We start from the raw sequence: 230686 nt of genomic DNA, 5'->3' as shown, positions 1-230686 counted from the left end.
AACTTTGTTTTCCTGCCAAAATTTTATGATTTCCTTTTCTAACGATAAAAAATCAGGACTACTTACTGTATCAGGATAATGCTTTGACTTCATGTTCGCTATGTAAAACTAAAGAATATAGGGCTTTCTGAAAAATTACAAATTCAAAAATATTTCCGTAGCTCACACCCCAACAAACTATTCTGCCGAGCTTCCAATACCTTTTTTTAAGTTTTACTTGCAGTTTTTATTGTTTTACTTAACATTAACCCAAGCTTTAGGGGTATTTTATGGATCAGAAGACAGATAAGTTTCCACAATTTTTAAAAATGTTGTGCTTTGTTGAAATGTGGGAACGTTTCTCTTACTATGGAATGAGGGCACTTTTGGTCCTATTTTTGACTTCTCACTTAGGTTTCACTGATGAGAGGGCCTTTACTATTTACTCATTATTTGCTGCAACAGGTTATGCTATACCAATACTTGGAGGTTTTTTAGCTGATAAGTTGATGGGATTCCGCAACATGGTGTTGCTTGGAGGGATAGTGATGATAGCAGGTCATGCTTGCATGTCATTGGTTAAGTTTGAACCAGGTTTATTATATTTAGGTTTATCTCTAATAGCCATAGGTACTGGTATGTTTAAAGGGAACGTAACTAACTTACTTAGTTCATGCTATGGCAAAGACGATCCTGAACGTAGCAGAGGCTTTACTTTATTTTACGTAGGTGTGAATATTGGAGCAATATTGGCTTCTATTTCATGTGGTTATGTAGCCCACTTGTTTGGCTGGCACTACGGCTTTGGTTTAGCTGGTATTGGGATGTCTATAGGGCTAATCTTTTTTCTCAAATTTCAGAATCTTTTAGGAGATAGCGGCCTTTCTCCTTATCCAGAGCTTATGAATAAGCGCATATTAGGGATTAAAATTTTTGGTATAGTATTGATAGGAAGCTTTCTGTCATCATCAATAATTGCTAAAATGCTTATACATAGTGAATTTTTTACTAATATGCTCATATTTATTGGAATAACAGCTCTGGGCATATTTATTTATATAATATCTAAATTATCAGCAGAACAAAGACGAAAATTAGTGGCATTATCTATTCTTGTGGTATTTTTCTTGTGTTTTTTTGCTTTAGAAATGCAGCTTGGCTCTTTGGTTAACTTATTCACCGAAAGAAACGTTATTAACAATGTATTAGGTATAACAATCCCAGCTTCAGTTTCTCAAGCCATAAATTCTTTGTCAATTATAATATTTGGCTTTCTTTTTGGAACATACATGAAGTTTAAGCAAAAATATGCAACTTCCATGTTTACCCTTGGCCTTCTGACAATGGCTATGTGTTTTTTCACACTGTACATAGGATGTTTAAACTCTAACATTGAAGGTAAAGTAGAATACTTATATTTAATAATTGCTATCTCCTTTATGGGACTGGGAGAATTATGTATTGCTCCATTAGTCCAAGAACAAGCAACTACACTAGCCCCCAAAAACCTTAGAGGAGTAGTGATGGGTATAGTAATGCTGTCATTAGCGTTTTCTAACCTAGCCGGAGTTGCAATATCAAAATTTATGTCAGTTCCTTCAGTAAATGGTAAAATAAATTATTTAGAATCTTTAGAAATATATAAAGAGGGTTTTTTAAAGGTGGGAATATTTAATTTAATGCTCGTTATTGTATTTTTATTCTTCTTCAATTTTATACATAAAGTTGTTACTAACTCATCTTGTACAAAAAATTGATATAGGTAAGCTCAAATTTGTAGGTTTAAGGTACCCGTTCAGCAGAGGTAGCAATTAAACTTTGTAACTTTTGAAAAAGATTATGATTGCATTTTTTCAATACTCTTTGCTTAAGATTTATATTTAACGCTGCTTAAAATCAGTGAAATGCACACCCCAGCAAACTACTCTGCCGAGCTTCCAACACTTTCACATTTACTATTTTGTCCCTGTATTTATCTTCAGAATCATCAATGCACACTGATTGCATATATGGGCTTTTACCAATAATTTGGTTTTGGTGTTTACCTTTTTTATCGCTAAATAGAACAGGTATAGTTTTACCTACCATACTCTGGTTAAACTCAAGTTGTTGCTTACTAATTAATTTCTGTAAACGAAGAAGGCGCTCTGTTTTAACCTCTTCTGGTACTTGATCTTTTCTTTCCGCTCCCGGTGTGCCTGGTCTTGGGCTGTATTTAAAACTATAAGCCTGAGCATATCTAACTTTTTCTACTAATTTCATAGTTTCTTCAAAATCTTTTTCGGTTTCTCCAGGAAAACCAACAATAAAATCAGAAGAAAATTCGATTTCAGGTTTCAATTTGCGAAATCTGTCTATTATTTCCAAATACTCCTCTGCAGTGTGTTTCCTGTTCATCGCGTGCAATATTTTATTCGAACCAGACTGCACAGGCAGGTGAACAAACGGCATGAGCTTTGGCTCTTCCGCATGTGCCAAGTAGAGAGATTCATGCATATCTCTTGGATGAGAAGTTGTATAACGAATCCTCTCTAGCTTTTCAATTTTAGCAATATGACTAATTAATTTTCCTAAATCCCACACTTCCCCTTCGCACTCCCCATGGTAAGCATTGACGTTCTGACCAAGCAAATTGATCTCATTTGCCCCATTTGCAACTAATTTCAATGCTTCACGAAATATTTCATTCACTGGCCGTGAATACTCAGCTCCACGAGTATAGGGCACTACACAAAACGTACAAAATTTATCACAACCCTCTTGTATGGCAAGAAACGCAGAAGACCCCTGGCTATTGCCATAGCATTCATCTGGCAATTTATCAAACTTTGCAACTTCAGGAAAATCAGTGTTTATTACATGACCTTTACTTCTGCTTGCTTTGACTATCAGCTCCGGTAAGGTAGCGATACTCTGCGGACCAACAACAATATCAACAAAAGGAGCCCTTCTGAACACTTCTTCTCCCTCTGCTTGCGCTACACACCCAGCCACCACTATAGTCATTTCTTTTCGTAACGAATGAATCTTCCCAAGCTCTGAGTAAAGTTTTTCTGCTGCCTTCTCTCTAATGTGACAAGTATTCAGTATCACTAAATCGGCTTTCCCTGCATCACTAACAACGTTGAACCCCAAAGGTTTAATTACATTTTCCATTAAAACGGAGTCATAAACGTTCATCTGACAGCCGTAAGTTTTAATATATAGGCCTTTCATATTTGGTATGTCTTTTTCAAAATTTCTTCACCCTACACGTAAATGTCTAACAGACCAGCGCGTGACGCTAGTGAACTTGCTAGCACAATAGATTTTGACAAAATTATACGAAAAACTGGATCCCAGTGTCAAGCACTGGGATGACAAGTTCTCGGCAACCCCTACGTCATACCATCACGGTATCTCTAGATCCCGCTAACAAGTAGCGGGATGACGGTTGTCAGGGTGTCATGAAAGTAGCTAACACTGGCTTCCATCCAAGAGGGCAGTGCCCTCTTCTTGTCATCCCAGTGCTTGACACTGGGATGGCTTTGTTGCATCGCTACTTATGAAAGGCTAACTATAGTTAGGATTATAAGCAACCTATTGAAAATCTTGTTTTTTTGCAATCAATCTGATCAAATTTAAGAATAGTAATTTGTTATTTATATTAATAAATTTAATTCTATTGAAAATAGCTAAAGCATTGAAATTCTTGAATTTTAGCCGGATTAGTGAGTGGTAGTGAAATTTCTTTTACTCAAATTTAGGTATTCACTGACCGTTCTTGTTATAAATACCAGAATAATAAGCTACTGATATTCTCTACCTTTTTTATCTTTATCCATCATAGCTAGCGATGCAACAAAGCCCACTGGGATCCAGGAAAAAGAATGGTGTCATGCAAGTAGCTAACACTGGGATCCAGGAAAAAGAATGGTGTCATCCGAGTAGCTTGACACTGGCATCCAGAAGACTTAATTGCAAGTAATGCATTGAGTTTGGTGAGTATGGGTTTTGCGTTATAGAATGAAGCACTTTTGGTGAATTTGTAAAGAAAGCTGGATCCCAGTGTCAAGCACTGGGATGACAAGAAAGGGAGCACTGGAATTTTTATTTCAGTATTGTACATTAGCCATGCATCTGAACAGATACGAGCTTTCTGCTTTTTTTGGGTAAGGTCAGTCAAAAAGGTTTTACAACAACCATAATAACTATAACTATTATCAATACTGTAACTGCTTCATTTAAAACGCGAAAATAAATATGTGACTTCTTATTCGAACCCATTGCAAAATTTTTCCTATATTTTGCAAGTAGCATATGAATAATTAACATCAAAAGTATTGCAAATGCTTTTACATGAAACCATCCTTCACGATATGCTTCCCTAATAACCATTAGTGTAATTCCAAGACCAAGTGAGAAAAGCATTGCAGGGTTTATGATATATCTAAGTAGCCTCTTTTCCATTGTTTGAAGCAAGCTATCATTTTCCGATCCCGGTTTTACAGTTGCATGGTAGACATAAAGCCTGGGTAAATAAAGCATACCTGCCATCCACATGATAACAGAGATAACGTGAAAAGCCTCAAGCCAGTGGTAATAGTTCATTAGCAAAAATTTAAAATTCCTGGTATTGTGTTAGTTTAATGAAAAAGAAATCGATATGAAAGCAGAAAATTTCACTAAAGAACAGATAATTGGATTCTACAGGAAAATGCTACTCATACGCAGATTTGAGGAAAAAGCAGGACAATTATATGGGATGGGATTAATAGGCGGGTTCTGTCACCTATCAATAGGACAAGAAGCAGTTGCAGTTGGAACTCAAGCTGCATCAAAATTAGGTGACGCTTTTATCACAAGTTATAGAGACCATGGCTTAATGCTCGCATGTGATTCTGATCCAAATGTTGTAATGGCAGAGCTTACCGGCAAAGAAACAGGATGCTCGAAAGGTAAAGGTGGTTCGATGCACGTATTTGACGTTGAAAAAAAATTCTTCGGCGGGCATGGAATAGTGGGAGCACAAGTTCCAATTGGCACAGGAATAGCATTTGCTAATAAATATAAGAAAAAAGATAATGTGGTATTTACATATTTTGGCGACGGTGCTGCAAATCAAGGACAAGTATATGAATCGTTTAATATGGCATCTTTGTGGGAGTTGCCTGTGGTTTACATCATAGAAAATAATGAATACGCAATGGGAACCTCCGTGCAAAGGTCAACTTTAGTAACAGAGTTATATAAAAGAGGAGAAAGTTTTGGTATTCCTGGAAAACAAGTTGATGGAATGGATTTTTTCTCTGTTTATGAGGCTACAAGCGAAGCAGCGGAACACACACGCAGCGGAAAAGGGCCTATCCTGCTTGAAATGAAGACATATCGATATCGCGGTCACTCAATGTCAGATCCTGCTACTTATCGCTTAAAAGAAGAAGTTGAAGATATGAAGCAAAATCATGACCCTATAAGCACTTTAAAGAAATACATGACAGATAATAAAATGGCTTCAGAAGAAGAGTGCAAAGTAATTGATAAGGAAATACGTGATTTAGTAAAAAAGTCGGAAGATTTTGCCAAAAATAGTAAAGAACCAAGCGTTGATGAGCTGTATACCGATGTTTATAAATTTGTTAGCTAATTTTTTTATCCAGAACTGTACAAACATTGTATAGTAAACGATGTCATCCAAATAGCTCCTTCTCCCGTCATCCAAGTGCCCTCCTTTTTTTGTCATCCCAGTGCTCTGACTACTTGGATCCAGCTGAGTTGGTGAGTATAAAAGTATAGCTAACGCAAGCTCTACGTCATGCCGCCGCGAACCGTCATACCGCGATTCATTCGCGGTATCTCTAGATCCCGCTAACAAGCAGCGGGATGACGGTTGTCAGGCTAGCTGTCATCTCAGTAGTCTCCTTCTCCTGTCATCCGAGTAGCTGACACTGGTTCCTTTATGACGGCAGTAGCCCCTTCGGTGTCATTCCAGTGCTTGACACTGGAATGACACCAATAATTGACATTTCACTAGATATTCATTATAAATAATGGAATGCTACAAAGTATAAAAACCATATTAATAGAAGACGATAACGTTAGGCTGGATAGGTACATCAGAAGAATCTTTCCTGATCTAAAGCAATCTGTAATTGAAAAATCTTTAAGGAAAGGATTAATCAAAGTTGATGATTGCAAAGCAAAGTCCAGTGATAGAGTAAATTCTGGGCAAACTATAACGCTGAAGCACTTGAATTATATTGAAAACGCTAATTCTGATCGCAAATATAATGAAAAGTTAGTGAATCTACTAAGAGAGAACATATTATATGAAGACGAATATATACTAGCTATAAACAAACCCGCAGGGGTCATCGTTCAAGGTGGCGTAAAAGTAAAGATTAGCATGAGTGATTTGCTTGACCAAATAAGAGAGGGAGAAACATTTAAAATTGTCCATAGGCTAGATAGAGATACGAGTGGAGTGATAATATTCGCACGCAACGCTAATGTTGCCAGATACCTTATGGAAGAATTTAAAGGACGAAGAGTAAAAAAAACTTATTTAGCATTAACTTCTGGCATACCGAGCAAGGATAGTGGAACAATAGACTATCCATTGGTGAAAAAATATGTTTCAGGTCAAGAAAAAGTGGTCGTTGATGAAAATTCACCTCAGAATGCCACTACGCATTTTTCAATTATAGCAAAATCCAAACACAATGTTGCTTATTTAAAATTACAACCAATTACCGGCAGAACCCATCAGTTACGTGCACATTTAGCTCATATAAATTGCCCTATTCTTGGTGACGGTAAATATGGTGGTAAAAAAGCTTTTATTGATGGGATAGCAAATAAAATTCACCTTCATTCGCATTCTTTATCTTTAAAACTGCCAAACAATAAAGAAATCACTATCACCGCTCCTATCACTAAACACATCGAAAAATCCATTGAAGCGCTATTTTTCGACTGAAACGATTTCACCAATCAACTTTTCTGTCTTTGGCTTTAATTTGAAGCACAGATATTAGGCTAATTAATGCGCAGGCAGTAAGATAAATGCCTGCTGCAAGTTTTGTTTCGGTTTTTTCTATAAGCCACATGCATATGTATGGAGAAAGGCCACCAAAAATTCCTGCAGATATATTATTTGCTAAGCTTACGCCAGTGCATCTTACTTTTGTTGGAAACAGTTCACAAATAACAGAACCATATATTCCAAAAGATGCACCTACTGGTATAGTAATCAATAAGTAAGTTATTATTACGACATAGTGGTTAACGGAAGATAATAATGGTAATACACATGTACCAATCAGAGATAGCATAATCAGTACAGGAATCATTACGCGTTTTCTTCCAACTTTATCAGATAAAATTGCAAAAAGTACCGCAGATGCTGCAAATACAACCTGTATTACTATCCTCATTAAATCTTTAACACTAATAGATAAAATAACTAGCTCTTTTATTGATATATTATAAAACATTATTGCTGCGTAGACAATTGCATTCTGAGCAATTCCCAGATTGATTGAAATAATAAGCGGTCTTTTATAGTTTCTTACTAGTTCTAACAATGGTGAATGTGCTAAATTATTAGCGTACTTATTAGTTTTATATGCTAAGCTTTCTTTTAATATGTACCTAGTTAAAAAACCTATTGTCCCCCAAAAAAAGCAAAAATAAAAAAGCAACTTCCATCCCCATATTTCATAGTTCTCACCTGTAACTCTTTTGCAGATAAATATCATTGTTATGCATAAGAGCGTTCCAAGGGCTCCGCTAAAGGGCTTCATACTTCCTAAGAAACCTAGATTTTTTTTATCTTTTGAATGCTCTATCGTAAATGCTGTATTAATGCTTGTTTCACCTCCTGCAGTTATTCCTTGCACTATTCTACAAAACACAAGCAATACAGGTGAAAGCAACCCTATTTCTTTATACCCAGGTATAATTCCCATAATTGTGGATGATATTGAAATTAATATTACTGAAGTAAGTAAAGTCTTTCTTCTGCCATACTTATCTCCCATATAACCAAAAATTACTGCACCAATTGGTCTAAACGCAAAACCAATTGCAAAAACACCAAGGAATTTGAGTGTACTCAAATAATGATCTTCTGATGGGAAAAAAACGTTGATGATTGTATCTGTTAATACTCCAAAAAGAGTGAGTTCATACCACACAATCATGTTACAGATCATGCCCGATAGTATTGCTTTTTGGATATTATTCATGGTCTTTCAATTTAACATAACCTAATATATCATTAACCGGTGCTCCTTGCTATAAAATTTTTCATTCAATAACCTTCAAGGATAATTCACGTAAATGCTTATCCTCCACCTTGGAAGGAGCACCCATTAGAACATCTTCACCTTGCTGGTTCATAGGAAAACAGATTACTTCACGAATATTTGGCTCATCAGCAAGCAGCATAACTATTCTATCAACTCCTGGTGCTATTCCACCATGAGGAGGAACACCAAATCTGAATGCACGTACAAGTGCACCGAATCTTGTATCAACTTCTCCCCGGCTATAACCTGCAATGGCAAAAGCTTTATACATGATATCCAGTTTGTTATTACGAATCGCCCCACTTGACAGTTCTATTCCATTGCAAACAAGATCATATTGGTAAGCAAGGATATCCAGTGGATTTTTGTCCTCTAAATCTTTCAGACCACCGTGTGGCATGGAGAATGGGTTATGAAAGAAATCGATTTTTTTACTTTTATCGTCATATACAAAATATGGAAAATCAATGATCCAACAAAACTTGAAGATATTATCATCTATAAGACTGAGTTCTGACCCTAAAAGAGTGCGTACTTTTCCTGCAATGTTTGCCGCCTCATTCTCTTTGTCAGAAGCAAAAAATACACTATCTCCTGGCTCTATGTTTGTTGCTTCTCTTATGTGGTTTAGCCTATTTTCATCAAGAAATTTAGCAATTGGGCCTTTCGCAGTTCCATCTTTATCAAACGTTATATATCCGAGACCCTTAGCACCGAATTCTTTTTGCGCATGTTCTATCTTTTTATCAAAGAAGCTGCGTGGTTCCTCTGCTGTTTTAGGTGCAGGGATGGCTCTCACTACCATACCACGCTCAATATTGCTTTTGAAAATATTGAACCCTGAATCACGAAAAATTTCTGTAACATCGCTGATTAATAGTGGATTACGCAAATCTGGCTTGTCAGAACCATACTTAAGCATTGCCTCTTTGTATGTAATGCGTGGAAAATCTTTATCGACAGACTTGCGAGAAAATTTAGCAAACACTCTATATAAGGTAGACTCAATAATCTGAAAGATGTCTTCTTGAGTTACAAAAGACATTTCAAGATCTAGCTGATAAAACTCTCCCGGAGAACGGTCAGCCCTTGCGTCTTCATCACGAAAACACGGTGCAATTTGGAAATATTTATCAAACCCTGAAACCATGAGCAACTGTTTGAAAATCTGCGGAGCTTGTGGCAATGCATAGAACTTGCCAGGATTTAGCCTGCTTGGCACTAGGTAGTCGCGTGCTCCTTCAGGAGAGGAAGCAGTGAGTATTGGAGTTTGAATCTCTAAAAATCCTCGCTCTATCATGAGCTTGCGGAGCTCTGCAATAATTTGTGAGCGCAAAATAATATTGTTGCGGACTTTTTCACGTCTTAAGTCAAGAAATCGATATTTAAATCTCATGTTTTCTGGGTATTCTTGCTCGCCGGTAATGCTTGCCAATATACTTCTTTCTTCTTTTGCTATTTCTTCATCAAAGTGGAACTCAACTTCCGACTCAACGCGCAAATTGTTGACTATCACCTCGATTTCTCCGGTAGAAATAGAGCTGTTTACCGTATCTTCAGTTCTAGCTTCAACTATTCCTGTAACAGTAATTACACTCTCCAATTTTAAATTTGATATCTCATCAAAAAAGTCTTTGTCATTATTAAATACTAGCTGAGTGATTCCGTAGAAGTCTCTTAAATCAACAAAAATTAGGTTACCATGGTCGCGCTTACGATATAACCATCCAGAAAGGGTAACTTCCTTTTCTACATCATTCTTTCTTAATTCTTCACACGTGTGAGTCTTGTAGCAGTTCATATTTGTTTCACTTCTAAATTCTTTAAAAAGTATAGAAATAAACCTTACCACATACAAGCCCATTCGTCAGATATTTGTCCAGTTTACGAAATAGAGCAGTATTACTTTTATACTGTCTTTACTCACACAAAAATTGCACAATTTCTATAATTATGGTATAATATAATGTGGCGTAAGCTGAGTACAGAAAATGTCTTTCGGACAAATTATTATATATAGTATAGCATTACTTGCTATAGTCAAAGTATTTCTCTTTTTGAGAAAAATATACAAAAATCGCATTAGAAAAATCATATTTCCTAGAAAAGTTTTTAAAGAAGAGTGGGAAGAAGACAGAAAATTCAATGAATTATATCAAAAAAATAAGCAAAAAGAGTTGATGAAACAACAGGAAATACTGCGTGAGAAGCAAAAAGATGTGCAAGTTTATAAAGAAGATCCAGAAATAGTTGACATAGCAAAACCGGTAGGTAAATGGACAAAGATGGTTATGATGGGTAATGGTTTAATGCAGCGTTTTGCACAATTGATACATAGAGAAGGCGGACAGAAAGGATTTTGGGAGCTGTTTGTAAAATCTCAGGCTTCAACTCAAGTTAAACATAAGGGAAAGGGCAGATAATCCATGCTTGAATGTGAAAATTTATCCTGCACTCGTAATAATAAGGTACTATTTAAGAATCTCAGTTTTAAAGCTGAGCTAAAATCAAAGATTCTAATCACTGGTCCAAATGGTAGTGGTAAAACCAGCTTAATTAGAAGTTTATCTGGACTTTTACCGCCGGTATCAGGCAATATAAGGCACTGCGGAAAAGATATATATGATGATCCAAAATCCTATATATCTTCTATGGTCTATATAGGCCATAAGAATGCCTGTAAAGATAGCTTAACTGTTGCTCAAAACGTAGAATTCTGGGCAGGAATACGAAATACTAGAGAATTGATTGTGGCAGCTATTTGTTGCTTGCAGTTGCAACCTGTACTTAATATTAGATATGGCGAACTTTCTGCAGGCTGGAAAAGGAGAGTTGCGCTTGCTCGTCTCTTGATTTCTAATGCAAACGTTTGGCTGATAGATGAACCATTTTGTAATCTTGATAGTGCAACGTGTGAATTAGTGCTGAACCTAATCTCAATACGCTCTGAGCAAAATGGTATAGTAATTATTACAGGGCATAGCTCTACAGAGCAATTGTGTGATTTTACAACGATTGATATACGTAATTTCAATAGACTTCTTGTATAGTTTTTGGCAACAACCGCTAGAAATAAAAAACTTGCTTGACAAACTCCGCCAGCCCCCTTATCATAAACACTGAAGCTATTTATTTATCTTCTCTGTACAGATTAAATGACAAAAAAACTCACGTATCTGGCGTCTCATGTTTAATTTTTTGCACTATGTGCACCTTATGTCTTTATCAAACTTCTACCTACATAAGCTGAAACGCGCTTATAAAGCGTTTAAAACATAAAAAAACGCCAACTTAAAAAATGGATAGTGAATAACTAGCTACCCTAGGGTTTCTTTTGCCTTTTTTTCTGTTTAGTAAATTTCTTAAACATTTATAGCTAAGGTTAGTTGCATTTAAAAGCAGCTGAGTCGCGGTTATTAAGCGTTTAGAATAAAAAAACGCCATACTTGAAAGTATAATGTAAGTAATTAGCCAACTACGGGGCTTCTTTTGCCTTTTTTTCTGTTTAGTAAATTTCTTAAATATTTATAGCTAAACGACAACCGTCATCCCGCTGCTTGTTAGCGGGATCTAGAGATACCGCGAATGAATCGCGGTATGACGGTTAATTATTCTGCGGCGGTATGACGTAGAGCTCGCGTTAGCTATACTTTTATACTCACCAACTCAGTATCCAATCTGGATCCAAGTAGTCAGCTACTTGGATGACAACCTGTTGAGGCTGCGCTTACACATTCCACTTTCTATGCTCACCAAACAAATTTGCTTACTCGCAGCAAAATTTTCTGGATCCAAGTAGTCAGCTACTCGGATGACATCTTTGTGTTTGAGGCAAAACCAGCTATAACATTTCTTCGCAAACAAATGTTCGTACAGTTGTGCGCGTGATGCTGGAATCTAGACAACAATTAGATCCTATTGTCAAGCAATAAGCTACATGTGCTATTTATTTAGTAGATTAAATATGAAGTTTAAAACTCTGCTATTGACTTCCTGTAGAACTAGTGAAAACCAAACTTGCTTAAAACCACTTAATTAGTTATAGTTATAAGTTTAGGTACAGTAAAATGACAGCTTTTGTCCCCTTGATTATTTTTTTAATCTTGTATCTTGGAAGTGGTGCTTATTTTTCTTTTATCGGAACTGATAATCCACTTCATCAGGTTTCACCAGTAATCTGCTTATTACCAGCACTATTTTTTGCTGTCTCACGTGGTACAAATAAAATTCAGCATAACATCGATACTGTTATCAAGGGCATGGGTGACAAAAACACCCTTACTATGTGTTTAATTTTTTTATTTTCTGGAGCATTTTCTGCGGTGACTCAATCAATCGGTAGCGCAGACACTGTTGCTAATTTAATTCTTAATTTCCTTCCAGCAAGATTACTGCTGCCTGGAGTATTTTTGGCTTCTGCTTTTATTTCAACTGCAATTGGCACATCTATGGGAGTTGTTGCGCTGATGGTACCTATAGCTGTTAATCTGGCAAAAAGTGGAGCTTTTGGTCTCGAAATAGGAACTGCAACTGTAGTAGGTGGTGCCGTGTTTGGCGATAACCTTTCGATGATATCTGATACCACCATTGCATCTGTTTCTTCACAGGAAGCTTCAGCAAAAGATAAACTTAAAATGAACTCTAAAGTTGCACTTATTGCCAGCATTATAACACTCATCTACCTAGCAGTTGCCTCAAATAGTACAAAAATTATTTCTATATCAAATTTAGATTATTATTCTATAATAAAAATTATTCCTTACATTTCTTTAATAATCATGGGGCTGCTTGAAGTCGCCACTTTAGTAACAATAACTATAAACATAATTATTGCTGGTGTGCTAGGAATAACTTTTTTTGACTATGCTATCATTCAATTTCCTCATGACGTGTATGACGGTTTCAAAAAAGTAAACGAAATAGTGATATTTGCTCTATTTATCGGTGGATTGAGCCATATAATGTACAAGCAAGGTCAAAAAGCGTTGCATAAACTCATCGATGAAAGCAATATCACAAAAACTAAAGCTGAATTTGTGATAGCAGGAATTGCGTCTATGTTTACTACCTTAGTTGCCAATAATACCATTGCTATTTTACTAAGTGGTGGCATTGCAAAAAGGCTTGCACAAAAACACAGTATTGCGCCACATCGCAGCGCATACTTATTAGATGTTTTTGCTTGTGCTACAAAAGGTATCTTACCTTATGGTTCCCAACTATTGCTAGCAGGTAGCATCGCCTCTGTATCACCTATTTCTTTATTAACACAGGTATATTATTGCTTTATTCTAGCGGCAGTTACAATAGGCGAAATAATCATCAACAGCAGAAAAGAGAAACATTGTGCGGCTGCAACTTAGAGTTTCTCTTTTTTTACCCATAAGGAACGGAATTACTTGACACCCTTCGCCAACCCCCTTATCATGAAACTGAAGCTATTTATTTATCTTCGCAATCTGTGCAGGTTAATGACAAAAAACTTAGGGTATTTGGCGTCTCATGTTTAATTTTTCGCACTACGTGCATCGCATGTCTTTAAAAATTTCTGGGTTTTTACCTATATAAGCCGAAACGCGCTTACAAAGCGTTTAAGACAGCAAAAAACGTCAAATTGACAAGGGAGAATTTGAATGCTAGCTACTACGGGGTTTCTTTGCCTTTTTTCCTGCTTAGTAAATTTCTTAAACACTTGCGGTGTAGGTTAGTTGCAAGTTAAAAGCAGCTAAATCGCTCTTAATCAAGCGTTTTAGAATAAAAAAAACGCCGATATTTTAGTACATAGTAAATAGCCAACCACCATGGGGCTTCTTTTGCCTTTTTTTTCATTTGGTAAATTTCTTAAACATTTATAGTTGCAATTTAAGAGCCCGTAAAGGGTGTCATTCCAGTGCCCCTGTGATGTATTCCAGTGCTTGACACTGGAATACAGTTTTCCATATAATCTCATCGAAAATGTTGTAACCACTTTCCATGCTAGTTTGCTTGTTCACAAGCAAACTTTTCTGGATCCCAGTGTCTGGGCACTGGGATGACAAGAGAAGGTACTAGCCTGACACCCTGACAACCGTCATCCCGCTGCTTGTTAGCGGGATCTATGCTAATGCCCTTTTATTCTTTCAATTATGTTATTTCCATTTAAATCTGTCTGTTCCGCAACTTCAGTGAATACAGTTGAATACTCCCTAAAACTGATCGTCATAACTTTACCCTACTTTGAATAATATTTTGATCATTACATATTGTAACAAAAAAAAATCAACTCATTTCTTCTAACGGCTCTATATTAAAGATAGAAAGTCCAGAAGCAATGACGTGTGCTAAGGCTTGGACAAGTTGCAGCGGTGAGATCTTTCTTATATTTTTAATTGTGTAATCTTCTGTGTTTGTAAATGTTTTTTCTATACCCCACTGCAGTAATAAGTACTTTACGTTCTGAATGATTTATGATGTAAATTATACGGTAGTTGCTAACCCTTATCCTATATTGCCCTCTAAAGCTATGACATAAAGGCTTTCCTAGATTAAAAGGATCAACTGTAAGGCGTTTCTTTATGGCCTCCTGAACCATTAATTTAATCTTTGCCGGAAGAGCTGGAATTTCTTTTTCAATAACATTTTTTAAGAATTTTATAGTGTAAGTTTTATTTCCAGATGTTTTCATCATCCTCTACTTCTTCTTCACCTTCAGAGAGGCGATCGTCAGCTATTTTGGATAGCTCTACATCTTCTTCGAACTCTTCTTCCACTAAATCTACTAAAACTTCAGGAATAGTTTTATTTTGAGTCTCTGCCATTTCTGTAAGATACTGAGCCAATTTACTGTCAAAACTTACATTAACATTGAGCTTTTTTTGACTGTGAGCCATATATTAACCAGAAAATACTACTATAAACTATAACATTTTTACTTAATTTTGTCAACTTCTCTATTCGTTGAAAAAACAATCTTGCATAAAAAAATCAACTCATCTCTTCCAAAGGCTCTATATTGAAGATAGAAAGTCCAGAAGCGATGACGTGTGCTAAGGCCTGCACGAGAAACATTCTTGCAGCGGTGAGGTTTAAGTTGTCTTCCAGTATGAAACGCATGTTTAAATCACTCTTGCCATACCCCCATAAAACGTGAAACGCTTCTGCAACTTCAAGTAAGTAGAAAGTAATTCTGTGTGGCTCACAAAGCCTTGCTGCAATTTCTACCACATCTGGCCACTTTGCTAAGGTTTTTATGAGGAAGAGCTCTCCACCTGTCCTTAAAAGTGAAGGATCTGCTGTTGGGAGCTCTTTTGGAGCATTACGCATTAACGAATGAGCACGAGCATGCGCATATTGCACGTAAAAAATAGGGTTGTCTTTTGACTGTTCTTTAACTTTAGCAAAATCAAAGTCCAAGACCATATCATTCTTGCGTGTTAGCATTATAAAACGAGTTATGTCCCTGCCAACTTCTTCCACTACATCTCTTGCTGTTAGGAAGTTTCCTGATCTTTTGGACATCTTAACAGGTTTGCCGTTCTCGAAAAAATTCACAATATTATGCAGTTTTACCTCTATTTTTGCTTGATCATCACTGAGCGCAGAGACGACTGCTTTGAGTCTTTTGACATAACCGCCGTGGTCACTACCAAGCTCTACGATCATATTGTTAAAACCACGCGATATCTTATCAAAATGGTAAGCGATATCCGAGGCAAAATAAGTCCAACTGCCGTCCTCTTTCTTCAATGCACGGTCAACGTCATCACCAAATTTTGTAGAGCGAAATAGCATCTCTTTTCTGGAAGTCCAATTTTCGCTTTCTTTGCCTTTTGGTTTCTCCAGGTACCCTTCATACACTAGACCCTTGTCAGACAATATCTTTATACTCTCTTCAATTTTGCCACTTTTTTGTAGCTCATACTCTGAAGTAAAAACATCATGATTTACTCCAAGTAAGTTCATGTCTTCCTTTATGATTTCTAAGATAGAACTTAAAGTATAGTCTCTAATCACTTGATTATCTTGCTTTTCTAGAAGCTCTGCGCCATATTTTTTGGCCAGCCCAGTCCCTATTGGTTTTAAATATTCACCTGGGTATAAACCTTTTTCGATGCTGATTTTTTCTCCCAGAGCTTCCTTATACCGCAAATATACTGACCGAATTAGCGTATCTATCTGCGCTCCAGCATCATTAATATAGTATTCCTTAGTAACTTTATAACCAACTTTTTTCAATAAATTTGCCAGAACGTCACCAAATACTGCCCCTCTTGCATGACCAATATGCAGTGGACCAGTTGGATTTGCAGATACAAATTCAACATTAATGGCCTGATTGTTCCCTATATCTAGGGTGCCAAACTCTGTTTTTAGCTCATTTATTTGTTTTAAAATTCCATGCCACACTTCTATTTTTAAGTGCATGTTGATGAAACCAGAGCCTGCTATTTCCACTTTTGCAACTTCATCAAAAAGTTCAAATTCTTTGGCTAAAACCTCTGCAATTTCAATGGGATTCTTCTTTTCATGCTTTGCAAGCACCATAGCAACATTTGTGTAAATGTCTCCATGGACTCTATTGCTTGGAGGCTCTATGATAAAGTTTGCTGCACTTGTGCTTATAACACCCCTTTGTTTCAACTCATTCAATTTACTAAAGATTAGAGAGGAAATCTGCTTAAAAATGTTCATTCACTATATTGCTATAAAATCTATAGCAGTATAGTGAATAAGTGGGACTAGTTGAAGGTTTATCTTAACTATTTTATCTTCCTGGATCAGAGTTTATATTAAGTCGTTGCCGTAACCATGGTAAGAGAAAGCCATACCTTCGCTGTAACCATCATTACCAGCATCAGGCTCTTCAACATCATCAGTTACTACCTGATCTTCAGTTGTGATTTTATCCTTGATCGTCTCGTCTACACCCTCATCACTATAAGAAAATTTGTTAGTATATGAATAGCGATTATTGATTTTATCACTATAGTTATGTTTTAACATAGAGACCTCCTATACAGTCAAAATTGGAATTACATTAAGATAGAACAAGCTATGAATATAACGTGAATGAAAGAAACTACAGATCACGAAATTTCCGGATAACTATGGAACCATTATAAAATAATAAAATTAAAAATTTAATAATTTTAATTATAAATCTAGCATATCAACTAACGGTATGATTTAAATTTTCTTTCAATTCCACTGTATCTTCGCCAGTTTTGCATACAGCCCGTCTTTACTCATTAGAAAGTCATGAGTTCCTACTTCTTCTACTTTTCCATGATTAATTACTATAATCTTGTCAGTCTTGAGTGCGGTTGATAGCCTGTGTGTAATTACGATTGTTGTTCTGTTTTGCATTAACTTGCTCAATGCTTTTTGCACGAGGTTCTCACTTTTGTAATCAAGGGCAGAGGTTGCTTCATCCAGTATTAAAACCTGAGGATTGTTGAGTATGGCCCTTGCTATTACAATACGTTGTTTTTGTCCTTCAGAAAGTTTTAATCCTCTTTTTCCTACAAATGTATCAAATTTATCAGGCAGCTTATCAATAAATTCCATCGCATAAGCGCTGATGGCTGCTTGCTTCACTTCCTCATATTCGGCACCTGGTTTGCCATATAGTATATTTTCCATTATTGAGCAAGAAAATATCATGTGATCTTGTGGCACTAAGCCAAACAACGATCTGAGGTCATTTAGCGCAATTGACTTAATATTGTGCCCATCGATAGTAATGCTACCTTTGTTTGGATCATGAAAACGGAGCAGAAGCTTTAAAATGGTGCTTTTACCACTGCCAGATGGTCCAACAATTGATACTGCTTGACCTGCCTCTATAGAAAATGATACGTTATCTAATGCTGGCTTATCAGCATAAAAAAATGTTACACCATTAAACGAAATTCCTTTTTGAACACTATAAATTTTTATAGGATCATCGGCATCTACTATAGAGCTTTTCATATTTTTAAATTCAAATAAACGCTCTACTATTCCAAGACCTCGTTGTAAATCACTGATATTATCGCTCAAATTATTTATAGCTCCTGCCGCAAGCGCTGAATAAAACACAAATGAGGAGAGTTCTCCAATAGTTATATTATTGCTTAAGACTTCTTTAATACCAAAAAAGAGCAAAACAACTAGTGAACCTATCACACACGTGATAACTAGAGTTACTAGAATAGCACGCAAGAGTACTAATTTTACGTATGATTTTGATACTGAGTTTAAATACTCCTTAAAACGGGTTTTTTCATTTTCTTCGAGTACAAACGATTTGATAGTCACTATAGATCTAAAATTTTCCTCACTAAATGACGCAAGCTCACTTAATTTATCCTGGGCAAAGCGTGCATAGCTACGCACTTTTTTTCCAAGTGAGGTCATGATAATGAGTAGTATAGGTATTATTGCGGCTGCATACGCAGTTAGTTGTATATTTGTATATAATAACATAGCAACACTGCCAATCAGAATCACAAAATTTCGTAATATGGTTAGTAAGCTGCTGTTTATTATTGATTGCAGCACAGAGGTATCAGTAATTAACGCTGAGATAACATCTTGTACGCCTGTGTTCTCAAAGAAACTTGGTTGCAAGTTAGTGATACTGCTATATAAGTCATATCTGATTCTTGCGATAACTTTCTCGCTGCCAATGCCAATGAAATATAACCGAGTAAATGCAGTGAGAGAAATGGCTAAAACTATAAGTATTGCAACTAATAGTTTGGTAGTAAAATCGTGCTCTGTGCCAGAATCAATTATATTGCTTAAGCCTCTGCCAAAGAGGAGGATCGTTAAGGCTGAAAATAAAACTGCAATAAAAGCTATGACAAAATAGGATAGATTAGGCTTTATATAGTAAAATAACTGCCTAATATTAGATCGCATCTTATTTTAAAGTTTCTAAAGTTAAGTATATAGATTTTAGTTTCAGGGGAAAGGGGAAAGGTGTAGTATGAAGCAATTTAGGTTCTGCAGCTGTTGTGATTTTAGTCCACCAAGAAAGGGTAGTAGCTCGCAGAAACAAAAAACTTACTTGACAAACTCCGCCAGCCCCCTTATCATAAAATTGAAGCTATTGTATTTGCTTTCGCCAATCTGCAGATTAAAAGGTAAGGATTACTTAATGTATCGGCGTCTTATGTTTAATTTTTTGCAGTACATAGATACTGTATGTCTTTACAAAACTTCATCTACATCTAGATTTTTATCTAAATAAGCTGAACGCGCTTATAAAGCGTTACAAGACATCAAAAAATGCCAATACTCGACAGAGATAGTAAAAGACTAGCTAACTCGGGGATTCTTTGTCTTTTTTTCTGCTTAGTAAACTTCTTAAACATTTGCAGCGTAAGTTAGTTGCAATTAAAAGCAGCTTAATCTTGCTTGTCAAGCGTTTAAAACATAAAAAACGCCAATATTTTAAAGCGGATAATAACCCCAGGGCTTCTTTTGCCTTTTTTTTTATTTGGTAAATTTCTTAACGTTTGTAGCTAAACGACAACCGTCATCCCGCTACGTGTTAGCGGCTAAGAGATACCGCGGCGGTATGACGGTTTGCGGCGGCATGACCTCGTCATTCCCCTACGTGTTAGCGGGATCTAGAGATACCGTAACGGTATGACGGTTCGCGCGGTGGCATGACCTCGTCATCCCGCTACTTGTTAGCGGGATCTATGTTAAGGTATGACGGTTAAGTAAGGGATCTATGTTAAGAGATACCGCGGCGGTATGACGGTTCGTGGCGGCGTGACGATAAGCTCGTCATCCCGCTACGTGTTAGCGGGATCTCTTGTTAGCGCCGCGGCGGTATGACGGTTCGTGGCAGCGTGACGATAACCTCGTCATCCCGCTACGTGTTAGCGCCGCGGCGGTATAGCTATACTTAAAAATATGGTTGAATAGTTGTTAATAATAGTGTATAATTATTAATCTTTTCTCAGTATTTTTACTATGGCTCTTTCTAAATTTCTCGATCCAAAGTTAGATTTAACATTTAAGAAAATCTTTGGCACTGAAAAAAATAAGAATATTCTTATCCATTTTTTAAACGATATTTTAGGATGTACTGAAGTCAACACTATACAAGAAGTAGAATTCTTAAGCACCATTATGGACCCTGAAATTGCTTCTGATAAACAAAGCATTGTTGATGTTCTTTGCAGAGATTCTAGTGGGAACAGGTATATAATTAAGATGGTGCGACCTGAAAGCCTTCGGTCATATTGTTTAAAAGGAGAGGAATTCATTCAGAAAGAAACTGAAAGGATTCTAAAGCTTATTGAACCAGATGTTTTGCCATCTGAGTCTACGCATCAGTGCGAATTGGGTAACCAGTTGGTGCCGAGCGACGCGGACAATGAACCTCCTCTTGATAAAGAAGATGCTCAATCGTAAGAGAAAGCATAAACTACAAGCATCATGTGGTTGGAGGGCTAGGCTTAGTGGTATGGTGAACGTAAGTGAAGCTTCATAAGTATCGTAACGATTAAAGAGCTAAAGATGCTGATAAGCTCCGACCAAAAGGTAATGTGGATGAGTTACATTTTTCATTTCTGGATGTACGCAAATAATAATTCCACCGGTATAGAGAAGCCACCTAACCCACTATTGTATGACAAAAGGAACAGGATAAGCCTGTATTTTCGCCTATATGGCAGGCAACCCGCAAGGAATGCTGATGGATGTGCAGGTAAAGGATAATGGAGAAAGCGAATGCCATTTTGTAACGAAATGGATAGAATTTGTAACATTAATTCGCGTGAAAACGAGCAGACTTCCATTTGGTCCCTCATGACAAGAAACTTTGTTAACCACTTAAGGTAGGAAAGCAGATGATTACAAGTACAACTGTAAGTGCACCTACCAATAACTCCGAAGCATGGAACCAGTTACCCTGGAAGAAATGCCAAAAAGTTGTTATGAGGCTACAGAGGCGTATTGTTAAGGCTGTCCAACAAGGCAGATGGGGTAAGGTGAAAACTTTACAACACCTTCTCACACGCTCTTTTAGCGGCAAAGCTTTGGCGGTTAAGAGAGTAACTGAAAACCAAGGAAAAAACACAGCAGGTGTAGATCGTCAAATATGGTCAACTTGCAACACAAAATTTCAAGGAATAAAGCTATTAAAACAAAGAGGATACAAACCTTCTCCGCTAAAACGGATATACATCAGTAAGTCTAATGGCAAAAGAAGACCTCTTGGAATCCCTACGATAAAAGATAGAGCCATGCAAGCATTATACTTGTTTGCTTTGGAACCGATAGCTGAAACGATCAGTGATCGTCACTCTTATGGTTTTAGACCAAAAAGATCCTGCGCAGACGCTACTGTGGCTTGTCACTTGTTACTGGCAAGCCGTAACCAACTACAATGGATACTCGAAGGTGATATTAAAGGGTGTTTTGATAACATTAACCATGAATGGCTCATGAAGCATATTCCTATGGAGAAGAAAATTCTTCATAGCTGGTTAAAAGCTGGCTTCCTAGAATCAAAAACTCTGTATTCCACAACTGCAGGTACCCCACAAGGTAGTATCATCTCTCCAATACTAGCAAATCTAGCCCTAAATGGACTTGAAAAATCATTGGAAAGTCAATTTGGTAAACTTGGCAGTAAAAGAAGAAGCAAAATCAGAAGTGGAGTAAATGTAATCAGGTACGCAGATGACTTTATCATTTCAGGAATCACACGCGAAGTACTGGAAAATGAAGTAAAACCTCTAGTATCGTCCTTTCTTCAGGAGAGAGGTCTTATCCTTTCCGAAGAGAAAACAAAAATTACATCTATTACAACAGGGTTTGACTTTCTTGGTTGTAATGTACGCAGGTATAATAAGAAGTTAATTATAAAACCTTCAAAAGAAAGTATTAAGAAACTTCTTAATAAAGCACGTACATTGATAAAGGCAAACATAGCGAACACTCAGGCCGTACTAATCAAGTTGCTCAATTCCCTATTAAGGGGATGGGGAAATTACTACAGCCATGTGTGTGCGAAAAGAGCTTTTAACAAAATAGACCATGAAATTATGTGTGCTCTATGGAAATGGGCAAAGAAAAGACATCCTCGTAAAGGATTACGTTGGATAAAGAATCGTTACTTCAAGGTAATGAAACAACGCCAATGGGTCTTTGCTGCACCCATATGCAAGAACAAACCGAAAGAGATAAGGTATTTAAGACTGCTTAGGTTGATTGATATACCTATCAGACGACATGTTAAAATCAGGGCGGATGCAAATCCACTTGACTTAAAATGGAAAAAGTATTTTGATGAAAGAGTGAAACAAACAAAAATTTTAGCAAGCTCTTTCTCAAGAGAAGGTTCTCTACTGTTGGTGTCACCATTAAGAATGATGTTTTCTGAGGAATCATGAAGGACAAGCCGGTTCGAGAAAAGAAGGACTTAGATAAGGGGCTCAAGCGTAGTGTGGGGAAACCTGCATGCTGCGTTTCTAAGGGAGGGAGTAGTAGCAATACTACTTCCTTACCTAACCAGGTCGCTAAAACTAAAGGCTTTGAAAAACGTGCCCAATACTATGCAGCTAAAGCGTATTCAAGACAAGCCGATAAAGGTGATCAATACCAAGACCTTAAGGAAATTATCTTCATTGCTATAGCAGATTGTATCCTGTTTCCGGACAAGTCTGAGTATAAATCAAAGCATACTATTCGGGATGAAGATACTAATGAACACGATCTAAAAGATTTTTACTTCATATTTATTGAATTGCCAAAATTTCCAAAAACCAAAGAGGATCAGCTTTCAAATATAGTTGAAAAATGGATCTACTTCTTTAAATATGCAGATGAGACTAGTGAAGAAGAGCTGGAAAAAATAATAGGTAGTGATGTAATAATTAAAAAGGCCTATGAAGAACTAAATAGATTTAACTGGTCAGAAAAAGAATTTATTGCCTATGAACAGGAAATAAAACGTATTCTTGATGAACAGGCTGTCCTCGCTCAAAAACTTGATGATGCTACTGAAAAAGGTAGAGAAGAAGGCATCCTTATCGGACATGAAAAAGGCAGAAAAGCAGAGAAAATTGAGGTCGCAAAGAATCTACTAAAAGCAGGTGTTTCTATTGATATTATAGCTCAAACTACTGGTCTTACAGCTAATGAAATTAAAGACTTAAGCTGATTCTATCTTTGGATGTTTAGATGAACATCTTTGTACTAGATGCAAACCCAGAGATTGCGGCAAAAATGTTATGTGATAAGCATATAGTAAAAATGCCATTAGAAACTGCTCAGTTATTAAGTAATGTTTTTTCAATAGCATTAAAAGCGCCAAATCCTTTTGTTAGTGTCATAGATCAGGATATAGAACTTCCATATAAACTCACTCAGCAATCATCCTTGTTCTTTGTGGGCTAGGCAATCGAAAGGAAACTTTTGTTGGTTGATAGAGTATGGAAAAGAATTGTGTAAAGAGTATACACAGCGATACAAAAGGAAGCATAAATCAGAGGAAGTAATAAATTGGTGTGATAGTAATAAGGATTTACTCATTTTTCGATCAACTGATATGCAAGCTTTTATACAAGCACTGCCGGATCAGTATAAATGCAGCAGTGCTGTGGAAGCTTATAGGAGATATTATCTCAAGGAAAAGATGAGATTTGCTAAGTGGGAAAATGGCAGAGAAGCACCAGATTGGATAATCTGCTACACAACACCACAGCTAATACAGCTCATAAATAGAGAAGCCATCCAAATCGGACATGAAAAAGGCAGAGCCGAAGGCAGAAAAGCAGAGAAAATCGAAGTTGCAAAGAATTCACTTAAGGCCGGTGTCTCTATAGATGTTATAGCTAAAATGATCGGCCTTTCTATTGATTACATTAAGGACATTCAAGAAGAAAAGTTTTAGCCATAACGTTTTTTTTATTAAGTCCTCTATTCTAGTAATTTTTATGTTGCAATCCATTCTAATGTATGTACAATGCCTTTTTTATATAAATACTTAATAGGAGGGGTTAATGCCAACACAGAAAGAGCTTCGGGCTACGATGTCCAAAAAATTACAGGAAGCTATTAAACATCCAGATCCAACAGTTGCTGCCGGGAGGAAGTCAGCTATCAAGAGATGGGTGGGAGTCCTTCAAGATAACTTTATGGAGCACATAAAATACTTTAAGGGTGATAAGTTGAAGTTTTTGCACAATGTATTCCAAGATGAAGGTTGCTGGTCAGGTGTAAGGTTGGATAATGCTGCTTTAGGTCAAAGGTTTACTGAAGAAAAAATAGGTGGAATAGATAATCCACTTCGCAAATATGAGATGGCTTGTAGTTACTGTGTGGTAGATAAAATTCATCCACTCTTTCAAAAAAGATTTGAATCTTATAGGAACAATTTTCCTCCTGGTGCATTTGATGGTAAAACTGAAACTGAAATTGGCAAATACGTACGAAACTCGTTACTAGATAGCATAAAGAGGAAAGGTCCTGTGTTTGATTTCTGGATCGATAGAGAATCTGGGGGATTAAAGCAACCAAGTAATGCGTCAGAAGGTTTTGACAGTGCTGTAAAACTTGAATGGAGCGAAGGAGTAGAGTATTTTTATAATCATTTAAAAGAAGAAGATAAGGAAAAGAAACTTACAGAAGCTATTATTGCTCTGTCTCGTCCTCAATCTGTTGAGAAAGACGCTCCTATTTTAGATTTTTGTGTAAGGAATATAGCTGACAAAGATACTCTTTTACAGAAATTATTGCAGAAGGATAGAGGGGTATATTTCCTTTTTAGTAGGTTAATACGTTCATGTTTTTTTGATACGGTTCATGATTTGGTACAGTATTGGTGTTATAAAGGCGTTTCAGCAGGAGGAGACCATTCAGACAAAATATTCTCACAGCGAGAGTATGAACTTCTTCTTTCATCACTCTCAGATGTAATGTTGAAAAATTCTGAGTCAAGTGTTCAAGCTAGATCTGTTATTATGAAGATTTGGGGATGTGATCACTTTTATAAACACAAGAAGGCTGCCGTTAATACTTCTAATTATACAGTTCATGTAAGTGGTATGCTTGCAGGATTAATAGTCAATTGGAAGCGAGAAGATAGTCATGAGTCTGATAGGGAAAAAGAAATAGAGAAAAAAGAAATATTAGATATAATGTCATTTGCCAAGGATTGCTTTCCTGAAAAGTTTGAACTTTTTAAAGAAGTCATGATAGAAAACCTTAGATTATGTGGTAGAGAAGGTAAAAGAGTAAATGTAGATTACGGTCTGTTTGCAGAAGAGTTATTCTCTGAGTTAGAGAAAACAACTCTACCTCTTGGTCCTGTAGGTGATGGTCCTTGGAATAATTTACGGTCACGATCTAAAGCTCATGGTAGTAAGGAAACAACTTTGCCAGTTGATGATGGTCCGCAGTCTGAGCTTGGAACTCCTAGTGTAAGTGGTGTTTCTTCTTATAAGAAAAAAAGCGTCTTTACGCTTAGTGGTAACAAGTAATCCACTTATGAACTCTTGGTGTTTCTGGTCGTAGTAAATAAGGGGTATTTTGTATGAGTAATGGTGATGGACTTATTAGGAGTTTGGTGGATGGAGATCTTGAAAGATTCAGACAAGGATTTGAATCTTTTTTAGATCAATGTCCATCTTTCTTGTATCATGTAAGTGTAGGTCGTTTCCTTCCTGTATTCTTTTTTAGTATGTTTGCTACTGCACATGATGCTAATATCTTAAATGCAAATGAGAGAATGTATTTTCGTTTTGATAATCATAGTATTGATACACGTGGTAGAAATAGAAATACAGGAAATCTGAAAGTTGTTATTTTAACTCATAATCGTGACGGACAGCAAGTTATCAGATGTTACAGTATTTCTGATCGTCCTAATAGTGATGGGTTAAGGTTCAGTACAAGGGAGAGAAATGCTCTACTGCAAGAGATTAGACGGCAAAATCCGAATTTAAGGGCAGAAGACCTAAATTTTGAGCAATATAAAGTATGCATGCATGGAAAGGGCAAGAGTCAGGGAGAAGCAATTGCAACAGTATTCGAGGTGATTCGTGAAAAAGATCTTAGAGGTAGAGATAAATTTGGCAAATATTCAGCATCTGAAATCAATCTTATTAGACGGCTCTTAAGAGATCACAGATTAACAATTAAGGAAATAGAAAGAAGACAACTCAATCGAAATCAGCTCACACGACTTGGTGAGTTGGTCAATTTTGTGCAAGTTGCACCAGGTCAACAAAGAATTGACGGTTTTATAGAAATGCTGGCGAGTAACGAAGAACTAGATGTAAGAGATAGAATGTACGAAGAAATTGTCCCATACATAGCTCGCATCTATCATAATTATAGGCAGGAACTGGAATATAATATTGAAAACCGCAATCAAAAATTTGAGAGTCACGGGTTTTTATTAGGTTTCTTAGCAAATTTTAGTCATCGCTACACAATAGGCATCGATCTTGACTTATCTCCTAGAAACTCACATGTTGCATTTCTTGTACGTCACCAAGCAGAAAGAGAAAATATTCCTATTGTTATTAATCTTGCTATATTTGACACACCGTCAGATGTTGCATTAAACTGTGCCATAGGCTACGCTGGAAGGTTACACAATTCTTCATTGATACCTATCCATACTGAATCAAGAAATACTGTCTGTGTTGGATTAAATTTTAATTTAAATCTAGATCCTTTTAGTGTTGATACGGTAGGGCTTCAACAGGATAGATTTCCTTTAGTACAAAGATTATTTGAGTGTTTGGAGAATGAAGGAATTAGAGAAAATATTAGAGATTTCTTACTTTACCATCTTCCTAATGAAATACCAAGAAATGCAGAGAATTATAATAGAATATTTGATTGCATAACTGGGTTCGCTTTTGGGAGTAGTGCTTTTGATCACGAGCAGGTGTTAATACAAAACAATAGACTGCAAGTAACAAAACACATATTTAGATATGATGATGGGGGTCATGCTTTAACCATGGTTTTTCATGCTGAAGGTTCTGATATAGTTATACTTCATATTAGAGCTCACGATGCACAACAACAAGGAGCAATCAATTTAGAAAATCTTAATATTAATGGAAATAATGTTCATGTATGGGAAGTTTCATGCACACTTAATGACCAATTTGAGCTAGATATTGATCAACCAAATGACCTTGGTTGATATCACGATTACCAAAATAATAATGCAAATAATTTTCTTGATGGTGATCTTGCACAAGTACCTAATGCTGAAAATGTACATGGTATTTCAGAAAGGGTTATGAATGATGGCTGGCAAGATGTAGGTCATCATGGAGAGCTGTTTCAAGAGATCTCTGGAATATTGATGCCACTTAGGGACGCAATAAATGTTAATAGTGAGGATAAGTTTCGTTCTATACTACATGGTACATTTTATGCTAGTGATAATCCTTATAAAGTGCTTGCTATGTATAAAGTTGGTCAAACATATAGTTTGAAAAGGGGTCAGGAAGAAGAAGGAGAAAGGGCAATACTCACAAGAATTACAGAACAGAGATTAGACCTTTTATTATTAAGGCAACCTACAGCAGATACTCATCCAATTGGATATATATTAAGATTTGCTGGTAATGCAGAAGAAATAATACAAAAGGAGAATAACGCAAAAGATCAAATAAAAGAACTTATAAACAAGCAAAGAGGATATGTGCCTATTACTTCTGGAAATGAGGTGGTTTTACTTCCTCTTATATTTAATGCAGGTGCAGAGAGAGTAGAAGGTCTTATATCTATTCCAGAAGGAATAGGAAGAGAAGAGTATGTACATAGACTTGATCGTGGTGGTCGTGACTCAAGACCAGGAGTATTAGTGGGACCTGAAAGTGTTATTGATGAAAATCCACCAGAGGGTCTATTATCAGATCAGACTCGTGAAAATTTCAGGCGCTTTTACACGGAAAGAAAACCAGGACAGAACTCGATTTTTTTGCTTGATATAGATGATAATCTGCACGTTCCATTTAGTTACTTGCAAGGTACTAGAGCACAGGTAATAGAAACATTAAAGTCAAGAATAAGGAGAGGTGATAATTCCATTCCTACAGCACAAGAGATAAGAAGACAAATAAGAGATATTCTTAGAAATCAAGGGATAGAAGTAAATGATCTACTTACGCTAGAATTTGCGACGAGAAATGGACATTATGATTACTGGCTTCAACAAATTGATATAGCTCACGCTGGAAGATTGCGATATCAGCTTCGTACTGAAGGTAATCACACTTTTGAAGTAGCTAATTTGGCAAGGAATGACGGTAACGAGCACATTGTTAGAGTATTAAATCAATTTAGGGAAAATGAAAAACAACAGCGTTTAACTTTAATCATTACTTTAAATAATACTCATTGGGTTACACTAGTGATTGAACGTCAAAATGGGAACTATGTTGGGTACTATGCTGATTCAACTGCTACTGCTGTTCCAGGTGGTATTACTGATATCATTCAAAATAACTTAGGAAATAATATCAGGATTAATAATGTTTCTGTTAGTCAGCAAACAGATGGTTGGAATTGTGGTTTATGGGCATTAGAAAATGCTAGTGATATTAATCGAGTTCTAAACGAAAATCCTGTTGGGCAAGTGCAGAATATCATAAATATAATACGCGATTTTCTTGGAAGAGGCCACCCAAACAGAGATAGAAATTACTTTCAGAACATAAGAGTGGGCATTTCGCAATTATTCAGGAATAATCCGGGATTTCAAGATGTGCAATTGCAAGCATACATTCAAAATAGAGAACAAATTGATCCATTACTACGTACTTATCTAGAATTAGGATATCACAGAGTGGGAGGAGGGTGTGGACCAGTAGAAGCACCTATATCGCTTGGTGTTAGTGATTCCAGTAATTTTGGTGACCTGCCACAGTCAAGCTTAGAAAGTCCTGAAGCTAGTCGTGTTTCTGACCTTAGCCAAGGTAAAGGCGGTAGGTAGAGGTAATCGGTAGATGAAAGGAGTGTAACAAAAACCTTATGCATCAAGTAAAGATTGTGAGCAAATTTAAAGAAGTTAAGGTGGGTAACCTGTTTTTTTCTACTTGCAGCAATGTTTCAAAAAGTATATGTGTCGAGTTGGGTAAAGTTGAAGGAGGTTCTTAAATGAGCAACTATTAATTTGGTAGTGTATAACATTAATAAATTTAAACGATGCAACCATTTCCAGCAACCAAAACCAGCCAGCGTGAGAACAATTTTTTTTTGGAATGGGTAGGTCTTGCAGCACACTACCCCTAGATTTTTCACTTTTTCATATAGCTTGAACAAACTTTTTCTAACTCATTCATGTTTGTACTTTAACATATTTAATAATTGAAACGACGTCTATGAGTCAGATACCGCCCATACCACTACACTTTGGGGATGCACATCAAGCCGATAGTAGTTGCATATTCCATACACAAGGAGCTAAACTTCAACAAGCCTAAGTTCTGCAGATGTATGTTTCTTCACATTCGATTCTCTCTATTTTAGCACTGGGCTTTAATATCATATATGTAGTCCCACCAACCGCTAACGCAAGTGTTGTGGCTGCAGCAACCGCCCCTACTATAGGCAGAAATCCAATTGTAAATACTGTTGCAAAAATGGTTGTCGCAGCTATACCTAATACTGCTGTTGATCCGCCACTAACAAGACCCCACTTGGTTGCATTATATTCTTGTTGTTTTATTTCTGCTTCCCCGAAAAGCTGTATTAAACTTTCATCTGTGGCTAACTCTCTTGGAGTTTTACCATTAGTGTCTTTTAACAAAGGATTTTCCCACTTTTTCAGTAAAGACTCTGCTACTTCTGTGCAGTCATAAATAGCAGCTAAATGTAAAGGAGTACGACCTTTTAGTAACGTATGTGCTCTATCTTCTACTACACACCTCACTAGATGCTCTACAACTTCTTTCATACTTGGTTCTTTTCCTATTAAATACTTAACTACCTTTGTGCAATTATTATAGAAAGCACTATGTAAAGGAGTATTTCCGTCTTTATTCACTACATTAAGATCTGATCCTTTTTTCACTAGAAGTTCTATTATGTCTATATGGCCATTTGCAGCAGCTAAGTGCAAGGAAGTATTTCCGTCTTTATTCACTACATTAAGGTCTGATCCTTCTTTCACTAGAAGTTCTATTATGTCTATATGGCCATTTGCAGCAGCTAAGTGCAAGGAAGTATTTCCGTCTTTATTCACTACATTAGGGTCTGATCCTTCTTTCACTAGAAGTTCTACTATGTCTATATAGCCATTGGATGCGGATAAGTGCAAAGAAGTATTTCCGTTTTGATCTTTTATATCAACACCTGCTCCTCCTTCTAACAGTAATTTTGTAACATTTATATCCCCAAAATTTGCAGCAAAATGTAATAATGTATATTCTTTTGTATGGTTAGAATCATCTTGTACTTTGAAAATGTAATTTATATCAAACCCATGTTTTTTCCACTGATTACATTCATGCATTATATGTTTTATACTACAACGCTCCTGCTCTAACTCTCTGAGCTCATTCTCATATTTCTTGAATTCCATATTAAATTTTGCTTCGCTATCTTTCAAACTATTATTATACCTTTCATATTCCCAATCATAATCAGGTATAGCATGTCTAGAATCATAATTGGATTTACTACTATTGGCATTGTTATGCAGCTCCTGTAACAATTTACTATTGTACTGGTAGTTTAACGACTGTATCTTTCTGCCATAGTTTTCACTCAATAACTGTGTCTCTCTGTTATAGTTTTCATCCAATAGCTGCATTTTGTGGTGAATAGATTCACTAGATTCATTAATTTCGCTTGACCTTCTTGAATTATATTCTTGTAATTCATTTGCTATTCTTGTAGTTGTGTTATTGCTGTATATACTTGGATTTTCCTCTATCCCCTGCAATATTATTTCAAATTCATTCTTCATAAAGTCTATCATACCTATACCTCAAAATTAAAAACACATGCCTAAATCGTACACGTATTTAATAAAAAAGCAAGTTTTTGCTTGTCAGTTCTAATTTCTTATATTCTTTTCTTCTGTCTTTTTCTTAATTATATGTATGTCTTTATGTAGATATTAAAACAATATTTCTACTATTCCACAAACCAATAAATGCAACAGAGAAGAAGTTGCTTTGGAATCGGAAGGTCCGCTGCGGAGGCTTAAGAGGTTGTCCGGAAACAAGTAAAAGGCTATAATATCTGAAATTTTAGTACGGGGTAAAGATGAGAAAAAAGTATCCAACAGATCTAAGCGAAAGGGAATGGGCAAGAATAGAAAAACACTTCAGAGTATCATACAAGAAAGGAGGAAGGCCGCCAAAGTATAGCAAAAGAGAAATATTAGAAGCAATTTTCTATGTATTGCGTACAGGGTGTCAATGGCGGTATTTACCAAATGATTTTCCGCTATGGAAGACTGTGTATGAGCAGTTCAGGCAATGGAAGAAGCAGGGAATTTTTGAGAAAATGAATTATGAAATTACAAAATATAGTAGAAGAAAAATAGGAAGGAATGAGCAGCCGAGTGCCTGTATAGTAGATAGTCAATCTGTAAAGACTACAGAAAAGGGGGGATCAAAGGCTATGATGGAAGTAAAAAAGTAAAGGGTAGAAAAAGGCATATAATTACAGACACTCAGGGTTTTATACTAGGTTGTTACGTAGGCGCTGCTAACGAAAATGATAGAGATGGTATTAAAATAGCATTAAACAATATGAGAACAAAATATACTAAAGTTAAAAAAATGTGGGCTGACATGGGATACCAAGGAAGAAATTTAAAGAATCACATAAAGGAAGAATATGACATAGATATTGAAATTGTTAAAAGGCCTCCATGTAGATTTTGGGTGCACAAAGATACGCCACCTGAGCTACTACCAACAAGAGAACAAGGGTTTAAAGTACAGCCAAGAAGATGGGTTGTAGAAAGGACTTTTGCTTGGGTTAATAGGAATAGAAGGCTATCGAAGGAGTATGATTTACTCACAACATCCACTGAGAATTTCATATACCTAGCTATGAGTAGGGTTATGTTAAAGAGGGAATATGCTTGAATTTACTAGTTTCCGGACAACCTCTAAAGAGATGCCTACTGTTTTTAAAATAATATTGATAGAAATTCCTTCCTTAACTAAATTCTTTGCAATTTTCATCTTCTCTACTTTCTTCACTTTCTCTTTGCAAATTTGTATGCTTTCAAACAGAGATTTTATTAGTACATGACGTAGTTCTTGGCTTTTAATCTTTTTGTATTCTTCTATTAACCTTGATAGCTCTGCTTCACTATTCTCATTTTCTCTTGTTTCTGGAAGCAGATCTGTAATATTAATTAATAGTACCTTTGCTATTTCACCTAACATTTCAAGTGAAACAGCAGCTCGTCCTTGTTCATATTCATATATTCTTTGATTTATTATGCCCACTTTACTTGCTAAATCTTCCTGAGTGTATCCTCTTCTCAACCTCCATTCTTTTATTCTTTGACCTACTTTATACGGAATAGAAATTTTTTTCTCATCATTATCATATTCATCAATAGATAAACTGGTCGTTTGAGAGATAACATGAGCAGAAACTCCTTCCTTAACTAAACCCTTTGCCACTTCTACTTTTACTGCCTTTCCACTTTCTTCCTCACTAATACGGATGAATTTAGTTAATAAATAAAACGTTTCACGTAATTCTTGGTCCTTAATCTCTTTATGTCTTCTTACTAGATTTAATATCTCTTCTTCCTCATACCTTTCCTCATTTGATACTTCTTCTCCGCAAGCTAGGTCTCTAGCAGTTGTTGATAATGCTTCTGCTAATTCATATAACTTCTTAATTGAAATTCTGCGTGTTCCTTTTTCATATTGCAGTATTACCTGATATGTTGTTCCAATTTTTTTTGCTAAATCTTTTTGAGTATATCCCTTTGCTAATCTACGATTTCTTACTTCCTGTCCTATTACTTTGTAATCTAAAAAATTAGAGCATTTATTCTCTTCTTTCACATTTTATACTCCATAACCAGAAGAGCTGTTATGTATACTTAATTGGGAGCCTCTTTGATAAACTGAACTCATCTCCTTTCAAACAATTTTTCTATATCACTTAGTTTCATTTCTATATACGTTGGTCTTCCGTGATTGCATTGCCCAGCATAAGGTGTTTCCTCCATTTGTCTCATCAACTCATTCATCTCCTCCAACTTCATTTCCCTTCCAGCTCTAATTGACCCATGGGACGCAATGGTAGCTAGTATCTTGTTCACTTTTTCTTCTATAGGTAGAGTATCTCCTATCTCCATTAATCTATCAACTATATTCATCACCATCTCTTTCACATTTATTGTTCCTAAAATTGCAGGTATTTCTTTCACCCTTACTTTACCTTCTGATTCTATTTCAATACCAAAACCCATTTCGAAAAGCTTATCTTTATACATTTCAACCATCTCCATTCCTGCTTGGTTTTTAATCTCGACTATTTCAGGAAGAAGAAGCTTTTGCCTTTTTATGCTTGATTTTTGTTTTAAGCACTCATAGATCAACCTCTCATGAGCTGCGTGCTGGTCTACTATAATTAATTTGCCTTTAGCCTCAGCAATAATGTAAGTATTGTAGACCTGACAGCGTGCATATCCTAGAGGGTGATCTTCTATCAAATCAATTTGCTTCCTTTCTAGAACAATAGTTTCCTTTTTTAGTGGAGATTCTCCATATTTAAACGTTTCTGGTAAGCTTTGCCTTCTTTCATCTGGTGCATTGAATTCTTTCATTAGACGATTTTCTAAAAGACTTGGCCTCTTTTCATAAAACTCTTTTTGATTTTTTTTCTCTTTACTATTAACCGGCTCTTGGCTATCAAACTCCTCAATATTTTGAGACTCAACATCACTTGCTGCAAACCTAGTCGATAATGCTTTTATTATTCCTCTTCTCACTATTTCATATACTAGCCTCTTGTTCTGAAACCTTACCTCTGATTTATTTGGATGCACATTTACATCTACTTGATCGTATGGTATCTCTAAGTGCAGCACTGCAAAAGGATACCTCCCACTTGGAATAAAGTCCTGATACGCATATCTAATTGCACCAATAAGTAGATTGTCTTTTATTGGCCTTCCATTAACAAACGTATAGATCTGAGTTGAATTACCACGACTAATAGTTGGTTTACAGATGTGTCCCGTAAGTTTGATTCCTTCTTCTTCCTCTTTAACTTCCAGCGAATTGCTCTGAAATTCTTCTTCTGTTTCACATAATCTGTTAAAGAATGAAGTTTGTTTAGCATATTTTAAGAGCTTTTTATTACCGGAAGTGAGAGTAAACCCAATACTATAGTTAATCATTGCTAAGTTATTTACAATGTCAACAATGCTTTGTGTTTCTGCCCTCTCGGTTTTTAGAAATTTTAATCTATTTGGTGTGGCAAAAAATAAGTCACGAATTTCAATATATGTACCTTGCAACAAAGAACAAGGCATAAGCTCCCCTATTTTTTCTCCGCCTTCATACCTTATAGACCATGCTTCCTTTGCTCCACTTGCCTTAGATGATAATTTCATTCTACTTACTGCTGCAATTGAAGGTAGAGCCTCTCCTCTAAAGCCAAGATGTCTGATTTCTATTAATTCACTATCGCTTAATTTTGAAGTAGCGTGGCGCATAAATGCAAGTTCCAAATCTTCCTTTTCTATTCCATTTCCATCATCTATCACAGTAATGAGGTTACGCCCACCACTTTCTATTGTGATCTCTATTTCTCTACTTCCAGCATCTATTGCATTTTCCACTAATTCCTTTACTACACTTGCTGGCCTTTCGATTACTTCTCCCGCTGCTATACGATTTATAGTTTTTGTGTCTAAAAGAATTATTGCCATAATACCCCACCCAATCTATGAAACTTAGAGTTTCCTTTATTTTTTAGTGATTTTTTGACCTCACAATCTCTATATTTTAGCTTTTTAGATTCCTTTCTAGCAAGTCTATCTGCCTCCTCATTGTACATATTACCGTTGTGAGCTCTAACCCACTTCCAATTAATATCATGCTGCAAAGCAACTTCATCTAGTTCCTGCCATAATTCTCTGTTCTTCACTGGCTTTTTATCGGCTGTCTTCCAACCATTTACCTTCCATTTATTGATCCACTCTGTTATACCTTGTTTAATATACTGACTATCAGTGTGTAAAACAACTTCGCAAGAAACTTTCAACATCTTTAGCCCGTTAATCACAGCCTTTAACTCCATTTTGTTATTCGTTTTCACCTCCAGAGATACGTTTCTTGATAAAGACACTTTTATTTTCATACATCACCACGGCTGCCCATCCACCAGATTTCCGGAACATGCTCCATCTGTATATATTGTAACCTTCTTTTTTTCGCCCATACTTACAGGATATAGATTCAACGTAAATTTGCTACCGAAATATGTTGATATTATTTTTTGAATATTTTAAAATGTAAGGTGTGAGAGATTGACAAACCTGTCCTCTCGATATTAGGTAAATCGTAATTGAGCTTTTGGGCTCTTATTTTTATTAGGAGGTTAATCTCTCACATTGAAAATAAATATTTTTAAGCTCTTCACAGCTCATTAATTCATTTGCTGGGGTTTTAAGGTGCTTTATAAGGCAGTTATAGAAAGATGATCAAAACTACTTACATCTAAAGCCTAAAATGCAATTTTCGGATGATCTCTGACAGCCGTTTTTTCTTTAACATATCCTAAAGTTAAAAAAAGTAAGGTTTTATAAACTGAATGTAAAAAACTTGAATATTTTCTCAAAATTGTGTATAATTATTAGTGCTTTTTAAGTGGATTTTCTATGGCTTTGTCTAAATTTCTTGATGCGCGCAATGATTATGCCTTCAAAAGAATATTTGGCACCGAGAAGAATAAAGATATTCTCATTCATTTCTTGAACGATATTTTAGGCTTCACTGGCTTATCTGCTATTCACGATGTTGAATTCTTAGCTACCATTTTAGACCCTGAAATTGCCGCTAAAAAGCAGAGTATTGTCGATGTTCTTTGTAAAGACTCTCAAGGTTCAAGATACATTATAGAGATGCAGTTCACTAAGACCAAGGGCTTCGAAAAGCGTGCTCAATACTATGCTGCCAAAGCCTACTCAAGTCAAGCTGATCAAGGTTATGATAATCATCACCTCAAAGAAATTATCTTTATTGCTGTTGCTGATTGTATTATTTTTCCAGATAAGGCTGAGTACAAATCTAATCATGTCATTTTAGATCAAAATAGCTTTGAACATGACTTAAAGGATTTTTACTTCGTATTCATAGAATTACCAAAATTTACAAAGACAAAAGAAGATCAACTAGAAAATATAGTAGAAAAATGGTGTTATTTTTTTCGTTATGCAGCAGAAACAAGCGAAGAGGACCTAGATAAAATAGTTGGTAGTGACGTAATAATAAAACGAGCTTATGAAGAGATGAATAAGTTTAATTGGTCAGAAGAAGAGTTACTAGCATATGAGCAAATGAAAAAACGCATAATGGATGAGATTGCTGCTTTTGCTGAAAAATTTGATGAAGGTGTTAGGGTTGGAGAAGAAAGAGGCATCCAAATCGGCCATGAAAAAGGTAAAATTGAAGGTAAAATTGAAGTTGCAAAAAACTTACTGAAAGCTGGCGTATCTGTTAACTTAATAGCTGAGTCTACCGGCCTTTCGATAGATGAAATTGAACAACTCAAGGAAAAAGCCTAAGTATTGCAACTCCCTTAAAGCTCTATCCATTTTTAACTTATTATATTTCTTTATCCACTAGTCTAGAGCCTATATCTAACTCTTCCGCTATTCTCGCTATGGCCTGTTTGATTTTCTCACCAATTCTACGTATCAGTTAAACGCATAATATCTAAATATAGAAAATGTTTTTCATAAAATTTTTCTTGTCCTTGATAAATTTAGTGTTGATATTTGATTCTAACTTTTGCATAATGCAGTAAGTATTTTTATATGGAGAGTGCAATGCCAAGAAAAACAGATCGTCATGCTGCGATACTTAATAAGTTAAAGAGTGTTATTCAACATGCAGATTCTAAGGTTGCTGCTGAAAGGTGTTTAGCTATTGAAAGATGGGTGAAAACTTATATTAAGCAAGTAGAATACCTTAAAGATGATAAACTACAATTCTTATACAACATATTCCGCGATGAAAGTTGCTGGTCAGGTACAAGATTGAACAATACAATCTTAGGACAGAGGTTTACTGAAGAAAAAACAGGTGGAATAGAAAACCCACTTTCCAGGTATGATATGGCATGTCGATACTGTGTAATAGATAAAATTCAATCGCTCTTTCAGAGGCAACTTGAGTCTTACAAAAGTAGCTTCTCTTCCAAAGAGGTGGATGATGATGGTAAGCCTGCAACTAGCAATAACAAATATGTGAAGAGTAAACTGTTGAGTTATATGAAAAGTCAAGATCCTGTATTTAGTTTCTGGATCGATAAAGAGTCCGGAGAATTAAAAAAACATGGCAACGCAGCAGATGGTTTTAAGAAAGCCATAAAATTTAAGTGGAGTGAGGGAGTAGAGTATTTCTACCATCGTCTAAGCGAACAAGTAAAAGAGAAAGAAATTACTAGCGCGATTACTACCTTGTCCTCTGTTCAATGTGACCATAATGGTGCTATTATTTTAGATTTTTGTCTTAGTAAAATGAGTGATCAAGCAAAAAATAAGCTATTTAAAGATTCTGAGCTGTCGAAAAAAGATAAAGGAGTATACTCTCTTCTCAGTGCGTTGATACATCAAGGTTTTTTTGATACAGTTCAAGTGGTAGTTTCTCTGTTTAAAAGTAAGGTACTGGCGAATAAGGTACTCTCAACACATGATTATTCACTCCTTCTTTCTTTGCTTTCAGATATAATGCTTGAAGAACCTGAGTCAGGTACTCAAGCTAGGGCAATCATGATGGGTCTTTGGCAATATAATGGCTTTAATGAGTACAAAAAGGTTATAGTCGATTTTTCTAATAGTGTAGATCCAATAACGGATGTGGTGGCAAAATTGGTGATAGACTGGAAGAACGATAATAATAAGGACAGAGCAATTGCAAAAAAGGGCGAGATATTGGAGATGCTACAATTTGCTCAAAAGATTTGCTCATCTGAAGGTTTTGAAGATTTTAGAAAGGACGTGATTGATGATCTAAGAATAGTTGGTAGGGGAGGTATGAAAAAAAATGTAGACTACGGTAAATTAGCAGAAAAGTTGTTTGCTGAATTAGATAAGACCTTGCCTAGTGGCAGAGGTGATGTTGGTGGAGCTGGTGACCCACAGTCTATACTAGGGAGTGCTGAAGTTAGTAGTTTTTCTGGTCATAGTAGGTAGGAGTGTTTTATGCATGGATTAATTGGAAGTTTGATAAATGGGAATTGCAATAAGTTTACAGAAGAGTTTGAGTATTTTCTGGATTCATGTCCATCTTTTTTGCATTCTGTTGGTAAGGATCGTTTCTTTCCTGCATTCTTTTTTGGCATGTTTGCTACTGCACATGATTCTGGTGTTGCAAACAATGATGAAAGAATCTTCTTTCGTTTTGATAATGATCCAGGTAGTCCTAGAAGGGGGAATCTAAAGGTTGCAATTCTAACAACTGATGGAAATAACAGAAGAGTTGTAAGGTGCTATACTATTGCTGACAGAGAGAATAGCTGCGGTTCTAGGTTTAGCCAACAGGAAAGGGAGCAGGTGGAGGGTATCCTGCAAGATGAAGAGCTAGAATGGCAAGAGTATAAAACATTCATATGGGCGGATAATCAAGGTGAAGATGAAGAAGAGGAAGCAGTAAGATGTAGGATATTTCAGGCAGGACAAGGACCATTTACTGGAAATCATGCATCTTATTTAACTCGTAGACACAGTTTTCAAGAGATTACCAGAACACCTGGACTGCAAAATAATTATTTACCAAATCTGATAAGCAGGCTAGAAAGTAATGATAGCGTAGTTGTAAGGAATGCTAGTACAAGAATTTTTCGATATATCATTAGTGTCTATGATAGATATGATCAGGCATTAGACTTCTACGGCAGAGAGTCGGACTATCATGGTCTTGTGTCTGGCGTTTTGATGCATTTTAGATGTCGTAATGCAGCCAATATTTACCTTGAGCTGTTTGTAGGTGGTGGATATGCAGATATTACTTCTATTGTACGTGGTACACAGAGGTTAATTAATTCTGTTCCCTGTGTAACTGAACTTAAGGCAGGTAGAAGAGCAGATAGGAATGCTGGCCGTGCATTAGAGCAGGCTGGAAATTATGTTAATGGATGTCCCGCTTCATCCATATCTATTCCAACATTATCACCAAGAGCTGTCTGCGCTGGAGTGAATTTCGATTTTGGTAACCCAGGACGTTTACAGCTTGGTGTGAGGGCTTTTTTAGCAAAAGGTTCTTCTTTAGTGGAAAGATTATTTGAACCTGTAGAGGATGAGGAGATTGGAGAAAATGTTAGGGATTATCTACTCCATCCAGCCTTTGGTGTACCTGCTGTACCAGGTATTAGGAATAGGGGTGGTGTTAACGCTAGAGATAGAAGAATATTTCTCTATACAAGTGGATTTGCTTTCGCAAGTATTGCATTTGCAAAAGGAACTGTGCCAATAGAAGGAAATCGTGCAATAGTAGATAAGCACTTGTTTCACTATGACGATAATGCAAAAATGTTAGATGAGCAAGGATACAATACACAAGTAAATATTGGAGATCGTGCTTTGACTATGGTTTTGCATGTATCACGAGGTAGAGACCAGAAGGAGGAGGTGATCGTATTTCATGTTCGCCACGTATTGGCTAATCAACTTTTTCCGGACAATGGATTGGATCTATCGCGTTGGCCGAATGCTATGGTACATGAAGTGGTGTGTAATTTGACCATAAATAGAAGAATAAGAGGAGCTAACGATAATCTTGGCTTGACTGTTGCTGTAGAAACATTTGACTCACCTGCTGACTACCTACGGGATAGAGGCAATCAGCCTTTTCAAGGTGAGCTTTTACGGATAGGTGGTGTTGATAATGTGCATCGCGCTGCAAATGTAATGATGAATACTGGCTGGGCAAATGAAGATCCAGGTAGTCATGAACGGTTGTACCAAGCAATTTCTAATGTGCTATATCCATTAAGATGGGTAGTAAACAGAGATAATGCTAGGGAAGCTGGATTTCATGCTATATTGCATGGGTTGTTTTACACTTGTGATAATCCTGCCAGAGTAATTAGTGAATTTCAGGTTGGAGGAGGAGGAAAGTTAGACCTAGTATTGTCACGAGCTTTAGGAAGGAAAGGAGGTACTCACCCAGTTGGAAAAGAGCTAAAGTTTGCTGCCACTGGGGCAGAGGTACAAGCTAGAGAGCGAGAAGCAGATGATCAGTTGGCTGATTATGAGAATCGTAGAGGGTTTGATCGGGTTACTGATGGAAATAAAATAATTCTTTCGTACGCTGTACTTAATGATCAAGCACAAGCTCCAAATACTTTTATTACATCGGTTACCCACCATCCTCATGCTCTGCATGTAAAACGTAACTTAGGAAATGATGGCATAAATGATTTTCCTTATGGGCATTAAGAAATTAATGAGGGTTCAATCGTCTGTTGTGAATAAAGGGTTTATGGTAATTTATTGTCCCAAATTTGGGAGAAAAAACCTGGACCATCCTTTCAAGAATATAATTTTAAGGTGAAAATTTTGAAAGAATGTGGAATATTATAGAAAAAGCAGTCACTCTGTATATATATATCACATAGAACAAAATATCGATATCCAGCATTAGTTGGAGATATTGGGCAGAAAACTAAAGAAGTTGTACAAGAAGTATGTGCAGATAATCAAGTAGAGAGGTAGAGTTGCGTCAACATGTATACGTTTCTGTACCCCCATACTTAAGTATTAGTAAGTTAGTGCAGTTAATAAAAGGAAAAAGTTCCAGAAAAATCCAGCAAAACTTTCCAGAGCTGAAAAAAAGATACTGGGTTATGGGCAGTAGGCTACTTTGTCAGGACTAGCGGAAACGTAACTGACGAAATGATAAAAAATTATATTGAAAATCACTCTAAAAAAGAAGATAAATTTGGTAAGTCGAAAGTTAGCATTCCATAGTGGTTGAATTTGCTAGACAAGATTTATAGTTAGAACTGCTGGAAATATTATATTGGCTACTTCATCTCGTAACCTGATCGGCTTTATTGAATAGCGAATACAGGATGGACAGATAAAAGAAATCCATGTATCAAGTTTAAAAGTGAATGGGTTAGGGGTATCAAGTTGAGGAAAATTGTAAATGAGCCTGAGAGGAAATTTGTATTTTTGATGATTTGAGGTGTTAGAACTAAGATAACTCTGACGAAAAATTTTCAAATTCTGCTTGCTATAAAGTCATTTTTCTTTGTTATTCTTAAATAAATTGCTATTAATTTAGTAACATATTTTATTAGAAACTTAAATAGCACAACCACTTCCAGCACCCAAAACCAGCAAGCGTGAGAAATGTTTTTTTTGGAATCGTGTGGTCTACCACGTGTACCGTTCGAACTTTTCTATATAATAATTCTACTATATCGTAAAACCAGCTATATTAGCCTACTTTAGCCACATTTATATACGAATTAATTTGCCTAGCTTTGTTGCAGTAATTTTATGTTTTTATTTTCACAACGCCGCTTTTGTTTAAATTGTTCTCACAAATATACGTACTTTTTTCGTGTTTTTGAAGAAAGTAAATAATGAAATTTTTTGTGACGCTAAAGTTAGGTGTTTCTTTCAAAGGTATTCTATCCACAAGAAGATATTGCCTTGTTGTGTTTTCCATCTGACAGTTTCACCCTCACACGTTTAAAAGACCATTATAAATAAGCCATAAACTGTATTAGTTGATTGGAGTTTGAGTGATATCTTTATAATTAAAGGCATTACACCCAATAGGATCATTTTCTTTTTTAGCACTATAGTAGTTTCTAATGCCATGGCTCAACTGCTTGGAATAATCAAAATTAAATGCTCCATCATCAAATGATTCTTCCTTTAGATTCCTAAACCAATGTTTTATTTCTTGTTCCTTTGCATGCTTTGGTGGTACTGATGAAGATTTCTCAGGATGTTGTGCTGTACTATGGCATGACAAACATGAAGATTTTTTATTATCTATTGGACCATTAAGTCTACCTAAATATCCTAAAGAACTTTTCATCACATCGGGATTTATCCAACATTCTAATAACCTTTTTCCGATTATATAATCTGCCGTAAAATAATTAGTGTCGTTACCCCAAGCAATACCCATTAACTTCATATTCAACCATGGATTTTTATTATTTATGGTACAATCATAAATAAACGTACCTGCAACCCATCCTGTTTCTTCTGATCTCTTATCTTTGACTAAAAAGTCAATTTGAAATAATCTCAGTTGCTTAAATACCTTTGGAGTTCCTTTTTCAGATTGATTAATATAGCTAGTCCAAGAGATACCGTTTTTAAGAGTTGGAATATCCTTCTGTGTTGCTTCTGTGAATACTAATTTTGTGCTTACTGTACCATCTAAGAATTCCCCTCTGGTAATATCAGGATTGTTTATATCTTTCCAGACTTGCCCATATGTATAGCTACCTTGCTCATTAACAATAGAAATTGCCCAATTTTGTAGCATGGATTTTTGATCATTATGCAATTCACCAGGCTTAAAGGATCGTTCTCTCGTTAAACCATTAACAAATTCTCTACCATTTATCCCGTAGTGCATCCATGGCGCATGATACCAATTAGCAACCTTATTGCAATGTAAATCAAAATCGCAGTCTATATTCCCATCATATATATACTTTAAAATTGTATAGGCGTATTTTTGCGGTTCCTCCTTAAATGATATATGTTCCCATGGTCTTTCTATATTACTAATCTCAACCGGGTAATCAGTCTTAATTTTAAAAACCTTGCCGCTATAATCTGAAGGTATTTCATCACAAGAAGATATCACTGCTCTATCAGCATATACAAAACTACTACTTAATATTAAAAGTGATAAGCTTAATAATCCGCAAGTTCGCATTTTAAATCCTACATAATTTCTCTAACTTTTCCTAAGTTATACCTTCATATGGCCAATACCGTACCTTATTCTAACTTTATAAACCCCTTTTATTCCGGCGAATGGTCACAAAAATTTATGATGACAATATCTCGATTTCAGTATCATCCACGCTAACTTGTTCTAATGCATCAGGTGGCTCGTTTTCTTTATCTTGAGGATAGCAATATAGAACTAGGGTAATAGCACCTAAAATTACACAAGCGGTACCCAAAATTGCTAATGATATGAGATTACCTTTCAGATCAGAGATAAGAGGCTTTCCTAAAAATGAAGAAGTTATTGATACAAAAAAAACAGTGCATGACAACACTGTAAGACACAAAAAGACCTTCTTTCCTTTAGAATTCTTCTGCGATGGATTATAGCTTGAAGTTTTATAGACTGATTTTTCACCTTCATTTTTATCTCTACAGATTTTTGATAATTTACTATATGTGCTCTTTCTATTTACATCTTTTGGTGAATTGTTTGGAGTACTACTTCTTGAAATCAGTGGTTCACTGCCATTTAGTAATTGATCATTATCACCTTCACTTTGCTTCGATGCTCCTGGGGCACTTTTGCCAGTTATTTTAATATTTTTATTTTCTCCATCATCCAACTTTACTAAAGTCCCTGTTAAACCTTCTTTGCTAACATTCTGTTCATTTCGTAATGAAACATCTTGTGAATCATCGTGTGTATAAATACCATCTTCACTTACATCAAACTGAGTACCATTTGAATGTATAAAAATACTATTATTAGGACTTTTATATGTTTCGCCTTCATTTTTAGCAGTAACAAAACTTTCTTCACTTAAAATAGGACTTGATATATTTTCATTTGATCCTAGAAATATTTCAGCTTCATTATCAACTTTTTCCCGTCCTGAATCATCACCATCAGTGAATTCGGCGCCTGAATCATTACCACTTTCTTTGTTATAGTTGAGAAAACTAAAGTTATTAATATCAAAATTGTTACTGATACTCAGTTCTATATCTTCTTCACTTAACATTACTTTAGGATTATCTCTAGCAAACGTTGCTTCTTGAACACTGCTAGAAGTATCATTTTCACCTTCTGACAATAGTGTTTCACTACTAACTAGTGGACTGTTATTGTTCTCATCGTAACCTTTTGCCTCCTCATCCGATGCTACTAAAATTTTATTTTTGTTTTGTCCATCTAACTGTAGATTTATTGTAGCATCTTTTTTACTCTCTACTGTTGTCGATTTCTCTTGCACTATGCCCAAGTCAGTACTCTCATTAATCTGGGAGAAAGTTATTACAATCTCTTCTTGACTTTTCTGACTCAACTTTAGATCTTGATTTACATCAGTAAAGTATAGAGAGTAATTATCCCACTCAAGCCCCAGTATCTTCTCTTCATCGGGTGTGCCAGCCGAAATACAAAAACTACGAGTACTACTAGGCGTATCACATAATTCATCAAAACTACCGGTATTAGGTACACCACTTTCCTGTTCCAAATTCGTGTTCTCATCCTTATCCTTCACCTGTTTAGAATCAGACTCAACAACAGCACCAGATTTTCGAGGTACACTGTTCGCAAAAAATAATGGTGTAAGATTCGCCTTTCGCATATTTTTTCTATTCACACCACCTACTCCAATACAAATTTTTATTGACCACCACGAATCTTAGCTTGACATAATTATTAAGCCAATTAGAATGACTGTGTTTTGGTAACAGGTCATGTATAACGATTAACTGTTACTTCTGCAAGCTAAAAAAGATAGTAAAATTATCTCTTTAGATAGCAGCACTTGAAACTGAAATAGCAAATGTACAGTGAGTATAGATTTATGTTAATTTTTTATAGCTTACTTTCCTTAGACGCTTATAATAATGTGGCGATCATTTTACCTGTAGGGAAAAGATAATGAGGGATTTATGCAATCAAACCAACACACTTTATCTTATAGCTAGTGCTTTTGCAACTTTTACATTGCTCGCATCCGCAGCACTCTCTGCAGCCTCTTATTTTGGCCTTTTGTCTTCAGTTGAATTTTTGAACTCAACTCTTACAATCGTAACGGTTTTATCTATACTATCTTTTTTAGCGGTTGCACTTTCATATAAAATAATTAGCAGTAATGGGGAGATCGAGGCTAGGAAAAATAAATTTGCTAAAAAAGAGCTAGAAAAAGAACTAATTCTGAAGGAAAAAGCTAAAGAAACTGCAAACAATCAAGCAGAAGAATTAAGGAATCAATTACAGCAGAAAAATAAAGAGATAATTGATATAAAACAACAATTGGATGATAAATACAAGAGCATTTCTGAATTAACAACAGGAAAAGAAAAATTAGAAATAGAATTAAAAAGCCAAGAAGAAGAAATACAAAAATTAAGCACGTTAAAAAACAAAGAGTTAAGTCATAAAGATAGTGAAATCTGGGAATTAAAGAATCAGTTAGCTGCTCTTGATGATGAAGGGAAGGTTAGTGAATACAATACTAAGACGTTGAAAGGGAAAATGGAAAATTTTAAAAAGCAACGAGATTCTATTATAGAAAAATGCCAAACTATGCAACAGGAAATTGAAGAGAAAGATGCTTACCTTGCAACACTAGATTATAATTTAAATCAAATAAAGTACAAGAAAGAATATTTGGCGCATTTTCCTTTAGGTTAGAGATTTAAGAGGGAGAATGCAAAATCAAATGCAAGATTTAGCTTCAAAAGAAAAAATTATCCGAGAAATCGAAGATGACAGAGAAGGATTAATCGAAGAAGTTAACTTATACCAATTCTCACTGCACAACAAACAGATAGACAATAATGGAAAAAAAGCCATACTAAACTAAGTGTAATAGCGAGGTATAAATGGCATTAAGATCAAAATTATTGGATGAAAAAGTAGTGGAATCGGCAAAAGCAATGCTGAAGAAAGTAAGAAACAACGCATACGTTACAAAAAAACTAAATGCTGTAATTGCAGCAAAAAAGCACAGCATAACAGCGGTAGCAAAGATATGTTGCATTTCAAGAACTGCACTGACTGCGTGGATAAAGCACCTAAAATTTAACAGAGAGGAAAAATTGTTTGCTCCCCCTCAACGTCGTAGAAAAACTAGATTGAATCAAAGTCAACGTGAACAAGTTGAAGCATGGATACAAGAAAATCCTAATATCACCATTAAAGAAATGAGAATAAAAATCCAGGAAAGATTTGGTTTGGATATCAGTAAGTCCACAGTACACCGTAATATGCAAAGAATGAAATTCTCATATATTACTCCAAGACCAGTTCATAATGGTAAAGATAAAAGCAAACAAGAGGAGTTTAAAAAAAAATCTCAACGAAACTATTGGCAAATATCCAGAAAAAGAGCTATTTTTCTTTGATGAGTCTCGGTTTGGCACACATTCAAAAATTGGACATGGGTGGTTTAAAAAAGGCATTAGGACACAGGTTAAAATAAAATTAGGTAGGCAAAATTTCTATCTCTATAGTGCGGTTAATCCTAGAAATGGAGAGAGTTCTAGCTTGTTTGCACCAAATGTCAACACTGATTGCATGAATATATTTCTTGAGCAGATGTCGCAATATCTAGGAATACGAGAGACTTTTCTCGTTATGGACTGTGCTAGTTGGCATAGGTCAAAAAATTTAAAGGTACCTAAAAATATCGATATTATATACCTACCTCCATACTCACCTGAGCTCAATCCTGTTGAGAGGTTTTGGTTATATATAAAACAGAACATTTTGTGCAATAAAATATACGATACAATTACCCTGCTTGAGCGCACTTTGTGTAAATTTGTTACCTCTCTTACCCACTCCATAATTAAACAACTCTGCAATGTCTCCTATTTGTCCTCCTAATAATGAGAATTGGTATTAGAGGTTGTCCGGAAACTAGTAAATTCAAGCATATTCCCTCTTTAACATAACCCTACTCATAGCTAGGTATATGAAATTCTCAGTGGATGTTGTGAGTAAATCATACTCCTTCGATAGCCTTCTATTCCTATTAACCCAAGCAAAAGTCCTTTCTACAACCCATCTTCTTGGCTGTACTTTAAACCCTTGTTCTCTTGTTGGTAGTAGCTCAGGTGGCGTATCTTTGTGCACCCAAAATCTACATGGAGGCCTTTTAACAATTTCAATATCTATGTCATATTCTTCCTTTATGTGATTCTTTAAATTTCTTCCTTGGTATCCCATGTCAGCCCACATTTTTTTAACTTTAGTATATTTTGTTCTCATATTGTTTAATGCTATTTTAATACCATCTCTATCATTTTCGTTAGCAGCGCCTACGTAACAACCTAGTATAAAACCCTGAGTGTCTGTAATTATATGCCTTTTTCTACCCTTTACTTTTTTACTTCCATCATAGCCTTTGATCCCCCCTTTTCTGTAGTCTTTACAGATTGACTATCTACTATACAGGCACTCGGCTGCTCATTCCTTCCTATTTTTCTTCTACTATATTTTGTAATTTCATAATTCATTTTCTCAAAAATTCCCTGCTTCTTCCATTGCCTGAACTGCTCATACACAGTCTTCCATAGCGGAAAATCATTTGGTAAATACCGCCATTGACACCCTGTACGCAATACATAGAAAATTGCTTCTAATATTTCTCTTTTGCTATACTTTGGCGGCCTTCCTCCTTTCTTGTATGATACTCTGAAGTGTTTTTCTATTCTTGCCCATTCCCTTTCGCTTAGATCTGTTGGATACTTTTTTCTCATCTTTACCCCGTACTAAAATTTCAGATATTATAGCCTTTTACTTGTTTCCGGACAACCTCTTACTTGTTCAAAAAAACAAGACTCTTTGTGGTAAAATGACCGCTTATTCTAGTAAAAATGAAGAGCTGATCACCTTCATAAATGAAACATTATCTAATATAGAACGAGAGACAAAAGATTTAGAATGTCTTTATCACAATCAAGAAAAACAAGGAAGGTTTGTGACTTTTCAAACAATTGAAGATTTCTTAGAAAACTTGAAAGCACTTTACTCAAAAACAGCAGATGAAGCGGAGAAATTAAGTATTCGGGTGCAGAGAAAAGATGATTTAAGTAATCCTGTTGCCTCTCTCGCTCGCAGGAGTTTTATTCAAAAACATTAAAATTATGTTTAAATTAGCTTGACTCATGTTACATATCGTACATAATAAACTGTCTGTCTGTGCTAGGGAGAGGGTATGAGTGAAGTTACAGAGTCTATAGAACATGTTGTAGAACCTATCAGTGACCAAAAGCTGGGAGAGGAATTGAGTGCTGGGCCGCGGTGGTCAAAAATTGAGCGTAATAGCAATGAGGGACCAACTCCTGAAAATGACGTAGCCGATTCAGGTGATTATAGTTTGTTTTTCCAAGGAATAAGTAATCGTCCGGAATGTTATGACCTTGATCAGAGACATGAAACTGGGAAGATTGCTGGCACATGTGTAAAACATACATTGTCGTATCAAAATGAAACTGATGATAGTGATTTATACTGGAAAAACGATGGTCATTACCCTATTAATCCAAGAGACTCTGCTTTAATTAAGCTAGATCTACCACTGACTGAGAATGAGAAAAGCCTAATTGATGAATTTTGTAAAGAGTTAAAAGGTGTAGTAGCAAAAAATGATCAAGGTTATAGGGATAAGCATGAAAATTTTACAAACACTGCTTTAGAACGTATAGAGTGCATAACAAATAAATATTTGCAAAAAGGGATAAGGCTCAATTCAAAATGTAACGATGATGAGTATACTATAACAAGTTTAATTTTTAAGGAAATAAGAGATATTCCTGCCTATGAGGGTGTGTCAGATGACGAAAATATAGGTGTTATACGCAATATCATGAATAATTTACTATTAAAAGGCGGAAGAGTAAAATACAGTTCCTTTTATGATGATAGGTTATTGTATGCAACTTATGGGTTCAGTTATGAGATTTTTGCAGAATGTGAAGAAATCGATAACAAGCTAAAAAGCGTAGCATATGAAGGTATTATAAACAGTAGTGCCAAAGGCAAAGCTTTACACGCAGAAATGGATAATGGATATTTTTATGTAAAATATTCGCAAGATAGCACTGTTGAGGTTGCAAAAGTTATAAATAATCCAAAAGTGAAAGATTTAAGTTTTAGACATCATATATTTCATATTGGAGAGAGTATAGTAAGAGTTGAAAATGTAGGAGGAAAAAGAAATTATACAGATGTCTTAGGAGGTAGCGTTGAAATGTCTTTTACTACTCAAGTAGGAAAGATTAGTGTTCATCTATGTTCTAGTGATAAAGATAGTAATATAATAGAAGTAAAGCTTGATGGAGAGAGCCAGGAGAAGTTTGACAAGTTAAAAGGTCGATCAAGTTTAGGGGAAAGTTGCCTTTTAGGAGGAAAAAGTGTTCTACAAGCTGTAAAAGATGGAAATTTTGAAAGAAATGTATCTATAGAGTCAAGTAAAACTATTAAGCAATTAGATTGTGTAGTAAAAGAATCAGATGCTCCGTCTACTCTTATGAGGCCAATTGATAGTTTAGACCAGCTGCAAAAGATGGAAGTTTCGAAAGAAATAGTAGTGTGTTCATAAAGTCAACTAAAATTATTAAACAAAAAAAAGGTCTTGGAGGGGTAAAAAAAATTGATGTATTTTCAAAGTAAGATTCTTGGAGGTATTCAATAAACTATACACTCAAGGTAAGGAGAAGTAGTAGGGAAATAAGTATTGAGTTAATAATTTAGAGATTATTCTAAAAAAGTTGTCTTATTTAAGAACTTTCCTGACGTTTATGGTTTTTTAGATGTAGCCTTTTATGTTGGATTCAAAGGAGGATGAGCAGTAATGGATTGTTCCTCTACTTTCTCGAGCTTGGTGTTGAGATTTATGATATTATACAGCGCAAGGCCTATACATGCTAGTCCAACTATTCCCACAACCACTGCTACTGTAACATCGATTTTCAATGTATAAAATACAACGCTACCCACTAATAACACTGCACCAACAACACTAGCTAGGATTGCTTGCCTTTGTTGCGTTAACGGTTTGTCTTTTTCGTCTGTAGCATCAAAACATGGTTCAGCGGAAGATGTTCCTTCAGGGGCATTTGGCTCTTGCTTATCAGTTTCTCTATTAACGGAAGTTGGCTCTACAGTAGTTTCTATTGAGGAGTTTTGAGCTCTTTCGCTGCTTTCAAATATTGGTTGTTCTATCTCACTATTTTCATTACATAATTGAGTGTCGGTCTCTGTAGCTTTATCAACATTGGTTTGCTCTTTCACCTCAACTTTCACTTCTTCAACATCTGCTGGCATATTATTAGAAGTCCTTGATTCCTCTATAGCAGCTCCTTTTGCAGTGGTGGCTATCGTGCTTCCCTTCCTATTTTTAAATTTTTTAGCAACACCTTTTAATAGCTTTGGCGTTTTCATAGTTTCCCCCTTTTGTTAAACGGTGTAATTAAGACACTAATCCGTAGAACTTTTCCAACTGCTCACCCCATAGCATCGGTATTTCCCTTAAATCAGCTAACTTCAAACCCCTTGGCTGTCTCCCATTTACTATGTCTTCCTTTATTTTTGGTGCTAAATAATTTAATCTTAAAATTTGTTGTATGCGTCTTGTACCTATATTAATTTTGGCACTTAGCTCTCCTACGCTTGCATATTTTCCCTCTTCTAGCTGACGTTTCCATAGGTGGGCTCTTACCACTGCTTCCAGTAACGCATTGTTTGTTTTACCTTCTGGCTCAATCACTGTACATTTATTTCCTTTCTTCTTCATTATTGGTATAAATTCCACCTTATCCTCTGAACTCACCTCTATTCCATCTTCTTTTACCATTACTCCTTTTATTAACTTTTTCACTACTTCTTTCTGTTTTCCAAAACTTAAATTTTTCCACTCTTCCGCTTTTTTTCCCCATTTTTCATATAGCTGTTCAGCTTTCTTCATCACTTCTTTTTCCACTTCTCCCGCTACTATAGTTCTGTTTATTGATTCACAACCTTTTCCCCTTAAGTGATTGTTACATATGTAATATCGATATCTTTTATTTTCTTTTTTGAGTATGTCAGCGTCATGTTCACATTACAACTCTTGCACTTAATTATTCCCCTAAGTAGCGCTTCCTCATATTTTGCTTTTCTATATGGTTGATTCTTTATCAATTCCTGCGCTTTTTGCCATTTTTCTTCCTCTATTATTGCTTCATGTTTTCCTTCATACTCTTTCTCATAATGCCGTATTTTTCCCATATATATTGGATTTGTTATTATTCTTCTCACCGTCGCTTTTTTAAAGATATCTGATTTCGTATGGTACCCTTGGCTATTTAACTCTCTTGCCAACTCTGCCATTGACTTCAGCTCCAAATATCTTGCAAATATATGCTTTACTATTTTTGCTTCTTTCTCATTTATTATTAATTCTTTATCTTTTACATCATACCCAAACGGCAAAGTTCCTCCCATCCATAGTCCGTGTTCTTTTGATGTTGCTATTTTATTTTTTACCCTCTCTACTATCATTTCTCTTTCTAGTTGTGCGGCTCCTGATAACACCGTTTGTACGAACTTTCCCATTGGCGTATTATTGTCAAATATCTGCGTTACTGCTACAAAATTTACTCTATGTCTTCTAAAAAATGATGTTACTTCGATGCTGTCTTTTGTTTCCCTTGATAATCTATCTAGCGTATATACTACTACACAATCTACTTCTCCTTTTTTTACATCTTCAAATAATTCCTTTATTGCTGGTCTTTCTAAATTCTTTCCTGAGAAACCTCCATCGTCGTACCTTTTGGCCAATGCTACCCAGCCTTCTTTGCTCTTTATGTACTTCTCACATGCTACTCGTTGCGCATCTAAACTGTTAAACTTCTGCTCTAGACCGTCTTCATTTGACTTTCTCGTATATATTCCACATCTTATCCCTTTACACATTTTCCCTTCCCTTTTGATCACGCAAACCAAATAGGAGCGGCCCATTGTAACTCATTCCCATTATTTTTCCGGCTACTGCTGATAATGATGTGAAAAATTCTTCTCTGTAGATTAAACCCTTATCTGTTACCATTACTGCGTGAGTCTCTTCCCCTCTCTCTAATATTAGCTCTGTTCCCTCTACTGGCAGTTTATCGCTACTTATTCTTTTTCCCTTCTCTAGCCGATCTGCCAGATACTCTAGTCTTTTTGTCCCCTTTCTTGACATTTCTCCATACGCTTTTTCCTGCATTCTATAAGCTAATCTTGGTATCAGGTATTTCTTTGAGTATCTAGGCGCTCCTTCTCCATATACCTTTTTCCATATTTTCCTCACCTCTTCCAACGCTTTTTTCTCTAAATTCATTACTTTCTTTTCTATTTCTTCCTTTCTTTCCATATTTTCAGCCTCTCATAATTTCTCAAATAACTTTTCTATTCTGTCTGTTTCTTTCTTCAATACTTCAGTTACCTCTTTACTATTTTTCGCATAATCCATCGCTGTCATCCCAAATTTATCTGCTTGTTCTATTTCAGCCCCTGCTTTTACTAGCTCCTCCACTATTTCCACTTTCCCCACCATACATGCAAGGTGCAGCGGTGTGCATTTACTGCCATACTCTTCAGCATTTACATTCCCTCCTGATTTTATCAATTCTCTAACTGTTTCTAGACGTTTCTCCGTTATCGCTAGGTGCAGTGCTGTATATCCTTCTACATCCGCTGCATTCACATTCGCTCCTTTTTCAACTAATAAGCTCACTGTTTTTCCGTCTACTGCATAATGCAGTTCCTTTTTTGTCTCCTTAATATTTTTACCTGAGTTCTCTAATAATTCTTTTAGTGCATCCTCTTTTTCTTTTTTACTCATAACCTACCTCACCTTTTCTTTAAATTTAAGTCCCTTTTTTAATTCTCACCACCTCATCTATCATTTCGTTTACTTGGCACATTATCTTGGTTGCTAAATTTTGACATTCTTTCTTTATTAATGATTTGTCTCTCTTCCTTATTTCTTCGATCTCCATTATTTTTAGCTCTGGCATATAGCTCCTATCCAACTTGTCTGCTATTTCTCCCACTAGCCCCTCTATTCCATAGCACGTCAGTTTTCTACTTTTTGTTACTCCACCTTTTGCTCTCAAAAATTTACTTGCCTTTTCACTCTCTTCCCTATCACATAGACAATACTTTTCACTTTCCCATATGTAATACATTGGTGTTGAACCATACTTATTCAGTTGATTAACTTCAGATCCTGCTTTTACTAGCTCTTTTATTATTTCAACTCCTGCTCCTCCTATTTTACATGCAGAGTGTAGTGGCGTACATCCACTGACATATTGAGTGGCATTTATTTCCGCTCCTGACCTTAGCAGTACTTTTACATTTTCTAAACTTTTTGCGAATACTGCACAGTGCAGTGGCGTATAACCATTTTTATCTCTTGCATTGATCTCCGCTCCTTTTTCTATTAATAACCTCACTGTTTTGTGATCGGAATTTTCTACTGCATGGTGCAATACTGTTTCTCCTTTTTCATCCCTTTGATTAATATTTTTAAATCCATTCCTTGATACTTCTTTAAAAAACTTGTTAAAAGATTCTTTCTTTTCTTCGCTGAACCCCATTTCATACCTCACAAAATTATCTTTTCTAGCGCCAGACAAATTTCTTATATTTACCTGCTGCTATTCAAGTTATGTGCGTTTTGGCATAAAAAGGCAAGTCTTTTTTCGCGTAGTACACCTTTTTAACTAAATACTAATATAGTATATGAAGATATAAATATATATGCTTAATGCATTAAACATATTACTTGTTTCTCTTCCCAACCTCTGTTCAAATGACGATGTTCGTGCCACGTTAGTACGCCTGGGTAAAACACTAAAACGTAATTTTCCGGTTCATGTATTGAATCCTTTTGCTCTGAATTTAAATCCCTTTCAAAATGAATATTGTGCTCTGCCACACCAAATATTATAACTTTTTGGTTGGTAAAATCTTCTACTTTGTAGTGGTGAGTAACGCTAAACCTTTCTAAAATTGGCTTGTGTTTTAAATTCCACAGTTGTTCAGATAGTTTATCACTTCCTAGTAAAAATTTACTTCCTTTCTCTTCTCCACTCGTAACCGGAAAACACGCGTTTATTTCTCCTAAGTTCCAGCTATCTGATAATACTATCTGCGCTTTAGCAAACTTAATCTTAGGTAATAAGCTCTGTGGTAGCGGATATAGCGCTTTGAAGTTATACCACACATGATTTCGTTCATAAATACCGTTGTAGTTCTTAGTATGAGGCTCGGTTTCTCCAAGTATTGCTACATCCAAGCGATATATGTCATTGCTTAAAGCTCGTTCATAATGATCGCGTAGATAGTTTTCTACAATCCTAATAACCGGACCATGAGACCTGAAAAAATTTACTCTTCCAAATGATAAAACTGGCCCATCTTTTTCTATTTTTACCCCGGAATAATCCGATAATAAACTTCCGAAAAAACTCTCATCCAATATGAACCTGCTAATGTTGTAATAATCGTTAAAAATCCTCATTAGCCTCGATCTTGCAGGCAATGATAGTTTTGCTAGTTCTACTACTGCATCAACGAAGAAGTCATTCGGAACATCTTTTATCCCTATCTGCAGTTCAAAGAAGTGCTTGCCAGATGGTTCTTCGATAATTGTAATATCTTCTATATTTGCCCATTTTAGTGCTATTTTCAGTGAAGCAGGTGTTCCTCTTAAACGCTGAAATTTTATCCCTTTTTTTATCGCCTTTCTTTTGTCTTTTACCCAATGTAGGATTTCTCCTAGCCCATATTCCTCTATTATCCATGGCAACACTTTTTCCCCTTGGCTAAATTTAAACCCTCTGATACAACCAGGATCTACTTTGTAATCTATTGCATCAACCAGCGCTTTTTCCTTTTTTGTTGCGTTTGGCGGTAATAGCATTAATTTAACTCAACATTTAAACTTTTTAAGAAAGCGCACTCATTTCCTTTCACAACTATGTCTTCTCTTGGCTCTATTAATTCCACGTTTTCTACTCCTTCCATAAACAAATTGGCTATTATCCATGATCTTGTTACCTTCCATCCTAATCTTTTCGTTGTTCCAAATTTTTCGATAAATTTCTTCTTCACCGTTTCAATAATATCTGGTCTTTTAATGCTAATTTTACTTTGGATATCTATTTCTATCATATTGCAACTTACCACTTCAACTGTATCTGTTAAAATCCTCACATCCTCCCTGTTTAGCTGATTTTTGACAATTTCTAGTAATTCTTCTTGCAGTGTGGATAATTCTGTGGATAAGATTGAAACTTGTACTTTCCCTGGTATAGGTGATTCTACTAATGCATCCTTTACTCTACTATCTGCTGACAGTGCATGATATCGATAGTGTTCTTTACTTCCTCCCGTGCTCCAGCCTATTATCTTTGCTTTAATTATTTTTCTAAAACGTTCGTCATCTTCTTCTTTCTGCCTCTCCACTCCATAAAATTCAGCTAAATTATCAAGATCTTCTCCTATCGCAAACTTAAGTAAATTACTCTTTACTGCTTCGTTTATCCTTTGTCTCAGCAAAAGCTCTCTCCAGGCTGCTACTTCTAATACCTTCATCGCTGAGTCACTTTCTACTAATGCCGTAAAACTTTCATCTCGACTTATCAATTCTTCTTTCATACGTGAAAAGATTTCTTCGAAGTTCAGTGGCTCAATAATGTTAGTCTGCTGCATCTTTATACTACAACCTCATCGAAGCGAATCTTTTTCCCCATTGGTACGTACAACCCTTCCAGGTCAAGCGTTACTTTTCCCTCTTTTACTTCTGTCATTTTTACTTTTTCTAATTTAAACCTTTTTTCCCATTTTTCCAAAGCTTCTGCAGTTGCTGCGTAAATTTCTAGTGTTAAATCACGATTAACTGGCTTATCCAATAATTCAAATAGCCTAGACCCGTAATTCCTCATCATAATTCGTGATCCTATAGGAGTCGTAAGTATATCAATTATTGATTGCTTTAAGTGCTCTATTCCTTCTAACGCTTTTCCTGTTTTACCATCCATACCCTTCATTTCTATTTTGCAAAGACGCTTTTACTGCCTTTTATTACTTTTAACCCACAAGATACTGAATCCCCTACTCTTCCTACACCATGACCATTTGCAAACACTGTTTTTGATCCTTGAATCATTACTTTTCCTTCGTTAAAATTGTCTCCTTTCCTACAGACTGGGAAATCATTTACAAAAACATTATTACTGCCGCTAATGCAAAAGTGTGGTGTTGCTTCTCCACAATAATCTCCTACTCGTACAACCGATTTATTCATTTAATTAAGGTTTATTCTATCTGCTTTCAGTTTTATTTCGCTCTTCGTCATCTCTATGCTCGATTCCCCAGCTTTCAGTGTTATTTTGTCTACTACTTCAATCTCTAAATGATGCTTCTCTTTATCATATAACAATCTTGTTCCATCCTGAAACTTCACACTATTTATTTCTTTTTTATCCTCTGGTGCAGAGTATTTTTCCTGATATATTCCTCCTAATACCACTCCTAATGATAGTTCACCAAGAGGAGAAAATACCATTACTTGTTCATCGATATCTGGTGGAGACCAATTTCTATCTTTTCCTGCTTTGCTTGTTATCCATGGTAAATAATCTGTTAAAAATTCTCCTATTTTCACTCTTACTTTTGCTTTTTCACAATCTATTTCTTTTACAACTCCTATACGGACAATATTGGCTAATTTCCTCTGTAATTCTGCAATCGCAAAATTATTCTCTAACATTTATTTCACCGATTTCTATTTTGTGTGGCATAAATTTTCCTTCTTTCCAAATAGATCGCCCTACGTGTATTGTATGCACCCATTCTACCATCCACACAAGATATGCATCTAATTCAGGTCTAAATTCGTCAACTTCTGCAGAGATAAATTCTCCTGGTGAAACATTTTTTACGTTCCAAGTATTTTTATCTACTACTTTTGCTACTTCTGCTGCTAATGACCTGACAATAATAGCTGCATTTTCTATTGTGCTATCAATCACAATCCTCGCTTCAAATCTTGCTTTCAGCGCTAATTCTTCTGTTCCAGGATCATGTCCTTTTTCAAATCCGCTAAGTTCCACAAACACCGCTGGCGCTACTAATTCCTTTCTTATCGATGGATAAATTTCACATGTCTGTATTGCTGGTATTTCTTTCTTCAGTGTGGTGCAAATTGCGTTATGCAAATCTTTAAAATTCATACACTTCCTGTAATATAACTTAATTCACGTTCAAAAAATTTTGTAAATACTTTCTCAACCTCATAATTAACAAGATTCCCTATTATCCTTGAAGCCTCAGGTTCGAGTGGCAACTTAACTTCCTTTATTGGCAATGCTGCCCTTCCTTCACGTTTAAACATACCGCTATTTCCTTTTGGCATAACTGCTGCAAATCCTCCTATAAACTCATGCTTTCCTACTTTCGATCCTCTTCTTGTTTTTTGTATTTTGCCAATTGCCGATGCTTTAATGTCATAGAGATTTGCTCTAATTAACACTTCTAATCTGCTAGTTTTCGCCTTAAAAATTCTTAATCTCTTTCTTATCAAACTTAATTTTACCTTCTTTTCCTCACTGATTTCCTTAGCTGCTTTTGATTTTAGCCATATTGCTGTTTTGTTTAATGCACTCACTGTCGCTTTTTCCACTTTTTTCCTTTCAGCATCTATACTTTGTATAATACTACCGGTGTTAATACGCATTTATACTCCTGACGCTCGAATTTTCCATACCATTCCTGAATTATCTTGCAGCGGTGGAGAATATACTTTATATTTACGGTCACCTATAACAAAAATATCTCCTACAATTGGCTGCAGTACATCAAACGCACTTACTTCCAACACTAAAGTTTCTCCTACAAATTGCCCTTCACCAATCTCGTATAATTTATCTGGCTCTTGCTTTAATACTTGTACCATGTACGCCTTATTTTTCGACTCATACAAAGCTAACTCTCCTAAATGGGCAAAACAATCTTTAAATAATCTCTTTATATTTTTCTGCATACCATTTTTTCTAAAAGTCTTTACATATTATTTTAAACATATTGCATATCTTATATTTTTATGGTATATTTTTAAGGTCATAAATAGAGTTTTCTATGTGGGGACCCTACTATGTTGTTACTATTTTCGCTAAAACGGCCGGACGATGGCACATTGGCAGAGGATTTGACTGCGTATGTAAATCGGTCCCTCTATCAAATCTTCTTGGCTCTTGTTTTGCATAAAGCGGTTGTCCTAGTGTGTTTACCGTTTCATTAAAATCTGCTGGTGCAAAATATGTTGTAAATGTGCTCGCTGTTCCTACTGGAAAACAGTGCCCTGTATCTCTTTCTATAAACCTTCTTACGGTTCCTTCAGGATCAGTTGCTTGCCCTCTATATTCCTCAAACGTGATTCCACAAAACGTAAATCCTGATCTCATATCATTCCTTAGCGCTGCTCCTTCTTGCCATCTTTCATATGCTTCTTTTACTTTAGCATGAGAAGTGAGTGCATCAAAAAACTCAGGACTTACCAAGGCATGAATTCCGGTCATATATTCACCACTTAGATTATCTTCTATGTGCCGCAATACTTCCAGACACTTACGTTTTACATCTGTTGTTGCTGTTCCCAGTGCAAAATTTACTACTTTTGGTGTTATTTCAAATTCGTTGTACAGATTTAATAATTCTGACCCATCAGCATCTAAAATTATTCCTTTCAGCGCTCCCATTCTCAAATGCTCCAACGTTATTGCATGTTTGTTTCTCATTAGCTGCAAATGATCCGTTACTACATCTGCCAGCGCTTTAAGTTCACTCTCTGATCCAAATGCCCTTATTCCCTGTACTTCCTCTGGTAACACTACATCATCATGTGGAATATGTGGAATCGTAAACGTTCTTACCTTTCTTTTTCCTCTTTTTCCTACTGTTGCTGGTGCTCCTGGAACTTGTGTTGGCAACAGGCTTAAAACTCCATTATGTTCTTCTATGGTGATATGTCTAAATCTTACTGACCTATTTGGAAACAAGTTTAAATTTTCAACACGTCCATAATTTATCGGCAATATATTTATCGCATTTGTTAGTGCCGTCATGCTAAATGCTGTATTTGTAAATGGATTTTGCATTCTTTTTCCCCCTTATTAATTTAAGTTACACTCCCTTGCGGATAATGATCCCTCGTCCTTCAAGTTGCTTTATTGCTGCATTTTTCTGCTCTTCAGTGATATTTGCTGGCCACACAACTGCATGATCTGCTAGCATTGCTATACGTGTAATGATTACTGCTTTGGTGTTTTCTGTTGCGTTTACATCACTTGTTATTACACCTATTGCTGTTTGTGTGCCATCTGTTCCAGTGGAATTAAGTACTCTAATAAAACCATCTTCCGTCTTTTTGGCAACTACTGCACCAAGCTTAAGATTTTGACCTTTAGCTACTGTTATTTGGTCTCTTGAATATAGGTTGGACACTTCATATTTCAGAAGATCGCCTAAATTATTTCCTTCAGTTATACTTATCATGTCTTTTTCTCTCCTTTTTTTTATTTTTTACCGCCGTGTTTATAACTGCTATACACCGCGTGTTATTACCTTATAATTAGCCATTATGGCGCATTTTGGACACTTATTTACCGCAGAGCACTATATATGGCGGTTATAAAATTTAAATGCACCGACTTTTCGCTACCTGTGTCATCAAATCTTCCTGCGAATTCCGCGGTATTGCACTCAGTATCTCTGTCTTTTTCGTTCGCTCTGCAAGTAACTCCATTAAAACTTCCCGTGCTTGCTCAACACTTACGCCTTGCTCTATAAATTCTCCTATCTTTTCTGGCATTCGTGATAAGTTACATAAACGTATTAATTCAAGAACTTCAGTACGATACTTAGTTAAATTGTCAGTTTCTAGGTCATTTGTAGTTTTTTCATTCATAGTAATATCCCCTTTTTTATTAATAGATTTAAACTCTGAAAGAATTGTAATTCCATCTGCAAGACCTATTTCTACTGCTTTCTCGCCAAAATATAGCCCTGCTTCTGTTGATTTTATTGCCTCTACAGAAAGGTTTCTATTGCCTCTACAGAAAGGTTTCTATTGCGTGCTATTAGCTCAACCAGCATTCCATATAAACGATTCACTTCGCTTTTTAGGCTTTCTAAACTCTCAGAAGTTATTGGCTCATGTGGATTTAAATCATTTTTTCTACTTCCTGCAAATACTGTCGTATATTTTATTCCCTGTTTTTCATCAAACCCACTTTGATCTATATGACTTGCTATTACTCCTATGCTTCCAACTCCTGAAGTTCTAGTTACCAATACTTTTTCAGCACTTGATGCAATTGCATACGCCGCAGAATACGCATCATCATTTGCTATTGCCACAATCCTCTTTTTTCTCCTTGCTTGGTAAATAAAGTCGGAAAGGTCGAATAAACCGTTTACTTCTCCTCCGGGGCTGTCTATGTCCAAAATTATTGTTTCTACTTCTTTATCTATTAAAGCTTCTTCTATCTCTTCACTTATCTTCTCATACGATGTCATCCCCAATACATCATCAAAAACTTCTGACTTTTTCGTCAAGATTCCATGTATTGGTATTATTCCTCTTTCACTATTTCTTACCGCATGTTTTATATTTTTAAAGATAGGCTGCTTTCCTGTTTGTAGTGACAGTAATTCAAAACTCCTTGGTTCTACCATTACACATTTGTTTAGCCATATCGCTTGGTTTTTCATATTATCTCTTGATTAGTAGTAACGTCGGAATCAAAACTTAAACCCAAGGAACTAGCACGTCTTTGATCTTCTGCAATTTCTTGGTCTATTTCTTCTACATCATAACCTAGCTCTGAAACCACTTCTGATCGACTCTTAAATCCATTTCTTACTGCCATTTGTTGTGCTTGCTGGTCTTTTAAAGGATCCACCCAATCAAATCCCTGTGGTATCCATCTTACTTCTTCTTTCGCTGCTTTTACTACTTTTTCATCTATACTCAGTTCTCCACAAAGTACTGCTAACTCTAGCCATCTACTCCATACTGGCCTGCAAAACTGAAATACTATAATGTTGTGTTGCAGCATAGCGCATCGACGACGAAACTCTATTAATCCAGCTCTGATTGATGAGTAATTAACACCTGTTAAATCTCCTGTTAGCTGCTCATATGTTATTCCTGTACCTATTGCTATTGCCCTCAGTTGCTGTCTCATGAATGCTTCATAACTTCCTCCAACATCTGATGGCTCTGAAAATTTTATGTCCTCTCCTGGGTCTAAAAGCTGCATTGTTCCAGGTTCCAGGCCAGATAGTGCTACTCCTTGCTCATTACTTTCACCTTCTCCCATGATATTTGCTTCTGGATCGAGTCTCGTAATAAATCCAGCAAACATTGCTGCTGTCTTTTTTCTCACTAATTCTGCATCATCGTATTGATCAAGTTCATAAAGCTTTAGCAGTATATTAGAAAGCCATGGCTCTCCTCTAATTTGCCCAGGTCTTAGTGGTCTATAGATATGTAAAACATCGTTTGCTGGTACTCTCACTGATTCTCCAAATGAGCCTTCTCCTGGATGTTCTCTAAATAAGTAATATGCTTCTCTTTGCCCAAGTCTATTGAACTCAATCCCGTTTCTTATTACATTACCATTTGCTAAAGTTTTATTTGTTTTATTTTCTAAATGTTCAGACTCAAGTACTTGCAGTTGTAATGGTACAGAAAATCTATCCTCTAGCTTTCTCGTTCTTAAACGTATAAAACATTCTCCTCCCTCTATCATACTTCTGCATACTAGAGCTTGTAATCCATAAAAATCACTTACTCCGTTACTATCTGCTTCATCTGTCCATCTTAGCCATAATTCTTGTACTTTCTTTCGAAATTCTCCATCCCTTGCTTTTGATTGCGGTTTTATTCCTGTTCCAATAGAGTTACTTACTATTGTATCAATAATATTTGCTGCATATGGATTTTTTCTCACCATATCACGTGATCTACTACGTAAAGTTTCAAGGTTTTGAGACAGCAAATTGTTTATACTTCCTAACTCTGGTTGAAAGTGAAAAAATCTTCTTCCTGAGCCTGCAGCATCCCAGGCTGAGCTTTTTATCTTTGGTTTGTTAAATAGTTGTTTGAATGATTTTAATAACATTTTGCCTCTTTGATTATGCAACAAGTTGTTGCACAATTTGACATTGAAAAATTATAGCAAGTTGCTAGAGAATTTGGTCAACAGATTGTATGTAGAGAGTCATTACTCTGGACTACGTTTATAAATTTCTTTTCGATGTCCTATTGCTGCAATTTTGACCATGTGCTCTGAGTTATCTATTAAGTATATGACTCGATAATCGCCAACACGCAACCTAAAGTAGCCTACCCATTTATGCGATAAAGCCTCACCTACTTTATCAGGAATAATTGTGAGACGTTTTTCTATAGCTTTTTGCACCCTTAACCGTATTGTTTTCGGAAGAGAAGGAAGATCTTCGGTATCTACACCTTCTAAATAACCAATTTGGTAAATTATTCCCACTTGATATCTTCATGTCTAATTATTTTTGCTCCAGGAACATTACGTTTAGCAGCAAGTTCAAGTAGAGCTATTTCTCCTTCATCCATTTCGTCACCTTCAGATAGTTTACTTACCTCAAGTTCTTCTTCTACTAGATCTTTTACAATTTCTTCAATAGTTCTATTTTGAACTTTTGCCATTTCTGTAAGATACTGAGCAAATTCCCCCTCAAAATTTACATTAACATTAAGCCTTCCTTGACTTTGATCCATATTATTCACTGTAAGATATCAACTCTAAACTGTAACATTTTTACATAATTTTGTCAACCCCTTTATTTGTTGAAAAAACAATTTTCCTCTTTGGCTCCACTCCAGCAATCTTTAGCTCAGCTTTAATTCGTTGTCTTAAGCTTAGTAAATCATTTATATCTACTTCAGCATATCTTACAACATGGTCACCATATGCAATTGATACTACTCGCTCTCCGTTTTGTAGTTTCTTTATCGCTTCTTCGACTTGAATTAAATAATCTTCGTTATACATTTATTACTTGCTGATCCATTTGCTTTTGACTATTTTCTTTGATTTTTTACTTTCCGGTTTTTCACTTAAACTATTCCATTTACTCTCTGGCCATCTGTCTATTCCCAGTGCTATCGATGCTGCTCTTGCATAAATTCGGCAATCTAGTACTTCATTTCTTTCTCTTACCTTTTGCCACTCTTGTTTGGTGTATCCTTTCACCACTTTGCTGACTAATTGCTCTGCCGTTAGCTGCTTAAAATATTCAGGTGCATACTCCGGAAAATGACAATATCCTGCTGGAGCTTCTTCACCTTCTTTTAAAACATTAAGTAATTGAAAAAGCTCTGACTTTAATATCGATACTCCTACTGGCCATAGCTTTATTCCTCTTTTCAGCTTTTGACCACCAACTGTTATATCTACTCTACTTGGGCTGCTAAGTGGTACTAGGGCTTTATTTACACCTTTCACTGCCATTACTCTTCCAGAGCCTTGATGACCTCTTACCCAATTGTATACTTCTTGTGTCGCATACCCAGCATCAACCGCCATCATGCTTATCATGTATTCAAGACCATTTTCACCGATAAAATGATGATTTAACAGCTCAGAGAGTTTTCCCCATACTTCTCCTCCTCCAGTATCACCTTCAAATACCTGGTAGTCTATGGACCAACTTTCACGGCTTTTTCCCCATGCTACAACTTCTACTTCTAAACGATCTTTTTGGACATCTACTCCTGCAGTAAGCACCACTTCTCTCCTAGGTACTGTGCCTACGGGAAAAAATTCTCTCCTGTTAAATAATTGCTTCCAGTCTGGTACTTCTCCTTTATCTACCCAAGTTTCTCCTAAAGTGGTATTTATCCAAACTTTCAGTAATTGTTCACTCTCTTTTGCATGGAGAAAATCTTCTACTGCTTGAGTCCAGCTATACCACCCAACTGGACTATAAAGACTTGAAAGATGAAATCCTTTTTTCTCACCTTTTACTCTATTAGTAGGTCTCCATTCTCCACGCTCAAGCATCTCTGTCTTTTGATGATTTTCTATTTTGCCGCTACATTCAGTGCAGACATAATGTGCTGTTCTTGAGTCGTTGTTTTTCCATTTTATTTGTGACCATTTCAGAACTTGATAGTAATTACAATATGGACATGGTACAAAAAAGTACTGCTTATCTGTTGCTTCAAATTCTTTCTCAATTCTGCTTATTCCATGAATCGTTGGTGTTGATACTAAAAAAATCTTTCGCCGTGCAAATGTATTAGTTCGTACAATACTGAGCAGTACTGGATCTCCTTCACCTCCTGAATCTCCTGGATATGCATCTATTTCATCAAGAAAGAGATACTTTACTGGCATAGAGCGAAGTCCCACACTGCTGTTTGCTCCGGTTATTACTACAATTCCACCTGGAAACTCCTTACTTTGTACAGTATTGCCTGAATCTCTTGATCTTGGGTCTTTTACTTTACTTTTTAAACATGGTGTACTTTCAATCAGTGGCGCAAATCTTCCTTTTGACCAACGCTTTCCCATTTCAACTGTTGGCTGTACTACTAGCATTGGTCCTGGTGTTTGATCGATGATATAGCCAATCCAATTGTTGCCTGCTTCTGTTCCTCCAATCTGCGCTCCCTTCATAAATACTACTTTTTCAGCCTGTGAAGAAGGAGATAGTGAATCCATTATTTCTTTTAAATAAGGAGTTCTTTCCGTTCTCCACTTTCCTGGCTCTGATGCTGCAGTTGGCGCTAAAACTCGATACTCATTCGCCCACTCTGATACTTTAAGCTCTGGATCTGGTCTTAAACCTTCAGAAAAAGCTCTAGCGTATATCATTGTCTGCATCTACTCATAATTGGTTCTATCTCAATATTGTTAACAGTAGAGTTTATTCCTCCACACTCCTCCAATTCCATAAACATCTTTTTCTGAAATTCGTTTTCTATATATCTTTTGCTCATCTCACTTATCATTATTGCTATAATAAGCGCAAATATCCCTGTTATTGTTGCAAAAATGATTGCACTGCTTATTGTTGTTGCTGTTAACCCTATACATACCGCTATTGCTACTGCACTTACTGAGGTAAAAACACAGATCACATTGGTGTATTTTCTTACTTTTGCATCTCTATGTTCTATACACCTATAATAAACTGGTACAGACTTGCCTATTTCGTCTGGTAATTTGATGCTCTTTTCTTTAAATAAAGTTTTTAGCAATTCTAAATTATTTGACTTGATTGCTAAGTGCAGAACAGGTGTATAGTTTGCTCCTTTTTTCAGCAATAACTTTACTACATGTAAATGCCTTTTTTCTGCAGCAAGGTAAATCGGTGATAGACCTTTATTATTTGAAATATCAATATCAATTTCTTCTTTTAAAATTGCATCTACAATCTCAATTTCTCCTCTTTGTGCAGCTAAATGGAGTAGACTATTCTTTTCAGAACCGTATTTATTACTCATCAAAGCCTTCTTTATCTCAGGTTTAGCGTAATCAAATGGTGTCTTGCCGCTATCGTCTTTTACCAGAGGGTCTATATCTTCTCGCGTTAGTAAAACTTCTATTGTTTTAAGTCTTTCAGCGTAATGTAGTGGCGTTTTATTTTCGTAATCTTGTAAATTGACTTGAGCATTAGGCTCCCTTATTAAGCATTTGAGAATATCAAGACATAAGTCTCTTTCATCGTAATTAGTATTACTTACAGCTATATGCACAGGCGACAATTTCATTGAGTTTTGTCCCATGCGTGCACTATTTACATCTGCTCCAAGTTTCAGCAGTAACTTTACTATCTCTAACTTTTTGTTATTAACTGCATAGTGCATTGGTGTCTGATTTCGTGCATCAAAAACCTCGATTTCAGCTTTTCCTTCTTTTACTAAAATTTTGACAACATTTCCATTTCCTATCCCTGCTGCTAGATGTAATGGCGTATGATGCAAAGCATTTCGTACATTAACGTCAATACCTTTTCCTATCAAATATCTAACTGCATTAACTTCACCTATCATTGCAGCTAAATGAAGTAAACTATCTTGTTCTGACCCGTACTTGTTATTAATTAGCGCTTGTAATATTTCTGCTTTTTTCCCTTCTTTGGCGTAATCAAGAGATGTTTTACCTTCATTATCTTCCACAAAAGGATTAATATTCTTCTTCGTGAGTAACAAATCCACCATGCTTAATTCATCAAATTCTATAGCACAATGTAGTGGTGTCTTTCCATTTAATCCTCTAACATTTACATCCACTCCTGGTTGATTAATAAGACACTTTATTAATTCTAAACTTAAGTTAGCAGACATTATTTAAAACTTAATATTAGATAATTCTTGTAATGAGTTTGTAATCTCTTCGGTTAGCGCCATATGAATCTTTTCAGTGTCACTCAGTGATGCAAGCAGTGCTGAAACTCTATTTGGAATATTAAGCAAATTATTACGGACAACTCTTGCTACATTAAATGCATCGCGCTTTACTTCCTCTACTGCTACAAGTTCACCAATCTCAGCCTTAGCTTTCGCCTCAAGAAGTTTACCTCGTTCCATTTCATTTTTTATTCGAGTTTTTAGCAACATCGTGGAAAGGTTACTTGTATTTTCGTTTTCTGGATTTTTCCTCCTCAGTGGCTGACTTGGATCTCTTATTGCCGCTACTGCTTCATTTGCTTGTTCTCTATTGATCAAACCATCCTCCAACTCAACTATCCCTTTCTTTACTAAATAACAGACATATTGCTTTGATACTCCTATCTCTCTTGCCCATTCTGTTTGTGTTATTTTTTTCACTTTTTTTTTCTTCTCTCTTTTTTGCCTATTTTTTACGAATTTTCTTCTTGAGTCTCTGAAAAGGTTTTACCAGTACCGGCTAAAATGGCATCTCTTCCCGTGTATACTTGCCAACGTTTTATCGTTACATCTACAAACTTTGAATCTAGCTCTATTGTTCTGCAAATTCTTCCTGTTCTCTCACATGCAATCAATGTGCTACCAGAACCACTAAATGGATCAAGTACTATATCTCCTGGTCTACTGCTGTTTACTATTGCTCTCTCCATTAGCTCTACTGGCTTCATTGTTGGGTGCAGTGAGTTATGTATTGGCTTATCATAAAACCATAGATCACTTTGATTTCTACCTCCATGCCACTCACGTTTATTGCCGCTTTTCCATCCATAGAGCATTGCTTCGTATTGTCTTTGATAATCTGATCTGCCTAGCGTAAAGTGATTCTTTGCCCAAATGATAAATGTTGACCATTTTCCTCCTGCCTCTTCAAATGCTTTTTGCAACGTTGAAAACTCTGATGATGATATGCAAATGTAAATTGCACCTTTCGTATATGCTAAAATATGGGAACAGATATCGTAGAGAAAAAGTTCGTACTTTTCACCTTGATTATCGTTTAATATTTTTTTATCTTGGCTACCACCATAATCAACATTATATGGAGGATCACAAACAGTAATGTCTGCCATTTTATCATCTAACAGCGCTTTATATGATTCAACTACAGAGCTATCACCACAATAGATTCTATGATCACCTAAAATCCATAAATCCCCTGGTTTTGTTATTTCTACCCTTTTTTCATCACCAACCAAGTCAGAAAAATCTTCTTTTTCACTATCTAAATCATCAAGGAAATGTTGAACTTTTTCTAATTCAAATCCAGTCATTTTAAGGTCAAACTGCAAATCTTCTAATTCTTGAATTTCCACTCTCAAAAGATCATCATCCCACTTTGCCCAATTAGCTGATTGATTTGCCAGTAATCGAAAAGCTTTGGTTTGTGGTTCATTTAGATTATCACTTAAGACCACTGGAATACTTTCCATACCAAGTTTTCTTGCTGCTTTAAGTCTTAAATGACCATCAACCACAGTGCCATCACTTTTTGCAACTATTGGTATACGAAAGCCAAATTCTCGAATAGAAGCACACATTCTGTTGACCACATCGTCATTTTTACGTGGGTTACGCTCATATTCAACTAGGTTTCGAGTAGGATAGTAGTGGATTGCTAAATTCATATCTTAATAATTAAAAAGTTAATATTCAAAATATATCTGACGCTAGAGAAGGCCTGGGGTCAAACCCACCAAATCCGCCAGTATGGCTGAAAGGACCCACTTTTTATGGATTTTTCGTCTTATTAATATCTTTACTAATATAGAACATTAATGCCAAAGCATCGGCCTCATTATCATCTCTAGGTGAAAAACTTTTTTCACGTATCGCTTCAATAACTTCACTCTTACTTGCATTGCCTTTGCCTGCTATAAAGCGTTTTATAGTTTTAACATTAACACCTTGGTAGGGAATATTGTTCTCTTCACACCAAGCAGACAGCACTGCAAGAAACCCACCGTAGCAATGGGCTGCATCAGTTCCTAAATGTCTTCTCACCTCCTCAAAGTACACTGCAGAAATGTCTTTCAAAGAATTGAGCCAATTGCAAAAGTTTAAGAAACACATTCCACCTCCGCTGAAACGACTACCATGAAAGCTTTTGCTCCCACTTTCAATTATTCCATCTGTTAGAATTGCCCAGCCTGTTTGCTTGCCGAGATCTAGCGTTAAGATTGACGTACAAAAACTCCTTTGTGTAATTAAAGTTCAATGCCCTGTATAATATATATGTACGATGACTCGCAAATTCGTCCGCAATTTTGAAAAAAAATTAAAAAAAATTTCATATCCTGCCATTTGAGTTTTTACTTATCTTAATAACTATTTTACATAACTTATATTACGCCAATATTTATATTATTATATTATCATATATTATATTTTACCTGTATTTAAATATATATATAATATATATAAGACTTCAGTAATCCGTAAACCCTCTTTACTGGCCGATTTTAGCCACTTAACTTTAGAAACGGCTTTTAGGAATAGAACATAAAAAAGACAATATTATCAATAACTTAACGATTACTGCTTTCTGAAATACTAATTAGTAATTCAGAAATTAGGTACGAAATTGGTAGTTTTTTACCTATGAAAAAGTAGCTTCAGTAGTGTATCAAAACGTTTAAATCTTATTTTAACTTTTAAAGATTTTATTCTTTTAGATAAAAAAATTATTACTACTTTTTTATAATAAATTAGTCATACAAGATCTTGGTAAAAATCTCTATTCATGAAACTTTTGGAGTTTTTATGAAGAATTCTTATCAAGGAATCGATTCTACAATTGTTAAACATGTGAGATTTCAAGCTTCGCGCCTTAAATCCAAAAGCTGTTTTATTAACGAAAGTCTCGAAGATATAGAACAAGAGCTTTTTTGTCAGGTTTGGCAATATCTTAACCGGCACGATGAGAAAAGAAGTAGTTTTAGTACTTTCGTTGCTAGATTAGCTAATTATTGTGCTCGCAATATGTTACGCAATCAGTTATGTCTAAAACGTAATATAACTTTTGATGATATAAACGACGATATTCCAGATCATAGGAACTCGGAAATCGAAGCGATAATTCGCACTGACATAAATAATATAATTTCAACTTTGTCTGAAAAAGATAGTAATTTATGTCAATTACTTAAGGTATTTACTATTACTGAAGTTTCTGTAATAACCAAAATACCAAAGACAACTATCTATCGCACACTAGAACGAATACGCAATAAATTCTCAGTTTTAGAGAAGTTATAAGCTCTCGATTATATTTGCTCAAAAATTTTTTTTTTGCAAATTGCGGACGAATTGCCTAGGTCATCGTACATATATATTTAGGTACTGGGAGAAAAATGAAAATAATGAACAGCAATGAACGGCTAAAAGTTCAAACAGGTATAAAAATGGTCATCTTTGGTCCTTATGGTATAGGTAAAACTAGTCTCTTAAAGACCATAAATGAACCAACACTTTGTCTTGATTTTGAGGCAGGTTTACTTGCTGTTCAAGATTGGCAAGGGGATTCTGTAAGTATTCGTACTTGGAATGAGGCAAGAGATATTGCATGTCTCATAGGTGGTCCTAATCCTGCGTTAAAATCTGACTCAGCATATAGCCAAAGACACTATGAGCATGTATCCAGTAAATACAAAGAGCTTGCTTCGGAGTTTTTCAAGTATCGATGTGTTTTTATCGATAGTATTACAGTAGCCTCGCGTTTATGTCTTTTATGGTCAAAAATGCAACCTGAAGCTTTTTCTGAAAGATCAGGAAAACAAGATATGAGAGCTGCTTACGGGTTACTTGCTCAAGAGATGATGGCTTGGCTCAATCAGTTTCAACATATTCCAAATAAAGACATCATTATAGTTGGAACTCTTGGGCAATACCTTGATGATTTCAATCGCTCGACTTGGCTACCTCAATGTGAAGGTGCTAAAACCGCAAGTGAAATTCCTGGCATTGTTGATGAAGTAATTAGCATGGTTGGAATCAAGAAAGATGATGGTACAGAAATTCGTTCATTTGTCTGTCAGACGATTAATTCTTGGGGATATCCTGCTAAAGATCGAAGTGGTTGCCTTAATATGGTTGAAGAACCGCATCTAGAAAAACTTCTTACAAAAATTAAAACTAAAGCTTTTGCAATTCAACCTGTCACGCCCAACATATAGGAGGTTATTATATGCTACAAAACTTTTTAACTATTGGTCAAAAAATTCCTTTTTTCAGTGTGAAAGAATACTTGGACGATCGATCGCCAATACCAGAGGATATAATCTCACCAAGAATTCTAACTAAAAGAGGTTTGTTAGTATTTGGTGGCCCTCCTAAGATTGGCAAAAGCGACTTTTTGATCTCTTGGCTTGTCCACATGGCTGCTGGTAGATCATTTCTCGGTATGACACCAAATAGACCTTTGAAAATCTTCTACATGCAAACTGAAATTGAATATGAATATATGAAAGAACGTTTGCAACAACTTGATAATGAACTTTTGAATGTAGCTGCTAACAACTTAATCATTACGCCAAAAGTGCACTTATCATTTAATCATGATGAAATAAGTGAAATTAAGGAGATTGTAAATGAACGCTTTAAACCTGATGTTTTGGCCATAGATCCATTACGTAACATCTTTAGCAGTGAATATGGAAATGAAAATGATAATAGTGCTATGCTGTTCTTTCTGCAAAAGACTCTTGAGAAGCTACGCAGTGCTGTCAATCCAGATGCTTGTATTGTACTCACTCATCATACAAAAAAATTATCGAAAAAGATGCTCGAAGAAGATCCATTTCAAGGCCTAAGTGGTGCTGGATCTTTACGTGGATTTTACAGTACTGGTATGGTGATGTTTGCTCATGATGAAGAAAGCAGTGCACGCCAGATAGTATTTGAGCTTCGCAATGGTGAACGCGTGCCAAACAAACTTGTCGATAAGATAAATGGTCATTGGCAGCTAATGGAATAGCTAACTTTCACTTTAAAGTCAACTTATAGGAGAGCGTATGCTACAAGATTTTTTAACTGATTTTAATAATGCAAAACTGCAGAGCAGTTTAATACCGAAAGGTACAATAGTCAAGGTAAAAATGGCAATAAAGCCTGGAGGTTATGAAAATTGGTTCACTAAAAACTACACTACTGGCAGCATCTATTTAAACACTGAATTTACTGTCACTGAAGGTCCATATGCAAAACGCAAGATTTTTCAGATTATAGGTATCAAAAATGGCAAAGCAGAAGGTGAAGAAGACATCTGGGGAGAATCTGGACGTTCTATGCTGCGTAGTATTTTGGAATCATCCAGAAATATTCATGCAAATGACACTTCAGAGAAAGCAGTTACTGCTAGAAAAATCAACTCTATAGCTGATTTCAACGATTTAGAGTTTACAGCGAAAGTAGGCGTTGAAACTAATAATACGTATGGAGATAGGAATAGGATTACTACAGTTATTACTCCAGAATTACAAAAAAGTTTTCAAGATGATTGGTTACCATTTTGAAGTATGACGAAGGAAAGTTGTGGGCTGCTGTTATTACTAGAGCTATTCAGGATGCAGCAGGAAAAAACCCTAAACTTAAAAAAGAGGCTTGTCAATGGATTCGCTCACGATCTTTTGAAACTGTTTGTGAGCTGGCTAATCTTGACTTTAAACGTCTAAAAAATATGTTGAACAAATTTGGAATAAACAAGGAGAATTTTATGGATTTTTCATCTAAAAATGCTTTGAAAATAAAATCATTATTAATTAATAACATCAAAGATTGTTTATCTTATTTGTTACCTGAAGGCAAATCTTACCAAGATAAATTCTATATTGGCAGTAGAAATGGAAATAAGATAATAGTTGAAATGGAAGGAGAAAATGCAGGAAATTGGTACAACCTGATCGAAGAAAAGAAAGGAAATATAATAGACCTTTGGACTTTAGTTAAAGGTAATATAGATTCTGCTGAAACATGGTTGAACGGTAAAGATGAAAGAAGTTCCATATTACAAGAAAAACAAAACGAAGGAAAAGCATTTTCTGTAAATCATTACTTAAATGACAAATCACCAATGCCACAAGATATAATAGGCCCAAGAATTTTGACACCAGGTGGTCTTTTGGTCATAGGTGGTACTCCAAAGATTGGCAAAAGTCATTTTCTTCTTTCTCTATTAGTACATCTGGCAGCAGGAAGATCATTTCTTGGCATGAAGCCTACAAGACCGCTAAAAATATTCTATCTACAAAACGAAATGGAATATGATTACATTAGAGAACGTATACAACAACTCAACAAACTTCCTCATTTAGCAACAGAAAACTTAATTGTGACGAACAAGATGAATTTGACCTTAAATGAAGAAGGTATAGAAAAAATAAAAAATATGGTAGAGGAAAAGTTTGATTTAGTTGTGATTGATTCTCCTTATAATTCCGTTAACTATGGTCTGCAGCATGCAATAGAAAAACTACGTTCCAAGATTAATCCTATGGCTGGAATAATCATCACAAATCACACCAAAAAAGTACCTACCTCTATATTGGAAAAGAATCCATTTCAAGCTCTCGTTGGTGCTAACGCTTTAAGAAGTTTTTATACATCTGGAATAGTAATATTTCAACCCAATAAACGTACAAATATCTTGCAAGTAGTATATGAACTTAGAAACGGTAGATCTATACCAACAAAATTCATCAATAAGATTAATGGATGTTGGAAATCTGCTAACGTTATAGCTAGAACATAAAAATTCTTCAGGTAGGTATGGATATTTATTGTTCACAAAGAAATGGACATTATAAATTCTTAGGGGAGAAAGAACAGTTAAAAACTCAACTCCTATCAAATATAAGGTCATGTCTTTCTTATTTACTGCCAAGAGGAACTTTTCGTGGTGATAAGTTCTATGTAGGTGATCTAAAAGGCAATCAAGGAAAAAGTATGATAGTGGAGTTAACTGGCAGTAAAGCCGGATTATGGCATGATTTTTCTACCGGAGAAGGAGGAGATATTTTTGATCTTTGGGCTGCTGTTACTGGAAAAAATCAATTTACTGATACGATAGAAGATATTGCTAAGTGGATTGGTTATTCGGAAAAAAATAACACTCTGGGGCAACCAACGGCATCATGGAACTATTACGATGAAAGTGATCAAGTGATTGTTACAGTTTATCGTTATAACACTGATTCAGGAAAAAGATATCTTCCTTTTGATGTAAAAAGGTCTAGTTTTACTCCACCACAGATCAGGCCTTTATATAATATTTCAGGTATTATGAAATCTGATAAGGTGATTTTAGTTGAAGGTGAAAAGTGTGCAGATGCTCTGATAGAGCAAGGTATGACTGCCACAACTGCAATGTTAGGAGCAAATGCACCAATAGAAAAAACAGACTGGTCACCACTTAAGGGCAAGCATGTTATTATTTGGCCAGACAATGATGAACCAGGTAAACAATATGCTGAGAAAGTTGTGAAAAAGCTTACTTTTCTTGGTGTTTTATCACTTACTCTTCTTGAAATACCGGAGAATAAACCAAAGGGATGGGATTCAGCTGATGGTATAGAAGAAAAGATGAATATTCCTGAATTCATTGAAAATAACTCGAAAAAAATCATCGTTAAGCAATTGCTTAATATTCAAGAATGGAGCGTAGAACGTTTTATAGGTCCAGTACCGGAGCAAAAGTTTCTTGTTGAAGGGTTATTTCCTTTAGGAGTGACATCTATTCTAGCTGCGATGGGAGATACTGGCAAAGGTATGCTTCTGCTTGATTTAGCACTGAAAGTTGCGAGTAGAAAAGATCAGCCATGTGGTTTTGGTCCTTTAGTTACTGAACATGGATCTGTTGTAATATTCTCTGCAGAAGATGATATGAGTGAAATACATCGTCGTTTAGAGCGTCTTGACTCACAATGCGAGAGATTAAAATATAAGGATAGGCTCTTTATTGTACCATTACCAAATGTTAGTGGATCACTTACAATCATAAAAAGTGTTTCAGGTAAAGTTATAGAGACTTCTCCTGAATTTGAATCGATAACAAAACAACTTAATAAAATAAAAGACTTAAAATTAATCGTATTTGATCCACTTGCATCATTCGTGCATGCTGATTTAAATACTGACCCAGCCGTAGGCGATTATTTGATGTCTTTATTATCTGATTTAGCAGGTAGCACTGGAGCATCAATAATTACTGCTCATCATATGAGAAAGCCAAAAAGTGAAAAACCTATATCGACTGTTGAGCAAGCACGTGATGCCATTAGAGGTACATCTGCTCTTGTTAATGGTGTTAGGTGTTCATACGCTTTTTGGTCTGTGGAAGATACAGCTAAACCGACAATTTTTAAATCAATAGGAGAATCTGTAAGACAGAACGCATTATTTTATGGAGCAATTGTTAAAGCAAACGGTTTGGCTGATCGCACTTTACGCACTTATTTAAGAAATGAAGAAACAGGATTGTTAGAGGACATAACTGAAAGATTAAGAATAAAAAATATGAACGAAAAAGATTCAAAGCAGCATCTTATAACTGCAATTACACGAGCAGCAATTTCTGGACATCCATTTACCCATACAGGAAGTACAGGAGTGTATAAACAGCGGCATAGACTACCTGAGGAGTTTCACAGTATAGGAAGAGATAGAATGGAGCGTATAGTTCAAGAGCTGTTACAAACACGGAAGCTGGTTAAGGGAATGGCTACTGGTTCAAAAGAAGATAAATGGCTTGACATTCCTAGCGGACCATTTGCTCGCGGTGTTGGAAAGTTTAGCTGTGGAGCTGAGCTATTCTCCTAAAAAATTTTTCTGATATAAAAAAATATTTTGATTTTTGCGGACGAATTTTGAACTCACCGTACATATATAATATAGGGGGAAAATGTCAATACTCACACAGTCAGGAAGAGCAGCAATAGCAGCCAGCATCAAAAAGCAATCTATCCATCTTGCTTGGGGAACAGGTGATTCAAGCTCTGGAAGTAGCCACAAAGTAGAAAAAACTTTCGTTAAGGGTGAAATAAAATTTGATCATCAACCTATTTTTGATCGTCAACCTATTAAAGATGTGAAGGTTTTTACAGGGCAAACAACTTATCAGCCAAGTATTGACTATACAGTTAATGGCAGTACTGGTGTAATAAAACTTACGGAAAATAGCTCTATCACGGCAAATAGTGCAGTTACTGTAGAATATACTCAAAGCACACCACCTGAATCTATAAATTCTATAAAGCTCTTGAATGAACTTGGCAGACGTACTGCAGATGAGGTTCTCTTCTGCACAGGTGATGAGAATGGAGAACTTGTAACTCCTTCTGGAAGGTTTAGGTCCTCAAATGTACCAACCAATAATTTGTACCTTAAATTTACTTTCGATTTCACGGATGCAGCAAATCAAGTAATCAGAGAGCTTGGGGTTATGGTTGGCACTAAAATAAAAGAAGGATTACCTAGAGGACAGAGATATTTTGAGCCAAAAGATGTAGAAAACCATGGAATTTTATTAGTTTTAGAACACACTGTGCCACTTATCAGAACAGCTGCAACCCGGGAAACTTTTTCATTTGTAGTGACTTTTTAACTATGACACTGACTAGCTATTATAACCGCTTTAATCCTGACAAAGAGTACGAAAAAAGCTTATTTCTTGCTGGAAGAGGTTTGCAATCTGCAGAATTAAACGAGACTCAGGAGTATGCTCTCTCTAAGCTTAAAGGCATAGGTGATGCAATATTTCGTGATGGTGATGTTATAACGGGAAGCAATTGTATTATAGATGCAAAAACTGGTAAAGCTACACTTGAGGGAGGAAAAATCTATCTGCGCGGTGCAGTTAGAAAAGTTGAAAAAGAAGAATTTGTTATTCCACTGAGTACCACAGTTCGCATAGGTGTTTATTATGTAGAATCTACGATTACAGAACTTGAGGATGAAAACCTTCGTGATCCTGCTATTGGTACAAGAAACTATCAGGAAGTAGGAGCTGCAAGGCTTAAAGTTTCCACCATTTGGGGTTATCAAGCAGAAGGTCTTTCTCCACGTTTTTCTGAAGGAGAGTTTTATCCAATCTATAACATTGAAAATGGAGTATTAATAGAACATTCACCACCTCCACAAGCAAACATAGTAACTACTGCTCTTGCTCGTTATGACAAAGAAGCAAATGGTTCCTACGTCGTAAATGGTCTTGAAGTAATGTTCCTGCAAAAGGAAGAGGGAGAAGGAGGAAAAAAAATATTTGTGATTAATGAGGGCAAAGCTCATGTTGATGGCTATGAGATTGAACTTCCTCACAGTATTCGTGTTTCTTTTGATGAAGATCCGAATATAAAATCAGTTGAATCAGAACCACATACTTTTCAGCCAAATAGCCAAAGAGTAATGGAACTTAAAGTTAATGATTTTCCAATAAGTGAAATTAAAAAAGTAGATATAACTGTTCAAAAAACCATTACCATTACTCATGGTTCATATTCAGGAGCTGTTGATCCAATACCTGACTCTGCAGTACTTGAAATTATTCAAATTAAACAAGGTAATGTTATTTATGAAAATAGTGTAGATTATAAACTAAACGCAGGAAATATTGATTGGTCATTACCCGGCAAAGAACCAGCTCCTGGAAGTAGTTATCAAATAACCTACCGCTGTCGTACTCATGTAAGCCCTGAAGATATAAGTGAACAGGGATGCAAAGTAAAAGGAGCAGTTGATAACAGCTTGGTTCTGATTGATTACACCTGGAAAATGCCCTGCTATGATTTAATTACTATCGATAGCAAAGGGGTGGTAAGGAGAATAAAAGGTATAGCTCACCCTTGGAGACCATCAATGCCTAAAGCGCCCTCTGGACAACTTTTGCTCTGCTACATTCATCAGACGTGGAAAAAAGGCGAAGGGGTAAAAATAGTGAATAATGCTATTCATGCTGTACCGATGAATGAGCTTGAAGCAATGAAAAAAGGAATAAATGATCTTTATGCGCTGGTTGCAGAGGAACGTCTACGCAATGATGCAAATTCAAGAGAACCTACAACGAAAAAAGGAGTATTTGTTGATTCGTTTTTTGATGATGATATGCGTGATCAAGGAATTTCGCAGTCTGCAGCAATAGTAAACAAAGAATTAATTTTACCTATAGATGTGGAAATTATTGATGTTGAAAGAGGTAAAGAACCTTATCTTTTACCTTATAAACTTGAACCGGTACTGGAGCAGCTTTTACAGACTAAAGGAGAAAAGATCAATCCATATCAAGCTTTTGATCCAGTTCCGGCACAAATTACTCTAAATAAAAACATTGACCACTGGACAGAGGTTACCACGAATTGGAAAAGTCCAGTAACCAGAGTATTTAATGTTAAAGAAACAACAGAGCTGCTGTCAAGTACCTCATACGAAACTGAATTTATGAGAGAAGCAGTACAGAATTTTGAAATTGAAGGTTTTGAGCCAAGTGAGAAGCTTAAAGAGATAAAATTTGACGGAATAATTATTCAACCTATAGCATAAAAATATGTTAATAGTTAACAATCAAGGACAAATAAGTGGAAAAATAAAAATCCCAGCAAATATTCCAGCAGGTACTAAATTAGTACAGTTTTATGGTGATAAAGGAAGCTATGGAGAAGCAACGTACACTGGTAAAAAAACTATTACCATAGAAGAGAGAAGAAGAGTTATCGCAGCAAGAAGAGTTGATCCTTTAGCGCAAACATTTACTTTAAATGAGAGCAGACACATAGGAGGTCTAGAGTTATGGTTTATAAATAAAGGCAAAAAACGTGTTGTTGTGCAGATTAGAGAAACAGCAGTGGGAATGCCCTCGCAGACTGTCATTGCTGAAAGTTATATTGAGCCAAAAGATATAAAGATAGATGGCACAGCAACACGTATAGAATGGTCACCAATGTTTTGCCATGCAGGAGAGGAGTATGCGATAGTACTACTTACTGATGATGCAGATACTGCAGTAAAAATAGCAGAGCTTGGCAAGTATGATGCAGTAAATAGCCGTTGGGTAACAAGTCAACCATATCAAGTAGGAGTATTACTGTCATCTAGCAATGCAAGCACCTGGACTCCACATCAAAATTTAGATTTAACGTTTCGACTACTAGCTGCAAAATTTAGTGAAGTTTCTCATGTTGTTGACCTGGGCAAAGTTACTGTAAATAATGTATCAGATTTAATTGTTTTGACGAACGTCGAAAAAGTAGCATTTGATACCAATGTAGAATTTATCTTAACAGATGAAGAGGGAAGAGAAAACTTTTTGTCTGATAATTTGCCGCTCGCGCTGCGTGAAAGAATAAATGGGGAATTAACGGTAAAAGCAAGCCTAAAAGGAGGGCGAGAAAAAAGTCCTATTCTCTATCCTGGGTTACAGCTAGTTCTGGGTAATCTTTCAGAGTTCGGAGATTATGTTACAAGAAGCATTACAGCAGGAGCTAACACTAAGATTACCATAACATATGATGCGCTGATACCTGGCACTGCAGATGTTAAAGCATATGTACAAAAAAACGTGGATTGGCAATTAGTAAATTTAACATCAGGAAAACCAATTGGAGAAAATTTGGTAGAGAGAACTCATGTGCTATCAAATTTTAATGGTAATGATACAAGGATAAAATTGGTTTTAAGTGGAACGGTTGTCTATCGTCCAAAAGTCAAAAATCTACGAATCATTATCACTTAGCAGAATGTCAGATGATAAAACAAGTAGAGGATACTCTTTGACTCATCCAGAAAACATTGCTGTGCAAGATGTTGTTCGTATCCGTACCACAATTAAGAAAATAGATGAAGATATTACCGAAAGAGAAGATGAGCATAATCAACTTAAGAGTAATTTTGAGCGGTTTAATTTTGAGACTTTTTTAAATTTTTGGAAATGAAAGAAGCAATATACCAAAGGATAAAGGATTTAGCAGCAAACAGCACACCTGATCAACTGGCATATCTTGCAAAATCTCTGGAATTGATAGCAGATAAAAAAGCTATTGCTGACATTGTGCAGATGACTGAGGTAAAAGAGATAATTGATGCACTACAAAAGAGGCTTAAGGATTTAGCAGCAAACAGTACACCAGATCAATTAGCATATCTTGCTAAAGCATTGGAATCAATAGTCGACAAAAGTGCAGTTTCTGAAATTGTACAGATGACAGATGGTAAGCTAAAAGAACTTCTTGATAGTGCAAAAAAACACTTAACTGATCTGGATAATAAAAAAGCTAGTTCTTTAGCAGTGATCTCTGAATCAGAGAAGCAGTTATTAAAGAGAATTGATGAAAAAGGAACAACAAATTTATCGCTACTTGATACGAGAAAGAATGCCAATATTGCAGCAATAAATAGCATTAGTAATAGTCATAAAGATGGTCTTAAAGGTTTAGTAGAAGATTTTCGTGCTGTTAATAATGTACCATCTGGCTCATCAATTATAGGAGAAATAGAAACTCGAATTGAAAACATCTCTAATGAGGTAAAAACTCGGGATGAACAGTTAAAAGTGTCTCTTATAAATGAAATAAGAAAGCGCAACATGGTTGAACCAGGGTCATTACCTTTCTTATTTGGTGTACTTGGCAGAAAAAATAATTATTTTGGCCACGGAACTTTTACGACAGAGCTTGGAAAGTGGAGTAGTGATATAACAAAAACTGACTATATGTTACAACTACTAGCAGGTAGCCATACGTACAATACAGATTACGTTAGTTTTTATCGGCCAAGACAACTAAGTTTTATAGAGGGAAGTAAAGGAACATTTATTTACGGAGAGTTATGCACAAAAAGTTTTTCGGGTAGTTATGATGAGATATACTATTACCCGTATGCTGCACTTGGAGTAGTATTTGTAAAAAATACAACCAATGTGAACATAAATAAGACAATGGAATTTGTTGGATCATCGTATTCGAGTACGGAGTATGGGGGAGCAGGATTATTTGTGGGAACTCCTGATAACACTAATTCTAATAAATCAAGTATTTCAAAAATAGTATGGAAAAATGTTTACCAATACATGAGTTCTGATAGCAAGTTAGCCGGATCTGGTAATGTGGAGATTCCAGCAGGAAAAACAGTTGCAATATTACTTTACACATCATCTTATCTGTATTCCAGAACACAAGTTAGTCAAGGTATGCTTGCATCAAATTATGTACACAACTATGGTCAATTTATTCAGTGGGGGATTTATAACATACGTAGCAATTTTCTCACCACAGGGCTTGAGGTAGATGTGGAAAGGACGCTCAGGGGTTGGCAATGTCCAGGATTATCTAACACGTATGAGATTTGGAGGTAACAAACAATGTCTATCTACATTAGATTTGAAAATGATAAACAAGTAGAAACAACAACACTTGAAAGCAAGCCAACTGAAAATGATTGGTATGAAGCACCAGAAGATTTTGATTGGCAAAAAAGCTATTGTTTAACAGAAGGAGGAAAAATTGCTCAGCGTACTAAAGAAGATATACAAAAGGAGTTACTGGATAATGCGAAGCTTTGTGCATTTGATAGTATGCGTTTCTATTATGATAATCATACTCACCAATATGCAGGTCATTCTCACCAAAAAGCTAAATCTTATGAGATTCAAGCGGAAGCCGCAAAAAGCATTCTAGCAGCACCAGAATCTATAGATGAAAAGGATAAAGAAATTATAGAACCTTTAGCAAAAGTCCGTGGTATTACGGTTATTGAAATGGCAAGAATAATTGAGGAAAAAGTGAAAAAAGCAGTAAAAGAAATAATGAAATGTGAAGAGCTTGAAGATTTAGCCAAGAGAAAGATTGAAGAAGCCAAAAGCGAAAGTGAGCTAAGGACTTTGCTCGATGATTTCAGGAAAAAAATACAAAGAAATGGCTGAAGAATTTTTACATGGCGTAAATGTTATTGAGGTAACCTCAGGAGCAAAGACAGTACGTACAGCTAAATCATCAGTGATAGGTGTAATTGGTACTGCACCTGAAGCAGATGAGCAAAAATTTCCGCTAAATAAACCAGTGTTAGTTGCAGGAAGCTTAAAGGAAGCAGCAAAGCTCGGAAAGAGTGGCAGTTTACCTTCTGCAATAAATGGAATATTTTCCCAGATTGGTGCAACAGTAGTAGTTATTCGAGTTAAAGAAAGTGAAAACAGCGATTCAAAGCTCAAAGAAAGTGAAACTATCCAAAATATAATTGGCGGTGTTGATAAAGAGACTGGAGAGTATCAAGGGATAGAGGCATTCCTCAGTAGTGAAAGCATAGTTCATATTGCTCCAAGAATATTAATTGCACCTCAGTTTACTCATCAGTTACCTGAAATAGATGGAGTAAATCCAGTAGTGAGTGCTTTAATTTCCATAGCAGAAAAATTAAGAGCAATTATTGTTGCAGATGGACCAAATACTAATGATGAAGAAGCAATAAAATGGAGAAAAAGTGTAGGCAGCTCAAGAGTTTACGTAGTTGACCCATGGATTAAGTTATTTATTGAAGGAAAAGAAAAAATCTTGCCATCGAGTCCATTTGTAGCTGGTTTAATAGCTAAAATAGACAGCGAACAAGGCTTCTGGCATTCACCTTCAAATAAAGAGATAAATGGTATTGTTGGCACAAGCAGGCCTATTGATTTTAGCTTAGGTTATGCAAATTGCAGAGCAAACCACTTAAATGAAAATGAAGTAACAACGATAATTCATCAAAATGGCTATAGGCTTTGGGGAAATAGAACATGTTCAAACGATTCGAAATGGGCTTTTCTATCAGTAAGGCGCACTGCAGATTTAATTAACGATAGTTTACTTCGAGCTCATCTCTGGGCAGTTGATCGCAATATCACAAAAACTTATATAGATGATGTGATTGAGGGGGTGAATTCTTATTTGGCCAATTTAAAAGTACAAGGAGCGATTATCAGTGGAAAATGTTATGCAACTCCCGAACTCAATACACCGGCAAATATTGCAAGCGGAAAAGTGTCTTTTGATTTTGAGTTTACACCGCCATATCCAGCTGAGCAAATAATATTCAGATCCCATCTTGTAAATAATAGTGTAATAAGTTAGGAGAAAGCGAAGTGTTACCCAAAATACTGAGAAATTTTAACGTATTTGTAGATGGCCGTGGTTATGCAGGAAAAATAGATGAAATTACGCTACCAAAACTTACCATAAAAACAGAGGAGTATCGTGCTGGTGGTATGGATATTCCAATAAATATTGATATGGGCATGGAGAAACTTGAAGCAGACTTTACTTTCGCTGAGTATGATTCAGAACTATTTAGACTTTTTGGCTTGATAGATGGAAACTCAGTATCTTTAACGCTCCGTGGAGGAATGCAAGGTAGTGGTAGCAATGAGGTTGAAGGAGTAATTATCAACCTTAGAGGCATATTCAAAGAATTTGATTTTGGTAGCTGGAAACCTGCTGAAAAAGCCACTCTAAAATGCACTGTAGCTGCTCATTATTATAAACTTACGATAGGTGGCAATGAGCTGATAGAGATCGATGCTGAAAATATGATAAGAAAGATAAATGGTGTTGATCAAATGGCCTTGCTGCAAACGGTTTTAGGTATTTAGGTTTAGTTTTAAAAAGATTTTAGAATTTTATTTTTTAGGAGAAAGTATGACAACAGTAAAACTTGATAATCCAATAACAGTTGATGGTATTTCTGTCTCAGAACTTACCATTAGACGTCCAAAAGTAAGGGATTATTTAGCAATAGAACGCCTTAATGGTAGTGATCTAAGTAAGGAAGCAACTTTGACTGCCAATTTGACATCAGTTGCAAAAGAAGCGATTGAAGAGTTAGATATTGCTGATTATGTGAAAGTGCAAGAGGTATTAAAGGATTTTTTTTCACCGATTATCCAAAAAACTTGAGATTAGAAATACTAGTGCTTGGCTCTATCATAGGTGGTGGAGTTGAGCACATTCTTGATATGGAGATTAGTGAGTTTATTTTATGGAGCAAATTAGCTAGGGAGTTCAAATGTCAGTATTATCGATAAAAATAGGTGCGGTACTTGATGGCAGTTTTAATACTGTAATAAAGGGAAGCAGTAGTCAACTTACCCGTCTTGGTGAGAATATAAGAAAGCTTGATTCATCTTTAAAATCAGTATCAAAGTTTAAGCAGTTGGGTAGTGATGTTTTAACTAGCAGAAGGTCATGGAAAGGTTTTGAGGATCAGGTAAAATCTTTAGCTAAACAAATGAAAGCAATAGAGAAACCAAGCAAAACTTTAAAAGCTGAGTTTGATAAAGCTAAGTTTTCTGCAACAAAAGCAAAAGAAGCATATTTGAAAAAGAGAGATGCTTTGCATTCATTTAATGAAGAAGTAAGAAAAAGTGGAAGAAATATTAAGTCATTAGTAAGTGATCAATATAAACTTGGTTCTTCTATTGAAGTGCTAAAAGGTAAGTATGGTAAGCTTGGGTCTGCAATACGTAGTCACCAAAGTTTTTTAGCAAGTAAAGCACATTTTAAGTCACAAATTGTAGAGACTATTGGGCTAGGGCTAACGCTTGCAGCGCCAATTAAAGTTGCTGTTGATTTTGAATCGGCTATGGCTGATGTTAAGAAGGTAGTAAAGTTTGATAATAAAAAAGATGAAGTAACTAAATTTGCTGAAGGGTTAAAGGAAATGTCAAGAACAATACCATTATCAGCCGCAGAATTAGCACAAATAGCTGCAAGCGGTGGTCAACTTGGTATCAAGAAAGAAGATCTTTTTAAGTTTACAGAAACAGTAGCAAAAATGTCTACAGCATTTGATATGTCTGCAGAGCAAGCAGGTGATTCCATAGCTAAACTTTCTAACGTTTATGGAATTGATGTTAGTGAAATGGAGCATGTTGGTAATGTAATCAACCACTTATCAGATAACACTGCTGCTAAAGCAAAAGATATGGTTGAAGCTCTAGCAATAGTTGGTGGTACTGCAAAGCAGTTTGGATTAAAGTTTGAACAAACAAGCAGCTTAGTAAATGCTTTTATTAGTTTAGGTAAACAACCAGCAAAAGCTGCAACTGCTATAAATGCACTGCTTAGCAAACTTCAAACTGCTGAAGGTCAAGGAAAAGAATTCAAAGCAGCACTAGAAGAAATGGGCATAACCGCGGAAGAAATGGTACAAAGGATCAGTGAAAGCGGAGAAGAAGCACTACTTCACTTTTTTCAAACTCTAAAGAAAATGGATAATCAGGAACGTTCTACAATCCTGATGAAACTTTTCGGTCAGGAATATCAAGATGATATTGCATTATTAGCTGGAAGTTTTAATAAGTATGAGGATGCAATAAAGTTACTGGCTAATACAGAAAAGTACGGAAGCTCTCTGCAAGAAGAATTCAAAAATCGTGCAGACACTACAGCTAATAAATTACAATTACTTAAAAATGCAATAGTTGAAGCTGGCATGAATCTAGGGTCAGTAATGTTACCTACCTTGAATTATGTAGCTGGAAGTTTGAAAACAATAACAGAGCATATAGCTTCTTTTGCAGAAAAATATCCAACTTTAACCACGACGATCATGGGTACTGTAGCAGCTTTGATAAGTTTAAAAATTGCAGCAGTAGGACTAGGATACGGATTTACATTGCTAGGAAGTACGATTTTTGGTCTGAAAGCAAACCTACTTGGAGTATTTTCATTTTTATCAGCTACAGTTTTTCCTGCAGTAGTAACAGGACTAAGAACAATAACGCTTGCTGTAATGAGTAATCCTATAGGGCTTTTAATTGCTGGACTTGTTACTGGCGCAGCTCTTGTTATCACTAACTGGCAAAAGGTGAAAGACTTTTTCTCTAGCTTTTGGAAATCGATAATAAAACCCATAGAAGAAGCTTTTTCATGGATAGGGGAAAGTGTATTTGGAAAAGTATTAGGGAATAGCCCACTGAAAGAGTTTGAAAAAAGAAAAACTGAAGTAAAAGCAGTACATAGTCCCCTAAAGAGTAATATTCTCAACAGTGGAAATCCTTTGCTAAGTAACAGTATAATTAAAGAATTTTCCAAGAGAAATCAGAATAATTTCAGAATCAAAAGCCTTATTGAGGAGAAAAAGTTTACAGAGAGCGATAATGATAAGATATTTGCAGATTTTGGAAGGAGTAAATTTGAAAATAAAGAACAAAATAAAACTCAGAACATCACTAATAATTACACTATCAGCATTAAAGCAGAGCCAAATCAAGATGTTCGTAGTCTTGCAGATGAAGTAATAAAAAGGATAAGAGAAAAATCACGTGATGTTTTATTTGATACAGTAGAGACGTTTTATTGATCAACTATGTTTTTAAAAATTTTTTATTTGTGTTATCTCTTGGTCCATATAAATTTACTCCGATAAGTTTGAAGTATAGTAAAGAAAATCGTTGGAGTGTAATTGAATGTATCGATAAAATGCCGTCACTACAAAATATTGGTCGAGGAGTGGAAAATGTAGACATAGAAGGAGTTATTTACCTTAATACTCTCAACAGAGTAAATCAATTAAAGAATATGAAAGAAGCTGAAAAACCGCATGTTTTAGTAGATAGTCTAGGTAATATTTTAGGACAATTCGTAATTACTAGGTTAGAAGAAAAGCAGATGTATTTTTTACCTAATGGACTACCAAGAAAAGTTGAATTTAGTTTGAGTTTGAAGAGCTATAGATGACTATATATTACTTAACTAAAGAAGGAGAAATGCTAGATCTGATTTGCTGGAAACATTATGGATTTACCGATGGAATAGTGGAGGAAGTATTGCTTAAAAATCCAGGCCTTGCAGAACATGGAAGTTTTTTACCGGTAGGACTAAAAATTAAATTGCCTGTAACAGAAAAACCTCTACAAAAGTCAAAATTAAAAGTATGGGAATAAATGCAGCCAGATTTTATAATAGATAAATGTGAATCAATTAGAGATAGAGTTATATCATTGCGCCTTACAGATGAATCTGGAACTATAGATGATGTAGTTGAAGTACATGTTGATTATAGGGATGAAAACACAGATGTTCCGAATGAATTAAATATCGCTCTAGGTTACAGAGAAACTGGAGTCTTACCAATGGGCATATATACAGTCAACGAAGTTACAATACAAAGTCCACCTAAGACTCTACTAATCAAAGCTCATGCAACAAATTTAAGACTATCATTAAAGGAGAAAGCATCTAAAGAATGGCATCAAATTACTCTAGGTAGCTTGGTTAAGGAAATAGCAGAAAAGCACGGATATGGGTGCAGAGTTGCAGAAGAATTTGAAAATGTGTTGATTCCACATATTAACCAAACAGAAGAAAGTGATATAAGTTTACTAACAAAAATAGCAATAGAACGCGAGGCAATGGCAAAGTTAGCTGGCGGATACATACTTTTTATTCCCAAAGGCAAAGCAAAGTCGGCAACTGGAAAAGCTTTAGGAACAACAGCTATTAGACCTCAAGACACAATAAATTGGAAGGTTCACTTTACCGTGAGTAGGTACAACTCAGTAATTGCAAAATGGCATAGCTATGAAAAAGGTGAAACTATATCAGAAATAGCTGGTTCTGGTAGTCCAAGTTATACTATACAGATGCTTTACTCTAATGTAGAATCAGCATTAAGTGCAGCAAATGCTAAGTTAAAACAATTAAAGCGAAATAATGCAGTATTGGATGTCACTATGCCTGGTAATCCAGAACTATTTGCAGAGGCAAAACTTAGCTTGTTAGGATTTCATCAAGACATAGATGGTGAATGGGTAATCGACAGAGCAGAACATGTGTTAGATAGTTCAGGTTATCGCACTGTGTTATCAGCATCAACGTTAAAGAAAAATCAGTAAAACAAATGTTTAATATTGAAAAAGGTATTGAATATGAATAGAGACTCAAGAAATAAGCTACATTTTTGGTGGTTTATAGTAACAGTAGTATGTGTTATTATTACTTATTGCTATATGAAAGCAAAAGCTACAGATAATTATAAAACAATATTACAAATTGCATCTGAAAATTGTAACTTAGAGATTGTTAAATTCTCAGTAGAAAATTTGTTAGATACTAGCGTACAGATTAATAAGTTAACAGCATTACATCATGCATCTGATTCTGGGTGTCTAAGAATTGTTGAGTTTTTAGTGAAAGAAAAAGCAAATATAAATGCTACAGGTGGGTATATGGGATGGACAGCTTTGCACCATGCAGCAGATAAGGGACATTTGGAAATCGTTGAGTTTTTACTAAGCAAAGGAGCAAATCCTACAGCTACAGCTCAAGACGGAAGAAGACCTAGAAATATGGCTGTAGTGGAATCGCGACACAATAAAAATAACAAACATTACGATAAAATCATAAAGCTACTTGCTAAAGCAGAGGATCAATACGAATCAACAAAAAGTAATCACTAAAGCTGTAAGTTTTCTATGATCTCTATATAAATCCTCAAACTATCCATAATAGATTAATACTTTCACATGAAAAAGCAAAAAATCCCAATAGCGGTAATAATAACAATAGTTCTACAGACTGTAGGATTCATATGGTGGTTGTCCAAGCTAGACTCAAGGGTACAATTTCACGATAAACTTATTGAATATGGTTTAATGGAAAAGGTACTCGTACTTGAGGAAAGGGTAAAAAATCTTTCTGAGGAATTGGATGAGCTTAAAGCTGATTTTAAGTAATTATTCTTCTACTTTTGGTGTATAAGGATCAGATTGAGATTTACGATCCTTCCAGTTTTCGATGTATTGCTCAACTAATGGAGGATCTCCTGTTATAATTAGTAGATTCTCAGCGTTTTTTTTCTGTGCGGCATCAGAAAAATTGAAAGACCCAGTTATGATTTTTTGGTTATCAATAATCATGACTTTATTGTGAGCGATTGCTGGTTTGAAATCAATATAAATCTTAATACCTTGCTCGAATAACTCATTGATGACACTATATTTTGAATGAACTTGCGACTTATCAAGAATTATCTTAACTTCTACACCTCGTTTTTTGGCTTGAATCAAGGACTCAGCAATAGGCTTTGAAGTAAATTGATATGCCTGAATTAATATGGATTTTTGAGCTTGATCTATAGCATTGGTTATTTGTTCGGCACAATTTTCTCTAGGTGTGAAGCAAACTGTAGTTTTTGGGCAACCCTGATAAAAGTGAGCAAGTTAACAGAACTAATAAATATGAAAAAATACATCCTTTCAGTTGACGGAGGAGGCATAAGGGGCATAATACCAGCCATCATTCTAGCAGAAATAGAAAAAAGAACAAGAAAGAGAGTAGCTGAAATCTTTGATCTTATGGCAGGAACCTCAACTGGTGGAATTGTTATAGCAGGATTATGTAAAAAAGATAAACCTCAATATTCTACTAATGATTTAGTCGAGTTCTATCGGGAATATGGACCATATATTTTTAAGTCTTCATTTTTTAGGCGATCAATACTATCTTGGTTTAACTGCGCACAATATCCACATAAAAATATTGAATCTGTACTGGATAAATATTTTGGAGAGGATATTCTAAAAAACACTTTAAGTAATGTGTTGATTACGAGTTACGATATTCAGAATAATTGCCCATTTTTCTTCAAAAGCTGGAAAGAAGGTAATATTAAGCTGAAAGATGCACTCAGAGCTACAACTGCAGCACCTACTTACTTTGCACCTAAATATCTTAAAATCAACCAAAAGAAAATGGTACTAGTGGATGGAGGGGTGTTTGCCAATAATCCAGCGGCTTGCGCATATGCAAGTGGTAAGAGGTTATTTCCAAATGATGATATTCTACTATTATCGATAGGTACTGGTAGAACAGATAGAAGCATAGAGTATGCCAATTCAAAGAGATTTGGAAAAATAGGCTGGATAAAACCACTATTACATGTGATGTTTGCTTCAAGTTTAGATGCAGTAAACTACCAACTTGATCAAGTTATAGCTGATAAATATATACGCATACAATCGCAATTAAAAATAGCATCACCTGACATGGATAATATTACATCAAAAAATATCAAATCTCTGCAGGAGGAGGCAAATTCAATGATAGAGAAAAATCAGGAACTGATAGATAAATTCTGTATAGAAATATTAAATATATAACTATTTTTACTTATATCTTAATATATTATTTAACACTATTAACTATCTTTAACACAATTTAATTTTCACAATCACCCAACTCATCAGCAGTTAGGGCACTTGTTCGCACAATAATATCAATAGGAATACCTTCCTTAACTAGATCTTTTGCAATCTTGATTTTCTCTGCTTTTTTAACCTTTTCTTTACCAGTTTGCATTCCTTCAGATAAAGATCTAGCTACCGTATCCAGTAATTCTTGATCCTCAATTTTTTCGCATTTACCTACAAACCGCAAAATTGGCTCATTTTCATATTCTGTTAGTCCAAGAGCTTTAATGTTAACTGATAATGTCTTTGCTATCTTATATAATATTTCAATTGGAATGTCTGTATATCCTCGTTCATAGTCGTGTATTTCTTTAGGTGTTGAACCGATTTTATTTGCCAAGTCCTCCTGAGTGTATTCCCGTATTAATCTCTCCTCTTTTATCCTTTTCCCCACTTTGTAGAGTATAGAATCAGTACAAATTTCTTTCTCTATATCATCATATTCATAAGTAGATAAGCGAGTCACTTGGGAAATAATATCAACTGAAACTCCTTCTTTCACTAGATTCTTTGCTACTTCTATTTTTGCTTCTTCTTGGCTAATTTTCTCGCTAATATATACAAACCTTACTAATGGATACAACTTCTTGCGTAATTCCTGATCCTTAATTTCTCTATGTATTTTTGTTAGATAGACTATTTCTTTATCCTCATCTTCATACCAACTATTTTCTCTTAGTACTGTTGGTCCTGGAAGTAGATCTATAACATTGACTGACAATGCTCCTGCTATTATATACGATTCTTTGATTGTAATAGCCTTGCACCCTAGTTCAAAGTTATGTATTTCCTTATGTGTTAAACCAATTTTGCTTGCTAATTTTGCCTGAGTATACCCTTGTACTATCCTACAACCTTCTATTTTTTTCCCTAGCTCGTAGCTCAATATGCTCTGAATTATCATAGATAAATCCTCTAAAAGCTGTTTTTCCTACAGAAGCAAACATATATTCTATCACAAAAAAATCCACTATTGGCTAAGTTTTTATGAAATCACAAAAATTTCTCAATCATATAATTTGTTAAGCCTGTCGTTTGCAAGATAATATCAACAGAAATTCCTTCTTTCACTAAATTCCTTGCAACTTCAATCTTCTTTTCCTCTCTGACCTTTTCTCTACAAACATGTATACCTTCAAATAAAGACTTGATTAGCATATCGCGTAATTCCCGACTCTCAATCTTTTTGTATTCTTCTATCAAGTTTGATAGCTTTTCTTCCGCTTCACTATCCTCATCTGATTCGGGAAGTAGATCTATGATACTGATTGATAATACCTTTGCTATTTCATCTAACATTTCAAGTGAGACAGCAGCTCTCCCTTGTTCATACTCGTATATTCCTTGATTTGTTATGCCAACTTTATTCGCTAAATCTTTTTGTGTATATCCTCGTATCAATCTCCACTCTTTTATCCTTTGCCCTACTTTGTATGGAACCGGAATTTTGTTCTCCTCATACTCACCAATAGATAAGTTAGTTGTTCGAGAGATAACATGAGCAGAAACTCCTACTTTCATCAAACCCCTTGCTACTTCTATTTTTACCGCTTTTCTGCTTCTTTCCTCACTCAAACGAATAAATTTGGTTAATAAATAAAATACCTCGCTTAATTCTTTATCTTTATAACCCTTTACTAAATTTAATATTTCTTCATCTTCAAAATATCTTTTTTCATCTGGTAGTGTTTCTCTACAAACTAGACCTTTAACATTTACTGATAATGCTTCTGCTATAGCATATAACTTCTTAATTGGAATTTTACGGTTCCCTTTCTCATATTGCAGTATTACCCAGTACTTTACACCAATTTTCTCAGCTAAACCCTTCTGAGTATAACCTCGCTCTAACCTCCAACTTTTTACTTTTTGTCCTACTTCATAATCTAGACTTTTTTCCACGCAAAAAACCATATATATAATATTTTCTACTATAGCTCAAAGGCTCCAGTAAACTCTGGAACCTTAAAATAAATGAATTAAAGTTCCCTAAAGGTTTCTTTACTACCTCCACATACCCTATCTACCCATGAAGACAATACTTCATCATTGCCAATCTCTTTTATAGCATACTTTTCACTCCATATACCACATCTAGTGAAATTACCTTTCTCTACTGCTTCTTGAAGTTTCACTCCCCCAAAAAGGCAGTTTTTTCCTATTTCTTCGCCTCTTTTTTGTAATTCAGCCCACATTTCCTTGTTTTCTACTCTGACTTGTACTTGATCATATTTTTTTACATCATGGTACAATATAATATTTAGCTGACCAATGCTTGTAGGAAATTCTAATATAATAGAGCTTTCATCTGACATATCGATATAGTTTCTTATACCTCCCTTCTCACTTTTAACCTCAACTGCATCATTACCAATTTTTAAAATATTACTTCCTAACTTTCTCAGTATTTTGGCTACTTCTATCTTACTATTTTCAGAGAACTCTACATACGATGTTGTATTATCTATCTCAACATCTATTAATTCTCCTTCTTGCACAGCACTTTCGCCAGCTTTCTCTAGTTCTTCTAGTCTCTCATCTATATGTGGCTGAACTTCTGGTTGTAGCTCATCATAGATTTCACCTATCAGTTTATTCTGTAGTAGAGTATCATGAAACTCTGCACCGCTTAACATTAATTTACGTATTACCTTTTTACGATCAACCTTATCAAATTTATGAAAATGTGTACCTAATACTACATACTCTGAGAAACTCCATTCCCCATCATTACATGCATTTAGCCTTGCTCCAGCAGCTAGTGCTTCGTCTACAACCTTGTGCAGTTCATTTGGACTTTTTGCTCTTACCACAGCACTCTTAAACCAGCTCAACTTTTCACTTTCGCTTATACTTGGCTTTATTTTTTGCAAGGCGGAGGTAAATGGATTTTTATCTTCTTGATCACTTGCAGGTTTTGTGCCATAAACATAGTCAAATCCTTTCCCACAGTTGATTTTGTTTTCGCGAACTTCTCTACCAGGGAAAGGTGCTATTTCCTCAGGCTTTTTAGCCTTATTAATTTTGCTTACAAAGGTGTTAGTACGACCTATTCCTACAATAGCATTTAACACCTCACCTTTTGATAATCTATCAAGATCAATGTTTAACTCGTAAGTACCTCCCTCTTGATCATCAAAAGGTACAATTATTTTATTACTCATATTAGCCTCCGCTATTAAATATACTTAACTAAGTCTATAACCGACTTTATTACTTTATTATTAATTTAATATATACTTTTTCATTAATTATAAGTAACAATTAATGTGTTTGCAAATACTTTCTTCATTCAAGTAGTTAAACAACTCATGAAAATCTTCAAATATCTGCTTTATAACAGTCCTTGCTCTTTAAAGCTAAAATACCCAACACTTGTGATGATAATGTGATCCAGTAACCTAATCCCTATAGTCTGACAAGCTTTAGCCAAGTCTTTAGTTACAGCTTCATCCTCATCAGATGGCTTTAACCTTCCTTCTGGATGGTTATGCGATATTATTATTGACGTCGCTTTTCTTATTAATGCCTTTCTTGTTACTTCTCTTATGTAAAAAGGTACCTTATCCACTGTACCAGTGAACACTTCTTCCCCCTTTAAACGGCACTTTTGATCAAAATATATTATTTTCATCTTTTCCTCCTCTGAATAGCCAATACTAACCCTTAAATATTTTACTATGGTTTCCAAGTTATCCATTACAGGTCCTTTCTTTAACTCTTCTCTTGGTACTCTCTTTGCAGCTTCCTTTAGACATAAAATTACTGCTACTGTAGAGTCAGTTATCCCTTCTATAGTTTTCAAGTCATCTATTTCCTGGCCTAAAACTCCTCCTATTCCAAAATTATCTATTAGCTTTCTAGCAATAATTCGAGCTTCTTCCCTGTCATGCACTGCACTTAGAAACGTTTCTATTACTTCACGATCAAGTAGTGCTTTACCGTTGCTTTCTAATGCTCTGAACTCTATTTCTTCTCTACGATCTTTCTTATTATTCATAAAAATTACCCTTCACTAATAACAAAATGTTTTTATATATTTACTGCTGTTTTTTTGTCAGCATTGGCATAAAGCCATAGCTTTTGAGTGAAGTCAAATCAATTTCTCAATCTTTTTTACTTATTTTTTCATGAATAGGTAAGGATATTAATATATACTGATTTTTTATTTTAAATTTGTTGAATTTCGTCTAAAGAGATGCCCACTGTTTTTAAAATAATATTGATAGAAATTCCTTCCTTAACTAAATTCTTTGCAATTCTCATCTTTTCTACTCTCTTCACTTTCTCTTTGCAAACTTGTATGCTTTCAAACAGAGATTTTATTAGTACATTACGTAGCTCTTGGCTTTTAATCTTTTTATATTCTTCTATTAACCTTGATAGCTCTGCTTCACTATTCTCATTTTCTCTTGTTTCTGGAAGTAGGTCTGTAATACTAATTGATAGTACCTTTGCTATTTCATCTAACATTTCAAGTGAAACAGCAGCTCGTCCTTGTTCATATTCATATATTCTTTGATTTATTATGCCCACTTTACTTGCTAAATCTTCCTGAGTGTATCCTCTTCTCAACCTCCATTCTTTTATTCTTTGACCTACTTTATACGGAATGGAAATTTTTTTCTCATCATTATCATATTCATCAATAGATAAACTGGTCGTTTGAGAGATAACATGAGCAGAAACTCCTTCCTTAACTAAACCCTTTGCCACCTCTACTTTTACTGCCTTTCCACTCTCTTCCTCACTAATACGGATGAATTTAGTTAATAAATAAAACGTTTCACGTAATTCTTGATCCTTAATCTCTTTATGTCTTCTTACTAGATTTAATATCTCTTCTTCCTCATACCTTTCCTCATTTGATACTTCTTGTCCGCAAGCTAGGTCTCTAGCAGTTGTTGATAATGCTTCTGCTAATTCATATAACTTCTTAATTGAAATTCTGCGTGTTCCTTTTTCATATTGCAGTATTACCTGATATGTTGTATCGATTTTTTTTGCTAAATCTTTTTGAGTATAACCTTGCTTTAACCTCCAGCTCCTTACTTTTTATGCTATCTGATACCTTATAGAGATATTTGCCATAAATATTATACAGGTTAATACTACCAAATAAAGATATACAAAAACTTCTATGTTTGCATTTTAGTTGAATATTTCTTCACAATTGTGTATAATTATTAATGCTTTTTAGATTAATTCGTCATGGCTCTTTCGAAGTTTCTCGATCCAAAATTAGATTTAACATTTAAGAAAATCTTTGGTACTGAAAAAAATAAGAATATCCTTATCCATTTTTTGAATGATATCTTAGGCTTTACTGGAGTCAATGCTATTCAGGATGTTGAGTTCCTCAGCACCATTATGAATCCTGAGATTGCTTCTGATAAACAAAGCATCGTTGATGTCCTCTGTAAGGATTCTCTCGGAAATAGGTATATTGCGGAAATGGTGCGACCTGAAAGCCTTCGGTCATATTGTTTAAAAGGAGAGGAATTCATTCAGAAAGAAACTGAAAGGATTCTAAAGCTTATTGAACCAGATGTTTTGCCATCTGAGTCTACGCATCAGTGCGAATTGGGTAACCAGTTGGTGCCGAGCGACGCGGACAATGAACCTCCTCTTGATAAAGAAGATGCTCAATCGTAAGAGAAAGCATAAACTACAAGCATCATGTGGTTGGAGGGCTAGGCTTAGTGGTATGGTGAACGTAAGTGAAGCTTCATAAGTATCGTAACGATTAAAGAGCTAAAGATGCTGATAAGCTCCGACCAAAAGGTAATGTGGATGAGTTACATTTTTCATTTCTGGATGTACGCAAATAATAATTCCACCGGTATAGAGAAGCCACCTAACCCACTATTGTATGACAAAAGGAACAGGATAAGCCTGTATTTTCGCCTATATGGCAGGCAACCCGCAAGGAATGCTGATGGATGTGCAGGTAAAGGATAATGGAGAAAGCGAATGCCATTTTGTAACGAAATGGATAGAATTTGTAACATTAATTCGCGTGAAAACGAGCAGACTTCCATTTGGTCCCTCATGACAAGAAACTTTGTTAACCACTTAAGGTAGGAAAGCAGATGATTACAAGTACAACTGTAAGTGCACCTACCAATAACTCCGAAGCATGGAACCAGTTACCCTGGAAGAAATGCCAAAAAGTTGTTATGAGGCTACAGAGGCGTATTGTTAAGGCTGTCCAACAAGGCAGATGGGGTAAGGTGAAAACTTTACAACACCTTCTCACACGCTCTTTTAGCGGCAAAGCTTTGGCGGTTAAGAGAGTAACTGAAAACCAAGGAAAAAACACAGCAGGTGTAGATCGTCAAATATGGTCAACTTGCAACACAAAATTTCAAGGAATAAAGCTATTAAAACAAAGAGGATACAAACCTTCTCCGCTAAAACGGATATACATCAGTAAGTCTAATGGCAAAAGAAGACCTCTTGGAATCCCTACGATAAAAGATAGAGCCATGCAAGCATTATACTTGTTTGCTTTGGAACCGATAGCTGAAACGATCAGTGATCGTCACTCTTATGGTTTTAGACCAAAAAGATCCTGCGCAGACGCTACTGTGGCTTGTCACTTGTTACTGGCAAGCCGTAACCAACTACAATGGATACTCGAAGGTGATATTAAAGGGTATTTTGATAACATTAACCATGAATGGCTCATGAAGCATATTCCTATGGAGAAGAAAATTCTTCATAGCTGGTTAAAAGCTGGCTTCCTAGAATCAAAAACTCTGTATTCCACAACTGCAGGTACCCCACAAGGTAGTATCATCTCTCCAATACTAGCAAATCTAGCCCTAAATGGACTTGAAAAATCATTGGAAAGTCAATTTGGTAAACTTGGCAGTAAAAGAAGAAGCAAAATCAGAAGTGGAGTAAATGTAATCAGGTACGCAGATGACTTTATCATTTCAGGAATCACACGCGAAGTACTGGAAAATGAAGTAAAACCTCTAGTATCGTCCTTTCTTCAGGAGAGAGGTCTTATCCTTTCCGAAGAGAAAACAAAAATTACATCTATTACAACAGGGTTTGACTTTCTTGGTTGTAATGTACGCAGGTATAATAAGAAGTTAATTATAAAACCTTCAAAAGAAAGTATTAAGAAACTTCTTAATAAAGCACGTACATTGATAAAGGCAAACATAGCGAACACTCAGGCCGTACTAATCAAGTTGCTCAATTCCCTATTAAGGGGATGGGGAAATTACTACAGCCATGTGTGTGCGAAAAGAGCTTTTAACAAAATAGACCATGAAATTATGTGTGCTCTATGGAAATGGGCAAAGAAAAGACATCCTCGTAAAGGATTACGTTGGATAAAGAATCGTTACTTCAAGGTAATGAAACAACGCCAATGGGTCTTTGCTGCACCCATATGCAAGAACAAACCGAAAGAGATAAGGTATTTAAGACTGCTTAGGTTGATTGATATACCTATCAGACGACATGTTAAAATCAGGGCGGATGCAAATCCACTTGACTTAAAATGGAAAAAGTATTTTGATGAAAGAGTGAAACAAACAAAAATTTTAGCAAGCTCTTTCTCAAGAGAAGGTTCTCTACTGTTGGTGTCACCATTAAGAATGATGTTTTCTGAGGAATCATGAAGGACAAGCCGGTTCGAGAAAAGAAGGACTTAGATAAGGGGCTCAAGCGTAGTGTGGGGAAACCTGCATGCTGCGTTTCTAAGGGAGGGAGTAGTAGCAATACTACTTCCTTACCTAACCAGCTCGCTCGTGATAAAGGCTTTGAAAAACGCGCTCAACTCTATGCTGCTAAGGCTTACTCAAGACAGTCTGGTAATTACATTGATTTTAAGAAAGTATTCTTTATTGCTATTTCTAATAGTACTCTTTTTCCTTCAGATGTTTATTATATTTCCACTCATAATATACGCGATATAAAGACTAACGGACATTATTTAAAAGATTTTCAATTTGTCTTTATTGAACTACCTAAATTTACAAAAAGCAAAGTAGAGCAGTTGGAAACTACTGTTGAGAGATGGTGCTTTTTCTTTAAGTATGCAGAAGAAACTACGGATGAAGATTTAAGAAAAATAGCAGAAAAGTCACCAATAATAAAGCTAGCATATGATGAATTAGATAAGTTTCATTGGAATGAGAAGGACCTAGTAGCTTATGAAGAAAGAGTAATGGATTTACAGAAAGAAGCTGCTATCTTGGAACAAAAAATCGATGATGCTAAACATGAAGGCATCCAAATTGGAGAAGAGAAGGGCAGGAAAGAAGGCATCCAAATCGGCCATCAAAAAGGTAAAATTGAAGGTAAAATTGAAGTTGCAAAAAACTCACTTAAGGCCGGTGTTTCTATAGATGTTATAGCTCAAATTACCGGTCTCTCTCATTCTGAAATCTTGCAACTCAAGGAAAAAACATAATATTCCTACTTATTAACTCGAACATTTATGAAAACCTTTCTTAAGTTAGACATATCCCTTAACTAAGAGTCTAATGAACTGTCTAAAACAGCTATGAAGATTGCACAAAGAATTATATAAATTACTATCATAACGTTACCCAAACTTCTATATCAAAGCTACGTGCTGTAAGTTCAATATGGAAAATACATTAATCACTTAGCATTTAATGTCTACTTCATCCATTTTAGCATTAAGACTATCAAACTTGCTACTGGTTGTTTCCCTAATTATTTTGGCTACCTTCACTTTAAATTTTCCACTACTTGGCATATTACCTCTTATATTATAACCTACCTATTGAGATTACCTCCAAGCTTGGTTACTCCTATCTCAGAAAGACAAGTTGATACTTTGTCCTTTGAATGGCCTTGAACGGAAGCATTACTTAAATAACTTTGAGGCTCTAAATTCATTTGCTTTGCACCATCAACTTCTAATCTACCATCTCCGCTGTGTAATGTCCGTTGTATTGATCGATTTAGTACAACATTTAGCCTGCTATTAAACTCTACCATAAACTTGTCAAACTTCTTCGAACTTAACTTACCAGGACATCCTGCTTCTCTACTAGGACATGCTTTCTCTAAATACGAACTTAAAACTCCTGAGATCTCATCAAATTTACCACTCATGACTTTTCTAGTAATTTCTTCTTGTACTTTTATAAAGTCAATATCTAATCGATGTATTGATATTTTGCTATCCCTTGCAGCTTGTTCTACTACTTTCCTAAATCCCTTTTTAATGTTCAATGCATAGCCCTGTGCTTCTAGTGGAGATATAGACTGGTCTACTGTAAAAATGTACTTCTGACCTGTAACCTTTCTAATTAATAAGTCAAGCAACATTATTGTACCATTTACATCTATTGGTGCATCAACTTGTGAGATTGAACTTGTAGTACTTAATGTTTCCTCAGGTAAAGCAGCTCTAAACCCACCTACAGAACTTTTCACCCAACTAAACAAATCATTTATCCATGAAGATGGTCTTGTGCTACTACTTGCTGCTATTTCAGGTTGACCACTTGAATCTATAGCAAGAAGATTACGTGATAAGTGACTACGATGATGATCATGATCTCCATGGTGATGACGGCGTTTACGTTGTGCAGGTTTTTCTCTTTCTTCCTTGAGTTTTCCCTCTAAGTATTCCACAATATTATTATATCCTTTATCTCTAGCAATATCTAGCGTTGTTTTACCAGCCTTGCACTTAGCATTAATGTTGGCCCCCTTACCTATTAGGTACTCCAACATACCTAAATGACCACTCCAAGAAGCCCAGTGCAGTGGTGTATGACCTTGCTCATCAGTATCATTAACACCTACTCCCTCTTTGCTAAGAAGAAATTCTATAATATTCTTGTAATCGCTTTCAGCAGCAATATGTATAGGATTTTTGCCATATTCATTCTCAGCATTAATATTGGCACCTCGATTAAAAAGATCTATAATTTTATTAAGACCACCACTTTTTACTGCGATCAACAATTTTTTATCTAAATCTAATTGTGTTTGTTTCAAATACTCTACAACATCACTAAGTTTTTGATAGGCAGCAATATCTAGCGGTGTTGCACCAGCCTTGCACTTAGCATTAATGTTGGCTCCCTTACTTATAAGGTATTTTACTACATCTAAATAACCAACAGCAAGGTGCAGAGGGGTATCATCATTGTTATCTTTAACATTAACATTAGCTCCCTTGCTTATCAGATCTATAGCCTTATTAAGATCACCACCTTTTGCTGCGATCAACAATTTTTTATCTAAGTCTAATTGCGTTTGCTTCAAATATTCTACAACATCACTAAGTTTTTGATAGGCAGCAATATCTAGCGGTGTTTTACCAGCCTTGCACTTAGCATTAATATTGGCTCCCTTACTTATAAGGTACTTTACTACATCCAAATAACCAGTAGCAAGGTGCAGAGGGGTATCATCATTGTTATCTTTAACATTAACATCGACTTTCTCTTCATCTATAAAATATTTTACTATATCTAATTTACCGTTGGAAGCAGCACAGTGCAGGGGAACTCTGCCACTATTATCTCTGATTTCTAAAATATTTTTCTCACCCATAGAACATTTAATTATATCTAAATGATTACCTAAAGAAGCATTACATGGAAGAGTGCTACCATTATTGTATTTAAATATTGAATTAGCGTATTCTTCTATCAAAAACTTTGCAACCTCTAAACGTCCTCTCCATGCAGCATAGTGCAGTGGTGTGTAACCTTGTTTATCAGTATCATTAATACTTACTCCCTTGCTAAGAAAAAACTCTATGATATCTTTACTATTATTCTCAGCAGCAACATGTATAGACTTTTTACCATAAGGGCCTTTATCTGCAGCATTAATATCAGCGCCTTTCTTTACCAAAAACTCTGCAACTTCTAAATGACCTTTGTATGCAGCCCAATGTAGTGGTGTCCAGCTGTACTTATCTCTAGTATTAACATTAGCATTTCGACTAATAAGACTCTTCACTTTATTGAGATCGCCATTTTGTACTGCAGTCAGCAATTCTTTATCTAAATCTGACTGTACTTGTTCTATTATTTGTATTATATCTGTATAACCTTCTTGCACAGCCAAATCCAAAGGTGTTTTACCATCCTTGTCTTTAGCGTTAATATTAGCACCTTTATTGAGAAGAAGTTTGACTGTACTTGGTTTATTTCCTTGTATAGCTAAATGTAAAGGTGTTGAACCGTTATTATTTACATCATTAATGCCACTAGCATTTCTATCTAAAAGAAATTCAACTATTTCAAGCTTACTATCATACTGAGCAGCCACATGTAAAGGTGTATTACCATACACATCTTTAGCTTTAATATTAGCGTTCTTATCAAGAAGAAACTTAACTATGTCGAACTTGTTGCTAAAAACAGCAAAGTGTAAAAGTGTCCAATCATTACTACCTTTAGTATTCAATCCAGCACCTTGATTTGCAAGGCCTTCAACTTTATTGAGATCTCCATCTTGCACTGCAGTCAATAATTCTTTATCCAAATCTAACTGTGCTTTTTTCAAAAATTCTATTACATTTACGCGATTCTTTTGAGCAGCTAAGTCTAAAGGTGTTCTACCGTCGGCAGTTAAAGCATTAATATTAGCACCTCTCTCAACAAGATACTTAACTACATCTAATGAACCCAATTGAACAGCCCAATGAAGAGGCATCCAACTTTCATTATCTTTGGCATTAATATCAGCACCATTATTTACGAGAAGTTTAACTATATTTGAATTATTCTTTTGAATTGCCCAGAACACAGAGGCCCAACCCAGCCTACTTTGAGCATTAACATTAGCACCTCGTCTGAGATTGTCTTTAACTTTGCCAAGATCTTCTTTTTCTACAGCAATCAATAACTCCTTGTCCAGATTTAATTGTGTTTGTTTTAAAATTTCTACTATATCTGTGTAACCCTTTTGCTCAGCCAACTCTAAAGGTGTTTTTCCATCTTTGTTTTTAGCCTTTAAACTAGCTCCCTTTTCGATAAGATATTCCACTACTTTCAAGCGACCATTACTACAAGCATTATGTAGAGCAGTATTATCTTTAGTCTCTAAATTGGCACCTTGAGCGATAAGATCTTTTACTTTATCAAGATTACCACCCCTTGCATTAATTAATAACCCTTGATCCAACTCTGCCTTCTTCAAAATTTCTATCATATTTCCTTTAGCAGCCAATTCTAAAGGCGTTTTGTTATTCTTATCTTTAGCATTAACACTAGCACCTCTATCAAGAAGGAGTTTTACTACGTTCAACCTTCCTGCTTCAACTGCAAGATGCAAAGGCTTTTTATTATCTTTGTCTTGAGATTCAATGTCAGCACCTTCATCAAGAAGAAATCTGACCATATCTAAATTACCCTCTTGAACAGCAAAATGTAAAGGTGTTCCCTGATATGTTATTTCATTATTAAATTTAGCACCGTTACTAACAAGAAGTTTTACCACATTCCATTTACTTGACTGAGCAGCATAAAGTATCGGTGTCCAATCACGCCCGTCTTGAACTTCGATACTTGCACCTCTGTCAAGAAGGAATTGAACCATATCCAAATTATTTCCTGATGCAGCAAAGTGTAAAAGTGTTTTACTTTCCTTATCTTGAGCATCAATATTAGCACCTCTATCAAGGAGTAGTTTTACTATACTACATTTACCTGACTGAGTAGCAAGAAATATTGGTGTGTAATCAAACTCGTCTTGAACTTCGGTATTAGCACCTCTGTCAAGAAGAAGTTTGGCCTTATCCCATTCACCAGCTCCAGAAGCAAGATGCAAAGATGTCCTACCAAGTTTACCTTGAGCATTTATGTCTCCACTGTTTGGAGCCTCTAAAGGTATAGAATTCTTTTGTGAATTAATAATAGAACTCACATTATTTAATTCATCAATACTATCTGAATTACGTATTTTATCTATTTCGTTACTTAATAATATTTCTTTGTCAGCAAATTTTATAGATAATGTTTCCATTTTAGGTTCTTTATAGAAATCTTTAAAACGTATAATACACAACTCACTTGCCTCTATATCAGCATTAAAGGCATTGGTAACTATCAAATCATATTTATCATGAAGATAGGTATACTGCCCTGCTTTTTTAGATATGATTAGTTTATTCTTTTCTTCCACGTCTTGAGGTGTTACTACAATAATTTTCTCATCAGAAATAAAGAATGAAGACTTTAAATCTAATTTATCATCTATTTCCACAGGGGCATTATCAAAAATAATTTGTAATTTTTTACACCACTTATTTATAAGTGCATCTTTCAGCTTGACTGTTATTACATTTTGCTGCAAGCCGGTAGCTGATATAGATAACTTAATTAATAAATCACTTTTGCCTTTAATAACTGTTGGTATCGGTTTTATACTCAAATCCCTATTTATCTGCTGCACCAACTGATGTAGGTCTAATGTACTTCTTAAACTTTTCTTTCCATTGACATCATCATTAATCACTACTTCTTGAATAGGGAAGTTTTCAATATCAAGTGTTTCATAACCTGAAGTAATTGCACATACATCGTTTCCGCTTAGAACAATATTTCTTCTCTCACTTGCATTGAGTTCATTACATACATCTCTCCTCATAGAATCCGCAGCATTGCTTCTCCCTCTATTATTTAAATAACTATCTAAATATAACTTATTTTTTGACTGATTTAAAAAGGTATGCCTTTCAACATCTTCCACTATAGCAGATATTCTACTTGCTATTTGCTGACTATTTTCTTCAGTTAATATTAACTGATAGTCCACTGCAGTTTGATTATAACCATTTAATTCTCGTATGCTACGTCTCTTGCGAGTAGATCCACAATTTTCAATTTTCCACTTAAATTGACCACCCTCTTCATTTGAAGGCCAGGTAAACACATACCGCCTGTTATTGTCAACTTGGAAAGTAGAAGCACTATTAGGTGAATATAAGTACCTTCCATACTCAACATTCTTGAGATACACATTATCACCATTAGGCTCAACCTTCCACTTAAATTTATCACTATTGCTATTTGAAGGCCAGGTAAACGCATACCGCCTACCCCTGTCACAATCGTTTAAGTGGTATGTACAATCATCATTAGGCGAATACAAATACCTTCCATACTCAACATTCTTTAAATACACATTATCGCCATTGAGCTCAACCTTCCACTTAAATTGATCACTATTTCCATTTGAAGGCCAAGTGAACACATACCGCCTATCCCTGTCACACTTGTTTAAGTGGTACATGCAATCATTATTAGGTGAGTACAAGTACCTTCCATACTCAACATTTTTAATACATATCTCTGAAGAAAATACTGCATTTCTCACTGATTCTGGTAATTTGTTTTTTAGCTTTTCAAGATCAGATTTCTCTTCTGAATTGACGCTAGGCGTTGTCATGGTCTCTCTAATAGAGTAAGCTAATTTGAACATTGCACCATCATTCTTTGGTATTTTGTCAAACGCAGCTATATAACCTGGAATAAACTGACCAATATAATGGTGACTGCGTATAAACCTTAATATTCCTTCTATACCTACACCCGCGTATGTGTCATTTACAGCTTCCTTAATTGCTTCATTAAACAACCTTTCATCGAAATTATAAACCTTATCTATGAGTTCAATAGTCGAAGCACTACGACTATGCAGTATACCCTCCTTTAGCACCTTTTTGGCTGCACTTTTTATTGAATCTCTTAAACTACTTATACAAGACTCTACCAATCTTTTTGCATTAGATGGAATATTTGCTTGGTTAACAACTTCCTTCTTTAAAAATCCAACCTGTTTTATCATTTTAGATGCGTCATTACTTTTAGTCTTGATCCTGTTACAAAGAAGTTCAATTACACCTGAGTCATTATTGTAAGCAGCTAAGTACAGAGGTGTTCTACCATCGTTGTTTTTAGCCTCGATATCAGCACCTCTATCAAGAAGAAGATTAATTATATTTTGCTTGGCTTCTTCAACAGCCAAATGCAGGGGTGTCTGACCCTCCTTACTTCTAATTTCAATGTTAGCACCTTTATCTACAAGAAAACTAACCATATCAAAGTTGCTGTAATGAACAGCATAGTGTAAAAGTGCCCAATTATCATCGTTGCAACTAGTTAAGGCATTAATGTCACCTTTCTTCTCTAAAAATGATTTAAATACACTTTTGCTTAATTTCACATTACCGTTGTAAACAGCATAATTCAAAGCTGTCCAGTTCTGTGAACACTGATTTTTATGTTCAACATCAGCAGTACTTTTTTTAGCAGCTTTATCAAGAAGAACTTTAACTTCATCCTCTTTACCTTCATAAACTGCTGTGCTTACCAATGGTTTTAATACCCCCAATCCTGAAGTTATCATCCGCTTATTGCACTGATCTATTATGTCTGAATCATAACCATTCAGCAAAAGATCATTTTCTAACTTTTCAAGCAATGTTAAAATCTGATTACTACTTGGCGTTTTATTTTTTAATTCCTCAATTTGTTCTAAATTACAGGAACTTTCTGTAAAGCTAACCCGGTCTTGCAGTGAAGGAAAACCAAGACATTGATGTGCTGGGTCTCTATTTTCTCTTTCAAAATCGTCAACTGATATTAAACATTTAAAGTCATTTTCTACTTTAGGAGTATATTTACTTCTATTTTGGTAATTTTCTGAAGCTTTATCAATTAAAGCTTGTATTTTTCTTACCTCAGATAAACTAAACCTATCTAATCTACGGAGCGTTATTGGTTCTAAACCTAGATCAAACTCCAACGTAGAAATTCTATAAGATTCAGAATTATTCCAATTGTTCATGTTGATCGTATGATTAGACTTCTTATCACGAAATATCAGATCTGTACCACTACTAGAAACTTCAACCTGATCCGGAGTAATATTTTTTAGTACCATTACTCCTATTCGTTCCTCATCTTGTCCTACAGAAATAGAGATATTTTTTTCTAATTTTTGATTGTGCTGAATGATACTAGTAGAATCACTAAAGTCTTCAATATATTCTTTTACAATTCTTTCATAATCACCTCTAAGTTTATCCTTATACTCCACTACATTATCAACATTTTCTAATAAGCCAGAAGATAGGAAAAGGTCATTATTATTCCATAAAGAATAAGAAATATTTTTCCATTTATTTCGGTTAGTATAAAACCCTTCTATTCTAATAATAAAAGGAATTTCACTTTCTCTTATTAATAAGAGGTCATCTTTATCTTTATATTTTTCAATATCTTCAAGACGGGAATCTATCACTACATGATCATCTTGAAAATCTTTAGGTAACACAAACATGTTTTGAGCTTGTGTAGAGTGGAAAAAAGGAACTAATTTACCCTTTCCCGAAGAAGAGGGAGAACAAAACATTGATTGTATATTGGGGATAAAAGTTTCTCCTTTTTTGTTCATAACTATAAGATGCCTATAATTAGGATCTTGAAAGTAATTTTTCACTCGAATGTTACTATTATTGTATTTTAAATACAGATCACATTGCTGGATTGAAAAATCTTTCTCAACTGCCGACATAAATAGTGTATCTAGTTTTTTATCACTTGAGTTATTATCAATTTTAACTTCTCTACTATTTATATCATTGCTAATAAAATACACATCACTTCCTCCTCCTCCCCTAGCAAACATAGTTCCTTGATCGAAGTTTATTACATCATCTTCCAGAGAACCAAAAACCATATGTGGAACTGCACTATTACCATGATTCTGTACTCTATCTCTGATAACACTAAAGACTTTGTAATCCTTGTTATTGTTTAGAATTTTCTTATAATGACTTGCAACATCGTCAAAATTATCTAAGGAATGTTCTGAATGTAATTCAAATGAAGTAATTTTTATAGTTGATGAGTCTGATCTTTCAATCTTAGGAACAATATTACTACCATTTTTGTCTATTAGTGCAAAGTGAGGTTTATTACTGCTTTGCTCGACATAATTTTTTACATCAAGAGTAATTTGATTGTTTTTACCAAAATTTATTTTTAAAGATAAAGTATTACTATTTGTAGAGTAAGTTATTTGATCACAATCATCTAATAAATCAATTTCCGGAAAAATTACAGTTCCTGTTCCATCTACATCAATTTCTGAATATAAACCCTTACCTTTGTAGTCTGCAGCTTTTACGTAAAAAGTATAGTTGCTCTTTCCACCCTTAACTGTAGTATACGGCGAAATAATTACTTTTTTACAATTTTCAACTACATCTTTCTCATTTTTATTAGAACCACCACTACTATCTATGATAACGTCACGATCATCGATTCCTGTAAAGTGTTCAGAGTAACCCATGCACGAAATCTCATCCACCTTGTTCTTTCTTCCAACATAGTAGTAATTAAAGATGCCATTATTATCAATTTGATCATTGATTAGCCAACGACCATTTACTCTTGCCTTTAATGACCCAGAGGCACTAGGCTTAAAACGATAGTTAACATTCACTCCTATAACTGTATCTTTCAATTGGCTCAAATCAAGTATATTAACAGAGTTACTTTCACCAATAATTTTACCTGAGAAGTCAACGTTATTTACAACAAACCTATTTACTACCTTATTACTACCACCAGTTATGTTTGCTGTACCTGAGCCAATTAGAAAATTATTGTTCCACTCGTTACTTCCAACGACGGTACCTCTGTCCACATTGCTTAAATCATAAATAATTGTTTTGTCCTTTTGCATCATATTTACTCTCTTATCATGGCTAATAACCATTGCATTATCACAACAGTACTTAGCCGATGGAACTGAGCTTTTAATACCCTTTTCATAATCTTGACTAGTACTGTGTGGCAAACAAATCATGCTAGCACCTTCAATATAATCAGGTATAACACGCGAAAGATCTTGTGTATTGGCATTTTTCCTATTCATCATAATCGTTGCATAATCTGGACGAAGAGTATTACCGTTTATTTTTCCAAGACCAATACCATAAGCAACAACATTACTAGGGTCATTATTTAAAGCTTTCCAAGCTCCTTTAGCTAGACTATTAACCATTTCCTTTCTTGCTGCAAGATGTTGTACATCTTGTGGTACAGGTTGAAAAACAAATGTATGCCAAAAAATACGCCAATTTTCATCATGGGTTGTATCATACTTTTTCTCGTACTCCACGATATTGCTAACACCACTATAAATTCCATAACCTACCATGAGCCCAAACCCAACTGCAATACCAACTACCGGCATACTTGCTGCTGTAAGAGCAACACCAGAAACAAATGACACACCAGAAAAAGATATAGATGCTATATTATCTCTTATTTCCTTTTCTCCACATGGATTATCACTATCCTCTCTTTTTTTACAATCAACAAGATTACTTGCTGACATACCTATATCAACAATATCAAAAACACCAGCTATAGCTCCTGCCGTACCTTTTGCTATTGTACTTCCAAACTTTACACCTGCAATCCGAATAGCAAATTTTGTCTGTTTACCCAGAGTGCCTGATACAATTTTTCCTGCAACCTTTTCAGCTGATGCTACAACTTTTGGAGTAATTTTAACCATTACATTCTCAATTGGTTGAGACGCAAAAGACCATCCTATCCCACCTAAATTTAATCCACAATCTGTTGCTGTTCCATCCTTACAAGACACAATGGCACCATGGATTCCTCTTATTAATTGTATCCCACCTGCAGCACTCATTAATCTGCTTTTTAATTTCGGGCTTTTTATTAAACCACTATTTTGCTGTGAAATGTCACCGTGCAAATTCTTAATACGTTCATTTTCAATATAACGTCCGTACCCTTGATCTTCAACTACCTTATCAAATAAGTACTTATGATTACCTTCGATATTTTTGTCTCCAACAAACTCTACTAGCTGAGCATTTTTCTTTTCACCTTGACTACTTTTGACATAAGTTAGGAACTTTTCACTATCAATTATAATCTTATCTATATTATTTTCATCTACCCTTCCCTTAATAAACTTTTTTACATCATCCAATGAAAATAAACAAGGATTAATACTTCTTCTTTTTCTACTACCTTGTTTTACACAATTATTCAGGTCAAATTTCTTTCTAGGTGCTTGTGTCCCAGCAAGTACAGCCTCTAAGTTAGCTATACGTTGTGGATCTATACTTAATATGTTTGAAATATCTTCTCTCATACGTATAAAATTATTTTCTCTTCTTTGAATTCGCAAATGGTTACGTATTTCATCAGGAATATTACTTAATCTATTTCCTTGCAACACAGTATTAATATCTCTAGCGTTTTCTAACGCCCATAAGCCGCAATTATAACCATCTCTTTGTTGAATAACAGAAACATCATTAACGGTAATTTGAGCCTGTTGTAAAACTTGACGAATATTATCTGGAACATTATTACCCAACGAGTCTACATAGTATCCATTATACTGCCCATTTTGATGGGAGACGACCAACGTAACCCAGTGATTATTATCTAAATTAACAATTAAAGTTAATGGCCTTCTTTCACCTCTTGTTGTTACGCTATTCTGAAACTGTTGCAATTGATTAACTATATGTTCTGGTGATCCCACTATTTCAAACAATGTGTCAATTCCATAATCGTATTTTATTCTTGCAATATCAGCTATATCATGTTGTTGAAGCCAATAATGATAATCTTTTTCTGCTGTTGCAGATTCTAATGTACGTAAATTCTCCTCTTGTATACCAATATTTTTGAGTCTCTGAGTTACCTCTTGTATTTCTTCTAAATGTTTTCTCTTAGCTATGTCAATAGAACTATGAACTACTATAGCAGAAACAAACTCATCACTCGTTAATATTAAAGAATTTTTATCTTTAGCCTTCATATTAACAACCACACCCATGAAAAACATTTTATCACTATCTGTAATTGCTTTCAGTGCCGCCCCTTTAGCATATCTAACATTTTGTTCTTTTGTTAATTTATCAACTTCTTTTTTCATTCCTTCTTCATCTAAGTTTTTATCTATAAGCTTAAATTCTAGCGCTATAGGAGTGTATTCTTTAGTACCCTGAGGTGAAGGACCAATACCTTGAATTACCATATCTACACGACCACCTGCTCCTACTTGAAATTCAGGTATAATTACAGTCTTTGCAGAATCTTGTTGTTTTGTAGAAGTCTCTTTTAGCTTCAAATCACTGTAACTACTAAGTAAACCATTAAGAACAGCTTGTAACCTTGCTTCATTAGTAATCAAATCTTTAATAGGGTAAATCGTATCTGCTACTTCAGTAAGCAACACTTTATACGCTTGCAATGAACCCTCACCGTCAGAAGCATGTTGAGAAGTGATTGCTTGATCAAGTTTTGCCCTTAATTCATCAGCATGAGGTATCTCAAGAAAACTACCTCTAAATTGCTGAACGGTGCCACTTGGACTATAGTTACTTATTTGCTTTATCTCAAAAAGTTCTTCAAAATTTGACCCTGTCTCATGTTTTTTGAGACTCATTTTAATTTCTATGACATTACCTACTATTCCTATTCCAGGTATGTCCAGCACTGGAATTTTTTTATTAGCATAGAATTCTTTTGTATTGGACTCTCGTATATGAAAAATAAATGCTGTTTTCTCTTGCCCTTCATTACCTTGAACAAATATTAATGTCATAACCGGGCTTTTAGATAAAGTGTATTCTGTTCCCCGAGACCATTCGAGCGGGTACTCATCATATGAGTATATATATTTTTTTACGTTACCCCGATCTTGACCAATCTTGTTGATTAAAATTGATTGACCTAACATATCTCTACTGAAATAGTAATGATCTTTTGTTTCTTTATTTGCTGGAAAAGTATGGTATTCACTTGATAACAAACCTGCTATCTCCTGCTTAAAATCTTCTTCAGAAATTTGTTGATTATTCCATCTTTGAGCTAATTTTACAAATTCCTCCATCAAAGGAGCTGGTGGTTGTTTAATAGGTTGTACTTCAGTTTTAAACGGTTCCGCGTCATCTAAATTTAACCCAACAGCAATGGCATTATCTGCATTGGTTAAAATCCTCATCTTATTTGCTCTAAAACCTTTTATATAATCTTTAGCTTGCTCAAGTGCATCACTTGGATCAATTTGTCCTTCAGTTCCAGCCTTGAGTTCAATAAGAATTGGAACTGAATCAACAGCACGATTAGGCCCACGAACAAGCAAAACAATATCAGCGTAACCCCCTCCAGCAAATTGTTCCAAATAGAGTTTGGTATTATCACGATATCGAAAATTATCGAATATTCCTGCTACAAAACCATGTTGATCAGCTTCACGAGCCTTAATGCCATAAACATTAGCTTGTAAGTCTAAATTGGTATGAATTTTTTTAATATAATTTAGAATGGCTTTAAGATTTTCCTTAGCTTGACGTGTATCTGAACTGACAAGCTTTTCTATATAATCCTCTAGGTAAATAGATTTACCCAGCTTTTTTGTCACTTCCTGAAACTTCACTATAGGCTCGATGGGTTGATCTACAATCTTCTTTTTACTTTCTACCTTAATGTTTATTTTTTCATCTTCTCCATCACTCTTTAAGGTATATCCTTTTGCTGACGTGATTCTTGATAACTCCTTCCTGGCATCATCACTAAGATCTTTACCTTGCTTACCTAGAAACTGCTTGACTTCATCGAAAACCTTGCCTTTCAATTGGTCACGACTAACCTCGATTGTTTTAACATTACCATATACATTCTTAGCTTTATACTCTAGCACACCATCCCTTTTCAGATATAAGTATAACTTCTTTGATTTAACATCTTTGTCTGATTTAGGCTTGCTTTTTACTAACTCATACTTATCTTTTAAAATTTTTATTACATCAATTTGAAGCTTATGCGCATCTGATTTAGTATAATCTCTACCCATCACATTCTTCCACTCACCTGTGGTGAATTCGAAATTCTTAGTATTTGTTTGTTTAGAATGTTGAGCTTCTATATCTTCAGTGAAAATAAAAACATGTATTTTGGATTCTGTTTCTGCTACAACTTTTAAAGTTCTCGCCCCCTCAAAACGAAAGTGCAATTTCTTTATGCCTAACTTGTCATTAAGTTTAGTATCTAATACACTGGAAAAAGAACCTAAAAATCGATGAGGAAAAAAGCCAGGCTTTTCACTAGAATGTAAATAAGATTGTATTTGATCAACCAACGACTGATATCTTGCTTCAAAAGATTGATCTACTGCATTAGAAGTTGAAGAATCTACTTTCCCCAAAAGCAACTCAATTAACTCGAAACCTTGTGGTTTTTCTTGCTGTTGATTGTTATCAACCATAACCTCCTCCTGATTTTAACCTTTTACAATTTTTACTCTTATTTAAACTCTTTGCATGCTTTCATTATAAGTCCAAGTAACTGAATTTTCCAAAAGAGAAACTCTACACTTCGCCTCTAACACCACTTACCTTCTGCTGTATAGTTTCTACATCTAATGATGAACTTGGTAACTGAGTATCACCTGCCCCACGATGCAATTGCGTGTTTCTAACTCTCATAAACAGCTCATATTCTGATTTATCTTCTTCCATAATAGAGTACATTTGCTCTTGGCTAAGGGAGTTAACAATTTCAGATAATATTTTAACAGCTTTATTTCCCTTAATAAGAGAAGCAACCAAATCTCTGGTTGATGAGAGTTGTTCGCTTAGCTTATTTAAATAGTGTTGTTTATGAGACTCAAAGCCAGGACTATTCCACATAGAGGTAAGCATATCACTACCAGATTTAATAAAACTATCATCTGGTACAGAAACAAGTGAGTCCAATGCTCCAAACATTGATGTACTATAACCTTCAGGAGATAAATCTTCTGACTTTAAATGTTCAAATAGCTTTTTGGCACTTTCAAAGAAATAACCTGCTGTTAGCGTGCTTAACGTATAATGATACTTATTTTGCTTAAAATCCCTTTTCAATAACTCATGATACTTATCTTCATGAAGGTTACGTAGACAAAAATCAACCATTCCAACATCATCAGTAGAAAAACGTCCTTTATTATATGCTACTTCCATTAATAAATCTTCTTTCCTTTTTGGGGATACAGAACCAATTGACTGTAACTTATTCCAGAAGAATTCCAAAGCTTCAACATGCTTTTCCAGCATTGCACATTTAAAAGCGTAAACGTATGGATGCTCATTATTTAATTCTAACTGATGTTCCTGGTTATTCATAGCATGTGACCAGTAGACCATTAAAGCCCCGTTATCACATCCCTTAACTAAACTCTCTACTGGCTTATTACCTAATGTTAATTTAAATTCCTCAAAAATAGCTCTTATCTCGTCTTCAAAACAACACCAGCAGGCAATTCTGTAACGGTCAAAGGAATCAAGAAGAGATTTCTGTTCATCTTCAGTTTTCAAGTCTAACAATTTTTTCCCTAGTGCATACCTATCGAGTTTAATATAACCTAAGGTATCATCGGCTTTCCAACAAATTTCGCTTTCTAAAATTTCCTTAATAAATGGTGTTATTATTGTCCTATCCCATTCACGCAATAACGTCTGATATGTAATACAATACCTCTTAATTTCTAATTCCTTGAATCCTTTATGAGGATCGTTTTCTTTGATAGATGTTAGTAATACCTTTTGTACATTTTTGTAATCCATACTTACCGCCCTAACAAGATTTAATACATTTTAGGCATATTGCTCTACCTTTAAAACTTTGTCAATTACTATTTTAGAAAAATTTTCTAACCTAAAGTAGTCTTCAGTAAAAGGCTTAATATACAGTCTTTTGTTCACTTTTTAATTCTGTTTTTTATAAGTCTACCTTAATTATTCTTCCGCAAGTAAATCAATATTAATTCAGCAAAATATATTATTAAAATCTCAAGCAAATTAACCATTTCCAAGACCCAAAACCAGGGGCGGTGAGAAGTGTTTTTCTTGGGATGGGATGGTCTACCAAGTGATCCATACTAACTTTTTTATATGATGATTTCATTATACGCTAAAACTAGCCACATTAGCCCATCTCATCCATATCTACATATGAACTGTTTTGCCTAAGCTTATGGAAATAATTTAAATCTTCTATTTTTATAATCTTATTTTATGCTGCTTGTTCTCACAAACATGCGCACTGTTTTACGATTTAAAAAAATAAACAGTAAACAAAACAATTTGTTCCCACACTGGTTGTCATGGTATTCCTCTAAGAGCCTGTTCATAATCTTTTCAGAAGCAAAGCAGTGAAAGCCAGACCAACCATTTGTAGGCTGGTATTGAGTTTTCGCTCACAATTTTCCACAATCTTCTACATTTTTCTAACCAAGCAAAAGATCTCTCAACAACCCATCTTTTCGGCAATACAGCAAAGGTGTGTAATTCGCTCCGCTTTACTACTTCAACAGTTGCACCAATAATATCTTTTATCTGAATTGCAAAATTCTCTCCTGTATAGCCTGCATCAACCAGTATATTTTTTACTCCAGAGAGGTTTTCTTTTGCATTATCGACCATCTTCACAGCACTGCTGCGATCAGTTGTTCCTGCAGTTGTTACATAAATTGCATGTGGTAAACCTTGAGTATCAACTGCTATATGGCGTTTTATTCCTGAAATCTTTTTACCTGCATCATAGCCTTTTTCTTCAGCAGTATCTGTATTTTTAACACTTTGAGCATCAATTATGCAGAAGCTAGTTTTTTCTTTCCGACCATTGTTTTGTCGGACCACGCCAATTATTTTTTTTAACACACGCTCCAAAATACTTTCTTTATTTCCGTTTGGTTTTTCACTCCATTTTTTAAAATAGTCATAACAATTGCGCCATTTTGGAAACTCTTTTGGCAGCATTTGCCATTGACAGCCACTTTTTAGCACATAAAGCACACCGCAAAATAACTCATATAAATCCAGCCTTCTTGGCTTTTTTTTCTTTCGCACGCTTTCTAAAATTAGTCTAATCTTTTCGAATTTTTCACAACTTATGTCACTTGGATATGTATTCCTCATAGTTTACCTCATATCAACTATACCTCATCTTACCGTATTCAGAGATCGCGTACAGGCTCTTAGATGTGTAAATTTCTCATAGTTCAAGATTAACCATACACACAACTTTTTTAGAAAAGAAAATACACTAGACCTTGTACATTTGAACGTTTATAGTCCTGCTGAATGATTTATAATCGTTTGATCCTATCAGAATATTGGACCACACATCTCACACATTATGTTATCAAGTCAGTATCTAACATTATACTAGCAATAGCAATTATTATTATGTAATATTTTATATACTACACTGTTGTAAGGTAAATAAAATGGATTTCAACCTTTATATTAAAAATAACATTTTAACACTAGATGGAGTAACAGTAAATATAGGCAAATTAGTAAGTTTCTTACAGGCAAATATTCATGTTACAAGGCTTTCCTTGGAAAATAGTGAAATTGGCAACGAAGGTGTAAAATCATTGGCTAACGTCACGAGTCTTACTGAGCTTAGTTTGTCAAACAATGACATTAGCAATGAAGGTGTAGAAGCACTATCTGACTCTACAAGTCTTACCAAACTTAAATTACCGTCCAATCGTATTAGTAGTAAAGGCGTAAAAGCATTAACTAAACTTCAAAATGTTACTGAGCTTGACTTATCACGAAACGATGTTGGTGATGAAGGAGCAGAAGCATTAGCTAACCTTCAAAATCTTGTTTTTCTTAACTTAGCAGATAATCCAATTAGCGATAAAGGTGCAAAAGCACTAACTAGTCTCAAAAAACTTACTGTACTTTATTTACCGTATAATAAGGTTAGTAATGAAGGGGTAAAAGCATTAGCTAATCTTCAAAATCTTACTGAACTTTATTTATGGAACAATGAAATTGGCGATGAGGGAGCAAAAGCACTAGTTAACCTTCCTCATCTAACTGCACTCAATTTGTCATATAATAGGGTTAATCAGACAACGCTAGATAAGCTTGAAAATAAATTAGAAGACAGAGGAAGGAAAATTGAACAGGAAAGTCAAATTAAAATAGGGAAAAAGGTTGAGTTAAATGAAAATGAAATAGAAAGTTCAGTACTGAAAACTACTATAGAGGTTTTAGAAAATAATAAAGAGGAGTTATTCCAACAAGAGAAGGAATTGAATAATGTAAAAGGTAATTGTAATCAACTTTCACAAAAGAAAGCACCATTAGAGTTGCCATTTAAACAATTTAGTGAAATGCCAAAAGAAAACAGAGAAATTCAACTAATAATAAGTAGGCTAAAAAAAGAAAACATAGAATTGAGGAGTGCTATAGAGGATTTCAAAAAGCAAAATATAGGATCTAGCATGGAGAGCCAAAACTTACTCTTGAAGAAGAAAAACGCAGAACTAGAGGAATGGTGTGCAATAATAAATTCAGATAGAGACAATATTTTATCAGAGTTGAATAACTTACGAAAAGAAATGGAAGAGAAACTCGAAGAAAGGATGCTTGAAGCCTATAAAAAAAACAAAAAGTTACAACAACAGGTAAAGAGGTTAAATGAGGATCTGCAAGTTAATAATCATATAAATAATACAAATATAGAACTAACGAAATTGAATAAAAAACTAGAACTAGAAGTGGATAGTTTTTTACTCCAGTTAAATAACACAGAAAGAGAACTAAAAGATGGTAAAGTCACAATAGAAAAACTGAGAGAAGAGCTATATAAAATCCATGAAGAAAATAAAAGATTAGAACAAAAGATAAAGAAGTCAGATGAATATCAGCAAGAAGCAGTAGAGGTGTTATATGAATACCTGCAAGATGACGATTCTATTGATAATTCTACAATTAACCGCTTACAGAATGAATTAAAGGATAAAGAAAGCAAAATTCAGTTCACAGATACATTAAATGAACAGCTACAGGAAAGATTAGAGCAAAGTGTGGATTTGATAAATTGGTTAACAAGCGAGAAAAAGTATCTGGAGAATTTAGTAAAGGAATTATCACCCGATAATAATAAAGATTCACCAAAAAGCGAGGAACCTACTCATATAAGGAGTCTGTTGAATCAAAGTAAATTAGAAAATCAAGATTCGATTAGAGAGTTGAACATATTACAAAAAGGAAACAAAGATTTAAAATTTAAACTTCAAAAACATCAACCTGGAAGATCGTCATCAGAGGAGTCCAGTAAGACAAATACTAAGGTAGATAGACTTACTCAAACGGAAATTGACTATGATAGATGTGAGTGCAACCAGAGAGGAATGCATAAAAAAGACGAGTTATTAGATGAGGGTTATTATAGTTCTTTTGAGCAAGAATCAAAATGGAAATCAAGTACTGGACAAGAGTGTTCAGAAATAGGTAGCCCAAAAACAGAAGCAACTGAATTACCAGTAGATAGTTATTATGAATTCATTAAGCGAGATTTATTTTGGGCTGATAGAAGTTTGATAGATGATAAAAAATACTTAGAGGATTTAATAGATGAGTGGCTTATTCATGCACCTAACTTAAAACTGGAAGAGAGTCAAAAAGAGTTAAATCAAAAATTACTCAATAGTATTATAAAAGATTTTAATATGGGAAATTATGACTCATTTTCAAATCTTAAGCAGTTTTTAGAAAGTAACGAGAAAAATGAAGACCTCAAGCGTATTCTTAATCTAAAAAGAGGTCATCTAGGGACAACAATATTGAACGTGTTTCTCGAATGCGACGAAGTTATTCCTTCTCTTCTCAAAGCTGGTGCTGATCTAAATATGAAGGATAATAAAGGTAAAACACTTTTGCATGATACTGCTATTTATTCCAGTGGATATGAAGATGTTGGGTATCTCTTAGATGCAAAAGCTGATCCAAATATACAAGATGAAAAAGGTAACACACCTTTACACTATTATGCTGCTAAGTGTAGTGATCATAGCAGAAAAACTATGGGTTTGCTCATAAGCAAAGGAGCTGATTTAAGCATAAAAAATAACGATGGGAAAACTCCATTGCAAGTTGCAATTGATAATGACAATATTATAGGATGTTTACTAAAAAATAATCAAAAAAAATTAAGAGAGCAGTTAGGTGAAATGCTTCTCGCTACAAGTTCTGATGAAGATTGGGATAGTGCTTATGATCCAGGGGTTGAAAGTTTAAGAAAGTTTTTGAATCAATATGAAAATGACAAGGACTTAAAGATAGTTTTAAATGTTAAGGATGATAGTTCAATACTTCTTGATTGGCCATCTTGTCAATTTCCTAATGTAAAAGCCTTGCTCTTAAAAGCAGGAGCAGATGATTTTATAGGTAATAAACAAGACAATTATGAAAAATGCGATAGTTTCTTATCAGAGATTTATCAAATAAATCACCTTGCTAAACGCAATGAGTTTTCAAGTAAGGTGGTAAAAGCTAAGAGCATGATCGAATTACAAGAAGTTGTAAATGAAGTCATATCTTCTGGAATAAGATTGAATTTGGCCAAGGGTGAAGAGTGTTATTGCACAGATGAAATACTAGAAAAAATTGTTCAACTAGAAGAAAACTATGAAATTGCTAGTAATATAGTATGTACATTAATATCAAGAGGAGCAAAGTTAAAAAGGTCAAAAAGTTTAAAAGTCATTGATACAATAGAATTAAAGTTCAAAGCTCATAAAGCTAATATGATCAGGGCTCATTTAGAGTATGTTAGTAATGCTGAAGAATCTTTTAGAGTTGCAAAGGATGCTACCAGCGGTCAACTGTATGATGGAAAAATTGATAATAATGTATCTTACTTAGAATACTCAGAGGATAGTATAATAGATATTGCAAGAATCACAGATAGAACAAGAAATCTGGAACTAATTCAGGGATCATATAGAAGGGATATAATAAAAATTGGCAAAAGTGAGGTGGAAATTATAACTCAAAATGGTATAAGGAATTACACAGATCTTACAGAAGGTAGCAGTATAGTATTAACTTTCTATACCAGTTTGGGAAATATAGACGTTAGACTGTATCCTGACGTAGAAGATAAAAGCAAAATTATAGTAGAAGTGAGTAATAAAGAGGAAGTATTGGAAAAATTCAAAGGTCGCGAAGAAGAGTTAGGCAATGATTGCGAGCTTGGTAACTACTGGGTCTACGATGCTATTGAACAGGGATATTTTGAAAGATCTGGTGGATCAATGCGTCCTGAAGTAATAAGCGAGTCTAACAACAAATGGACAGAACGTGAAGAGTTAAGAAGGGATTCTATGGAGGAAATTGCTAGAAGGCATAAGTTATTACAAGATTTACGCAATATTAAGTCTAATATTGTAAAAAAGGAGAAGAATTTTGACGTAAAAACTTACCTGATAGATATCTTTAAAATTTTATCTAGGTTCTATGAAGAAAAAGGGGATATTTCTAAAACAGACTTAGCTAAAGCAGCAGAAAAGGAAAGTAAAAAATTGGGGTTAGAAGGTAAATACAACTGGAGTAAGATTTTTGGTTTAGAGGAAGAAATTATTGAAAAGGCAGAAAAACAAGGTGATAAAGAGCAAAAATCAAACATACCTGATGACTTCTATTTAGGGCACGCAATCAATAATGGAAGCTGTTTTTTTGATTCATTCAGGCAAAGTATGGAACAACAGAAGGGAATCAAAGTTACTGTAGAGCAGTTAAGGAATGAGTGTAAGAGATTTGCGCAAGACAATCCTCCAGATTGGTTTATAAGTAAAATTGGCAAGGACTTTGATGAGGTTGAAGGTGATTTCGTAAATCGTGGAATTACGTGTAACCAATATATCAATAGCATTGGAAAGAATGAATTTTGGGGACGTTCCGATGTCGAGGGCAGAGTACTTTGTAGTAAGTATGGTGTGAAATTACATGTTGCAGAGAGTAATCCATTCAATGCTACTGATGAGCAACAAGATCCATACTTGCATCAACTAATAGATAGTTCAGGATCAAGAAGTGCAGGTGAGTATAATAGGATAGATTATGATGACAATAATGTCTTACATATAGTAAATAAGGGAAGTAATCATTTTCAACCCCTACCTTATAGAAATAAGGCCTTGGCAAAACAAACGCAAGAACAAAAAGATTCCTTATGCTATTCAAGCTTGCCAAGCTGTAGTATGGATGAGTTAAAGATAGAAAAAGCATCTCATCAACAGAAGGCACTGCTTGTAAGTAGACCATAGCTTTGTATATGATTTGTTACACAGCAATGATGGGAGAAGTTTATTTAGTAAGTTGAAAAAGAAACCATTTTATTTAAAAAGTTTACTTAATGTTTATGGATTTTCAAGTACACTCTCAGATTCAAAAGGGGCTATAGATTGCTCGACATGTACTATTTCCTGGAGTTGTGTGCTGAAGTTTAGAGTATTGCCTTTTTTGATGTTTAAAGAATTTTCCTCTAAATCTACTATTACAATATGCAGCTAAAATTGGATACATCTTCTACCATTGTTGCACCTAATATGCTAAAATCTTCATCACTTATATTGATTTTCTACATAATTGATTTTGTAACATTTATTTGCTCTTCTATATCAATTTCAACATCTTTTTGTGTGGCCCTTTGTAGTAGCTCCTTTTGCAATAACCTTTTTTAATTTTCTGGCACATACTTTTTTCGATGTTTTTTCATATTGTTATTTTTATAAACGTTACGACGCTGAGCCGTAAAATTTCTCCCTTTGCTCACTCCACAGCATCGGTATTTCTCTTAAATCAACTAACCTTAAATCTCTTGGCTGCCTCCCATTTACTATATCTTCTTTAATTTTTGGTGCTAAATAATTTAACCTTAAAATTTGCTGTATACGTCTTGTACCTATATTAATTTTGGCACTCAGCTCTTTTATATTTGCGTATTTTCCTTCCTCTAGTTGCCGTTTCCATAGGTGAGCTCTCACCACTGCTTTTAGCAATGCATTATTTGTTTTTGCTTCTGGTTATACTACCGTGCATTTATTTCCTTTCTTCTTTATTGGTATAAATTTTTCCTCTGATTCAGAACTCACCTCTATTCCATCCTCTCTCACCATTACTCCTTTTATTAACTTTTTCACTACTTCTTTCTGCTTTCCAAAACTTAAATTTTTCCATTTTTCTTCGGTCTTTTCTTTCCCATTTTCATATAGCTGCTCTGTCTTTCTCATTACTTCTTTTTCCACCTCTCCTGCTACTATAGTTCTGTTTATTGATTCACAACCTTTTCCCCTTAAATGGTTATTGCACACGTAATATCGGTACCTTTTATTCTCTTTTTTTGCGTATGTCAGTGTCATATTTACACCACAGCTTTTGCACTTGATTATTCCCTTTAGCAGTGCTTCCTCATATTTTGCTTTTCTATATGGCTGATTCTTTATCAATTCCTGCGCTTTTTGCCATTTTTCCTCTTTTATTATTGCTTCATGCTTTCCTTCATACTCTTTCTCGTAATGCCTGATTTTTCCCACATATATTGGATTTGTTATTATTCTTCTCACCGTTGCCTTTTTAAAGATATCTGATTTTCCTTTCGTCCGGTATCCTTCTCTGTTTAGCTCCCTTGACAGTTCTGCCATTGACTTCAGCTCTACATACCTTTCAAATATATGCTTTACTGTCTTTGCTTCTTTCTCATTTATTATTAATTCTTTATCCTTTACATCATATCCAAGCGGCAAAGTTCCCCCCATCCACAATCCCTGCTCCTTTGATGTTGCTATTTTATTTTTTACTCTCTCTACTATCATCTCTCTTTCTAGTTGTGCTGCTCCTGATAACACTGTTTGTACGAATTTTCCCATTGGCGTATTATTGTCAAATATCTGCGTTACTGCTACAAAATTTACTCGGTGCCTTCTAAAAAATGACGTTACTTCGATGCTGTCTTTTGTTTCCCTTGAGAGCCTATCTAGCGTATATACTACTACACAATCTACTTCTCCTCCTTTAACATCTTCAAATAATTCCTTTATTGCTGGTCTTTCTAAATTCTTTCCTGAGAAACCTCCATCATCGTACCTTTTTGCCAATGCTACCCAGCCTTCTTTGCTCTTTATGTACTTCTCACATGCTACTCGCTGCGCATCAAGACTATTAAACTTTTGTTCTAGACCATCTTCATTTGACTTCCTAGTATATATCGCACATCTTACCTCTTTCAGCATTCTTTCTCCTTATCTCTCATTCCAAATAGAAGCGGCCCATTGTAGCTCATTCCCATTATTTTTCCGGCTACTGCTGATAATGATGTGAAAAATTCTTCTCGGTAGATTAAACCCTTATCTGTTACCATTACCGCATGCGTCTCTTCTCCTCTCTCTAATATTAGCTCTGTTCCTGCTACTGGCAGTTTGTCACTACTTATTCTTTTTCCCTTCTCTAGCCGATCTGCCAGATATTCTAGTCTTTTTGTCCCCTTTCTTGACATTTCTCCATACGCTTTTTCCTGCATTCTATAAGCTAATCTTGGTATCAGATATTTCTTTGAGTATCTAGGCGCCTCTTCCCCATATACCTTCTTCCATATTTTTCTCATTTCACCCAAAGGTTTTTTCTCTAAATTCATTACTTTCTTTTCTATTTCTTTCTCCATATTTTTAGCCCTTCATAAATAGCTTTTCAATTCTGTCTATTTCTTTCTTCAATATTTCAGTGATCTCCTTACTGTTTTTCGCATAATCCATTGCTGTCATTCCAAATTTATCCGCTTGTTCTATTTCTCCTCCAGCCTTCACTAATTCTTTCACTATCTCTTTTTCGCCTATCATGCATGCAAGGTGCAGCGGTGTGCATTTATTTCCATATTCTTCCGCATTTACATTCCCTCCTGATTTTATCAATTCCCTCACGATTTCTAGACGTTTCTCCGTTACCGCTAGGTGCAGTGCTGTGTATCCTTCTACATCTTTAGCATTCACATTCGCTCCTTTTTCGACTAATAATCTCACTGTTTTTGCGTCTACTGCATAATGTAGTTCCCTTTTTGTCTCTTGCATAAATATTTTTATATGAGTTCTCTAATAGTGACTCCTCTTTTTCTTTTTTACTCATAATCTACCTCACCTTTTCTTTAAATTTTAACCCCTCTTTTAGGCCTTCTTTCTCACCACCTCATCTATCATTTCGTTCACTTGGCTCATTATCTTGCTTGCTAAATTTTTACATTCTTCCTTTATTAGCGATTTGTCTCTCTTCCTTATTTCTTCTATCTCTATTATTTTTAACTCTGGTAAATAACTCCCATTCAACATGTCTGCTATTTCTCCCACTAGCCCCTCTATTCCATAGCACGTCAGTTCTCTACTTTTTGTTATTCCTCCTTGTTCTCTCAGAAACTTACTCGCCTTTTCATTCTCTTCGCTATTCCATGAACAATACTTTTCACTTTCCCAGATGTAATACATTGGTGTTGCGCCATATTTATTCAGTTGATTAACTTCAGCTCCTGCCTTTACTAGCTCTTTTATTATTTCAACTCCTGCTCCTCCTATTTTGCACGCAGAGTGGAGTGGCGTACATCCAGTGACATATTGAGTGGCATTTACTTCCGCTCCTTCCCTTAGCAGCACTTTTACATTTTCTAAACTTTTTGCGAATACTGCACAGTGTAGTGGCGTATAACCATTTTTATCTCTTGCATTAACCTCTGCTCCTTTCTTTATTAAGAACCTCACTGTTTTGTAATCGGAGATTTCTACTGCTTGGTGTAATATCGTCTCTCCTTCTTCATTTCTTTTATTAATGTCTTTAAATCCGTTACTTGATACTTCTTTAAAAAACTTACTCTTGCTAAAACTCATTTCATACCTCACAAAATTAGCTTTTCTAGCGCCAGACAAATTTCTTATGTTTACCTGCTGCTATTCAAGTCATGTCTTTTTTAGCATGAGAAAGCAAGTCTTTTTCTTTTTATTTCATATATTTTAACCTATTATTAATATAATATATGAGGATCTAAATATAAGTATTTAACTTATTACACATATCACTTGACTATTTTTCCAACTTCTGTACAAATGTCGATGTTCGTGCCACTTCAGTACTCCCGGGTAAAATACTAAAATGTAATTTTCTAATTCGTGTATTGAGTCTTTTTGCTCTGAATCTAAATCGTTTTCATACTTAATATTGTGTTCTGCTAAACCATATTTTGTAATCTTCTGATCAGTATAGTTTTCTATTTTGTAGTGGTGAGTAACGCTAAATCTTTCTAAAATTGGCTTGTGTTTTAAATTCCAATGCTGCCCTGAAAGTTTATCGCTTCGCAATACAAATTTATTCCCTCTTTCCTCTACACTACTTACTGGAAAACATGCATTTATTTCTCCTAAGCTCCAACTGTCCGATAATATAACTTGCGCTTTCGCAAACTTTATTTCTGGTAATAAGCTCTGTGGTAGTGGATATAGTGCTTTTAAGTTGTACCACTGATGACTTCTTTCATAGATGCCTTTATAATCCCTCGTGTGAGGCTCTGTTTCTCCAAGTACTGCTACATCTAATCGATATATGTCATTACTAAATGCTTGCTCATAATGAATCCGAAAAGTGCTAAACTTAAAATTTGGATTTAAGCTTTTTAGCTCAAATGTATTCTTCCGACCAAATGACAGTACTGGTCCATCTTTTTCAACTTTTCTACCTGAATAGTCTGACAATAAGCTGCCGAATAAACTTTCATCTAAAATAAACCTATCAACGTTATAGTGATCATTGAAAATCCTCATTAGCCGCGATCTTAAGGGTAATGATAGTTTTGCAAGTTCTACTACTGCATCCACAAAAAAGTTATTTGGAACATCCCTTATCCCTATCTGCAGTTCAAAAAAATGTTTTCCAGGTGGCTCCTCAATGATTGTAATATCTTCTATATTTGCCCACTTTAGTGCTATTTTGAGTGATGCTGGGGTTCCTCTTAAACGCTGAAATTTTAATCCTTCTACTATAGCTCTTCTTTTATCTTTTACCCAGCGTAGAATTTCCCCCAATTCATATTCCTCAATTAGCCAAGGTAATATTCTTTCTTCTAATCTAAATTTAAACCCCCTGATACAGCTCAGATCAACCTTATAATCTGTTGCATCAACCAGTGCTTGCTCTTGTTTTGTTGCATTTGGGGGTAATAGCATTACTCAACCTTTAAATTTCGCAAATTTGCACATTCATTACCTAGAACCACAACATCCTCTTTTGGCTCTATTAATTCCACATTTTCTACACCATCTACAAATAGATTCGCTATTATCCACGATCTTGTTACACTCCACCCTAATCTTTTTGCTAATTCAAACTTCTCAATAAACTGCTTCTTGATTTCCTCCTCTGATATTACAGGACTTATGCTCATTCTGCTGTGGATATCTATTTCCATAATATTGCAGCCAATTACTGTTACTGTATCGGTTAAAACCCTTATATCATCTCTAGTAACCTGCTTTTTTACAATTTCAAGTAGCTCTTCTGAAGCTATGCCAGTTGTTGTTGATAAGATTGAAATTTGTACTTTCCCTGGTATAGGTGATTCTACTAATGCATCTTTTACTCTACTATCTGCCGACAGTGCATGATAACGATAATACTCTTTGCTTCCTCCTGTTGACCACCCCTTTATTTTTGCTTTTACCCTCTTTCTAAATCGTTCGTCCTCTTCTTCTTTTTCTCTCTCTACTCCATAAAACTCAGCTAAATTATCAAGATCTTCTCCTTTCGCAAATTTTAATAAATTACTTTTTACAGCTTCATTTATTCTTTCTCTGAGTAACAACTCTCTCCATGCTGCTACTTCTAATACCTTTATCGCTGGGTCACTTTCAATTAGTGCTGTAAAACTTTTATCTCGACTTATTAATTCTTCTTTCATCCGAGCAAAAATCTCTTCAAAGTTCAGTGGTTCGATAATATTTGGCTGCTGCATATTTACACTACAATTCCATCAAAATGAATGTTTTTCCCGTTTGCCAGATAAACTCCTTCAAGTGAAATAGTTATTTTTCCTTCTTTTACTCCTTCAACTTTTACTTTTTCTAACTTAAATCTCTTTTCCCATTTTTCCAAAGCTTCTGCAGTTGCTGCGTAAATTTCTAGTGTTAAATCACGATTAACTGGCTTATCCACTAATTCAAATAATCTTGAGCCATAATCTCTCCTCATTATTCTACTGTTTACTGGAGTGGTCAGTATATCAATTATCGACTGCTTTAAGTGCTCTATTCCTTCTAACGTCTTTCCTGTTTTAGCATCCATTCCTCTCATATATTTTTCATGGCTCTGACTTAATACTTGCATGTTTTTCACGTGCTATAGCAATAGCCTTTCTCAACTTCTTTTCAAGAATTTCTTTAGAAGGAAGCTGTGTTAAATACTGTGCAACATGAATATTAGAGCCTTCGAGTTCAAGATATTCTATATCCTCTTGATCCTTATCAGCACATAAAATAATCCCTAACGGTTTTTCTTCACCTGCTTTTCGTTCATTTTTATCTAACCAATTTAAATACCATTCCATCTGTCCTTTATAAGCTGGTTCAAAGCGACCTATTTTTAGTTCTATTGCTATAAGGCGTTTTAATCCTCTGTGAAAAAATAGCAGGTCCAAATACCTGTCAGTTGTTTTAGTACTCATCCTTTTTTGACGTGTTACAAAACAAAAATCATTTCCAAACTCTTGTAAAAACTTTGTCAATTCATCCAAGATTGTATTTTCTAGATCAGTCTCACTATAACTTGATGGCAATTCCATGAAGCTAAGGAAGTATGGGTCATGAAAAATGAATTCTGGTGCTAACATATTTTCTTCACGTAAATTTTTTATACTCCTTCTTATGAAATCTTCAGGTTTTTTTGCTAGTGCTGTACGTTCATACAACATAGTATCGATTTTACTACGTAGTGCCCTAACACTCCACCTTTCAATACGACACATTTCTATATAATAATTACGCTTCAGCTCATCAGAAATTGCAATAATTTCTACAAAATGTGACCAACTCATACCAATTCCCACTGCACAATAAACGGATAGATAACAATGGAAAAAAAGCCATACTATTGCCTTTCTTTCTCACTCCACAATTAAATAACTCTACAATATCGCTTATTTGATTCACTAATAATGAGAATTGGTATCAATTGTTGTGACAGTGTCGCGACAATTTCTTGATCAGAAAAGAATTTAGAAAATTGCACCATACGAAATAATGACGCTCTATCAAAACCACGTCCATATTTAATCTGAAGTTCTTTTGCAAGTTGGGAGATGATTTGCTTCCCATAATCTGCACGTTTGTGCTTTAGAATATCTTGATCAATTCTAGAGCCAATTTCCCAGTTTAACAATACTAGAGTAGAATTGAATTGAACAGAAAGATGATTTTTTGCTCTATCTATTAAATTACTAATGTCTCCTAATAGGCTAGTAGTTATATCCATATTCATAACTTTATTTTTGATAAGTATAGCATATTTTATCCTGAAAAAATGTTACTGCTACCACTGATCACCTTGGAACCACAAGAAACCATATCACCAACTCTTCCCACTCCAAACCCATTTGCAAACACTGTTTTTGATCCTTCAGTTAATACTCTACCTTCTGTAAAATTATCTCCTTTTCGGCAAACTGGCTTACCATTTACAAAAACATTGTTACTGCCACTAACACAAAAATGTAGTGTTGCTTCTGCACAATGATCTCCTACTCGCACAACCGATTTATTCATTTAATTAAGGTTTATTTTATCTGCCTTCAATTTTATTCCACTTTTTGTCATTTCTATACTCGATTCCCCAGCCTTCAGTGTTATTTTGTCCACTACTTCAATCTCTAAATGATGTTTTTCCTTATCACATGTAAACTTCGTCCCATCTTGAAACTTTATACTATTTATTTCTTTTTTATTTTCTAGTGCAGGGTACTTTTCCTGATATATTCCTGGTAATACTACTCCTAATGATAGTTCACCAAGAGGAGAAAATACCACAACTTGTTCATCAATATCTGGCGGAGACCAATCTCTATCTTTTCCTGCTTTGCTTGTTATCCATGGCAGATAATCTGTTACAATATCTCCTATTTTCACTCTTACTTTTGCTTTTTCATAGTCTATTTCTTTAACTAGGCCTATACGAATGATATTCGCTACTTTTCTATTTAGCTCTGAAATTGCAAAACTATGGTCTAACATGCACTTCACCTATCTCAATAACATGTGGCATTATGCCAGTTGACCATACTGATTTACCCGCATGCACTTCATGAGTCCACTCCACTAACCACACTAAATACGCATCCAATTCTGGCCTAAATCCGTCAATTTCCGCAGAGATAAATTCTCCTGGTGAAACACTCTTCACGTTCCAAGTATTTTTATTTACTACTCTTGCTACTTCTGTAGCTAATGTTCTAACAACTACCGAGGAATCCTCGACTGTTCCATCAACTACAACCCTTGCTTCAAATCTTGCTTTTAGCGCTAATTCTTCTGTTCCAGGATCTTTTCCCGATTCTAAACTCACAAGCTCTACAAATAACGCTGGCGCTAATAATTCTTTTCTTATTGCTGGATAAATTTCACATGTCTGTATAGACGGTATTTCTTTCTTCAGTGTGGTGCAAATTGTTTGATGTAAATCTGTCCAGAACTTTGTCATGCATATAATTTAACTCATGTAATGTATAAAATATTTTTCAAATACCTTTTCAACTTCATAATTAACAAGATTCCCTATTATCCTTGAAGCCTCAGGTTCTAATGGCAACTTAACTTCCTTTATTGGCAATGCTGCCCTTCCTTCACGTTTAAACATACCGCTATTTCCTTTTGGCATAACTGCTGCAAATCCTCCTATAAACTCATGCTTTCCTACTTTCGATCCTCTTCTTGTTTTTTGTATTTTGCCAATTGCCGATGCTCTAATGTCATAGAGATTTGCTCTAATTAACACTTCTAATCTGCTAGTTTTCGCCTTAAAAATTCTTAATCTCTTTCTTATCAAACTTAATTTTATCTTCTTTTCCTCACTGATTTCCTTAGCTGTTTTTGATTTTAGCCATATTGCTGTTTTGTTTAATGCTCTCACTGTCGCTTTTTCCACTTTTTTCCTTTCAGTATCTATACTTTGTACAATACTACCGGTGTTAATACGCATTTATACTCCTGACGCTCGAATTTTCCATACCATTCCTGAATTATCTTGCAGCGGTGAAGAATATACTTTATATTTACGGTCACCTATAACAAAAATATCTCCTACAATTGGCTGCAGTACATCAAACGCACTTACTTCCAACACTAAAGTTTCTCCTACAAATTGCCCTTCACCAATCTCGTATAATTTATCTGGCTCTTGCTTTAATACTTGTACCATGTACGCCTTATTTTTCGACTTATACAAAGCTAACTCTCCTAAATGGGCAAAACAATCTTTAAATAATCTCTTTATATTTTCCTGCATACCATTTTTTCTAAAAGTCTTTACATATTATTTTAAACATATTGCATATCTTATATTTTTATGGTATATTTTTATGGTCATAAATAGAGTTTTCTATGTGGGGACCCTACTATGTTGTTACTATTTTCGCTAAAACGGCCGGACGATGGCACATTGGCAGAGGATTTGACTGCGTATGTAAATCAGTTCCTCTATCAAATCTCCTCGGCTCTTGTTTTGCATATAGTGGCTGTCCAAGAGTATTTACTGTTTCATTAAAATCTGCTGGTGCAAAGTATGTTGTAAAGGTATTTGTGAGCAGAACTTCTGGTGTTGGCAGTATTGGAGTAATAGCAAGCCACATAGATCAAAGTGGGTTTGATGAAAAGCAAGGTATTAAGTACACCACAATCTTTGCTGGTAGTCGAAAGAATGATTTAAACCCGCATGAGCCAATGACGTCTGAAAGTCTGGGAAGCTTACAAAAAGAAGTAGACCGACTATATGAAATGTTTGTGCAGCTAATAGCAAGGAACAGAGGTCTTTCAATTGAAAAGATTCGATCAACAGAAGCAGGTCTATATTTTGGCGAGAAAGCAGTAGAAATAGGTCTTGCAGATGGAGTTACAACATTTTTTGAATTTATCAACAATCATAAAAGTAGGAGTGTTAGTATGACAACTATTGAGGAGAACTGTCGTAGAGAAATTTTAGAGATAATAAGATTATGTAATGTATCAAAGATGCCAGAAAAGATAGGAGAATTTATTGAGCAAAGCGTAAGTGTTGAGCAAGCCAGGGAAGTTTTAATGGAGTTACTTGCAGAGCGAACAGCAAAAGCTGAGATTTTCAGCGCTTTACCACAAAATTCATCAGAAGATTTGATGATACAAGTAGCTAAAGCTCGAGCGCAATCAAGTATTTAAGTTTTCTTATAACCGCCGCGTACAACAACTACAAACATGGCGGTAAACTAAAGGAAAAAAAGGAGAAAAGAAAATATGACATGTATAACTGAACAAAATAATCTGGGTGACTTATTAAAGTATGAGGCATCAAGTCTATATTCAAGAGACCAAATAACTGTAGCGAAAGGTCAAAATATTAAACTTGGTACAGTAGTTGCCAAGAAGACAGATGATGGTTTTATTAGAGTGCTGAACCCCACTGGAACAGACGGCACACAAACAGCAGTAGGAGTAATTACAACCGATATACATAGCAAAGATTCTGATATTAAAGGAGTAATTATTACTCGCAGTGCAATGCTAGCAGATCATGCAGTTGTATGGCCAACAAATATTACTGAAGAGCAGAAAGCTGCAGCAATAAAGCAACTTGAAGCACGAGGGATCATCATTCGCAAGGGAGTTTAACTAAAATTAATAGGAAAAAAGGGAGAGAAAAAATGCAAAATCCATTTACAAATACAGCATTTAGCATGACGGCACTAACAAATGCGATGAATATATTGCCGATAAATTATGGACGAGTTGAAAATTTAAATTTATTTCCAAGTAGGTCAGTAAGATTTAGACATATTACCATAGAAGAGCGAAACGGAGTATTAAGTTTACTACCAACGCAAGTTCCAGGAGCACCAGCAACAGTAGGAAAAAGAGGAAAAAGAAAGGTAAGAACGTTTACGATTCCACATATTCCACATGATGATGTAGTGTTACCAGAGGAAGTACAGGGAATAAGGGCATTTGGATCAGAAAGTGAACTGAAAGCGCTGGCAGATGTAATAACTGACCATTTGCAGCTAATGAGAAATAAACATGCAATAACGTTGGAGCATTTGCGTATGGGAGCGCTGAAAGGAATAATTTTAGATGCTGATGGGTCAGAATTATTAAATCTGTACAACGAATTTGAAATCACGCCAAAAGTAGTAAATTTTGCACTAGGAACAGCAACAACAGATGTAAAGCGTAAGTGTATGGAAGTACTCCGGCATATAGAAGATAATCTAAGTGGTGAATATATGACAGGAGTTCATGCCTTGGTAAGCCCTGAGTTTTTTGATACACTAACTTCTCATGCTAAAGTAAAAGAAGCATATGAGAGATGGCAAGAAGGAGCAGCACTTCGAAATGATATGAGATCAGGATTTACGTTCTGTGGCATAACGTTTGAGGAATATAGAGGACAAGCAACTGACCCTGAAGGGACGGTAAGAAGATTTATTGAGAAAGATACAGGGCACTGTTTTCCACTAGGAACAGCAAGCACATTTACAACATATTTTGCACCAGCAGATTTTAATGAAACAGTAAATACTCTTGGACAGCCACTATATGCAAAACAAGAGCCAAGGAGGTTTGATAGAGGGACCGATTTACATACACAGTCAAATCCTTTGCCAATGTGCCATAGACCTGGAGTGTTAGTCAAAGTTGCTGCAACATAACAATACCGGTAGAATGAATGTAGTGAGGTATTCTACCAGTATGTTCCTTCTTAGCATACTTATAAACCTTAATACATAAAATGGAGAAATGCAAAAAAATATTAAGAGACTACTAAAAGATTGTTTTGCCCATTTAGGAAAAGTGGCTTTGTATGAATCAAATGATAAGTCATATGTGGTACAAGTACTAAAACAACAGCCAGATAAATTATACGAGATTGGTGAAGGACAATTTGTGGGAGAGATGCTTTTTCTTGAGGTAAACGTTTTTGATGTACTGAAGCCAATGGTGGGAGATATTTTTGTTATTGATGGTCGTAAATATAAAGTATATTCTCCACCGCTGCGAGATAATTCAGGAATAGTATGGAATATAAAATGTACAGTACTTGGAGAGAAGGATGTTTAACATTGAGGTTAATGAAAATATTGAGAGGATTATTCACAACATTGATGCTAACAAAGCCAAAATAGAATTGGCAGCGGTAAGAGCACTAAACAAAACGGCACTATGGTTAAAAGCGCAAGCAGCTAGGGAAATCAGTGAGGAAAAGAAGATAAAATTAAGTTTGATAAGAAAGAGATTAAGAATTTTTAAGGCGAAAACTAGCAGATTAGACGTGTTAATTAGAGCAAATCTCTATGACATTAGAGCATCGACAATTGGCAAGATACAAAAAACAAGAAGAGGATCGAAAGTAGGAAAGCATGAGTTTATAGGAGGATTTGCAGCAGTTATGCCAAAAGGAAATAGCGGTATGTTTAAACGTGAAGGAAGGGCAGCATTGCCAATAAAGGAAGTTAAGTTGCCATTAGAACCAGAGGCTTCAAGGATAATAGGGAATCTTGTTAATTATGAAGTTGAAGAAGTCTTTACAAAGTTTTTTGAACGTGAATTGAGCTATAAAGGATGAATTTGAAAGATTTACATGATAAAATTTGTACCACGCTGAAGAGAGAAATACCAGCAATTCAAACTTGTGAAATTTATCCATCGATAAGAAAAGAATTAGTAGCGCCAGCGTTATTTGTAGAGCTTGTGAGTTTAGAATCGGGAAAAGATCCAGGAACAGAAGAATTAGCGCTGAAAGCAAGATTTGAGGCACGAATAGTGATTGATAGCACAATAGAAAATGCACCTATTATTGTTAGATCATTAGCTAGCGAAGTTGCAAAAGTAGTAAATAAAAATACTTGGAACGTGAAAAATGTTTCACCAGGAGAATTTATATCAGGAGGAGGAGATGATTTTAGGCCAGAATTAGATGCATATCTCGTGTGGATGGTTGAATGGGTGCATACAATACACGTAGGGCGATCTATTTGGAAAGAAGGAAAATTTATGCCACACAAAATAGAAATCGGTGAAATAAATGTTAGAAAATAATTTTGCAATTTCGGAACTACAGAGGAAAATGGCCAACATTGTTCGTATAGGAGTTGTAAAAGAAATAGATTATGAAAAAGCAAAAGTAAGAGTGAAAATAGGAGAATTTTTAACAGATTGGTTGCCATGGATAACAAGCAAGGCAGGAAAAGATAGAGATTGGTCTCCACCAGATATCGGTGAACAGGTTATGATATTTTCTCCTCTTGGCGAATTATCGTTAGGAGTGGTGTTAGGAGGGATATACCAGGAAAAATACCCTGCATCAGAGAATAAAAAAGAGGTGAGTAGCTTAACATTTCAAGATGGAACAAAGTTGTCATACGATAAAGATAAACATCATTTAGAGATTGAAGTAGTAGATAAAATAACACTGAAAGCTGGAGAATCGAGTATAGAAATGACAAAAGAAAGAATAAAACTTAAGGGAAGGAGAATAGATCTAAACTAGCATATGGGTAAAGCAATCGTTTGTGTAGGGGATAATTGTACAGGAATACCGGTTCATGTTTGTATGAGTGGAAGTGAAGACGTATTTGTAAATAGTAGATCTGTGTGTCGTAGGGGTGATATCTTGACTATAGGGGAGACACTAACGCAAGGGTCAAACAGCGTATTTGTGAACGGTATGGGAGTAACAAGAACAGGAGACTTGGTATCGTGTAGTTTTAAAGTGATAGGTGTTAGCAAAAATGTATTTGCAGAATGAGAGGCATGAATGCTAGCACGGGAAAGGAATTGGAAGGAATAGAACATTTAAAACAATCAATTACTGATATTTTAACCACTCCTATTGGATCACGTATTATGAGAAGAGAGTATGGTTCTCGATTATTTGAATTAGTAGATAAGCCAATAAATAGAGATTTAACTTTGGAAATCTATGCAGCAACAGCAGAAGCACTGGGGAAATTTGAGAAGAGATTTAAGTTAGAAAAAGTAAAAGTTGAAGGAGTAAAAGAAGGGAGGGTAACATTGAATTTAGAAGGTGTCTATCTTTCAGAAGGTAAGTTCATAAATATTAATGAAGTAGTTGTTTAAAAATGCAGCAGCCAAATATTATCGAACCACTGAACTTTGAAGAGATTTTTTCTCGGATGAAGGAAGAGTTAGTAAATAGAGATGAAACCTTTTCAGCATTAGTAGAAAGTGATCCAGCGATAAAGATTCTGGAGGTAGCAGCATGGAGGGAATTGTTACTAAGACAAAGAATAAATGAAGCAGTAAAGAGCAATTTACTAAAATTTGCAACGGGAGAAGATCTTGATAATTTAGCTGAGTTTTACGGAGTGGAGAGGCAGAAAGAAGAAGATGATGAACGATTTAGAAAAAGAATTAAAGCAAAAATAGTGGGCTCAAGCACGTGTGGAAGCAAAGAACACTATCGATATCATGCACTGTCAGCAGATAGTAGAGTAAAAGATGCACTAGTGGAATCAACTATACCAGGGAAAGTACAAATTTCAATCTTATCAACACAATTATCCACAACTGGCATAGTGTCAGAAGAGCTACTAGAAATTGTAAAAAAGCAGGTTACTAGAGATGATATAAGGGTTTTAACCGATACAGTAACAGTGATAGGTTGCAATATTACGGAAATAGATATTCACAGCAGAATGAGCATAAGTCCTGTAATATCAGAGGAAGAAATCAAGAAGCAGTTTATTAAGAAGTTTGAAGCAAATAGAAGGCTGGGATGGAATGTTACAAGATCATGGATAATAGCGAATTTATTTGTAGAGGGTGTAGAGAATGTAGAATTAATAGAACCAAAAGAGGATGTTGTGGTACTGGGGAATGAGTGTGCGGTGCTTAGCTACGTCAAGTTAGATAGGATTTAAAACGTATTTTTTTGCTTTGTGCCAGTGAGAGGATTACGTGCAATAAGTGGTTTAAGGTTTACTGGATAAAAACGACCAATGTTATGCAGACGAAAAGACTCTCCTTCTCCTAGCTGTTGCAACTTATTTTTTAAGGTATTAACAATATAGTCAAATATCAAAGAAAGTATTTTTAATACCGAGAATATTTTTGTTTTTTATCAGTTCTGCAATGATCTCTTGCTCACTCATAAGCTACCTAAATAAAGGAAATTAAAGCAACTGGAAAGAAAAGACAAATGAAAAGTTTATTACCGCCAAACGCAACAAAGCAAGAGCAAGCATTGGTTGATGCAACAGATTATAAGGTTGATCTGAGCTGTATCAGGGGGTTTAAATTTAGATTAGAAGAAAGAATATTACCTTGGCTAATTGAGGAATATGAATTGGGGGAAATTCTACGCTGGGTAAAAGATAAAAGAAGAGCTATAGTAGAAGGATTAAAATTTCAGCGTTTAAGAGGAACCCCAGCATCACTCAAAATAGCACTAAAGTGGGCAAATATAGAAGATATTACAATCATTGAGGAGCCACCTGGAAAACATTTTTTTGAACTGCAGATAGGGATAAGGGATGTTCCAAATAACTTTTTTGTGGATGCAGTAGTAGAACTTGCAAAACTATCGTTACCAGCAAGATCGCGGCTAATGAGGATTTTCAATGATCACTATAACGTTGATAGGTTTATTTTAGATGAAAGTTTATTTGGAAGTTTGTTATCAGACTACTCTGGTATAAAAGTTGAAAAAAATGGGCCAGTGTTATCGTTTGGAAGAATAAATTTTTTCAGTTCTAGAGGTCCGTTAGTAGAGATTGTAGACAACTATTTAAGAGAGCATTATGAACAAACATTTAGTAATGACATATATCGATTAGATGTAGCAGTACTTGGAGAAACAGAGGCTCATACAAAGGATTACAAAGGCATTTATGAAAGAAGTCATCAGTGGTATAACGTAAAAGCACTATATCCATTACCACAAAGTTTATTACCAGCAATTAAGTTTGCCAAAGCACAGATTGTACTGTCAGATAGCTGGAAATTAGGAGAAATAAATAGCTGTTTTCCTCTTTGTTATCAAGAAGAGATAGGAGGCACACTTTTCCTTGGTAATGATAAACTTTCTGATCAGCTATGGAACTTGGAATACAAACCAATTTTGGAAAGATTTAATATCAGCTATGAATATGAAGCAAAGAATTTTACTGATCAAAAGGTTGCGAAAGCTAATTTAGAGGTTGTCCGGAAACAAGTAAAAGGCTATAATATCTGAAATTTTAGTACGGGGTAAAGATGAGAAAAAAGTATCCAACAGATCTAAGCGAAAGGGAATGGGCAAGAATAGAAAAACACTTCAGAGTATCATACAAGAAAGGAGGAAGGCTGCCAAAGTATAGCAAAAAAGAAATATTAGAAGCAATTTTCTATGTATTGCGTACAGGGTGTCAATGGCGGTATTTACCAAATGATTTTCCGCTATGGAAGACTGTGTATGAGCAGTTCAGGCAATGGAAGAAGCAGGGAATTTTTGAGAAAATGAATTATGAAATTACAAAATATAGTAGAAGAAAAATAGGAAGGAATGAGCAGCCGAGTGCCTGTATAGTAGATAGTCAATCTGTAAAGACTACAGAAAAGGGGGGATCAAAGGCTATGATGGAAGTAAAAAAGTAAAGGGTAGAAAAAGGCATATAATTACAGACACTCAGGGTTTTATACTAGGTTGTTACGTAGGCGCTGCTAACGAAAATGATAGAGATGGTATTAAAATAGCATTAAACAATATGAGAACAAAATATACTAAAGTTAAAAAAATGTGGGCTGACATGGGATACCAAGGAAGAAATTTAAAGAATCACATAAAGGAAGAATATGACATAGATATTGAAATTGTTAAAAGGCCTCCATGTAGATTTTGGGTGCACAAAGATACGCCACCTGAGCTACTACCAACAAGAGAACAAGGGTTTAAAGTACAGCCAAGAAGATGGGTTGTAGAAAGGACTTTTGCTTGGGTTAATAGGAATAGAAGGCTATCGAAGGAGTATGATTTACTCACAACATCCACTGAGAATTTCATATACCTAGCTATGAGTAGGGTTATGTTAAAGAGGGAATATGCTTGAATTTACTAGTTTCCGGACAACCTCTTAACGGAATATCACGTAGCTTGCGAAAATGATAGAAGTTCAGGACAAGAAGATTCGATACACGAATTAGAAAAGCACATTTTAGTATTTTACCCGGGAATACTGAAGTGGCACGAACATAGACATTTGTACAGAAGTTGGAAAGATAGTCGAATAATATCTATAATAAGTTAAGTACTTATATTTAGATACTAATATATTATATTAATAATAGGTAAAAGTGTATGAAATAAAAAGAAAAAGACTTGCTTTCTCATGCTAAAAAGGACATGACTTGAATAGCAGCAGGTAAATATAAGAAATTTATCTGGCGCTAGAAAAGCTAATTTTGTGAGGTATGAAATGAGTTTTAGCAAGAGTAAGTTTTTTAAAGAAGTATCAAGTAACGGGTTTAAAAACATTAATAAAAGAAATGAAGAAGGAGAGACGATCTTGCATCAAGCAGTAGAAATCTCTGATTACAAAACAGTGAGATTATTAATAAAAAAAGGGGCAGAGGTAAATGCAAGAGATAAAAATGGTTATACACCACTACACTGTGCAGTATTTGCAAAAAGCTTAGAAAATGTAAAAGTGCTGCTAAGGGAAGGAGCGGAAGTAAATGCTACTCAATATGTTACTGGATGTACGCCACTCCACTCTGCATGCAAAATAGGAGGAGCAGGAGTTGAAATAATAAAAGAGCTGGTAAAGGCTGGAGCTGAAGTTAATCAACTGAATAAGTACGGCGCAACGCCAATGTATTACATCTGAGAAAGTGAAAAGTATTCTCTGTGTGATAGCAAAGAGAGTGAAAAGGCGAGTAAATTTTTGAGAGAAAAAGGAGGAATAACAAAAAGTAGAGAACTGACGTGCTATGGAATAGAGGGGCTAGTGGGAGAAATAGCAGACATGTTGAATGGAAGCTACATGCCGGAGCTAAAAATAATAGAGATAGGAGAAATAAGGAAAAGAGACAAATCACTAATAAAGGAGGAATGTCAAAATTTAGCAAGCAAGATAATGAGCCAAGTAAATGAGATGATAGATGAGGTGGTGAAAAGGAAGGCTTAGGTTTAAAGAAAGGTAGGGGTAGATTATGATAAAGCTTGGTAAGAAAGAGAAATCTCTATTAGAGAGCTCATTTAAAAAGAAAGAGACGAAAAGGGAACTACATTATGCAGTAGACGCAAAAACAGTGAGATTATTAGTCGAAAAAGGAGCGAATGTGAATGCTAAAGATGTAGAAGGATACACAGCACTGCACCTAGCGGTAACGGAGAAACGTCTAGAAATCGTGAGGGAATTGATAAAATCAGGAGGGAATGTAAATGCGGAAGAATATGGAAATAAATGCACACCGCTGCACCTTGCATGCATGATAGGCGAAAAAGAGATAGTGAAAGAATTAGTGAAGGCTGGAGGAGAAATAGAACAAGCGGATAAATTTGGAATGACAGCAATGGATTATGCGAAAAACAGTAAGGAGATCACTGAAATATTGAAGAAAGAAATAGACAGAATTGAAAAGCTATTTATGAAGGGCTAAAAATATGGAGAAAGAAATAGAAAAGAAAGTAATGAATTTAGAGAAAAAACCTTTGGGTGAAATGAGAAAAATATGGAAGAAGGTATATGGGGAAGAGGCGCCTAGATACTCAAAGAAATATCTGATACCAAGATTAGCTTATAGAATGCAGGAAAAAGCGTATGGAGAAATGTCAAGAAAGGGGACAAAAAGACTAGAATATCTGGCAGATCGGCTAGAGAAGGGAAAAAGAATAAGTAGTGACAAACTGCCAGTAGCAGGAACAGAGCTAATATTAGAGAGAGGAGAAGAGACGCATGCGGTAATGGTAACAGATAAGGGTTTAATCTACCGAGAAGAATTTTTCACATCATTATCAGCAGTAGCCGGAAAAATAATGGGAATGAGCTACAATGGGCCGCTTCTATTTGGAATGAGAGATAAGGAGAAAGAATGCTGAAAGAGGTAAGATGTGCGATATATACTAGGAAGTCAAATGAAGATGGTCTAGAACAAAAGTTTAATAGTCTTGATGCGCAGCGAGTAGCATGTGAGAAGTACATAAAGAGCAAAGAAGGCTGGGTAGCATTGGCAAAAAGGTACGATGATGGAGGTTTCTCAGGAAAGAATTTAGAAAGACCAGCAATAAAGGAATTATTTGAAGATGTTAAAGGAGGAGAAGTAGATTGTGTAGTAGTATATACGCTAGATAGGCTCTCAAGGGAAACAAAAGACAGCATCGAAGTAACGTCATTTTTTAGAAGGCACCGAGTAAATTTTGTAGCAGTAACGCAGATATTTGACAATAATACGCCAATGGGAAAATTCGTACAAACAGTGTTATCAGGAGCAGCACAACTAGAAAGAGAGATGATAGTAGAGAGAGTAAAAAATAAAATAGCAACATCAAAGGAGCAGGGATTGTGGATGGGGGGAACTTTGCCGCTTGGATATGATGTAAAGGATAAAGAATTAATAATAAATGAGAAAGAAGCAAAGACAGTAAAGCATATATTTGAAAGGTATGTAGAGCTGAAGTCAATGGCAGAACTGTCAAGGGAGCTAAACAGAGAAGGATACCGGACGAAAGGAAAATCAGATATCTTTAAAAAGGCAACGGTGAGAAGAATAATAACAAATCCAATATATGTGGGAAAAATCAGGCATTACGAGAAAGAGTATGAAGGAAAGCATGAAGCAATAATAAAAGAGGAAAAATGGCAAAAAGCGCAGGAATTGATAAAGAATCAGCCATATAGAAAAGCAAAATATGAGGAAGCACTGCTAAAGGGAATAATCAAGTGCAAAAGCTGTGGTGTAAATATGACACTGACATACGCAAAAAAAGAGAATAAAAGGTACCGATATTACGTGTGCAATAACCATTTAAGGGGAAAAGGTTGTGAATCAATAAACAGAACTATAGTAGCAGGAGAGGTGGAAAAAGAAGTAATGAGAAAGACAGAGCAGCTATATGAAAATGGGAAAGAAAAGACCGAAGAAAAATGGAAAAATTTAAGTTTTGGAAAGCAGAAAGAAGTAGTGAAAAAGTTAATAAAAGGAGTAATGGTGAGAGAGGATGGAATAGAGGTGAGTTCTGAATCAGAGGAAAAATTTATACCAATAAAGAAGAAAGGAAATAAATGCACGGTAGTATAACCAGAAGCAAAAACAAATAATGCATTGCTAAAAGCAGTGGTGAGAGCTCACCTATGGAAACGGCAACTAGAGGAAGGAAAATACGCAAATATAAAAGAGCTGAGTGCCAAAATTAATATAGGTACAAGACGTATACAGCAAATTTTAAGGTTAAATTATTTAGCACCAAAAATTAAAGAAGATATAGTAAATGGGAGGCAGCCAAGAGATTTAAGGTTAGTTGATTTAAGAGAAATACCGATGCTGTGGAGTGAGCAAAGGGAGAAATTTTACGGCTCAGCGTCGTAACGTTTATAAAAATAACAATATGAAAAAACATCGAAAAAAGTATGTGCCAGAAAATTAAAAAAGGTTATTGCAAAAGGAGCTACTACAAAGGGCCACACAAAAAGATGTTGAAATTGATATAGAAGAGCAAATAAATGTTACAAAATCAATTATGTAGAAAATCAATATAAGTGATGAAGATTTTAGCATATTAGGTGCAACAATGGTAGAAGATGTATCCAATTTTAGCTGCATATTGTAATAGTAGATTTAGAGGAAAATTCTTTAAACATCAAAAAAGGCAATACTCTAAACTTCAGCACACAACTCCAGGAAATAGTACATGTCGAGCAATCTATAGCCCCTTTTGAATCTGAGAGTGTACTTGAAAATCCATAAACATTAAGTAAACTTTTTAAATAAAATGGTTTCTTTTTCAACTTACTAAATAAACTTCTCCCATCATTGCTGTGTAACAAATCATATACAAAGCTATGGTCTACTTACAAGCAGTGCCTTCTGTTGATGAGATGCTTTTTCTATCTTTAACTCATCCATACTACAGCTTGGCAAGCTTGAATAGCATAAGGAATCTTTTTGTTCTTGCGTTTGTTTTGCCAAGGCCTTATTTCTATAAGGTAGGGGTTGAAAATGATTACTTCCCTTATTTACTATATGTAAGACATTATTGTCATCATAATCTATCCTATTATACTCACCTGCACTTCTTGATCCTGAACTATCTATTAGTTGATGCAAGTATGGATCTTGTTGCTCATCAGTAGCATTGAATGGATTACTCTCTGCAACATGTAATTTCACACCATACTTACTACAAAGTACTCTGCCCTCGACATCGGAACGTCCCCAAAATTCATTCTTTCCAATGCTATTGATATATTGGTTACACGTAATTCCACGATTTACGAAATCACCTTCAACCTCATCAAAGTCCTTGCCAATTTTACTTATAAACCAATCTGGAGGATTGTCTTGCGCAAATCTCTTACACTCATTCCTTAACTGCTCTACAGTAACTTTGATTCCCTTCTGTTGTTCCATACTTTGCCTGAATGAATCAAAAAAACAGCTTCCATTATTGATTGCGTGCCCTAAATAGAAGTCATCAGGTATGTTTGATTTTTGCTCTTTATCACCTTGTTTTTCTGCCTTTTCAATAATTTCTTCCTCTAAACCAAAAATTTTACTCCAGTTGTATTTACCTTCTAACCCCAATTTTTTACTTTCCTTTTCTGCTGCTTTAGCTAAGTCTGTTTTAGAAATATCCCCTTTTTCTTCATAGAACCTAGATAAAATTTTAAAGATATCTATCAGGTAAGTTTTTACGTCAAAATTCTTCTCCTTTTTTACAATATTAGACTTAATATTGCGTAAATCTTGTAATAACTTATGCCTTCTAGCAATTTCCTCCATAGAATCCCTTCTTAACTCTTCACGTTCTGTCCATTTGTTGTTAGACTCGCTTATTACTTCAGGATGCATTAATTTTCCAGACCTTTCAAAATATCCCTGTTCAATAGCATAGTAGACATCATAATCACCAAGTGCACAATCCTCGCCTAATTCTTCTTCATGACCTTTGAATTTTTCCAATACTTCCTCTTTATTACTCACTTCTACTATAATTTTGCTTTTATCTTGTACGTCAGGATACAGTTTAACGTCTATCTTTCCCAAACTAGTATAGAAAGTCAGTACTATATTGCCCGTAAGATTAGTATAATTTCTTATCCCATCTTCCGTTATAATTTCTACCTCACTTTCACCGATTGCTATTACATCTCTTCTAGATTCTATACTTCCATGAGTTAAATTTGCTTCATTTATGATTTTCGCAACCTCAACTACACTATTTTCTGAATATTCCAAATAGAGAATAGAGTTATCCACTTTTACATTTTTCACCTTGCCAGTAGTTGCACTTTTAACAATTTCCATAAATTTCAAACTACGCTTTGCATAACTTTCATAGGCTTTTACCATATTAGCTTTGTGGCTTTTAAACTCTTCTAGTTCATCAATGACAAGGATGCTGCTTATGGTATGTAGTACTACTCCTTTTGATACTAAGTTACATACTATACGACTAGCAACCTCTACATCACTTGCAATTCTAGAGTTCTTTTTTAATTCACTAATTTTTCTTATTACACAATCTGCAAAGCCATATTTACTCTCATATTTCTTGTCATATAAACTTCCTGACACAGCAAAGTTCAGCATTACTCCTGCTTCTATAGCTCTTTTTACAACTTGCTCTAACTCGTTCATGTTTTCGGTTGCATTGGCCATATCTAAAAAAGCTTTCAATTCCTCCCGTTGGTTTAATATTAAAATGTTCCATAAAGCGGAATCTTTAGGTAAATGTTCTTTGTCCTTCCATCCTTTGTAATCAATTGCTCCTGCTTCTAACAGCAACCTTTCTGCTTCTTTAAAACGAATCTTATCACCATAACAAGCATCTCTAATCTTTTGAAAAATACGAGACTTTCCTTTACAATCACGAAGATTTAAAATCTCTTTAAGACCTTCATTTCCTCTATGCTGATTTAAAAACTCTCTTAGTTGATTAGTGCCAAGGCTATGACCGCAAATATTTTCTAAATGGCTTTTTGCTCTCATTTGCTCCTGAGTTAAAAAGATTTGTTCTAAAATATTCACTTCAAAAGGTTTTTTGTTAATAACTACAATATCTAGAGGAGTTTTTCCTTGTTTGTCAGGTTGATTACGTGCTCCTTTGTTCAGAAGTAAAGGTATATTTAAAGTATTATAATAAGCAGCATAGTGCAAAGGTGTTTGTCCTTCACTGTTAACTATGTTAGGGTCAGCTCCAGCTTTTAAAAGTAAAGTTATAAATGCTCCAACTGCCCAGGCCATATCTTTTTCTACTGCCAAATGCTCCATACTTTGTATTGCATGCAGTATTGTCAACTTGGACTTTCCTCTTTGAAGATTGAGAACGACCCTTAGATCATCATTACTTTTGTTATCTTGTAAAAAATTCTCAAACTTTGTAATGTTAGAAAATGGAAAGTCTTTTAGGAGACTTAACAACGCCTTATTCAAATTTTTTTGGCCCTCTTTTAAGTCAGGTGCACCTGAAGACCACTCAGATATTAAATTATTGAATTCTTCCCTTTTTATAATAGAGATCAAAGAGCTGTTATCACTAAGCAGCAATGAGTATTTAAGTGATTCATATCCATCATCCACTTGCTCTTCTTTCTGTTTCGCTTCTCTCTTCTCCAAATTCTCTATATCACCATCTTTAATGAGTGCAATTAAATACTTCAAAAATTCAACATTTCTATTTTCCAGTAAGGGACATGCTCCATTCTTCATAAGAATCGAGATCATTTTTGTATTTCGACCAGCTAAGTATAATGGAGTCCTACCTTTCTCATCTACTGCATTAAGATCAGCCCCATTGTTTATTAGGTGCTCTACTATTTTTGTTTTGTTACCCAAGATAGCATGATGCAAAGGAGTACTTCCATCATTATACTTCTTCCTAACACTTGCCCCATTTTTTATCAGGACCTCTACCATTCGTGTATTTCCATGTAAGATAGCATAATATAATGGATCACGATTGTATATATCCATTCCATTAACATCAGCCCCTTTTTGTATAAGAGCCTCCACTATTCGTTTATTGTTTTTCAAAACAGCAAGCTGTAATAGGCCAGATGTATCTACTTGTTTTAACTTCTCTTCTATTTCCCCAACTACATTACTATCATTTAAACCAACGTTAGCATCAATAAAAGCTAGTATTTCTTCCAAATTGTCAAAATTCATAACTCTACCTCGATTTAAAACCTCATGTTTTATTATTATATACTTGACATAAAAAAACAAGAGCTATGTAACATTTGCTCTTAAGATGTTATCGATTTCTGGTAAACTTTGTCCCTCTACTTCATATTCACTTAGCTTAGTACTAGGCTTTAATACTGCATATGTCATGCCACCAGCAATGGCTCCAACTATCAATGCAGCAATAACTAATATTGATAAACTAACATGAGTAACAATACATCCCATAGTTACTGTCAACATGGCTATTACACCTACAGAGAAACTAGTCTTTATTGCTTTTGAAGTTTCAGAATGCTTCTTTTCTTGAAAATTAAGATACTCAACTATATTTTTGTGGCCGTTTCTATCAGCTAAATCCAGGGGGGTATTACAATCAACGTCCTTTACGTCAATAGTAGCCTTTTTTTCCTCTACAAGATATTGAACTATGTCTGAGCGACCCATTCTAGCAGCTTCATGCAACGCAGTACTGCCATTTTTGCTTTTTGCTTCAATGTTAGCCCCTTTTTTTAACAGAGCTTGAACTACTTCTAAGTGACCAGTTTCAGCAGCAATATGCAAAGCAGTACATCCTTCGTTGTTTCGTGTTTCAAAACTAGCACCCTTTTCTAACAGAAATTGAACTACTTCCAAATGACCAAATCCAGCAGCAATATGCAAAGCAGTATCTCTATAACTGTAACTGTTTTGTGCATTAATATTAGCCACTTTGCCTAATAAAGCTTGAACTACTTCTAAGTTGCCACCTTTAGCAGCACAATGCAAAGTAGTATCAAGGTTTATCATTAACGCGGTAACGTTAGCCCCTTTTTCTAATAGAAGTTGAACTACTTCTAAATTGCCACCGCTAGCAGCATAATGCAAAGGAGTTCCATCATCATAATCCTTTTGGTTGACATCGATTTCTTTTTCATCTATAAAATACTGAGCTACTTCTAAGTGGCCAGTTTCAGCAGCAATATGCAAAGCAGTGGAACCTTCCTCATTTTGTGCCTCAACATCAACCCCTTTTTCTAATAGAACTTGAACTATGTCTAAGTGACCCCCTCTAGCAGCATAATGCAAAGCAGTACATCCTCCGCTACCTAGTTCCTCAACACTAGCTCCTTTTTCTAACAGAAATTGAACTACTTCTAAGTGGCAATCTTTAGCAGCTATATGTAAAGGAGTATCATCATCATCGTTCTTTTGGTTAACATTGATTCCTTTTTCATTTATAAAGTACTCAACTACTGCTAAGCAACCCTTTTCAGTAGCACAATGGAGAGAAGTACAGCCTTCGCTATTTCGTTTTTCAACACTAGCTCCTTTATTTAATAGAGCTTGAACTATTTCTAAGTGACTTCCTCTAGCAGCATAATGCAAAGCAGTACATCCTTCGCTGCCTGGTTCCTCAACACTAGCCCCTTTTTCTAACAGAAATTGAACTACTTCTAAGTGGCCATCTTCAGCAGCTATATGCAAAGGAGTGTCATTATCATCGTTCTTTTGGTTAATATTGATTCTTTTTTCATTTATAAAGTACTTAACTACTGCTAAGCAACCATTTTCAGTAGCACAATGAAGAGCAGTGCAGCCTTCGCTATTTTGTTCTCCAACACTAGCTCCTTTATCTAACAGAGCTTGAACTATTTCTAAGTGGCCTTCTTGAGCAGCTATATGTAAAGCAGTATCGCCATTATCGTTTTGTGCCTCAACATCAGCACCTTTGTTTAGTAAAGCTTGAACTGCTTCTAAGTTGTCATCTTTAGCAGCACAATGTAACTCAGTATTACCATTACTTTCGTGTACATTAGGATACATAATTTACCTCACTCTAAAAATCCATGTTTTGATTATTATACACTTGATATAATTAGCAAGAGTTTTGTGTATTTTTTAGAACAGCAAATTTGTTGTATATAGGTGTAGAAAAATATCTTTTATTTCAAATTGGATAGAAAACATTCAACTTAGTGTCATAAGGATTTCAATTATTTACTCCTTCAAAAAAGGTCATACGTTTGCGAGGACAAGCCACGTAAAATAAGGTTATAAAAATAGAAGCTTGAAATCTTTGCAACAAAGTTATGCAAAATAGTTCGTATGTGGATGTGGATGAAATAGGCTAGTGTGGCTAGCTTTAGCGTATAGCAAAATCATTATAAAAAAAGTTCGTATGGATCACTTGGTAGACCAATCCATTCCAAAACAAACTCTTCTCACGTTCCTTGGTTTTGAGTGCTGGAAATAGTTATTTTGCTTGAGATCTTAATAATATATTTTGTTAAATTAATATTGATTTATTTGCGGAAGAATAATTAAGACAAGCTCATGACGAAACAAAATTCAAAATAAATAAAATGTCATGTATTGAGTCTATTAAGGGTCTTTTGCCTAAAACTACTTTGGGTTAGAAAATTTTTCTATACATAATAGTAATTGACAAGTTTTAAAGGTGGGATAATATACCTAGAATATATTGGACTTATTCATTATGGTACGTGAAGAATACAATGTTCTTTCGTTGTTCAAAAGGAGGTAATTATGGACCGTCGGGATATTTCAGAAGTTTTGTTTTCATCTATTAAGGAAGATGATCCTTATAGGGCATCTAAGCTCCTTCAGATTGAACGTTGGTGCTATACACATTCGAAAATAATTGAAAGAAGTGGTCAAAAAGGACACAGTCTTATTGCACAAGTGTTATCTGATAAGGAGTCTTGGGAGGAAGTAGGAGGATTACATGGAGTCAAGCTTAATAGACGGGAGGTAGGTAAAAGGCTTACTATACTACCAGATTCAGATAATGCTTTTGGCAGGGCAAGTAGATACAAAATTGCATGTGAGTGTTGTTTGGAGGATGAAATACGAGCTATATTTGAGGAAAGAAAAGAGGAATTGTCGGCTCAAGGTAATGATAGCTTGCTTGAGTATCATCACTTAGTTAGGTGTTGTGGAGAAGGTCCTATAGCACAGTTTTGGTCACATCTTATTAGTGGGTACCTTGATAAATTGGATTTAAAAGGCCGTCATCCATATGAGTATGGGCTTGATTGTGCGGTAGATTGGAAAAGAGTAGAAGCAGTTGAGTTCTTTTGGAATAAGATAAAATCTTTGCCTGAAGATGAAATAAGTGTTCAAAAGAAGGATGAGATCTTGATGAAAAATGCAGCTTGTACGGCAGGACCTAGTTTTCGCATTTATCCTGATATATTTGAGTTTTTCCTGAGTCAGGTAAGTCCTAATAGATATCCAGAGCTTTTAAGAAGAGATTTAGAGAAAAATCGTCATTATGGATCTTTGAATAAAATGAAAGACATGCCCAATTTTGGTAAATTTCAGGAATTGTTTGATTGTTTAGAATCAAGTGAAATTTCAGAAGATGATTACTCTCTTTGGTTGAAATTCATGATAAAGGACTGTCCAGAGCATTATTTAGGTGCTGGTGTGGAAGTTTTTATGCATATGTGGAAAAAAGAAGGATTTGATAATCATCGTACTTTCACATTGGACGAGGAAATGATGGAAGATTCTTCTTTTCAAGGAAAATTTTCAGTGCATTTGGTTGAAAAAGGTTTTACGGAGCCAGTATGGGCAATGTTAGATAAGGCTAGTTCTAGACAAATCAAGGAGTTCATGTCTTCCGAAAAAGCAAATGATATACGTTCTATATTAGAGCAAGGAGATAATGAATCATTAAGTAAGTTTTTAGCCTATGGTAAGTCTGCTGATGAAGGGCTTGATAAAAAGAACAAACCTGGTCCAAGTGGTGATTTAGTTGAAGTAGAAGTTAGAAAAACGTATGGTAAGTCCAATGTAAGACTAGGCAAGTAAAAAACATTATATATTGTTGGAGGATTTTGTGCCAAATCAAGAGAAACCACAAGGTTTTGAATTAATAGAGTTGTTGATTCGAGAAGCAGGTTCAAATGCAGGAGCTAGCCCAAGTACTTCAACTCAACAAGGAAGTGATTTTGAATCTTTCAAAGCAAGGTTTCAGTCATATATCGATCAAATTCCATCATATTTACATTCAGTAGGTAAAGAAGGGTTTTTTCCGCATTTCTTTTTAGGAAGCTTTTCTACTTTGATAGATACAGAGATTGCGAAAAAGCTAGATATTGAAAAAATATATTTTAGTTTTGATGGTTCGAAAACTCTGAAAGTGGCTGTTATAAGAAAAGGTGGTATTACAAATCAGAAAAGCGCGATTGAGAAGGTAAATCTTTTTGTGATTTCAGAGTTTGGTAAGAATGATAGTAAGAGTAAAAAATTTACCTATGGTGAGCTAGAAGAGATACTGGGTCAATCAAATTTACCTGCACAGAATGAACATGTGAGAAGTGCTAAAGATGATCTTAAAGTTAAATTAGTAAAAATTGTTAAAGCCACAGGGGAAATATCTGTTGAAGTAAAAGATGACAAGTTGGATAAGAATACTTCTGCAACACATGAGTTTAAGGAAATAAAAAAGGGGTTATGGAATAATCCAGAAAGTGATATAGCTAAGCTGACTAATCCTGATGTGGAAAAAGTGAAAAAGCCTGTTGAAAATATTCTAAAAAAAGTTAGTAAAATTCACTCTGAATATAAGAATTCACTTGCCTATGCTCAAGGAACAAGAGAAGCAGCACATCATGGGTTTGTAGCGGGTGCTTTAGTGAATTTCCGCTACAGACACAATCTTAGGGTTTATCTAGAGCAGTTTGCAGGAAGAGGTTACGCTGATATTGTTTTAGTGCCACGTGGTAAGGATAGGTCATTAAATGCTATTCCTATTATTATAGAGATGAAGGCTGCTACTAAAGCAGAGCTAAAAGAAGGTAAAATAGGGGAAAAGAGTGGAACTACACCAGCTGCTGCTTTAAAGCAAGCTGAGGATTATACAAAAGGTTTTCAACCGAATGTAATGAGAGTTTTAACTACTGCAAATGACATGCTATGCGTTGGTTTAAACCTTGACCATCCATTTCCTGTTTCGAATATCGTTGCTAAGTCACGTGATCAAGAAATCACTCCTCTTTTTAATGAAATATTGATATCTATTGATGGACGAAATAATGGTAGAGTTAATGAAGAGGGTCTGAAAGAGAAAGTTCAGAATAATATAGAACGTATCTATCACACATTTCCTGGTACAGGAGAGAAGGGAGATAATCATTATTTTAGTAGGTTTTTGTTAGGGCAGTCCCTGTTATTAAATGAAGTTCAAGTTTTAGAAAGCAGTTTTAAAAAGCACGTTTTTATTTATGGAGAAAATATACCTACCGAAGCTCAACCTGAACCTAAATCTCAACGTCTTAAAGATCAGAAAAGTAAAGGGCAAGGTGCCGGTCAACCATCTCACTTGGATCAAAGCCATGGAGTTGTGACAATGGTATTTATTCCAAGCAATGATCAAAAATCCGTTTATGTGATGAATATTGTTGAAACAGATGGAAGGACTGAAGTATTTAAAAAAGGCATTCCTCTTGATCAACTTAAGCAAAAAGTAGGAAATAGAGAAATAGTCGAACTAGACCTCAATTTCAACATTAATGAAAAGTCAGATTTTAAAAAATATTTTAGTATGGAGGTTAGTGAGCCTATTTCTCTAGGAGAGTATAATGGTAAAAAATCTGATAAGTTTAAAGGTGGTTTTAAGAATATTCCTTACCCTGTCGAATTAAAGGAAACATTTGATGAGGTATTGAAGTCTCAGCTTGCTTCTTCACAAGATCAATCTCAATCAATAGGCAAATATAAGGAGTTATTTGGAAAAGTAGGTCAGGCAATGCTGCCTTTTAAAGATTTAATAAAAAAAGAAGCACATACCCAAGCTGTGTTTCATGGAGCATTTAGCCACTATAGTGATATAAAGCTAGGAGGATCACAAGAAAACAGGGCGTTAGTATTAACAGAGTTTCAAACTGGAAGGGGAAAACGTATTGATATGCTAGTTCATGGTATTAAGTTCGCAGGTGATGATAGCAATGCTAGGGAATATACTCCCGTAGGGTTAGAGCTCAAAGGACCAAGGGAAGGTAAGACAACTGATGCGTTAAAAGATGAGGCAAATAGACAAATCGCTGATGAGTATACGAAGGGTGTTACTTATAAAACGCTTACAGATGGGAATGAAGTGGATTTTATGGGTGTTGTATTCGATAAAGGAGCAAATAGTGCAAATTCTCTTATTCTGGGAAGCAAAGATGAGTTCACTCCTGTTATAGTAGTGCACAGTTCTGTACATGTGATTCCTACTGATCAAGTAGCACAATCTATTGATATATCTAAGGGAGAACATTTAAGAGGAGGACAAGAAGTAATCCAGAAGTTGAAAAATCTTGGTATACAAGAGGAGAATCTACGTACATTAGAATCTGCAACAGCAGAAAAAGATTATCATTATTGGCTTCAACAACATGATATAGCTGATATTGCAAGAATAAAATACGATTATGGAATTGACACATTGTTTGAAATAGTGGGATCACCAGAACATATAGTTAATCAATTGCAACAGTTTCAGAATAGCGTAACAACAAGAGGTGAAAGAAGGCCATTAACTTTAATTGTTAATTTAGATAATAATCACTGGGTTACGTTGGTCGTCTCCCATCAAAATGGGCAGTATAATGGATACTATGTAGACTCGTTGGGTAATAATGTTCCAGATAATATTCGTCAAGTTTTACAACAGGCTCAAATTACCGTTAATGATGTTTCTGTTATTCAACAAAGAGATGGTTATAATTGCGGCTTATGGGCGTTAGAAAACGCTAGAGATATTAATACTGTGTTGCAAGGAAATAGATTAAGTAATATTCCTGATGAAATACGTAACCATTTGCGAATTCAAAGAAGAGAAAATAATTTTATACGTATGAGAGAAGATATTTCAAACATATTAAGTATAGATCCACAACGTATAGCTAACTTAGAGGCTGTACTTGCTGGGACACAAGCACCTAGAAAGAAATTTGACCTGAATAATTGTGTAAAACAAGGTAGTAGAAAAAGAAGAAGTATTAATCCTTGTTTATTTTCATTGGATGATGTAAAAAAGTTTATTAAGGGAAGGGTAGATGAAAATAATATAGATAAGATTATAATTGATAGTGAAAAGTTCCTAACTTATGTCAAAAGTAGTCAAGGTGAAAAGAAAAATGCTCAGCTAGTAGAGTTTGTTGGAGACAAAAATATCGAAGGTAATCATAAGTACTTATTTGATAAGGTAGTTGAAGATCAAGGGTACGGACGTTATATTGAAAATGAACGTATTAAGAATTTGCACGGTGACATTTCACAGCAAAATAGTGGTTTAATAAAAAGCCCGAAATTAAAAAGCAGATTAATGAGTGCTGCAGGTGGGATACAATTAATAAGAGGAATCCATGGTGCCATTGTGTCTTGTAAGGATGGAACAGCAACAGATTGTGGATTAAATTTAGGTGGGATAGGATGGTCTTTTGCGTCTCAACCAATTGAGAATGTAATGGTTAAAATTACTCCAAAAGTTGTAGCATCAGCTGAAAAGGTTGCAGGAAAAATTGTATCAGGCACTCTGGGTAAACAGACAAAATTTGCTATTCGGATTGCAGGTGTAAAGTTTGGAAGTACAATAGCAAAAGGTACGGCAGGAGCTATAGCTGGTGTTTTTGATATTGTTGATATAGGTATGTCAGCAAGTAATCTTGTTGATTGTAAAAAAAGAGAGGATAGTGATAATCCATGTGGAGAAAAGGAAATAAGAGATAATATAGCATCTATATCTTTTTCTGGTGTGTCATTTGTTTCTGGTGTTGCTCTTACAGCAGCAAGTATGCCGGTAGTTGGTATTGCAGTTGGGTTTGGGCTCATGGTAGGTTATGGAATTTATAGTGGTGTTAGCAATATCGTGGAGTACGAGAAAAAGTATGATACAACCCATGATGAAAATTGGCGTATTTTTTGGCATACATTTGTTTTTCAACCTGTACCACAAGATGTACAACATCTTGCAGCAAGAAAGGAAATGGTTAATAGTCTAGCTAAAGGAGCTTGGAAAGCTTTAAATAATGACCCTAGTAATGTTGTTGCTTATGGTATTGGTCTTGGAAAAATAAACGGTAATACTCTTCGTCCAGATTATGCAACGATTATGATGAATAGGAAAAATGCCAATACACAAGATCTTTCGCGTGTTATACCTGATTATATTGAAGGTGCTAGCATGATTTGTTTGCCACACAGTACTAGTCAAGATTATGAAAAGGGTATTAAAAGCTCAGTTCCATCGGCTAAGTACTGTTGTGATAATGCAATGGTTATTAGCCATGATAAGAGAGTAAATATGATGCAAAAGGACAAAACAATTATTTATGATTTAAGCAATGTGGACAGAGGTACCGTCGTTGGAAGTAACGAGTGGAACAATAATTTTCTAATTGGCTCAGGTACAGCAAACATAACTGGTGGTAGTAATAAGGTAGTAAATAGGTTTGTTGTAAATAACGTTGACTTCTCAGGTAAAATTATTGGTGAAAGTAACTCTGTTAATATACTTGATTTGAGCCAATTGAAAGATACAGTTATAGGAGTGAATGTTAACTATCGTTTTAAGCCTAGTGCCTCTGGGTCATTAAAGGCAAGAGTAAATGGTCGTTGGCTAATCAATGATCAAATTGATAATAATGGCATCTTTAATTACTACTATGTTGGAAGAAAGAACAAGGTGGATGAGATTTCGTGCATGGGTTACTCTGAACACTTTACAGGAATCGATGATCGTGACGTTATCATAGATAGTAGTGGTGGTTCTAATAAAAATGAGAAAGATGTAGTTGAAAATTGTAAAAAAGTAATTATTTCGCCGTATACTACAGTTAAGGGTGGAAAGAGCAACTATACTTTTTACGTAAAAGCTGCAGACTACAAAGGTAAGGGTTTATATTCAGAAATTGATGTAGATGGAACAGGAACTGTAATTTTTCCGGAAATTGATTTATTAGATGATTGTGATCAAATAACTTACTCTACAAATAGTAATACTTTATCTTTAAAAATAAATTTTGGTAAAAACAATCAAATTACTCTTGATGTAAAAAATTATGTCGAGCAAAGCAGTAATAAACCTCACTTTGCACTAATAGACAAAAATGGTAGTAATATTGTTCCTAAGATTGAAAGATCAGACTCATCAACTATAAAAATTACTTCATTTGAATTACATTCAGAACATTCCTTAGATAATTTTGACGATGTTGCAAGTCATTATAAGAAAATTCTAAACAATAACAAGGATTACAAAGTCTTTAGTGTTATCAGAGATAGAGTACAGAATCATGGTAATAGTGCAGTTCCACATATGGTTTTTGGTTCTCTGGAAGATGATGTAATAAACTTCGATCAAGGAACTATGTTTGCTAGGGGAGGAGGAGGAAGTGATGTGTATTTTATTAGCAATGATATAAATAGTAGAGAAGTTAAAATTGATAATAACTCAAGTGATAAAAAACTAGATACACTATTTATGTCGGCAGTTGAGAAAGATTTTTCAATCCAGCAATGTGATCTGTATTTAAAATACAATAATAGTAACATTCGAGTGAAAAATTACTTTCAAGATCCTAATTATAGGCATCTTATAGTTATGAACAAAAAAGGAGAAACTTTTATCCCCAATATACAATCAATGTTTTGTTCTCCCTCTTCTTCGGGAAAGGGTAAATTAGTTCCTTTTTTCCACTCTACACAAGCTCAAAACATGTTTGTGTTACCTAAAGATTTTCAAGATGATCATGTAGTGATAGATTCCCGTCTTGAAGATATTGAAAAATATAAAGATAAAGATGACCTCTTATTAATAAGAGAAAGTGAAATTCCTTTTATTATTAGAATAGAAGGGTTTTATACTAACCGAAATAAATGGAAAAATATTTCTTATTCTTTATGGAATAATAATGACCTTTTCCTATCTTCTGGCTTATTAGAAAATGTTGATAATGTAGTGGAGTATAAGGATAAACTTAGAGGTGATTATGAAAGAATTGTAAAAGAATATATTGAAGACTTTAGTGATTCTACTAGTATCATTCAGCACAATCAAAAATTAGAAAAAAATATCTCTATTTCTGTAGGACAAGATGAGGAACGAATAGGAGTAATGGTACTAAAAAATATTACTCCGGATCAGGTTGAAGTTTCTAGTAGTGGTACAGATCTGATATTTCGTGATAAGAAGTCTAATCATACGATCAACATGAACAATTGGAATAATTCTGAATCTTATAGAATTTCTACGTTGGAGTTTGATCTAGGTTTAGAACCAATAACGCTCCGTAGATTAGATAGGTTTAGTTTATCTGAGGTAAGAAAAATACAAGCTTTAATTGATAAAGCTTCAGAAAATTACCAAAATAGAAGTAAATATACTCCTAAAGTAGAAAATGACTTTAAATGTTTAATATCAGTTGACGATTTTGAAAGAGAAAATAGAGACCCAGCACATCAATGTCTTGGTTTTCCTTCACTGCAAGACCGGGTTAGCTTTACAGAAAGTTCCTGTAATTTAGAACAAATTGAGGAATTAAAAAATAAAACGCCAAGTAGTAATCAGATTTTAACATTGCTTGAAAAGTTAGAAAATGATCTTTTGCTGAATGGTTATGATTCAGACATAATAGATCAGTGCAATAAGCGGATGATAACTTCAGGATTGGGGGTATTAAAACCATTGGTAAGCACAGCAGTTTATGAAGGTAAAGAGGATGAAGTTAAAGTTCTTCTTGATAAAGCTGCTAAAAAAAGTACTGCTGATGTTGAACATAAAAATCAGTGTTCACAGAACTGGACAGCTTTGAATTATGCTGTTTACAACGGTAATGTGAAATTAAGCAAAAGTGTATTTAAATCATTTTTAGAGAAGAAAGGTGACATTAATGCCTTAACTAGTTGCAACGATGATAATTGGGCACTTTTACACTATGCTGTTCATTACAGCAACTTTGATATGGTTAGTTTTCTTGTAGATAAAGGTGCTAACATTGAAATTAGAAGTAAGGAGGGTCAGACACCCCTGCATTTGGCTGTTGAAGAAGCCAAGCAAAATATAATTAATCTTCTTCTTGATAGAGGTGCTGATATCGAGGCTAAAAACAACGATGGTAGAACACCTCTGTACTTAGCTGCTTACAATAATGACTCAGGTGTAATTGAACTTCTTTGTAACAGGATCAAGACTAAAAGTAATGACGCATCTAAAATGATAAAACAGGTTGGATTTTTAAAGAAGGAAGTTGTTAACCAAGCAAATATTCCATCTAATGCAAAAAGATTGGTAGAGTCTTGTATAAGTAGTTTAAGAGATTCAATAAAAAGTGCAGCCAAAAAGGTGCTAAAGGAGGGTATACTGCATAGTCGTAGTGCTTCGACTATTGAACTCATAGATAAGGTTTATAATTTCGATGAAAGGTTGTTTAATGAAGCAATTAAGGAAGCTGTAAATGACACATACGCGGGTGTAGGTATAGAAGGAATATTAAGGTTTATACGCAGTCACCATTATATTGGTCAGTTTATTCCAGGTTATATAGCTGCGTTTGACAAAATACCAAAGAATGATGGTGCAATGTTCAAATTAGCTTACTCTATTAGAGAGACCATGACAACGCCTAGCGTCAATTCAGAAGAGAAATCTGATCTTGAAAAGCTAAAAAACAAATTACCAGAATCAGTGAGAAATGCAGTATTTTCTTCAGAGATATGTATTAAAAATGTTGAGTATGGAAGGTACTTGTACTCACCTAATAATGATTGCATGTACCACTTAAACAAGTGTGACAGGGATAGGCGGTATGTGTTCACTTGGCCTTCAAATGGAAATAGTGATCAATTTAAGTGGAAGGTTGAGCTCAATGGCGATAATGTGTATTTAAAGAATGTTGAGTATGGAAGGTATTTGTATTCGCCTAATGATGATTGTACATACCACTTAAACGATTGTGACAGGGGTAGGCGGTATGCGTTTACCTGGCCTTCAAATAGCAATAGTGATAAATTTAAGTGGAAGGTTGAGCCTAATGGTGATAATGTGTATCTCAAGAATGTTGAGTATGGAAGGTACTTATATTCACCTAATAGTGCTTCTACTTTCCAAGTTGACAATAACAGGCGGTATGTGTTTACCTGGCCTTCAAATGAAGAGGGTGGTCAATTTAAGTGGAAAATTGAAAATTGTGGATCTACTCGCAAGAGACGTAGCATACGAGAATTAAATGGTTATAATCAAACTGCAGTGGACTATCAGTTAATATTAACTGAAGAAAATAGTCAGCAAATAGCAAGTAGAATATCTGCTATAGTGGAAGATGTTGAAAGGCATACCTTTTTAAATCAGTCAAAAAATAAGTTATATTTAGATAGTTATTTAAATAATAGAGGGAGAAGCAATGCTGCGGATTCTATGAGGAGAGATGTATGTAATGAACTCAATGCAAGTGAGAGAAGAAATATTGTTCTAAGCGGAAACGATGTATGTGCAATTACTTCAGGTTATGAAACACTTGATATTGAAAACTTCCCTATTCAAGAAGTAGTGATTAATGATGATGTCAATGGAAAGAAAAGTTTAAGAAGTACATTAGACCTACATCAGTTGGTGCAGCAGATAAATAGGGATTTGAGTATAAAACCGATACCAACAGTTATTAAAGGCAAAAGTGATTTATTAATTAAGTTATCTATATCAGCTACCGGCTTGCAGCAAAATGTAATAACAGTCAAGCTGAAAGATGCACTTATAAATAAGTGGTGTAAAAAATTACAAATTATTTTTGATAATGCCCCTGTGGAAATAGATGATAAATTAGATTTAAAGTCTTCATTCTTTATTTCTGATGAGAAAATTATTGTAGTAACACCTCAAGACGTGGAAGAAAAGAATAAACTAATCATATCTAAAAAAGCAGGGCAGTATACCTATCTTCATGATAAATATGATTTGATAGTTACCAATGCCTTTAATGCTGATATAGAGGCAAGTGAGTTGTGTATTATACGTTTTAAAGATTTCTATAAAGAACCTAAAATGGAAACATTATCTATAAAATTTGCTGACAAAGAAATATTATTAAGTAACGAAATAGATAAAATACGTAATTCAGATAGTATTGATGAATTAAATAATGTGAGTTCTATTATTAATTCACAAAAGAATTCTATACCTTTAGAGGCTCCAAACAGTGGAGACATAAATGCTCAAGGTAAACTTGGTAGGACATCTTTGCATCTTGCTTCTGGAGCTGGTGAATGGGATAAGGCCAAACTTCTTCTTGACAGAGGTGCTAATACCGAAGTTCAAGACGAGTTTGATTACACACCAATATTTCTTGCTACTCAGTCAGGTAAATGTAGTATAGTAAAACTACTCCTTGATAGAGGTGCTAATATTGATGCTCAAGATAAGGAAAGTAAAACACTTTTACACTTTGCTGCATCAGGAAATAATTTGGATATGGTTCAATTCCTTCTTGACAGAGGTGCAAGTATCGAAGTTCAAGACGGGCGTGATTGGACACCGATACTTTATGCTGCTCAGTCAAGTAAATGGAATGTGGTAAAACTTCTTGTTAGTAACGGTGCTAAATTTAATAATGAAATAACATATCAGGGAACACCTTTACATTTTGCTGTTCAAGAGGGTAATTTAGATATGGTCAGATTTCTTCTTGATGAAGGTGCTGACATTGAATCTCAAGACAAAGATAATAAAAAGCCTTTGCATCTTGCAGTTGAAGCAGGAAGGTTGAACGTAGTAAAACTCCTTCTTGATAGAGGTGCTAGTGTTAATGCTAAAGATAAGAATAACAAAACGCCTTTAGAATTGGCTGCTAAAGGAAATATGATAGAAATTTTGAAGAAGGCAGAGTTGGATCAAGGGTTATTAATTAATGCAAGGGGTGGTAATCTTGATAAAGTAAAAGATCTTATCGCTCAAGGTGCCAATTTAGAGACTAAAGATAATACTGCTCTACATAATGCTTGTAGTAATGGTCGCTTGAAAGTAGTGGAATATCTTATCGAAAAGGGAGCTAGTTTAAAGGCTAAAAACAAAGATGGAAAAACACCTTTAGAGTTGGCTGAGCAAAAGGGTTACACAGATATAGTAGAAATTTTAAAACAAACACAATTAAATCTGGACAAGGAGTTATTGATTGCTGTAGAAAAAGAAGATCTTGGCAAAGTTAAAGACAATCTCAGACGAGGTGCTAATGTTAATGCTCAAAGTAGGCTGGGTTGGGCCTCTGTGTTCTGGGCAATTCAAAAGAATAATTCAAATATAGTTAAACTTCTCGTAAATAATGGTGCTGATATTAATGCCAAAGATAATGAAAGTTGGATGCCTCTTCATTGGGCTGTTCAATTGGGTTCATTAGATGTAGTTAAGTATCTTGTTGAGAGAGGTGCTAATATTAATGCTTTAACTGCCGACGGTAGAACACCTTTAGACTTAGCTGCTCAAAAGAATCGCGTAAATGTAATAGAATTTTTGAAAAAAGCACAGTTAGATTTGGATAAAGAATTATTGACTGCAGTGCAAGATGGAGATCTCAATAAAGTTGAAGGCCTTGCAAATCAAGGTGCTGGATTGAATACTAAAGGTAGTAATGATTGGACACTTTTACACTTTGCTGTTTTTAGCAACAAGTTCGACATAGTTAAGTTTCTTCTTGATAAGAACGCTAATATTAAAGCTAAAGATGTGTATGGTAATACACCTTTACATGTGGCTGCTCAGTATGATAGTAAGCTTGAAATAGTTGAATTTCTTTTAGATAGAAATGCTAGTGGCATTAATGATGTAAATAATAACGGTTCAACACCTTTACATTTAGCTATACAAGGAAATAAACCAAGTACAGTCAAACTTCTTCTCAATAAAGGTGCTAATATTAACGCTAAAGACAAGGATGGTAAAACACCTTTGGATTTGGCTGTGCAAGAAGGTTATACAGATATAATACAAATAATAGAACAAGTACAGTCAGATTTAGATAAAGAATTGCTGACTGCAGTACAAAATGGCGATCTCAATAAAGTGAAGAGTCTTATTAGTCGAAATGCTAATGTTAATACTAGAGATAAGTACAGCTGGACACCACTACATTGGGCTGCATACAAAGGTCATTTAGAAGTTGCAGAGTTTTTGGTAAAGAAAGGCGCTGATATTAATGCTGCAGATAAAGGCCCTTATGGTAAAAAGTCTATACATGTTGCTGCTGAGAATAATAGTAAAGATATCATAGAGTTTTTTCTTAGCAAGGGAGTAAGTATTAATGATACTGATAAACAAGGTTACACACCACTGCACTATGCTGCATGGAGAGGACGTTTAGAGGTTGCAAAGTTTTTGATAGAAGAATACGCTAATTCAATATTTAAATACAATAATGGTAGCACTCTTCCATGTAATGCTTCTTTAGGTAATCATTTAGATATAATTAAATGTTCTATGGGTGAGAAAAATATTTTAGAAATCAGAGATAATAGTGGCAGAGTTCCCCTGCACTGTGCTGCTTCCAACGGTAAATTAGATATAGTAAAATATTTTATAGATGAAGAGAAAGTCGATGTTAATGTTAAAGATAACAATGATGATACCCCTCTGCACCTTGCTACTGGTTATTTGGATGTAGTAAAGTACCTTATAAGTAAGGGAGCCAATATTAATGCTAAGTGCAAGGCTGGTAAAACACCGCTAGATATTGCTGCCTATCAAAAACTTAGTGATGTTGTAGAATATTTGAAGCAAACGCAATTAGACTTAGATAAAAAATTGTTGATCGCAGCAAAAGGTGGTGATCTTAATAAGGCTATAGATCTGATAAGCAAGGGAGCTAATGTTAATGTTAAAGATAACAATGATGATACCCCTCTGCACCTTGCTGTTGGTTATTTAGATGTAGTAAAATACCTTATAAGTAAGGGAGCCAACATTAATGCTAAGTGCAAGGCTGGTGCAACACCGCTAGATATTGCTGCCTATCAAAAACTTAGTGATGTTGTAGAGTATTTGAAACAAACACAATTAGATTTAGATAAAAAATTGTTGATCGCAGTAAAAAGTGGTGGTCTTAATAAAATTATAGATCTTTTTAATCGAGGTGCCAATATTAATGCTGAGAATGAATATGGCAAAAATCCTATACATATTGCTGCTGAAAGCGATTACAAGAATATTATAGAATTTCTTCTTAGCAAAGAGGGAGTAGGTGTTAATGATACTGATGAGCAAGGTCATACACCACTGCACTGGGCTTCTTGGAGTGGTCATTTAGGTATGTTGGAGTACCTAATAGGTAAGGGGGCCAACATTAATGCTAAGTGCAAGGCTGGTAAAACAACGCTAGATATTGCTAGAGATAAAGGATATAATAATATTGTGGAATACTTAGAGGGAAAACTCAAGGAAGAAAGAGAAAAACCTGCACAACGTAAACGCCGTCATCACCATGGAGATCATGATCATCATCGTAGTCACTTATCACGTAATCTTCTTGCTATAGATTCAAGTGGTCAACCTGAAATAGCAGCAAGTAGTAGCACAAGACCATCTTCATGGATAAATGATTTGTTTAGTTGGGTGAAAAGTTCTGTAGGTGGGTTTAGAGCTGCTTTACCTGAGGAAACATTAAGTACTACAAGTTCAATCTCACAAGTTGATGCACCAATAGATGTAAATGGTACAATAATGTTGCTTGACTTATTAATTAGAAAGGTTACAGGTCAGAAGTACATTTTTACAGTAGACCAGTCTATATCTCCACTAGAAGCACAGGGCTATGCATTGAACATTAAAAGGGATTTAGGAAAGTAGTAGAACAAGCTGCAAGGGATAGCAAAATATCAATACATCGATTAGATATTGACTTTATAAAAGTACAAGAAGAAATTACTAGAAAAGTCATGGATGGTAAATTTAATGAGATTTCAGGGATTTTAAACTCACATCTAGAGAAAGCATGTCCTAGTAGGGAAGCAGGGTGCCCTGGTAAATTAAGTCCGAAGAAATTTGAAAAGTTTATAGCTCAATTTAATAAGGGTCTGCTAAATCAATCAATAGAGCAGATATTACACAACAGAGATAGTACATTAGAAGTTGATGGTACAAAAAAACAGCAGATGAGTTTAGAGCCTCAAAGTTATTTAAGTAATGCTTCAGTTCACAGCCATTCAGAAGTATCAACTTGTCTTTCTGAGATAGGAGTAACCAAACTTGGAGGTAATCTCAATAGGTAAGTTATAATATAAGGGGTGGAGCTATAATATGCCAAGTAGTGGAAAATTTAAAGTGAGGGTAGCCAAAATAATTAGGGAAACCAGTAGCAAGTTTGATGATCCTAATACTAAAATGGATGAAGTAGACATTAAATGCTAAATGTTTGATGTGTTTTCCATATTGAGCTTACAGCACGTAGCTTTGATGTAGAAGTTTGGGTAACGTTATGATAGTAATTTATATAATTCTGTGTGCTATCTTTATAGCTGTTTTAGACAGTTCATTAGACTCTTAATTATGGGGTATGTTTAACTTAAGAAAGGTTTTCATAAATGTTGAAGTGAATAAGTAGGAATATTATGTTTTTTCTTTGAGTTGTGAAATTTCAGAATGAGAAAAACCTGTAGTTTGTGATATGATATCAGTAGAGACACCAGCTTTAAGTAGGTTTTTTGCCACAGCTATTTTAGCTTGTTTTTCTCCCTCTTCCCTACCTTTTTGATGGCCGATTTGGATGCCTTCTTGTCTACCTTCATGTTTAGCATCATCGAGTTTTTGTTCCAAGATAGCAGCTTCTTTCTGTAGATCCATTACCCTTTCTTCATAAGCTAATAGGTCCTTCTCATTCCAATGGAACTTATCTAACTCATCATATGCTAGCTTTATTATTGGTGACTTTTCTGCTATTTTTCTTAAATCTTCATCCGTAGTTTCTTCTGCATATTTAAAGAAAAATAGCCAACGATCTACTACATTTTCTAGCTGCTCTTCTTTACTCTTAGGAAACTTTGGCAACTCAATGAAAACAAATTGGAAATCTTTTAAATCATGCTCATTAGTTTTTTCATCTCTTATGGTATGGCTAGATATATAATCAAGCTTATCAGGAAATAAATTACAATTAGAAATAGCAATAAAGAAAACCTTCTTTAAATCAATGTACTTACCACCTTTATCAGCCTGCCTTGAGTAAGCCTTAGCAGCATATAATTGAGCCCGTTTTTCAAAGCCTTTATCACGAGCGAGTTGCATCTCAATCACATATCTGGCCCCAGTGGAATCTCTGCACAGAACATCGACAATACTCTGCTTATCAGAGGCAATTTCAGGGTCCATAATGGTGCTAAGGAATTCGACTTCTTGTATAGTATTTATTTCAGTAAACCCTAAAATATCATTCAAAAAATGGATAAGGATATTCTTATTTTTTTCAGTACCGAAGATTTTCTTAAATGTTAAATCTAATTTTGGATCGAGAAACTTCGAAAGAGCCATGACTAATTAACCTAAAAAGCGTTAATAATTATACACAATTGTGAAGAAATATTCAACGTTTTTGTACTAAAGCCTATTAAGGTTAGCTAAATTTCAAGAGTCGGCAAAAAACTACCTTCATAAACGACCCTAGAATGCTACCACGCACCTTAATGTTATATTTTATCATCTTTTACAACTCCCTCTATAAACCCCAGCAAATGAATTCATGAGCTATAAAGAGCTTTAAAAACAATTATTTTTGGTATGAGAGACTAACCTCCTAATAAAAACACGAGCCCAAAAGCTCAATTACGATTTACCTAACATCGTGAGGACAGGTTCATTAGCCTCCCACACCTTTACATGATAAAGATCTTGAAACTTAATGTCAACATTTCGGTGGCAAATTTACGTTGAATCTATATTCTGTAAGTATGGGCGAAAAAAAGAAGGTTATAATATATACAGATGGAGCATGTTCTGGAAATCCAGGTCCTGGTGGATGGGCAGCTGTGATGATGTATGAAAATAAAAGTGTCTTTATCAAAAAACGTATCTCTGGAGGTGAAGAAAACACAACGAACAACAAGATGGAGTTAAAGGCTGTGATTAACGGGCTAAAGATGTTGAAAGTTTCTTGCAAAGTTGTTTTACACACTGATAGTCAGTATATTAAATAAGGTATAACAGAGTGGATCAATAAGTGGAGAACAAATGGTTGGAAGACAGCCAATAAAAAATCAGTAAAAAACGTTGAGTTATGGAAGGAATTGGATGAAATTGTCTTGCAGCATGATATTAACTGGAAGTGGGTTAAGGCTCACAGTGGTAATACCTATAATGAAGAGGCAGATAGACTTGCTAGAAAGGAATCTAAAAAGCTAAAATATAGAGATTGTGAGATCAAGAAATCACAAAAAAATAGAGGGAGCTCTAAGTTTCATAGATTGGAGGGAGTGTTATGGCAATAATTCTTTTAGATACAAAAACTATAAATCGTATAGCAGCAGGAGAGGTAATAGAAAGGCCAGCGAGTGTAGTAAAGGAATTAGTAGAAAATGCAATAGATGCTGGAAGTTCAGAGATAGAGATCAAAATAGAAAGTGGTGGACGTAACCTTATAACTGTGACAGATGATGGAAATGGAATAGAAAAGGACGACTTAGAACTAGCATTTATGAGGCATGCCACTTCAAAATTAAGCGATAGTGAGTTAATAGAAATCAAGCACCTTGGCTTTAGAGGAGAAGCTTTGCCTTCAATTGCAGCAGTAAGCAGAATGAAGTTATCGTCTAAGGCAAGTGGAGCAAAGGAAGCATGGTCTATAAGGTATGAGGGAGGAGAAAAAATAGAGGAGGTTATCCCTTGTTCTTTATTACAGGGTACATATATTGAAGTTCGTGACTTATTTTTTGCCACTCCAAATAGATTAAAATTTCTAAAAACCGAGAGGGCAGAAACACAAAGCATTGTTGATATTGTAAATAACTTAGCAATGATTAACTATAGTATTGGGTTTACTCTCACTTCCGGTAATAAAAAGCTCTTAAAATATGTTAAGCAAACTTCATTATTTAACAGATTATGTGAAGTAGAAGAAGAATTTCAGAGCAATTCGCTGGAAGTAAAAGAGGGAGAGGAAAGCATCAAACTTACGGGACACATCTGTAAACCAACTATCAATCGAGGCAATTCAACTCAGATCTATACGTTTGTTAATAGAAGGCCAATAAAAGACAATCTACTTGTTGGTGCAATTCGATACGCATATCAAGATTTGATTCCAGTTGGGAGGTATCCTTTTGCAGCGCTGCACTTAGAGATACCATACGATCAAGTAGATGTAAATGTGCATCCAAATAAATCAGAGGTAAGGTTTCAGAACAAGAGGCTAGTATATGAAATAGTGAGAAGAGGGCTAATAAAAGCGTTGTCAATGAGAATAGGTACCTCTTCAGTGAGTGATATTGATGGATCTAGGTGTCAAGGTATTGGAGAAGAACTGGGTGGTTCGTCTTTTGATGTTAGTGAAAGTCAAAGGAATAATGAGCGTGTTAATAATGGAAAAAGCAGAGAAGTAAAGGGTCGAAAAGAATTTTACGAAAGAAGGCCAAGTCCTTTTGAGAATCAGCTAATGAAAGAATTCAACTTGCCAAATGCAGGAGAGAAAGGCTTATCAGAACGGTCAGAATCATTTGACTATACTGGTATACAGAGATTACCACTACAAGCGGAGACTATGGTTTTAGAAAGGGAGCAAATTGATTTAATAGAGGATCATCCTCTAGGGTATGCACGCTGTCAGGTCTACAATACTTACATTATTGCTGAGGCTAAAGGCAAATTAATTATAGTAGACCAGCACGCAGCTCATGAGAGGTTGATCTATGAGTGCTTAAAACAAAAATCAAGCATAAAAAGGCAAAAGCTTCTTCTTCCTGAAATAGTCGAGATTAAAAACCAAGCAGGAATGGAGATGGTTGAAATGTATAAAGATAAGCTTTTCGAAATGGGTTTTGGTATTGAAATAGAATCAGAAGATAAAGTAAGGGTGAAAGAAATACCTGCAATTTTAGGAACAATAAATGTGAAAGAGATGGTGATGAATATAGTTGATAGATTAATGGAGATAGGAGATACGCTACCTATAGAAGAAAAAGTGAACAAGATACTAGCTACCATTGCGTGCCATGGGTCAATTAGAGCTGGAAGGGAAATGAAGTTGGAGGAGATGAATGAGTTGATGAGACAAATGGAGGAAACACCTTATGCTGGGCAATGCAATCACGGAAGACCAACGTATATAGAAATGAAACTAAGTGATATAGAAAAATTGTTTGAAAGGAGATGAGTTCAGTTTGTCAAAAAGGTTCCCAATTAAGTATACGTAACGGCTCTTCTGATTATGAGTATAAAATGTGAAAAAAGAGAATAAATGCTCTAATTTTTTAGATTACAAAGTAATAGGACAGGAAGTAAGAAATCGTAGGTTAGCAAAGGGATATACTCAAAAAGATTTAGCAAAAAAAATCGATACAACATATCAGGTAATACTGCAATATGAAAAAGGAACACGCAGAATTTCAATTAAGAAGTTATATGAATTAGCAGAAGCATTATCAACAACTGCTAGAGATCTAGCTTGCGGACAAGAAGTATCAAATGAGGGAAGGTATGAGGAAGAGGAGGTACTGAATCTAGTAAGAAGACATAAAGAGATTAAGGATCAAGAATTACGCGAAACGTTTTATTTATTAACTAAATTCATCCGTATTAGTGAGGAAGAGAGTGGAAAGGCAGTAAAAGTAGAGGTGGCAAAGGGTTTAGTTAAGGAAGGAGTTTCTGCTCATGTTATCTCTCAAACGACCAGTTTATCTATTGATGAATATGATAATGATGAGAAAAAAATTTCCATTCCGTATAAAGTAGGTCAAAGAATAAAAGAATGGAGGTTGAGAAGAGGATACACTCAGGAAGATTTAGCAAGTAAAGTGGGCATAATAAATCAAAGAATATATGAATATGAACAAGGACGAGCTGCTGTTTCACTTGAAATGTTAGATGAAATAGCAAAGGTACTATCAATTAGTATTACAGACCTACTTCCAGAAACAAGAGAAAATGAGAATAGTGAAGCAGAGCTATCAAGGTTAATAGAAGAATATAAAAAGATTAAAAGCCAAGAGCTACGTAATGTACTAATAAAATCTCTGTTTGAAAGCATACAAGTTTGCAAAGAGAAAGTGAAGAGAGTAGAAAAGATGAGAATTGCAAAGAATTTAGTTAAGGAAGGAATTTCTATCAATATTATTTTAAAAACAGTGGGCATCTCTTTAGACGAAATTCAACAAATTTAAAATAAAAAATCAGTATATATTAATATCCTTACCTATTCATGAAAAAATAAGTAAAAAAGATTGAGAAATTGATTTGACTTCACTCAAAAGCTATGGCTTTATGCCAATGCTGACAAAAAAACAGCAGTAAATATATAAAAACATTTTGTTATTAGTGAAGGGTAATTTTTATGAATAATAAGAAAGATCGTAGAGAAGAAATAGAGTTCAGAGCATTAGAAAGCAACGGTAAAGCACTACTTGATCGTGAAGTAATAGAAACGTTTCTAAGTGCAGTGCATGACAGGGAAGAAGCTCGAGTTATTGCTAGAAAGCTAATAGATAGTTTTGGAATAGGAGGAATTTTAGGTCAGGAAATAGATGACTTGAAAACTATAGAAGGGATAACTGACTCTACAGTAGCAGTAATTTTATGTCTAAAGGAAGCTGCAAAGAGAGTACCAAGAGAAAAGTTAAAGAAAGGACCTGTAATGGATAACTTGGAAACCATAGTAAAATATTTAAGGGTTAGTATTGGCTATTCAGAGGAGGAAAAGATGAAAATAATATATTTTGATCAAAAGTGCCGTTTAAAGGGGGAAGAAGTGTTCACTGGTACAGTGGATAAGGTACCTTTTTACATAAGAGAAGTAACAAGAAAGGCATTAATAAGAAAAGCGACGTCAATAATAATATCGCATAACCACCCAGAAGGAAGGTTAAAGCCATCTGATGAGGATGAAGCTGTAACTAAAGACTTGGCTAAAGCTTGTCAGACTATAGGGATTAGGTTACTGGATCACATTATCATCACAAGTGTTGGGTATTTTAGCTTTAAAGAGCAAGGACTGTTATAAAGCAGATATTTGAAGATTTTCATGAGTTGTTTAACTACTTGAATGAAGAAAATATTTGCAAGTGCATTAATCATTGCTTACAATTAATGAGAAAGTATATATTAAATTAATAATAAAGTAATAAAGTCGGTTATAGACTTAGTTAAATATATTTAATAGCGGAGGCTAATATGAGTAATAAAATAATTGTACCTTTTGATGATCAAGAAGGAGGTACTTACGAGTTAAACATTGATCTTGATAGATTATCAAAAGGTGAGGTGTTAAATGCTATTGTAGGAATAGGTCGTACTAACACCTTTGTAAGCAAAATTAATAAGGCTAAAAAGCCTGAGGAAATAGCACCTTTCCCTGGTAGAGAAGTTCGCGAAAACAAAATCAACTGTGGGAAAGGATTTGACTATGTTTATGGCACAAAACCTGCAAGTGATCAAGAAGATAAAAATCCATTTACCTCCGCCTTGCAAAAAATAAAGCCAAGTATAAGCGAAAGTGAAAAGTTGAGCTGGTTTAAGAGTGGAGTGGTAAAAGCAAAAACCCCAAAAGAGATGAACAAAGTTATAGATGAAGTAATAGGTGATGGAACAAGGCTAAATGCATGTAATGATGGGGAATGGAGTTTCTCAGAGTATGTAGTATTAGGTACACATTTTCATAAATTTGATAAGGTTGATCGTAAAAAGGTAATACGTAAATTAATGTTAAGCGGTGCAGAGTTTCATGATACTCTACTACAGAATAAACTGATAGGTGAAATCTATGATGAGCTACAACCAGAAGTTCAGCCACAGATAGATAAGCAACTAGAAGAACTAGAAAAAGCTGGCGAAAGTGCTGTTCAAGAAGGATCCTTAATAGATCTCGAGATAGACAATACAACATCATATATAGAATTTTCTGATAATAGCAAGGTAGAGGTAGCCAAAATACTGAGAAAGTTAGGAAGTAATATTTTAAAAATTGGTAATGATGCAGTTGAGGTTAAAAGTGAGAAGGGAGGTATAAGAAACTATATCGATATGTCAGATGAAAGCTCTATTATATTACAATTTCCTACAAGCATTGGTCAGCTAAATATTATATTGTACCACGATGTAAAAAAATATGATCAAGTACAAGTCAGAGTAGAAAACAAGGAAATGTGGGCTGAGTTACAAAAAAGAGGCGAAGAAATAGGAAAAAACTGCCTTTTTGGGGGAGTGAAACTTCAAGAAGCAGTAGAGAAAGGTAATTTCACTAGATGTGGCATATGGAATGAAAAGTATGCTATAAAAGAGATTAGCAATGATGAAGTATTGTCTTCATGGGTAAATAGGGTATGTGGAGGTAGTAAAGAAACCTTTAGGGAACTTTAATTCATTTATTTTAAGGTTCCAGAGTTTACTGGAGCCTTTGAGCTATAGTAGAAAATATTATATATATGGTTTTTTGCGTGGAAAAAAGTCTAGATTATGAAGTAGGACAAAAAGTAAAAAGTTGGAGGTTAGAGCGAGGTTATACTCAGAAGGGTTTAGCTGAGAAAATTGGTGTAAAGTACTGGGTAATACTGCAGTATGAGAAAGGGAACCGTAAAATTCCAATTAAGAAGTTATATGCTATAGCAGAAGCATTATCAGTAAATGTTAAAGGTCTAGTTTGTGGAGAGACGCTACCAAATGAAAAAAGATATTTTGAAGATAAAGAAATATTAAATTTAGTAAAGGGGTATAAGGATAAAGAATTAAGCGAGGTATTTTATTTATTAACCAAATTTATTCGTTTGAGTGAGGAAAGAAGCAGAAAAGCGGTAAAAATAGAAGTAGCAAGGGGTTTGATGAAAGTAGGAGTTTCTGCTCATGTTATCTCTCGAACAACTAACTTATCTATTGGTGAGTATGAGGAGAACAAAATTCCGGTTCCATACAAAGTAGGGCAAAGGATAAAAGAGTGGAGATTGATACGAGGATATACTCAAAAAGATTTAGCGAATAAAGTTGGCATAACAAATCAAGGAATATACGAATATGAACAAGGGCGAGCTGCTGTCTCACTTGAAATGTTAGATGAAATAGCAAAGGTATTATCAATCAGTATCATAGATCTACTTCCCGAATCAGATGAGGATAGTGAAGCGGAAGAAAAGCTATCAAACTTGATAGAAGAATACAAAAAGATTGAGAGTCGGGAATTACGCGATATGCTAATCAAGTCTTTATTTGAAGGTATACATGTTTGTAGAGAAAAGGTCAGAGAGGAAAAGAAGATTGAAGTTGCAAGGAATTTAGTGAAAGAAGGAATTTCTGTTGATATTATCTTGCAAACGACAGGCTTATCAAATTATATGATTGAGAAATTTTTGTGATTTCATAAAAACTTAGCCAATAGTGGATTTTTTTGTGATAGAATATATGTTTGCTTCTGTAGGAAAAACAGCTTTTAGAGGATTTATCTATGATAATTCAGAGCATATTGAGCTACGAGCTAGGGAAAAAAATAGAAGGTTGTAGGATAGTACAAGGGTATACTCAGGCAAAATTAGCAAGCAAAATTGGTTTAACACATAAGGAAATACATAACTTTGAACTAGGGTGCAAGGCTATTACAATCAAAGAATCGTATATAATAGCAGGAGCATTGTCAGTCAATGTTATAGATCTACTTCCAGGACCAACAGTACTAAGAGAAAATAGTTGGTATGAAGATGAGGATAAAGAAATAGTCTATCTAACAAAAATACATAGAGAAATTAAGGATCAGGAATTACGCAAGAAGCTGTATCCATTAGTAAGGTTTGTATATATTAGCGAGAAAATTAGCCAAGAAGAAGCAAAAATAGAAGTAGCAAAGAATCTAGTGAAAGAAGGAGTTTCAGTTGATATTATTTCCCAAGTGACTCGCTTATCTACTTACGAATATGATGATATAGAGGAAGAAATTTGTACTGATTCTATACTCTACAAAGTGGGGAAAAGGATAAAAGAGGAGAGATTAATACGGGAATACACTCAGGAGGACTTGGCAAATAAAATCGGTTCAACACCTAAAGAAATACACGACTATGAACGAGGATATACAGACATTCCAATTGAAATATTATATAAGATAGCAAAGACATTATCAGTTAACATTAAAGCTCTTGGACTAACAGAATATGAAAATGAGCCAATTTTGCGGTTTGTAGGTAAATGCGAAAAAATTGAGGATCAAGAATTACTGGATACGGTAGCTAGATCTTTATCTAAAGGAATGCAAACTGGTAAAGAAAAGGTTAAAAAAGCAGAGAAAATCAAGATTGCAAAAGATCTAGTTAAGGAAGGTATTGCTATTGATACTATTGTGCGAGCAAGTGGCCTAACTGCTGATGAGTGTAAAAATTGAATTGTGTTTAAGATATAAGTAAAAATGGTTAATATATTATCTATTCTAAATCCTTATTTAGCTCTGCAGAATTTGACGTATCAAGATATAATATTACAGAATTTTTCTATCACTTTCTGATTGTCCTCTATCATTGCTTTTGCCTCTTGCTGAAGAAATTTGATATTTTTTGATGTAATATTATCCATGTCAGGTGATGCTATTTTTAATTGCGATTGTATGCGTATATATTTATCACCTATAACTTGATCAAGTTGGTAATTTACTGAATCTAAACTTGAGGCAAACATCACATGTAATAGTGGTTTTATCCAGCCTATTTTTCCTAATCTTCTTGAATTAGCTATGCTTCTATCTGTTCTGCCAGTACCAATTGATAACAGTACAATATCATCATTTGGAAATAACCTCTTACCACTTGCATATGCGCAAGCCGCTGGATTATTTGCAAATACCCCTCCATCCACTAATACCATTTCCTTTTGGTTGATTTTAAGATATTTAGGTGCAAAGTAAGTAGGTGCTGCAGTTGCTGCTCTTAATACATCCCTTAATTTAATAAAATTCCTATCCTCTTTCCAGCTTTTGAAGAAAAATGGGCAGTTATTGTGAATATCGTAACTCGTAATCAACACATTACTTAAAGTGTTTTTAAAGACATCATCGCCAAAATATTTATGAAGTACATACTCAATATTTTTATGTGGGTATTGTGTACAGTTAAACCAAGATAATATTGATCGCCTGAAGAATGAAGATTTAAAAATATATGAACCGTATTCTTGGTAAAACTCAACTAAATCATTGGCTGAATATTGAGGTTTATCTTTTTTACATAATCCTGCCACAACAATCCCACCGGTTGAAGTACCAGCCATTAGATCAAAGATTTCAGCTACTCTCTTTCTTGCTCTTTTTTCTATTTCTGCTAGAATGATGGCTGGTATTATGCCCCTTATGCCTCCGCCGTCAACTGAAAGGATGTATTTTGCCATGGTTAGGTATTTATTGATTTTATTAACTTGTTCGCTTTTATCGGGATGTGTTTCCTGCCCAAAAGCCACAGTCTGCTTCACGCCTAGAGAAAATTGCACCAACCTAATAATTGATTCCGTGGATCATGCTAAAAAATCCGTGTTGGTTCAGGCATAACAATTTACCTCAAAGGCTATTGCACAATCTTTAATTAGAGCAAAAAAACGTGGTGTTGATATTAAGGTTATTCTAGATGAATCACAGGTCAGATCAAAATACAGTGTCATCAATGAATTATTTAGGCAAAAAATACCAATATACATAGACTATAAACCTTGTATCTTGAAAAAAGCATCTAATGTTTTAAGCTTAAGCATTAGTTGGAGAAGGGAGGAACTCTGATATAAACCTTAGATATAAAATCTGTTTTGCAGATAAGAGCTCCCTCTCAAAAGTATAGGCTGGACGGCGTCTTAGAAAGACCTAAATGGTTCTAATTCTGTATTAACAAGGTTAGCCTTACTTTTCATTTTTAATGGTAACGTATGGGGTTATATATGATCAACAACTTTCTTGGCATAGATGTATCAAAAGATCGCTTTGATGTTTTTCTCTCATTTATAAGTAAAAAAGGAAAACGTGAAACTAGGAAAAGGAGCTTTAAGAACGATGATCATGGATTTCAAGGTTTACTGAGCTTTCTACAAAAACATAATGTAGAACAAGTAAAAGCCTGCATGGAAGCTACCGGTTGTTATAGTGAAGCTTTGGCTGAATTTCTACACAATACTGGACATTTTGTTAGTGTTGTAAATCCTTATTGCATAAAATCCTACGCAAGAAGTAAGCTTACACGGCAAAAAAATGATCAGACTGATGCAGAAATTATTGCTGATTGTTGCCAAAGACAGGAACCTACTCGTTGGATACCACCTTCTCCTGAACTGAAAAAATTAAAACATCTTTATCGTTGCTCGGTTGCGTTAAAAGATGAATTGATATTAGTAAATAACCACTTAGAAAAAAAAGAGAGACTGCCCAAAGAAGTTGCAAATGCTTGGGAAGACCTTGCAATGAATATAGCTCAAAAAATAGAAACAATAAAAAACTCCGTACGTGAACTATTAAAGCAACACAAAGAGTTGTTGGAAAATTTTCAACTTCTACTGACTATTCCAGGCATAGGAGAGGAATCAGCAGTAGCTATTTTAGCTGAGGTTCCTGACATAGAAGTTTTTAGAAATGCCAGACAATTGGCAGCATATGCAGGAGTTATACCGAGAAATATAACATCAGGTTCATCTGTATATGCCAAACCCAGATTAAGTAAATCCGGTTCACAACCATTACGTAAGGCACTTTTCTTTCCTGCCATAGTAGCTAAGAATCACAATCCTATTATTATGAGCTTTTGCCAGAGATTAAAGGAAAAGGGTAAGCATAATATGGCCATAGTTGGGTCTGCAATGCGTAAGTTACTTCATATTGTTTTTGGTATTTTAAGATCAAAAAAGGCTTTTGATCCTGACCATATCAAAAACTACAGGGCCAGGAGGTTAACTGAAGGTTTAGTACTTTAAAATCAAAAAATGCCTCCATTCTATCTTATGTAAAATGGCATCTTACACAAATTCATTGAATGTAATTGGTATGTTGATAAGTAAATTAGTTTTATATATACAAGACAGCAGAAATTTACTTATCAACATAACTATAATCTGTATCCGCTATACAGGATGTGAGTTGGAAGTATTTTTTAGTTTTACAATACAGCCTAGGCAATGAGACAATTTTTATAATTTTTTTGTTGACTGACAAGACGGCGTCTGCAAACATCGCTGCTGTCTTTTTTCTCACTAATTCTGCATCATCGTATTGATCAAGCTCATAAAGTTTCAGAAGTATACTCGAAAGCCATGGCTCTCCCCTAATTTGCCCAGGTCTTAATGGTCTATAAATATGTAAAACATCATTTGCTGGTACTCTCACTGATTCTCCAAATGAGCCTTCTCCTGGATGTTCTCTAAATAAGTAATATGCTTCTCTTTGCCCAAGTCTATTGAACTCAATCCCGTTTCTTATTACATTACCATTTCCTAAAGTTTGATTTGTTTTATTATCTAAATGTTCAGACTCAAGTACTTGCAGTTGTAATGGTACAGAAAATCTATCTTCCAGCTTTCTCGTTCTTAAACGTACAAAACACTCTCCTCCCTCTATCATACTTCTGCATACTAGAGCTTGTAATCCATAAAAATCACTTATTCCACAGCTATCTGCTTCATCTGTCCATTTTAGCCATAATTCTTGTACTTTCTTTCGAAATTCTCCATCTCTTGCTTTTGATTGCGGCTTTATTCCTGTTCCAATAGAATTACTCACTATGGTATCAATGATATTTGCTGCATATGGGTTTTTTCTCACCATATCACGTGATCTACTACGTAAAGTTTCAAGGTTTTGAGACAGCAAATTGTTTATACTTCCTAACTCTGGTTGAAAGTGAAAAAATCTTCTTCCTGAACCTGCTGCATCCCACGCTGAGCTTTTGATTTTTGGCTTACTAAATAGTTGTTTGAATGATTTTAACAGCATTTTGCCTCTTTGATTATGCAGCAGTTTGTTGCGCAATTTGACATTAAAAAATTACAGCAAGCTGCTGGAGAGTCTGGCTGTTAACACTTTATAAATTATGCATGAGGCTCTTGCACAAATACCAACGCTTATTCTGGGCTGCGTTCATAAATGTCTTTCCGATGTCCCATTGCAGTAATAGTTACTGTGTGTTTTGAGTAATTTATCCTATAAATTACACGATAATCACTTACTCGTATCCTAAAATACCCTTTGAATTCATGCGATAATGCTTTACCTATTGCTTTAGGGTTGGTTGCAAGACGACTATCTACAGCTCTTCTCACTCTAGATCTTATCGTTGGTGGTAATGCAAGAAAGTCTTCCTCAAGAACTTTTTTTGAATAGATAATATCGTATCTCAGCTTGTATCTCCACCTTTAGACTGTTTTTGCAGATAATATTCTATTCCAATCTACATCCTCACTTCTAATTTCTTCATCACCTCTAGCATCACGCTCAAGAGAAAGCTTAGCCAACTTTATATCTACTTCATCTATTTCATCATCTTCTTCAGATAATTTACTTGCTTCAATTTCTTCTTCCACTAGGTCCTTTACAACCTCTTCTATAGTTCTATTTTGAACTTTTGCCATTTCTATAAGGTAGTGAGCAAATTCCCCCTCAAAATTTACATTAACATTAAGCCTTTCTTGACTTTGATCCATATTTTAACTAGAAAATACCAATTTTAAACTATAACATTTTTACACAATTTTGTCAATTCCCTTACTTGTCGCAATCACAATTCTTCTCTTCGGTCTCACACCTGCAACTTTCAGTTCAGCTTTAATACGTTGCCGTAGATTCAGCAGGTCATTTATCTGAACTTCAGCATATCTCACCACATGGTCACCATATGCAATTGATACTACTCGTTCTCCGCTTTGCAGCTTCTTTATCGCTTCTTCGACTTGAATTAAATAATCTTCGTTATACATTTATTACTTGCTGATCCATTTGCTTTTGACTATTTTCTTTGATTTTTTACTTTCTGGTTTTTCACTTAAACTATTCCATTTACTCTCTGGCCATCTATCTATTCCCAGTGCTATCGATGCTGCTCTTGCATAAATTCGGCAATCTAGTACTTCATTTCTTTCTCTTACCTTTTGCCACTCTTGTTTAGTGTATCCTTTTACTACTTTGCTGACTAATTGCTCTGCCGTTAACTGCTTAAAATATTCAGGTGCATACTCCGGAAAATGACAATATCCTGCTGGCACTTTCTCTTTTTCTCCGCTTTTTAAAACATTAAGTAGCTGAAAAAGCTCTGACTTTAATATCGATACTCCTACTGGCAATAGTTTTATTCCTCTTTTCAGCTTTTGCCCGCCAACTGTTATATCAACTCTACTTGGGCTACTCAGCGGCACTAGTGCTTTATTTACACCTTTCACTGCCATTACTCTTCCAGATCCTTGATGACTCCTTACCCAATTGTATACTTCTTGTGTTGCATAACCTGCATCAACTGCCATCATGCTTATCATATACTCAAGCCCATTTTCACCGATAAAATGATGATTGAGGAGCTCCGAAAGCTTTCCCCATACTTCTCCACCTCCTGTATCACCTTCAAATACTCGGTAGTCTATTGACCAACTTTCACGACTTTTTCCCCATGCTACAACTTCCACCTCTAAGCGATCTTTTTGGACATCTACTCCTGCTGTGAGAACTACTTCGCCTTTTGGTACTGTGCCTACGGGAAAAAATTCTCTCCTGTTAAATAATTGCTTCCAGTCTGGTACTTCTCCTTTATCTACCCAAGTTTCTCCTAAAGTGGTATTTATCCAAACTTTCAGTAATTGTTCACTCTCTTTTGCATGGAGAAAATCTTCTACTGCTTGAGTCCAGCTATACCACCCAACTGGACTATAAAGACTTGAAAGATGAAATCCTTTTTTCTCACCTTTTACTCTATTAGTAGGTCTCCATTCTCCACGCTCAAGCATCTCTGTCTTTTGATGATTTTCTATTTTGCCGCTACATTCAGTGCAGACATAATGTGCTGTTCTTGAGTCGTTGTTTTTCCATTTTATTTGTGACCATTTCAGAACTTGATAGTAATTACAATATGGACATGGTACAAAAAAGTACTGCTTATCTGTTGCTTCAAATTCTTTCTCAATTCTGCTTATTCCATGAATCGTTGGTGTTGATACTAAAAAAATCTTTCGCCGTGCAAATGTATTAGTTCGAGCAATACTGAGCAGCACTGGATCTCCTTCACCACCTGAATCTCCTGGATAGGCATCTATTTCATCAAGAAAGAGATATTTTACTGGCATGGACCTCAGTCCTACACTGCTGTTTGCTCCAGTTATTACTACTATTCCACCTGGAAATTCCTTGCTTTGTACAGTATTCCCTGAATCTCTTGATCTTGGGTCTTTTACTTTACTTTTTAAACATGGTGTACTTTCAATCAGTGGCGCAAATCTTCCTTTTGACCAACGCTTTCCCATTTCAACTGTTGGCTGTACTACTAGCATTGGACCTGGTGTCTGATCGATGATATAGCCAATCCAGTTATTACCAGCTTCTGTTCCCCCAATCTGCGCTCCTTTCATGAATACTATTTTCTCCGCTGGAGAAGATGGAGATAGTGAATCCATGATTTCTTTTAAATAAGGAGTTCTTTCCGTTCTCCATTTACCTGGTTCTGATGCTGCAGTTGGCGCTAGAACTCGATACTCATTCGCCCACTCTGATACTTTAAGCTGGGGATCTGGTCTTAAACCTTCAGAAAAAGCTCTAGCGTATATCATTGTCTGCATCTACTCATAATTGGTTCTATCTCGACATCATTAACAATAGAACTACACTCCTCCATCTCCATAAGCATCTTTTTCTGAAATTCGTTTTCTATATATCTTTTGCTCATCTCACTTATCATTATTGCTATAACAAGAGCAAATATCCCTGTTATTGTTGCAAAAATGATTGCACTGCTTATTGTTGCTGCTGTTAAACCTATATATGCTGCCATTACTACTGCGCTAACTGTAATACAGATGCAGATAATATTATTATGTTTTTTCATCCTTTTATCTGCTATTTCTCTCTGTGCTATATATTTATTATGAAGGGTTGGAAAATTAACAACGGTATCTCTGCAGAGCAATGCCCCATTTTTTTCAGTAAACAAAACTTTAAGTAACTCTAAATTGTTTGATTTGATTGCTAAGTGAAAAACAGGTGTATAATTTGCTCCTTTTTTCAGCAATAACTTTACTACATGTAAATGCCCTTTTTCTGCAGCAAGATAAATCGGTGATAGACCTTTATTATTTACAATATCAATATTGATTTCTTCTTTTAAAATTGCATCTACAATCTCAATTTCTCCTCTTTGTGCAGCTAAATGGAGTAGACTATTCTTTTCAGAACCGTATTTATTACTCATCAAAGCCTTCTTTATCTCAGGTTTAGCGTAATCAAATGGTGTTTTACCGCTATCGTCTTTTACCAGAGGGTCTATATCTTCTCGCGTTAGTAAAACTTCTATTGTTTTAAGTCTTTCAGCGTAATGTAGTGGTGTTTTATTTTCGTAGTCTTGCAAATTGACTTGAGCATTAGGCTCCTTTATTAAGAATTTGAGAATATCAAGACACAAATCTCTTTCATCATAATTAGCATTACTTACAGCTATATGAACAGGTGACAATTTCATTGAGTTTTGTCCCATGCGTGCACTATTTACATCTGCTCCTAGCTTCAGCAGTAACTTTACTATCTCCAACTTTTTATTATTAACTGCGTAATGCATTGGTGTCTGATTTCGTGCATCAAAGACATCTATTTCAGCGCTTCCTTCTTCCACTAAAACTTTGACAACATTTTCATGTCCTATGCCTGCTGCTAGATGTAATGGAGTATGATGCAGAGCATTTCGTACATTAACGTCAATACCTTTTCTTATCAAATATCTAACTGCATTAACTTCACCTATCATTGCAGCTAAATGAAGTAAGTTATCTTGTTCTGATCCGTATTTGTTATTAATTAGCGCTTGTAATATTTCTGCTTTTTTCCCTTCTTTAGCATAGTCAAGAGATGTTTTACCATCATTATCTTCTACGAAAGGATTAATGTTCTTCTTCGTGAGTAGCAGATCTACCATGCTTAATTCGTCAAATTCTATAGCGCAATGTAGTGGGGTTTTTCCATTTAATCCTCTAACATTAACATCTAATCCAGGTTGATTAATGAGACACTTTATTAACTCCAAACTTAAGTTATCAGCCATTTTATATTCAAAATCTTTTTTATATTTGAAATTTAGTATTAGATAATTCTTGTAATGAGTTTGTAATCTCTTCAGTTAGCGCCATATGAATCTTTTCAGTGTCACTCAGTGATGCAAGCAGTGCTGAGACTCTATTTGGAATATTAAGCAGATTATTACGTACAACTCTTGCTACATTAAATGCATCGCGCTTTACCTCCTCTACTGCTACAAGTTCTCCTATCTCAGCCTTAGCTTTCGCCTCAAGCAGTTTACCTCGTTCCATTTCATTTTTTATTCTAGTTTTTAGCAACATCGTGGAAAGGTTACTTGTATTTTCATTTTCTGGATTTTTCCTCCTCAGTGGCTGACTTGGATCTCTTATTGCCGCTACTGCTTCATTTGCTTGTTCTCTATTGATCAAACCATCCTCCAACTTAACTATTCCTTTTTTTACTAAATAACAGACATATTGCTTTGATACTCCTATCTCTCTTGCCCATTCTGTTTGTGTGATTTTTTCCACTTTTTTCTTACTGTTTTTCTTCTTGAATCTTTGAAAAAGTTTTACCAGTACCAGAAAGAATTGCTTCCCTACCTGTGTACACTTGCCAACGTTTTATCGTTACATCTACAAATTTTGAATCTAGCTCTATTGTCCTACAAATTCTTCCTGTTTTCTCACATGCAATCAGTGTACTTCCAGAACCGCTAAATGGATCAAGTACTATGTCTCCTGATCTGCTGCTGTTTACTATTGCTCTCTCCATTAGCTCTACTGGCTTCATTGTTGGATGTAGTGTATTATGTGTTGGCTTATCATAAAACCACAGATCACTTTGATTTCTTCCTCCATGCCACTCACGTTTATTGCCGCTTTTCCATCCATAGAGCATTGCTTCGTATTGTCTTTGATAATCAGATCTACCTAGCGTAAAATGATTCTTTGCCCAAATGATAAATGTTGACCATTTTCCTCCTGCTTCCTCAAATGCTTTTTGCAAAGTTGAAAACTCTGATGATGATATGCAGATGTAAATTGCACCTTTCGTATATGCTAAAATATGGGAACAGATGCCATAGAGAAAAAGCTCATACTTTTCACCTTGATTATCGTTTAGTATCTTTTTATCTTGACTGCTACCATAATCAACGTTATATGGAGGATCACAAACAGTAATGTCTGCCATTTTATCATCTAACAGCGCTTTATATGATTCAACTACAGAGCTATCACCACAATAGATTCTATGATCACCTAAAATCCATAAATCCCCTGGTTTTGTTATTTCTACCCTTTTTTCATCACCAACCAAGTCAGAAAAATCTTCTTTTTCACTATCTAAATCATCAAGGAAATGTTGAACTTTTTCTAATTCAAATCCAGTCATTTTAAGGTCAAACTGCAAATCTTCTAATTCTTGAATTTCCACTCTCAAAAGATCATCATCCCACTTTGCCCAATTAGCTGATTGATTTGCCAGTAATCGAAAAGCTTTGGTTTGTGGCTCATTTAAATTATCACTGAGGACCACTGGAATACTCTCCATACCAAGTTTTCTTGCTGCTTTAAGTCTTAAATGACCATCAACCACAGTTCCATCGCTTTTTGCAACTATTGGTATACGAAGCCGAATTCTCGAATAGAAGCACACATTCTGTTGACTACATCGTCATTTTTACGTGGATTACGCTCATATTCGACTAGATCTCGAGTAGGATAGTAGTGGATTGCTAAATTCATATAATTTAAATTCTTAATAACTAAAAGGTTAATATTTAAAATATCTCTGACGCTAAAGAAGGCCTGGGGTCAGCACCACCAAACCCGCCAGTATGGCCAAAAGGACCCACTTTTATGGTATTTTTGATGTGTTAAAATCTTTACTGAAATTCATAACGTAGAACATTAATGCCAAAGCATCGGCCTCATTATCATCTCTAGGTAAAAAACCTTTTCTCTTTACAGCTTCAATAACTTCACTCTTACTTGCATTGCCTTTGCCTGTTATAAAGCGTTTTATAGTTTTAACATTAACACCTTGGTATGGCACATGATGTTCTTCACACCAAGCAGACAACACTGCAAGAAAACCACCATAGCAATGGGCTGCATCAGTTCCTAAATGCCTTCTCACCTCCTCAAAGTACACTACAGAAATGTCTTTCAAAGAATTAAGCCAATTATGAAGGTTTAAGAAGCACATACCGCCTCCACTGAAACGACTACCATGAAAGCTTTTGCTCCCACTTTGAATTACTCCATCTGTCAGAATTGCCCAGCCCGTTTGTTTGCCAAGGTCGAGTGTTAAAATTGACATATTCATTATTTAAAACTATGAGTAGCACCGATTCCCAAAATATCGTTTGGTTCCTGCAAAATACACTAGCAATTCATAGTTTTTTACTGGCCAACAACGAGAATTATGTGCTATTGTAGAAAGTTGTTTTCTTGTTATATATATTCACCAAAATTACGAAAACTGTTCACTTTTTTTTTGCAAAGGATAAAAACCTTGTTAAACTTGCCTGCAGGTTTGTTTTGTAACAGTAAGATTACTAAGGATAGCTTTTATTTGAGTTTAAAGGCTATTATAGACGTTCTTTGGTGAGCAGTGATAGTTTTTTTTTTCCCTAAAGCCACATCTAGCTTTAAAACACAGTTTTTGCCTTATTTAAAAAAATATAAATTCTCAATTACGTAAAAGCCTAGATTTCTTTTGCTTTCTGTTTTCCAACTTTTCTGTTTGAAGCACATCTACACTCAATGCCCCTATACTAATATATACCGGATTTCTTACTACTTTTTCCGGGATTTTTTGAAAAAAAGTTAAAATAATTTTAAATTACCAAAAGAATTAAAGAGAGCCTAAACTTTAAGAACCCACTAAACGTAAGTCCGACCTCCTAGACACCTTACTATTTGAGTTGAGAGGAGATTACACGAGCTTTTGATCCCCCTATCTAGATCATCAATAACGCTATAATAGCCCTTTAAATGGTTTAAAGAATTATGTTGCAGTAGAGAGATTGTTTTGGCTCCATCCCCTTTTTGTAAAGCTAAAGATACTAATGTTAGCAAACTCTATGAATTTAAGAATAACTGTAGAAACTACCATTGTTTAAGTCAGGAAAAATATTACTTACAATTTAATAATTTTCCAAAATCAATTATGTTTGAAAAGTAATCACTATCTATAACATCATCACTTACATCATTGACGTGGATAAGGACTGGACGACATGAAAAGCCTTTTGGACGATTTAGTGCATCTATTTTCTTTTGTACCTCTTGTATTATTGAATGACCAATTTTATCTTTTGAAAATTTGATCTCGCAAATGTAGAGAGTGTTAAACTTCGTTTGAATCATATAATCAATTTGACAACCTGCACTATTACGCGTTCTTTTCTGAAAAAATGGATTCTCGCTTATTATTCCATCAATTCCTAAGATATTATGTATACTCTTTCTATTGTTCAGCACCAAATTTTCAAATTGAAGCCCAATAATTGTATACCACTCTGGTAAGAACCCTATAGAATAGGTGTCACGACTAATTTTCCCTAGATCTTTTTCGATATATTTTAGATAAAACCTTAAATAATTATCTTGAAGTCTGTATCTCCTGAGTCGTGAATCAGTACCAGTTTTTATACTCCAAGTATGATCTTTTGCAATAAAACCAGCAAGCTCAAGCTCATGTAGATACTCAGAAATGCGTCCATGTCTTACGATATTTAAAGTAGCACAAATTTCTTCTTGTTCTTTAGCTCCAGTAGAAAGAGCTCTGACTATTTGCTTATAAAAAGCCGTTTTTCGCATGAATAAATCTGAGAATATTTGATTAAATTCTTCAACTAAAAACCCACCTTTTGTAAAACAAAGCCTTTTAATATTTTCTTCAGCGCTATGTTTAAAATTTACCTCCTCTAAATACTTTGGAATTCCGCCAGTTACTGCAAGCACCTTAAATTTTTCATATGCTGAAATATTTTTTGGCCAAAATTCGTTGCAATCAGAAAGTGATAATTCTCCGAGTGTTAAAGTCAACGATATTCTCCCTACGAAACCAGTACTACTAAGTATATTTTTCTCGATCCAGGATGAAGCTGATCCACAAACAACAAAAATTAGCTTGTTATTATTTTTTAGCTGCGTATCCCAAAAATTTTTTATTTTGCCTAAAAAGGTTGGATCTTTTGAGCCCATCCAAGAAATTTCATCAAACAGCAATAATGTTTTTCCTGATAGTAGACGTTCACCAACTGCCCATAGTAAATCGCTCCAGTCATCATACCTAGCAAAAGATGTATTAAATTGTCTAGCAACTTGTCTAGAAAATTCATTAAGTTGGTAGGACATTGTAGTATGCTTTTCTGGTGGCAAACCTATAAAGGAGTAATATTGTTCAAAATACTTACCAAACTCTTGAATTAAACGACTTTTTCCTATACGACGCCTTCCTTTGACTACTACAAAAGATGCAGTATTTTTTTCTGTAAGCTCCAGTAGTTGTTTTAACTCAGTTTGCCTACCAATAAATGATGGAGACATAAAATACGAAATATAAATCTTTGTCTCCGTTATACTAGATAAAATTGGAGACGTAAATAAATAAATTTAGATCTTTGTCTCCATCTTGAACTATTGAGAGGGTTTTGTAGCTTATGTTTATGGCAGCAACTTTTTTCCTTTAGCTTCATCTACAAATTATTTATAGAGATTACCTAAAGACTCAACTTAAGAATTTTAGATAAAAGTCGTTATATCTCAATAAGACCTCCAAAACCAGCTCTTGTTTCACCTAAATTACAAAAACTTTTCACTTTTTTGAAAAAAATGTTTTACAACGAATAAAAAGCGTGATAGGGTACAATAAGGGTTTTTTTATAACAAGTAAAACTTTAAAGCAAGAAATAATTTAGAAATGCCTCATAATCGAGTTTTAAGCTACCCTACGTGAGTAACTTAGGTCTTGGTGGTATAATTGTACCCTGAGGTTGTAGAATCGCTTTAAAATCCAATTACGGTTCATTTGTTTTTTCTGAGCATTGTCTTTCATTTCTTTTATCAGATAATTTTGAAAGAGAGCTTTACACGTATCCATAGCTTATTATTGTAGACTGGTTAGTAACCGAACAGAGTAGTATGTTTTAAAGTCATACTACTATATTATTATTATATAATAATAGGAAATTTTGGAAACTGGAGACTGGTCAAAACTCCTCAATACTCCTAAGCTTTTTGCCACCTAAACCAGATTACAGCTCAGAAATCTGTCAACCATTAAACCATTGAAAATCTGGCATTTTTTTACTACCAGAAAGTACCAGATCTCATAAACTGCACCAGATTCTGCCAAGACTGAAGAGTTCTGGAGTCTGAAATAATCAATATACTTCGTAAGTAACCTTATTACTGTAGATGATATAGAAGAGATCTAATTATAGTAAAGCCAAATGTTTGAATCTTCAACTGGCATAATACTGCCATATTCTGGCGATTTATAATCGGTTGGTAAAATCTTCTCATATACTGTAATATCCTTATTTAGTTGGTTTGTAACTTTCTTTTCCATATCTTCAACACAAAGTATCCCATATTTACTTCTTTCAGCATTTTTATCATTCCTGTTAAACTTAATGTAACCTTTTGCAGCAAGAACATCAATGCGTTCACGAATGGAGTTTTTACTACCAAGACCTGCTTTATTTTCAAATACCTCACAGAATGTATTGATTGTATATACTTTCCCTCTATTTCTCGCCTCGTCGTAAATTAATTGCAGTATAATATCATATCTACGAGAACGCTCTGCATCTAATTTTTGTCCATAATCTTTATGTATCAGTCTCTGTGACTCATAATCAAGTATTTGCCAGCAGTTATCGATTTTATCAACACATTTTGATGGAATAGCATGACCATTACGTAATTCAAACATCAGTTGACGACTACTTTGCCGTTCATCTGGCTTAAACATTATCATTCCCGTAGTATAAAAGCTTCTTAATGAACCAGCACCACTGAAACTCTGAAAAGGATCTTCTTCTAATGATTTCTTTTGCATCTTCTTCGTGTGATGTACTAAAATGACTCCTGCATTCGGATTAACTAACGCTCTCAATTTTTCAACTCTTTCTTGCAGGAAAAATAGCATAGCATTGTTATCATTTTCACTACTGTTCTCGCCAGCATCAAAAACGTTACGTAGTGGATCAATAGCTATAATATCAACTGTATTTGAATCAAATGATTTTTTTATTTCATCAAGAACTTCATCTATACTATTATCATTTAAGAGTAGCTTTGTTTGAGGTGTAATGACTAAGTTATCCAAAGCAATCTCAAGCAGTTCTTCATTGATTTTTAGTTGCTGTAGACGTTCACGCATATAGTGGTAGCCAATTTCAGTTTGAAGATAAAAGATTCTTAAAGGCCTTTTAGGTACCATATCAAGAAATTGAGCTCCTGCTGCCATGTAAATTAGCCAAGAAATTAAAAAGTCACTTTTTCCTACTTTAGGTGCTCCAGCAAACACTAAAAGTCCACTTGGAGTTAAAATTCGAGGAGCAACTATATCTTCTGGCATCGGTGATTTATCGTTAAAGTATTGCCTTGCAGAAAATGAAATCAAACTTTTTGTACTTAGAGTATTAGTAGTAAGTGCAGTTGAAGCTAAAAATTCTTTAACATTTATTCCTTCCTCTACACAATCTGCAGCATCCCAGCCTTTTGTTTTATTTTGTGGAATATTAAGAACAACAAGTGATTCAACTCCGATTTCTAAAAGCTTTTTTTCAGCATTTTTAGCATATTTCTTACCTGCTTCATCATTATCTGGCCATATAATAATGTGTTTACCTTTTAGCGGAGTCCAATCAGTTTTCTCAATAGGTGCATTTGCTCCAGACATCGCTGTTGTTGCAGTTATTCCCTTCTCTATCAGCGCTTCTGCACATTTTTCCCCTTCCACCAGAACAATTTTATCAGACTTTAAGATTTCTGGAATATTATATAGAGGCCTTATTTCTGGTGATGCAAACTTAGATTGTTTGATATCAAAAGGCTTGTATACTTTTTTCTTTCCAGGAGGATCAGAACGATAAACTTTTACAATCACCTGACCATTTTCATCATAATAATTCCAACTTTGGGTAATGAATTTCTCAAAGTCTTCATCAACATATTGTTTCTCTCTGTATTTTTTATTATTTCCGAGCCATTCACTTATTGAAGCTATTACCTCAGGAAACTCTGTCCTTGCATTCTTTCTATGCACAGCTGCCCAAAGGTCGATAATGTCACCACCTTCTCCAGTTGCAAAATCATTCCATAACCCGGCTCTACTGCCACTTAGTTCTACTCTTAAACTTTTTCCTTTATTACCCCATATATCACCTACTTGAAACTCATTTTTGTGAAAAGTTCCGTTAGGTAGCAAGTACAAAAGACAAGATCTTAAGTTTAATAGAAGTTGTGCTTTAAGTTCTTGAACATTGTATGAAACACTCATAATTAACCTTTAAACTATAAATTCGGAGTCTTGTTCTATATATTCACCGGATTTACAAAAACTGTTCAGTTCGTAGGTGCATTGTCTGATCAAAGTTTTGAGTGTCTGAGGTTTGAAAAAAGATTCCAGGTTTTCAGAGGGTAAAAAACTCACGATTGTCTGAGGTATTTTTTTCATGTCCTACAATATTTACTAAGAAAGTTTCATCCTTAAGTCTTTCATTTAAGGATACATCTTATGAAATCTCGAAACTCTTATTCAGGTATTGATCCTAAAGTTGTTAATTTAATAAAATTTTACGCAAAATATTATAAATCGCTTACTGATCAAGATATTGAAGACATAGAACAAGACCTCTTCTGTGAGTTTCTTTCATGCATAGATCAGTATGATAAAACTAAGGGCAGTCTTTCAACCTTTGCTAAGCAAGTTGTTAAAAATCGTATTAATAATCTAGTCCGTAAACACTCACGTACTACTCCTAAGCTTGAAAATAATGTGCAACAAGAAAGTTACTGCTTTGAAGATGAAACGATACTACGTATTGATGTTGAGCAAATTATTTCAAAATTACCAAAGAAGTGGCAAGTTTTATGTGAACAACTTAAACATCACAGCATTGCTGAAGTTGCAGACATGAACAATATGTCACGGACTACTTTGTACAACATTTTCAAGAAAATGCGATCTAAATTTGCACCTGTTTACGGAAAAAAGCATAAGAAAAATTGAACAGTTTTTTGAAATTTGGTGAATTTATATATAAGTGCATATAGGTAAAAACATGAAAATAATAAACAGCGAAGAAAGAGCAAAAATGGTCACAGGTGTGAAGATAGTAATCTTTGGCCCTTATGGAATTGGTAAAACTAGCTTACTCAAAACTCTCGATGAATCAACAACACTTTGCCTTGATTTTGAAGCAGGACTTCTAGCTGTACAAGACTGGAAAGGAGATTCAACTGAGATTCGCACTTGGAATGAGGCCAGAGACATTGCTTGTCTTATTGGTGGTCCTAATCCTGCATTAAGGTCTGATCAAGCGTATAGTCAAAAACACTATGAGCATGTCTGTAGCAAGCACAAAGATCTTCTTTCTGAAGTTTCTAAATACCGCTCTATCTTTATTGATAGCATAACTGTAGCATCACGTTTATGCTTTTCATGGGCAAGAATGCAACCGGAAGCTTTTTCAGATAGATCAGGAAGAGAAGATAAAAGAGCTGCTTATGGGTTACTTGCTCAAGAAATGATGGCCTGGCTCAATCAGTTTCAACATATCAGAGACAAAGACATCATCATAGTTGGCACATTAGGTCAATATCTTGATGACTGCAATCGTTCAACCTGGCTACCTCAATGTGAAGGGGCTAAAACTGCCAGTGAGATTCCCGGCATTGTTGATGAAGTGATTAGTATGGTTGGAATTAAGAAAGATGATGGAACAGAGAAACGTTCATTTGTCTGTCAGACTATTAACTCTTGGGGATATCCAGCTAAAGATCGAAGTGGCTGCCTGAATATGGTTGAAGAACCGCATTTAGGTAAATTACTTGCAAAAATTAAAGCCAAAACCTTGGCTTCTGTTGCCTAAATTTAATTTTAAAAGGAGTAATATGGAACAAAGCTTTTTCAACATCGGTCAAAAAGTCCCTTTTTATAGCGTAAAGGAATATTTAAGTGATCAAACGCCAATACCAGAGGATATAATCTCACCAAGAATTTTAACGAAAAGAGGTCTATTGGTACTGGGTGGCCCTCCTAAAATTGGCAAAAGCGATTTTCTAATTTCATGGCTCGTCCACATGGCTGCTGGTAGATCATTTCTTGGTATGACACCAAATAGACCTTTGAAAATCTTCTACATGCAAACTGAAATTGAATATGAATATATGAAAGAACGTTTGCAACAACTTCAACTGGATAAAGAGCTTTTGGACATAGCTGCCAGTAACTTAATTATCACACCAAGAGTTCAATTATCTTTTAGTAGTGAAGAAATAGATGAAATTAAAAATGTTGTCAAAGAGCGTTTCAAACCTGATATTATCGCCATCGATCCTCTCCGCAATATCTTCAATTCAAGTGAATATGGCAACGAAAATGACAATAGCGCTATGCTATTCTTTTTGCAAAAAACACTTGAGAGATTGAGAAATATTATTAATCCAGATTCAGGCATAATACTCACCCACCATACAAAAAAACTATCCAAAAAAATGTTAGAAGAAGATCCATTTCAGGGTTTAAGCGGTGCTGGATCTTTAAGAGGATTCTACAGTACAGGCATGGTAATGTTTGCTCATGATGAAGAAAGCAGTGTACGCCAGGTAGTATTTGAGCTTCGTAATGGTGAACGTGTGCCAAACAAACTTGTTGATAAGATAAATGGTCATTGGAAGATTGTAGACCAATGGAGTTGATTCTTTTTTTACTTAATTTATAGGAGACAATATGTTATCAGATTTTTTAACTGATTTTAATAATGCGAAACTGCAAAGCAGTTTAATACCGAAAGGTACAATAGTCAAGGTAAAAATGGCAATAAAGCCTGGAGGTTATGAGAATTGGTTCACGAAAAGCTACACTACTGGTAGCATCTATTTAAACGCTGAATTTACGGTCACTGAAGGTCCATATACAAAACGTAAGATTTATCAAGTAATTGGTATTAAAAGTGGCAAAGCAAGCGTTGAAGGAGAAGATACTTGGGGAGAAATGGGTCGTTCTATGCTTAGAAGTATTTTAGAGTCAGCACGGAACATTCATTCAAATGACACTTCAGAAAAAGCAGTTATTGCTAGAAAAGTCAACTCTATAGCTGATTTTAATGGGTTAGAGTTTACTGCAAAAGTTGGTATTGAGGCTGATCGATATGGAGAGAAAAACAAGATTGCTACGGTTATTACTCAAGAGCAACATCAAAATACTGAGCGTGATTGGATACCTTTCTAAAGCTGCTGTGTTTATTTGAAACAATTTTTATAGATGAATAAATCCCAAAAAACACTATTGATTTAAAGAATGTCTGTCTTATTTATCGCCTGGTATTAGTGATATGAATGCTGAACAACAGGTTTCTAAAGATAAAAACGGGGATATAGCTGAATTTTTGAGTTCAATTATAAGTGACATAAACCTTGTTAAATTACTAAACATAAAGGAACCATACGCTGGAAGAGAGAATATGATACTGTTTTACAGTTAATTAATGAGGAAGGGACGCTTTTTTACTAAAACCCAATTTTGCTATTTTTTTGAATGGTCTTAAGAGTCATCATTCTATTCTTAGATATATTAATGCCTTAGTTACTGAAGGTTATATAAAATTTCGTGAAAAACAAGAAATAACAGACGCGTTAAAGTTATGTTACCATTAGACTGTTTTTAGCAATAGGGCTAGCTAGCACTTAAGTTAATGGTAGATGGATTAAGCCGATAGCCTGACCAGTTACACGCTTGTATCACATCATCGCGTTTTATATTTAGTCCCAAGGTGCTAGCTAGCTTTTCTGCTATTGTTTTTTGCATTCTGTTAAGAGGTCTGCGTACTTGCTGTTCTGGGTCTTCAAGACCTAAGCTATCTGCTATTTGGACAATATTAAGAAATTTATATTCTTTAACTGCTTCAAAATCACGTAAAAATTGTTTAAGTAACACTCTAAAAATACGGATGCTCGAAATTGCTTGTTTGCCTATAATTTCAATGTCATTAACATAAATAGTATTATCTTCAACTTTTAATCGCAGTATCTTTTTTTCTGGAAGAGTTGTTTCTTGCAGTGGAACATAAGGGAATGCTTGAAAAGAAACATTAGGTAATAGCTCTGGTACTCCTTTTTCAACTGCTTCGCTTAGTATTTGATTTAGAGTTTGATGTTTACAAATTAAATCAGCCATGGAAACAGTGTATAGGCTTAACAATATTTTTAAGTCTTCCTTTCCAAAAGTTATAAGAACGGCAACATTAGTTCTTAACCTATCTACAGTTAAATATGACTTATCAGTACATAAAGTTGGTATGATAATGCTTACTATTTTACTTTTAAAGCTTATATGATATATCCCATTTGCTGCCTTTTCCCATATGAGCCCTGTCAATAATTTTTCAAACCAATTTATAATTTTTTCCGTATTAAGTTTAATTGAAAGCACAAGATAACGCTGTTTTTTATAAGTATTAGGAAAAATATCACGACCACAATCCTCGCAAGCTAGATCATCACACTCTTCATCAAAATCATGAGAAATGATAACCTCATTTTTGCAATAAGGATTTTGTATATTTGGAAAATCAAGATCTAAATCATTAGCGCAAATAACGAAGTAATGCTTCTCAAGTTTAACAAAATCAATCTGGTTGAGATACTCTGCAGCATCTATATAGTTCTCATAAGGATCTACCCAGGACCTATTTACTAACATAGTATCAATATCTTGAGAGTGTTTTCGACAAAACGGTAATTCCATAGCTATCTCTAATTAAAGACTTAAAATCATCTCGTTCTTTTCTATTGAGAACATATTCTGAGTAATCAATTTCTATATAATTTGCGTATTGCGTGTCTGTCTGAAAGGATAAAGTAACTTTTTTACTTTTGAACAATACTTTGATATGCTGAACAAGCGAAACATCATGCAGTACACTACCAACCGAAGGCTCTATCTTCTGCAACCACTCTTCAATATTATCCGTGTTTAACGTAAGATTAGTTTTAGATTTAGATGGACCAAATTTCAATTCAAATAGGCGAATATCAGGTACATGTTGTTTTACACAGTCATTCAAAAAAGTACTCACTTGTGCTGTTGTATTTTGGTGGCGCATGTTAGTAAATGAACATTCTCGTTGAAAATAACAGCTTGCTATTCTATTTGCTATTTTTAATCCTTGATCAAAACTTTGAATAGATAGATTTACTTGGTTAGCATTTAAAGCAAAGTCAATAATAATTCTACTAGGTTTATAACCGTGTATTACCTTATTTGAACTCATTACCAAATCTTCATCTTTACTAGCACGTCGTATAAATAAGTAAATACTATTTTGGTAGTAAAAGAGTTCTTGAAACTGACTTTCAAAACTATCATTTTCGAATAGATCATGCTGTTTTAATATTTCCTGTATCGTACTTTTTGATAAAAAATCCTTAAATGAAGTGGACTTTTGTCTTGGAGGATTTTTTAATACGAAAGGTAAAAAACCTTTTTTCTGCACTTGATTAAAGCAGAAAATTTGTTTCAGTAAGTTATGATTAATTATAAAGAGAGTAAACAACAAGGACTTTTTGTCATATTTGTTATTTTGCAACAGAAATGATTTCAGAAGATCTTGGCTTAATACAGACTGTGCTACTTCAGCTATAGTTGTTTCTGATTTTGCACGACTAAAACGATTGACTAAGTAATAATCAAACAGAGATTCAGAAATTTTAATAAGCATCTTACGCTTTTGCTGAGTTGAAATATCATCGGATTTTTCGTAGTCTTTAAATAATTGCCTATTTTGCTTATTCTGAAAATAGTGGTTAAAAATCACACTTAATTGTCTACCAGAAAGAGAATTAAGCCAACTTTCACGTAAACTTGGATTTTGAAAGTCCTTAAGCAAAAAGGATACTGGCATTTCTAAATTATTTTCCCAAAATTCCTCACTAGCTATCATATATCTAAAAGTAAATATATTATGTCTAAAATAGATTAAAGATTAGTCAACAAAAATTTATTATGAAATAAAAGAAGAATTTTCCTAAAAAAACTGAACAGTTTTTGTAATTTTGGTGAATATATATACAGGGGTCAAACTTTAAAATGTCAATACTCACACAATCAGGAAGAGCAGCAATAGCAGCAAGTATAAAAGAGCAGTCTATCCACCTTGCTTGGGGAACAGGTGATACGAGCTGGGAAAGTAGCCATCAGGTCGAAAAAGTTTTTATTGAGGGTGAAATAGCTCTAGATTACCACACTATTAAAGATGTAAGGGTTTTTACAGGACAAACAGTGTATCAATCCAGTATTGACTATATAGTTGAGAGCAGTAGTGGTATAATAAAACGTACGAAAAACAGCTCTATTGTAGAGAATAGTACAGTAACTATAGAATACATTCAAGACACACCACCAGAGTCCATTACATCTCAAAAACTGCTCAATGAGCTTGGCAGACGTACTGCAGATGAAGTGCTATTCTGCACAGGTGATGAAAACGGCGAACTTATAACTCCTTCTGGAAGATTTAGGCCCTCAAATGTACCAACTAATAATCTTTTTCTCAAATTTACTTTCGATTTCACGGACGCAGCAAATCAAGTTATCAGGGAACTCGGGGTTATGGTTGGTACAAAGGTAAAGGAGAAAGCACCTCCTGGACAGAGATATTTTGAGCCAAAAGACGTGGAAAATCCTGGAATTTTGTTAGTTTTAGAACACACGGTACCACTGATCAGAACCGCAGCAACCCGGGAAACTTTTGCCTTTGTCGTTACATTCTGAAGAGGGGAAAAGAATGACTTTGAATAGCTATTATAATCGCTTTAATCCTGACAAAGAATACGAAAAAAGCTTATTTCTTGCTGGAAGAGGTCTACAGTCAGCAGAATTAAACGAGACGCAAGAATATGCTCTCTCTAAGCTTAAAGGCATAGGTGATGCAATATTTCGTGATGGTGATGTTATAACAGGAAGCAATTGTATTATAGATAGAGAAACTGGTAAAGTTACACTTGAAGGAGGAAAAATCTATCTGCGTGGTGCAGTTAGAAAAGTCGAAAAAGAAGAGTTTGTTGTTCCTCTTAATACTATAGTTCGTATCGGTGTTTATTACGTAGAATCTACGATTACAGAACTTGAGGATGAAAATCTTCGTGATCCTGCTGTTGGTACACGTAATTATCAAGAAGTAGGGGCAGCAAGGCTTAAAGTTTCCACCATTTGGGGATACCAAGTAGAAAGTGTTACTGTTAACTCTACAAATGGGGAATTTTACCCAATTTATAACATTGAAAATGGAGTATTAATAGAACATTCACCTCCACCACAAGCAAATATAGTAACTACTGCTCTTGCTCGTTATGACAAAGAAGCCAATGGTTCCTACGTTGTAAATGGCCTTGAAGTAATGTTCCTGCAAAAGGAAGAGGGAGAAGGAAGAAAAAAAATATTTGTGATTAATGAGGGCAAAGCTCATGTTGATGGCTATGAGATTGAACTTCCTCACAGTATTCGTGTTTCTTTTGATGAAGATCCGGATATAAAGTCAGTTGAATCAGAACCACATACTTTTCAGCCAAATAGCCAAAGAGTAATGGAACTTAAAGTTAATGATTTTCCAATAAGTGAAATTAAAAAAGTAGATATAACTGTTCAAAAAACCATTACCATTACTCATGGTTCATATTCTGGAGCTATTGATCCGATACCTGATTCTGCAGTACTTGAGATTATTCAAGTTAAACAAGGCAATGTTATTTATGAAAATAGTATAGACTATAAGTTAAATGCAGGAAACGTTGATTGGTCATTACCAGGCAAAGAACCAGCTCCTGGAAGTAGTTATCAAATAACCTATCGCTGCCGCACTCATGTAAGCCCTGAAGATATAAGTGAAGAGGGATGTAAAGTAAGAGGTGCAGTTGATAACAGCTTGGTTCTGGTTGATTACACCTGGAAAATGCCCCGCTATGATTTAATTACTATCGATAGCAAAGGGGTGGTAAGAAGAATAAAAGGAATTTCTCACCCTTGGCGACCATCAATGCCAAAAGCACCTAACGGACAACTTTTGCTCTGCTATATTCATCAGACATGGAAAGAAGGCGAAAAAGAAGGGGTAAAAATAGTGAATAATGCTATTCATGCTGTACCGATGAATGAGCTTGAAGCAATGAAGAAGGGAATAAATGATCTTTATGCGCTGGTTGCAGAGGAACGTTTACGCAGTGATGCAAATTCAAGAGAACCTACCACCAAAAAAGGAGTATTTGTAGATCCATTCTTTGATGATGATATGCGCGATCAAGGAATCTCACAGTCTGCAGCGATAGTAAACAAGGAATTAATTTTACCAATAGATGTAACGATTGCTGATATTGATGGAGGAGAAAAAACTTATTTGTTGCCGTATGAACTTGAACCGGTACTGGAGCAGCTTTTACAGACCAAAGGAGAAAAGATTAATCCATATCAAGCTTTTGATCCAGTCCCGGCACAAATTACTCTAAATAAAAACATTGACCACTGGACGGAGGTTACCACGAATTGGAAAAGTCCAGTAACTAGAGTATTTAATGTTAAAGAAACAACAGAGCTGCTGTCAAGCACCTCATACGAAACTGAATTTATGCGAGAAGCAACTCAAAATTTTGAGATTGAAGGTTTTGCAACTGGTGAAAAGCTTAAGGAATTAAAGTTTGATGGAATTTTTATTCAACCTAAAGCATAGAAAATATTTGAAAGAAAAACATGATCGCAACATTTATTGCTGATAACAGAGGAAAAATAAAAGGAAGATTTACTGTACCAAGAAACATTCCTGCTGGGACTAAGTTAGTGCAGTTCTTCGGTGATAAAGGCAGTTATGGAGAAGCAACTTATACTGGTAAAAAAACAATTACCATAGAGGAAAGAAGAAGAGTTATCGCAGCAAGAAGAGTTGATCCTTTAGCCCAAACATTTACTTTAAATGAGAGTAGGCACATAGGAGGTGTGGAGCTATGGTTCACAAATAGCGGCAAAAAACGTGTTGTTGTGCAGATTAGAGAAACAGCAGTGGGAATGCCCTCGCAGACTGTTATTGCTGAAAGCTATATTGAGCCGAAAGATATAAAAGTAGATGGCACAGCAACACGTATAGAATGGTCGCCAGTGTTTTGCCATGCAGGAGAGGAGTATGCAATAGTACTGCTTACTGATGATCCTGGTACTGCAGTAAAAATAGCAGAACTTGGCAAATATGATGCAGTAAATAGCCGTTGGGTAACAAGCCAGCCATATCAAGTAGGAGTATTACTCTCATCAAGCAATGCAAGTACGTGGACACCGCATCAAAATTTAGATTTAACGTTTCGACTACTAGCTGCAAAATTTAGTGAAAATTCTCATGTTATTGATCTTGGGAAAGTTACTGTAAACAACGTATCAGATTTAATAGTTTTAACAAATGTTGAAAAAGTAGCATTTGATACCAATGTAGAATTTATTTTAACAGACGAAGAAGGAAAAGAAAACTTTCTGTCTGATAATTTGCCGCTCGCACTGCGTGAAAGATTATCTGGAGAGCTAACAGTAAAGGCAAATTTAAAAGGGTCAAAAGAAAAAAGTCCGGTTCTTTATCCTGGGTTACAGTTAGTTATGGGTAATATAGGGGAAAAAGGAGATTATGTTACAAGAAGTATTACAGCAGGAGCTAACACTAAGATTACCATAACATATGATGCGCTGATACCTGGCACTGCAGACATTAAAACTTATGTAGAGAAAAACGTGGGAGAATGGCAATTAGTAAATTTAACATCAGGAAAACCAATAGGTGAAAATTGGGTGGAGAGAACTCATATATTGACAAACTTTAATGGCAATGAGACAAGGATAAAATTAGTTTTAAGTGGTACGGTTATCTATCGTCCTAAAGTCAAAAATCTACGAATCATTATCACTTAGCAGAATGTCAGATGATAAAACAAGCAGAGGGTATCCACTGCCTCATCCAGAAAATATTGCTGTGCAGGATGTTGTTCGTATCCGTACCACAATTGAGAAAATAGATGAAGATATTACCGAAAGAGAAGATGAGCATAATCAACTAAAAAATAATTTTAAACGATTTAGATTTGAAACTTTTTTGAATTTTTGGGAATGAAAGAAGCAATATACCAAAGGATAAAGGATTTAGCAGCAAACAGCACACCTGATCAACTGGCATATCTTGCAAAATCGCTGGAGTTGATAGCAGATAAAAAAGCTATTGCTGACATTGTGCAGATGACTGAGGTAAAAGAGATAATTGATGCACTACAAAAGAGGCTTAAGGATTTAGCAGCAAATAGTACTCCAGATCAACTGGCATATCTTGCTAAAGCATTGGAATCAATAGTCGACAAAAGTGCTGTCTCTGAAATTGTACAGATGACAGATGGTAAGCTAAAAGAACTTCTTGATAGTGCAAAAAAACACTTAACCGATCTGGATAATAAAAAAGCTAGTTCTTTAGCAGTGATCTCTGAATCAGAGAAGCAGTTATTAAAGAGAATTGATGAAAAAGGAACAACAAATTTATCACTACTTGATACGAGAAAGAATGCCAATATTGCAGCAATAAACAGTGTTGGCAATGATCATAAAGATGGTCTAAAAGGTTTAGTGAATAACTTCCGTACTGTTAATGATGTGCCAAGCGGTTCATCGATTATGAGGGAGATAAGGAGCAGAGAAAATCAACTAACAACTAAGCTTAACTCTATAAATGATGTACCAAGCGGCTCATCAATCATGAAAGAAGTAAGAAAGCGTCATATGATTGAACCTGGAGCATTACCTTTTTTATTTGGTGTACTAAGTAGAAAAAATAATTACTTTGGTCACGGAACTTTTACAACTGAGCTTGGTCAGTGGAGTAGTGATATAACAAAAACAGACTATATGCTACAACTACTAGCAGGTACTCACACATATGATACAAGCTATGTTAGTTTTTATCGGCCAAGACAATTGTGCTTTTTAGAGGGAAGCAAAGGTACATTTATCTATGGAGAATCATACCCAAGATTCATGTATGATGGATTTTCTGAGCAATTCAATATGCTGAAATACCCTTATGCTGCATTGGGAGTAATATTCGTAAAAAACACAAGCAATGTAGATATAAGTAAAACTATAAACTTTGTTGGATCTGCAATGTGGTATAAAGATGAAGTTAATTATGGAGGAGCAGGATTATTTATAGGTACACCTGATAAAACTAATACAAGGAAGTCAGAGATTTCGAGAATTACTTGGACACGTATTTACCAGCATGAAATTAGCAGTTCTGAATTTATTGGATCAGGTAACATAATCATTCCAGCAGGAAAAACTGTTACAGTGTTACTTTATACGTCATCTAATCTTCACTCAGAAGGTGAAAGAGTTGGTGAGACACCTGAGTTCTTTGCAAGTGAGCATACGTATAGCACAATCTATGGTCAATTTATACAGTGGGGAATTTATAACATACGTAGCAATTTTCTCACCACAGGGCTTGAGATAGATGTAGAGAGGACGCTAAAAGCTTGGCAATGTCCTGGATTATCTAACACATATGAGCTCTGGAGGTAACAAACAATGTCTATCTACATTAGATTTGAAAATGATAAACAAGTAGAAACAACAATACTTGAAAGCAAGCCAAAAGGTAAAAACTGGTATGAAGCGCCAGAAAACTTTGAATGGCAAAAGAGTTATCAGTTAACAGAGGGAGAAGAAATTGTTGAGAGGAATAAGGAAGACATTGAGTTGGAGTTACTTGAAAATGCGAAACTTTCTGTACTTTCGGGAACGTTCAAAAAAGTGTGTCAAACCGAAAAAAAAAGTAATAAATTGATATAAAAAATGGAGGTTTGATATGAGTCAAGCAAATAGAACTACTGGTTTGGTAGATTATAAAGAATTAGAAACAAATATCCTGTCATCTATACGAGAAGGAAGACCATTGACAGGAAGAGATGGAGCATTAACACCGTTTATAAAAAGGTTGCTAGAGGCAAGTCTGGAAGGTGAAATAGAAAGCTACATGTCAGCTGAAAGTGAAGAAAATAACCGAAGAAATGGGAGAAACGCAAAAACTTTACGCACGAGTGCAGGCTCATTTGAGCTGCTAACACCAAGAGATAGGGAGGGAAGCTTTGAACCACAAATAGTCAAAAAAAGGCAAACAAGCCTACATCCAGAACTTGAAGCAAAGGTCTTAAGCACATATGCCAGTGGCATGGGATACAGAGATATAGCTTCACATGTTGAGGAAATATATGACCACAAAATATCAGCAGCAGAGATATCTAGTATTACCGATAAACTGCTACCAGTAATCAATGAATGGCGCAGCCGCCCACTGCAATCAGTGTATCCAATAGTATTTATGGATGGCATGTTTTTTAAGGTCAAGGAGGACGGACATTGCATAAGTAAATGTATGTATAATATATTGGGCATAAATCAAAATGGCAGAAAAGAAGTATTAGGTTTTTATTTGGCTGAAAGTGAAGGAGCTAACTTCTGGTTGGGAGTACTAAATGACCTCAAAGAAAGAGGAGTAGAAGATATTCTAATTGCCTGTATTGATGGGCTAAAAAGCTTTCCTACCGCTATAAATAGTGTATTTCCTAAAGCAGAAGTACAGCTATGCATAGTGCATCAGATAAGGAATTCACTGAAGTATGTATCTAGCAAAGATGTAAAAGTTTTCATAAATGATTTGAAAAAAATATATCGTGCTTCAAGTAAAGAGATTGCTGAGAATTATTTGCTTGAGCTGGAAGAAAAATGGAGTGAAAAATATCCCTTGGTTACAAAATCATGGCAAAACAATTGGGAAAATTTGTCTGGTTATTTTAAGTATTCTGGACCAGTTAGGAAGCTGATTTACACCACCAATCCAATTGAGGGATTGCATAGACAAATTAGGAAATTTACTAAAACTAAGGGCTCATTTACTAATACAAATGCCTTGTACAAACAGGTATATTGTGCTATAAAAAAGGTAGAGCAAAAGTGGACTACAGCTTTGCCTAATTGGGCATTAACTATGTCTCAGCTTGACATTTTCTTTCCCAACAGACTGAAAATTGAGTTGAACTAAAAATGCGGCTTGACACAGTTTATTTAACACTCCCGTACTTTCTAATCTTCGCGTTTATTTTAATAACTATACTAACGAATACGCTGGAAATTCTCACCAAAAAGCTAAATCGTATCAAATACAAGAAAAAGCCGCAAAAAGCATTCTAGCAGACCAGGATGAAAAAGATGCAGAAATTATAGAGCCATTAGCAAAAGTCCGTGGTATTACAGTTATTGAAATGGCAAGAATAATTGAGGAAAAAGTGAAAAAAGCAGTAAAAGCAATAATTAAATGTGAAGAGCTTGAAGATTTAGCCAAAAGAAAGATTGAAGAAGCCAAGAGTGAAAATGAGCTACAGACTTTGCTCGATGATTTCAGAAAAAAAATGCAAGAAAGTTAAAAAGGAAAGAAATGCCAGAAGAATTTTTGCACGGAGTAAATGTTATTGAGGTAACCTCAGGGACAAGAGCAGTACGTACAGCTAAATCATCAGTAATAGGAGTGATTGGTACTGCACCTGAAGCAGAAGAGGAAAGATTTCCGCTAAATAAACCAGTGTTAATTGCAGGAAGCTTAAAAGAAGCAGCAAAGCTTGGAAAGAGTGGCAGTTTACCTTCTGCAGTAAATGGAATATTTTCCCAAATTGGTGCAACAGTAGTAGTTATTCGAGTTGAAGAAAGTGAAAACAGTGATCCAAAATTAAAAGAAGAAGAAACGCTGAAAAATATAATTGGCGGTGTTGATAAAGAGACTGGAGAGTATCAAGGGATAGAGGCATTCCTCAGTAGTGAAAGTATAGTTCATGTTGCACCAAGAATATTAATTGCACCTCAGTTTACTCACCAACTACCAGAAGATGGCAAAAATCCAGTAGTTTCAGCATTAATTCCTATAGCAGAAAAATTAAGAGCAATTATTGTTGCAGACGGACCAAATACTAATGATGAAGAAGCAATCAAGTGGAGAAAAAGTGTAGGCAGCTCAAGGGTTTATGTTATTGATCCATGGGTTAAGGTATTTATTGAAGGAAAAGAAGAAATTTTGCCAGCAAGCCCATTTGTAGCTGGTTTAATAGCGAAAGTAGATAGCGAACAAGGATTCTGGCACTCACCTTCAAATAAAGAAATAAATGGTATTGTTGGCACAAGCAGGCCTATTGATTTTACGCTCGGTAATACAAATTGTAGAGCAAACCATTTAAATGAAAATGAAGTAACAACAATAATTCATCAAAATGGCTACAGGCTTTGGGGAAATAGAACTTGCTCAAGTGATCCTAAGTGGGCTTTTCTATCAGTAAGGCGCACTGCAGACTTAATTAACGACAGTCTACTTAGAGCTCATCTCTGAGCAGTTGATCGCAATATTACCAAAACTTATATAGATGATGTGATTGAGGGGGTGAATTCTTATTTGGCCAATTTAAAAGCCCAAGGAGCAATTATCAGCGGAAAATGTTACGCAACTTCAGAACTCAATACGCCGGCAAACATTGCAAGTGGAAAAGTGTTTTTTGATTTTGAGTTTACACCGCCATATCCGGCTGAGCAAATAATATTCAGGTCTCATCTTGTAAATATAAGTTAGGAGAAAGCAAAGTGTTACCAAAAATACTGAGAAATTTTAACGTATTCGTTGATGGTCGTGGTTATGCAGGAAAAATAGATGAAATAACCTTGCCGAAGCTCACTATCAAAACAGAAGAATACCGTGCAGGGGGTATGGACATACCAATTAGCATTGATATGGGCATGGAAAAGCTTGAAGCTGATTTTACTTTTGCAGAGTATGATTCAGAACTATTTAGGCTTTTCGGTTTGATAGATGGGAATTCAGTAGCTTTGACACTCAGAGGTGGAATGCAAGGGAGTGGTAGTAACGATATTGAAGCTGTAGTAATCAATCTCAGGGGAATATTCAAAGAATTTGATTTTGGTAGCTGGAAGCCTGCTGAAAAAGCCACTCTAAAATGCACTGTAGCTGCCCATTACTACAAACTTACGATAAGTGGCAATGAGCTGATAGAGATCGATGCTGAAAATATGATTAGAAAGATAAATGGTGTTGATCAGATGGCCTTGCTACAAACGATTCTAGGGATCTAATATGGTTGACAAAATTACATAAAAATGTTAAAATATAAGAAGTTGTAGGTATATAGTTAATATGGATTCTAAAGCTCATACAAATTCCATAGAGCAGCTAACTGGTTTACTTGTTAGTGTAGCACAATCTCAAGACAAGTCCGTTTTAAAGTTATTAACTGAATTAATGGAAGAAGAAATCGAAGATATGGAATTATCTAAGATTGCTGACGAACGCTATAAAGAAAAGAGGGTTAAACATCAAGATGCCTTCTGGGATTAAGCCTTACAATATAGACTATTCAGAATCTGTTATAAAGAAAGACATTCCGGCTCTTCCAGCAAAAGTAAAGTTAATGATTAAGAAGGCAATAATGGAGCGTCTAACAGTTGATCCAATTGGACTTGGAAAGCCATTAAAGCATAACTTAAGTGGACAACGTAGTCTACGGGTGAGGTATACTTTATTATATAGATGTACCAGAACATACAGTAGTTATTACTTCAATTGAACACAGAAAAGATTCTTATCAAAGCTAATCCTATTTATAGCACCATACAAAGAAATTAGTTATGTAAAAGCCGATATAGACTTTTATTTAATTAACTTTTTAAGGAGGAACATGCAAGCTATAACACTTAATAACCCAATAACAGTTGATGGAATTTCTGTCTCAGAACTTACTGTTAGACGTCCAAAAGTTAGAGACTATTTGGCAGTAGAGCGCATTAATGGTAGTGATCTGAGTAAGGAAGTAACTTTGACTGCCAATCTGACATCAGTTACAAAAGAAGCAATTGAAGAGTTAGATATTGCTGATTATGTGAAAATTCAAGAGGTATTAAAGGATTTTTTTTCACCGATTATCCAAAAAACTTGAGATTAGAAGTATTAATGTTCAGCTCTGTTGTAGGAGGCGGGGTTGAACAAATACTTGAAATGGAAATTAATGAATTTATCTTATGGGCAGAAATAGCAAAGAGGTCTAAATGTCAACGTTATCTATAAAAATCGGAGCTGTTTTAGATGGTAGCTTTAATACTGTAATAAAAGGCAGTAGTAGTCAACTCTCTAATCTTGGTGAGAATATAAGAGAGCTTGATTCATCTTTAAAATCAGTATCAAAGTTTAAGCAGTTGGGTAGTGATGTTTTAACTAGCAGAAGGTCATGGAAAGGTTTTGAGGATCAGGTAAAATCTTTAGCTAAACAAATGAAAGCAATAGAGAAACCAAGCAAAACTTTAAAAGCTGAGTTTGATAAAGCTAAGTTTTCTGCAACAAAAGCAAAAGAAGCATATTTGAAAAAGAGAGATGCTTTGCATTCATTTAATGAAGAAGTAAGAAAAAGTGGAAGAAATATTAAGTCATTAGTAAGTGATCAATATAAACTTGGTTCTTCTATTGAAGTGCTAAAAGGTAAGTATGGTAAGCTTGGGTCTGCAATACGTAGTCACCAAAGTTTTTTAGCAAGCAAAGCACATTTTAAGTCACAAATTATAGAGACTATTGGTCTAGGGCTAACGCTTGCAGCGCCAATTAAAGTTGCTGTTGATTTTGAATCGGCTATGGCTGATGTAAAGAAAGTAGTAAAATTTGTGCAAAATGACACTAAAGATGAAGCATTAAAGTTTGCTAAAGAGTTAAAGAAATTATCTCGGGAGATACCCTTGTCAGCTGCAGAATTAGCACAAATAGCTGCAAGTGGTGGTCAGCTTGGTATTGACAAAAATGATCTTATTAAGTTTACAACAGTAGTTGCCAAAATGACCACAGCGTTTGATATGTCGGCAGAAGAAGCTGGTAATGCTATTGCGAAAATATCCAACGTCTATGGAATTAAAGTTGATGATATGGAAAATGTAGGTAACATAATAAACCATCTCTCAGACAATACCGCTGCTAAAGCACAAGAAGTGGTTCTTACATTAAATAGAATTGGTGGTAATGCTAAACAGTTTGGTTTAGAAGTTGATCAAGCAAGTAGCTTAGCAAGTACGTTCATAAGTTTAGGTAAACAACCTGAAAAAGCAGCAACTGCTATAAATAACTTTCTTAGTAAACTACAGACTGCAAGAGAGCAAAGTCCTGAATTTCACGATGCATTAGATGAGATGGGAACAAGTATAGAAGAGCTCGAACAAACCATTAAAAAAAATCCTCAAGAGGCAATATTACAATTCCTTGAAACTTTAAAAAGAATAGACGATCAAGAGCGTGCCGGTATTCTTATGAATCTATTTGGCGCTGGGTTTCAAGATGACATTGCTCTTTTAGTAGGAAGCTTAGACATTTATAAGAAAGCTATTGAACAGGTAGCTGATAAAGGAAAGTACCGCTCCTCAATGCAGAAAGAATTTGAAAATCGGGCAAACACTACAGCTAATAAATTACAATTACTTAAAAATGCAGTATTTGAAGCTGGCATGAATCTAGGGTCAGTGATGTTGCCTACTTTAAATTATGTAGCTGGAAGTTTGAAAGCAATAACAGAGCATATAGCTTCTTTTGCAGAAAAATATCCAACTTTAACTACAGTAATCATGAGTACTTTAGCAGCTTTGATAAGTTTGAAAGTCTTAGTAGTGGGAGTAGGCTATGGAATTACTTTATTAGGAAGTACAATTTTTGGTCTTAAAGCAACGATATTGGCAACATTTTCATTTTTATCAGCTATAGTTTTTCCTGCAGTAATAACAGGGCTAAGAGCAATAACACTCGCTGTAATGACTAACCCAATCGGACTTTTAATAGCGAGTCTTGTTGCTGGTGCAGCTTATGTTCTAACTAACTGGCAAAAAGTGAAAGACTTTTTCTCTAGCTTTTGGAAATCACTCATTGAACCTATAGGAAAAGCTTTTTCATGGATGGGAAATACAGTTAGTAGCATATTTGCTGAGAATAACCCGATTAGAAAATTTGAAAATAATGGAAATTTTGTTAATAAGCTTTCTAAAAATAGCATTTTCAGTAACGGAAACCCATTGACAAGTAATAGTGCTATTAAACAATTTTCAGAAAATAGTAAAGGCAATTTTGAGAGTTTTAAAGTTAAAGGTGTTATAGAAGAAAAAAGAGCTATAGAACAAGAAGAAGTTGAGAAAGCATTCAAGAAAAGTAGATATGAAAATAGGGAATCTAAAGTATATAACCAAGCATTCTATCAAACGTTTAATATCAACATTAAATCTGAAGATGTGCGCAGTGTTGCTGATGCAGTAATAGAACGATTTAGAGAACAAGCACGTGGGGCACTTTTTGACATAGTTGAAGAGTTACACTGATGTTGCTTGGAAAATGTAAGCTTGAACCAACAAGCCTAAGATACAGTAAAGAAGAAAGGTGGTATACAATTGAATGTATTGAAAAAACGTCGCTACAAAACATTGGTTCAGGAATTGAATGTATTGATCTAACAGGAGTGATTTATTCACGTTATCAGAGTAATGGCTTAGAACAGCTAAAAAATATACGTAACACTAAAGAACCACACGTTCTAGTTGATAATTCAGGAAGTGTATTTGGAAATTTTGTCATTACTAATGTAGAAGAAAAGCAGATATTATTTTTTCCTGATGGAAAACCAAGAAAAGTTGAGTTTATTTTGAAGTTAAAAAGTTACAGCAAGTGATTTATTATTACACTAAAGAAAACGAAATGTTAGATGAAATTTGCTGGAAACATTATGGATACAGTAGTGGAGCAGTGGAGGAAGTATTGCTTGAAAATCCAGGCCTTGCAGAACATGGAAGTTTTTTACCGGTAGGACTAAAAATTAAATTGCCTGTAACAGAAAAACCTCTACAAAAGTCAAAATTAAAAGTATGGGAATAAATGCAGCCAGATTTTATAATAGATAAATGTGAATCAATTAGAGATAGAGTTATATCATTGCGCCTTACAGATGAATCTGGAACTATAGATGATGTAGTTGAAGTACATGTTGATTATAGGGATGAAAACACAGATGTTCCGAATGAATTAAATATCGCTCTAGGTTACAGAGAAACTGGAGTCTTACCAATGGGCATATATACAGTCAACGAAGTTACAATACAAAGTCCACCTAAGACTCTACTAATCAAAGCTCATGCAACAAATTTAAGACTATCATTAAAGGAGAAAGCATCTAAAGAATGGCATCAAATTACTCTAGGTAGCTTGGTTAAGGAAATAGCAGAAAAGCACGGATATGGGTGCAGAGTTGCAGAAGAATTTGAAAATGTGTTGATTCCACATATTAACCAAACAGAAGAAAGTGATATAAGTTTACTAACAAAAATAGCAATAGAACGCGAGGCAATGGCAAAGTTAGCTGGCGGATACATACTTTTTATTCCCAAAGGCAAAGCAAAGTCGGCAACTGGAAAAGCTTTAGGAACAATAGCTATTAGACCTCAAGACACAATAAATTGGAAGGTTCACTTTACCGTGAGTAGGTACAACTCAGTAATTGCAAAATGGCATAGCTATGAAAAAGGTGAAACTATATCAGAAATAGCTGGTTCTGGTAGTCCAAGTTATACTATACAAACGCTTTACTCTAATGTAGAATCAGCATTAAGTGCAGCAAATGCTAAGTTAAAACAATTAAAGCGAAATAATGCAGTATTGGATATCACTATGCCTGGTAATCCAGAACTATTTGCAGAGGCAAAACTTAGCTTGTTAGGATTTCATCAAGACATAGATGGTGAATGGGTAATCGACAGAGCAGAACATGTGTTAGATAGTTCAGGTTATCGCACTGTGTTATCAGCATCAACGTTAAGAAAAAATCAGTAAACCAAATGTTTAATGTTGAAAAAAGTATTGAATATGAATAGAGACTCAAGAAATAAGCTACATTTTTGGTGGTTTATAGTAACAGTAGTATGTGTTATTATTACTTATTGCTATATGAAAGCAAAAGCTACAGATAATTATAAAACAATATTACAAATTGCATCTGAAAATTGTAACTTAGAGATTGTTAAATTCTCAGTAGAAAATTTGTTAGATACTAGCGTACAGATTAATAAGTTAACAGCATTACATCATGCATCTGATTCTGGGTGTCTAAGAATTGTTGAGTTTTTAGTGAAAGAAAAAGCAAATATAAATGCTACAGGTGGGTATATGGGATGGACAGCTTTGCACCATGCAGCAGATAAGGGACATTTGGAAATCGTTGAGTTTTTACTAAGCAAAGGAGCAAATCCTACAGCTACAGCCCAAGACGGAAGAAGACCTAGAAATATGGCTGTAGTGGAATCGCGACACAATAAAAATAACAAACATTACGATAAAATCATAAAGCTACTTGTTAAAGCAGAGGATCAATACGAATCAACAAAAAGTAATCACTAAAGCTGTAAGTTTTCTATGATCTCTATATAAATCCTCAAACTATCCATAATAGATTAATACTTTCACATGAAAAAGCAAAAAATCCCAATAGCGGTAATAATAACAATAGTTCTACAGACTGTAGGATTCATATGGTGGTTGGCAAAACTCGACTTACGAGTACACACCCATGATCAATTTATAGAAAAAAACCAAGGACTAATCGAAATAGTCTATCGACTTGAAGAGAGAGTGAAAAACCTCACTGAAGAAGTCAACGAACTTGAAGCTATTCACAAACACAAATAAATTTTACAGTGACAAAGTACATTTTATCTGTAGATGGAGGTGGCATTAGAGGGATAATACCTGCCATTATTCTAGCAGAAATTGAATCTAGGACAAAAAAGCCAATTTCCCAGATTTTTGATTTAATGGCAGGAACCTCAACCGGTGGGATTATTGTTGCTGGACTTTGTAAAAGCAATAAACTTCAATACTCTGCCAATGATTTGGTTGAACTTTACCAAGAGTATGGAGCATATATCTTTCAATCATCATTTTGGAGAAAATCAATTGCTTCTTGGCTGAGTGGTTCTCAGTACTCATATAGAAATATGGAATTTATTCTCAACAAATACTTTGGTGAAAGTACTATGGCCGATATTGCGAGTAATCTACTGCTCACCAGTTATGACATTCACAATAGTTGTGAATTTTTCTTCAAAAGTTGGAAAGAAAAAAACATTAAGTTGAAAGATGCACTCAGAGCTACAACAGCTGCTCCAACGTACTTCACACCAAAACGTCTGAAAATTAGCCAAACAGAGAGAGTGTTGATAGATGGCGGAGTGTTTGCCAATAATCCAGCGGCTTGTGCATATGCAAGTGGTAAGAGGTTATTTCCAAATGATGAGATTATACTACTATCAATAGGTACTGGTGGAACAAATAGAAGTATAAAGTATGCTAACTCAAGTAGATTTGGCAAAATAGGGTGGATCAAGCCACTACTGAATGTGATGTTTGCTTCTGGATTGGATTGCGTTGATTATCAACTAGAGCAAGTAATAGACGATAAATATATAAGAATACAATCGCAATTGAAAGTAGCATCGACTGAGATGGACAATATTACACTCAAAAATATCAAGTTTCTTCAGCAAGAGGCAAGTAAAATGATAGAGGATAACCAGAAAGTGATAGACAAATTCTATGATCTTATATCTTGATACGTAGAAATGCCAAAAAAATTCTGTAGCAATGGATATCTCTTCTCCAAAAAAATGTTTTAAGAAGCTAAGCCAAAAATACTACTTCAAAAATGGCTTCAAAAAACTGAAAAGAAAAATAAAAAAATTAAATCCAATATAGGGAGCAAGAGATTAGCATTTTTACTAACAGTTGCCACACCAGTGTTCAATTTAGCCAGTACTAACCATCAGCATCAATTTTAAAAACATTAAAGAAGTTAACGCACATTAGCAGCAAAATCTAAAGAAGCTGAACTGGAAAATCCAGCAGAAATTCAAGATTATGGCCATACTGTTAGCTAAAAGGTCAATGTCTGCTAATCCAGGTTCATATAATGGAATTTTTCCTGATTTCAAAAATTCTTAGTATTTATGTCAGACGCTTACATTGTACCAGATACTACTCCTAATCCTTAAAAATGTAGCTTAGCATCTAAAATAAACATCATTAACAATTTGAGTCATACACTTTTGTTGTTACATTATTTTTCTTAATTGCCTTACCTTCCGAATAAGCTATGAACAAGGTTGATGGTATTAATATCAAAGTACCATATAAAGCACTTTTATCAGGTAATTCATTAAATATAACGTATGCTACTATTGCAGAAATTATTAGCTCTATGTATCTATACGGTGCAAGTGCAGTAGCATCAGTAAGAGCAAAAGCTTTTAACATGAAGAACAGAATTAGGTTTGAACTTATTCCTAAAATCAGCAGTAATATTAATTCTGACAAGGAAGGCATATGCCAATAAAATAACAAAGACGGAGTGGAAAAAATTGTTGTTGTTAGAGCTGAGTAAAATAATATACTTATTATTGTCTCCTTCATTACAAGCTTCTTATTAAGTACATCTAGTATAGCGAAGATTAATGCGGATACAATAAAAATAAGAATTTTAGGATTAAAATCCTCACTATAAGCTTTAGTAGTAATAGCAATACCAATAAAACCAATGACAGCTACTACCCATCTTTGCCAAATTATATTTTCTTCCAGAAAAGGAATTGCAAGAAGCATAACAAATAATGGTATTGAGAAACCTATAATTGTTGCAGTTACTATTGGGCAAATAGTCAACCCATAGGTCCATAAGGTCATTCCACAAAACAACAATGCACCTCTAGTTATTTGAATAGATATTCGACTTGTTTTACAAACTCCTATTCCATAGTAAAATATAAAAGGTATAAGAGTAATAGTGCTAAATAAAAAACGGAAAAAGATTATCTCAAAACTTTGAAGGTGTAAACCGAGACACTTTGATATAGTATCATTAACTACACTACTAAGTAAACTGAGTATAAACCAGGTAACTCCAAGCAAATAAGCTCTTAGTCTGTGATCCATAAAACTCCCAATTTAATATTTTATGAGATAACTTTACTATAAAAAAGATCAATACTAGACAAGGTTTCCTCTATCTACTGTTTAACCATATTCATAAATATTTAGTAGAAATGATTTGAGAAGTATTATATAAAATGCAGCTTTATTGTATAATTTTAATAAACAGAAATGCTAAGAGGTTGTCCGGAAACTAGTAAATTCAAGCATATTCCCTCTTTAACATAACCCTACTCATAGCTAGGTATATGAAATTCTCAGTGGATGTTGTGAGTAAATCATACTCCTTCGATAGCCTTCTATTCCTATTAACCCAAGCAAAAGTCCTTTCTACAACCCATCTTCTTGGCTGTACTTTAAACCCTTGTTCTCTTGTTGGTAGTAGCTCAGGTGGCGTATCTTTGTGCACCCAAAATCTACATGGAGGCCTTTTAACAATTTCAATATCTATGTCATATTCTTCCTTTATGTGATTCTTTAAATTTCTTCCTTGGTATCCCATGTCAGCCCACATTTTTTTAACTTTAGTATATTTTGTTCTCATATTGTTTAATGCTATTTTAATACCATCTCTATCATTTTCGTTAGCAGCGCCTACGTAACAACCTAGTATAAAACCCTGAGTGTCTGTAATTATATGCCTTTTTCTACCCTTTACTTTTTTACTTCCATCATAGCCTTTGATCCCCCCTTTTCTGTAGTCTTTACAGATTGACTATCTACTATACAGGCACTCGGCTGCTCATTCCTTCCTATTTTTCTTCTACTATATTTTGTAATTTCATAATTCATTTTCTCAAAAATTCCCTGCTTCTTCCATTGCCTGAACTGCTCATACACAGTCTTCCATAGCGGAAAATCATTTGGTAAATACCGCCATTGACACCCTGTACGCAATACATAGAAAATTGCTTCTAATATTTCTCTTTTGCTATACTTTGGCGGCCTTCCTCCTTTCTTGTATGATACTCTGAAGTGTTTTTCTATTCTTGCCCATTCCCTTTCGCTTAGATCTGTTGGATACTTTTTTCTCATCTTTACCCCGTACTAAAATTTCAGATATTATAGCCTTTTACTTGTTTCCGGACAACCTCTAACTGATTTTTTTGTAATATATGATAATACTTGCGAATACTATCACATTATCAGGAAAAGTAATCGGGAGTACTGACGGCTGTGCCAACTAGCTTCTCTGCTAGCATTAGCAATATGTGTTTTCAGTGTTAGCTGTGATGACGTTAAAGAAAGTTATCAAACAAGCAAGTTAGCAGCAAAACTTTATGAAAATGCTTCAGTTGAGTCAGCTAAACAAATTTTCAGAATAGATGTATTAAATACGTAACTATTTTTACTCATATCTTAATATAATATTTCTCAGTACCGTCTTTAACACAATTCAATTTTCACACTCATCAGCAGTTAGGCCACTTGCTCGCACAATAATATCACTAGCAACACCTGCCTTAACTAGATCTTTTGCAATCTTGATTTTCTCTGCTTTTTTAACTTTTTCCTTGCCGCTTTTCATATCTTCAGATAGAGATTTGACTAATGATTCTTGTTCTCTGTACTCGTCTATTAAACTCAATAGCCTATTTTCTTCTTTACTTTCTCTCGTTTCAGGTAGCAAAACTTTAATATTCACTGATAATGCTCCTGCCATTTCATATAATTTATCAAATGTTATAGCAGTATACCCTCTTTCATATTCGTGTATTTCCTTGAGTGTTAAACCAACTTTGTTTGTTAAATCTTTCTGAGTATACCTTTTTATCAATCTCCATTCTCTTATTCTTTGTCCTATTCTGTAATATATAGAATCAGTGCAGATTTCTCTCTCTGTACTATCATACTCGTAAATAGATAAACCCGTTGCCTGGGAAATAACATCAGTAGAAACTCCTTCTTTCACTAGATTTTTTGCTATTTCCAACCTTGCCTCCTCTTGATTGATTTTCTCACTAATATGCACAAACCTGACTAATGAAGGTACTATTTTGCCTAACTTTTGATTCTCGTATATTTTCGTTAGATAGAGTATTTCCTCGTCTTCATAGCTGTCTTCCCTTACTATTACTGGTTCAGGTAATAAATCTACAACGTCAACTGATAATACTCTTGCTATTATATATAGTACTTCAATTGGAATAGCGCTATAGCCATTTTCATAGCTGTTTACTTCTTGGTATGTTAAACCTATTTGACCTGCTAATCCTATTTGAGTATGACCTCGCATTAACCTACAATTTTCTATTTTTTGCCCCATTCCATAACTAACATTGCTTGCAGAAACAAACACATACACCTCCATTAAAAAAAACTCTATTACTATAATTTTTTCATGAGCTACCCATCTAGAACTACATCAACAGGTAAACCTACCGCTTGCAAAATAATATCAATAGAAATTCCACCTTTTACTAGATCCTTTGCAACTTTAATCCTTTCTATCTCTCTCACTTTCTCCTCACAAATCCGCATCCCTTCAAACAGAGATTTTATTAGTGCATGACGTAGTTCTTGGCTCTCAATTTCTTTGTATTCTTTAATCAAATTCGGTAGCTCATTTTCCACTTTACTACCTTCATCTTCCTCTGTTAGTAGATCTGTAATACTAATCGATAATGTTTCTGCTATCTCATATAATTTTCCCAGTGGAGTAGCTACGCGTCCTTGTTCATAGTTGCTTATTTCGTCACGTGTTGTACTCATTTTCTCCGCTAAATCCTTTTGAGTATACTCTCTCACTAGTCTCCATTCCTTTATCTTTTTGCCTATTTGGTAGTAGATAGAACCAACTTTTTCTTCAACACATTCATCAGCAGACAGACCAATTGTTTTTGCAACAATATCAACAGAAACTCCTGCTTTAACCAGACTCTTTGCAATTTTTATTTTTTCCGATTTTCTACTACTTTTCTCACTAACTTGGACAAATTTGGTTAGCAAACAAAACATCTTACGTAACTCCTGATCGTTAATCTTTTTATATTCTCTTACTAGATTTAATATTTCTTCTTCATCTTCAAGACAGCTTTTTGATACAGGAATAAGATCAGTAATACTGATTGATAGTGCCTCAGTTATAGCATACAACCTTTCAATTGAAATTCTACGGTTCCCTTTCTCATATTGCAGTATTACCCAGTACTTTACACCAATTTTCTCAGCTAAATCCTTCTGAGTATAACCTCGCTCTAACCTCCAATTTTTTACTTTTTCCCCTACTTCACAGTCTAGACTTTTTTCCACGAAAACAACCATGCGTATAATATTTTCTACTATAGCTCAGATATAACGGTAGAAAAAACCTCTGGAACCTTAAAGTTTGCTGTAGACGCATTAAAGTTCCCTAAAGGTTTCTTTACTACCTCCACATACCCTATTTACCCATGAAGACAATACTTCATCATTGCTAATCTCTTTTATAGCATACTTTTCATTCCATATGCCACATCTAGTGAAATTACCTCTTTCTACCACTTCTTTAAGTTTCACTCCTCCAAAGAGACAATTTTTTCCTATTTCTTCGCCTCTTTTTTGTAACTCAGCCCACATTTCCTTGTTTTCTACTCTGACTTGTACTTGATCATATTTTTTTACATCGTGGTACAATATAACATTTAGCTTACCAATGCTCGTAGGAAACTCTAACATGACAGAGCTGCCATTTGACATATCGGTATAGTTTCTTACACCTCCTTTCTCACTTTTAACCTCAACTGCATCATTACCAATTTTTAAAATATTACTTCCTAACTCTCTCAGTATTTTGGCAACCTCTACTTTACTGTCCTCAGAAAATTCTATATATAATGTTGCATTGTCTATCTCGATATCTATTAATTCTCCTTCCTGAACAGCACTTTCGCCAGCTTTCTCTAGTTCTTCTAGTTGCTTATCTATCTGTGGTTGAACTTCTGGTTGTAGCTCATCATAGATTTCACCTATCAGTTTATTCTGTAGTAGAGTATCATGAAACTCTGCACCGCTTAACATTAATTTACGTATTACCTTTTTACGATCAACCTTATCAAATTTATGAAAATGTGTACCTAATACTACATACTCTGAGAAACTCCATTCCCCATCATTACATGCATTTAGCCTTGTTCCATCACCTATTACTTCATCTATAACTTTGTTCATCTCTTTTGGGGTTTTTGCTTTTACCACTCCACTCTTAAACCAGCTCAACTTTTCACTTTCGCTTATACTTGGCTTTATTTTTTGCAAAGCTGAAGTAAATGGATTTAAATCTTCTGCTTGATCATTTAAAGGTTTTGTGCCATATATGTAGTCAAGTCCTTTCCCATAGTTGATTTTGTTTTCGCGAACTTCTCTACCAGGGAAAGGTGCTATTTCTTGAGACTTTTTAGCCTTATTAATTTTGCTTACAAAAGTAGGCTGCTCTTTAGTACGACCAATTCCTACAATAGCATTTAACATCTCACCTTTTGATAATTTATCAAGATCAACGTTTAACTCGTAAACACCTCCTTTTTTGTCATCAAAAGGTACAATTATCTTATTACCCATATTAGCCTCCGCTATTAAATATACTTTCTAAGTGTATAGTTGTTATACACTCTACTACTCATTATAAATTATAGTGAGTAGATTTGCAAATACTTTCTACTATAACAATCCGTTTTCTCGAAAGCTAAAATAGCCCGTACTTGTGATGATAATGTGATCAAATAATCTAACGCTTACAGTACTACATGCTGCCGCTAAGCTCTTCGTTACTTCTTGATCTTCTTCTGATGGTTCTAAACTCCCTCCAGGATGGTTATGTGACATTATTACTAATGTTGCATTTTTTATTAATGCTTTTCTTGTAATTTCCTTTATGTATACTGGTGCTTTTTCCATTTCACCAATATACGATTCTTCTCCGATTAATTGGCGCCTTTTATTCAAATACAATATTTTTACACATTCCCTCTCTGCATGACCTATACTTACGTTCAAATATTCTACTAGCCCTTGTAAGTCCATTATTGGCTCACTCTTAAGCTTTTCTTTCAGTACCCTTTCTAGTGTTTCCTTAACACACATAATCATTGCTACTGCAGAATCAGTCACTCCTTCTATAACTTTCAGGTCATCCATTTCTCTACCTAAAATCCTTCCTACTCCCGTATAAGTGTTCACCAGATTTTTAGCAATTTCTTGAGCTTGCGGCCTTTCATGTACTGCACTTAAAAATGTTTCCATTATTTCACGATCAAGTAGTGCTTTACCTTTGCTTTCTAATATTCTGAATTCGATTTCTTCTTTACTTTTATTCATATAATTTACCCTTCACTAACAACAAACTTTTTTTAAATATTTACTGCTGTTTTTTTATCAGCATTGGCATAGAGCCATAGCTTCCGAGTGAAGTCAAATCAATTTTTCAATCTTTTTTACTTATTTTTTCATTAAAAAGTAAAGATGTTAATAGATACTGATTTTTTTACTTAAATTTGTTGAATTTCGTCTAAAGAGATGCCTATTGTTTTTAAAATAATATTGATAGAAATTCCTTTTTTTACTAAGTCTTTTGCAATTTTGATCTTTTCTGCTCTTTTCACTTTTTCTTCGCAAATCCGTATGCCTTCAAATAGAGATCTTATTAATGCATTACGTAGTTCTTGACTTTCAATCTTTTTGTATTCTTCAATTAAATTCGGTAGTTCATTTTCTACTTTACTACCTTCCTCTATTAGCAGATCTGTAATATTAATCGATAATGTTTCTGCTATTGCATATAATTTTTCCAGTGGAATAGCTACACGTCCTTGTTCATAGCTGCTTATTTCATCACGTGTTGTATCCATTTTCTCAGCCAAATCCTTTTGAGTATACTCTCTCACTAGCCTCCATTCTTTTATCTTCTTTCCTATTTGGCAGTAAATAGAACCTCCTTTTTCTTCAACACATTCATCAGCAGACAGACCAATTGTTTTTGAAACAGTATCAACAGAAACTCCTGCTTTAACCAGACCTTTTGCAATTGTTATTTTTTCCGATTTTCTACTACTTTTCTCACCAACTCGGGTAAATTTTGCTAGCAAGTAAAACACCTTGCGCAACTCTTGATCATTAATCGTTTTATATTTTCTTACTAGATTTAATATTTCCTCTTCCTCGTCTTCAAGGCGGATTTTTTCATTTGATACAGGAATTAGGTCTACAATACCAATCGACAATATCTCTGCTATAGCATACAACTTTTCAATCGAAATTTTACGTGTTCCTTTTTCATATTGTAGTACTACTTGATACGTTACGCCGATTTTTCCCGCTAAATCTTTTTGAGTATATCCTGGCTTTAACCTCCAGCTTTTTACTTTTTGTGCTATCTGATACCTTATTGAGATATCTACCATAAATATTATACAGGTTAATACTACCAAATAAAGATATACAAAATGTTTGCATTTTAGTTGAATATTTCTTCACAATTGTGTATAATTATTAATGCTTTTTATCTTACTTTCTCATGGCTCTTTCGAAGTTTCTTGATGCTCGCAATGATTATGCCTTTAAAAGAATATTTGGCACCGAGAAGAATAAAGATATTCTCATTCATTTCTTGAACGATATTTTAGGCTTTACTGGCTTAGCTGCTATTCACGATGTTGAATTCTTAGCTACCATTTTGGACCCTGAAATTGCCGCTAAAAAGCAGAGTATTGTTGATGTTCTTTGTAAGGACTCTCAAGGTTCAAGATATATTATAGAAATGCAGTTCACTAAGACCAAGGGCTTCGAAAAACGTGCTCAATATTATGCTGCCAAAGCCTACTCAAGTCAAGCTGATCAAGGTGATAATTATCATAATCTCAAGGAAATTATCTTTATTGCTGTTGCTGATTGTATTATTTTTCCAGATAAGTCTGAGTATAAATCTAATCATGTCATTTTAGATCAAAATAGCTTTGAACATGACTTAAAGGATTTTTACTTCGTATTCATAGAACTACCAAAATTTACAAAGACAAAAGAAGACCAACTAGAAAATATAGTAGAAAAATGGTGTTACTTTTTTCGATATGCAGCAGAAACAAACGAAGAAGACCTAGATAAAATAGTTGGTAGTGACGTAATAATAAAACGAGCTTATGAAGAGATGAATAAGTTTAATTGGTCAGAAGAAGAGTTACTAGCATATGAACAAATGAAGAAACGCATAATGGATGAGATTGCTGCTTTTGCTCAAAAATTTGATGAGGGTCTTAAAGTAGGTCACGAAAAAGGTAGACTAGAAGGCATCCTCATTGGTGAAGAACGTGGCATCAAAATTGGCGCAGAAAAAGGTAGAGAAGAGGGAGAAAAAAAGACTAAAATAGCTGTGGCCAAAAACTCACTCAAGGCCGGTGTCTCTATTGATGTTATAGCTCAAATTACCGGTCTCTCTCATTCTGAAATTTTACAACTCAGGGAAAAAACATAAATACTACAACTTATTCATTTTACTTTTCAACATTTATGAAAATCTTTCCTAAGTCGAACATACCCCTTAATTAAGAGTCTAATGAACTGTCTAAAACAGCTATAAAGATTGCACATAGAATTATATAAATTACTATCATAACGTTACCCAAACTTCTATATCAAAGCCACTTTAGTATTAGGACTATCAAACTTGCTACTGGTTTCCCTAATTATTTTGGCTGATTCTATCACCTTTACTTTTCACTATTTGGCATATTATATCTTCCATATTCTCATCTACTTACTCAAAGTATTTCCAAGCTTGGTTACTCCTACATCAGAAAGACAAGTTGATACTTTTGAATGGCTTTGAATAGAAGCATTACTTAAATAACTTTGAGGCTCTAAACTCATTTGCTTTGCACCATCAACTTCTAATGTACCATCTCTGTTGTGTAATATCTGCTCTATTGATTGATTTAGCAGCCCCTTATTAAATTGAGCTATAAACTTGTCAAACTTTTTAGAACTTAACTTACCAGCTTCTTCACCAGGACATGCTTTCTCTACATATGATTTTAAAATACCTGAAATCTCATTAAATTTACCACTCATGATTTTTCCTGTAACTTCTTTCTGTATTCCCACAAAATCAATATTTAGTCGATGCACTGATACTTTGCTATCCTTTGCAGTTTGCTCTACTACTTTCTCAAATCCCTTTGTAATACTGAGTGCATAGCCCTTTGCTTCTAGTGGAGATATAGACTGATCTACTGTAGAAATATACTTTTGACCTGTAACCCTTCTAATCAATAAGTCAAGTAACATTATCATACCATTTACATCTACTCTTGCATCTACTTGTGAGATTGGACTTGGAGTGCTCTCAGGTTTAGAACTTAACAATCCACTCACAGAGCTTCTTATCCAACCAAATAAATCATTTATCCATGAAGATGGTTTTGCGCCACTGCTTGTTGCTATTTTAGGTTGATTACTTGAATCTATAGCACGAGGTTTGCGTGATAAGTGATGAGAATTATGACCTCCATGGTGATGACGGCGTTTGCGTTGTACAGGTTTTTCTCTCTCTTTATTGAGCTCTTCCTCTAAATAATTTACAATATTATTATATCCTTTATCTCTAGCAATATCTAGCGGTGTTCTACCATCTTTATCTTTAGCATTGACAATGGCCCCTTTTTCTATAAGGTACTTTATCACCTCTAGCTCTCCTTGCTCAGCAGCCACATGCAAAGGTGTACCTCCATATCTATCCTTTATGTTAACACCAGCCCCTTTTTCTATTAAAAATTTTACAACTTCTAAGGAGCCCTTCGATGCTGCATAATGTAGCGGTGTCATACCATTACTTTTATCAGCCTGATCAACGCTTACTCCTTTGCTCAGGAGAAGGTCTACAATATCCTTGTAATTTCTTTTAGCAGTAATGTGGATAGGTTTTCTACCAGCAATAATGTCTATAGCATTAACATCAGCACCTCGTATAATATGATCTTGAACTTTATCAAAGTCTCCGCTTCTTACAGCAATTAATAATTCTTTATCTAGATTTAATTGTGCTTGTCTTAAAATCTCCACTATGTTGTTGTAACCTTTTTGAATAGCCAAATCTGAAGGTGTCTGTCCATCCATATCTGTAGCATTTATATTGGGTTCTCGATCAAGGAGAAGTTTTAATATGTCCAGCCTACCTGCTTTCACAGCAAGATGCAGGGGTTTTTGATCATATGCATTTTGGACCTCAATATCAGTACCTTTATCAAGAAGAAATTGAACCATATCCAAATTTCCTTCCTGAATCGCAAAATGTAAAGGTGTTCCCTGAAACGTCGTTTCATTATTAAATTTAGCACCATTATCAATAAAAAGTTTGACCACACTCCATTTACCTGACCGAGCAGCATAGAGTATAGGTGTGTAACCAAACTTGTCTTGAGCCTCAATGCTTACACCTCTATCAAGAAGAAATTGAACCATATCTAAATTATTCCCTGATACAGCAAAGCATAAAAGTGTTCGATCTTCCTCATCTTGAGCATTAATATTAGCACCATAATTAAGAAGAAGTTCTACTACACTCCATTTACCTGACTGAGTAGCAAGAAATATTGGTGTGTAACCAAACTTATCTTGAACTTCGGGATTAGCACCTCTATCGAGAAGAAGCCTAACTTTATCCCACTCACCAGCTTCAGAAGCAAAATGCAAAGGTGTTCTCTTAAATTTCCCTTGAGCCTCAATATCGCTACTACTTGAAACTTCTAAAGGTAAAGAACTTTCCTGTAAATTGAGAATAGAGCTAACATAATTTAATTTATCAGCACTCTCTGAGTTGTATATTTTATCTATTTCATCACTTAATAGTATTTCTTTATCAGTGAATCTTATAGACAACGTTTTCATTTTAGGTTCTTTATAAAAATCCTTAAAATATATAATACATAACTCCATATTTGCATTAAAAGCGTTGGTAACTATCAAGTCATATCCAGAATAAAGAAAAGCATATTGCCCTGCCTTTTTAGATATAACCAGCTTATTCTTTTCTTCTACTTCCTGAGGCGTTACCACAATGATTCTTTTATCAGAGATGAAAAGTGAAGGCTTTAAATCTAGACTATTGTCTATTTCCATTGGTGCGTTATTAAAAATAATTTGTAATTTCTTATACCACTTATTTATAAGTGCATCTTTTAACCTAATTGTCATTACATCTTGCTGCAAATCAGTGGCTGATATAGACACCTTAATTAATAAATCACTTGCATCTTTAATAACCATTGATATTGGTTTAATACCCAAATCCTCATTTATTTGTTGTACCAACTTACGCAAATCTAGCGTACTCCTTAAACTCCTTTTTCTGTTGATATTGTCATTAATTACTACTTCTCGAATAGGTAAGTCTTCTATATCGAGTGTTTTATGGTCTGAAGTAATTACGCGCATACTGCTTTCTTCTAAAACAATATTTCTTCTTTCAATTTCTTCTCTATTAAGTTCATTGTATATATTTTCCAAAAACGCTGGACAAAAATGAGAGCTTCTTTTCTTCCTTTCACTTAAACATCTACCTAAATCTAACTTATTTTCTGATTGGCCAAGGAAAGTAGATTCTTCAATATCTTTAATCATAGAAGATATTTTACTCTGCTGATTATTTTCTTCAGCTAACATTAATTTAGAGCACTTATCTGCTATATTTTGATCATATCCATTTAACGAAAGATTATTTTGTAAATTCTTTGATAACGCTGAAACCTGAGTGCTATTCGATTTATCTCTAAATTCAGTGAGTTGCTCTAAACTACAGAAATTTTCTGTAAAGCTAACCTGGTCCTGAAGTGAAGAAAAACCAAGACATTGATATGTTGGTTCTTTGTTTTCTCTTTCAAAACCTTCAACTGATATTAAACATTTAAAGTCATTTTCTACTTTAGGAGTATATTTACTTTTATTCTGGTAATTTTCTGAAGCTATATCAATTAAACTTTGTATTTTTCCTACCTCATGTAAGCTAAACTTATCTAATCTGCGTATTGTTATCGGTTCTAAGCCTAGATCAAACTCCAATGTAGAAATCCTATAAGACTTACTATTATTCCAACCTTTTATGTTGACCGTATGATTGGACCTCTTATCACGAAATATCAGATCTGTACCACTACTAGAAACTTCAATCTGATTAGGAGCAATATTTTTTAATATCACTACTCCTATACGTTCTTCATCGTTCCCTAGAGAAGTTAAAGTATCGTCTTGATTATGTGTAATACTGCTAGACTGAGTAAAATCTACATTATATTCTTTTATGATCTTTCTATAATCACCCTTAAGTTTGTCTTGATAGTCTATTATTCCATTGACTTCTTGCTGTAAACCTAAATATTGGGAAAAATTACCATTGTTCCACAGAAGAAAATTAATATCTCTCCATTTACTTTGATCATTATAAAAATCTTCTATTCTAATAATCAAAGGAGCTTCTCCTTCTCTTATTAATAAGAGATCATCTTTATCTTTATATTTCTCGATATCTTCAAGATTAGAATCAATCACTATATGATCACCTTGAAAATCTTTAGACAATAAAAACATACTCTGAATTTGTGTCGCTTGTAAAAAGGGAACTAATTTTCCTTTTCCTGAAGAAGAACATGACATTGACTCTATAATAGGGATAAATGTTTCTCCCTTTTTATTCATAATTATAAGATGCCTATAATTACGATCTTGAAAGTAGTTTTTTACTCGAATGTTACTATTATTATATTTTAAATACAGATCACATTGCTGAATTGAAAAATCTTTTTCAACCTCTGGCATAAATAGCGTATCTATTTTTTCATCATCTGAATTATTATCAATCTTAACTTCTTTATTATTTATATCATCAGTAATAACATATACGTCCCTTCCTTTTCCTCCTCTCGCAAATATAGTGCCTTGATCGAAGTTGATTGCATCGTCTCCCGAAGAACCAAAAACCACATGTGGAACTGCACTATTACCCTGATTCTGTACTCTATCTCTAATAACACTCAAAACCTTATAATCCTTATTATTGTTTAGAATCTTTTTGTAATGATTTTCAACATCCTTAAATTTACCTAAAGAATGTTCTGAATGTAATTCAAATGAATTAATCTTTATAGTTGCTGAGTCTGATCTCTCAATCTTAGGAACAATATTACTACCATTTTTATCTATTAGTACAAAGTGAGGTTTATTACTGCTCTGCTCGACATAATTTCTTACATCAAGAGTAAATTGATTATTTTGACCAAAATTTATTTTTAAAGATAAAGTATTACTCTCTTTAGAGTAGGTTATCTGATCACAATCACTTAATAAATCAATCTCTGGAAAAACTACAGTTCCTGTTCCATCTACATTAATTTCTGAATATAAACCCCTACCTTTATAGTCTGCAGTTTTTACGTAAAAAGTATAATTGCTTTTTCCACCTTCGACTGTAGTATACGGCGAAATAATTACTTTTCTGCAATTTTCAACTACATCTTCCCTATTCCTGTTAAAACCACCGCCACTATCTATTATAACATCACGGCTATCACTTTCTGTAAAATGCTCAGAATAACCCATGCACAAGATCTCATCTACCTTGTTCTGCCTTCCAATATAATGGTAATTAAAGAGGTTGTTACTAACATAATCATCAATCAACAAACGATTATTTATTCTTACCTTTAATCTCCCATAGGCATTAGGCTTAAAACGATAGTCAATCACACCTGTAACTTTATTTTCTGCTAATTGACTTAGATCAAGTATATTAATAGAGTTACTTCCACCAATCATTTTGCCTGAAAAGCTAGGGTTATTTACAATAACAAATCTGTTTGCTACATTATTGCCACCAGTTATTTTTGTTGTACCTGGATAAATTAGAAAATTATTGTTCCATTTATTGCTTCCAACAATTTCGCCTTTATCTATATTTTGTAAATCATAAACAATTGTTTTGCCATTTCTACCATCGTGACTAATAACCATTGCATTCTCACAGTAGTATAAAGGCGGTTGAACTGAACTTGTAATACCTTTTTCATAATCCTGCCCAGTAACCTTTGGCAAACAAATCCTGCTAGCACCTGGTATACTATCAGGTATAACACGTGAAAGATCTTTGGTATTAGTATCTTCTTTATCCATCAAAATCTTTGCATAATCAGGCCGAAGAGTATTATCACTTACTTTTCCAAGACCAACACCATAAGCAACAACCCTATTAGGAGCATTATTTAAAGCCTTCCATACTTCTTTAGCTAGACTATCAACTGTGTTTTTTCTATCTGCAAGGTGTTGCACATCAGATGCCATATCTTGAAATAGAATCGTTCTCCCAAATATGCTCAAGTCTTCTCCAAAAGTTGTATGATACTTTTTCTTGTACTCTACGATATTGCTGACACCACTGTAAACTCCATAACCTACCATGAGCCCAAATCCAACTGCAATACCAACCACCGGCATACCAGCTGCTGTAAGAGCAACACCAGAAACAAATGACACTCCAGAAAAGGATATAGATGCTATATTATCCCTTATTTCTTTCTCTCCACATGGATTATCACTACTTTCTCTATTTTTACAGTCTACAAGATTATTTGCTGATATGCCTATATCAATAATATCAAAGACACCACCTACAGCCCCTGCCACACCTTTTACTATTGTGCTTCCAAATTTTACTCCTGCAACCCGGACAACAAATTTTGTCTGTTTACCTAAAGTACCTGGTATAATTTTTCCTACAACCTTTTCAGCTGATGTTACAACTCTTGGAGTAATTTTAACCATTACATTCTCAATTGGTTGAGATGCAAAAGACCATCCTATTCCGCCTAGATTTAATCCACAATCCTTCGCTGTTCCATCTTTGCAAGATACAATAGCACCATGAATTCCTCTTATTAATTGTATTCCACCTGCAGCATTCATTAACCTGCTTTTTAATTTTGGATTTTTTGTTAAACCACTATTTTGTTGTAAAACATCACCTTGCAAATCTTTAATACGCTCATTCTGGACATAGCGCTCATATCCTTGATCTCCAATCACCTTATCAACTAAATATTTATAGTCACCCTCAATATTTTTGTTTCCAATAAATTCTACTAGCTGAGCGTTTTTCGCTTCATCTTTACTGCTTTTAACATAAGTTAGAAATTTTTCACTATCAATTATAATTTTGTCTACATTATTTTCATCTATATTTCCTTTACTGAATTTTTCTACATCACCCTTTGAAAACAAGCAGTTATTAATGCTTCTTCTACTTCTACCACCTTGCCCCACGCAAGTATTTGGATCAAATTTTTTTCTAGGTTGTTGCTGACTAAAACTAAAGATAGAGCTATGAACTACTTTAACAGAAGCAAACTCATCTTTGCTCATTAAGATAAGAGATTTTCCGTCACTTGCCTCTTTATCAAAAACTACACCTACAAAATCTACTTCCTTTCCATCTGTAAGTGTTTTGTAAGTGACACCCTTCGTATACTCACCACTTATTTGTTTGTTTGCCTCATCTTTTAATGCATTAGCTGTCTTACCTTCCCTTGGTCCTTTAAGTTCTAACCCTACTGGATCGTATTCTTTAGCACTGCTAGCTTGATTTGCAAACTTAATACCATGTACGACCATATCAATACGTTTTCCCCTTCCAGTTTGAAACTCTGTTAATACTAATGCTCTGTTTTCTTGTGATTCTCCTAACTTTATATCACTGTAGTGGCTAAATGCTCCATGAAATACAGCTTGAGTATGTGCTTCCCTTTCTATTAAAACTTTAAAAGGTAACATTGCCTCACCTAATTTTCCAAATAACTCCTTATACTTGCCTATTGATTGAGATCGATCTTGTGAAGAAACAAGCTGAGACTCTAGTACTGCATCAAATATTTCCTTTAACTCAGCAGGATAAGGAATGTTTTTCCATTCTCCATTAAAAGATTCCTTTCCCCCTTTATACTCATTCAAGGAATTATATCTATTAACCTTTTCTACATCGAAAAAATCTGATTTTCTTTCCTCTTGTAAACTTATACATACCTCTGTTATTTTACTGACTGTTGGTAGGTTAATGGGTATTTTCTTCTCACTAAACTCTCCTTTTCCTCCCTCTCTAATATGAAAAATAAACACCTCTTTATCCTGTCCTTGATTTGCTTTAGTCAGCATAAATGTTGTCACAGGCCTTTCAGTTGATTGTGGACCCGATCTTGTAGAAGCGGCAAGTGGGTACTCATTATATAAAAATACGGATTTCTCTAATTTAATTCTCTTGAACTCATTAGCAAGAAGAAGTTGCCCTAATAGAAATCTACTAAAGTAATTACCTCCTTTCTCCGGCGTACCAGGAAATGTATGATAAATACGTTCTAGTGGCTGTTTTATTTTTTCTGTTATATCAGTAATTGTACTTCTTTCACCATTCCAACTTGAAGTTACTTCTAAAAGCTTCTGTATTGTAGGTGGAGCAATTTCTCTGTCTTCACGAGGTGATATATGCATTGAAAACTTTTCACTTTCAGTTGAGTCCAAATTTAACCCTACACAAAGCACATTATCTGAAATGGTCAAAACACGCATTGTATTTGGCTGAAACCCTTTTGCATAATCCTTTGCTTGCTCTAATGCATTACCTGGCGTTGTACCAGCAGCCGTTCCTGCTTTTAATTCAATAATAATTGGAACAGCATTCAATGATCTTTCCTTACCACGAGGCACTAGAACAATATCAGCGTAACCTCTTCCTGCAAATTGCTCTAAGTAAACTCTAAGGTTATATCTATAGCGGAAATTTACTAAAGCTCCTGCTATAAATCCATGATGTGCTGCTTCTCTTGCTTGATTAGCGTAAACAAGTGAACCCTTGTATTTTGAGTGAACTTTACTAATTCTATCAATGACTTTCTTGGAAGATTCTTCAACTTTACTTGCATCAGAATTAGTTAAATCAGCTATATAATCTTCAGGCTTGCTTTTTGTACTATCATTTTGATCTTTCCATATTTCCTCTTCTTTTTTAATTTCGTAAAAATTATGACTAATAGCAGAGTCAAGTATTTCTTTATCTTGTGTTTCAACAAAAATATTTTCTTCATTTTTGTTGATTTGCACTAACTTAGATTTAACCCTACCTTTAATTCTATCTTTAATACCTCGTACCGTACCGATCTTTTGTTGAGTATCAGGATGCAAATTTCCTTTTAATATATATTCCAGTTCACCAGAAGTAAATTGATGACCAGAATTACCATCTTCTGAAATAGAAAATAGTTCTATACCTTTAATAGCATCTTCATCACTTTTAATTTGACTATTTTTAACAACAACTACCTTTAATGTTTTTGCAGTGTTAAAACGAAAATAAACTTTTTTAATACCTAATTTTTCTGCAATTTGTGTATCCGGCAAGATAGAAAAGCTCCCCAAGAAAAAATGAGGGAAAAACCCTTCTTTGCTTACTGAATGTAAATATGATGGAATTTGGTCAATATATGATTGAAACCTTGCCTCAAAAGACTCAAATTTGCCCCTTTGCGCAATACTTGTACTAGCCCCCTTACCAGAATATACCTCTTGAATAAGTAGCTGTATTAACTCAAAATCCTGTACTCCTCCATCTTGTGTTTCTCCTTGCTTTCTTTTAGGCATATAACCCTCCTTTTAGACATATAATATTTTAATGATCACCTAACCCCACATAAGATTGTTTACTAATCTCTACCTCAGCTAAATCACCACTTGGGTCAGGTATTTTTCTTGGATTAAGTTCTTCATCAGCAGACTTACCATAGGCTAAAAATTTATTTAATGAATTATCACCTCTTTGCTCTAAAAGAGAACGTATATAATTTGCTTTTCTAGAAGACATAAATTCCTTGATTTGACTAGAATTAGCTTTATCTAATATTATCCATAATGATTCCATACAGCCTTTTTCAACCAAGGGTACTAACAAGCTTCCTTGAAAGGTAGAATTGTTCATCATCTCCTCATTTAATGCTGAGGTACGATGACTATCAAGCCCATCTTTCATCAACATATGCATCAAAAGCTTCACACCTACATTTAAATACTGCCCAGAACAACTTCCAATTTTTATATTTCTTAACCAGGTACAATAATAACGACCCACCACCACATCACTTGGCTTTAAGCAGTCGAATAACTTTTGAAATTGATCAAAGTTAGACATTTCCAACATTCTACCTAAAGATCCATAATAACCATTTTTCTCCAAATCTCTCTTCAAAAACTCTGAATATCTATCAGGACTTATCTGACTGAAACAAAACTCGAATACATCAGGATAGCCACTATCACCTGCTGCATGTACTGCAATTCTCATGAAAACTTCATCTTTTTCCTGAGCACTTAACTCACTTTCAGGCAATGATTTAATCTTATCCCAAAAGAACTCTACTGCTTCTATACGTTTTCTCCTCGAACTTATTGCTGCACGATGTAAACCAAAGACATAAGGATGCTGACCTTTTAGATCTAACTCTGAAATGTATCCACTAATGAAATGCGACCAAAACTGCATCATTGCATCTGTACACCAACTTCCACTTACTGATTTAACTAATTTTTTTAATGCATCTGAATCTCCCTCATTTATTTCATCTTCCCGTTTAAAATGTTCAAATATAGAGATTATGTCTTCTTCTAAGCAACACCAACATGCAACCTGGTAACGATCAAAGTCATCTAGTGGATTACTTATACTCTTAGAACTTTTTGCTTCTATCATCTTTTTAGCTACTACTCTTCTATTGAGTTTGATACCATGTATTGTATCGGTTTTTTCCCAACATTCTTCATCTGACAATATGTCAAGGAAAAAAGGAAGGTTTCCGGTATTAATAGTCTCCAAATATCCCCGCCCCCAATTTTTCAATTGAAGTTGTTTAGATTCTTTATAAGGATCATCATCTTTAATAATAGAGAAAGCTACTTTAGTTAGATCGTCTAAGTCCATAATTCTTACCTCACAAACAAAACCATACGTAAGATACAGAGCTATAATAATTTATAAACTCTATACTAATTTCAACATCATACTCCACCTTTGTAACCTGTCAATCACTATTTTAGAAAAATTTTCTAACCTAAAGTGGTTTTCAGTAAAAGGCTCTTAATAGGCTTATATAAGGTCTTTTGTTCACTTTTAAGTTCTGTTTTTTATAAGTCTACCTTAATTATTATTCTAAAATAAACTATCATTAACTTAATAATATATATCACTAATAACTTAAATATTGCAGCCATTTTTAACAACAAAAACCAGCTAGTGAGAGAAGAGTTTGTTTTGGGATGGAATGGTCTACCATGTGATACGTTCGAACTTTTTAATATGGTAACTCTACTATGCGCTAAAACCATTTATATTGGCTAACTTTCGCTAAATCTACATATGAACTGTTTTGCCTAACTTTGTTGTACAAATTCCAATCTTTTACTTTTACAACGCCGCCCTTGTTAAAATTGTTCTCACAACCGTACGTACTTTTTTATGCTTTTGAGACACAAACAGTAAACAAAAGAATTTGCTTCCACACTGGTTGCCATGGCATTTCTATAGAATATCTAATTTACTAATAGCTCAAGATTAACCGTATGCAAAACTCTTGAGAAAAGAAAATGTACTAATTATAAGCTGTGGACCTTTTACTATTACAATAAGAGCAAATAATATTCCACACAAGGATACCAACACTCCAAGTATCGAGACAAGCCCGTCCTTATTCATAATACCAAGTGAAATAAGAGTTGTACCGATTGCTGGAATGAAGTGAGTTAATGGAAACGGATTGGCTATCACCAATGTGCAAACTAGCATTATAAATGCCAAAATCTTTTCACCTGGCCCGCAGAAGATAAAAGACATTCTCGGTTTCATGAACTTTTCTATTTTTTTTAATGCAGGCAAAGTTTTTTTAACCACAAGGGCTAATGTTGAACGTTTAAAGGATTTCCTTTCCAACCAACGTGGCATCCAGGGAGAATGAAACCCAAGGAGAAGTTGTAATGAAAACAAGATTAAAGGTATAGAAAGAATAGTTGTATAACCAGGTGGAACCGGTATGGGTACCGATAGCGGCAAGGAGAAGATGATTATTAAAATACCAAAACCACGTTCTTGTAAAGCTGTTTTTATGTCAAACAACGTCACTTTATCACTGTTAGTAGTACCAGTATCTGCAACCTCTTTTAGAATATCAGATGCTAATTTTTTATCTTCAGTCAAATTCTTACCTCTTTTCACAATTACCTTTTAACCAAACGACCCAATAATTAGCATAATCACTACTATAACACAACATCTATTCTTGATTTAACTGATTCATTCCTCTTTGAATTCCATACTTATGGTCTTGTCTGTTTTGATACAAATTTTCGTTATTAGAAGATAAATGAGGTATATTATAAATTTGCTTAAACTCTTCAATTATAGGCAAAAAGGCCCTTTAATTTACTGTACTAATAACGTTATTAGCTATGTGCTTTAACGTTATTATAATATTTTGCATATAAACCTATTTTATAAAAATTCACAATATGAATTAGTAAATAAATTATGTTTAAATCAGTTGCGTTTATAGTAAATATAATGCATTACATGCCTGTGTTAACAGAAAGGTATAAGTATGCCTAGTTCAAGGCAGGTAGTACAATATAACTCATTTGATAGTAATAACCTTGAAGACACTACTTTGCCTTGCGTATTTAAAGATTTTACGATTACTTCTGAAGAGATATTTGAGATTAGTAATGAGGGTAACCAAGTAATAGATAATTCAGATGGTGAAATAGAAAGGCTGCAACAAGAAAACTTTGATCTCAAGAAAAATGCAAAGCTCTTGGAATGCTATAAAGGGATAGCAGAAGAGTATGATCAAGAAGTAAGTAAGCTCAGCAAGAAAAATCAGATCCTAGAAAAGAAAATTAAAGGGCTTGAAGCTCAATTACAAAGAAAAACAAGAGAATTAACTAAAAATGGCCAAGAAATTGAACAGCTAAACCAAGAAATAGAAAGAGTATTACTGGACGTGAAGAATAAAAATGACATAATAAGGAACTTGGACAGCAAATTAGAAGATATGAAGAATGAAATACAGTTGATAGACAAAAAAAATGAAGAGTTACAGCAAAGGTTAAATTTGGTTGAATCTAACTCAAGTAGGCTAAGAAAAGAAAGTGTAGCGCTGGTAGACAGTATAGAGGATTTGAAGAGTAATTATGAAAACCAGATATTAGAAAAAGATAAGGAACTTAATGATGTAATAGGCCAGCTCTATGTTTATTTATCAGAGCGTAAAGAACTGTTTGCAGAATTTAGTTCATTGCAGAATGAAAATGAGAGTTTAAAACAGAAAAACTTCTATATTAGTAATGAAGTGTCTCTTGCAGATGAATTAAACAAAGAGAACGTAAGAAAAGAAATAGTAAGACCTCACAGTCTACAACAGAAGTGGAAATGAGGTGTATCAATGATAATGATGACCAGGAATCAATATGGCTATATAGAGAAGCAGAAGATTATCAAACAGGTGAAGATAAAAAACCTAAAAATACTAACTACGACATTGGAGTATGGAATGAAGATGAAAGTAGCGATGATCAAAAATCAACCTGGCTGTACGAAAAAGTAGAAAACAATCAAGATTATCGAACAAGTGAAGGCAAAAACCTTGAAAACACTGATTACGATATTGAAGTATGGAATAAAGATGACGATGAAAGTAGCAATGATCAGGAATCAACTAGTGACAGTAACGACAATGTTAGCCCTTGCCTTGATTATGATGAAAGTATTGGTAAGCGTTACAGTCAACTATTCTACAATGCAAACATAATGCGTGGAAAAGATTCTTTTTCCTTAGCAAAAGTAAAGTTAAATGGAAGAGAAAGAGAAAAGTATGAAAGTATTTGGCAGAAAATAGATAAGATTCATGATGAATTGGATGTTTTTGGTAACTATGGTAGTGAAGAAGATTATAAAGAGTGCAATAAAAGATTTGATAAAGTTATAAGCGAGGCGCTGGAACAAAGGGTAATGTTCACTTTTCCATATAAAGCTAATATGTCTTTAATGGATCGCATAATTGATACATTGCAAAAGCTATATTTTTCTTACGATACTACCCGAATTTATGAATTTTTAGATGAGAAAAAGATATTGCAAATAGTATCAAGGGGTGCGTCTTTGAATAGATTTAGCGATGAAGAACATGGCGATTTCGTGAACGTAATTTGCTCAGATAGAGACACTTTAGATCAACGAGAAAAAATACTTTTAGAACTTAAAAATTTGGTGTACGAAAGTATCGTAGACGTGAGTGTACAAACTGATAATCATAATTTTGAGTTAGAGATAGACAATCGGCAC

General features: G+C 34.8%; 178 protein-coding genes and 21 pseudogenes (2 of these 199 cut by a window edge). 106 read left to right on the top strand and 93 right to left on the bottom strand.

All coding sequences use genetic code 11. The features are described 5' to 3' along the window. A protein-coding gene (locus tag ACQH2O_RS04520) for a class I tRNA ligase family protein (protein ID WP_070356811.1) crosses the window boundary here: on the bottom strand, positions 1 to 93 show its start. It extends 3243 nt beyond the left edge of the window; 93 of the gene's 3336 nt are visible here — the first part of the coding sequence; it begins with the start codon at positions 91 to 93; the stop codon falls past the left edge of the window. 176 nt (positions 94 to 269) lie between these two features. Between ACQH2O_RS04520 and ACQH2O_RS04515 the strand changes: the two genes are divergently transcribed. Beyond that, entirely contained in the window at positions 270 to 1736 is a 1467-nt protein-coding gene (locus ACQH2O_RS04515; protein WP_425385087.1) for a peptide MFS transporter, read from the top strand. 139 nt (positions 1737 to 1875) lie between these two features. Here ACQH2O_RS04515 and miaB read toward each other — a convergent pair whose 3' ends face one another. The 3 genes from miaB to hemJ all read right to left on the bottom strand — a co-directional run bounded on the left by miaB (position 1876) and on the right by hemJ (position 4569). Then, complete coding sequence (gene miaB / locus ACQH2O_RS04510; protein WP_010962578.1) at positions 1876 to 3195, bottom strand: tRNA (N6-isopentenyl adenosine(37)-C2)-methylthiotransferase MiaB; 1320 nt, start codon at positions 3193 to 3195, stop codon at positions 1876 to 1878. A gap of 613 nt (positions 3196 to 3808) precedes the next feature. Then, positions 3809 to 4087 carry a hypothetical protein gene (locus ACQH2O_RS04505; RefSeq protein WP_425385086.1) on the bottom strand — a complete coding sequence of 93 codons (279 nt, stop codon included), beginning with the start codon at positions 4085 to 4087 and terminating at the stop codon, positions 3809 to 3811. 53 nt (positions 4088 to 4140) lie between these two features. Continuing rightward, a complete protein-coding gene (gene hemJ, locus ACQH2O_RS04500) occupies positions 4141 to 4569 on the bottom strand; it encodes a protoporphyrinogen oxidase HemJ (RefSeq protein ID WP_010082641.1) in 429 nt (142 codons plus the stop codon). 55 nt (positions 4570 to 4624) lie between these two features. On the opposite strand from hemJ, the gene pdhA reads away from it, so the two are divergent. Further along, positions 4625 to 5605 (top strand): pyruvate dehydrogenase (acetyl-transferring) E1 component subunit alpha, encoded by a 981-nt coding sequence (gene pdhA, locus ACQH2O_RS04495; protein ID WP_006279887.1) that lies wholly within the window; start codon positions 4625 to 4627, stop codon positions 5603 to 5605. A gap of 408 nt (positions 5606 to 6013) precedes the next feature. Further along, positions 6014 to 6937: an RluA family pseudouridine synthase gene (locus ACQH2O_RS04490; protein ID WP_006279888.1), complete on the top strand. Its 924-nt coding sequence runs from the start codon at positions 6014 to 6016 to the stop codon at positions 6935 to 6937. Between the two features lie 7 nt (positions 6938 to 6944). Here the strand turns inward: ACQH2O_RS04490 and ACQH2O_RS04485 are convergent, their stop codons facing one another. Then, entirely contained in the window at positions 6945 to 8207 is a 1263-nt protein-coding gene (locus tag ACQH2O_RS04485; RefSeq protein WP_038198717.1) for an MFS transporter, read from the bottom strand. A gap of 61 nt (positions 8208 to 8268) precedes the next feature. After that, positions 8269 to 10071, bottom strand: a complete 1803-nt coding sequence (aspS, locus tag ACQH2O_RS04480) for an aspartate--tRNA ligase (RefSeq protein ID WP_038198726.1) — start codon at positions 10069 to 10071, stop codon at positions 8269 to 8271. Positions 10072 to 10261: 190 nt separating this feature from the next. Here aspS and ACQH2O_RS04475 point away from each other — a divergent pair, with 190 nt between their 5' ends. The 3 genes from ACQH2O_RS04475 (at position 10262) to ACQH2O_RS04465 (ending at position 13633) form a co-directional block, all read left to right on the top strand. Next, the gene (locus ACQH2O_RS04475; RefSeq protein ID WP_425385085.1) at positions 10262 to 10693 is read left to right on the top strand and encodes a hypothetical protein; all 432 of its coding nucleotides are present in this window, start codon (positions 10262 to 10264) and stop codon (positions 10691 to 10693) included. Between the two features lie 3 nt (positions 10694 to 10696). Next, positions 10697 to 11320, top strand: a complete 624-nt coding sequence (gene ccmA, locus ACQH2O_RS04470) for a heme ABC exporter ATP-binding protein CcmA (protein WP_007548816.1) — start codon at positions 10697 to 10699, stop codon at positions 11318 to 11320. A gap of 1017 nt (positions 11321 to 12337) precedes the next feature. Continuing rightward, on the top strand, positions 12338 to 13633 hold the full coding sequence (locus tag ACQH2O_RS04465; protein WP_006280467.1) for a Na+/H+ antiporter NhaC family protein: 1296 nt from the start codon (positions 12338 to 12340) through the stop codon (positions 13631 to 13633). A 1001-nt stretch (positions 13634 to 14634) separates the two neighbouring features. Here the strand turns inward: ACQH2O_RS04465 and ACQH2O_RS04460 are convergent. From ACQH2O_RS04460 to ACQH2O_RS04440, 5 genes are all read right to left on the bottom strand, one after another. Then, a complete protein-coding gene (locus tag ACQH2O_RS04460) occupies positions 14635 to 14934 on the bottom strand; it encodes a type II toxin-antitoxin system RelE family toxin (protein ID WP_010962566.1) in 300 nt (99 codons plus the stop codon). Next, the gene (locus tag ACQH2O_RS04455) at positions 14915 to 15139 is read right to left on the bottom strand and encodes a hypothetical protein (RefSeq protein WP_010962565.1); all 225 of its coding nucleotides are present in this window, start codon (positions 15137 to 15139) and stop codon (positions 14915 to 14917) included. Before ACQH2O_RS04455 ends, ACQH2O_RS04460 begins: the two co-directional genes overlap by 20 nt. A 94-nt stretch (positions 15140 to 15233) precedes the next feature. Next, positions 15234 to 16940: an arginine--tRNA ligase gene (argS, locus tag ACQH2O_RS04450; RefSeq protein WP_010962564.1), complete on the bottom strand. Its 1707-nt coding sequence runs from the start codon at positions 16938 to 16940 to the stop codon at positions 15234 to 15236. Positions 16941 to 17033: 93 nt separating this feature from the next. Then, positions 17034 to 17252, bottom strand: coding sequence for a hypothetical protein (locus tag ACQH2O_RS04445; RefSeq protein ID WP_010962563.1), 219 nt, complete (start codon positions 17250 to 17252; stop codon positions 17034 to 17036). Positions 17253 to 17447: 195 nt separating this feature from the next. Next, a complete protein-coding gene (locus tag ACQH2O_RS04440) occupies positions 17448 to 19154 on the bottom strand; it encodes an ABC transporter ATP-binding protein (RefSeq protein ID WP_010962562.1) in 1707 nt (568 codons plus the stop codon). A gap of 1065 nt (positions 19155 to 20219) precedes the next feature. On the opposite strand from ACQH2O_RS04440, the pseudogene ACQH2O_RS04435 reads away from it, so the two are divergent. The 9 genes and pseudogenes from ACQH2O_RS04435 to ACQH2O_RS04395 form a co-directional block, all read left to right on the top strand. Then, positions 20220 to 20465, top strand: a pseudogene (locus tag ACQH2O_RS04435) (PD-(D/E)XK nuclease family transposase); the annotation flags it as partial. 454 nt (positions 20466 to 20919) lie between these two features. Continuing rightward, positions 20920 to 21063, top strand: a complete 144-nt coding sequence (locus tag ACQH2O_RS04430; protein WP_173862902.1) for a hypothetical protein — start codon at positions 20920 to 20922, stop codon at positions 21061 to 21063. A gap of 37 nt (positions 21064 to 21100) precedes the next feature. Continuing rightward, positions 21101 to 22648 carry a group II intron reverse transcriptase/maturase gene (ltrA, locus tag ACQH2O_RS04425; RefSeq protein ID WP_425385084.1) on the top strand — a complete coding sequence of 516 codons (1548 nt, stop codon included), beginning with the start codon at positions 21101 to 21103 and terminating at the stop codon, positions 22646 to 22648. Beyond that, positions 22645 to 23418 carry an Rpn family recombination-promoting nuclease/putative transposase gene (locus ACQH2O_RS04420; RefSeq protein ID WP_341810150.1) on the top strand — a complete coding sequence of 258 codons (774 nt, stop codon included), beginning with the start codon at positions 22645 to 22647 and terminating at the stop codon, positions 23416 to 23418. Before ltrA (ACQH2O_RS04425) ends, ACQH2O_RS04420 begins: the two co-directional genes overlap by 4 nt. Positions 23419 to 23438: 20 nt before the next feature. Beyond that, a pseudogene (locus ACQH2O_RS04415) lies at positions 23439 to 23943 on the top strand (pyrimidine dimer DNA glycosylase/endonuclease V); the annotation flags it as partial. Between the two features lie 36 nt (positions 23944 to 23979). Continuing rightward, positions 23980 to 24150: pseudogene (locus tag ACQH2O_RS04410) on the top strand (pyrimidine dimer DNA glycosylase/endonuclease V); the annotation flags it as partial. Positions 24151 to 24259: 109 nt separating this feature from the next. Then, positions 24260 to 25738 (top strand): cytoplasmic incompatibility factor CifA, encoded by a 1479-nt coding sequence (locus tag ACQH2O_RS04405; RefSeq protein WP_425385083.1) that lies wholly within the window; start codon positions 24260 to 24262, stop codon positions 25736 to 25738. Between the two features lie 53 nt (positions 25739 to 25791). Continuing rightward, positions 25792 to 27420, top strand: a complete 1629-nt coding sequence (locus ACQH2O_RS04400) for a hypothetical protein (RefSeq protein ID WP_425385082.1) — start codon at positions 25792 to 25794, stop codon at positions 27418 to 27420. Between the two features lie 99 nt (positions 27421 to 27519). Continuing rightward, complete coding sequence (locus tag ACQH2O_RS04395; RefSeq protein WP_425384995.1) at positions 27520 to 29220, top strand: hypothetical protein; 1701 nt, start codon at positions 27520 to 27522, stop codon at positions 29218 to 29220. A 486-nt stretch (positions 29221 to 29706) separates the two neighbouring features. Here the strand turns inward: ACQH2O_RS04395 and ACQH2O_RS04390 are convergent, their stop codons facing one another. After that, entirely contained in the window at positions 29707 to 31209 is a 1503-nt protein-coding gene (locus ACQH2O_RS04390) for an ankyrin repeat domain-containing protein (RefSeq protein ID WP_174516139.1), read from the bottom strand. A 290-nt stretch (positions 31210 to 31499) separates the two neighbouring features. Here ACQH2O_RS04390 and ACQH2O_RS04385 point away from each other — a divergent pair. After that, positions 31500 to 32332, top strand: a protein-coding gene (locus ACQH2O_RS04385) for an IS5-like element ISWpi1 family transposase (protein WP_094189578.1) whose coding sequence is annotated in 2 segments (ribosomal slippage) — positions 31500 to 31869 and positions 31869 to 32332 — 834 coding nt in all. Because the reading frame shifts where the segments join, the coding sequence is not laid out codon by codon here. On the opposite strand, the gene wmk (ACQH2O_RS04380) is transcribed toward ACQH2O_RS04385, so the two are convergent. From wmk (ACQH2O_RS04380) to rnhA (ACQH2O_RS04370), 3 genes and pseudogenes are all read right to left on the bottom strand, one after another. Then, complete coding sequence (wmk, locus tag ACQH2O_RS04380) at positions 32312 to 33274, bottom strand: WO male-killing family protein Wmk (protein WP_425385081.1); 963 nt, start codon at positions 33272 to 33274, stop codon at positions 32312 to 32314. The genes ACQH2O_RS04385 and wmk (ACQH2O_RS04380) overlap by 21 nt on opposite strands. 68 nt (positions 33275 to 33342) lie before the next feature. Continuing rightward, positions 33343 to 35151 (bottom strand): DNA mismatch repair endonuclease MutL, encoded by a 1809-nt coding sequence (mutL, locus tag ACQH2O_RS04375; RefSeq protein ID WP_425385080.1) that lies wholly within the window; start codon positions 35149 to 35151, stop codon positions 33343 to 33345. Between the two features lie 89 nt (positions 35152 to 35240). Further along, positions 35241 to 35663: pseudogene (gene rnhA, locus ACQH2O_RS04370) on the bottom strand (ribonuclease HI); the annotation flags it as partial. 439 nt (positions 35664 to 36102) lie between these two features. Between rnhA (ACQH2O_RS04370) and ACQH2O_RS04365 the strand changes: the two are divergent. The 4 genes and pseudogenes from ACQH2O_RS04365 to tnpA all read left to right on the top strand — a co-directional run bounded on the left by ACQH2O_RS04365 (position 36103) and on the right by tnpA (position 41415). Further along, complete coding sequence (locus ACQH2O_RS04365) at positions 36103 to 37008, top strand: Rpn family recombination-promoting nuclease/putative transposase (RefSeq protein ID WP_425385079.1); 906 nt, start codon at positions 36103 to 36105, stop codon at positions 37006 to 37008. Positions 37009 to 37260: 252 nt separating this feature from the next. Next, positions 37261 to 38640, top strand: a complete 1380-nt coding sequence (locus tag ACQH2O_RS04360) for a hypothetical protein (protein ID WP_425385078.1) — start codon at positions 37261 to 37263, stop codon at positions 38638 to 38640. Between the two features lie 9 nt (positions 38641 to 38649). Beyond that, positions 38650 to 40884, top strand: coding sequence for a hypothetical protein (locus ACQH2O_RS04355; RefSeq protein ID WP_425385077.1), 2235 nt, complete (start codon positions 38650 to 38652; stop codon positions 40882 to 40884). A gap of 130 nt (positions 40885 to 41014) precedes the next feature. Continuing rightward, positions 41015 to 41415 (top strand): annotated as a pseudogene (gene tnpA / locus ACQH2O_RS04350) (IS200/IS605 family transposase). 766 nt (positions 41416 to 42181) lie between these two features. On the opposite strand, the gene ACQH2O_RS04345 reads toward tnpA, so the two are convergent. Beyond that, complete coding sequence (locus ACQH2O_RS04345) at positions 42182 to 43360, bottom strand: hypothetical protein (RefSeq protein WP_425385076.1); 1179 nt, start codon at positions 43358 to 43360, stop codon at positions 42182 to 42184. A gap of 115 nt (positions 43361 to 43475) precedes the next feature. After that, positions 43476 to 45008, bottom strand: a complete 1533-nt coding sequence (locus tag ACQH2O_RS04340) for a hypothetical protein (RefSeq protein WP_353275983.1) — start codon at positions 45006 to 45008, stop codon at positions 43476 to 43478. 284 nt (positions 45009 to 45292) lie between these two features. On the opposite strand from ACQH2O_RS04340, the gene ACQH2O_RS04335 reads away from it, so the two are divergent. From ACQH2O_RS04335 to ACQH2O_RS04325, 3 genes are all read left to right on the top strand, one after another. After that, positions 45293 to 46048, top strand: a complete 756-nt coding sequence (locus ACQH2O_RS04335; RefSeq protein WP_341812712.1) for a hypothetical protein — start codon at positions 45293 to 45295, stop codon at positions 46046 to 46048. 16 nt (positions 46049 to 46064) lie between these two features. Beyond that, positions 46065 to 46220, top strand: a complete 156-nt coding sequence (locus tag ACQH2O_RS04330) for a hypothetical protein (RefSeq protein WP_425385075.1) — start codon at positions 46065 to 46067, stop codon at positions 46218 to 46220. Positions 46221 to 46239: 19 nt separating this feature from the next. Further along, a protein-coding gene (locus ACQH2O_RS04325; RefSeq protein WP_425385074.1) for an IS630 family transposase occupies positions 46240 to 47245 on the top strand; the annotation gives its coding sequence in 2 pieces (ribosomal slippage) (positions 46240 to 46701 and positions 46703 to 47245; 1005 coding nt in all). Positions 47246 to 47287: 42 nt separating this feature from the next. On the opposite strand, the pseudogene ACQH2O_RS04320 reads toward ACQH2O_RS04325, so the two are convergent. Next, positions 47288 to 48120, bottom strand: a pseudogene (locus tag ACQH2O_RS04320) (IS5 family transposase). Positions 48121 to 48215: 95 nt separating this feature from the next. On the opposite strand from ACQH2O_RS04320, the gene ACQH2O_RS04315 reads away from it, so the two are divergent. Then, positions 48216 to 48503 carry a hypothetical protein gene (locus ACQH2O_RS04315; RefSeq protein WP_425385073.1) on the top strand — a complete coding sequence of 96 codons (288 nt, stop codon included), beginning with the start codon at positions 48216 to 48218 and terminating at the stop codon, positions 48501 to 48503. A 75-nt stretch (positions 48504 to 48578) separates the two neighbouring features. Further along, positions 48579 to 49964 carry a hypothetical protein gene (locus ACQH2O_RS04310; RefSeq protein WP_425385072.1) on the top strand — a complete coding sequence of 462 codons (1386 nt, stop codon included), beginning with the start codon at positions 48579 to 48581 and terminating at the stop codon, positions 49962 to 49964. 221 nt (positions 49965 to 50185) lie between these two features. Here ACQH2O_RS04310 and ACQH2O_RS04305 read toward each other — a convergent pair whose 3' ends face one another. The 25 genes and pseudogenes from ACQH2O_RS04305 to ACQH2O_RS04185 form a co-directional block, all read right to left on the bottom strand. Next, positions 50186 to 50806, bottom strand: a complete 621-nt coding sequence (locus tag ACQH2O_RS04305; RefSeq protein WP_425385071.1) for a hypothetical protein — start codon at positions 50804 to 50806, stop codon at positions 50186 to 50188. Between the two features lie 28 nt (positions 50807 to 50834). After that, a pseudogene (locus ACQH2O_RS04300) lies at positions 50835 to 52321 on the bottom strand (recombinase family protein). Next, positions 52314 to 52760: a DUF2924 domain-containing protein gene (locus ACQH2O_RS04295; RefSeq protein ID WP_425385070.1), complete on the bottom strand. Its 447-nt coding sequence runs from the start codon at positions 52758 to 52760 to the stop codon at positions 52314 to 52316. Before ACQH2O_RS04295 ends, ACQH2O_RS04300 begins: the two are co-directional and overlap by 8 nt. A 12-nt stretch (positions 52761 to 52772) precedes the next feature. Then, positions 52773 to 53231 carry an ankyrin repeat domain-containing protein gene (locus tag ACQH2O_RS04290; RefSeq protein WP_341812721.1) on the bottom strand — a complete coding sequence of 153 codons (459 nt, stop codon included), beginning with the start codon at positions 53229 to 53231 and terminating at the stop codon, positions 52773 to 52775. Between the two features lie 25 nt (positions 53232 to 53256). Further along, positions 53257 to 53991 carry an ankyrin repeat domain-containing protein gene (locus tag ACQH2O_RS04285; RefSeq protein ID WP_425385385.1) on the bottom strand — a complete coding sequence of 245 codons (735 nt, stop codon included), beginning with the start codon at positions 53989 to 53991 and terminating at the stop codon, positions 53257 to 53259. A gap of 167 nt (positions 53992 to 54158) precedes the next feature. After that, entirely contained in the window at positions 54159 to 55319 is a 1161-nt protein-coding gene (locus ACQH2O_RS04280; RefSeq protein WP_044471240.1) for a phage tail protein, read from the bottom strand. Next, positions 55319 to 56110 carry a baseplate assembly protein gene (locus ACQH2O_RS04275; RefSeq protein ID WP_425385069.1) on the bottom strand — a complete coding sequence of 264 codons (792 nt, stop codon included), beginning with the start codon at positions 56108 to 56110 and terminating at the stop codon, positions 55319 to 55321. Before ACQH2O_RS04275 ends, ACQH2O_RS04280 begins: the two co-directional genes overlap by 1 nt. A 2-nt stretch (positions 56111 to 56112) precedes the next feature. Further along, on the bottom strand, positions 56113 to 56448 hold the full coding sequence (locus tag ACQH2O_RS04270; protein WP_007552425.1) for a GPW/gp25 family protein: 336 nt from the start codon (positions 56446 to 56448) through the stop codon (positions 56113 to 56115). A gap of 2 nt (positions 56449 to 56450) precedes the next feature. After that, the gene (locus ACQH2O_RS04265) at positions 56451 to 56705 is read right to left on the bottom strand and encodes a PAAR domain-containing protein (protein ID WP_010082105.1); all 255 of its coding nucleotides are present in this window, start codon (positions 56703 to 56705) and stop codon (positions 56451 to 56453) included. Beyond that, positions 56706 to 57170, bottom strand: coding sequence for a phage baseplate assembly protein V (locus ACQH2O_RS04260; RefSeq protein ID WP_264685225.1), 465 nt, complete (start codon positions 57168 to 57170; stop codon positions 56706 to 56708). Beyond that, complete coding sequence (locus ACQH2O_RS04255) at positions 57157 to 57633, bottom strand: hypothetical protein (protein WP_264685224.1); 477 nt, start codon at positions 57631 to 57633, stop codon at positions 57157 to 57159. The genes ACQH2O_RS04260 and ACQH2O_RS04255 overlap by 14 nt, the downstream gene beginning before the upstream one ends. Continuing rightward, a complete protein-coding gene (locus ACQH2O_RS04250; protein ID WP_264685223.1) occupies positions 57630 to 58136 on the bottom strand; it encodes a phage tail protein in 507 nt (168 codons plus the stop codon). The genes ACQH2O_RS04255 and ACQH2O_RS04250 overlap by 4 nt, the downstream gene beginning before the upstream one ends. Further along, positions 58137 to 58442 (bottom strand): head-tail joining protein, encoded by a 306-nt coding sequence (locus ACQH2O_RS04245; protein ID WP_338481578.1) that lies wholly within the window; start codon positions 58440 to 58442, stop codon positions 58137 to 58139. Positions 58443 to 58551: 109 nt separating this feature from the next. Then, complete coding sequence (locus ACQH2O_RS04240; RefSeq protein ID WP_341811535.1) at positions 58552 to 59556, bottom strand: major capsid protein; 1005 nt, start codon at positions 59554 to 59556, stop codon at positions 58552 to 58554. Positions 59557 to 59581: 25 nt separating this feature from the next. Further along, positions 59582 to 59953: a head decoration protein gene (locus ACQH2O_RS04235; protein ID WP_264685220.1), complete on the bottom strand. Its 372-nt coding sequence runs from the start codon at positions 59951 to 59953 to the stop codon at positions 59582 to 59584. Between the two features lie 142 nt (positions 59954 to 60095). Then, a pseudogene (locus ACQH2O_RS04230) lies at positions 60096 to 61171 on the bottom strand (S49 family peptidase). Further along, positions 61168 to 62586, bottom strand: a complete 1419-nt coding sequence (locus tag ACQH2O_RS04225) for a phage portal protein (protein ID WP_264685218.1) — start codon at positions 62584 to 62586, stop codon at positions 61168 to 61170. Before ACQH2O_RS04225 ends, ACQH2O_RS04230 begins: the two are co-directional and overlap by 4 nt. A gap of 102 nt (positions 62587 to 62688) precedes the next feature. Further along, positions 62689 to 62970, bottom strand: coding sequence for a type II toxin-antitoxin system RelE family toxin (locus tag ACQH2O_RS04220; protein ID WP_010962706.1), 282 nt, complete (start codon positions 62968 to 62970; stop codon positions 62689 to 62691). After that, on the bottom strand, positions 62961 to 63221 hold the full coding sequence (locus ACQH2O_RS04215; RefSeq protein WP_012673197.1) for a hypothetical protein: 261 nt from the start codon (positions 63219 to 63221) through the stop codon (positions 62961 to 62963). The genes ACQH2O_RS04220 and ACQH2O_RS04215 overlap by 10 nt, the downstream gene beginning before the upstream one ends. A gap of 40 nt (positions 63222 to 63261) precedes the next feature. Beyond that, positions 63262 to 63495, bottom strand: a complete 234-nt coding sequence (locus tag ACQH2O_RS04210; RefSeq protein ID WP_425385068.1) for a hypothetical protein — start codon at positions 63493 to 63495, stop codon at positions 63262 to 63264. Between the two features lie 3 nt (positions 63496 to 63498). After that, on the bottom strand, positions 63499 to 65322 hold the full coding sequence (locus ACQH2O_RS04205; protein ID WP_425385067.1) for a phage terminase large subunit family protein: 1824 nt from the start codon (positions 65320 to 65322) through the stop codon (positions 63499 to 63501). Continuing rightward, positions 65319 to 66797 carry an ankyrin repeat domain-containing protein gene (locus tag ACQH2O_RS04200; RefSeq protein WP_425385066.1) on the bottom strand — a complete coding sequence of 493 codons (1479 nt, stop codon included), beginning with the start codon at positions 66795 to 66797 and terminating at the stop codon, positions 65319 to 65321. Before ACQH2O_RS04200 ends, ACQH2O_RS04205 begins: the two co-directional genes overlap by 4 nt. Positions 66798 to 66800: 3 nt before the next feature. Further along, complete coding sequence (locus tag ACQH2O_RS04195) at positions 66801 to 67280, bottom strand: hypothetical protein (RefSeq protein WP_264378236.1); 480 nt, start codon at positions 67278 to 67280, stop codon at positions 66801 to 66803. A gap of 32 nt (positions 67281 to 67312) precedes the next feature. Then, a complete protein-coding gene (locus tag ACQH2O_RS04190; protein WP_425385065.1) occupies positions 67313 to 68524 on the bottom strand; it encodes a DNA modification methylase in 1212 nt (403 codons plus the stop codon). Between the two features lie 103 nt (positions 68525 to 68627). Next, positions 68628 to 69077, bottom strand: a complete 450-nt coding sequence (locus ACQH2O_RS04185; protein ID WP_038228276.1) for a crossover junction endodeoxyribonuclease RuvC — start codon at positions 69075 to 69077, stop codon at positions 68628 to 68630. Positions 69078 to 69659: 582 nt separating this feature from the next. Between ACQH2O_RS04185 and ACQH2O_RS04180 the strand changes: the two genes are divergently transcribed. From ACQH2O_RS04180 to ACQH2O_RS04080, 21 genes are all read left to right on the top strand, one after another. After that, a complete protein-coding gene (locus ACQH2O_RS04180; protein WP_190321275.1) occupies positions 69660 to 70154 on the top strand; it encodes a sigma-70 family RNA polymerase sigma factor in 495 nt (164 codons plus the stop codon). Positions 70155 to 70249: 95 nt separating this feature from the next. Next, positions 70250 to 71071, top strand: coding sequence for an ATP-binding protein (locus ACQH2O_RS04175; RefSeq protein ID WP_425385064.1), 822 nt, complete (start codon positions 70250 to 70252; stop codon positions 71069 to 71071). 11 nt (positions 71072 to 71082) lie between these two features. Further along, positions 71083 to 71871, top strand: coding sequence for an AAA family ATPase (locus tag ACQH2O_RS04170; RefSeq protein ID WP_208571551.1), 789 nt, complete (start codon positions 71083 to 71085; stop codon positions 71869 to 71871). A 37-nt stretch (positions 71872 to 71908) separates the two neighbouring features. Next, positions 71909 to 72409 (top strand): hypothetical protein, encoded by a 501-nt coding sequence (locus tag ACQH2O_RS04165; RefSeq protein ID WP_182364992.1) that lies wholly within the window; start codon positions 71909 to 71911, stop codon positions 72407 to 72409. After that, the gene (locus ACQH2O_RS04160) at positions 72406 to 73644 is read left to right on the top strand and encodes an AAA family ATPase (protein WP_264376934.1); all 1239 of its coding nucleotides are present in this window, start codon (positions 72406 to 72408) and stop codon (positions 73642 to 73644) included. The genes ACQH2O_RS04165 and ACQH2O_RS04160 overlap by 4 nt, the downstream gene beginning before the upstream one ends. A gap of 17 nt (positions 73645 to 73661) precedes the next feature. Beyond that, entirely contained in the window at positions 73662 to 75710 is a 2049-nt protein-coding gene (locus ACQH2O_RS04155; RefSeq protein ID WP_425385063.1) for an AAA family ATPase, read from the top strand. Positions 75711 to 75792: 82 nt separating this feature from the next. Continuing rightward, complete coding sequence (locus tag ACQH2O_RS04150; RefSeq protein ID WP_425385062.1) at positions 75793 to 76494, top strand: hypothetical protein; 702 nt, start codon at positions 75793 to 75795, stop codon at positions 76492 to 76494. Between the two features lie 2 nt (positions 76495 to 76496). After that, the gene (locus tag ACQH2O_RS04145; protein WP_425385061.1) at positions 76497 to 78425 is read left to right on the top strand and encodes a DUF4815 domain-containing protein; all 1929 of its coding nucleotides are present in this window, start codon (positions 76497 to 76499) and stop codon (positions 78423 to 78425) included. Positions 78426 to 78429: 4 nt separating this feature from the next. Next, positions 78430 to 79614 (top strand): hypothetical protein, encoded by a 1185-nt coding sequence (locus ACQH2O_RS04140; protein ID WP_264953770.1) that lies wholly within the window; start codon positions 78430 to 78432, stop codon positions 79612 to 79614. A gap of 4 nt (positions 79615 to 79618) precedes the next feature. Beyond that, positions 79619 to 79813 (top strand): hypothetical protein, encoded by a 195-nt coding sequence (locus tag ACQH2O_RS04135; RefSeq protein WP_425385060.1) that lies wholly within the window; start codon positions 79619 to 79621, stop codon positions 79811 to 79813. Beyond that, entirely contained in the window at positions 79810 to 81231 is a 1422-nt protein-coding gene (locus ACQH2O_RS04130) for a hypothetical protein (RefSeq protein ID WP_425385059.1), read from the top strand. The genes ACQH2O_RS04135 and ACQH2O_RS04130 overlap by 4 nt, the downstream gene beginning before the upstream one ends. A 6-nt stretch (positions 81232 to 81237) precedes the next feature. Beyond that, a complete protein-coding gene (locus ACQH2O_RS04125) occupies positions 81238 to 81798 on the top strand; it encodes a hypothetical protein (protein WP_425385058.1) in 561 nt (186 codons plus the stop codon). Next, positions 81791 to 82978, top strand: coding sequence for a phage tail sheath subtilisin-like domain-containing protein (locus tag ACQH2O_RS04120; RefSeq protein ID WP_425385057.1), 1188 nt, complete (start codon positions 81791 to 81793; stop codon positions 82976 to 82978). Before ACQH2O_RS04125 ends, ACQH2O_RS04120 begins: the two co-directional genes overlap by 8 nt. Positions 82979 to 82989: 11 nt before the next feature. After that, positions 82990 to 83496 (top strand): phage major tail tube protein, encoded by a 507-nt coding sequence (locus tag ACQH2O_RS04115; RefSeq protein WP_265023128.1) that lies wholly within the window; start codon positions 82990 to 82992, stop codon positions 83494 to 83496. A gap of 46 nt (positions 83497 to 83542) precedes the next feature. Then, entirely contained in the window at positions 83543 to 83800 is a 258-nt protein-coding gene (locus tag ACQH2O_RS04110; protein WP_425385056.1) for a phage tail assembly protein, read from the top strand. A gap of 109 nt (positions 83801 to 83909) precedes the next feature. Then, positions 83910 to 86207 carry a phage tail tape measure protein gene (locus tag ACQH2O_RS04105; RefSeq protein ID WP_425385055.1) on the top strand — a complete coding sequence of 766 codons (2298 nt, stop codon included), beginning with the start codon at positions 83910 to 83912 and terminating at the stop codon, positions 86205 to 86207. Between the two features lie 29 nt (positions 86208 to 86236). Then, positions 86237 to 86584 carry a phage tail protein gene (locus ACQH2O_RS04100; RefSeq protein WP_265027834.1) on the top strand — a complete coding sequence of 116 codons (348 nt, stop codon included), beginning with the start codon at positions 86237 to 86239 and terminating at the stop codon, positions 86582 to 86584. After that, positions 86581 to 86790 (top strand): tail protein X, encoded by a 210-nt coding sequence (locus tag ACQH2O_RS04095; RefSeq protein ID WP_064085527.1) that lies wholly within the window; start codon positions 86581 to 86583, stop codon positions 86788 to 86790. The genes ACQH2O_RS04100 and ACQH2O_RS04095 overlap by 4 nt, the downstream gene beginning before the upstream one ends. After that, on the top strand, positions 86791 to 87741 hold the full coding sequence (locus ACQH2O_RS04090; RefSeq protein WP_425385054.1) for a phage tail protein: 951 nt from the start codon (positions 86791 to 86793) through the stop codon (positions 87739 to 87741). A 33-nt stretch (positions 87742 to 87774) separates the two neighbouring features. Beyond that, positions 87775 to 88305 (top strand): ankyrin repeat domain-containing protein, encoded by a 531-nt coding sequence (locus tag ACQH2O_RS04085; protein WP_230609188.1) that lies wholly within the window; start codon positions 87775 to 87777, stop codon positions 88303 to 88305. Between the two features lie 66 nt (positions 88306 to 88371). Next, positions 88372 to 88581 carry a hypothetical protein gene (locus ACQH2O_RS04080; RefSeq protein WP_425385053.1) on the top strand — a complete coding sequence of 70 codons (210 nt, stop codon included), beginning with the start codon at positions 88372 to 88374 and terminating at the stop codon, positions 88579 to 88581. On the opposite strand, the pseudogene ACQH2O_RS04075 reads toward ACQH2O_RS04080, so the two are convergent. Further along, positions 88582 to 88998: pseudogene (locus tag ACQH2O_RS04075) on the bottom strand (phospholipase D family protein); the annotation flags it as partial. Positions 88999 to 89085: 87 nt separating this feature from the next. Between ACQH2O_RS04075 and ACQH2O_RS04070 the strand changes: the two are divergent. After that, complete coding sequence (locus tag ACQH2O_RS04070; protein ID WP_425385052.1) at positions 89086 to 90006, top strand: patatin-like phospholipase family protein; 921 nt, start codon at positions 89086 to 89088, stop codon at positions 90004 to 90006. 58 nt (positions 90007 to 90064) lie between these two features. On the opposite strand, the gene wmk (ACQH2O_RS04065) is transcribed toward ACQH2O_RS04070, so the two are convergent. The 5 genes and pseudogenes from wmk (ACQH2O_RS04065) to wmk (ACQH2O_RS04045) form a co-directional block, all read right to left on the bottom strand. Next, the gene (wmk, locus tag ACQH2O_RS04065; RefSeq protein WP_425385051.1) at positions 90065 to 91000 is read right to left on the bottom strand and encodes a WO male-killing family protein Wmk; all 936 of its coding nucleotides are present in this window, start codon (positions 90998 to 91000) and stop codon (positions 90065 to 90067) included. Positions 91001 to 91089: 89 nt separating this feature from the next. After that, on the bottom strand, positions 91090 to 92010 hold the full coding sequence (gene wmk / locus ACQH2O_RS04060; protein ID WP_265042202.1) for a WO male-killing family protein Wmk: 921 nt from the start codon (positions 92008 to 92010) through the stop codon (positions 91090 to 91092). Between the two features lie 65 nt (positions 92011 to 92075). Then, the gene (locus ACQH2O_RS04055; RefSeq protein ID WP_425385050.1) at positions 92076 to 93260 is read right to left on the bottom strand and encodes a hypothetical protein; all 1185 of its coding nucleotides are present in this window, start codon (positions 93258 to 93260) and stop codon (positions 92076 to 92078) included. Positions 93261 to 93430: 170 nt separating this feature from the next. Then, the gene (locus ACQH2O_RS04050) at positions 93431 to 94096 is read right to left on the bottom strand and encodes a JAB domain-containing protein (protein ID WP_143688756.1); all 666 of its coding nucleotides are present in this window, start codon (positions 94094 to 94096) and stop codon (positions 93431 to 93433) included. Between the two features lie 170 nt (positions 94097 to 94266). Then, positions 94267 to 95187, bottom strand: a pseudogene (gene wmk / locus ACQH2O_RS04045) (WO male-killing family protein Wmk). Positions 95188 to 95307: 120 nt separating this feature from the next. On the opposite strand from wmk (ACQH2O_RS04045), the pseudogene ACQH2O_RS04040 reads away from it, so the two are divergent. The 4 genes and pseudogenes from ACQH2O_RS04040 to ACQH2O_RS04025 all read left to right on the top strand — a co-directional run. Then, positions 95308 to 95553: pseudogene (locus tag ACQH2O_RS04040) on the top strand (PD-(D/E)XK nuclease family transposase); the annotation flags it as partial. 454 nt (positions 95554 to 96007) lie between these two features. Continuing rightward, entirely contained in the window at positions 96008 to 96151 is a 144-nt protein-coding gene (locus tag ACQH2O_RS04035) for a hypothetical protein (RefSeq protein ID WP_173862902.1), read from the top strand. A 37-nt stretch (positions 96152 to 96188) separates the two neighbouring features. Next, on the top strand, positions 96189 to 97736 hold the full coding sequence (gene ltrA, locus ACQH2O_RS04030) for a group II intron reverse transcriptase/maturase (protein ID WP_425385049.1): 1548 nt from the start codon (positions 96189 to 96191) through the stop codon (positions 97734 to 97736). Next, positions 97733 to 98530, top strand: coding sequence for an Rpn family recombination-promoting nuclease/putative transposase (locus ACQH2O_RS04025; RefSeq protein ID WP_425385048.1), 798 nt, complete (start codon positions 97733 to 97735; stop codon positions 98528 to 98530). The genes ltrA (ACQH2O_RS04030) and ACQH2O_RS04025 overlap by 4 nt, the downstream gene beginning before the upstream one ends. Positions 98531 to 98862: 332 nt before the next feature. Here the strand turns inward: ACQH2O_RS04025 and ACQH2O_RS04020 are convergent, their stop codons facing one another. From ACQH2O_RS04020 to ACQH2O_RS04010, 3 genes are all read right to left on the bottom strand, one after another. Further along, positions 98863 to 112395 carry an ankyrin repeat domain-containing protein gene (locus ACQH2O_RS04020; RefSeq protein ID WP_425385047.1) on the bottom strand — a complete coding sequence of 4511 codons (13533 nt, stop codon included), beginning with the start codon at positions 112393 to 112395 and terminating at the stop codon, positions 98863 to 98865. Between the two features lie 103 nt (positions 112396 to 112498). Beyond that, on the bottom strand, positions 112499 to 113737 hold the full coding sequence (locus ACQH2O_RS04015) for a hypothetical protein (protein ID WP_264376207.1): 1239 nt from the start codon (positions 113735 to 113737) through the stop codon (positions 112499 to 112501). 562 nt (positions 113738 to 114299) lie between these two features. Then, positions 114300 to 115090, bottom strand: a protein-coding gene (locus ACQH2O_RS04010; protein WP_425385046.1) for an IS5 family transposase whose coding sequence is annotated in 2 segments (ribosomal slippage) — positions 114300 to 114379 and positions 114379 to 115090 — 792 coding nt in all. Because the reading frame shifts where the segments join, the coding sequence is not laid out codon by codon here. Positions 115091 to 115401: 311 nt separating this feature from the next. Here ACQH2O_RS04010 and ACQH2O_RS04005 point away from each other — a divergent pair. Then, entirely contained in the window at positions 115402 to 120246 is a 4845-nt protein-coding gene (locus ACQH2O_RS04005; RefSeq protein WP_425385045.1) for an ankyrin repeat domain-containing protein, read from the top strand. Positions 120247 to 120717: 471 nt separating this feature from the next. Here ACQH2O_RS04005 and ACQH2O_RS04000 read toward each other — a convergent pair. The 14 genes and pseudogenes from ACQH2O_RS04000 to ACQH2O_RS03935 form a co-directional block, all read right to left on the bottom strand. Continuing rightward, positions 120718 to 122211 (bottom strand): annotated as a pseudogene (locus tag ACQH2O_RS04000) (recombinase family protein). Then, complete coding sequence (locus ACQH2O_RS03995) at positions 122205 to 122639, bottom strand: DUF2924 domain-containing protein (RefSeq protein ID WP_425385031.1); 435 nt, start codon at positions 122637 to 122639, stop codon at positions 122205 to 122207. Before ACQH2O_RS03995 ends, ACQH2O_RS04000 begins: the two are co-directional and overlap by 7 nt. 4 nt (positions 122640 to 122643) lie before the next feature. Next, positions 122644 to 123097, bottom strand: a pseudogene (locus ACQH2O_RS03990) (ankyrin repeat domain-containing protein). 38 nt (positions 123098 to 123135) lie between these two features. Continuing rightward, complete coding sequence (locus tag ACQH2O_RS03985; RefSeq protein ID WP_425385044.1) at positions 123136 to 123846, bottom strand: ankyrin repeat domain-containing protein; 711 nt, start codon at positions 123844 to 123846, stop codon at positions 123136 to 123138. Positions 123847 to 124014: 168 nt separating this feature from the next. Next, entirely contained in the window at positions 124015 to 125175 is a 1161-nt protein-coding gene (locus ACQH2O_RS03980; protein ID WP_425385043.1) for a phage tail protein, read from the bottom strand. Next, the gene (locus ACQH2O_RS03975) at positions 125175 to 125960 is read right to left on the bottom strand and encodes a baseplate assembly protein (protein WP_425385042.1); all 786 of its coding nucleotides are present in this window, start codon (positions 125958 to 125960) and stop codon (positions 125175 to 125177) included. The genes ACQH2O_RS03980 and ACQH2O_RS03975 overlap by 1 nt, the downstream gene beginning before the upstream one ends. Positions 125961 to 125962: 2 nt before the next feature. Beyond that, positions 125963 to 126298: a GPW/gp25 family protein gene (locus ACQH2O_RS03970; protein ID WP_425385384.1), complete on the bottom strand. Its 336-nt coding sequence runs from the start codon at positions 126296 to 126298 to the stop codon at positions 125963 to 125965. A 7-nt stretch (positions 126299 to 126305) separates the two neighbouring features. Continuing rightward, positions 126306 to 127037, bottom strand: coding sequence for a PDDEXK nuclease domain-containing protein (locus ACQH2O_RS03965; RefSeq protein ID WP_425385041.1), 732 nt, complete (start codon positions 127035 to 127037; stop codon positions 126306 to 126308). Positions 127038 to 127117: 80 nt separating this feature from the next. After that, positions 127118 to 127474: a DUF1016 N-terminal domain-containing protein gene (locus ACQH2O_RS03960; RefSeq protein ID WP_425385040.1), complete on the bottom strand. Its 357-nt coding sequence runs from the start codon at positions 127472 to 127474 to the stop codon at positions 127118 to 127120. Between the two features lie 35 nt (positions 127475 to 127509). Next, positions 127510 to 127764: a PAAR domain-containing protein gene (locus ACQH2O_RS03955; protein WP_019236415.1), complete on the bottom strand. Its 255-nt coding sequence runs from the start codon at positions 127762 to 127764 to the stop codon at positions 127510 to 127512. After that, positions 127765 to 128229, bottom strand: a complete 465-nt coding sequence (locus ACQH2O_RS03950) for a phage baseplate assembly protein V (protein WP_265022312.1) — start codon at positions 128227 to 128229, stop codon at positions 127765 to 127767. It lies immediately after the preceding gene. Beyond that, entirely contained in the window at positions 128216 to 128695 is a 480-nt protein-coding gene (locus ACQH2O_RS03945) for a hypothetical protein (protein ID WP_425385039.1), read from the bottom strand. Before ACQH2O_RS03945 ends, ACQH2O_RS03950 begins: the two co-directional genes overlap by 14 nt. A 9-nt stretch (positions 128696 to 128704) precedes the next feature. Beyond that, positions 128705 to 129193: a phage tail protein gene (locus tag ACQH2O_RS03940; RefSeq protein ID WP_264731786.1), complete on the bottom strand. Its 489-nt coding sequence runs from the start codon at positions 129191 to 129193 to the stop codon at positions 128705 to 128707. Beyond that, a complete protein-coding gene (locus ACQH2O_RS03935) occupies positions 129194 to 129499 on the bottom strand; it encodes a head-tail joining protein (RefSeq protein ID WP_265022309.1) in 306 nt (101 codons plus the stop codon). Between the two features lie 95 nt (positions 129500 to 129594). Between ACQH2O_RS03935 and ACQH2O_RS03930 the strand changes: the two genes are divergently transcribed. The 16 genes and pseudogenes from ACQH2O_RS03930 (at position 129595) to ACQH2O_RS03855 (ending at position 140766) form a co-directional block, all read left to right on the top strand. Beyond that, positions 129595 to 130404: a S49 family peptidase gene (locus tag ACQH2O_RS03930; RefSeq protein WP_425385038.1), complete on the top strand. Its 810-nt coding sequence runs from the start codon at positions 129595 to 129597 to the stop codon at positions 130402 to 130404. A gap of 75 nt (positions 130405 to 130479) precedes the next feature. Continuing rightward, positions 130480 to 130854 carry a head decoration protein gene (locus ACQH2O_RS03925; RefSeq protein ID WP_264686491.1) on the top strand — a complete coding sequence of 125 codons (375 nt, stop codon included), beginning with the start codon at positions 130480 to 130482 and terminating at the stop codon, positions 130852 to 130854. A gap of 32 nt (positions 130855 to 130886) precedes the next feature. Then, positions 130887 to 131891 (top strand): major capsid protein, encoded by a 1005-nt coding sequence (locus ACQH2O_RS03920; RefSeq protein WP_425385037.1) that lies wholly within the window; start codon positions 130887 to 130889, stop codon positions 131889 to 131891. Between the two features lie 88 nt (positions 131892 to 131979). Continuing rightward, positions 131980 to 132300, top strand: coding sequence for a head-tail joining protein (locus tag ACQH2O_RS03915; protein WP_264686489.1), 321 nt, complete (start codon positions 131980 to 131982; stop codon positions 132298 to 132300). Further along, complete coding sequence (locus tag ACQH2O_RS03910; RefSeq protein ID WP_425385036.1) at positions 132293 to 132805, top strand: phage tail protein; 513 nt, start codon at positions 132293 to 132295, stop codon at positions 132803 to 132805. The genes ACQH2O_RS03915 and ACQH2O_RS03910 overlap by 8 nt, the downstream gene beginning before the upstream one ends. Next, positions 132802 to 133278 carry a hypothetical protein gene (locus tag ACQH2O_RS03905; protein WP_425385035.1) on the top strand — a complete coding sequence of 159 codons (477 nt, stop codon included), beginning with the start codon at positions 132802 to 132804 and terminating at the stop codon, positions 133276 to 133278. Before ACQH2O_RS03910 ends, ACQH2O_RS03905 begins: the two co-directional genes overlap by 4 nt. Beyond that, a complete protein-coding gene (locus ACQH2O_RS03900; protein WP_264723622.1) occupies positions 133265 to 133729 on the top strand; it encodes a phage baseplate assembly protein V in 465 nt (154 codons plus the stop codon). The genes ACQH2O_RS03905 and ACQH2O_RS03900 overlap by 14 nt, the downstream gene beginning before the upstream one ends. Positions 133730 to 133732: 3 nt before the next feature. Then, entirely contained in the window at positions 133733 to 133987 is a 255-nt protein-coding gene (locus ACQH2O_RS03895) for a PAAR domain-containing protein (RefSeq protein ID WP_015587734.1), read from the top strand. After that, positions 133984 to 134319: a GPW/gp25 family protein gene (locus ACQH2O_RS03890; protein ID WP_425385034.1), complete on the top strand. Its 336-nt coding sequence runs from the start codon at positions 133984 to 133986 to the stop codon at positions 134317 to 134319. The genes ACQH2O_RS03895 and ACQH2O_RS03890 overlap by 4 nt, the downstream gene beginning before the upstream one ends. 2 nt (positions 134320 to 134321) lie before the next feature. Continuing rightward, a complete protein-coding gene (locus ACQH2O_RS03885; RefSeq protein WP_425385033.1) occupies positions 134322 to 135122 on the top strand; it encodes a baseplate assembly protein in 801 nt (266 codons plus the stop codon). A 278-nt stretch (positions 135123 to 135400) separates the two neighbouring features. Further along, on the top strand, positions 135401 to 136435 hold the full coding sequence (locus ACQH2O_RS03880; protein WP_425385032.1) for a phage tail protein: 1035 nt from the start codon (positions 135401 to 135403) through the stop codon (positions 136433 to 136435). A 20-nt stretch (positions 136436 to 136455) separates the two neighbouring features. Beyond that, positions 136456 to 137288 (top strand): IS5-like element ISWpi1 family transposase gene (locus ACQH2O_RS03875; RefSeq protein WP_264374449.1). Its coding sequence is split into 2 segments (ribosomal slippage): positions 136456 to 136825 and positions 136825 to 137288, totalling 834 coding nucleotides; the frame shifts between segments, so codons are not numbered across the junction. 366 nt (positions 137289 to 137654) lie between these two features. Beyond that, a pseudogene (locus tag ACQH2O_RS03870) lies at positions 137655 to 138365 on the top strand (ankyrin repeat domain-containing protein). 25 nt (positions 138366 to 138390) lie between these two features. Then, on the top strand, positions 138391 to 138840 hold the full coding sequence (locus ACQH2O_RS03865) for an ankyrin repeat domain-containing protein (protein WP_007302882.1): 450 nt from the start codon (positions 138391 to 138393) through the stop codon (positions 138838 to 138840). Between the two features lie 4 nt (positions 138841 to 138844). Then, a complete protein-coding gene (locus ACQH2O_RS03860) occupies positions 138845 to 139279 on the top strand; it encodes a DUF2924 domain-containing protein (protein ID WP_425385031.1) in 435 nt (144 codons plus the stop codon). Beyond that, positions 139273 to 140766: pseudogene (locus tag ACQH2O_RS03855) on the top strand (recombinase family protein). The gene ACQH2O_RS03860 and the pseudogene ACQH2O_RS03855 overlap by 7 nt, the downstream one beginning before the upstream one ends. Before the next feature lie 471 nt (positions 140767 to 141237). Here ACQH2O_RS03855 and ACQH2O_RS03850 read toward each other — a convergent pair. Then, complete coding sequence (locus tag ACQH2O_RS03850; protein ID WP_425385030.1) at positions 141238 to 144567, bottom strand: ankyrin repeat domain-containing protein; 3330 nt, start codon at positions 144565 to 144567, stop codon at positions 141238 to 141240. 63 nt (positions 144568 to 144630) lie between these two features. Further along, entirely contained in the window at positions 144631 to 146391 is a 1761-nt protein-coding gene (locus ACQH2O_RS03845; protein WP_425385029.1) for an ankyrin repeat domain-containing protein, read from the bottom strand. Positions 146392 to 147114: 723 nt separating this feature from the next. On the opposite strand from ACQH2O_RS03845, the gene ACQH2O_RS03840 reads away from it, so the two are divergent. From ACQH2O_RS03840 to ACQH2O_RS03830, 3 genes are read left to right on the top strand one after another with little or no spacing between them, the layout of a single operon-like run. After that, positions 147115 to 148404, top strand: a complete 1290-nt coding sequence (locus ACQH2O_RS03840; RefSeq protein WP_425385028.1) for a hypothetical protein — start codon at positions 147115 to 147117, stop codon at positions 148402 to 148404. Between the two features lie 28 nt (positions 148405 to 148432). After that, entirely contained in the window at positions 148433 to 161407 is a 12975-nt protein-coding gene (locus ACQH2O_RS03835; protein WP_425385027.1) for an ankyrin repeat domain-containing protein, read from the top strand. 26 nt (positions 161408 to 161433) lie between these two features. After that, positions 161434 to 161829, top strand: a complete 396-nt coding sequence (locus tag ACQH2O_RS03830; RefSeq protein WP_425385383.1) for a hypothetical protein — start codon at positions 161434 to 161436, stop codon at positions 161827 to 161829. Between the two features lie 337 nt (positions 161830 to 162166). On the opposite strand, the gene ACQH2O_RS03825 is transcribed toward ACQH2O_RS03830, so the two are convergent. Then, complete coding sequence (locus tag ACQH2O_RS03825) at positions 162167 to 163084, bottom strand: Rpn family recombination-promoting nuclease/putative transposase (RefSeq protein WP_425385026.1); 918 nt, start codon at positions 163082 to 163084, stop codon at positions 162167 to 162169. Positions 163085 to 163500: 416 nt separating this feature from the next. On the opposite strand from ACQH2O_RS03825, the pseudogene rnhA (ACQH2O_RS03820) reads away from it, so the two are divergent. The 7 genes and pseudogenes from rnhA (ACQH2O_RS03820) to wmk (ACQH2O_RS03790) form a co-directional block, all read left to right on the top strand. Continuing rightward, positions 163501 to 163935 (top strand): annotated as a pseudogene (gene rnhA / locus ACQH2O_RS03820) (ribonuclease HI); the annotation flags it as partial. A 92-nt stretch (positions 163936 to 164027) separates the two neighbouring features. Then, positions 164028 to 165917 (top strand): DNA mismatch repair endonuclease MutL, encoded by a 1890-nt coding sequence (gene mutL / locus ACQH2O_RS03815; RefSeq protein WP_425385025.1) that lies wholly within the window; start codon positions 164028 to 164030, stop codon positions 165915 to 165917. Positions 165918 to 165984: 67 nt separating this feature from the next. Then, positions 165985 to 166923, top strand: coding sequence for a WO male-killing family protein Wmk (wmk, locus tag ACQH2O_RS03810; RefSeq protein ID WP_425385024.1), 939 nt, complete (start codon positions 165985 to 165987; stop codon positions 166921 to 166923). A gap of 170 nt (positions 166924 to 167093) precedes the next feature. Further along, the gene (locus ACQH2O_RS03805) at positions 167094 to 167759 is read left to right on the top strand and encodes a JAB domain-containing protein (RefSeq protein ID WP_425385023.1); all 666 of its coding nucleotides are present in this window, start codon (positions 167094 to 167096) and stop codon (positions 167757 to 167759) included. A 170-nt stretch (positions 167760 to 167929) separates the two neighbouring features. Next, positions 167930 to 169114 carry a hypothetical protein gene (locus tag ACQH2O_RS03800; protein ID WP_425385022.1) on the top strand — a complete coding sequence of 395 codons (1185 nt, stop codon included), beginning with the start codon at positions 167930 to 167932 and terminating at the stop codon, positions 169112 to 169114. A 65-nt stretch (positions 169115 to 169179) separates the two neighbouring features. Continuing rightward, positions 169180 to 170100 (top strand): WO male-killing family protein Wmk, encoded by a 921-nt coding sequence (gene wmk / locus ACQH2O_RS03795; RefSeq protein ID WP_425385021.1) that lies wholly within the window; start codon positions 169180 to 169182, stop codon positions 170098 to 170100. Between the two features lie 89 nt (positions 170101 to 170189). Continuing rightward, complete coding sequence (gene wmk, locus ACQH2O_RS03790; RefSeq protein ID WP_425385020.1) at positions 170190 to 171116, top strand: WO male-killing family protein Wmk; 927 nt, start codon at positions 170190 to 170192, stop codon at positions 171114 to 171116. Positions 171117 to 171196: 80 nt separating this feature from the next. Here the strand turns inward: wmk (ACQH2O_RS03790) and ACQH2O_RS03785 are convergent, their stop codons facing one another. Further along, complete coding sequence (locus ACQH2O_RS03785; RefSeq protein ID WP_425385382.1) at positions 171197 to 172111, bottom strand: patatin-like phospholipase family protein; 915 nt, start codon at positions 172109 to 172111, stop codon at positions 171197 to 171199. 175 nt (positions 172112 to 172286) lie between these two features. Here ACQH2O_RS03785 and ACQH2O_RS03780 point away from each other — a divergent pair, with 175 nt between their 5' ends. Both ACQH2O_RS03780 and ACQH2O_RS03775 read left to right on the top strand, forming a co-directional pair. Then, a complete protein-coding gene (locus ACQH2O_RS03780; RefSeq protein WP_425385381.1) occupies positions 172287 to 172493 on the top strand; it encodes a hypothetical protein in 207 nt (68 codons plus the stop codon). 155 nt (positions 172494 to 172648) lie between these two features. Continuing rightward, entirely contained in the window at positions 172649 to 173671 is a 1023-nt protein-coding gene (locus tag ACQH2O_RS03775; protein ID WP_425385371.1) for an IS110 family transposase, read from the top strand. Between the two features lie 247 nt (positions 173672 to 173918). Here the strand turns inward: ACQH2O_RS03775 and ACQH2O_RS03770 are convergent. The 11 genes and pseudogenes from ACQH2O_RS03770 to ACQH2O_RS03720 all read right to left on the bottom strand — a co-directional run. Further along, a pseudogene (locus tag ACQH2O_RS03770) lies at positions 173919 to 174686 on the bottom strand (phage portal protein); the annotation flags it as partial. A gap of 128 nt (positions 174687 to 174814) precedes the next feature. Continuing rightward, entirely contained in the window at positions 174815 to 175012 is a 198-nt protein-coding gene (locus ACQH2O_RS03765; RefSeq protein ID WP_237350101.1) for a type II toxin-antitoxin system RelE family toxin, read from the bottom strand. A gap of 93 nt (positions 175013 to 175105) precedes the next feature. Beyond that, a complete protein-coding gene (locus tag ACQH2O_RS03760) occupies positions 175106 to 175393 on the bottom strand; it encodes a hypothetical protein (protein ID WP_143688829.1) in 288 nt (95 codons plus the stop codon). Between the two features lie 39 nt (positions 175394 to 175432). After that, a complete protein-coding gene (locus ACQH2O_RS03755) occupies positions 175433 to 175666 on the bottom strand; it encodes a gpW family protein (protein ID WP_264375273.1) in 234 nt (77 codons plus the stop codon). Between the two features lie 3 nt (positions 175667 to 175669). Continuing rightward, on the bottom strand, positions 175670 to 177499 hold the full coding sequence (locus tag ACQH2O_RS03750; RefSeq protein WP_425385370.1) for a phage terminase large subunit family protein: 1830 nt from the start codon (positions 177497 to 177499) through the stop codon (positions 175670 to 175672). Further along, on the bottom strand, positions 177496 to 178980 hold the full coding sequence (locus tag ACQH2O_RS03745) for an ankyrin repeat domain-containing protein (protein ID WP_425385369.1): 1485 nt from the start codon (positions 178978 to 178980) through the stop codon (positions 177496 to 177498). Before ACQH2O_RS03745 ends, ACQH2O_RS03750 begins: the two co-directional genes overlap by 4 nt. A 19-nt stretch (positions 178981 to 178999) precedes the next feature. Next, positions 179000 to 179485, bottom strand: coding sequence for a hypothetical protein (locus ACQH2O_RS03740; RefSeq protein WP_425385368.1), 486 nt, complete (start codon positions 179483 to 179485; stop codon positions 179000 to 179002). Positions 179486 to 179492: 7 nt separating this feature from the next. Continuing rightward, a pseudogene (locus tag ACQH2O_RS03735) lies at positions 179493 to 180703 on the bottom strand (DNA modification methylase). Between the two features lie 112 nt (positions 180704 to 180815). Then, entirely contained in the window at positions 180816 to 181280 is a 465-nt protein-coding gene (locus ACQH2O_RS03730; RefSeq protein ID WP_425385367.1) for a crossover junction endodeoxyribonuclease RuvC, read from the bottom strand. An 818-nt stretch (positions 181281 to 182098) separates the two neighbouring features. Continuing rightward, complete coding sequence (locus ACQH2O_RS03725; RefSeq protein ID WP_425385366.1) at positions 182099 to 183517, bottom strand: AAA family ATPase; 1419 nt, start codon at positions 183515 to 183517, stop codon at positions 182099 to 182101. 886 nt (positions 183518 to 184403) lie between these two features. Then, positions 184404 to 186479 carry an AAA family ATPase gene (locus tag ACQH2O_RS03720; protein ID WP_425385365.1) on the bottom strand — a complete coding sequence of 692 codons (2076 nt, stop codon included), beginning with the start codon at positions 186477 to 186479 and terminating at the stop codon, positions 184404 to 184406. Positions 186480 to 186716: 237 nt separating this feature from the next. Here ACQH2O_RS03720 and ACQH2O_RS03715 point away from each other — a divergent pair, with 237 nt between their 5' ends. Genes ACQH2O_RS03715 through ACQH2O_RS03700 form a run of 4 tightly spaced genes read left to right on the top strand, consistent with a single transcriptional unit; the run spans position 186717 to position 189434 of the window. Next, positions 186717 to 187211 carry an RNA polymerase sigma factor gene (locus ACQH2O_RS03715; protein WP_213864031.1) on the top strand — a complete coding sequence of 165 codons (495 nt, stop codon included), beginning with the start codon at positions 186717 to 186719 and terminating at the stop codon, positions 187209 to 187211. Between the two features lie 52 nt (positions 187212 to 187263). Further along, positions 187264 to 188073, top strand: a complete 810-nt coding sequence (locus ACQH2O_RS03710) for an ATP-binding protein (protein WP_425385364.1) — start codon at positions 187264 to 187266, stop codon at positions 188071 to 188073. 22 nt (positions 188074 to 188095) lie between these two features. Beyond that, positions 188096 to 188902, top strand: a complete 807-nt coding sequence (locus tag ACQH2O_RS03705) for an AAA family ATPase (RefSeq protein ID WP_425385363.1) — start codon at positions 188096 to 188098, stop codon at positions 188900 to 188902. A 31-nt stretch (positions 188903 to 188933) separates the two neighbouring features. Continuing rightward, positions 188934 to 189434, top strand: coding sequence for a hypothetical protein (locus ACQH2O_RS03700; protein ID WP_425385362.1), 501 nt, complete (start codon positions 188934 to 188936; stop codon positions 189432 to 189434). Between the two features lie 444 nt (positions 189435 to 189878). Here ACQH2O_RS03700 and ACQH2O_RS03695 read toward each other — a convergent pair whose 3' ends face one another. Both ACQH2O_RS03695 and ACQH2O_RS03690 read right to left on the bottom strand, forming a co-directional pair. Beyond that, the gene (locus tag ACQH2O_RS03695; RefSeq protein ID WP_425385361.1) at positions 189879 to 190949 is read right to left on the bottom strand and encodes a hypothetical protein; all 1071 of its coding nucleotides are present in this window, start codon (positions 190947 to 190949) and stop codon (positions 189879 to 189881) included. Next, positions 190909 to 192144, bottom strand: a complete 1236-nt coding sequence (locus tag ACQH2O_RS03690; protein ID WP_264375672.1) for a hypothetical protein — start codon at positions 192142 to 192144, stop codon at positions 190909 to 190911. The genes ACQH2O_RS03695 and ACQH2O_RS03690 overlap by 41 nt, the downstream gene beginning before the upstream one ends. A gap of 146 nt (positions 192145 to 192290) precedes the next feature. Here ACQH2O_RS03690 and ACQH2O_RS03685 point away from each other — a divergent pair, with 146 nt between their 5' ends. The 19 genes and pseudogenes from ACQH2O_RS03685 (at position 192291) to ACQH2O_RS03595 (ending at position 207935) form a co-directional block, all read left to right on the top strand. After that, entirely contained in the window at positions 192291 to 192974 is a 684-nt protein-coding gene (locus ACQH2O_RS03685) for a hypothetical protein (protein ID WP_265028025.1), read from the top strand. Positions 192975 to 192987: 13 nt separating this feature from the next. After that, positions 192988 to 194922, top strand: coding sequence for a DUF4815 domain-containing protein (locus ACQH2O_RS03680; RefSeq protein WP_425385360.1), 1935 nt, complete (start codon positions 192988 to 192990; stop codon positions 194920 to 194922). A 20-nt stretch (positions 194923 to 194942) separates the two neighbouring features. Beyond that, positions 194943 to 196139, top strand: coding sequence for a hypothetical protein (locus tag ACQH2O_RS03675; RefSeq protein WP_425385359.1), 1197 nt, complete (start codon positions 194943 to 194945; stop codon positions 196137 to 196139). 4 nt (positions 196140 to 196143) lie between these two features. Next, a complete protein-coding gene (locus ACQH2O_RS03670; RefSeq protein WP_065095395.1) occupies positions 196144 to 196338 on the top strand; it encodes a hypothetical protein in 195 nt (64 codons plus the stop codon). Next, entirely contained in the window at positions 196335 to 197792 is a 1458-nt protein-coding gene (locus ACQH2O_RS03665) for a hypothetical protein (RefSeq protein ID WP_425385358.1), read from the top strand. Before ACQH2O_RS03670 ends, ACQH2O_RS03665 begins: the two co-directional genes overlap by 4 nt. Positions 197793 to 197798: 6 nt before the next feature. After that, positions 197799 to 198062 (top strand): hypothetical protein, encoded by a 264-nt coding sequence (locus ACQH2O_RS03660; RefSeq protein ID WP_425385357.1) that lies wholly within the window; start codon positions 197799 to 197801, stop codon positions 198060 to 198062. A gap of 16 nt (positions 198063 to 198078) precedes the next feature. Beyond that, the gene (locus ACQH2O_RS03655) at positions 198079 to 199311 is read left to right on the top strand and encodes an IS256 family transposase (protein ID WP_353287648.1); all 1233 of its coding nucleotides are present in this window, start codon (positions 198079 to 198081) and stop codon (positions 199309 to 199311) included. 37 nt (positions 199312 to 199348) lie between these two features. Continuing rightward, positions 199349 to 199693 (top strand): annotated as a pseudogene (locus tag ACQH2O_RS03650) (hypothetical protein); the annotation flags it as partial. A gap of 11 nt (positions 199694 to 199704) precedes the next feature. Then, positions 199705 to 200880, top strand: a pseudogene (locus ACQH2O_RS03645) (phage tail sheath subtilisin-like domain-containing protein). Positions 200881 to 200891: 11 nt separating this feature from the next. Next, positions 200892 to 201398: a phage major tail tube protein gene (locus tag ACQH2O_RS03640; protein WP_425385356.1), complete on the top strand. Its 507-nt coding sequence runs from the start codon at positions 200892 to 200894 to the stop codon at positions 201396 to 201398. Between the two features lie 61 nt (positions 201399 to 201459). Further along, a complete protein-coding gene (locus ACQH2O_RS03635) occupies positions 201460 to 201660 on the top strand; it encodes a hypothetical protein (RefSeq protein ID WP_007303020.1) in 201 nt (66 codons plus the stop codon). Between the two features lie 340 nt (positions 201661 to 202000). After that, positions 202001 to 202258: a phage tail assembly protein gene (locus ACQH2O_RS03630; protein ID WP_425385355.1), complete on the top strand. Its 258-nt coding sequence runs from the start codon at positions 202001 to 202003 to the stop codon at positions 202256 to 202258. A gap of 109 nt (positions 202259 to 202367) precedes the next feature. Next, positions 202368 to 204659, top strand: a complete 2292-nt coding sequence (locus ACQH2O_RS03625; protein ID WP_425385354.1) for a phage tail tape measure protein — start codon at positions 202368 to 202370, stop codon at positions 204657 to 204659. Next, a complete protein-coding gene (locus tag ACQH2O_RS03620) occupies positions 204659 to 205006 on the top strand; it encodes a phage tail protein (protein ID WP_425385353.1) in 348 nt (115 codons plus the stop codon). Before ACQH2O_RS03625 ends, ACQH2O_RS03620 begins: the two co-directional genes overlap by 1 nt. Before the next feature lie 26 nt (positions 205007 to 205032). Then, the gene (locus ACQH2O_RS03615) at positions 205033 to 205209 is read left to right on the top strand and encodes a tail protein X (RefSeq protein ID WP_425385352.1); all 177 of its coding nucleotides are present in this window, start codon (positions 205033 to 205035) and stop codon (positions 205207 to 205209) included. Continuing rightward, the gene (locus ACQH2O_RS03610) at positions 205210 to 206160 is read left to right on the top strand and encodes a phage tail protein (RefSeq protein ID WP_425385351.1); all 951 of its coding nucleotides are present in this window, start codon (positions 205210 to 205212) and stop codon (positions 206158 to 206160) included. 33 nt (positions 206161 to 206193) lie between these two features. Further along, positions 206194 to 206724, top strand: a complete 531-nt coding sequence (locus ACQH2O_RS03605; protein WP_425385350.1) for an ankyrin repeat domain-containing protein — start codon at positions 206194 to 206196, stop codon at positions 206722 to 206724. A gap of 66 nt (positions 206725 to 206790) precedes the next feature. After that, positions 206791 to 207012 carry a hypothetical protein gene (locus tag ACQH2O_RS03600; protein WP_425385349.1) on the top strand — a complete coding sequence of 74 codons (222 nt, stop codon included), beginning with the start codon at positions 206791 to 206793 and terminating at the stop codon, positions 207010 to 207012. A gap of 8 nt (positions 207013 to 207020) precedes the next feature. Further along, positions 207021 to 207935 (top strand): patatin-like phospholipase family protein, encoded by a 915-nt coding sequence (locus ACQH2O_RS03595; protein ID WP_425385348.1) that lies wholly within the window; start codon positions 207021 to 207023, stop codon positions 207933 to 207935. A 469-nt stretch (positions 207936 to 208404) separates the two neighbouring features. Here the strand turns inward: ACQH2O_RS03595 and ACQH2O_RS03590 are convergent, their stop codons facing one another. The 7 genes and pseudogenes from ACQH2O_RS03590 to wmk (ACQH2O_RS03560) all read right to left on the bottom strand — a co-directional run bounded on the left by ACQH2O_RS03590 (position 208405) and on the right by wmk (ACQH2O_RS03560) (position 215684). Beyond that, on the bottom strand, positions 208405 to 209310 hold the full coding sequence (locus ACQH2O_RS03590) for a DMT family transporter (protein WP_265035241.1): 906 nt from the start codon (positions 209308 to 209310) through the stop codon (positions 208405 to 208407). Between the two features lie 199 nt (positions 209311 to 209509). Then, positions 209510 to 210342 (bottom strand): annotated as a pseudogene (locus ACQH2O_RS03585) (IS5 family transposase). 361 nt (positions 210343 to 210703) lie between these two features. After that, positions 210704 to 211618: a WO male-killing family protein Wmk gene (gene wmk, locus ACQH2O_RS03580; protein WP_425385347.1), complete on the bottom strand. Its 915-nt coding sequence runs from the start codon at positions 211616 to 211618 to the stop codon at positions 210704 to 210706. A gap of 35 nt (positions 211619 to 211653) precedes the next feature. Continuing rightward, positions 211654 to 212571 carry a WO male-killing family protein Wmk gene (wmk, locus tag ACQH2O_RS03575; RefSeq protein ID WP_425385346.1) on the bottom strand — a complete coding sequence of 306 codons (918 nt, stop codon included), beginning with the start codon at positions 212569 to 212571 and terminating at the stop codon, positions 211654 to 211656. A gap of 78 nt (positions 212572 to 212649) precedes the next feature. Next, a complete protein-coding gene (locus ACQH2O_RS03570) occupies positions 212650 to 213846 on the bottom strand; it encodes a hypothetical protein (RefSeq protein ID WP_408067558.1) in 1197 nt (398 codons plus the stop codon). Positions 213847 to 213945: 99 nt separating this feature from the next. After that, complete coding sequence (locus tag ACQH2O_RS03565) at positions 213946 to 214602, bottom strand: JAB domain-containing protein (RefSeq protein ID WP_264687048.1); 657 nt, start codon at positions 214600 to 214602, stop codon at positions 213946 to 213948. A gap of 170 nt (positions 214603 to 214772) precedes the next feature. Next, positions 214773 to 215684 (bottom strand): WO male-killing family protein Wmk, encoded by a 912-nt coding sequence (gene wmk / locus ACQH2O_RS03560; RefSeq protein WP_425385345.1) that lies wholly within the window; start codon positions 215682 to 215684, stop codon positions 214773 to 214775. Between the two features lie 113 nt (positions 215685 to 215797). On the opposite strand from wmk (ACQH2O_RS03560), the gene ACQH2O_RS03555 reads away from it, so the two are divergent. Further along, positions 215798 to 216751, top strand: coding sequence for an Rpn family recombination-promoting nuclease/putative transposase (locus ACQH2O_RS03555; RefSeq protein WP_425385344.1), 954 nt, complete (start codon positions 215798 to 215800; stop codon positions 216749 to 216751). A gap of 278 nt (positions 216752 to 217029) precedes the next feature. Here the strand turns inward: ACQH2O_RS03555 and ACQH2O_RS03550 are convergent, their stop codons facing one another. The 3 genes from ACQH2O_RS03550 to ACQH2O_RS03540 all read right to left on the bottom strand — a co-directional run bounded on the left by ACQH2O_RS03550 (position 217030) and on the right by ACQH2O_RS03540 (position 228562). Next, on the bottom strand, positions 217030 to 225945 hold the full coding sequence (locus ACQH2O_RS03550) for an ankyrin repeat domain-containing protein (RefSeq protein WP_425385343.1): 8916 nt from the start codon (positions 225943 to 225945) through the stop codon (positions 217030 to 217032). A gap of 28 nt (positions 225946 to 225973) precedes the next feature. Continuing rightward, on the bottom strand, positions 225974 to 227275 hold the full coding sequence (locus ACQH2O_RS03545) for a hypothetical protein (protein ID WP_425385342.1): 1302 nt from the start codon (positions 227273 to 227275) through the stop codon (positions 225974 to 225976). Positions 227276 to 227905: 630 nt separating this feature from the next. Beyond that, positions 227906 to 228562, bottom strand: coding sequence for an exopolysaccharide biosynthesis protein (locus ACQH2O_RS03540; RefSeq protein WP_425385341.1), 657 nt, complete (start codon positions 228560 to 228562; stop codon positions 227906 to 227908). A gap of 382 nt (positions 228563 to 228944) precedes the next feature. Here ACQH2O_RS03540 and ACQH2O_RS03535 point away from each other — a divergent pair, with 382 nt between their 5' ends. Together ACQH2O_RS03535 and ACQH2O_RS03530 are read left to right on the top strand one after the other, a co-directional pair. After that, positions 228945 to 229778, top strand: a complete 834-nt coding sequence (locus ACQH2O_RS03535; protein ID WP_425385340.1) for a hypothetical protein — start codon at positions 228945 to 228947, stop codon at positions 229776 to 229778. Beyond that, a protein-coding gene (locus tag ACQH2O_RS03530; RefSeq protein ID WP_425385339.1) for a hypothetical protein crosses the window boundary here: on the top strand, positions 229775 to 230686 show its 5' portion. Its footprint extends 513 nt past the window's final position; 912 of the gene's 1425 nt are visible here — the first part of the coding sequence; its start codon is at positions 229775 to 229777; the stop codon falls past the right edge of the window. Before ACQH2O_RS03535 ends, ACQH2O_RS03530 begins: the two co-directional genes overlap by 4 nt.

It is taken from the genome of Wolbachia endosymbiont (group B) of Schoenobius gigantella (assembly GCF_964031005.1).
In the GTDB taxonomy this organism is placed as follows: Bacteria; Pseudomonadota; Alphaproteobacteria; order Rickettsiales; family Anaplasmataceae; genus Wolbachia; species Wolbachia pipientis.
The sequence above is the reverse complement of the archived record's forward strand: the minus strand, read 5'-3'. Positions and strand labels throughout refer to the sequence as shown.

Excerpts from the sequence above, each read along its gene's own strand:
- ACQH2O_RS04515 (WP_425385087.1), top strand. The coding sequence starts at position 270 with ATGGATCAGAAGACAGATAAGTTTCCACAATTTTTAAAAATGTTGTGC.
- miaB (WP_010962578.1), bottom strand. The coding sequence starts at position 3,195 with ATGAAAGGCCTATATATTAAAACTTACGGCTGTCAGATGAACGTTTAT.
- ACQH2O_RS04505 (WP_425385086.1), bottom strand. The coding sequence starts at position 4,087 with ATGTACAATACTGAAATAAAAATTCCAGTGCTCCCTTTCTTGTCATCC.
- hemJ (WP_010082641.1), bottom strand. The coding sequence starts at position 4,569 with ATGAACTATTACCACTGGCTTGAGGCTTTTCACGTTATCTCTGTTATC.
- pdhA (WP_006279887.1), top strand. The coding sequence starts at position 4,625 with ATGAAAGCAGAAAATTTCACTAAAGAACAGATAATTGGATTCTACAGG.
- ACQH2O_RS04490 (WP_006279888.1), top strand. The coding sequence starts at position 6,014 with ATGCTACAAAGTATAAAAACCATATTAATAGAAGACGATAACGTTAGG.
- ACQH2O_RS04485 (WP_038198717.1), bottom strand. The coding sequence starts at position 8,207 with ATGAATAATATCCAAAAAGCAATACTATCGGGCATGATCTGTAACATG.
- aspS (WP_038198726.1), bottom strand. The coding sequence starts at position 10,071 with ATGAACTGCTACAAGACTCACACGTGTGAAGAATTAAGAAAGAATGAT.
- ACQH2O_RS04475 (WP_425385085.1), top strand. The coding sequence starts at position 10,262 with ATGTCTTTCGGACAAATTATTATATATAGTATAGCATTACTTGCTATA.
- ccmA (WP_007548816.1), top strand. The coding sequence starts at position 10,697 with ATGCTTGAATGTGAAAATTTATCCTGCACTCGTAATAATAAGGTACTA.
- ACQH2O_RS04465 (WP_006280467.1), top strand. The coding sequence starts at position 12,338 with ATGACAGCTTTTGTCCCCTTGATTATTTTTTTAATCTTGTATCTTGGA.
- ACQH2O_RS04460 (WP_010962566.1), bottom strand. The coding sequence starts at position 14,934 with ATGAAAACATCTGGAAATAAAACTTACACTATAAAATTCTTAAAAAAT.
- ACQH2O_RS04455 (WP_010962565.1), bottom strand. The coding sequence starts at position 15,139 with ATGGCTCACAGTCAAAAAAAGCTCAATGTTAATGTAAGTTTTGACAGT.
- argS (WP_010962564.1), bottom strand. The coding sequence starts at position 16,940 with ATGAACATTTTTAAGCAGATTTCCTCTCTAATCTTTAGTAAATTGAAT.
- ACQH2O_RS04445 (WP_010962563.1), bottom strand. The coding sequence starts at position 17,252 with ATGTTAAAACATAACTATAGTGATAAAATCAATAATCGCTATTCATAT.
- ACQH2O_RS04440 (WP_010962562.1), bottom strand. The coding sequence starts at position 19,154 with ATGCGATCTAATATTAGGCAGTTATTTTACTATATAAAGCCTAATCTA.
- ACQH2O_RS04430 (WP_173862902.1), top strand. The coding sequence starts at position 20,920 with ATGGCAGGCAACCCGCAAGGAATGCTGATGGATGTGCAGGTAAAGGAT.
- ltrA (WP_425385084.1), top strand. The coding sequence starts at position 21,101 with ATGATTACAAGTACAACTGTAAGTGCACCTACCAATAACTCCGAAGCA.
- ACQH2O_RS04420 (WP_341810150.1), top strand. The coding sequence starts at position 22,645 with ATGAAGGACAAGCCGGTTCGAGAAAAGAAGGACTTAGATAAGGGGCTC.
- ACQH2O_RS04405 (WP_425385083.1), top strand. The coding sequence starts at position 24,260 with ATGCCAACACAGAAAGAGCTTCGGGCTACGATGTCCAAAAAATTACAG.
- ACQH2O_RS04400 (WP_425385082.1), top strand. The coding sequence starts at position 25,792 with ATGAGTAATGGTGATGGACTTATTAGGAGTTTGGTGGATGGAGATCTT.
- ACQH2O_RS04395 (WP_425384995.1), top strand. The coding sequence starts at position 27,520 with ATGAATGATGGCTGGCAAGATGTAGGTCATCATGGAGAGCTGTTTCAA.
- ACQH2O_RS04390 (WP_174516139.1), bottom strand. The coding sequence starts at position 31,209 with ATGATAGACTTTATGAAGAATGAATTTGAAATAATATTGCAGGGGATA.
- mutL (WP_425385080.1), bottom strand. The coding sequence starts at position 35,151 with ATGGCAATAATTCTTTTAGACACAAAAACTATAAATCGTATAGCAGCG.
- ACQH2O_RS04365 (WP_425385079.1), top strand. The coding sequence starts at position 36,103 with ATGGCTTTGTCTAAATTTCTTGATGCGCGCAATGATTATGCCTTCAAA.
- ACQH2O_RS04360 (WP_425385078.1), top strand. The coding sequence starts at position 37,261 with ATGGAGAGTGCAATGCCAAGAAAAACAGATCGTCATGCTGCGATACTT.
- ACQH2O_RS04355 (WP_425385077.1), top strand. The coding sequence starts at position 38,650 with ATGCATGGATTAATTGGAAGTTTGATAAATGGGAATTGCAATAAGTTT.
- ACQH2O_RS04345 (WP_425385076.1), bottom strand. The coding sequence starts at position 43,360 with ATGCGAACTTGCGGATTATTAAGCTTATCACTTTTAATATTAAGTAGT.
- ACQH2O_RS04335 (WP_341812712.1), top strand. The coding sequence starts at position 45,293 with ATGAGGGATTTATGCAATCAAACCAACACACTTTATCTTATAGCTAGT.
- ACQH2O_RS04330 (WP_425385075.1), top strand. The coding sequence starts at position 46,065 with ATGCAAAATCAAATGCAAGATTTAGCTTCAAAAGAAAAAATTATCCGA.
- ACQH2O_RS04315 (WP_425385073.1), top strand. The coding sequence starts at position 48,216 with ATGACCGCTTATTCTAGTAAAAATGAAGAGCTGATCACCTTCATAAAT.
- ACQH2O_RS04310 (WP_425385072.1), top strand. The coding sequence starts at position 48,579 with ATGAGTGAAGTTACAGAGTCTATAGAACATGTTGTAGAACCTATCAGT.
- ACQH2O_RS04305 (WP_425385071.1), bottom strand. The coding sequence starts at position 50,806 with ATGAAAACGCCAAAGCTATTAAAAGGTGTTGCTAAAAAATTTAAAAAT.
- ACQH2O_RS04295 (WP_425385070.1), bottom strand. The coding sequence starts at position 52,760 with ATGGAAAGAAAGGAAGAAATAGAAAAGAAAGTAATGAATTTAGAGAAA.
- ACQH2O_RS04290 (WP_341812721.1), bottom strand. The coding sequence starts at position 53,231 with ATGAGTAAAAAAGAAAAAGAGGATGCACTAAAAGAATTATTAGAGAAC.
- ACQH2O_RS04285 (WP_425385385.1), bottom strand. The coding sequence starts at position 53,991 with ATGGGGTTCAGCGAAGAAAAGAAAGAATCTTTTAACAAGTTTTTTAAA.
- ACQH2O_RS04280 (WP_044471240.1), bottom strand. The coding sequence starts at position 55,319 with ATGCTATTACCGCCAAACGCAACAAAAAAGGAAAAAGCGCTGGTTGAT.
- ACQH2O_RS04275 (WP_425385069.1), bottom strand. The coding sequence starts at position 56,110 with ATGCAGCAGACTAACATTATTGAGCCACTGAACTTCGAAGAAATCTTT.
- ACQH2O_RS04270 (WP_007552425.1), bottom strand. The coding sequence starts at position 56,448 with ATGAAGGGTATGGATGGTAAAACAGGAAAAGCGTTAGAAGGAATAGAG.
- ACQH2O_RS04265 (WP_010082105.1), bottom strand. The coding sequence starts at position 56,705 with ATGAATAAATCGGTTGTACGAGTAGGAGATTATTGTGGAGAAGCAACA.
- ACQH2O_RS04260 (WP_264685225.1), bottom strand. The coding sequence starts at position 57,170 with ATGTTAGAGAATAATTTTGCGATTGCAGAATTACAGAGGAAATTAGCC.
- ACQH2O_RS04255 (WP_264685224.1), bottom strand. The coding sequence starts at position 57,633 with ATGAATTTTAAAGATTTGCATAACGCAATTTGCACCACACTGAAGAAA.
- ACQH2O_RS04250 (WP_264685223.1), bottom strand. The coding sequence starts at position 58,136 with ATGCGTATTAACACCGGTAGTATTATACAAAGTATAGATGCTGAAAGG.
- ACQH2O_RS04245 (WP_338481578.1), bottom strand. The coding sequence starts at position 58,442 with ATGCAGAAAAATATAAAGAGATTATTTAAAGATTGTTTTGCCCATTTA.
- ACQH2O_RS04240 (WP_341811535.1), bottom strand. The coding sequence starts at position 59,556 with ATGCAAAATCCATTTACAAATACAGCATTTAGCATGACGGCACTAACA.
- ACQH2O_RS04235 (WP_264685220.1), bottom strand. The coding sequence starts at position 59,953 with ATGATAAGTATAACTGAAGGAAATAATTTAGGCGATCTTCTGAAATAT.
- ACQH2O_RS04225 (WP_264685218.1), bottom strand. The coding sequence starts at position 62,586 with ATGTTATTAAAATCATTCAAACAACTATTTAACAAACCAAAGATAAAA.
- ACQH2O_RS04215 (WP_012673197.1), bottom strand. The coding sequence starts at position 63,221 with ATGGATCAAAGTCAAGGAAGGCTTAATGTTAATGTAAATTTTGAGGGG.
- ACQH2O_RS04210 (WP_425385068.1), bottom strand. The coding sequence starts at position 63,495 with ATGTATAACGAAGATTATTTAATTCAAGTCGAAGAAGCGATAAAGAAA.
- ACQH2O_RS04205 (WP_425385067.1), bottom strand. The coding sequence starts at position 65,322 with ATGATATACGCTAGAGCTTTTTCTGAAGGTTTAAGACCAGATCCAGAG.
- ACQH2O_RS04200 (WP_425385066.1), bottom strand. The coding sequence starts at position 66,797 with ATGTCTGCTAACTTAAGTTTAGAATTAATAAAGTGTCTTATTAATCAA.
- ACQH2O_RS04190 (WP_425385065.1), bottom strand. The coding sequence starts at position 68,524 with ATGAATTTAGCAATCCACTACTATCCTACTCGAAACCTAGTTGAATAT.
- ACQH2O_RS04180 (WP_190321275.1), top strand. The coding sequence starts at position 69,660 with ATGAAGAATTCTTATCAAGGAATCGATTCTACAATTGTTAAACATGTG.
- ACQH2O_RS04175 (WP_425385064.1), top strand. The coding sequence starts at position 70,250 with ATGAAAATAATGAACAGCAATGAACGGCTAAAAGTTCAAACAGGTATA.
- ACQH2O_RS04170 (WP_208571551.1), top strand. The coding sequence starts at position 71,083 with ATGCTACAAAACTTTTTAACTATTGGTCAAAAAATTCCTTTTTTCAGT.
- ACQH2O_RS04165 (WP_182364992.1), top strand. The coding sequence starts at position 71,909 with ATGCTACAAGATTTTTTAACTGATTTTAATAATGCAAAACTGCAGAGC.
- ACQH2O_RS04155 (WP_425385063.1), top strand. The coding sequence starts at position 73,662 with ATGGATATTTATTGTTCACAAAGAAATGGACATTATAAATTCTTAGGG.
- ACQH2O_RS04150 (WP_425385062.1), top strand. The coding sequence starts at position 75,793 with ATGTCAATACTCACACAGTCAGGAAGAGCAGCAATAGCAGCCAGCATC.
- ACQH2O_RS04145 (WP_425385061.1), top strand. The coding sequence starts at position 76,497 with ATGACACTGACTAGCTATTATAACCGCTTTAATCCTGACAAAGAGTAC.
- ACQH2O_RS04140 (WP_264953770.1), top strand. The coding sequence starts at position 78,430 with ATGTTAATAGTTAACAATCAAGGACAAATAAGTGGAAAAATAAAAATC.
- ACQH2O_RS04135 (WP_425385060.1), top strand. The coding sequence starts at position 79,619 with ATGTCAGATGATAAAACAAGTAGAGGATACTCTTTGACTCATCCAGAA.
- ACQH2O_RS04130 (WP_425385059.1), top strand. The coding sequence starts at position 79,810 with ATGAAAGAAGCAATATACCAAAGGATAAAGGATTTAGCAGCAAACAGC.
- ACQH2O_RS04125 (WP_425385058.1), top strand. The coding sequence starts at position 81,238 with ATGTCTATCTACATTAGATTTGAAAATGATAAACAAGTAGAAACAACA.
- ACQH2O_RS04120 (WP_425385057.1), top strand. The coding sequence starts at position 81,791 with ATGGCTGAAGAATTTTTACATGGCGTAAATGTTATTGAGGTAACCTCA.
- ACQH2O_RS04110 (WP_425385056.1), top strand. The coding sequence starts at position 83,543 with ATGACAACAGTAAAACTTGATAATCCAATAACAGTTGATGGTATTTCT.
- ACQH2O_RS04105 (WP_425385055.1), top strand. The coding sequence starts at position 83,910 with ATGTCAGTATTATCGATAAAAATAGGTGCGGTACTTGATGGCAGTTTT.
- ACQH2O_RS04095 (WP_064085527.1), top strand. The coding sequence starts at position 86,581 with ATGACTATATATTACTTAACTAAAGAAGGAGAAATGCTAGATCTGATT.
- ACQH2O_RS04090 (WP_425385054.1), top strand. The coding sequence starts at position 86,791 with ATGCAGCCAGATTTTATAATAGATAAATGTGAATCAATTAGAGATAGA.
- ACQH2O_RS04085 (WP_230609188.1), top strand. The coding sequence starts at position 87,775 with ATGAATAGAGACTCAAGAAATAAGCTACATTTTTGGTGGTTTATAGTA.
- ACQH2O_RS04080 (WP_425385053.1), top strand. The coding sequence starts at position 88,372 with ATGAAAAAGCAAAAAATCCCAATAGCGGTAATAATAACAATAGTTCTA.
- ACQH2O_RS04070 (WP_425385052.1), top strand. The coding sequence starts at position 89,086 with ATGAAAAAATACATCCTTTCAGTTGACGGAGGAGGCATAAGGGGCATA.
- wmk (WP_425385051.1), bottom strand. The coding sequence starts at position 91,000 with ATGATAATTCAGAGCATATTGAGCTACGAGCTAGGGAAAAAAATAGAA.
- wmk (WP_265042202.1), bottom strand. The coding sequence starts at position 92,010 with ATGGTTTTTTGCGTGGAAAAAAGTCTAGATTATGAAGTAGGACAAAAA.
- ACQH2O_RS04055 (WP_425385050.1), bottom strand. The coding sequence starts at position 93,260 with ATGAGTAATAAAATAATTGTACCTTTTGATGATCAAGAGGGAGGTACT.
- ACQH2O_RS04050 (WP_143688756.1), bottom strand. The coding sequence starts at position 94,096 with ATGAATAATAAGAAAGATCGTAGAGAAGAAATAGAGTTCAGAGCATTA.
- ACQH2O_RS04035 (WP_173862902.1), top strand. The coding sequence starts at position 96,008 with ATGGCAGGCAACCCGCAAGGAATGCTGATGGATGTGCAGGTAAAGGAT.
- ltrA (WP_425385049.1), top strand. The coding sequence starts at position 96,189 with ATGATTACAAGTACAACTGTAAGTGCACCTACCAATAACTCCGAAGCA.
- ACQH2O_RS04025 (WP_425385048.1), top strand. The coding sequence starts at position 97,733 with ATGAAGGACAAGCCGGTTCGAGAAAAGAAGGACTTAGATAAGGGGCTC.
- ACQH2O_RS04020 (WP_425385047.1), bottom strand. The coding sequence starts at position 112,395 with ATGGTTGATAACAATCAACAGCAAGAAAAACCACAAGGTTTCGAGTTA.
- ACQH2O_RS04015 (WP_264376207.1), bottom strand. The coding sequence starts at position 113,737 with ATGGATTACAAAAATGTACAAAAGGTATTACTAACATCTATCAAAGAA.
- ACQH2O_RS04005 (WP_425385045.1), top strand. The coding sequence starts at position 115,402 with ATGGATTTCAACCTTTATATTAAAAATAACATTTTAACACTAGATGGA.
- ACQH2O_RS03995 (WP_425385031.1), bottom strand. The coding sequence starts at position 122,639 with ATGGAGAAAGAAATAGAAAAGAAAGTAATGAATTTAGAGAAAAAACCT.
- ACQH2O_RS03985 (WP_425385044.1), bottom strand. The coding sequence starts at position 123,846 with ATGAGTTTTAGCAAGAGTAAGTTTTTTAAAGAAGTATCAAGTAACGGA.
- ACQH2O_RS03980 (WP_425385043.1), bottom strand. The coding sequence starts at position 125,175 with ATGCTATTACCCCCAAATGCAACAAAACAAGAGCAAGCACTGGTTGAT.
- ACQH2O_RS03975 (WP_425385042.1), bottom strand. The coding sequence starts at position 125,960 with ATGCAGCAGCCAAATATTATCGAACCACTGAACTTTGAAGAGATTTTT.
- ACQH2O_RS03970 (WP_425385384.1), bottom strand. The coding sequence starts at position 126,298 with ATGAGAGGAATGGATGCTAAAACAGGAAAGACGTTAGAAGGAATAGAG.
- ACQH2O_RS03965 (WP_425385041.1), bottom strand. The coding sequence starts at position 127,037 with ATGAGTTGGTCACATTTTGTAGAAATTATTGCAATTTCTGATGAGCTG.
- ACQH2O_RS03960 (WP_425385040.1), bottom strand. The coding sequence starts at position 127,474 with ATGGATATAACTACTAGCCTATTAGGAGACATTAGTAATTTAATAGAT.
- ACQH2O_RS03955 (WP_019236415.1), bottom strand. The coding sequence starts at position 127,764 with ATGAATAAATCGGTTGTGCGAGTAGGAGATCATTGTGCAGAAGCAACA.
- ACQH2O_RS03950 (WP_265022312.1), bottom strand. The coding sequence starts at position 128,229 with ATGTTAGACCATAGTTTTGCAATTTCAGAGCTAAATAGAAAAGTAGCG.
- ACQH2O_RS03945 (WP_425385039.1), bottom strand. The coding sequence starts at position 128,695 with ATGACAAAGTTCTGGACAGATTTACATCAAACAATTTGCACCACACTG.
- ACQH2O_RS03940 (WP_264731786.1), bottom strand. The coding sequence starts at position 129,193 with ATGCGTATTAACACCGGTAGTATTGTACAAAGTATAGATACTGAAAGG.
- ACQH2O_RS03935 (WP_265022309.1), bottom strand. The coding sequence starts at position 129,499 with ATGCAGGAAAATATAAAGAGATTATTTAAAGATTGTTTTGCCCATTTA.
- ACQH2O_RS03930 (WP_425385038.1), top strand. The coding sequence starts at position 129,595 with ATGTGGGGACCCTACTATGTTGTTACTATTTTCGCTAAAACGGCCGGA.
- ACQH2O_RS03925 (WP_264686491.1), top strand. The coding sequence starts at position 130,480 with ATGACATGTATAACTGAACAAAATAATCTGGGTGACTTATTAAAGTAT.
- ACQH2O_RS03920 (WP_425385037.1), top strand. The coding sequence starts at position 130,887 with ATGCAAAATCCATTTACAAATACAGCATTTAGCATGACGGCACTAACA.
- ACQH2O_RS03915 (WP_264686489.1), top strand. The coding sequence starts at position 131,980 with ATGCAAAAAAATATTAAGAGACTACTAAAAGATTGTTTTGCCCATTTA.
- ACQH2O_RS03910 (WP_425385036.1), top strand. The coding sequence starts at position 132,293 with ATGTTTAACATTGAGGTTAATGAAAATATTGAGAGGATTATTCACAAC.
- ACQH2O_RS03905 (WP_425385035.1), top strand. The coding sequence starts at position 132,802 with ATGAATTTGAAAGATTTACATGATAAAATTTGTACCACGCTGAAGAGA.
- ACQH2O_RS03900 (WP_264723622.1), top strand. The coding sequence starts at position 133,265 with ATGTTAGAAAATAATTTTGCAATTTCGGAACTACAGAGGAAAATGGCC.
- ACQH2O_RS03895 (WP_015587734.1), top strand. The coding sequence starts at position 133,733 with ATGGGTAAAGCAATCGTTTGTGTAGGGGATAATTGTACAGGAATACCG.
- ACQH2O_RS03890 (WP_425385034.1), top strand. The coding sequence starts at position 133,984 with ATGAGAGGCATGAATGCTAGCACGGGAAAGGAATTGGAAGGAATAGAA.
- ACQH2O_RS03885 (WP_425385033.1), top strand. The coding sequence starts at position 134,322 with ATGCAGCAGCCAAATATTATCGAACCACTGAACTTTGAAGAGATTTTT.
- ACQH2O_RS03880 (WP_425385032.1), top strand. The coding sequence starts at position 135,401 with ATGAAAAGTTTATTACCGCCAAACGCAACAAAGCAAGAGCAAGCATTG.
- ACQH2O_RS03865 (WP_007302882.1), top strand. The coding sequence starts at position 138,391 with ATGATAAAGCTTGGTAAGAAAGAGAAATCTCTATTAGAGAGCTCATTT.
- ACQH2O_RS03860 (WP_425385031.1), top strand. The coding sequence starts at position 138,845 with ATGGAGAAAGAAATAGAAAAGAAAGTAATGAATTTAGAGAAAAAACCT.
- ACQH2O_RS03850 (WP_425385030.1), bottom strand. The coding sequence starts at position 144,567 with ATGAATTTTGACAATTTGGAAGAAATACTAGCTTTTATTGATGCTAAC.
- ACQH2O_RS03845 (WP_425385029.1), bottom strand. The coding sequence starts at position 146,391 with ATGTATCCTAATGTACACGAAAGTAATGGTAATACTGAGTTACATTGT.
- ACQH2O_RS03840 (WP_425385028.1), top strand. The coding sequence starts at position 147,115 with ATGGACCGTCGGGATATTTCAGAAGTTTTGTTTTCATCTATTAAGGAA.
- ACQH2O_RS03825 (WP_425385026.1), bottom strand. The coding sequence starts at position 163,084 with ATGGCTCTTTCGAAGTTTCTCGATCCAAAATTAGATTTAACATTTAAG.
- mutL (WP_425385025.1), top strand. The coding sequence starts at position 164,028 with ATGGCAATAATTCTTTTAGATACAAAAACTATAAATCGTATAGCAGCA.
- ACQH2O_RS03805 (WP_425385023.1), top strand. The coding sequence starts at position 167,094 with ATGAATAATAAGAAAGATCGTAGAGAAGAAATAGAGTTCAGAGCATTA.
- ACQH2O_RS03800 (WP_425385022.1), top strand. The coding sequence starts at position 167,930 with ATGAGTAATAAAATAATTGTACCTTTTGATGATCAAGAAGGAGGTACT.
- wmk (WP_425385021.1), top strand. The coding sequence starts at position 169,180 with ATGGTTTTTTGCGTGGAAAAAAGTCTAGATTATGAAGTAGGACAAAAA.
- wmk (WP_425385020.1), top strand. The coding sequence starts at position 170,190 with ATGATAATTCAGAGCATATTGAGCTACGAGCTAGGGAAAAAAATAGAA.
- ACQH2O_RS03785 (WP_425385382.1), bottom strand. The coding sequence starts at position 172,111 with ATGGCAAAATACATCCTTTCAGTTGACGGCGGAGGCATAAGGGGCATA.
- ACQH2O_RS03775 (WP_425385371.1), top strand. The coding sequence starts at position 172,649 with ATGATCAACAACTTTCTTGGCATAGATGTATCAAAAGATCGCTTTGAT.
- ACQH2O_RS03760 (WP_143688829.1), bottom strand. The coding sequence starts at position 175,393 with ATGGATCAAAGTCAAGAAAGGCTTAATGTTAATGTAAATTTTGAGGGG.
- ACQH2O_RS03755 (WP_264375273.1), bottom strand. The coding sequence starts at position 175,666 with ATGTATAACGAAGATTATTTAATTCAAGTCGAAGAAGCGATAAAGAAG.
- ACQH2O_RS03750 (WP_425385370.1), bottom strand. The coding sequence starts at position 177,499 with ATGATATACGCTAGAGCTTTTTCTGAAGGTTTAAGACCAGATCCCCAG.
- ACQH2O_RS03745 (WP_425385369.1), bottom strand. The coding sequence starts at position 178,980 with ATGGCTGATAACTTAAGTTTGGAGTTAATAAAGTGTCTCATTAATCAA.
- ACQH2O_RS03730 (WP_425385367.1), bottom strand. The coding sequence starts at position 181,280 with ATGTCAATTTTAACACTCGACCTTGGCAAACAAACGGGCTGGGCAATT.
- ACQH2O_RS03725 (WP_425385366.1), bottom strand. The coding sequence starts at position 183,517 with ATGTCTCCATCATTTATTGGTAGGCAAACTGAGTTAAAACAACTACTG.
- ACQH2O_RS03720 (WP_425385365.1), bottom strand. The coding sequence starts at position 186,479 with ATGAGTGTTTCATACAATGTTCAAGAACTTAAAGCACAACTTCTATTA.
- ACQH2O_RS03715 (WP_213864031.1), top strand. The coding sequence starts at position 186,717 with ATGAAATCTCGAAACTCTTATTCAGGTATTGATCCTAAAGTTGTTAAT.
- ACQH2O_RS03710 (WP_425385364.1), top strand. The coding sequence starts at position 187,264 with ATGAAAATAATAAACAGCGAAGAAAGAGCAAAAATGGTCACAGGTGTG.
- ACQH2O_RS03705 (WP_425385363.1), top strand. The coding sequence starts at position 188,096 with ATGGAACAAAGCTTTTTCAACATCGGTCAAAAAGTCCCTTTTTATAGC.
- ACQH2O_RS03700 (WP_425385362.1), top strand. The coding sequence starts at position 188,934 with ATGTTATCAGATTTTTTAACTGATTTTAATAATGCGAAACTGCAAAGC.
- ACQH2O_RS03695 (WP_425385361.1), bottom strand. The coding sequence starts at position 190,949 with ATGGAATTACCGTTTTGTCGAAAACACTCTCAAGATATTGATACTATG.
- ACQH2O_RS03690 (WP_264375672.1), bottom strand. The coding sequence starts at position 192,144 with ATGATAGCTAGTGAGGAATTTTGGGAAAATAATTTAGAAATGCCAGTA.
- ACQH2O_RS03685 (WP_265028025.1), top strand. The coding sequence starts at position 192,291 with ATGTCAATACTCACACAATCAGGAAGAGCAGCAATAGCAGCAAGTATA.
- ACQH2O_RS03680 (WP_425385360.1), top strand. The coding sequence starts at position 192,988 with ATGACTTTGAATAGCTATTATAATCGCTTTAATCCTGACAAAGAATAC.
- ACQH2O_RS03675 (WP_425385359.1), top strand. The coding sequence starts at position 194,943 with ATGATCGCAACATTTATTGCTGATAACAGAGGAAAAATAAAAGGAAGA.
- ACQH2O_RS03670 (WP_065095395.1), top strand. The coding sequence starts at position 196,144 with ATGTCAGATGATAAAACAAGCAGAGGGTATCCACTGCCTCATCCAGAA.
- ACQH2O_RS03665 (WP_425385358.1), top strand. The coding sequence starts at position 196,335 with ATGAAAGAAGCAATATACCAAAGGATAAAGGATTTAGCAGCAAACAGC.
- ACQH2O_RS03660 (WP_425385357.1), top strand. The coding sequence starts at position 197,799 with ATGTCTATCTACATTAGATTTGAAAATGATAAACAAGTAGAAACAACA.
- ACQH2O_RS03655 (WP_353287648.1), top strand. The coding sequence starts at position 198,079 with ATGAGTCAAGCAAATAGAACTACTGGTTTGGTAGATTATAAAGAATTA.
- ACQH2O_RS03635 (WP_007303020.1), top strand. The coding sequence starts at position 201,460 with ATGGATTCTAAAGCTCATACAAATTCCATAGAGCAGCTAACTGGTTTA.
- ACQH2O_RS03630 (WP_425385355.1), top strand. The coding sequence starts at position 202,001 with ATGCAAGCTATAACACTTAATAACCCAATAACAGTTGATGGAATTTCT.
- ACQH2O_RS03625 (WP_425385354.1), top strand. The coding sequence starts at position 202,368 with ATGTCAACGTTATCTATAAAAATCGGAGCTGTTTTAGATGGTAGCTTT.
- ACQH2O_RS03620 (WP_425385353.1), top strand. The coding sequence starts at position 204,659 with ATGTTGCTTGGAAAATGTAAGCTTGAACCAACAAGCCTAAGATACAGT.
- ACQH2O_RS03615 (WP_425385352.1), top strand. The coding sequence starts at position 205,033 with ATGTTAGATGAAATTTGCTGGAAACATTATGGATACAGTAGTGGAGCA.
- ACQH2O_RS03610 (WP_425385351.1), top strand. The coding sequence starts at position 205,210 with ATGCAGCCAGATTTTATAATAGATAAATGTGAATCAATTAGAGATAGA.
- ACQH2O_RS03605 (WP_425385350.1), top strand. The coding sequence starts at position 206,194 with ATGAATAGAGACTCAAGAAATAAGCTACATTTTTGGTGGTTTATAGTA.
- ACQH2O_RS03600 (WP_425385349.1), top strand. The coding sequence starts at position 206,791 with ATGAAAAAGCAAAAAATCCCAATAGCGGTAATAATAACAATAGTTCTA.
- ACQH2O_RS03590 (WP_265035241.1), bottom strand. The coding sequence starts at position 209,310 with ATGGATCACAGACTAAGAGCTTATTTGCTTGGAGTTACCTGGTTTATA.
- wmk (WP_425385347.1), bottom strand. The coding sequence starts at position 211,618 with ATGGAGGTGTATGTGTTTGTTTCTGCAAGCAATGTTAGTTATGGAATG.
- wmk (WP_425385346.1), bottom strand. The coding sequence starts at position 212,571 with ATGGTTGTTTTCGTGGAAAAAAGTCTAGACTGTGAAGTAGGGGAAAAA.
- ACQH2O_RS03570 (WP_408067558.1), bottom strand. The coding sequence starts at position 213,846 with ATGGGTAATAAGATAATTGTACCTTTTGATGACAAAAAAGGAGGTGTT.
- ACQH2O_RS03565 (WP_264687048.1), bottom strand. The coding sequence starts at position 214,602 with ATGAATAAAAGTAAAGAAGAAATCGAATTCAGAATATTAGAAAGCAAA.
- wmk (WP_425385345.1), bottom strand. The coding sequence starts at position 215,684 with ATGGTAGATATCTCAATAAGGTATCAGATAGCACAAAAAGTAAAAAGC.
- ACQH2O_RS03555 (WP_425385344.1), top strand. The coding sequence starts at position 215,798 with ATGGCTCTTTCGAAGTTTCTTGATGCTCGCAATGATTATGCCTTTAAA.
- ACQH2O_RS03550 (WP_425385343.1), bottom strand. The coding sequence starts at position 225,945 with ATGCCTAAAAGAAAGCAAGGAGAAACACAAGATGGAGGAGTACAGGAT.
- ACQH2O_RS03545 (WP_425385342.1), bottom strand. The coding sequence starts at position 227,275 with ATGGACTTAGACGATCTAACTAAAGTAGCTTTCTCTATTATTAAAGAT.
- ACQH2O_RS03535 (WP_425385340.1), top strand. The coding sequence starts at position 228,945 with ATGCCTAGTTCAAGGCAGGTAGTACAATATAACTCATTTGATAGTAAT.